Raw genomic sequence first — 230,686 nt, 5'->3', positions numbered from 1 at the left:
GTCATCAACTTTAAAGGTGCGCGTGTGTTCGACACCAAACCCTTCCACCTGCCCGACAGTTTTAAGCAAGGTGAAGTCGCCACGGCGGTCGCAACCAAAGCGGAAGTCGTCGCCCACCACCAGATGCTTCACCCCCAAGCCCTTAATTAGCACTTGATCGATAAACTCGCGCCCGGTCAGGCTTCGTAAGGCATCGTTGAAAGGCAGGCACAGCACCTGTTCGGCACCATGATCACGCAGCAAGCGAACTTTTTCACGCAGGCGGGTAAGCCGCGGCGGCGCTTGATCACCGGCAAAAAACTCCCGCGGCTGAGGCTCAAACACCACCACGGTCAACGGCACCTTCAAACGCGCCGAATGCTCACGGCACTGCTGCAGGATCGCCTGATGGCCGCGATGCACACCATCAAAATTACCGATGGTGGCAACGCAGCCCCGATGAGCCGCTGTCAGATTGTGCAGACCTCGAATGACGTGCATGGCACCTCTTTTTTAAAAGCCTTTTTTAAAAACGTTTGCCGTCTAAAAGCGTTTGATTATAACGAACGCGCTGATCAGGTGCAGGGTAAGATTACGTTAGCCCTGGCATCACTTTTTTTCACCCTAACGCTGCCTGTTGGCGCATCAGCTATTCATCTTAAAGTGACGCAGCCGCAGGCCAAGCGCGGTCAGCCAGGCAAAATAAAGCCCGCCACCCAGCACGACTAACCCTGCTACCCAGCGAATGCGCAGCCACAGTTCAAAATCAAGCCACTCCTGCCAGTCGGGGGCAGCCAGATAAAGCGCAATACTCATCAACGCGCTACCGCCCACCAGTTGTACTGCGTAGCGTCCCCACCCCGGCTGAAAGATCAACACCTTCTGGCGATAGAGCAGATATCCCAGCAGCCCAGCATTTAAAAATGCCGACAGTGCAGTCGCCAATGCCAAGCCTGCGTGAGCAAGCGGCCAAATTAACAGCAGGTTAAACACCATGTTAGCCACCATGGCGATAATGCCTACTTTGACCGGTGTTTTGGTATCCTGGCGGGCAAAGAAGCCCGGTGCTAACACCTTGATCAGCATAAACGCCACCAATCCAAAGGCGTAAGCGCGTAGGCTCATGGCGGCCATTTGAATATCGGTATCGGTCATTGCCCCGTAGTGGAACAAGGTAATCAAAAACGGTTCTGCCAGCACGGCCAGTGCCAGCGCGGCAGGCACCCCCAATAGCAGCACAACGCGAATGGCCCAGTCTAGCATCGCTGAAAAGTGTTCGGTGGACTGCTCCGCATGACGCTTGGAAAGCGCAGGCAGAATAATCGTGCCAATCGCCACACCGAAGACCCCAAGCGGAAGTTCGACCAACCTATCCGAATAGTACAGCCAAGACACGCTGCCCGCCGTTAACAACGAGGCCAGCACCGTATCCAGCAGTAAGTTAATTTGCGATACCGACACGCCAAACAGCGCGGGAGCCATCAGTTTCAGAATGCGCTTCACGCCTTCGTGGGCAAAATTTGGCCACGGGGTCGGCAGCAACCCAAGGCGCAGCAAAAACGGCACCTGAAACGCTAACTGGGCAGCACCCGCAATCAACACCCCCCAGGCCAGCGCCATGGCGGGCTCTTCCATTAACGGCATTAGCAGCAGCGCCGCGCCAATCAGCGAAATATTCAGCAGCACGGGGGTGAACGCGGGCACCGCAAAGCGGTTCCAGGTGTTCAGCACGCTACCCGAAAAAGCGGTTAACGAAATCAGCAGCAAATAGGGAAACGTCAGGCGCAGCATGTCGGCTGTCATAGCCAGCTTTTCGGGGTCGCGCCCAAAGCCGGGGGCAAATACCCACACCAACCACGGGGCGCCCAGCATCGCCAACGCTGTTATTAGCGCCAAAATAGCCGTCAGGCTGCCCGCTACCGCATTCAGTAGCTCGCGAATTTCCTGTTTACTGCGCTGGGTTGAGTACTCTGAAAGCACTGGCACAAAGGCTTGGTTAAACGCCCCTTCGGCAAACAAACGACGCAGAAAGTTAGGAATTTTAAACGCAACGAAGAACGCATCCGAGCCGTTGCCTGCCCCCAAGAAGGTGGCAACCACCACATCGCGCACCAACCCCATCACACGCGACAACATGGTCATGGCACTGACCACTAACCCAGAGCGCATCAACCCGCGGCGCGGGGGCGACATATTTGCTTGCGGTGGCGTGTTGGCGGTCATCACTCAATCCATAGTGACTAAAACAAGAGACCCAAAGTCGCCGCTGGCAACGCGACGTATAGACACAAAAAAACCGGCCGCAGCCGGTTTTTTTATGGCGCCTGCCGGCTTACGCCGCCAGAGCCTTAATGCGCTTGTTCAAGCGGCTTTTCAGACGTGCAGCTTTCTTCTTAGAAAGAACGTCTTTATCAGCGATGCGGTCGACAACCGGCTGCATTGCCCGGAACTCTTCCATCGCTTTGCCATGATCGCCGGTGCTGATTGCTTTGATCACACGCTTGATGTAGGTGCGGACCATGCTGCGCTGGCTGGCTTTCAGGACGCGACGAGTCTCGGCCTGGCGGGCGCGCTTGCGTGCTTGCTTGCTGTTCGCCACAGGTATCTCCTTGGAGAATAAAGGTTGCCAATAAACGGCAACGGATTAACTATGTGTTTGTCGGTTTGCGTAGGCAAGGACACGACATTTCCGTCAGAATCTTTCCACAATAACCAATTGATTTGGAAGCAATTAAAATACTGCCAAATGGTGTAACGAGCAGTTCAAAATCTGCCCGTCCACGGGTCTTGTCTGAGAGGATGGCATAGTCTATCACGCGTTAAGCGGGCTTGCCAGCGCTTGTCAATGCTTTTCCTGCACGGATTGCCACTCACCCGTTATGGCAATGCCTGCCCCGTTGGCGCCAGAATTTTGCGCAGAAAACGGCGCGTCCGCTCATCTTGAGGGTTGGTGAACAGCGCTTCAGGCGGCCCTTGTTCGACAATTTGTCCTTCATCCATAAACACCACCCGGTCGGCGACGTCTCTAGCGAACTGCATTTCGTGGGTCACCACAATCATGGTTTGCTGCTCGGCGGCGAGCTGTTTCATTAAGCTCAGCACCTCTTCCACCCATTGCGGGTCCAGCGACGAGGTTGGCTCGTCAAATAGAATCACATCGGCATTCGCGGCCATCGCACGCCCAATGCCTACCCGCTGCTGTTGGCCACCGGAAAGCGATGCTGGGTAAGCATCTGCCTTATCGGCCAAGCCAATGCGCTCTAAAATCTCCCTTGCCCGAGCGTGCGCCTGAGCCTTAGGCAGCTTATCCACGACAATCATGCCTTCGCTGATATTTTCTAACGCCGTTTTGTTGGCAAACAGCCCATAGTTCTGAAATACGAAAGCGGTGCGTCGGCGTAACGCCAGAATATCGGCACGACTAGCACGCCGGGCATCGACTCTTAAATCGCCCACCGTGATGTGTCCCGCTTCTGGGCGTTCTAGAAAGTTAATACAGCGCAGCAGGGTTGACTTACCGGTACCCGAGGGACCAATAATGACGATAATTTCACCCTGTTCCAGGTGCAAATCAACGTCGGTAAATACTGGCTGCTGGCCAAAACGCTTACTGACAGATTCGAGGGTGATCATCGCTGGTACGCCTTATTCAGATACGTTTCCAGACGGCGCTGACCCCAGGAAAGCGCTTCCACCACCACCCAGTAAATAATCGCCACCAGCAGAAATGCTTCCAGATAGAGAAAGCTGCCCGAGGCTTCTTTTTGGGTAGCACCCATCATTTCGGTCACCCCCAGGGTAAACGCCAGGGAAGTCGCTTTAATCATATCGATGAAGTAGTTCATCAGCGTTGGCGTTGCCACGCGGGTGGCTTGAGGCAGAATAATCCGCCGCATCAATTGAGACTGAGTCATACCGATGGACAGCGCCGCTTCGGTCTGGCTACGGTCAATACCCACAATTGCCGCGCGAATGGATTCCGCCATGTAGGCCGAAAAGTGCAGCGTCAAACCAAGCACCGCGGCAGTCACCCCGTTGATGGAAATCAGCGCATTAATCAGTTGGGGCAAACCGTAATAGAACAAAAATAGCTGCACCAATAGCGGCGTTCCGCGAAAAAACGAGATAAACAGCAGCGCTGCGCCGTTCAACACCGGCACCCGCGACACCCGAATGACCGCCAAGAGGCAGGCAATAATCAGCGCAAACACCATGGCGATACTCGCCATTTGCAGCGTTAGCGGTAAATAACTCAGTAGGACCGGCAACAGGTCCCACATATACTCCACATTCAGCATGGTTATTCCAACGTTAGCTTAGTCGCAATAAGCAAAACGGCCGTGGCATTGCCACGGCCGCAAACTAAAGATAGCCGTCACGAGGTAAAGCCGCGATTATGGCTGAGTGATATCAGTATCGAACCATTTTTGCGATATTTCACCTAATGTACCGTTTTCACGCAACTCTTCCAGGGCGGCATCTACGCGGTCACGCTGAGCACGGCCCTCTTTATCATCACGAAACGGCAGCGCGTTTTCTATGATGGTGAACGGCTGGCCAGCCAATGCAAGCGGCAAGCCGCGCTCGCTGATCACTTGGCTAGCGCTAACGCGATCCATCACAAATGCATCGATACGGCCAAGCGCCACATCCTGCTCGACGTTGGATTCGTAAGTACGGATATCGATCTCATCGGCATTAGGCTGTTCACGCAGCAGTTGCTCGTAGTTAGAGCCCAGGTTCACCGCAACGCTTTTACCGGATAAATCTTCAACACCTTGAATAGTGTCGTTACCTGCCCGCACAACGACCTGGGCACCATCGTAAACATACGGAGCGGTGAAGGCGTACTTCGCTTTGCGCTCATCGGTAATGGTAATTTGGTTGGCAATGGTATCAATGCGCCCAGACTCCAACATGCCCGCCAAACCAGAGAAGCTTGCTGTCACGAATTCAATCTCATCGCCAGTCACATCACCAACGGCATTCATAACATCCACTTCAAAGCCTTTAAGTTCATCACGCTCAACGTATGTAAAGGGGAAATACCCCCCAGACATGCCGACGCGCAGCGTATCCGCGTAAGCAGCGGCAGACAGCACACCACCCACAACGCTAAGCGAAAGAACGGCAACGGCTTTTTTCCAACGGCTCACATTCGCCATATTCTTTTTCCTCTTTGGGGCACCTAAGCACCCTGCTTTAGACGTGGGCACCGGTTGCGACGTTCGTCGAATATCCACCAGTGCAATGAGGCCAAGATACCAGCAAAAAAGAAATAATAAACAGCTTTCTTAGTATTTTTTGGAATTTAGGATCAACCGGTGGTGCTATGGTGATGATAAAGGAAGTACTCAGCGTAATCGCCCAACTAACACCAAATCAAAAGAGAGCCGCGCGCCCTCTAAAGCAGCGACCCAAAGCGCCTTAACTCACTCACTGACTCGGGAAGTCTTTGATTAAACAGCAAGTCTAGATATTCACTGATACTAAAAGGTGGTTTTTTTAGGCTTTTACGATGATTTTGAACGGCTTGGACAACATGCCCTGGGCTCAAGGCCAACATATCCGAAATGAATTCATCAGGATGTATTGCCCTAATATCGTATTGTGCTAAAGCATGATCAGGAAAATCCTTTAAGTTAAACGTAATGATAGCTTCTGCACCGCTATGAATAGCACAGGCCAGCACATGACGGTCATCTGGATCGGGAAGCAATAACCCATCAATCAATGGCTCAAACCCTGATACCACCGCATCTCGTGTGTGCTTATCCATCAAGTCACGAACACGCTCCAACTGCGCCCAAGTTAAGTCGCTACGTTGCTCCAATAGATTACGCATCCATTCGTCATGGATTAGTTGCGACCAGCGTGCTCGATAAAGATCCGTCATAGCCAAGTGAATCAAAAAACTTCTTAGCGGGGCTGGATAAAGCACACATGCATCGTATACGACAGTATAGTAAGAACTCATCAATACCCCAGACCCAGCGACTGATCGAGCTCCGACAACTCCTCAAGTACTTGCAAACGTTTTTGATCTACGCTGGTTTTATAAGCCATCACATCGGTGTATTTGAGTTTTCGCCGATTTCCAGCACGATGATAAGGAATTCTTCCTTCATCCAGCACTTTAATTAATGTCGGTCGTGACATGTTGAGCACATCCGCCGCCTCCTGAGTGGTCATTTCAGCATGAACAGGAATTAGCTTTACCGTATTACCATCACCGAGCTCGGTCAAAATATCGATCAGCAGGCGCAAAGCACTCACAGGGACTTCAACTTGATGAATATGCCCATCTTTATCAGTAATAGCGACATGTTGTGTGGAAGCTCGCGTTTCAACATGTGCCGCAAGTTCACGACTGGAGAGCTTAGCCAGAGCAGCCTCTTCTTGGCTAGGTAGCAAATTAGACAACGATCCCATTTTCATCTCCTCAGGTGTCATATATGCCATTATGCACCCAGAAAACAATTTATTCGAATTTTTCGAAATCGTGACTGGCTGTTATCTGTCATCTAAGAACTTAAATCTAAGAACTTAAACCCAAGTAATAACTTAGGTAATCTCCCCATTGCAAAGTGAACGGGAAACGAGAAGGCGAGCAGCAATGGTGCCTCAGATGGCTAAACCTTGGCCTTACCAGAAATAACGGCTTTAAACCCTGCCTTGGTGATTGGCAGCTGATTGGCATCAACCACCTTACCGCCTAAACGGGCCAATGATTTCGCAAGAGAAACCAACCGCGCAAGCTGGAGCTTGCTGGGCGAAAGAGAGCGACCACTCTCATTCACCTTAATAGTGACGCCCTTAAGTAAGTACTGGCTATTATCATCAGTAAACGAAGGAAGCTGCCCAGGAGGAAAGGCGTTTTCAACAACGATAGGGTTACGTGAAGACTCCCCCATCACCGTAAAAGATTTCGTACTAGGCTCATACACCGCTCCCGCAGATGCCAGCGCTACGCTTAAGCGCTCGTTTAGCCCAGGTGAAGGGGTTTCAAACAGCACCTGCACGCCCCAAGACGTACCACCCTCATTCGCCAGCGTGGGAATATCTTCCGCTTCCGCTTTAGCGCCCATCGAAAGCTTTCTGGGCCGATCAGCAGGCTGGGAAACGCCTCTAAACTCGCCGCTAAGAATTAAATACATAGCAACAAAGCCACAAGTCAGGCTAACCCACATCGTACAAATCGCCACCACTAGCGTGAGCGTATACGTATCCATACTAGTTTCTCATCCCTGCGGCACCCGCAGCGCCTCCAAGCCTCAGTCTATAAAACATCCTGTTGTTGCTAGCACGGCCCAAAATGAGCCTGCTAAGTGATTATGGTAGAAAAGCGTGTTATCACAAGCCACCCTTGGTCTATAGCGCCTTTCAAGCTATCCCAACATCACTCCCGAATGCGCTACGCCGCTATACCCGAGCCCCCGCACCATCTCTCCCAAGAGCCCCCACCGTTATACCCGAGTAATCCACCACACCGTCATTCCCGAGTAAACCACCGCACCGTCATTCCCGAGTGGGGTTATCGGGAATCCATTTTGACCTTTGCCCGATAATACTCAGTTGCCTGTCTCCCCATGGATTCCCTCTAAGGGCATGCGGGAATGACGAACCTGGGGCGTCACCTCTGTGAGTGACGGGTGCAAGCTACCCCAACATCGCCTTAGTATGCTCACGCTGCTGTTTCACCGCACCATCTAAAATACCCAGCAGCTTTTCATAATCCTCCGGCATCTCTTTATCCATGCCGGTGTCTTCAAAGCGTTGTAAAGTGGCTTGAGTGTCCGCTATGACGGTTTGCAGCTCATCGATAACATGTTGTTGTTCTTCACTAGTCATACGTCACCTCAGTAAAAAAACCGGCCCCCAAAGGGAGCCGGTTGAGTGTACTACTTTAACAATAAAGCGTTAGCCAAATCGTGAAGCCTCAGATTAACCCAGCAGAGAAAGAACGTTCTGTGGAACCTGGTTAGCCTGGGCCAATACAGAAGTACCCGCCTGCTGCAGGATTTGTGCGCGAGTCATGTTGGCGACTTCCACGGCATAATCGGCATCCATAATTCGAGACTGAGCGGCAGTAAGATTGGTGGCGGTTAGCTGATTGCCTTCAATTACCGAGGCAAGGCGATTTTCAGTTGCGCCCAAGTAACTGCGTTTTGAGTCCACCATGCCAATCGCTTTATCTAAGGCCGCGAGAGGGTTGCGGGGTACGCGCAACCTAAAGTCATCGCCATTTTCACGAATCTGTAGACGCGTATGGGGAACTCCATCATCGTTAAAGCCATCAGCATCGGTTAACGCCACGATGCTGAAGTTGTTACCGCTGCTAACATTGCTTGGATAGTAAACCAGCACTTCAGCATTGCCATTTGATGTTCTTAAAACAACTTCATTAGTACCTTCTAGATCAACCAGCGTAGCGGTTTTATAACCGCCAATTACAGCACTTTCGCCGGGTAAGCTAAAATAGTAGTTGCCGTCTTCGCCTTGGCGCAGCACGTCCTCAAACTGCTGACCTTTCGCATCAGTGTACTGAACACTGACGTTCCGAGGGTCAATCGTAATTTCAGAGTAACCACTCACTCTGTCGCGCTCATGGCTTGCCATACCGAGAACATCTGGGTTCGTCTGTGTTGCTGTCGCAATAGCTGCAACCGCATCACCATTAGCGTCAACCGTTACGTCAAGATCAGCTTCAAAATATGCCTGACTGCCATCAGCCTGTTGGCCACGTACCATCCACTGCCCATCAGCCTCACGCTGCACGATGGCCAGAGAACCTAATCCAGTAAAATCGCCATTAAACGTTATATTGCTTGCATCCAACGTCGATAAATCTGTCGCTGGCGTTTCTGGGTCTGTAAGCGTAGGCAACCCAGACAAATTGATGCCGGCAAAGCCCTGAAAATCTGCTTGCAATACTAATTGTTCAGGTGTGCCTCCGGTTGCTGTCACGCTATTTAACTGAAAAAATCGCTCCTCACCGTCAATCTCTGCGCGAATATAGAGGTCGCCACTGCTATCCTCAGTTAGCTCGGCGGAAGATAGCGCGTCACCAGACGACGACAAATAGCTAACACTTCCTGCCCCTGCCAAACTGTAGTTCTCACCACCAAAGGTAAAGGCATCACTAATATCGGTATACGTACCCGTTTCAATGGTCGCCGAAGGCTGCAAGGTCGCTTCAACCGGATATGTCCGTACTAACCCCGCCGAGCCATCAGGCAAGGTTCCCATTTCCATGGTTTCTGCATAGCTTAGTGAAAACCCAGCCTGACGATAGCTTAAACTGCCATCTGCTAGCCGCTCTTCAAGATAATAAGTATCGTCTTGCTGAATCAACCGTTGATTAGCTGGAAGATCGGGCAAAGCCACCGCCTCAGTAGCCAACGCAGCCGAAAAGATAGGCCGAGGTGTGTTAATCGATACCTGACTGGAGTCTGTTTCGGTGTTGTGAGTCGCGGTTACCGACACCCTGGAAAAACCACCGCTACCGTCGCTGGTGTAATAACCAAAGCTATTGGAATAGTAGAGCGGCTGCTCTATACCGGGGTCAAAGCTTAAGGTGGTTGCTGGATCGTAGAGAGGAATATCTCTCGCTACGCCACGCAGGGTATTTCGTTCGGCTACTTCCCCATCAATACCGGCAATATTAAGCCCTTCTAACCCTAACGCCTCCACACTAAACCCAGGTGGGCTTAAATCAACGGCTAACTTTTGCCCATCATTAGCACCCACTTGAAGATCTACCTTGCCAGCTTGCCCTGTCATCAGCGGAACACCGTTGTAGTGCGCCGTTTCCGCCAGTCGATCGATTTCCTGCAGGTTAAAGTTAATCTCGGACTGAATAACATCGCTATCACGAGTAGATACAGTGCCATTCAGCCCCTGCACGGTCAGCTCGCGGATGCGCTGGAGCTTTTCATTAATGCTATCCAATACACCCTGGGCAGTTTGCGAAAGCGAGACACCATCGTTGGCATTGCGCGCAGCTTGGTTTAAACCCGTACTTTGCGCCTGCATGCGGTTACCAATGGCCTGACCCGCGGCGTCATCTTTAGCACTGTTCACACGTAATCCAGACGCAAGCCGCTCCATGCTCGTAGCAAGCACTGCTTTTGACTTACCTAGGTGGTTCTGGCTGCTCAGTGAGGTCAGGTTGGTATTGATAACTGCCATGTCGCCGCTCGTCTTCCATGATAGATATAATTAGTTAACGGCCTAAACAGTCTGAACTTTAGTGCTTCCTAGCGCGATGCGTGTTTAGGCATAGTAATAATAAAACCGCCCCCCAATGGGAGCCGGTTTAGTGCACTACTTAGTGATACAGCAAATGCTCTATCGAAACTAAGCCTCAGATTAACCCAGCAGAGAAAGAACGTTCTGCGCAATCTGGTTGGCCTGTGCCAATACAGAAGTACCCGCCTGCTGCAGGATCTTCGCGCCTCGGTGGGCTTGCACCTGCTAGACTTCGATCTGTTTACGAAAACAGCCGCCGAGCGTAAGCAAGCGATCTGGCGATTCGAGATGCACGATGGCACTAAGTTGCATATTTCGCTGTGGAATGTTTTGCAGATGAGCCTGATCAAATTGAGCCATCTACCGGAAGGCCCATTGCACGCCTGGAGCGCCTTCTTCAAGCACTGGCAGGAGGATGGGTGTTTTTGCCTACATCCAACATCACTCCCGAATGCACCGCACCGCTATGCCCGAGTAAACCACCACACCATCATCCCTAAGCAAACCTCCGCACCATCATTCCCGAGAGGGGTTATCGGGAATCCATTCTGACCTTTGCCCGATAATACTCAACTGCCTGCCTCCCCATGGATTCCCGCTAAAGACATGGGGGAATGACGGACCTGGGGCGTAACCTCTGTGAGTGGCGAGTGTCAGCTACCCCAACATCTCTCGTGCATGCTCTCGCTGCTGTTTCACAGCGCCATCTACTATATCCAGCAACTTTTCATAGCCCTCAGGCATCTCTTTATCCATACCCGTCTCTTCAAAGCGGTTCAGGGTGGCTTGCGAGTATCGTTGATGAGTTGTTGCAGCTCATTAATCACGTGTTGGGGCTTTTAGGTCCTCACACCAGAAGCCGTTCAAATATCAGCTCCTGGCGTTAATCCTGCTACATGAAAAAGATGGCAAGTTTATTGTGGTTGATTAGCATATTGCTCCCAGATAGATACCACCTTTTCCCGATTGATATTCTTGGATATCTTGAAAAGACCAGCAGTTTCGACCTTCTCAACTGTCTCCAAAAACTGCAGCACTACGTGATAATGAGGACGGTTCCAAAAATCATGTATAAAGATACGAGCATCAGATGCCTCATCAGAATAATCTAGAATATGCAGGATAGCTGACATGGTGCAGGCCACACGAAACCGACCATCAACCAATATGAAATCAAATGGCTGTGAATACTTAGCGATGGCTTGACTGTAGGCAGGAAACTTATCAGCCGCGTCCATTGATACGGGGAAGCCCCATGCTTTGGTGGCACCAATATCTACCGCTTCAACTTGACACTGCTCTCCCAGCTTGTCTTTCAGTGCATTCACCCAGTTGGCGTCACTTTCAACGCCTTGTACCGTTAAGCCTTCTTTCACTGCCCAAACCGTCGAACCGCCTGATCCAAACTCAAAATATTGCTTGGCTTTTTTCAGGCCTCGCTTGAACAGTTTGCGCTCAGCCGTTGACATATGTGGGGCATCAGGTAGCGGAAATTTAGCTGCTTCATCTGGGAGTTCTGCTTTGTCCTTGCTAAAGGTAGTCGACTCTATCTGTGGTTCTTGTTTTAAAGCTATCAATCCCTCTTCAACTAGATACTCCTCCGCCTTTTCTAAATCAACCTCGGCCAGCACTAAATATGCCATGTCTTTAATGCCGTACACCGTATGCAGTAGAAAGGCTAGCTTCGTGCGTTGGTTATCGCTTAGCTCAGCCATTCGTTCGTAACTAGGTAAGAATACAGCATCAGCACTATGCAGCTCCGTCGCTTGGCGCTGCTTTTCAGCTACGCTTTCTGGCAGGTGGCTGCGGTGTTGCTCATTGTTAAAGCGGTAGAAACGGAAGCCGTGGCGACTCATCCAATGCTGTACTTCCGCGAGGTTAGGTTGGCGTTGGTGCGTCGGCTGAAAGGCAATACGCACTTGGATAATAAGCGTATCTTTAAGGGCTTTTTCGCCATTTTCAAGAATTGCCGTGGAATCGCTTAAATGATCAAGAATCAACCAATCCAAGCTTTCAAGCCCTTCGATACGATCTAACGCAATAGTATTGATCGGCAGCTTGGCAAGCACGTTAGTACCAGACGGGCTAGCCCCGTGTTGCTGTCCGATAGGCAGCGGTTCCAAGGTGCTGCTCATTGCTGGATCTAAGCACGAATAAAGCGTTGCTTGATTGCCGTCGCCTAAAACAGCATGGGTAAAAACTTGCACATCATTGCTGCCCTCAAACCGCTCAGGATTTGTTACTTGGCTTGCTGGATCGAAGGTCACTATGCCAAATGAATTTAGTTGCCTAAGGGTATCAATGCCCTTCTCAACAACTAATCTTGACCCATTATCCAGCGCTATAATCTTGCTAGATAAGGACCATTTAAACCCGGCCGCCTCAGGCTCCATACTTTCTGCATAGACAATATCAACGGGTGTTTCTTCATCCGCAAACTGCGCCTGCCCAGTTTTATCGAACGTTAAAGCGGCAGGCTGCTTTCCTTCACAGTGGCGTTGCCAAATGGCACGCATTGCATTAGTAAAATGTTTTGCAAAACGAGGCGCATTGCATACGGGGGACTCTAATAAAACTTGACGAAGATGCTGCCTGATAGTGGCAAGGCTATCTAAGTCAGATGCAAGCTCCAAAACTCTTTCTCGATACTCTTGCCAAGAGTTCACTACAAGTTCTGGCATACCCGCATTGATCAAATGGGTAGCACTGTGGCGTCCTGCAAAAGTCGGCCCTGGGAAGGAAACTACCGGTACTCCCATTAATAAAGATTCACAGGTCGTTAATCCACCTGAATATGGCCATGGATCTAAAGAAATATCTACGTCATTATAACATTGAAGAAGCTCAATATGCGGGGAAGGCCCTTCGATACGCAGTCGATCGGCCGAGACTCCTTCTGCCTCCATTAAATTAATAATACGCTCACGCATTTCATGATTACCGAGTTGCATACTTTTCAGATACAATTTTGAGCTTGGTAATTCATGCATCAACTTAGACCATTGAACCAGCAATTTATCATTTAATTTAGTAGCATTATTAAAACACCCAAAAGTTATATATTTATTTTTACTAGCAGGCAATGACAACACTGAAGGCATGTAACGAGGAGGTGTGTAACAAATATAGTCATCGGGCAATCGAACTATATTTTCTGTATAGTTTTCGTCGACACCCAGAGGAGTTTCTACACTATCACTTATCAAATAGTCTATTGAAGACACACCAGTAGTATTAATTAAGCCACCAACCCACTTAACTATTATAGGAGCGGGGGCATTTGCAATAACCAATATTCGATTGCCAGCATTGTGCCCAGAAAGATCGAAAAGTATATCAATTTTATCTTCTAAAATCCTATTTTCAAGTTGCTCATCACTCATGTATTCAACTGACAAAAAAACATCTGCAACTTCTTTAAATCTAATAGTTATATGATCTTCGTGATTATTTGTAGAGTAAAAAAAGAATTCAAACTGTTTATTTCTACATCCTTCGAGCACAGATATAATCATTTGACCGACAGGATGGCTGCGAAAACCATCAGAAATCATTCCAATTTTTAACTTACGTTCAGTAATTTTATCCGTTTCAGGCCTTCTGCTACCTGTCGAAGGAGTATATCTAGTATCCCATTGCTTAATAATTTCTAAAATATCTTTCTCGGACATTCCGGGGTGATAATGGGCTGTGGTTAGCAGATTTGAAAATGCAAAACGACTACTATTAGGCAGCTCTAATGCTTTACGATAAGCCGCCATGCTTTCGTCAATGCGCCCTAAATCGTTCAAGGCATTACCATAATTATTCCATAGTGATGCGTAGCCTGGCGAAATTTGAAGCCCTTTTTCATAGCTTCTTAACGCTTCACTATGCTGATGTAAGGCGACTAATACCATTCCTTGAAGCGAAAAATACTCAGCCTTACTAGAGACCAAACGGCACGCTGTCTGTATATGAGTCAATGCTTGCTGATTTTGACGACGTTGGTGTAATAAATATGCCATGCCGTGATGTGCTTCAGCATAATTTGGTTCTATTTCCAAAGCTATTGCTAATAGAGTCTCGGCTTCTTGAACGCCTCCCAGTCGATATTTGGCTTCTGATAAACGCCCATAAACCTCATGATTAGCCCTATTCTCATCAATTAACTTTTGGTACTCAGCCACTGCTTCCAAGTACTTCCCACTTTTAAGCAGAATGTCTCCTTTACTTAAACGGGTAGCATGAGAATTACTAGGCGTTTCAAAAGTATTGTTAGCTTGCTTAACCAAGGAAGATCGACGAGATTTATGACGACTCATATATAAACTCACTGCTGGTAAGAGGACTCAAGCCATCATATCAACTTACAAACTGGCTTCATAAAAAAAACAGACCCTGTTTACAGGGCCTGTTTCGATATATCTACCAAAACCTTCTAGCGGCTAGGAGTTTAACCCAGCAGAGAAAGAACGTTCTGCGGAATCTGGTTGGCCTGTGCCAATACAGACGTACCGGCCTGCTGCAGAATCTGTGCACGAGTCATGTTAGCTACTTCAGTTGCATAGTCAGCATCTTCGATTCGCGAACGGGCAGAAGAAAGGTTGGTTTCGTTGGTCTGCAAGTTTGTGATCGCAGATTCGAAACGATTTTGAATCGCACCCAAACCGGAGCGTAGTTCATCAACTTGCTTCAGAGCACCATCAAGCTGTTCCATTGGGTTAGCAGTGGCACCACTTAAAAGGTCTTTAGCTGACAAATCGCCTCCTGCAACAGTGAAGGCTGCAGTGTTAGCTGTAGTCGTAATGTTAGCATCTGCTGGATCCAATGCAACGCGGAAAGTTTTAGCTGTACCCGCCTCCATCTCAAGCCCTTGCAAGTTCAAGGAGTTGATCTCAGCAGCATTGTTAGTGTCTACAACCACATCAACGTACCAGTTACCAGCTTCATCAACTTTAGCCGTGCCGCCTGTAGTAATTGCAGCAGCACCTACACCCAACTCAGTCGCCAAAGCAGCATCAAACGCAGTTACTGTAGTGGTATTGATGCTTGTAGCAGTACCGTATGACTTCTCGAATGCTGCTTCAGCAGCTCCACCTGCAGTAGTATCTAGATTAGTTAAGGCACCTTGCGGACCGTTAACGTTGAAACTATCAAGATTAAGAGTGCCAGCAGTAATCTTTTCAAGAGTGACGTCGATAGATTCACCGTCATTTGCACCTACTTGAATAGACAGGCTGCGGTTTTCAGCCAGCACCTTAACACCGTTGAAGTCAGTCTGCTCAGAGATACGGTTGATTTCGGTCAGACGCTGATCTATTTCATCTTGGATGGAAGCACGATCATCAGCAGAGTTAGTATCGTTTTGCGCCTGAACAGCCAACTCACGAACACGCTGCAAGTTATCATTGACCTGGTTCAGGGCGCCTTCAGCAGTCTGTGCAACAGAAATACCGTCGTTGGCATTACGCTGAGCCTGAGACAGACCAGTGATTTGGCTGCTCATACGGTTGGCGATGGCTTGGCCAGCTGCGTCGTCTTTAGCGCTGTTGATACGCAGACCAGAGCTCAGACGCTCCATAGAAGTGGTCAAGGCGTTTTGTGATTTGGACAGGTTGGACTGGCCAATCATGGAAGTAATGTTGGTATTGATCACTGACATGGTGTGATTCTCCTTGCATGAACACTGGCCGGAAGGCCTGCTAATCGGCCACTTTGTGCGCCGTTATTAGAATTAACGGCACGGCGAGAGGAATCTTTAGGGTGGTTAGTAAAAAAAGATGTAATGTTTGGTAACTGCAGGGTGAGAGGCTTACTTTTACTAGAGCAACAAAAGGGCGGCTTGCGCCGCCCATTGCAGGTGCCTCGCTTCGCTCGTTACACCGCACTACTAATAGCGAAGCATTATGGATTATTTCTTGCGGCCTAACTGACTATCCAGGGCGTCGAACTGCTGGGTGAGGTAGCTGCTCATGCTGTTCATCTGGGCAATCATCGCATCCAGTTGGCCGAACTGGGTGCGGTAACGGGAGATGGTGCCTTCAATGGTTTTTTCCATACGCTCGAAACGGTCGTCCAAGCTTTTAACACGGTTTTCCGCGCCACTAATCGCCAGTTTGACCACTCCGTTGTTGCCCAGCATCTGTTCGATAGTGGTGTTTAGCCTACCCGCCATGCCGTCGCCCTCGTTTTCACCGGCAAAAAAGTCATTGAGGGCTTGAGGATTATTAGCAACTAGATCGTTTAGCACATCGTCATCAACCTTGAGCTTGCCATCTCGTTGCAGAGTGATGCCTAGCTGGTTAAGCGTCGATAACTCACCGCCTTCTACCCCGCCGGTTAATACACTGCGCAGCCGAGATTCGATGGTGCGCACGGTATTGTCTCCCACTAGCTCTCCAGCGGTTTCGCTATCACCGGTAAAGCTAGTGAGTTTGCCAATGGTGCCTTTTAAGTCGTTAAACGCTTTTACAAAGCCATTAATCGCTTCGCGCTGCTTTAGTGTATCGCGCTCAATATTAATGGTGCTGGAAGCCGTTTCGCCGTCCACGATATCGAGTTCAGCAAGATTTAGCGTTACGCCTTGAATAGCGCCTTCAATACTATTTTCCGCACTACTAATCGCAATGCCATTAACCGTAAGCGCGGCATTCTCCCCTGGGCGCTTTGTTGTCGCATCTTCAGCAAAGGGGCCTGGCACCACGGCGCCACCGGCATCAACAAAACTAAAGCTTTCAATAGAAGCGTCTGCGCCAGTAGTTTTAGAGCTAAGTGCCAGCCGGTAGCCCGTGCCATCATTGATAATCGTGGCGTTAACACTAGCTTCTTTATCAGCGTTAATGGCATCACGAACATCAGCAAGGCTACTGCCTTCTACGATGTTGATATCGACGCTCTCCCCATCGCCAAAGGTCAGCTGCAGCGCGGTCGCCCCTTGTAGATCCAAGGCGGCGTCCCGCTCTCCCACGCGGCTTGAAGCCAGCGTGCCAGAGGTGGCCAGTTGGCTGACCTCTACCCGGTAGCTGCCCGGCAGCGCATCAGCGGCAGCAGTCGCTTTAATAGCTTCTCCACCACCAGTGCCACGCACATTGGCGGAAAGGCTTTGGTAGAGCTTGGGGTCATTGATTTTGGCGACCGCATCTTGAAACGAGTTCAGCGACGTTTGAAGTTGACCGAAAGCAGAAATTTTCGCCTGCTGCTGTTTCTTTTGAAGCGTAATTGGCGCGAGTTTGCCCCGCTCAGCCGCTTGAAGCTGATCAAGCAAACCAGTGAGATCAAGGCCAGAACCAACGCCAAGAGAGGTTATCGTCGCCATGCGGGGGTATTCCTCAGTGCAAAAGGCTAAACCACAAGACCCAAGCGCGCATGCGCACGCCCGTTTATTTAATAGCACTGCTATCGGCAGAAAAGCGCTCAACTTTAGCGCCTTTTCGCGCTTTCGCCGCTTTTCATACTTTTTTACTAGAAATGAGAATTTTCTAATGAAAACGCCTGCAGGAAGCAGGCGTTAGCGTAGGCGTTCAGCAACCAAATTACTTTAGCGACTATTTACGCCCAAGCTGAGCGTCAAGGGCATCAAACTGCTGAGTTAGATAGTCGCTAGTTTGGTTCATCTGGGCAATCATGCTATCCAACTGGCCGAACTGGGTACGGTAGCGGGAAATGGTCTGCTCAATGGTTTGTTCTGTACGGGTGTAGCGCTCCACTAGGGACTCCACACGATTTTCCGCCCCGGTAATGGCTCCTTTCACAGCCCCGTTCGTGCCTAACAACTGGTCTAGGCCTTGGTTTAACTGGCCTGCCATACCTGAATCGTCGGCGTCACCGGCGAAGAACGCCGACAGCGCATCCTGGTTATTGACAATGGCGTTATCCAACTCGCTTTCATCAATAGAAAGCGTGCCGTCCCGCTGTAGTGAAATACCAATATCACTAAGCATCGAGAACTCGCCTTCGATACCACCACTTAATATGCTGCGCATGCGAGATTCCACAGTGCGCACCGTATTATCGCCGTTAAGCTCGCCAGCCACGCCGGTTTCCGCATTGAAACTGGTCAGCTCGCCGATGGTACCCTTGAGGTCGTTATAGGCATCGACAAAGCCCGTAATCGCTTCACGAACAGCGCGTGTATTCTGCTCGACTGCCACGGTGCTATCGCCCTCTTCTTGAAGATTAAGCGTCACGCCTTGAATCGCCCCTTCAACCTGATTGGTAGGGCTGGTAATGGCAATGCCATTCACCGTCAACGCGGCATCGGTGCCTGCTTGCAGGGTGTTATCGGTGTCGGCGGCGAAGGGCGCTGTGCCTGCATCGGAAAAGCTAAAGCCGGTAATAGAGGCATCCGCACCGGTTTCGCTGGAACTAAGCGCCAGCCGGTAGTTGGTGCCGTCGTTCACAATGGTGGCATTAACGCCTGAATCTTCACTGGCGTTAATCGCATCGCGAATATCTTCCAGGCTGCTATTCGCACCGATGATGACCTCTTTACTGGCCCCATCACCGAATGTGAAGGTTAACGTTTGCTCAGTGGTCGTTAGCGGCGCGTCCAGTTCGGCAACGCCTTCAGAGGCCAGCGTGCCACGGGTAGCGAGTGTATCAACGGTGACGTTATAACTACCGGGCTGCGCTTCGCCGTCTGCCGTGGCAGTAATGGCATCGCCTCCCACATTCGTGGAAAGGCTTTCGTAAAGCGCACTGTCGTTTAACTCAGCTGATGCAGTTTGAAATTTGGAAAGCGCACTTTGCAGCTGACCATAAGCAGAAATCTTGGTCTGCTGGGTTTCCAGTTGACGCTCTATAGGCTTCAACTTCCCTCGCTCAGCATCTTGCAGTTGATCCAGCAAGCCGTTGAGGTCGAGTCCTGAGCCAATTCCGAGTGATGAAATGGAAGCCATAAGTTACTGCCCTTTTTTTAAAAAACGCCCAACACGCTGGCGCTGCTCATACGTAAGAATGTGATTTATTATTGAATACTATCGACCATTAAAGCCCAGACTTGAGCCTATTTGGCTTTTTTTACGTACGAAAAGGTAATGAATTGTAAAAGATGGCGCCTGTAAAAAGCTCAAAAAGGCATAATGCCATCCATCGGGATTAACACTTTTCTGTGTATTCTCTAGTGACTTACATGGTGAATTATCTAGATGACAGGAATATGTCAGGAAAAGGTCGGCGGTTGCTTTGACACTAACGAACTATAGACCTTGGTCTAACACTTACATTGCTTTATAATGCACTGCAACAAGCCCATTTTGGGGCTGTTTGCAGGAGAACGACTTATGCCTTCCGAGGTGTCACAACCCGCATCCACCGTAGCGTCTGCCGCTTATCATGTGCAGCGCAGCCTACGCCACTGCCTTTCTACCGTTGCCGAGCTGCTTTACGATAACGGCCATGTGCTCGAAACCATTACCTTGCCGCAGCGTGGCCTTGCCCGACGCGAGCTGGCTCATTTGAAGGGGCATTGCCCTAGTTGGAAAACATGCCAACGGGTGCTTGAAGAGAGCGGTGCCGCTGAATTTAATGATTACGACCGCTTAGTACTGACGTCTATGGGGCGGGAGCTAATGTTTGATATGTTTGGTCAGGGTGCTGCCGACTGCGCGTAATCGCGTTTGCTTTGCTCTGCACGTTCTAAATACGACGTTCTAAATACGACGTTCTAAATACGACGCTCTAAATACGACGTTTTAAATACAAAGCGCCCGCAGCCCCTTGAAAAAAGAGCTGCGGGCGCTTTTCTATTGGCGTGATGTGCTTAGCGCAGTCCAAGCAGCGATAGAATAAACAGCACAACAACGATTAGACCAATAATATAGATAATGTTACGCATAACGGCACTCCTTGCTTTTGCGTTTAAAGGCTTGCTCCAAAGAAAGCAACACCTTGAAATAACACCTCTAGACTAGCAGTGATTGGTTATGTTTGCGTAATTTACCCTTGGTGGGCATTAAATCGCTCTCTTAAACCGTGCCAGCAGCTACTACTAGTGTGGCCATTGAGAATATGAACAGTGAAACGACGCTTCTCTACTCATCCTTATGCCCTAGACTCATAAAATAAAGCGCTGCGGCCAGCGCCAGCACCGAAAGCGCGAGATAGATGGCTTCCAGTGGCGTTGTGAAACGGATATCCACCACGGCGCGGAAAAACTCAATAATCACCGCCAGAATCACCACGCGGGCAATTTTGTCCTTGAGTTGATCCAGTGAGCCTACGTTAAACGGGTGCTTGGGATAACGCACTTCCGCCTGATCGATACGGGAAACAAACAGCCGATAGATACCTAGCCCGAAGATCAGCAGCACAATCGCTATTAAATACACATCAACGGCGATGATGATGTCTGGCACCAGGGTGTCGTGGATATCTTGAGAGCTATCAATCAGGTAGTAGCGCAGTACGTCACCCACCACGGTTAAAATATCCAGCGTGCCGACAATAAACAGCATTAGTGAGCCCAACAGGCTTGGCACTACCGCCAGCATTACCAGAAAGCGCGAATTCCAAAGCGCCGTTTCAATCCGCCGCTCCCAGGGGGATTGTTCACGGGGCGTTTTGGGCGCAGGCGGCAGTGCTGAATGCGGCGATGGTGATTTCGATGATGACTCAGACGGTGCTGGATCAGACATGGTGAGTGCTTGCTCCTTTTAAAAAGCCGCCAGCTTAGGCGGCGCTAGGATGATCGTACGCGAACTTATAGCACGTTGATCAGCACAACCGTAAACGTAACTCCGGTGAGTAGAAAACCCAGCGAGAGCATAATGCCGTCTCTGGCGACTAAACCTAAACCGAACAGTGTCAGCGCTAGGCCCGCACCGTTGGCGCTAAACGGAATAAACTCCATCGGCGGCATGGCTAGCGCGATAAGCAGGCACATCACGGCGGTGACGCGTATCCCGATATAGCCAGTCATCCACGCTAGGCGCACACCTAGTAAGCTATCAATCCACGTGGCGGGCTTTTTCATGTAGTGAATAGCTTTATCGAATTTAGTTCGGGAAATCGAGCGTTTTACCAGCCATTTAGGTAACCAGAAAGTTTCCCTGCCGATTAATAACTGAACGGACGTGAGCAACACCAACGCCGCCATAAGCGTTGGCATACCGGGAATATCACCGATGATGGGCGCAAGTGTGATTAGCCCAGCAAGCAACAATAGTGACCCAAATGAACGCCTGCCCACCGCGTGAACCACGTCGTCTACGCTTACCTTGGCTTTTTCACGCTCCATTCGCTCCATGGTGTTAATCAGTTCGGTTAAGTTCGATGCATCCTGCCTATCATTCATTGACGTGTCAGCGCTCCCTTCCTATGGTTTAGCGTCTATCCTGGGGGCATTATTCAGCGTGGGGCGTACTTTCTAGCTTGCTGCGAATAAAGTCGCTATGGCTGACGTGCAGGAGATCTGCCAGCCGCCGGATACGGTGCTCTTCGAGTGGGTCGATACTGCCGTCTGCCCAAGCAAGCTGCCACATTAACGCTACCAACTCGCAGCGCTGCTCATAACCGTAGTGCTCTTTTATCAGGCTAACAAACTGGTAATGATCGACGGCGTCATCCACTTCTGCTTCCGCCAACGTCATTAACTCGTTAACGTCGCTATCACTTAAGTGGTAGCGATTGATGAGCATCTGCTTGAGTGCGGCACGTTCAGCATCGCTTTTATCGTAGTCGGCACGCATGACTTCACAGAGCAGCGCCGCCGTTGCGAGTTCTAGCGTCAGGGTTTGATTATCACGCTGCTCAGGTTCTGCCAGCGCGCGTTGGAAGAAATTGCTAATGGCATCCAGCACGGTTTCTCTCCTGTTAATAAACCTGCCACTTCGACTGGCGATATGACACTTAGTGCCCTTTACACCTAAGCGCCCACCCTCACCTCAATCCTCACTATTTACCCTCCACTACTCACTATTTACTAATCACTCCTTACGCTTCGCCAACTGCTCTTTTAGCTGCTTGGGCACTTGCTTGATAATCAGGCGATCCTGGTTTTCATCGTACTCAATGCTGGACCCGAGCAGGTGGGAGTCAAAACTGATCGATACGCCCCCAGCACGTCCGGTAAAGCGGCGAAATTGACTGATGGTGCGCTTATCCGGTGGGATCTCTGGAGAAAGGCCGTAGTCAGCATTACGGATATGGTCGTAAAACGCTTTGGGCTGCTTTTCGTCCACCAGCCCCGAAAGCTCTTCTAACGTCATTGGCTCGCCACGGCGCAGCTGCTCGTTGGCGTAGTCGACCAGGGTGTCGGTTTTTTCTCGGCTGGCTTCGTCGTCGTAGTCCTCTTTTTCGACGTAATCACTGAAAGCTTTCAGCAGCGTGCGGGTTTCGGCGGGAGCATCAATGCCCTCTTCCATTCCCAACAGCGCTATCAAACCATCGGCTAGCTTTTTGCCGCCGCGGTCTTTTAAAAACGACACATATTGTGCGCTTTCAGAATCGCTCTGCCACTGGGTAAGGTTTACCCGTGCTGCCAAGGTGAGCTGGCTGGTATTAAGCTGCGCGGCAGGCACTGCTTGGTGCTCTGCGTTAATGCCAATACCTTCCCGCTGATGAACTAAGCCTAAAAACAGTGTCTCGGTATCGCCCTGGCGTAGATGTGCGAACACTAAGTAGCCGCTAACGGAGAGCTGCTCTTGCAGGGTTTGCGCCAAGCGTTCGGCAATCGCAATAGAAAGCTGGGTGAAATCCTGCTCTTCTGCCATATATGCCCGCAGCCAGGCTACCAACGGACCAGCCTGCTCGCCCTGCTCAGCAAATCGCCCCCACCCTTTGGCTTTGGTGTTGTAGGTATCATTTAGCGAATTCACCAAGCTTGCCATTACTGGGTCGTCGTGGGCCGCGGGTGTTGACGCAGGTGCCGCCGTGACGGTCAAACGTTCACCATCTAATGATGGATCAAGGCGGTGCACAATACTTTGCAGTAGCGGCATAAGCGGGAGTTACCTTTTATTTAAGAGCGGTTTAGCTAAGAACGATTGATTAAAAAAACAAGTTATCAAAAGAGCGGTGTTGGCAAAGAACCGCTCAACAGGCAATCCGCAGATTTAGGGCTTTAAGCGATAACCGGTGCGGAAAATCCAGGCAATGGTGGCAAGGCTAGCGGCCAGGAAGAGCAGGATCATCGCCACGCTGGCCGCTAAACTGACATCGCTAATGCCGTAGAAGCTCCAACGGAACCCACTGACCAAGTAGACTACAGGATTGGCCAACGTAACGGTTTGCCAAAACGGCGGCAACATATCAATAGAATAGAAGCTGCCGCCCAAAAACGTCAGCGGGGTAATCACCAGCAAAGGCACCAACTGCAGCTTGTCGAAACCATCTGCCCAAATGCCGATAATAAAGCCCAGCAGGCTGAAGGTGACGGCGGTCAGCACTAGGAAGGTGAGCATCCAAATCGGATGAGCAATTTCCAGTGGCACAAATAAGCTGGACGTTGCCAGGATAATCAGCCCCAGAATGATCGATTTCGAGGCAGCAGCGCCCACATAGCCCACCACCACTTCTAAATAAGAGATGGGCGCTGAGAGAATTTCATAAATGCTGCCAGAAAACTTCGGGAAGAAAATTCCAAACGAGGCATTAGAGACACTCTGGGTAAGTAGCATCAGCATAATCAGCCCAGGCACAATAAAAGCACCGTAGCTGACCCCGTTAATCTCGCTGATGCGTGAACCAATCGCCGCGCCAAACACCACAAAGTAAAGCGAGGTTGAAATCACTGGCGACACAATGCTTTGCAGCAACGTGCGGCGAGTACGCGCCATTTCCGCCATATAAATGGCACGAACGGGGTAGAGATTCATGGGCGCTCCTTTACCAAGTCGACGAAAATATCTTCCAACGAGCTCTGCCGGGTGTGCAGGTCTTTAAAGCCAATGCCCGCCCGTTCCAACTGGGTGAGCAGCGCAGAAATACCGCGGCCTTCCTCTTCCTGACGGCCATCGTAGGTGTACACCAATTCATAGCCATCTGCAGCCAGGCTCAGCTCGTCTTGATCAAGGGACGCAGGCAGAGCAGAGAGCGGCGTGTGCAGCTGCAGCGTTAGCTGCTTGCTGCCAAGCTTTTTCATCAGCGCTGCTTTCTCTTCCACCAATACAATCTCACCGCGATTAATAACGCCAATGCGGTCGGCCATTTCTTCGGCTTCTTCAATGTAATGGGTGGTGAGAATGATCGTGACACCATTATCCCGCAGCCCGCGCACCACTTCCCACATATCACGGCGTAGCTCGACGTCTACCCCAGCGGTGGGTTCATCTAGAAATAGAATGCGTGGTTCATGAGAGAGCGCTTTGGCGATCAATACACGGCGCTTCATACCGCCGGAAAGGGTCATCAAACGGTTGTTGCGTTTGTCCCATAAGGCCAGCGACTTAAGCACTTTCTCGATATGCGCTGGATTGGGCGACTTGCCAAACAAGCCACGGCTAAAACTGACCGTGTTCCATACCGTTTCAAAGGCTTCGTTGGTCAGCTCTTGAGGCACAAGACCAATACGTTCGCGGGCCTGACGATAGTGGCTAACGCTATCATAGCCATCGACGACGACGTGGCCTTGGGTTGGGTTCACCAGCCCGCACACCACGCTGATTAACGTTGTTTTGCCCGCCCCGTTGGGGCCAAGCAGGGCAAAAATCTCGCCGCGCTGAATAGTTAAATCCACACGGCTAAGGGCTTGAAAGCCACCTTCGTAGGTTTTGTTCAAGCCTTCAATAGTAATAATGGGATCGTTCAAGGCGTGCTCCTCACACCGCGACAGCATTGCCGCGGTGCTTGACGGATGTTCGGCGCCATTAACTGCGGCTAGTGATTTCCAACAGGTGGTAACCAAACTGGGTTTTGACCGGGCCGTGTACTTTGTTCAGGTCACCGCTGAAAACGACCTTGTCGAATTCCGGTACCATTTGGCCGGGGCCAAAGCTACCTAGGTCACCGCCTTGGCGGCCAGAAGGGCAGCTAGAGTGCTGCTTGGCCACTTCTGCGAAATCACGACCGTTTTCGATCTCTTGCTTCAGTGTGTTGCACTGCTCTTCACTGCTTACCAAAATATGACGGGCGCTGGCACGTGCCATAACAAACTCCTAAGTAATAAAAAAAAGAACCTACATAACCTGTTGCTGTTTCATTTTGCCATAACCGTCATCGCGGGTGCGCTTCGCTTACCACGCGCTACAAAACCTATGGCACCTACCGTAGCGCGGTGTAACGAATCTCGCGAGGTACGAGCGAATGAGGCACCCGCGTCGTTAGCCACCAAGCGCTACAACTTTCCAACGGCAGGCCGTGAAACATCAACAGAGCATTGGCTCAGTTTATCATGCTGGTACGGCGTTAGGCGCTAGCGTTAGCTTGATTAAAGGTCAGCTAACGCACCACTAAAACGTAGCGCGTCACCAACACTTGCCAAGGCGCGTTCGTGGGCGCTTACCGAAAGCGGGCCTCGGCTACAGGCGACAATTACCCAAGGTCCCTGGGCTGACGAAATGCGCGAGGCAATACCCGCATCGCAGCTGCGACGGTACTGGGTACCGGTCTTATGGGCAAAATGAATGTCACTGCCCAATCCTTGTTTCAAGCGGCGCTCGCCAGAGGAGGTGCGGCTCATTACCGCCAGCAGCGTTTGGCGCTGCTCGGTATTCAAATCCGTCATACCCCCATGGTGAAGCGAGGCTAGCACATCCCCGAAGGTGCGCAATGTGCCTACGTTCTCACCCGTGGCTTCGTAGGCATCAAAGGCGCGGTCGTAGTTAGGTTGCTCGAAGGCATCTTGGTGCACGCTAAGGGCACGGGCTAACGCTACTGGGCGCTGGCTAACGGGATGCTTGCGCAGCGCCATAAAATCCAAACCACCTAAGTCTTGGGCATCTGGATGAAGCTGGCCATAAACGCCTTGGCGTACTCTAACGAGCTTGCTAATCGGCCCTATATGACCGGACCTTCCACCGCTCGCGACCACCATGGCCTTTGCCCGTGCATTCACTGCCTCAAGCCCTACACGATCAATCAGCATATCTGAGGCGGTGTTATCGCTAACGGTGATCATCTGTTCCAACAAATAACCAATAGAAATAGGCGTGCCTGGATCATGCCAGTTTACCGGGCCTGCGCCATCCACATAGTCACTGCGCGCCAGGGTAATCCGCTCATCAAGCGATAGCCTGCCAGCTTGGCGTTCGGCCAACACCTGAGCAGCCACCGGTACTTTTATCAGCGATGCCAAATACCATGGCTCATCGGCTTTCCATGAATAGGCTTCACCACTGGCCAAATTCTGCACATACACGCCTAGCTGCCCACCAAACACCTCTTCGATGGCGGCCATGCGGGCATTTAAGTCACCCTGCCAGCGGCTCTGTTTATCGACTTCATAATACCAATCTGCATGAACAGGCAGTGCTATTAACAGCGCTACGACCATGAGCCCGCGCTGTATCCAGTGTCGCAAATCGTCAACTCCCGTTAGTTTGCTCGCGCTTAGCGATGAGCCGCCATCCAGCGGGTCAACCAAATCCACAGCGCGGCACCGAGTATTAATAAGCCACCAATGCCAAGCGCCTGCGGATAGCTGTAGGCCCCCTCGCCTTCCAATAAAAAACGCAGTACTAGAAAAATCATCACGATATGGAAGATAAAGGCTTTGAGCGCATCACTACCGACGAGAGTGATCGGCAACAGTGCTTTCGCAGCGGTGGCGCCACCCGCTAAGGCAAGCCCAAGCAGCACCAACGCGCCACCCACGCTAAACAGCATAAAGTTTATCCCTGGCGGGTGTTTTCCCACATTACGAGCCACCGCCATCATCGCACCATGAACATCGCCCCCGGCGATGGCTATGCCATAAAAAGCGCCGACCATCAGCGCCCCCGACCCTGCCAGCCAAAGAATTAAACGGCGGCGTAAGGTGGCATCGAAATAGCAGCGTAACAGCGCTTCGCCGATCAATAAGCCAGACAATATTAGTGGGGCGCGGCTAAGCTGTCCCCAGGCATAGTGCTCTTCATGATCCACCAGAAACGCTTTTAAGAGCTCGTAGCCCCCAAAGGAAAAGCCTTGTAACCACGCTGAAAGCGCCGTTAATCCTGCGATGGTCGCCAAACGTCCCCACAGTGGCGTTCGGGCCCACAGCGGCAATATTAATGGCACCCATAATAAGGCAATGGCGTAAAAACCGAGAATCTCTACCCAGATAGCAAATCGCCCATAGAGCAGCGTATTAACAATATCGCTTGGCGAGCTAAAGGGTAGCATTTCGATAATAATCAGCGATTTATACCAAAACCAAACCTCAACGGCCCTTACCCATAGCTTTAATCGCCGCCGAGGCCAATCGTCACTTTGCGTGTAAGCAAGGAAGGCCACCGCCAGCGCTATGCCGAACACTAGAATAAATAGTGAGGACGAGAACTTAGTCAAAAAGTGGATAGGCACCATGCCCCAGTCGGGCACATGACGCATGCCTACTAAACCACTAACGGCATGACTGATAATCATCAGCCCAATGGCAATACCACGCGCGAGATCAATCGCTTCGATTCGTCCTTGCGCTTTAGGAAGCTGTGGAACCTCCTTCCAGTTCAACACGTCGGCAACGTCCTTGTGGCTGATGTTAGTAATAGAACTCTAACCATAGCCTATTCATTCCCTACGCCCTATCCTCACGCCCTATGTGGCATCTTTTAACGCAAAAATGCCCCGCAACTGGCGAGGCATTTCATGGTTCATCCGTGAACCGGAATAGAAGTTAACCCTTTAGCAGTCATGGGTTACCAGCCGGAATCATCTTCCTCTTCAGTTTCCCATGTGTCTTGCTCTTCTTCTTCCTCTTCATAAGTGAATTCTTGCTCTTCCTCTTCGTACTCAGTAGTTACACCTTCATTAGTAGCGCCTTGCTCTTGATCAGAGTCGAAAGAGTTGTAGGCGCCTTGCTCATCCTGGGTCGTTTCTTCCTGAGGAGCGGGCTCGTAATCATCGTTGCCTTCCATGCCAGCAAAGGCCAGCGGGCTAGCGATTAAACCAAACGATACGCCTAAAATGCCAAGTTTCTTGAGAGCTTCCTTTTTCATAGTCATGCCTCCTGGTATGGCTTCGCTTTCACTTTGGTTTTCGGTAATCAAAAAATTCGATCATTTGAAAACCTTGGTTAGTGGCAAGAACGTCATGTCTTCCTAACACTTCGTTCTTGCCCAATACATTGCAGCCGCCATACCAAGCCATGCCAATAAAATAAAAAACACTTTAAATACAGAGACTTGTACAAAAATAATGCATACCAATCTAATGGCGCACCGATCTTTAATTAGCGATTTATTGTTTACCGCTGACACATGAGCCCTGTTGCATCATGACAAACGAGGTTTGGGGGATTAATACCCCATCACCCTAGGCAGCCACGTGGCAAGGCCAGGTATCGCGATCAACAATAAAATCGTGGCCAGAATAGGAAGCAAAAACGGCAACACCGCTTTGACAACCTGCCCATAGCGTAGTCGCGTAATGCCCACCATTAGAAACAGCACCGTGCCAAAGGGTGGCGTAATAACTCCCACTGAAAGCGTAATGACCATCACAATGCCGAAATGGACAGGGTCTAACCCCGCGCTTAGCGCAGCAGGCACCACAATGGGAGTGAAGATCAGGATGCTCTCGATGACCGACATGAAACAGCCGATAAGCAGGAAAAACAGCGCAAAGCAGAGCAGCAACGCAATCGTCGGCATATCGATGCTGGCCACCTGTCCCGCCAACGCTTGTGGAATGCCCATGCGCACCAAAATCCAGCCGTAAAAACTGGATACCGCAATAATCAGCAGAATCACGGCGCTGAACATAAGGGTACGTTGGAAAGCATTAAACAAGTCGCGCAGGCTTAAGTCACGGTAGATCAGGCCGCCTAAAATAACCGCATAGAGCGAGGCAATGGCGCCCGCTTCCGTTGGCGTAAAGAAGCCCCCCCAAATACCACCGACAATAATGGCGGGCATCATCAAGGGCAGAATAGCGCGCTTGCCGGTTCGGACGACCTCGCAGGCATCAAACGGCGTAGGCTTAGGCATCACTACTTTGCCTGTTGCCCCGAGCATTACCGTCATTCCCATCAACAGTAATGCCATCAAAATGCCGGGCAGCAGCCCCGCCATAAACAGCCCGCCGATACTTACGTTGGCCAACCAGCCATACACTACCAGCGCAATACTGGGCGGCAGAATCGGCCCAATCACGCTAGAGGCGGCGGTAATTCCAGTGGCGTAACCCAAATCATAGCCACGCTCTTTCATGGCTTTAATTTCAATGCTGCCAAGCCCCGCCGCGTCAGCCACGGCAGTACCCGACATGGTGGCAAAAATAGAGCTGGCCACTACGTTAGCGTGACCAAGACCACCTTTGGTAAAGCCTACTAATGCCGTGGCGAAGTCAAAAATACGCGTGGTTGTTGAGCCAATATTCATAATATTGGCTGCCAAAATAAACAGCGGAATGGCCAGCAAGGTAAAGTTGTTGAGCGTTTGCACCATCCGCAGTGGCAGTAGCTCAACGGGCAGCCCTCCGGTGCCGGTGAATACCAACGCTATAAATGAAGTAACACCGATAGCGACCACGACAGGCAACCCGATAGCCATTAGCACCAACAGGCCGCCAACGAAAATTAGTAACTCAGTCATGGTGCCGTCACCTCTTCTTCGCGGGGTGCTTCAAGCCAGAAAACCGGGCCGCGCAGCGTTTTCCAAAGGGCGATGACCGCCATGCTTGCGAAGCTAAAGAAGATACCGTAGTAGAGGTAGCTGAAACTGATACTTAACGAAACAGTTTTATTGTTGGCGCTCATATCCGACATAATCCACGCGCCCCATGCCGCTAGTACAAAAAATCCGCAAGAGATCAACGAAGTAAGGCGATACTGTATATTTTTACCTAAGCTAGAGAGCTTGTGGCTGAACAGGTCAACCACTAAATGCTCACTGCGTACCCACGCAGAGATAGACCCAAAGCCAATGGCATAAATGGCCAGCAGTGACGCAACTTCTTCTGTCCAGGGCATCCCCAACCCAAGTAGGTCCCGGGCTACCACTGCAGACACAATGAGCAGTAATATCGCGGCCATTAACGTCACCCCCACCCCATCGCAAAGACGGGTGGTGTAACGCAACACATAAAAAGCGATTCTATCCGGCCCGTTTCTGGGCGGCATAGCTGAATCCACGGTAACGCTCCTGAGGCTTAATAAGGCTTAAATAGGTATCTTTTAAAACTACAACGACGGCCCGATAGGCCGCCGTTGTTCATTTAGCACAAGCAATTACTGACTTTCATTACCTAACGCATCTTCACGCACACCATCAGCCATATCGGCCATGACACGATCAATCGCAGGCAACGCCGCTTCGCGGAAAGGTGCCACATCCGGCTCAATGATGGTCATCCCTTCATCCTGCAGCGCTTCTAGATAGAACTCGTCAAGTTCACGCTCTTGCTCTGAACCGTATTGACGAGCTACGTCGATCGCCTCTTCGATCAATGCCTGATCATCGGCTTCTAAGCCATCCCACCAGCGTGAACTGGCCACCCAGCTCCACGGAAACTGCACGTGGCTGGTCATAATGATGTGATCCTGCACTTCCCACAGGCGGCGGGTATAGGGCGAGGAGAGCGAGTTTTCATGGCCATCGACTTGACCTGTTTGCATGGCCAAGTAAATTTCCGGCGCGGGAACGTTCACTACCTGGGCGCCGATCTCTTCCCACACCTCAAGCCACACGGGGAGCGATGGCAGACGCAAACGGAAGCCGTCTAAGTCTTCAGGGCTATTGATTGCCTTGTTGGCGGTCATATGGCGTGGGCCACGGTGCTGCAAACCAAAATACTTAAGCCCGCCTTGGTTCTCAGCCTGATCAATCAATGCCTGGCCAGAAGGGCTTTCCATATAGGCGTCGACTTCGTCCCAGGTTGAAAAAACAAACGGCACGGTAATAGCGTCATACTCTGGCGCATACTGCTGGCGCCAATTGCCGCCAGTGATAGAAATCTGGGTTTGACCTAAGTTGAGCAGTTCCAGCACCGCGTTTTCACCGCCGAGTGAACCTGCTAGAAAAGGACGCACCTCAAAACGGCCTGGAGCCTGCTCTTCTAGATATTCGGCAAAGCGCTCGACTGCTGCGCTTTCAGAGCCGCCTTCGCTCATGGTGTTGTTAACTTGAATTTCGATCGGGTTTGCCAAGGCAAAGGGGGCCGCCGTTAGCATACCCAGGGTGGCCAGCGTGGTAAGCAATGTTGTCCGCATAGGATGACTCTCTACGGTTGTCGTTATTGGATGTGGTTATGGTTATTAAGCGTGATACTTATCACAGCATTTTTGCTGTTTGATTGATCTTGAAACAAGCAGCCAAGCGGCTCAAATCGACGTTCATGAAGGCTGACTTCGTCAAATACGATGGCTAGAAACGCCGCTATAGCGCGCTAAACTACGCACCCTATTATCAGCATACGACCAAAGATGAATACCCACTGCACCCTTAGGCTATCTCAATGGCGCTTGTCTGCTGTTTTTAGCCGCGGCTTCAACCGCCATTTTCGCCAGGAGCTTTCATCATGCACGAAGTCGCCCCCGTCGTGTTTATTACCGGCGCCACTTCTGGAATCGGCCTTGCTTGTGCCCACCGTTTTGCCCAAGCGGACTGGTCACTGGTGTTAACAGGACGGCGTCAAACTCGCTTAGAGGCGCTCTATAACTCACTGAAAAACAGCGTACCTGTGCACATCGCTCAATTGGATGTCAGCAACCCACAAGACGTTGCTAACGTGGTTGCGGCGTTGCCAGAACGCTTTCAGCACGTGCATACACTGATCAATAGTGCAGGACTAGCGCTGGGTAAGGGGCCAGCACAAAACGCTGAGCTGGATGATTGGCACCGCATGATTGATACCAACGTAAAAGGATTAGTGACTGTCACGCGCCACTTGCTGCCCAAACTTATCACCGCAGGCCCCGGCTCAACGGTAATTAACCTGGGTTCTATCGCCGCTCATACGCCTTACCCTGGTGGGCATGTGTATGGCGCCACCAAAGCCTTTGTAGAACAGTTTAGCTATAACCTGCGCTGCGACGTTGGCCCCCAGGGCGTTAGAGTGACCGACCTCGCCCCGGGGATGACAGCGAGTGAATTTACGCTGGTTCGCATGAAAGGTGACCACCAGGTAGCCGATAGCTACTACGCAGGAGCGGAACCACTTCAGCCTGAGGACATCGCCGACCAAGCGTTCCATGTAGCCTCACTTCCGCCGCATATCAATATCACGCGCTTAGAAGTGATGCCGCTTTGTCAGCAGTGGTCGGCCCCCACGATACTGCGGGATTAAGCGCCGATTTGATGAGCTTTATAACGCTGAATGCTTTTCTGCGGTCAGCAGGTCCACCATGTGCCTTGCCGTAACAGGAAGCGTCGCGTAGCGGCGCACGCCAATAACAAGTTCACGCTGGGCCCAGGCGTCGCTCAACGGAATGCTTTTAAGCTGCAGATCACCTAGCTCGCGGTAGATCGTTTGTTCTGGTAGCACGCCGACCCCCATGCCATGGTGAATCATGCGGCAAATAGCATCAAAGCTACGTACCTGAATGCGCATTCGCAGCGCTCTTCCCGATAGATTAGCCTGCTCAAGCAATAGCGCTTGCAGTGACGCATCTTGCTGCAAACCGATGAAGTCGAAAGCGAGCGCTTCATTGAAGGCAATACTGCTTCGCTCCGCTAACGGGTGTTTATCAGGCGTTACTAGCACTAAGCGATCACGCCGATACGGAATTATCTGTAAGTCTGGCGCAGCCACATGCCTAGCAAAAATGCCAATATCGGTTAAGCCATCCCGTACAGCGGCAATAATTTCATTACTGACCCGCTCTTGCAGGTCGATTTTGATTTCAGGGTAGTGGCGAGAGAACGCGCTGAGATCTTGGGGAAGAAATGCGATGATCGCCGAGGTGTTGGAATGAATACGCACATGCCCACGCACGCCTTCACCATATTCGCTAAGCTCTGCCTGTAAGCGTTCAACATTGTCGAGTATGCGCCGCGCATGATGTAAAAACGCATGCCCTGCTGGGGTTAGCTCCACGCCACGGGGCTTACGGTAAAGTAGCGTTGCTCCGACCAAGCTTTCAAGATCGCTCATTCGCTTGCTAACGGCGGCAAGGGCTAGGTGTTCGCGTTCGGCAGCCGCGGTCAAGCGGCCTTCGTCTGCAACAGAGATAAACAGCTTGAGCGTAAAAAAATCAAAGCGGCGCAACTCGGCAAACTCCTGAAAAGTAACCTGACTATGCTAGCGCATACCTTCGCCAGTCACGAAACCTTTGTTACCCATTGCCTAATTGTCGCGCCTAAGCGGCTCACGCATGCTGGTAGGCAACAATATTAACGATACGACCAGGAGAGCCTTAATGCATGCTCCCGAAGCGCGCCAGCTTCCTTTAGAAGGCCTGAAAGTCCTTGAACTTGGGCAGCTCATTGCAGGCCCTTTTGCGACCAAGCTGCTGGGTGAATTTGGTGCCGATGTGATTAAAATTGAGCCGCCCGGCACCGGTGACCCCCTTCGCAAATGGCGAATGCTTGAGGAAGGCACCTCTCTTTGGTGGCACGTACAGAGCCGTAACAAACGCTCGGTGGCGCTGGACTTGCGCAGTGAAGAGGGTCAAGCGCTGGTGCGCGAACTCGCTACCGAGGCTGATGTGGTGGTGGAAAACTTCCGCCCTGGCACATTAGATAACTGGGGGCTGGGCTGGCAAGCGCTCTCAAAACTCAACCCACGATTAATCATGGTGCATATTTCCGGCTACGGACAAACGGGGCCTTACCGCGACAAGCCCGGCTTTGGTGTGGTGGGTGAAGCCATGGGCGGGCTGCGTTATCTCACCGGTCAGCCGGGCGAGCCTTCCGTCAGGGTAGGCGTGAGCATTGGTGATTCGCTGTCCGCGCTTTACGCTGTCATTGGCACCTTGCTGGCACTGCAAGAACGCAACCGCAGCGGCCTGGGACAAGAGATCGACGTGGCGCTGTATGAGTCGGTATTTGCCATGATGGAGAGCCTACTGCCGGAATTCGATGCCAGCGGCCAAGTGCGCGAACCTAGCGGCAGCGCCCTCCCCGGCATTACGCCTTCTAACGCCTACCGCTGCCTGGGAGGCGATTACGTATTGATTGCCGGTAACGGCGACAGCATTTTTAAACGCTTGATGGGCGTGATTGGCCGTGATGATCTGGCCAACGACCCCGCGCTAGCCCACAACGATGGCCGCAGCCAGCAGGCTGAAATGATCGACGCAGCGATTCAAGCGTGGTCTGAAGAGCGCCCAAGAGAGGCGATTCTTAAAGCGCTGGATGAGGCGCGTGTGCCAGCGGGCTATCCGTACACCGCCGAAGATATTGCCTTTGACCCCCATTACTTGGCGCGGGAAATGATTCAAACCTTCACCCGCCCCAACGGCAAACCATTAAAAGTACCCGGTGTACTGCCCAAACTTAGCGCTACCCCAGGGCGACTCGGCGATGGCGGTCCGGCGCTTGGCCAGCATACCGATGACGTGTTGGATGAGCTGGGCATTGACCAGGAAACCCGTGCCAAGCTGCGTCAAGCGGGCATTATCTAAGGAGAGCGCTATGCATAATTCCACGAGCCAACCCGTGCTCTGTCCCACAGCACCTTGTCCTACAAAAATAGAAATTAATGAAGTCGCCCCGCGTGACGGCCTGCAGATTGAAGCGCGCTTTGTCCCCACAGACGATAAGATCCGCTGGATCGACGCACTCTCCACCACCGGCCTGCGGCGCATCGAGGCCACCTCGTTTACGTCCCCCAAAGCGATTCCTAATCTGCGCGATGCTGCGGATGTTGTCACTGGCATTCAGCGCCGGGCAGGCGTCGATATCAGCGTATTAGTGCCTAACCTTAAGAGCATGGAGCGCGCGCTTGCCTGCCAGGTGGATGAGATTAATTTAGTGATGTCGGCAAGCGATAGCCATGGCCTGGCGAACCTGCGCATGACACCAGAGCAGTCGCTTGAGCAATTTGCCGCGATTGTGGAGGCCTGCCAAGGCAGCGACGTATTTATCAACGCCTCGCTTTCGACCGCCTTTGGCTGCCCGTTTGAAGGCGAGGTGCCTGAAACACGGGTGCTTACGCTGGTGGAACAACTGATCGCGCGGGGCATTCAGGGCGTCACGCTATGCGACACCACGGGCATGGCCAACCCTGCCCAGGTGAGGCGCCTGTGTGACGCCGTGCTTGAGCAATGGCCGGAAACGCCGTTCACGCTGCACTTTCACAACACGCGTGGCATGGGCTTAGCCAACGCGCTGGCGGCGTGGCAGGCGGGCATTAACCGCTTTGATGCGTCGTTAGGCGGGCTGGGGGGCTGCCCTTTTGCCCCAGGCGCTAGCGGTAATGTATGCACCGAAGACTTAGTGCATATGTTTGCAGCGATGGGGGTCGATACGGGCGTCGATCTAGATGCGCTGCTTGACGTTGCCGCCACCCTGCCGACACTTATCGGCCACGACGTGCCCGGACAAGTAGTAAAAGCCGGGAAGTCATCCCGGCGTTATGCTATGCCCGAGCGTTAGTCTTACGCCGGCCCAATCACATGCTTCACTTCCAGGTAGGCACTTAGCCCCCAGGGGCCAAGTTCACGCCCAATGCCGCTACGCTTGAAGCCGCCCCAGGCGGTGTCAGGCAACACCAGCTGCGCGCTGTTGTACCAAATGCTACCGGCTTTTAGCTGGCGACCAATGCGCTTTGCCCGCTCAGGATCACCGCTAATCACCGTCGCAGCTAATCCATAAACGCTATCGTTGGCGAGTTTAATCGCCTCTGCTTCGCTGGTAATGCTGCGTGCGCAGAGCAATGGGCCAAAAATCTCCTCTTGCCACAAGCGGCTTTCCAGCGGCACATCACGATAAAGCGTCGGCGCTAAAAAGTAGCCCTGCGTGGGTAACGTGCGATGGGTAATATCGCGCACTGCCGTTAGGCCTTCTTGCGCTGCTAAGTCTAAATAGCGTTGTACCGCATCGCGTTGCTTAGCGCTGGTCAACGGTCCTAAGTCAGTGCCTTCAGCCAGTGGGTCGCCCAGGGTTAGCGCATCCATCCGCTCAGCTAATGCGGTGTAGAGTGCTTCTGCTACGTTTTCATGTACCAGTAAGCGCGAAGTCGCTGAACAGATTTGCCCGGCATTAAAGTAGATACCCGCCATTACCCAGTCGGCGGCTTGGGCTGGGTCGGCGTCTTCCATTACCAGGATCGGCGATTTTCCACCTAGCTCTAGGGAGACACTGGCAGTGCGAACGGCAGCAGCTTGCATAACGGCTTCGCCGACTCTGTTACTGCCCGTAAAAGAGATTTTATCTACACCTGGGTGATTGGTTAGCGGTGCGCCAATGCCCTCGCCATCGCCGTTAAGCAGATTCAGTACACCGGCTGGCAGACCAATTTCCAGGGCAATTTCTGCCAGTGCCAACTCGGGGAGCGGCGTCACCTCTGACGGTTTGAGCACTGCGGTGCAGCCTGCCGCCAACGCGGGCGCCAGCTTCCAGGCGCTTGTCACCAGCGGGAAGTTCCAGGGGGCAATCAACCCCACGACGCCCACAGGGTCATGATACGTACGCGCCTCAACGCCCTCCATTTCCACACTAACCAACTCGCCTTGGCGGGCATCCAGTGCTTTGGCCTGCTTAGCGTAATAGCGATAACAGGCAATCGCGTCGTCCAGGTCAATGCCTGCTTCAGCTAGCGGTTTACCGTTATTAGTGGCTGACAGGGTGATTAGCGCTTCTCGACGAGCCTCCAACGCATCGGCAAAGCTATCTAGGTACTTTGCACGCGCAGCTCCACCCAGCGCTTGCCAAGCAGGTTGTGCTTGCTGAGCAGCTTTAACGGCAGCGTCGACATCTGCCGCGTCCCCCGCCGTGACCTGAGCAATGCGCTCTTCGCGATAAGGGTTCATCACATCGAGCATGCGCGTGCCTGTTGAGGCAACCCATTGGTTGTTGATGAACTGCTGATTGATAACTTGCTGGTTGAGTAACGGCATCTACGTATCCTGGTCGGAAATTCTGCACGCACGCTGCCAAGCAGCCGCGTCTATTTCAATGAGTAACGGGCCACTTGAAACGCGCTTAGCGAGTGAGTTTGCAAGCTCCTCAGGGCTTTCAACCCGCACGCTTGGGCAACCAAACCCTTCGGCCAAGGTAAGAAAGTTGGGGGCTTTAATATCCACGCCCAAACGAGCCACACCGTTGGCATCCATATAGCGGCGAATTTCTTCGTAGCCTGCGTTGTGCCACAGCACAATCACCACCGGCAGGCGTTCCTCTACTGCGGTAGCAAGCTCAGCAAGGGTGAACATCACCCCACCATCACCAACAAGCGCCACCACGGGTAGATCAGCACGAGCTAACTGCGCACCTAACGCCGCCGGCAGCCCATAGCCCAAAGTGCCGTAGCCAGTAGAAGCATTGAAGTAGCGTCTTGGCGCTGGCTGGCTGACTAGGTGGTTGCCCGCATACACCGGTGCGGTAGAATCGCCCACCAAAATCGCCTCGGGCAGATGGTCAGCCAGGGTTTTATAAAGCGGTACGAAGTCGCTAAAAGCCGGATCATTAACCAGATTCAGTGCTCCCAACGTAGTGGCAGTTCGTTCAACACCGCGTTCCACACCGTGGCGCTGCAAAGGTTCGGGGAAATGAGCGAGTAGAAGCGCTAGGCAACGTCCGGCATCGCCTACTAAACCAAGCGTTGTATGCTGGTTACGCACCAGTTGTTCAGGGTCGAGGTCAATACGAATCAGCTTACCGTTGAGGTGAAAGCCACCATCAAACACGACATCGTAGTCGGTCTCGCCAAGCTCGGTACCCACCGCCAAAATCACATCGGCGCTGGCCGCCAGTTCGCGCACTGCTGGCAGCGCTGCGTTAGCACCCAAATCTAACGGGTGGTCGCGTCCCAGCAGTCCTTTGGCGTTGATAGTCGTCACCGTAGGGGCATCAAGCCTCTCTACCAGTGCCCGCGCTGCCTCTGGCGCTGCCACACAGCCACCACCTAACAGCAGCAAGGGTTGCTTCGCGGCCTTTAACAAACGGGCAGCTTCGGCAAGCCCTTCTGGATCAGGCGCTGCTCGGTAAAGCGTTGGCGCTTGCCAACTGTCCGGTACCTTCACCGGCGCATTGAACAGATCAATCGGAATTTCAATATGCACCGGGCCTGGGCGCGCACCGCTGAACACGGCAAAGGCGCGGGCCAGCACATCAGGCAGCGTATTAGCATCTAATAGTGTGTGGCTAAAGCGTGCCACGCCGCTAATCATCTGCTGCTGGCTGGGCAGCTCATGCAGCCGACCTTGGCCTAGCCCCAGCGTATCCCGACGGTTAACGCTGGAGATCACCAGCATGGGAATGGAGTCTGCTAATGCTTGGCCCATCGCAGTGGCAATATTGGTCATTCCCGGACCAGTGATAATAAGACATACCCCAGGCTGACCGCTGGCGCGGGCATAGCCGTCGGCCATAAACCCTGCGCCCTGCTCATGGCGCGGGGTTATATGCTGCACGTCGCTGCCTTCCAGCCCACGATAAAGCTCTACCGTATGCACGCCCGGAATACCGAACAGAGTTCGAACGCCATAGGTTTCGCGCAGTAGGCGGATCAACAGTTCGGCACAGGTCATGGTTGAGTGATTGCGCATTGCGTCAGCGTTCATGACAGGCCCTCTCAGAAGAAAAATGTATGGGCCATAAAGGCGATGATCGGTAGTGTAATCGCGGTACGCAGCAAGAAAACCACTGCCAGTTCCCAGAACTTGATGGGGATTTTCGATTTGAGTAGCAGCGCACCAATTTCCGACATATACACCAGCTGTGTCATTGACAAGCAAGCGATCACAAAACGGGTCAGCTCGCTTTCAACATTCGTCGCTAGCACCGCTGGTAAGAACATATCGGCAAACCCGACCAACGTCGCTGGAGCAGCCGCTTGCGCTTCAGGGATACGCAGCAACTCAAGCACCGGCACCATGGGGTAAGAGAGCCAGGTAAACAGCGGAGTAAACTCGGCTAAAATCAGCGCGACGGTGCCGATGGCAAATACCAAAGGCAGCAGTGTCAAAAAGATATCAATCACGTTGAGTAGTGCTAAACGCACCAACTCTTTTGGCCCTGGCGCATCCGCTGCCCGGCGAGTTGCCTGGAGCAAGCTGTAACGAAACAGCCCTACATTTTCGGTGCGCTTCTCGCTTAACTGGCAGCCAACGGGCTCGTAGTAGTCGTTAGATTTTAGCGATAGAGGGGGAATTCGCGCCACGATGATGGCAGCAATCAGCCCTGACACGACTACCGTAAAGTAGAACTGTACGAAGAGATGATTGATATCAACAAAGTTCGTAACCAGTAGACTAAACGCGATGGAAGCCACTGAAAAGTTAGTCGCAATGACCGATGCCTCGCGAGCATTGTAATAACCCTGTTCATACTGTTGGGCGGTGATCAATACACCCACGGTGCCTGACCCCATCCAAGAAGCCGTTGCATCGATAGCGCTGCGTCCAGGAAGATTAAAAATCACCCGAAACGGCTTACGCACCATGGTGCCGATAAATTCCATAAAACCAAATTCGACCAAAAACGGTAGCAGAATCGCCGCAAAGAAGAAGAACGTCAGTAGCACCGGCGCCAAATCATTGAGCATTACGCCGCCAGTAAACGGTGCCGTCACAAATTCTGGGCCGACTTGGAAAAAGGTCATGACGACAAAGATGGCACCTAAGATGCGCATCACTACCCAAATAGTGTCTACGTCAAACATCTCTTGAAAGTGCCCACGTTGCGCCCAGTTAGGCTTTGCCACTTTAACGTAAAGCGTTATCACTACGGACAGACATAGGACTAGCATGGCAATGGCAGGTAGTGCAGAACCAAGCAGCGACTGCAACCCATCGGCCATTAGGCCCATGCCAATATTAATCGTTCCTCCCACTTGAAAAGGCACCAAAAACAAGAGGACGCCAATTAAGGAGGGAATCAAAAACTTCAGCAAATGGGCACGATGAATTGGAGCCGACGGCTCGGCATCATCCAATTTTACTTGAGAGAAAGACATACGGTTCACCTATTAGAAGTGATTATTGGAGGTGGGCTGGTGGCGTCCTGGCAGGCAATAAGCAGCCTGCCATTTCTCTGACCATTAGCGCTTTGTCAGGTAAGCGCTTTTATTTATTAGCTATTTCAGGACAGCTTAATCACTGTGTTTCACGCCCGGCAGCACGCAGAGCATTTCGTACAGCAGTGTGGCGCCCATCAATGCGGTATTACCGCTGGGATCATAAGGAGGCGACACTTCCACTAGATCACAGCCGACGATGTTCAAGCCTGCCGCACCGCGCACAATTTCTAGCCCTTGCGCTGAGGTCAGTCCGCCCATCTCTACCGTTCCCGTTCCTGGCGCAACAGAAGGATCCAAGCCATCGATATCGAAGCTGATATAGACAGGCACATCGCCCATCTGCTCGCGCACTTCTTCCATCAAGGGAGCAAGCGAGCGATGCCAGCACTCTTCAGCGGGAACAACGCGGAAACCCTGGCTTCGGCACCAATCAAAATCTTCGGCGGCATAACCGGTACCACGAAGGCCGATTTGCACCACTTTGCCGTTGGCTAACAGGCCTTCTTCCTGGGCACGGCGAAACGGCGTGCCATGGGCAATCGGCTCACCGAACATGTGCTCGTTTACATCGGCATGGGCATCAATATGGATCAGCCCCACTGGCCCATGTTTTTTGGCAATGGCACGTAAAATGGGCAGTGTCAGGGTGTGTTCGCCACCCAACGTTAGCGGAATGCAGTTGTGTGTAAGCACGTCATCATAAAAGGCCGTGATGATGTCCACACTTTTGGGCAGGTGAAACGTGTTGATGGGCACGTCACCTATATCGGCCACTTGTAAACTTTCAAACGGGGCGGCGCGGGTAGCCATGTTATAGGGTCGAAGCATGCGAGATTCATCACGAATCTGACGTGGGCCAAGACGCGTACCAGGGCGGTTAGACGTACCAATATCCATTGGAATACCGATAAAAGCAGCATCTAAGCCAGCGGCGCTTTCCTGGGTGGGTAAACGCATCATGGTGGCTGGCCCACCAAAGCGCGGCATGCTATTGCCCCCAAGCGGCTGGTTAAAATCAGACATACAGATCTCCTTGGCGTTGTTCATGTTGTAGCGCTGAATAACAACTACATTGCACAGAACATGCCAAGTCTCTAAACGCCCTAACAGTAGGGCTTTCAGCCATTATCGATGCAGTAATGAATCAAAATCACGTACACTTAAGTCATATATGCATCATCGATGCAAAAATGAATCACAGGTTGCTCAAGAGACAATCGCTATGAGTGAAATCGATAAGTGCGTGCTAAAAACCATTGTGGAAACCGCCAACGATCACTTCTTTATCGTCAGCGGAGAGGGTCGAGTGCTTGATATTAGCCCCGGTGCTGAGGCTGTTTATGGTGCGCCCCGGGAAGAGCTGCTAGGCAATAGCGTTTATCAGCTTCAGCAAGCAGGCATCTTGAAGCCATCCATCACCTTAGAAGTGATGCGCACCCACCAGCCAGCCCAACTTATGCAGGTAACAGGCACCGGACGCCGTGTGATTGCTGAAGCCTACCCTGTCTTTGTGAATGGAAAGTTGGAGCGTGTTATCAGCCGCTCCAGAGACTTAACCGATTTACAGCTCCTACAAGACGAATATGCACTACTCCAGAAGCGCTTTAGTGAGCACTTAAAACGTAGCCAAGCAGCCCCCGATGCCGAGGAGCAAGCGCTGGACGACGCGCTGGATAACTTGCAGGCGCGAAGCCACGTTATGCGTGAAGTCGCCTTGCTTCTCAAACGGGTCGCCCCCTCAGACGCTAATGTATTGATGCTGGGAGAGTCGGGCGTGGGAAAAACCGCGTTTGCCAAACAGTTGCACCGTTGGAGCCAACGCCATAACCATCCCTTTATTGAGGTTAACTGTGCGGCCATTCCCGAAAACTTATTTGAGTCTGAGATGTTTGGCTATCAGCCCGGCGCGTTCAGCGGCGCGGCTCGCCAAGGAAAAGCAGGCTTATTAGAGCAAGCAGAAGGTGGCACGCTGTTTCTCGATGAAATCGGTGAGCTTCCCTTATTAATGCAAACCAAACTGCTAAAAGTTATCCAGGACGGAAGCCTTACCCGGTTAGGCGATACACGACCGCGCAAAGTGGACTTTCGCTTAGTTGTCGCCACGAATCAGAATTTAGCAAAACAAGTAGAAGCGGGCCTATTTCGTCTGGACCTTTACTACCGTCTCAACGTCATACCGGTCACGCTTCCCCCTTTACGCGACCGCCGAGAAGATATTCCTGATCTCGTGGAAGCCTGTTTGAAACGCCTTAACCAACGCTATGGGCGACAAAAAATCCTGGGCAACCCAGTATGGTCAACGTTAATGGGAAGCGACTGGCCAGGTAACGTCCGCGAGCTTGAAAACTGGCTAGAAAGAGCCTGGCTATCCAGCCCAACGGATCAAATTGAAGCACCTAGTCCTCACCCCTTTACGGAGCAGCCCCCTGCTAATCTAGCGCAAACTTCAACCTCTTCGTTAGTCGCCGCCTTAGCACCAGAGGAAACCCTAAAGCAGTACCTCGCCAGACTAGAACGCGAAACACTGGAAGCGTTGAGCAAAACGCTCCCTAGCACGTACGCCATCGCTGAGCGGCTGGGGATTAGCCAATCCAGCGTGGTGCGCAGGCTTCAGCGTTATGGCATCAAAGTCACCAAGTGAATTTTCCGCTTGACACAACCGCCGTCATCAACCATCCATGTAAGTGTCATACAACGGCAACACCTTCAACACAAGCTGAACCAATAACAACCAACAGCCGGTGATGTGTGTGCTATGTCAAACCAATCGCGTATTCGCTTGGAACGCGTCACTAAACGTTGGGACGCGACTACTGCCGTCGATGACATCTCCTTCGACGTCACACCTGGGCAATTTGTCATTCTGCTCGGCCCTTCAGGCTGTGGTAAATCCACCACGCTGCGCATGATCGCGGGCCTGGAAGAGGCCAGCGATGGGCGTATTCATATCGGCGAGCGCGACGTTACCCGCCTGCCGCCCGGCGACCGTGGTCTGAGCATGGTGTTTCAGTCCTACGCGCTGTTTCCGCATTTGAGCGTTGCCGACAATATCGTTTTTGGCCTGCGCAGCCGCAAGGTACCCAAAGATGAGCAGCGCCAGCGACTGGCCAAGGTCGCCGAACTGGTTGATTTAACCGATTACCTAGACCGCAAACCTGCGCAACTTTCCGGCGGCCAACGCCAACGGGTTGCTTTGGCGCGCTCAATTATTTCCGAACACCCGATCTGCCTGATGGATGAACCGCTATCCAACCTGGACGCTCGGCTACGCAGCGACATGCGTAGGGAAATCAAAGCACTACAAAGTCGCCTGAATATGACGGTGATTTACGTCACCCACGACCAAGTGGAAGCGATGAGCATGGGAGATCGTGTGCTTCTGATGCAGCACGGCAAAATCGTCCAGGACGGCACCCCCGACGAGCTTTATAACCGCCCCGCTAGCGCTTTTGCCGCCAGTTTTATTGGCAGCCCCGCCATGAACCTGCTGCCACTAGTAGCCGGTAAAGATGGTGCCGTTATCGAAGGCGAACCAAGTACTCCCGTAGCCCCCTTGGACGCCGCTGGCGGACATCTAGGCATCCGCCCGGAAGATATCGAACTGCGTATCGCCCCCGGTTCCGGCGTACCCGCTAACGTATTAAGTGAAGAGTACCTGGGAGCAGATACCATTGCTTATGTGGCAGTGGGGTCGCACACCCTACGCGTGCGGCTTAGCGGCAAGCAGGCACTGACAGGTCAGCCATGTAGCCTCTACTGGACGTCAGAGAATACACACCTTTTCGATGCTGAAGGCCTGCGGCGGGATGACCTGACGACGTTCCCCTTACCCAGCTCATCTCGAAGCGTTCCTCGCCCACCGGCGGTGGGCTCTTTCCAACACTGACAGCAGTACTGACACTTGCGGAGTCTCTTATGCGTTTGCGTACCCCTTTTGCAATGACCGCTCTGGCAGCGGGCTTGTTTAGCGCCGCCCAGGTAAACGCGGATAGCGTCGATCTGACCATGTACTACCCGGTCGCAGTGGGCGGTGCACTCACCGACGTCGTTGATAATCTGGTGGAAGAGTTTGAAAGCGAATACCCCGATATCAATGTGGAAGCGATCTACGCCGGTAACTACGACGACACCCGCGTGCGCGCCATGTCAGCGATGGAAGCGGGTGAAACGCCGCAGCTGTCGGTCATGTTCTCCATCGATCTGTACGAGCTGATTGAGCAGAACGCCATCGTCGCCTTTGATGACCTGGTCGAAACCGATGAAGAGCGCGAATGGCTCGATGGCTTCTACCCAGGGCTGATGGAAAATGGCCAGTTGGATGGCAAAACCTACGGCATCCCCTTCCAACGCTCCACCATCGTACTGTTCTGGAACAAAGACGCCTTTGAAGCCGCTGGCCTAGACCCCGAAACGCCCCCTGAGAATTGGCAAGAGATGGCCGAAATGGCCGCCACCGTGCGCGAAGCCTCCAACGGCGAGCAGTGGGGCGTGATGGTGCCATCGACTGGCTACCCCTACTGGATGTTCCAGGCCTTTGCCTTTCAGAACGGCCACCGGCTAATGAGCGAAGATGGCACCGAGGTCTACTTCGACGACCCCGCAGCGGTTGAAGCGCTGGAGTACTGGGTATCATTGGCCACCGAGCACAATGCCATGCCTAACGGCACCATTGAGTGGGGCACCCTGCGCCAGAACTTCCTGGAAGAGTCCACGGCGATGATGTGGCACACCACGGGCAACCTGACCGCGGTACGCAGCGAAGCCAATTTTGATTTTGGCGTCGCTATGCTGCCGATGAAAACCCAGCGTGGCAGCCCCACCGGCGGCGGTAACTTCTACATTTTTGAAGATACGACAGAAGAAGAGCAGCGCGCAGCGATGACCTTTATCCGCTGGATGACCGCTCCCGAGCGAGCTGCCGCCTGGTCGATTGAAACCGGCTATATGGGCGTTAGCCCCGCCGCCTACGAAACCGACGCGCTGCAAGGCTATGTGGAAGAGTTCCCACCTGCCGCGGTCGCCCGCGACCAGCTTGAACACGGCACGGCAGAGCTTTCCACCTACCAGGGTGGCCGCATTCGCCGCGCCTTGGATAACGCCGTGCAAGCAGCGCTGACCGGCCAAATGACAGCGCAAGAAGCGCTTAGCCAGGCGCAGCAAGAGGCCGATAGCGTGTTACGCCGCTACGCCCGCTAATCGTTAGCCATTTTACTGTTCGCCGGGGCATGCCCCGGCTTTTCCAACTTGCGGTACTTCACTATGTCATTCACCAACCACCGCAAAATGCAGCTCTATGGCGCGCTTCTGCTACTGCCCGCTGCAGTACTGCTGACGACTTTTGCTTATTTACCGACCGTGACGACGGTCATTAACAGTCTGTTTTTACCCGGCTTTCGCGGTGCCCCCACTGAATTCGTAGGCCTTGAAAATTATCAAGTGTTGTTCGATGACCCGACGTTTTGGAAAGTAGCGCGTAACAACTTAATCTACGCCGTCGGTACGATTCCTACGTCTATTGCGCTGGCTTTGGGTATGGCGCTATTCGTCAATGGCAAGCTTCGCGGTCGGGGCTTTGTGCGCATGGCCTACTTTACGCCGACGATTCTACCCATGATCGCTGCCGCCAATATCTGGATGTTTTTCTATGCGCCGCAAATTGGCCTATTCAATAAACTGCTCGGTATGCTGGGCTTTTCTGGGGTGAACTGGCTGGGCGATCCAAACCTTGCATTAAGTTCGGTGATCGTGATGTCGGTGTGGAAGGAGGCCGGCTTTTTTATGATCTTCTACTTGGCGGCGCTACAGAGTATGCCACCCGAGTTAAAAGAGGCGGCTGATTTAGAAGGCACTAGCCGCTGGAGCTTCTTTTGGCGCGTCACCTTTCCACTACTCATGCCCACCACGCTGTTTGTGCTCATCAATGCGCTGATTAACTCGGTACGGGTCGTGGATCACCTATTTATCTTGACCAAGGGTGGGCCCAACAACGCCACCAACCTGCTGCTCTACTACGTCTACGAGAATGCGTTCTCGTTCTTTGACCGCACCACGGCAGCCACCATTACGGTGGTGATTCTGCTAGTGCTCGCGGTAGTGGCCACGCTTAAGTTCACGATTTTAGATCGCAGGACGCACTATCAATGAATACGACCACTGCCTATGCGCACCGCTCCCGCTTCTTCTCAATCCCAACGCTGGAAACCGTGGCCGCGTGGCTACTGGCGATTATTTGGATTTTTCCGCTGCTGTACGCCTTTTGGGCCGCCTTCCACCCTAGCGAGTTTATGGTCAACTTTGCGCTTTTCGCCCCGCTGACGCTGGAGAACTTCACTAACGCCTGGTCTCAAGCACCCTTTGCCCGCTACTACCTGAACACCTTTGCGCTGGTAACGGGAGTAGTGATTGGCCAGTTTGTGGTCTGTACCCTGGCGGCGTTTGCCTTTGCGCGCTTTCCGATTCCAGGCAAGAACGTTCTGTTTATGCTGGTGCTGATTCAGCTCTTTGTGTTCCCAGAAGTGCTGATTGTCGAGAACTACCGCATCGCTAGTGAGCTGGGGCTGATCAACACCATCACCGGGATTGGCTTACCTTATGTGGCTAGCGCCCTGGGTATTTTTCTGCTCCGCCAAACCTTTAAAACCATCCCCCGAGAACTGGAAGACGCCGCGCGTATCGAAGGCTGCAACTGGCTGGAAATTTTGTGGAAGGTGTACGTACCGCTAGCCAAGCCTACCTATCTTGCTTATGGGCTGGTCTCGATTAGCCACCACTGGAATAACTTTATCTGGCCATTAGTGGTGACCAACTCGGTAGAGAGCCGCCCGCTAACGGTAGGGTTAGGGGTATTTTCCGCGCCCGAAACTGGGGTTAACTGGGCGACCGTTAGCGCTGCGACGCTGTTAAGCATCGCCCCGCTGCTAATTGCCTTTTTGCTCTTCCAACGCCAGTTCGTGCAGTCGTTTTTAAGAGCGGGGATTCGCTAGGATCACTATCTTTCTGCACGCCCCTGGCAGTGTTCGCCACGCACTATCGCGGCGGCATCGAAGGTGCCAGTGTCTAGCACCCAGGCGGTGACCAGCTTGGCGGGTGTAACATCAAAGGCAGGGTTCCATACGGGAGCATCGCTGGGTGCCCACACTACGTCGCCAAAGGCACCCGAAACACCGCGTATTTCGGCGCCGTCACGCTGTTCAATAGGAATCTCGGCGCCAGTGGCGCAGGCGGGATCTATCGTGGTGTAAGGGGCCACTACATAGAACGGCACCTGATGATAGTGAGCAATCACCGCCAGCATGTAAGTACCCACTTTGTTGGCGAAGTCACCGTTGGCACAAATGCGGTCGGCACCGACCATGACTTTATCGACTTTCCCCGCGGCCATTAAGCTCGCGGCCATGCTGTCAGCAATCAATTGATAGGGAATGCCTAAGTCGGCCATTTCCCAGGCGGTTAAGCGGCCACCTTGCAGCAGCGGGCGGGTTTCATCCACATACACATGCAGCGTCACACCGCGCTGTTTGGCAACGGCCAGCGCGCCAATGGCGGTGCCAACGCCTGCGGTGGCCAGCGCGCCGGTATTGCAGTGGGTCAATATGCGGTTGCCTGATTGCAAAAGGTCGGCTCCCCGCTCGGCCATACGCTGGCAAAGCGCGCGGTCTTCTGCAAACAGTTCAGCGGCACGCTCAGCCAAGGTGGCAACCCCTTGCTCAAAGCAGGCTTCCATGGCATCCAGGCAGTACATCAGGTTCACTGCGGTGGGACGCGTGGCGCGTAAGCGATCACTTACCAACTGCCAATCACTTTGCGGATGACGCGCGGCGTATTGAGCCAGCACGAAAGCGGCGCTCAAACCAATCAGCGGTGCCCCGCGAATCGCTAGGTTTTTCACCGCATGCTGCCACTCTTCTGGTGAACCACAGCGCACCCACTGTTCCGCCTGGGGCAGTTGGGTTTGATCCAAATACTCAAGGTGGTCGGCATAGACCCGTAAACTGCGTGACTGTAGGTGTGGCATTGCTGGACTCCTTGAGCACTTGAGCTTGACTAGCAGAACAACGGCGCGGCTTATCAGGCGCGAAGCTTATCATATAGAATGGCTGCTACTAGATGAGGCGACGCAGATCCTATGATGACGCTACAAACTGAACTGCTGGCCGCCATTTCATGGGCGGCGCAGCAAGGCTGGACGCCAGCCACTGGCGGTAACTTTTCCGCCCGTACCGAGGCGGGCTATCTTGTCACCGCTTCTGGCCGGGATAAAACCCGCATTCAGGCCGATGACCTCTTGCTCTGCAACCTGGATGGCAAGGTGTTATCCGGTGATGGGAAACCTAGCGCGGAAAGTGATCTTCACGCTGCGCTTTATCGGCTAGACCCGACCATCAACTGCGTGCTGCATACCCATACCCTAGCCAGCACTGTGCTGTCACGGCGCTTTCCAAACGGCATTGAGCTAAGTGGCTTCGAGATGCAAAAAGCCTTAGCGGGCAACGTGACTCATGATGCCTCGGTTCTTTTACCTGTGGTACCAAATTCCCAAGATATGGACGAGCTAGCGGAGCATGTACGCCTCGGCTGGCCGATGCCCTGGGGCTTTTTGGTGGCGGGGCACGGTATTTATGCCGTGGGCGATAGCATCGCTAGTTGCCGTCGGCACTTGGAAGCCATTGAATTTTTACTGTCCTGTGTACTTGAAGAGAGCCGGTGGTCTAAATGAGTAACCCTGCTGTTCGCGCCGTTGTCACCGATATCGAAGGTACCACCACGGATATTAACTTCGTCCATAAGGTGCTGTTTCCCTACGCCCAGGCCAAGCTGCCCGATTTCTTGCGGGCAAATGCTGACTCTCCAGAGGTTGCCGAGCAAATTAGCACCGTGCGCCGCGAAATGGGCGACGCTGATGCCACGCTGGAAGCAGTCATTGCGCAGTTGCTACATTGGATCGAGACTGACCAAAAAGTTACTCCGCTGAAAGCACTGCAAGGTATGGTGTGGGCCGATGGCTATCAGCGTGGCGATTTTAAAGGCCACCTGTATAGCGACGTCGCCCCGGCGCTGCGCCAGTGGCAGCAGGCAGGCAAAGCGCTGTACGTGTATTCGTCAGGTTCCGTGCAGGCGCAGAAGCTGCTGTTTGGCTACAGCGATGAAGGCGACTTAACCCCCCTGTTTAGCGGCTACTTCGACACTCATATTGGCCATAAGCGCGAAGCCACGGCCTACCAGCGAATTATCGCTGAGCTTGACCTGCCACCGGAAGCGGTGCTGTTCTTGTCGGACGTGGTCGAAGAGCTGGACGCCGCCAAGCAGGCGGGCATGCAAACCCTGCAGTTAGTTCGCGAAGGCACCCAGGCGGGCAACACCCACGCGTGCGTTTCCCGCTTTGATGAAATTGCGCTTTAGGAGAGCCTAGAATGTCGCAACTGAAAGTATTTGCTGATCAGAACCCTAACGATGCCCTGCTGGACATCACTGACGGCGAGCAGATAACTGCTGAGCTGAACAAGGTGGGTGTGCTGTTTGAACGCTGGGCAACGCCGGGCGAGATTGCCGACGATGCCACCCAGGAAGATATTTTAGCGCTTTATCAAGACGACATCGACCGGGTTAAAGCCATCGGCGGCTATCAAACCGTCGATGTGCTGCACATGGTGCCCACGCACCCAGACAAAGACGCTATGCGCCAGAAGTTCTTAAACGAACACCGCCATCACGAAGACGAAGTGCGCTTCTTCGTTAAAGGCCAGGGGCTTTTCTGCCTGCATATTGAAGACAAGGTGTATCAGGTACTGTGTACCCGCAATGACCTGATCAGCGTACCCGCGAACACGCCCCATTGGTTTGATATGGGCCCAGCGCCAGAATTCACTGCGCTGCGCTTCTTCGATAACGTTGAAGGCTGGGTGCCTCACTGGACAGAGAGCGATATCGCCGAGAAATTTGATCGCTTGGATCAGCTGTAAGCTGTGAATGGTGAATCGTAAGTTGTGAAGCGTTGGAGATAGTGCAGCCCGCGGGTGCCTCATACGCTCGTCCCTCGCGAGATTCGTTACACCGCGCTACGGGGCTTAACAATAGTTGAGTTGGGCTTATTATGTAGCGTGGCGTAAGCGTCAGCGCACCCGCGAAGCAACGCGCCAGCGTTACCGAGGTTGGCACCGAGGCGGGATCAGCCACAGTGCCATTATCGAGAAGTCCATTATATCGAGAGGGGTAAGAGTTTATAACACCTCTTGCTGGTTATACGCCCTGGCTAAATCCGCCAGTGCGGTAAGCTCACGATAGGCCTCCGGCTCCATAATCAGCGCTTGGCCCATCAGCACATTGCGTGCTTCAAGCTTAGCGCGGAGCGCGGTGTCTTCGATCTCTTCAAAGTCAGCGTTATGGGCCAACGATAAAACGCGACGGTGCATCTCAATGCCGCAATAAGCCAGTGCATCCAGGCGGATCTCTTCAAGCAGTGCATCGCAGGCGTCATCGGCGCTGTTTCCCTGCGCTTCAAACAGCGCCCTGGGGAACAGAATGCCGGTGCGTTCGGTTTGCCATAGGTGGCGAAACTCAGCGTCAAAGTGGGTAAAGCACGCTTCGATCACGTCAAGAATCCACGCTTGGTAGGCATCAAGTTCATCGGCTTGGCGGTGGGCAGGCTGACTGAAGTAGGCCATCAGGAAGTTGGCAACGACCATGCCTAGATCAAAGGCCATTGGGCCATACTGAGAAAATTCGGGATCAATCACACGCACATCTGACGCGGTGGCCATAATTGACCCGGAGTGCAAATCACCATGCAGCATGGTTTCGGTATTCGCGGTGAACTTCATCAACAACCGCTGCACCTTAGCTTTTAAGCGCGTATTACGGCGCAGCTCATCCACTACCGGCGAAAGCTCCGGCGTATGACGGTTCATTTCGGCGCCATAATAGGGGTCGGTAAACACCAGGGATTCGGTAATAGCAGGAATCGCCACGTTGCCTGAAAACAGCCCCACGTCGGCTTTCTTCTCAGGGCTGTTTAACGATAGCTCCGAGCCACGAAACGCCATTCGCGCACAGAATTCACCAATGGTTTCGCCAAGCTGTGTAACCCGCTCACCGTTGATCAGCTTGCGACGCAGAATCGTGTGCGGGTAAAGGTACTCCATGACGATCAGCGCTTGAGGCTTGTCAAAATAGAACACTTCAGGGGCGATGCCTGGCGCACGCTGGGCTTGGCGTACCAGGGCGTAATACTCAAAGTGGGCGCGATAAAGTGGCAACGGCCAGCTCTCACCGACCATACGCACATAGGGTAGCGCTTGCTTTACCACCACGCTTCCCGCACTCCCCGATACAATGAAAACTAGGTTGAGATTGCCATCCCCTACTTCGCGAATCTGCCACTGCCCGGGGTTGTCGCCCACTCGGCTTGCGACTTCTTCTACATCACCTAGCCGCTGCGCCAGGGTGCCGACATCCAATGCCTGATAGGGCTGCTCGTACGCCACCATTTGATTCCTCGCGAAAAATGATGCTTGTTTGTCATACCCCAGCAGGGTTGTCAAATGCCCTCATTTAAAAGACATCAACCTCAGTAATGAGCTTTAAACCACGAGCCAATAACAATGAACATGTCTTGAAAGGGATTTAACACAAAAACCTCACCCCCTTGGCGGCCAAAGGGCTGCGCAGTCTATCGGGTAGTGGACTATCGGTAATCACCGCATGGTAATCAGCAAGCTGACCAGCGGCACAGCGCAGCGGTAGGTCGAATTTAGTTTTATCCAGTACCAGAATGCGATATGCGGCATGGGATAGCAGCGCTTCGCGGGCCATAACTTCGTCATCATTGTAGTCATATAAATGGCCATCACTGTCCATGCCGCCCACGGAGACAATGCCGACATCTACTCGGTAGCGTTGAAAGAAGCGCCAGGCATCGCCGCCAATCACATCTTGATCACGGCGCCGTACCCGCCCACCTGCTACCACCAGTTCGCACTCCATAGTGCACAATTTGATCAGTGCGTGCAGGTTATTGGTCATAACCTGCAGACCTTGCTTATCGCGTAAGGCGTCAGCCAGTTGCTCTACCGTGGTACCGGTACCTAAAAATAGCGATTGGTGATGCTGAACCAGCGAAGCGGCCTGGCGGGCAATCTGACGCTTACCCGCTTGATTAACAATTTGGCGCTGATCGTAGCCAATATTCTCCTGATCGGGAAATGGCAAGACTTCCCCGTGGCGACGCAATACCAACCCTTGCTCAGCCAAGACACGAACATCCCCGCGCAATGTTTGTATCGACACATCAAACTGGTTAGCTAGCGATTCCAGGGGCTGGCGACCTTGCTGGCGCACCTGTGCCAATACGGCACGGCGGCGCTCGTTTAAGCCCATTATTTTCTTCACGTTGGCGACCACCTTAGTAACGAAAGCCTTTTTTTGACAGGCGAAAGCCTACCGCCATCAAACGAAAGCGTAGTGTCACGATGTTGTAAGGCGATGACAGTAGTGTGATCAGTGTTCACCTACTGGAGGTTTTACGATGTTGAAGCGCTCACTGTGCACTGCCGTTACGCTTGCAAGCTTTGCTCTATCGTCATCACTGCTGGCTGATGAAAAATTGGTGCTCTATACCAGCCAACCGAATAGCGATGCCCAACAAACCGTGGATGCCTTTCAGGCCGCCTATCCTGATATTGAGGTGGAGTGGGTACGCGATGGCACCACTCGCCTGATGACTCGCCTACGCTCAGAGCTTTCCGCGGGTGTCAGCAACCCAGACGTACTATTAATTGCTGACAGCATGACCATGACCTCACTCAAGCAAGAGGGCCATTTGCAGGCTTACCTCAGCCCAGAGCGGGAGGCTTATGATGAGGCGCTATACGATCCGGAAGGCTACTTCTACGGCACTAAACTGATCACCACAGGGATTGTGTATAACACCGCTGCCGAGCATCAGCCGCAGCGTTGGCAAGATCTGACGGGGCCTGACTATGAAGGCCTGGTCACAATGCCCAGCCCGCTCTATTCCGGCGCAGCGCTGATTCATATGGCTGCGCTGAGCGACCACCCCGACCTTGGAATGAGCTACTACGAGGCGCTGCAAGCTAATCGTGCAGAAGCTCAGGGCGGGAATGGCGGCGTGTTCAATGCCGTTGCGTCGGGCACGAAGCCCTACGGCATCGTGGTGGATTTTCTGCCGATTCGCGAGGCCGCCAAGGGCTCGCCGGTTGAGTTTGTCTTCCCCGCAGAGGGCGTTAGTGCGGTCACCGAGCCTGTCGCAATTATGCAGGGTGCCAACAACCCGGACGCCGCGCAGAAATTTGTCGATTTCGTGCTTTCTCAACAAGGCCAGGAACTCGTCAGCCAGCAAGGCTACCTGCCTGCCCACCCTGCTGTTGCACCGCCTGAAGGCTTTCCCGCTCGTGATGCTATCCAGCTAATGCCAATCAATATTGAGCAAGCACTGGAGCAGGAAGAGACGTTGAAACAGCGCTTTAGCGACCTGTTTGGCGGCTAACCATGACACCGTCGCTTAACGTTGGCAGCCAGCATCGCTGGCTGCTCAGCCTAATCACACTCACGGTGGTGCTATTAAGCCTAGCGCCTAGCCTGCGGCTACTGGCTGAGGCACTTAGTGACCTTGGCCAGGGCAGCGAATCACCGCTATGGAAGGTGCTTAACGCAGCGAGTACCTGGCGAGCGCTGTGGCACAGTGTGTATACCTCGGGCCTTGGCATGTTGATTGCGCTGGTGCTCGGTAGCCTATTCGCCTTCGTGATTACGCTGACCGACATCCGTGGCAAAGCGTGGCTTGTGTTCTGCTTTATGCTGCCGATGATGATTCCCCCCCAGGTGACGGCGCTGAGCTGGCTCCAGCTGTTCGGCCCCGCCAGCCCGTTGCTGAAAAGCATTGGTATGGCGCCGCCGCTGGGCAGCCCCCAGCCGCTCTACTCAGCGGAAGGCATTGCGCTGTTGCTGGGAATTCAAAGCGCACCGCTGGTCTTTTTAGCGCTGCGCACCTCACTGATCTCACTCCCCCGCGAGCTTATCGAAGCAGCCCGTATCAGCGGCGCGCGCCAGACCCAAGTCTGGGGGCAGATTATTTTGCCAGTCACTCGACACGGTTTAATCGCCGGGGCGGCGATGGCGTTTATTTCTAGCCTGGGCAACTTCGGCATTCCTGCCATGCTGGGGATTCCAGCGGGCTACTACGTTTTACCAACGCTGATCTACCAGCGTATGGCTAGCTTTGGTACTGGCGTGTTGGCGGAAATGGCAGCGCTATCGTTATTGATTGGTGTGCTGGCACTGGCAGGCGTTGCCTTACAGCAGTACTGGATGAATCGCAGCCGCTTTGGCTTAGGCGGCCATAGCGGTCGCTCTCATGACTTTACCCTGGGCCGCTTTCGGCCAGCGGTGACGACCGCACTCGTCGGCGTTTTATTGGTGATTCTCGTCGCGCCACTCGCAGCGCTGGTGGTCAGCTCATTGGTGCCCGCCATGGGCGTTCCCCTTAGCTTCGATAGCGTGACATTAAACGCCTATCACGAAGTGATTGGCCGCCAAGGCGCCACCTGGCGCGCTGTACGCAACAGCCTATGGTTAGCAGGCGGTGCCGCGCTGGTGCTTATGCTGTGCAGCCTGCCGCTAGCGTATCGCCTGCAGCGGCTGCCACCTCGTCTCCAGCAGCTGACGCTCAGCGCTATTGAACTGCCCTATGCACTACCTGGTGTGGTGCTGGCGATCGCCTGCATTTTGCTGTTCGTACGCCCTCTGCCGCTGATCAACGTAGCGCTCTACGGCACGCTAGGACTGATCTTTGTGGCCTATCTGGCGCGTTTCTTAGTGGTATGCCTCAAACCCGTTAGCGCCAGCCTGGCCCAGCTTGATCCCTCCTTGGAAGAAGCCGCACAACTGGCGGGGGCAGGCCCGTGGCGGCGACTAACCACGATCGTACTGCCACTGATTGCGCCATCGCTATTTGCCGGGGGGCTGTTGGTCTTCCTGTTGGCGGTGAACGAGCTGACGGTATCGGCACTGCTTTGGAGCGCTGGCAACGAAACGTTGGGCGTATTGATTTTTAACCTTGATGAGGGCGGTGAAAGCGTGCTGGCATCGGCGGTATCGGTACTGGTGGTCCTAATGGTCGCCACGCTGATGCTGTCGCTCAGCCTGCTTGCCCCCCGTTTACCCAAAGGAGTCGTGCCATGGCAGGGCTAGCAATTCAACAGGTCACCAAACAGTTTGGCGACCATCGCGCGGTCAATGACCTCTCGCTAGAGATTGCGCCAGGGGAGTTTGTGGCACTGCTGGGCCCCAGCGGCTGCGGTAAAACCACCATGCTACGTATGCTGGCGGGGTTCGAAAACGTCACTGGCGGCGAAATACGCCTGAACGATACGCTGCTCGCCAGCCGCCATCACCATTTACCACCAGAGCAGCGCAACATGGCGATGGTGTTTCAGTCATACGCGCTCTGGCCGCATATGAACGTGGCCGACAACGTCGGTTACCCACTCAAACTGCGCCGCATTCAGGGCAGTGAATATCAACGCCGAGTTGCTCATGCACTGGCTCAGGTAGCCTTGGAACCCTATGCACAGCGTTCGCCACAGGAGCTAAGCGGTGGTCAGCGCCAGCGGGTCGCGCTAGCCCGCTGTCTAGTGACCGACCCTGCGGTTGTACTGCTGGATGAGCCGCTGGCCAATCTAGACCGTAATCTGCGTGCCTCCATGGAACACAGCTTTGTGGATTTCCACCGCCGTACCCGCGCGACGATGGTGTACGTCACTCACGATCAAAGCGAAGCCATGGCGATGGCCGACCGCATTGCCGTAATGCGCGACGGTGAGCTAGTACAGTGGGCAACGCCCGAAGCGCTTTATCGCCAACCGCGCAGCGAATGGGTGGCCAGCTTTATCGGTCAAGGTAGCCAGTTGGCCATTGCCAACGGCGCGCCAGGGCAGCGGCTAACGGAAAGTGCCCTGATGCAGGGGCTGGCTGCGGCACACAACTCCCGCGCCCAAGCTGCACGTCAACCCGTCCTGGTTCGCCCCGAGCATATTCGCGTAGACGCCCAAGCTCCCAATGAACATGACCTTACCGGGCGCGTCGAGCGGCTAACCTTTCGTGGTGAACGCTATGAGTTACACCTGCGCCTGCCCAGCGGTGAAGCATTGCTGGCTTACCATCACTGCGCGCTTGAAGAGGATCAGCAAGTCGCTTTGCGGCTACTAGAAGGCTGGTGCCTGGAGCCTGACCAATGAGCGCCCATGTTCATCTATTAAGTGGGTTGGGTGATAAAGGTCCTGCGGCTATCTTGGTCGAAACCAACGGCAAACGACTGCTGCTGGATGCAGGGGGTGCGCTGCACCCTGGGGAACCTATCACCTGGGCAGGTGACTTGGACGTAGACGCTATTCTGATTAGCCACGACCATATTGACCATATCGGTGGTGTTGCTGAACTGCCCGATACCATCCCGCTCTACTGCACGCCCTTAGTCGCTAACGCATTGCCGAAACACCGCGCTTGGCAGCCTTTGCCAGCACGTGGAAGCCTTATGGTCGAAGGTATCAAGGTGACCACCGGACAGGCTGGGCACTCGCTGGGCGGCGTTTGGCTGCACTTGGACGTGGATGGCGGTATTTTCTACAGTGGCGATGCCTGTTTTGAATCCCGTTTGTTTCCTTTCGATACACCGCCACCTGCACGCACGGCGCTGCTGGACGCTTCCTATGGCAACTACGACCAACCCCAGGAAAGCTGCGTGCAGGCTATTCGTCTGCAGCTTGACCAGCCGTTAGTATTACCGGTGCCTGAAACAGGGCGCGCCCTGGAAATGGCCCTGTGGCTGTCGGAAGAGGCAGACCATCGTCAGCGGCCTTTCGCCATTGACCCGATTATTCGCGATAACCTCGCCGCACTGCTAGCACTGCCAAGCGACTTACGCCGCCCAGGTCTCGACAGTGCGATTAGCGCACTGCTAGAACGGCGGAATGCTTCGCAGCCAGCGCTGCAGTTGGTCAGTGATCGCAATGATACGCCCGACCAATGGCCCAATTACCAGCTTCTGCACACTGGTTACTTAACACCTGAACGCCAAACTCAGCTTGCCGCAGGCGAGATAAGCTGGCAACGCTGGAATGTTCATCTGCGTGCATCTCATCTGGTAGCGCTTGCCGACCAGCTAAGGGCCACTCAGGTAGTGCCGCTATTTACCCCGCTCACTGGACACTGCTTAAGCAAATGGCGCCAACGCCTGGGACAGCGGCTACGCATCCATCGCACCTTAGAGATTCAACCGCATACGGCCACGCGCCCTACCGCCCATTTAACCGTTTAGGAAATTAATAATGTCCGCAGTGATTGTTGATGTTGACGGCACGCTTGCCGAATTCCACCCCACCGATGTACACGAGTGGGTTCTTGGCCCCGCCAAGCAGTGGGATCCTTTTTTTGCCCATATGGCTGAAGCGCCGGTGATCGACGCGGTAGCCAAGCTGGTTAAGATCCTGAAGGCCCAAGGCCAACAGATCGTTATCTGCAGCGGCCGACCTGACAGCCACCGTGAGCACACCCAGCGCTGGTTAGAGCGCCACACCATTCCCTTTGATGCTATGTACCTGCGCCCGCAAGGCGATGACCATGTAGATGATGAAGAGGTGAAAGCCTCGCTACTCAATCAAATGCGTAGCGACGGCTTTGCGCCTTGGCTGGTGCTGGATGACCGTGACGCGGTAGTCGCCCAGTGGCGCGCACTCGGACTTACTTGCCTGCAGTGCGCACCGGGAGATTTTTAAGGAAACGGCAATACACTGACGCCCCGCTTAGCGGGGCGTCAGTGGCAATATCTGCGTTGTGTTAGCGGTGGTCAGCCTGCAAATGAGGCGTACATAATCACCACTAATACCACAAGCACAATACCGGTTGGCACAGCGCCCTTCCAAGGCGTGAGATCGACATCGCCCGAATCTTCTTGCACCCAGGCGGTGGCGCGGGGACGCAACTTACCAATGATCAGCATCACGGCAACCAACAGCACGAACACAGCGGCGACAAAGTGGAACTCATGCATTACCATCGGCAGCTTGTTAAACGGCGGAACAAAGTAGCCAGCGGCGATCAGCAAACAGCCCCCTACCAACGCTACTTTAGCCGCCATGGGAGGCACGCGTTTCGTCAGAAGCCCCACCAGAACAACCGCCAAAATAGGGATAAAGTAAATCGCATTCATCTTCTGTAGGTAGCCAAACAGGCTATCCTGGCCTGCCAACAGCGGCGCAATAATCATGGTCGTTACGGCCATAATCCAGCCAAATACCTTGCCTGATTTCACGACCTCTTCTTCAGTGGCATCTTTTTTCAGCACACCTTTATAGATACCCAGGCTGAAAATCGTGGTGGTGCTGTTTAGCGCCGAGTTAAACGAGGAGAGAATCGCCCCGACCATTACCGCAGCAAAGAAGCCTGTTAGGTACGGCGGCAACACGTTAAACACCAAGTGGCCATACGCTTCGTCCGCGCGAACGCCTTGGTCGGCGTAAAGGTGGTAAGCAATGATCCCCGGCAGCACCAGATAGAGCGGGCCTAACAGTTTAAAGAAGCCGGTCAGCAACACGCCTTTTTGGCCTTCTGCGAGGTTTTTTGCCGCAAAGGTGCGCTGAATAATTTGCTGGTTCGTCGTCCAGTAAAACAGGTGTAGCAACAGGACGCCGGTAAAAATAGTCGAGAACGGTACCTGCTGGTCAGGACCGCCTACCGAGTTAAATTTACTCGGATCGCTCTCTTTCAGAATGCTCCAGCCTTCCATGATGCCACTGCCATTGCTCACTGCCTGAAGGCCGAAGTAAACAATCACGAAACCGCCAATTAGCAGCCCCACCCCATTCAATGTATCCGATACTGCCACCGTACGCAGACCGCCAAATAGCGCATACACCGCACCAATTAAACCGACCACCCATACCGTGCCCCATAGCAGCGCCGTACTCGACTGAATACCGGTAAGCCCTTGAAGATCAAGCATGCCCTGTAAACCAATAGCCCCTGAATAGAGAATGATAGGCAACAGCACAACGGCGTAAGCAATCAAGAAAATTACATTGGCAATCAGCTGAGTACCGTTATCAAAACGTATTGCCAACAGCTGGGGGAGCGTTGCAATTCCACTTTTAAGAAAGCGCGGTAGGAAAAACAGCGCCAGTGCTACCAAAGCGATCACCGCAATCACTTCCCAGGCCATAACACTCAGACCATCGGTAAACGCGGAACCGTTTAGCCCAACCATCTGCTCAGTTGAGAGATTGGTCATCAGCATTGAGGCGGCTATTAGTGGAAAGGTTAGTGTCCTTCCGGCTAAGAAATAGCCACTCGTACTTCGGTGATCATCTCTGCGCGTGATGCGCCACGTAACAAAGGCCACCAGGCCGGTAAAAAAGAGAAACGATGCCAGCGTTAGGGCATGCATGGGAAGGTCCTTGGGAGTAGTCGCTTATCGGCAGGCGACGCAGTGAATGTAGGTAAAATTACCAATATGCGCGGGCATTCTAAGGAGATGAAACGATTCAACTATTATTCTTTAGTAGCAACAAAGAATAAACAAGACGGTTTTTTTACTACCTCGACACTCTTTTTACAAGTCGCTACGGTGGTTAGTCACTACGGAAGGAGAGGCTAAGTCACAAGATCTAAGCCACACGAGCTAAGTCACAAGTGCTAAGTCACAAGTGCTAAGTCACACGGATCAAGCTGCACAGTCCATGTCACAATACTGTTGCCTTAGCGACCACTCATCACGCTTGATTTCATCGCATAGTCCAGCATCTTTGCCACCGTATTTGTCTGTCGCGTGACGTAGCGTTAATGAGAAAACTGGACAGCCTTCATAAAAGCCGCTGAAATCGTCATATGATAGGCTTCTTGTAACGTTATTTAACGCTAAGCAATCAGTGTTAGTACTTTCCTACTTACTAGCGTCACCAGTTAACTCGGAGCAGAAGCTATAATGACAGCGCGTTGGAAATCCTTGCCATTACGGTTACGATTGTTTATCTCGTTTGGAACGGTATTGGCACTGGCTATGTTGCTAGCGCTCTACCTGCAGGCCCGTTCACATAGCCAGGCGCGCTTGGAAAACCTGCTAAACGAAGAGCTGCCTACTCAGGTAGAGGGTCTTGCCACCCGGTTGACGCTTAGGCTTAGCCCAGCGCTAGCGTTGTCAGAAAGCCTAGCCGACAGCTATTTCATTGAGCAGTGGGTGCGCAACGGAATGCCAGACACCGACCAGCCGGACGTCATGCGCTATTTGTCACGTTTGATGGAACAGCTCGACACCGAACTGTTGTTTATCGCGGCTCAATATCAAGGGCGCGGCTACTACTTCCAGTACCGCGATGGAGAGTTTCTAGAGCGGACGCTACAAGCGCCCGGCGGCGATGATGATTGGTACTATCAGTTTACCGATAGCGATACTGCTTATAATCTAAACCTAGACAGTGATACTTTTTCACCAGAAGAAGCGTTTGTCTTTTTAAATTTCCGTAGTCGTGAACAGGCACTCAATGGCCGCCCTCTTATTGTTGCTGGTGCGGGGCTGGATCTTTCTCGATTGGCGCAGCTAATTGAAGACTTTCGACTTGGCGAAACCGGCCGCGCCGCGTTACTCAATGCGGAAGGTGAGCTACTTATTCGCAGTGACGAGACGTCACTGGCAGCGCTTCAAAGCCAGGAATCAGCCAGCCTACTGCAAGATGAAAAAGAACTTCGTGTACACGAAATCCAACGTGATAATCACACCTTTTTAGTTTCCACTCGCTGGCTACCCGAGCTGCAGCGCTACTTGATGATTGAAGTTTCTAAAGAGGAGTATTTAAGCTCCATCAGAGAACGCTTTTTGGCATCGACGGGCTTCGGGCTTGTGATCCTTTTAGGCGGGTTAATTATTTTATACCCACTTACCGGCAGCTTGATTCGCCCCTTAACTCGCCTTCAACGCCAGCTTAAAGAGATTACCAACAGCCTAGATTTATCCCGCCGTGTCAACACAGATGATCAGGCTGAAATTGGCGATTTAGCGAATCAGACTAACGAGCTGCTAGCGCGCTTATCTCGCACCATTATGGCAGTTTCCAACAACGCACTGGCACTCACTCAAGTGGCCGATCGCTTAGCGCAAACGGCGGGATTGTCGGGCATTCAAGGCGGGGACATTAGTCATGAAGCGAACCAGACGATGGCCGCCGCTGTAGAAGAAATGGCCTCGTCAGTGGCTGAGATAACCTCGACCATGGAGGAGCTTTCAACCTCATCCACACAAATCGCTGATCATTCGCAATCCGTGGTAGAGGTAGCTAATCAAACGCTTGAACGCAGCCGTAAGGGCAGCACAGCGATGCAACTGCTGCAGTCAAAAATGCAGGATATTCGCAGCGACAGCGAACAGAGCTTGACAGAAATTATGGCACTGGGCGCTAAGTCTAAACAAATCAGCAAGGTCATGGAGCTGATCAATACCCTTGCTGCGCAAACTAAACTGATTGCTTTTAATGCCGCACTAGAGGCATCAAGTGCGGGCGAGTCAGGTCGCCGTTTCTCTGTTGTTGCAAACGAAATACGTCGCTTGGCGGATAGTGTTACTGACTCAACCCAAGAGATAGAAGGCCACACCGAAGAAATTCAAAATGCGATAAATCGTTTAGTTGTCGCCTCTGAAAAGGGAGCGTCTTCGATAGAGAAAGGTGTTGAAGTCAGTGTTAATACCGCTCAAGACCTGGATGCACTACTCAAAGCGGCGAGCCAAACCAGTAGCGCAGCGCAGCAGATATCACTGTCAACCCAACAGCAGAAAACTGCTAGTAACCAGGTGGTTATTGCTTTGCGCGATATTGATACAGCCAGCTCACGTAATGCACAGTCAGTACGCAGCATTACCGAGATCAGCCAAGATATGATCAACATGTCGGCAGAGTTAAATGCGCTGGTGCAGGAGTTTACATTGGCTCAACAGGATGCAAACCACCAACGCCCTTCGTGAGGACGCTGCGATGAGTGTAATTCGGGTAGTGATGGCGGACGACAGTCAACTGGCACGTGATGTGCTGCGCGACATCCTCACCCGCGATGGCGACATTGAAATTGTTGGTGAAGCCAGCAACGGGCGTGAAGCAGTGGAACTTGCCCGCCGCTTATCGCCGCAGTTGATCACAATGGATCTGAATATGCCGGTCATGGACGGCCTCAGCGCCATTGAAGAAATTATGCATACCAAAGGGGTTCCTATCCTGGTGGTAAGCGATCGTTCTGATGCCGAAACAGCTTACCGAGCGCTCGACGTTGGCGCGTTAGAAGTGATGCCGAAGCCGACTCTTGATGATGAAGACGCACAACGACTACTCGCGCGTGTTCGGCTTCTTTCGGGAGTAGCCGTTATTACCCGCCTACGGCGCCGATCAACCTCCGCCACGCCCGTTGCGCCGGTAAACACGCCGCCTGTTGATCGCCATAATAGGCCGAAAGCATTCCAGCGTATTATCGCCATTGCTTGCTCAACCGGTGGGCCGCAGGCTCTCGCCCATTTACTTAGCAAGCTGCCGACCAACTTTCCTGCACCGGTGGTGATTGCCCAGCATATCAGCCATGGCTTTATTGAAGGCATGGCGCACTGGCTGACATCGCTCTGTTCAATGCCGGTTTGCGTTGCTCAGCATGGTGAACCGCTAAAGCCAGGCTGTATTTATCTATCGCCATCGGAACGCAACTTGCGTGTCACGCCATCCCACCGCCTTCAACTACAGCAGAGCCCAGATAATTCACTTTATCACCCCAGTTGCGATGCACTGTTAACGAGCGTAGCTGATGTTTATGGCCCAGAGGCTATTGGGGTGATCTTAACGGGCATGGGTCGTGATGGCGTTAGCGGCATGCGCGCTATTCATTTATCGGGAGGCTGTACATTTGCCCAAAACGAAGCCAGCTCGGTTATTTATGGCATGAACCAAGAAGCGGTTAGTGCCGGCGTTATCCAGCATGTTGTTTCTCTTGATGAGCTCCCTGCTAGGCTCATTCGCGAGACCCGTGAGCAACGGTTGTCTACCTGGACGAAATCGCTATGAGTTCGCTGACGCCATTCAAGGATCTGGTGCATCGCCGCTGCGGTTTGCACTTAGAGGGCCTCGCTGAAGCCCGTCTCGTTAAAGCAGTGGAGGCACTTCAAACAGACACTGATATTAACGACACCTCGAAGCTCATTGCACAACTAGAGCAAAACGAAGCGATGTTTGATCGCTTTATCAGTCAGTTAACGGTGAACGAAACCTACTTCTACCGGGAGCCCGAAGCACTCCACTGGTTAGCCGACACCTACCTCCCGCGGCGGCTGGCTGAAAAAGGTAAACCATTGGCTATTTTCAGCGCTGGATGTTCTTCAGGCGAAGAGCCTTACAGTGTTGCTATTGCGCTGCTTGAGCGCTACGGAGAGCGTGCCAAGCAACTCTTTCATATTACGGGAGGAGACGTTGATCAGCAGGTTCTTAGTAAAGCTCAAAAAGGCATTTATAGCGGCATGTCGTTTCGGGCACTGAACCCTGCGCTTAAGCACCGCTATTTTCACCCAGAGGGCAGACGCTTCAAAATAGATGATGCGCTTCGTCAGTGGGTCACCTTTTGCTCATTTAACGTATTACAGGCAAACGCTGACAAGCTTGGCCCCTTCGACGTGATCTTATTTCGCAACGTATCGATCTATTTTGACGAAGCGACCCGACGCGATATACAACGCCACCTAAAGCAACTGCTGGAACCACACGGGATTTTGATGTGCGGTGTCACAGAAACATTAGGCAACGACCTGGGCATTTTGGAACTGCATCAGGCTCAAGGAGTGTTCTTTTTCCAAGACAGCACCTTGCCCAGTGCCTTACCTGCAAATGATGAGCCACCCTATCGCGACGATCCGTTGCCAGCCCTAGCGGTGTTGTCAGAGACGCCTCCACAACCACCTGAGAATGAACCTGAGAATGAATCTGAGCACAAGCAGCCGATGACATCGTTTAACGCGGCTTTGCAGCAAGCTCATCATTTACTGAACCAGAATGCATTTTCAGAAGCAGCCGCGCTACTTTCTGACCTTCTAGTGCAACAGCCTTGGAGTGTGGATGCGTTACTGCTGGCAGGTTTAGTGGCTCGCTGGCAGCAGAACTTTGCTGACGCTTACGACTGCTTTAAGCGAGCCATTTACGTTGCTCCTGAGTGCTGGCCAGCTCACTTTTTTCAAGCTGAGCTTTTCCGACTAGGCGAGCTTAGCGATGCTCCCGGACAACGAAAGCGTGGCTATGCAGCGGTTATTCGCCTACTGGACGCGTCAAAACAGGCGGATGGTGGATTAAGTGTCATTGCGCCGCCTATTCCTCCAGGGGATGCCTACTTTTTGGCAACTCGCTATCTTGGTGCACAAGCAACGACACAGGGAGTGGGTTAATGGCACTGGATATTAAACGCTTTATTCAGCGCTTTATTGAAGAAGCGTCAGACCACTTGCCCCGGTTAAGAGAAGGTATTGAAGCGCTAGAACAAGGCGATACCCATCAAGAACGTATCAATGAGCTGTTTCGTGCGGCACATACGCTGAAAGGCTCTTCGCGTATGCTGAAACTGACGCCCATTACGGCGATCGCTCACAGTACAGAGGAGCTGCTAAGCGCACTACGCGATGGGACACAAACCGCTTCACCTGATGTCACGAGCCTCCTTAATCAAGCCACGGACGCGCTGTCTGACCTAGTTAGCCAACTTGCCCAAGGCGTTTCTCCAGCAGAGCTAGCGGAAGCCGACAATCAGCTTTGCCAAGCCCTGGAAAACACCGCGGCGGGAAAGCCGCCCCCCGCTCTCCCTCCTAAAACAACCGTATCCGAGGACGATAAAGCAGAGAACGCAGCCCTCAACGCTGCACCACCGGCAATGAAAAGCCCTGCTCTTCCGGCTCAAGAGCTACGCTTAACAGACACGGTACGCGTGCGTCTTGACCGCCTAGATGACGTTATTCGCCTGATGGGGGAAGTGTTATCAGGGCACCACCATCTGCACTCACTCGTAGAACAGGCACGCAGCCTTGGCGCCTCGTTACCCAAACATCAGCAGGCCCCCTTTAACGCTTTTAGCCGCGAGCTGAAGGACAGCGTGCTTTCCCACGACGGTCTAATGAGCGATCTCCATGACCGAGCTCTGCAAATGCGCATGCTGCCGCTGAGCGTGGTGTTTGACCCCTTATCGCAAATGGCCAGAGACCTTGCCCATTCGCTAGGCAAACAAGTCAATTGCCGTGTTCACGGCAGTGAGATTGAGCTGGACCGACAGATGATAGATCGCCTCTCGGACCCGCTCATTCATCTACTGCGGAATGCGTTAGATCATGGCCTGGAAACACCCAGTGAGCGACAGGCAACAGGCAAGCCTATACGGGGGCAGTTATCGCTAGAGGCCTGGCAAGACGGCAGCTGGGTAGTGATTGAAATGCGTGACGACGGCGCGGGTATTTCCCTAGATGCGGTCCGGCACAAGGCACTCTCCAAGCAACTACTCAGTGAAGAGCTGCTGCTTACCCTAACCGAGCAGGAAACCTTAGAACTTATTTTCCTACCCGGCTTCTCAACCAAACCCCTGATTACCGACTTTTCAGGTCGTGGCGTGGGGATGGATGTCGTCAAACGTACGGTCATTGACGAGCTCAACGGTGATTTACGTCTAACCAGCCATCCAGGCAAAGGTACCTGTTTTACCCTACGCCTGCCTTTATCGCTAGCCATGATGCGCGTTCTCCTGATCAACGTGGGCGCTGTCACGCTAGGTGTAACAGCACCTTATGTGTCAGAGCTTGTAGAGCATGCATCAACGGACTTTATTGATGCTGCTGGGCAAAAAACACTGATCTTGCGCAACGAGTTCGTGCCGGTCGTTTCACTAGCGGAATTATTAGACTTACCCTATACGCCCACTGATGCTGACAACTTACTGTTACTTGTCGTACATCAACGTCATCAAAAACTTGCGCTAATTATTGATGACTTGGTGGATGAACGCGATATGGTAATTAAGCCGTTGCCCGCGCATTTACGCCATTTACCACTGGTTTCTGGCATGGTCACGCTAGGGCGCAATACGCTGGTTAGCCTATTACACGTGCCGACGCTGCTGGAACACTCGCGCCGCTATGCCCCGAAAGCGCTAGCTAAAACGGATCAACCGCCCCAGACACATCGTATACTCGTCGTCGATGACTCTCTGAACACCCGAGAAATTGAAAAAGATGTATTAGAAGCTTGGGGATATCAGGTCACCCTGGCAGAAAATGGCCGTGATGGTCTGAATAAAGCCTTAGCTGACTCGTTTGATGCAGTGCTCACCGATGTTGAAATGCCTGTCATGGATGGCTTTGCGCTCACTGCGAGTCTGCGAGAAAATGAGATTTATCGTTATAAGCCGATTATCATTATCACATCACGAGAAAAAGAAGCAGATCGTCGGCGCGGCATTGAAGTAGGCGCCGATGCGTATATTGTCAAAGGTAGCTTTGATCAGAACAATTTGGTGGATACGCTAAAAGCGCTACTCGGCTGAGCATGCGCCAGGACGGAGGTTAATCATGCAAATATTGGTCGTAGATGACGACCCGTTGGCCTGTGAAATGACAGCAACGCTGCTAGAGTTCCAGGGCTATACAACGGTCATGGCCAATGATGCCATGGAGGCCACACAGCTGTTAGATAGCTTGGACAGTATCGCGCTTATTGTTAGCGACATGCATATGCCGCTCATCAATGGGGTAGAGTTCTTGGAAATGCTGCGTGAACAAGACGTTACTTTGCCTTTTATTTTGCTCACTGGCGACTCACCTAGTTCAACCCTTATGCAGACGCCTGGTTTAAACGCCTGCCTGCAAAAAGATGCGGAGCTAGAATCCACGTTAGGCAATGCCGTGACTCAAGCGCTCAACGGTTGAACGTTTGCCATTTGCATTACAGCGCACCGTTCGCTCACATGAACAGGTAGTCTGATGTCACCATCTGCCCCGACATTGCAACAAAAGCTGAACCAGCTGCGCCAACGCTTTATTGAACAGCTACCAGCACGTTTACAGAAAACCACAACAAAGTGGCAACAAAGCCGGCTTTCAACGGAGGCAGAGTCGCGCCTAGCCCCGGAGCTTCACCGCTTTTTCCATAGCTTAAAAGGTACCGGTCGCTCATTGGGCTTTGAACGAATTGCCATGTTGGCAGATCAAGGCGAAGAGCTACTCAAGGCGGCGCCTGCTTCTGCTGACCATGCCTTTGATGACCAGGCTGTTAATGACATAAACAGCCTGATTCCTCAGCTTTTTCAGCAGCTCAGTGAAGAGATTGAGTACCTACAGTCCCAACATGGCCAGCAAACAGTGCTGGCATCACTCAACAGCGTTGAATTTTCATCAGTTGCACCTCAAACACGCAGCAAACGTCAGCGGCTTATTTATTTATGTGACGATGAGCCCGACCAAGTCGGCCAGTTGCTACATCATCTTCGCTGTTTTGGGCATGAAGTGGTTCATTTTGAAGACACCGAGTCGTTTTTTAATGCGGTTCTTACCCGCCGCCCCGACGCGATCATCATGGATGTACAGTTTCCGCAAGGTAACACTGCGGGTACTGAAACGCTGACCAGCCTGAATAAATTAATCGGAGAGCGGTTGCCCTCCATCGTACTGTCGTCCTACGGTGACTTTTATTCACGACTGAGCGCTGTTCGAGCTGGCTGTAATGGGTACTTTACCAAGCCCATTAAGCCACTGGATTTAATGTTAGCTATTGACGAGCTCACTAGCCCCTTGGATGAAGAACCGCTGCGCGTGTTGGTAGTCGATGATGAACCCGACGCTGCCACCTACCACTCATTGATGCTTGAAGAAGCCGGTATGATTGTTCAGCAGGTGCACCACCCTGCTGACGCGCTAAGCGCCTTGGACCGCTTTAGCCCTGACTTACTGTTAATTGATATGTATATGCCGGTATGTTCTGGTGAAGAGCTAGCGACGATTATTCGCCAGCAATCCGCGCATATTGGCCTGCCCATTATTTATCTATCTAGCGAAACAGACAGCCAAAAGCAGCTATTGGCCATGACGGCAGGCGTAGAAGCCTTTATTACCAAGCCAGTTACCCCTGACGAGCTAGTGTCTGCGGTACGGCTTCGTGCCGAACGCCTGCATCTACTGCGCTCGCTGATGACCCAGGACAGCATGACAGGGCTTTATAACCATAGCACCACGACGGATCTTATCGGTAAAACACTCGCTCAGGCATATCGTGAAGGTAGCCAACATGCGATGGCCATGCTCGACATTGACCATTTTAAAACGGTCAATGATACCTACGGCCACCTGGCAGGTGACCAGGTCATTATCACGCTAGCACGGCTGCTAAAAACCCGCTTGCGCATATCCGATATCATCGGGCGTTATGGCGGTGAAGAGTTTGTCGTATTGCTAAAAGGGGTCACCGCAAAGCGCGCAGCCGAACTTATTGACGAACTGCGCCACGATTTCGAACAGGTAGATTTTCATGCTGGCGGAGAGCGCTTTCGCTGTACCTTCAGTGCAGGCATTAGCAGTTTCCCCAGCCAGCCTTCCACCGAAGCGTTACGCTTAAGCGCGGACCAAGCACTTTACCTAGCGAAACGACAGGGGCGTAATCAAGTAGTCATTAGTAACGAGAGCGACGCAAAAGGAAAAGCACAACCGCAGCAACCCAGTGTGAAAAAACAATGACCAACACCCATCAGCAGCGTGACAACCAGTCTCTCTCTCTCGAGGAGGCACTAGCACGTCAGAGTAACGATGACACGATTATTGACGTGGACGAACCTTGCCAGCAGTTGGTGTTATTTCGCCTGGCAGAGCAACGGTTCGCCTTGCCAGGCAGTGCGGTCAATGAGATTTTGAATGGTGATCAACCGGTTTATTTCGTGCCTGGCTTGCCTGCTTCTACGGAAGGTGTGATTCACTTGCGCGGCAACATTGAATCGGTGGTGACCCTACAGGCACTTCTCGGCCTCCCCCCGGCGGAACAAACGGGCATGCTATTAGTCGTGACCGCCGCGGGCATTCGCAGCGCTGTTCGTATCGATTATTTAGAGGATGTTTGCGAAATCCCAACCAGCGCACTAAAACCCGCACCGGACACCCTCTCCAGCCAATTGATGCCTTATGTGAGTGCCCTCTGGCAACCTGATATAACGCCAGCAGAGAGTGGCGAAAAAGAAACTAACGGCGATTCTGTAGAAGGCAGCGCGGCCATTGCCCTGCTGGACCCAGATGCTTTATTCAACGCCTATCAACAAGGCCTAGGATAAGCCCATGGCTATTGGCGCGCCGAATCACTCCTTAGACGCAGCGTCCCACGTTGCTTTAGTGTTATTTAGTGCTGGCCATACGCTCGCCGCCATCGAAGCACGCCACGTCGCGGGGTTAGCGAAATCGGCCCACCTACCGCGTTGCGCGAATGCCGAGTACCTGTTGCTTAACGCGCCATTGTTGAGCGTAGCCCCTACCCACTGGCTAACCCTTCAGGATGCCAACGGCGCTTGGCAGCTAGGCGTTACTGGCGACGTCGTCTTAGCTCACACACCGATAACGGAGCTGTTTCCATTACCTTCTTTAATTGCCGCACGCCACGTCAGCCCCGCCCTACGAGGCTTAACGATGGCCAACCAAACGGTACGTTTGTTATTTGATGGCGCAGCGCTTGACCCAGCGCTAACGCTGCAACCATAAACAGCGAACCAACGTGCCTTTTTCTACCTGCTGGTGTGGGTCAATCACCGCTAACGCATCTGCACTAATACAGGATGACAGCACGCCTGAGTTTTGGTCTTCAAACGCATCGGCGATAATGCCCGCTTCGCTAAAACGCAGCGCAACACGCATATAGTGCTGGCGTGGGCCGGTCTGAGTAGTGAAGTTAGCGGAGGCCGTCAGCGTAGGTAAGGCGTTCAACGCCGAACACCCCAGTAACGCACCCATCAACGGTCGTAAAAACAACCACGCGCCCACAAACCCAGAAACAGGGTTACCCGGCAGTCCTACAAAGCGCGCCTCACTGCCGTCTTGGCGTGGCAAACGGCCCAGCGCCAGCGGCTTTCCTGGGCGAATCGCCAGCTTCCACATATCTAACTGGCCTAGCGATTCCAGCGCGGCTTTGACGTGGTCTTCTTCGCCCACGCTAACGCCACCGGTGCTAACAACGACATCGGCGACGGATGCGGCTTGAGTTAATAGCTTGACCGTTTGGGCATAATCGTCAGGCACACTAACCAGTTGCTCGACCTCAGCACCAAAGTTCTCCAACAAGCGCTTAAGCATCGGCCGATTGGAGTTATACAGTTGACCTGGCTTTAACGGCGTGCCTGGATCAACGATCTCATCGCCGGTCGACAGTAGCGCTATGCGAGGGCGACGGCGCACGCTAACGTGGGTAACCCCTTGACCGGCCAGATGCCCTAACGCGGCAGCTTCCAAGCATTCACCAGCAGGCAGCAGTAACTCACCTCGACGCACATCACGACCCTGGCGGCGCACGTTATCACCTACCGGTAGCGCATCCGGCATCAGTGCCTGGTTCCCCTCCTGAGTCACCCGCTCTTGCATCACCACACAGTCGGCCCCTGGGGGGATCTCACCGCCGGTAAAAATCCGTGCGCAACTGCCTTCCATCAGCGGCGCTGCCGGGCTGCCTGCCGCAATACGCTGGCTGATAGGCAGCCACTTGCCCGCATCACTAGCACGCAGGGCATAGCCATCCATTGCGCTATTATCAAACGGCGGTACGTCTAACTGAGCGGTAACAGCTTCGGCCAGCACGCGCCCAGCAGCGTCCTCAAGCGGTATACACTCTGCACCGAGTTGCGTGATATCTGCTAACAGCGCTTCAAGCGCGGCACTTATCGGCTGTAGCTCAGCCATGCTGCCCCCGGCCTGGGATGACCAGGTTGGCGAAATTACAAGGCTTATGACGGCTATCGAGCTGCTCGGCCAGAATGCCGTCCCAACCAGTACGGCAGGCGCCGGTTGAACCCGGTAGACAGAAAACGACCGTAGCGTTGGCTAAGCCACCGAGGCAACGGCTCTGAATGGTCGAACTACCAATCTCATCGCCGCTCAGTTGGCGAAAACGCTCGCCAAAGCCTTCGATACGCTTATCCAGCAGTACCGATACAGCCTCCGGCGTCGAGTCTCGGCCAGTAAAACCTGTACCGCCCGTGGTAATCACTACCTGTACATTTGCGTCGGCAATCCACTGGGCGACTACCGCACGAATTTGGTAGACGTCATCCGGCACGATGCGTTTCTCTGCCAGGGTGTGCCCAGCCTCGGTTAAACGCTGCACCAGCGCTTGGCCGGAGCGGTCAGTCTCATCCGTACGTGTATCAGATATGGTCAACACCGCTATTTTCAAGGATTCCATGCTATCCATGGACTTACTCCTTGGCTGTTTTCTGAGCTTGGCGAGCATCTAGAGCCGCCAACTGCTCGGGCGTTGCGGCACCCTGGTAGTGAGCTTTCCATTCACTGTAGGGCATTCCATAGACATATTCCCGGGCAGCCTCATAGTCCAGCGTTTTACCCTGTTCGTCTGCCGCCGTTACGAGCCATTTAGACAGGCAGTTACGACAAAAATCCGCCAGAATCATCAGATCGATGTTCTGCACATCCTTATTGTCGTCTAAATGTTGTAACAAACGACGAAACGCGGCGGCTTCTAGTTCCGTACGCGTCGTTTGGTCTAATTCATTAAACGATGACATTGGCGATCCTCTTATCAAGTGGCTTGAGAGCAGCATAACAAAAGACACCGCCCGAAGGCGGTGTCGAGTGGCAATTAAGCGAACCGGCTAGCTAGGTTTGGTAGCGGAAACATCGCCACTACTGCTGCCCGTTTTTTGTGCCGCGATTTCCTCTTCGCTCATAGCTGTATCTTTGACCTCCTCGTACCACAAGTTGTGGTGCTCTTTGGCCCAGGTTTCATCGACATAGCCAGTGGTCATACCTTCCAGTGAGCCTTCCGTACCAACAGTACCAATATAGATATGGCCCAGCGCGACAGCCGTTAGACCAAGCGCACCCACCGCATGGATGATGTTGGCCCACTGCATGGTATCGCGGCCTTGGCCATAGTTGGGGAAGTCGAGCACAAAACCACTCGCGATCACCACCAAGCCAGCAGTGGCTAATAGCCAGTACCACGCTTTTTCGCCACCGTTGGCAAAACCCGCGTCAGGATGGTGCTTGCCTGTTAATCCACCTGCCTTTTTAAACCATACCCAGTCATGCTTCTTAGGAATATTGTCTTTCAGCAAGCTAATTAACAGTACAACGAGTAGCACACCGAATATCGGGCCAAGATAGTTATGCAGCACTTTGGAAGCTGAAATCATCCATGCCCAGACGGCGTCGCCAAACAGCGTGCGGAACACAAACTTACCAAACAGCAAATTCAACCCTGTTAACGCCAAGGTGATAAACAGGGTGGCAACGGTCCAGTGCAGCGAACGCATTAGCAACGACCAGCGAAAAAGCTTACGTCCTGTGCGCGGCTCATCAAGATGTTTGCGCCCAACCATAAAGTAGAACAGCGCAATCACCACGATCATCCCGCCAATCGCAATCAAACCAAACGGCGACACCCAACGGTTTCGGATCTGCCGCCAAGTTTCGCCACTTGAATTGATCAGATTGTAGTTACTGTCAAAACGCGAGTCGCGATAGTTAGGCCCTGTTTCACCACTGCGCACCTGGCGCCACTGATCTGCACTAATACCTGGAGCAGCGGTCACCATCTCGTGGTCTGTGTCAGCCTGGGCAACCGCTAGTTGGGACATGCCAAGGCTGGCAGCCAGCAGCAGTAACAGAATGCCGATACGCCAACAGCGCTGGAAAAACGCCCTTACCCAGAACGCTAGCGCAGGCGCCTCTGGTGTCATTGTGGTCGTGGTCATCGTTGTCATGACACGCCTCCTTACCCTTTACGGGCAGCATCGTAGGCAAGGTTGTCAGTACTGGCCTGGGGGTTATTCGACCAAGCACCATCTTTATGGCCACGATGGACGACACGCTGACGGAAGATATCGGCAACATCTTGCGCATCACCCGCTAGAAGGGCTTTGGTAGAGCACATTTCCGCACATAGCGGCAGCTTACCTTCCGCGATGCGATTGGAGCCGTACTTCTCGTACTCCTCCTCTTTGCTCTCGGCGGGGCCGCCTGCACAGAATGTGCACTTGTCCATTTTTCCGCGCTCGCCAAATGCATTTTGTTGTGGAAACTGCGGTGCGCCAAAGGGGCACGCATAAAGGCAGTAGCCACAACCAATGCACAGGTCTTTATCGTGCAGCACGATGCCATCATCGGTTTTATAGAAGCAGTCAGTCGGACATACCGCCATGCATGGCGCATCGTCGCAATGCATACAAGCCACTGAAATCGACATCTCATCCGCTTCGCCGTCGTTAAGTGTGACCACCCGGCGACGCTGGATACCCCACTCTACATCGTTGGCATTTTTACAGGCGGTGACACAGCCGTTGCACTCGATGCAGCGCTCGGCGTCACACATAAATTTCATTTGAGCCATGGTGTTCTCCTCTCACCAGCGCGAGCATTTACCCGCGCTGGGCTCTGTCAGGTCGGTCGAGACGTTTATTGGCTTAAGCCCGCTCAATTCGGCAGATGGTGCACTTTGTTTCCTGCATCAGTGTCACCGGGTCATAGCCATAGGTGGTGGCTGTGTTAGCCGCCTCACCAATGACGTACGGGGCAGACCCGTCCGGATAACGATCCCGCAAGCTCTCGCCCTGGAACATGCCGCCAAAGTGGAACGGCATAAAGGCAACCTTGCGATCAACCCGAGGCGTGACCAAGGCTTTCACCTTCACTCGGCCACCTTCAGCACCTTCAACCCATACGTCGTCGCCATCACGTACGCCAATGTCATTAGCATCCGCGGGGTTCATCTCGACAAACATCTCTTGCTGTAGCTCGGCCAGCCACGACATCGAGCGTGTTTCTTCACCGCCTCCCTCGTATTCGACCAATCGACCCGATGTGAGAATAATCGGATAATCGGCGCTGTTATCGCGATCCTGGATGGTTTTGTACATCGTAGGCAGGCGCATAATTGAGTCAAAGTCGTCCCAGGTGGGATAGCGTTCGACCAGGTCGCGACGGGTGGTGTATAGCGGCTCGCGGTGTTTCGGCACTGCATCTGGGAAGGTCCATACCACGGCGCGCGCTTTCGCGTTGCCATAAGGTGCGCAACCACGACCAATCGCCACCCGCTGGATACCGCCTGAGAGGTCGGTTTTCCAGTTTTTACCTTCCGCGGCCGTTTTCTCAACGTCAGTAAGGTCATCCCACCAACCGAGGTCTTTAAGCAGTTGGTCGGTAAACTCGGGGTAGCCGTCATCAATCTCGCCACCTACTGGCGCAGAGCCCTCAGCCAGCAAATTAACGCCGTCGCGCTCAATACCAAAACGGGCACGGAAACCCATACCGCCTTCCATTACCGGCACGCTGGTGTCATAGAGGTTGGGTGAGCCAGGGTGATTAAACTCTGGTGTGCCCCAGCACGGCCACGGTAGCCCGTAGTAATCACCATCGGCAGGGCCACCTTGGGCACGCAAGTTCTGAAAGCTGAAAGTATGCCAGTTTTTCTGGTGCTCTTTGAGGCGCTCGGGGCTTTGGCCGGTGTAGCCAACAGTCCACATACCACGGTTGATTTCACGCAACACGTCATCAATCAGAGGCTCGTTGCCGTTCATCTCAAAGTTCTTCACGAACTCATTACCAAAGCCAAGCTTGTTGGCAAATAGGTACATAATTTCGTGATCAGGCTTTGATTCAAATAGCGGCTCAATGACTTTGTCGCGCCACTGAATAGAGCGGTTGGTTGCCGTCACGCTGCCAGTAGTTTCAAACTGGGTCGCTGCAGGCAGCAGATAAACACCATCAGAGCGGTCATGCATCACCGAGGCAACCGTGGGATAAGGGTCAACAATGACCATCATCTCGAGCTTCTGCATGGCTTTTTGCATTTCCACTCCGCGGGTTTGCGAGTTGACCGCGTGCCCCCAGTAGAACATCGCTTTTAGCGCGGTGCGCTGGGAGATATTTTCATCCTCTTCCAGCACACCGTCTACCCAGCGGGATACGGTAATACCGCTGGAGTACATCGGCTTTCCATCAGCGTACTCGGTATCGTCAAAGCGGCCTTTTAGCCACTCATAATCGACATTCCACACCTGGGACCAGTGCTGCCATGCGCCTTCAGCCAAACCGTAATAGCCCGGTAACGAGTCACAGCCAAGGCCGAGGTCGGTAGCCCCCTGTACGTTATCGTGGCCCCGCAAAATGTTGGCACCACCACCGGACTTACCAATATTGCCCAGCGCCAGCTCTAGAATGCAGTACGCGCGGGTGTTGTTATTACCAGTGGTGTGCTGGGTACCGCCCATACACCAGACCACGCAGCCCGGACGATTGTCAGCAAGCCGTTTAGCCACATCGAACATGTCCGCTTCCGGTACGCCAGTAATGTCTTCTACGACACTCGGGGTGAACTGAGCCACCTCTGCACGCACCTCATCCATACCGTAAACACGCTGGCTGATATACTCACTGTCTTCCCAGCCGTTCTCAAAGATGTGCCACAACAAGCCCCAAATATAAGCAACGTCCGAGCCAGGGCGCAGGCGTACGTATTTATTGGCTTTTGCTGCGGTGCGCGTAAAGCGCGGATCCGCGACGATGATGTCGCAGTTATTACGCTCTTTAGCAATGAGAATATGCTGCATCGCGACCGGGTGAGCTTCACTCGGGTTGGAGCCGATAAACAGAATCGCCTTGCTGTTCTGCATATCATTGAGCGAGTTGGTCATCGCCCCGTAACCCCAGGTGTTAGCAACACCTGCCACGGTGGTGGAGTGACAAATTCGCGCTTGGTGATCTGTGTTGTTGGTGCCCCACATGGAGGCCAGCTTGCGCATCAAATACGCCTGCTCGTTATTAAACTTGGCCGACCCGAGCCAGTAAACACTGTCTGGTCCGTGGGCTTCACGCAGTTCAAGCAGCTTGTCGCCTATTTCATTAACCGCGTCGTCCCAACTCAGTCGCTGCCATTCACCAGCCACTAGCTTCATGGGGTATTTTAGGCGACGGGTGGAGTGACCGTGCTGGCGTAGCGAGGCCCCTTTGGCACAATGCGCACCGCGGTTAATCGGGTGATCAAAAGCGGGCTCTTGTTTTGTCCAAATGCCTTCTTGAACTTCTGCATAGACACCACAGCCCACCGAACAGTGGGAACAAATGGTTCGCTTGGTTTCAACGGGTGAGTCTAATACGGGAGTTTTATTCGCCGACTCGGCGCGCTGCATCATCGGCGCGCCCATAAAGCCCGCAGCTGCGACGCCACCGGTGGCGACGCCACTACGCTTTAAAAATTGACGACGGGAGATTCCAAGCCCTGAAGCGTTGGGAGTATTAGTTTTGCGAGTTAGACGCATGGCAGTTCTCCTGGCATTTCGCCGTCAATCACGCAGCGACGCATAATACGCGCGAATATGGTCAGTTTCGTGGTAGTTCGTTGTTTGTTTTTTAGGCTCAATCGACGTGGTGCTATCGGCTTGAGCTAGCGTGACGTGACCTACAGCAGCGGCCGCACCGGCAGCGGCGGTACCAAGCCCAACGGTTTTCATAAACCGGCGGCGCTCAGGGTTGTGTGACGAGTGCATGGGTTTCTCCTCTATCATGCCCTTATTCTTCTGCATGGCCTGCTGGCCCTATTATTCGCTTACCGCTGCGCACTGCCACTCACGGTGTGACGTCGCGCGCCGCGTCAGTTGCGGTTGTCGTTGGCTCCACAATCCGCACCGCTTGATAGGCCGCTCTTTCGCTCAACGTTGCCTGCTCGCTTTCCATGAACGCGCCGCCTAACTGGCCAAGCGATGCGTAAAAAACAGTGTCTACTTTAGAGAGGTCGTCAAAGCAGTGCGTTGACCAGGGAGCAATGTGTTGCTGGAAAAAGTAGCTCTGCTCGCTGCTTTGGGACGTAATTAGCATCGCCATCACCTCACATATAGCAGCCAAATGATCTTCTGGCTCGCGGGTATGCTCGCTACGCTCAAACCCCAGCGCCCGAAGATCCTGGCGTAATGCAACTAATGCTGCCTCCATTAATTCCCCGTTGCGGTACCAAGACGCGTAAGGCACTACCTCGCCCTGAATGACGCCAACAAGAAGGCGAAAGTGGGCACGCTGAAGGCTATCTACACTGCTTTGGCCAGCAGCACTTGAGAGCGCTGCCCAACACTCCGCCAGTCGGCTGCCGTCTTGTTCAATGTCTAGGCTGGCTAGCCACGTTAATAACTCACTGTCAGGAGCTTGCCGTAGCAGGCTGGCTAAAAGCTGATAAATATCGGCCCGCAGTGCGTCGGTCTCGCTAAGTGTGGGCATTGCATCACTCATTGCTTTACACCTTTAGTTGCGCATCCGGGTCACGGATCATAGTTTTCCAGACATCTTTGACCCGACAGTCCTCGCACATTTCTAGCCGCGCTAGCGCATCGCCCGCGAAATAGGGGTGATTAGCTAGCTTCGCTTTGATCGTTGCTATCGTACTGGCAGTGGCAAACGGCTTGCCGCAGCCAATGCACTCAAAAGCCGCCTCTTCGTGGCAAATGTGCCGTGTGTCGCGTTCCGGTGCAGCCAAAAAACCAGGAAGCAGCGTAATCGCGTCTTCAGGGCACGCCTGTTCACAGAGCCCGCACTGCACACAGTCGGACTCCAAGAAACTTAGCGCTGGTGTATCGCCTCCTGCTTTCAATGCCGGCGTCGGACAATTACTAACGCAGGCATGGCAGAGCGTGCAGGCTTCACGATCTACTTGAATGCCGCCATAAGCTGCCCCTTCAGGCATGCTATGCCGGTCATTGCTAGGCGCTCCAAGTGCCGCCAGTGTTGCTAGCACTTGATTAAAACGGGCACGCTTATGAGGCTCGGTAAAGGTCAGCGCAGCGGCGGTTAAGGGCGTAAGCGTGGGAAGTGCATCGCGCTCATCAGTCGGCTCCGGCTGCAGCAGCTTAATCCGCGTAGTGTCATGCCCCAGCGCTTCTAGCAGGCCGTGGGCTTGGGCGACTTGATGGGTGATAAACGTGGTTAAACGAGGCGGCATCTCATCGTGCAACTGAATACGTACTTCAGCTGCCCCGTTCACCAGCGCGGTAAGCCACTGATCGTGGCCAGCAGCACCCAGCTCTTCAAGCGGGACATCAAGCAAGTGGCCTGGCGTCACAACACCTGCTTTGCGTTCAGCATCAAGAGAGTCATGGGTGACAAAACGCATCACAGGCGCTTGACCACCCGCCTCGCGGTAGGCAGCCAACCACGTCGCTAAGGTGTCTTGCTGACGACGAGTTTCCGGCAGGCGAAATTCAATCGCACCGGTTGGGCAAGCACTGGTACAACTGCCCACCCCTTGGCAAAGGAACGGGTCAATTTCAATACGCGATTCAATGCGCCCCTGAAAGCTGGAGATAGCATCTGCAGGGCAAACATCCAAACAGCGCGTACAGCCAACGTTGCCACTCGCGGAATGCGCGCAGAGATCACTATTAACCTGGAAATAGCGTGGTTTATCGAACTCACCGACGAGGTCAATAACGCTTTCCAACACCTCACCGCGCTGAGATTCTTGTACCAACCAGTCCAGGCACACATAGCCTGGCGGGGGGATTTCCCATGACTGAGTACTGTTCGACGAGCCTGCTGCCGATAAGTCGAGCACCACATCAAACACGTCACGCTCAATTAGTGCTTGAGCCAGATTGAGCGTGTCGCTATCCTCGGGCGCTATTTCAACGCGAAAGGCACCAAGATAACCAGTGATTCGCAGCTGAGATTGCTGGGTATCGCTTAACGTTTGGCAGGTAAGGGGTTCACTGGCAGCCGCTAAATCAACTGCAGAATCAGTTGTCAGCAGCGTCAACGATGCCAAGCCACGGCCCTGTAACACTCGGGCAGCTTGGCTAACCTCATGTGAATTACCCATCAACAGCGCATGGCCGCGGCTGTGATAAGTCACGTTAGCAGGCGTTAAGTTAACCGGCCACGAGATACGCTGGCGTACCGCTTCGCGGGCGGTGACGTTAATCTGGTCATCTACCGATGCCAGTTGGATTCGTTGGTTCATGCATTCTCACGGTCAGAAAGTCGTTTTTTTTATAATTAAAAGTCATGTTTTTTTACTTTAATGGCATATCTTAGCGCTTTCTCTACCTTGAGCGTATGGTGCCTAGGCGTTTTTTGCCACTTTAAAGCGCATTGGCGTCTCAACGCCTCATCACCATAATCATCATAACCAGCTGTTTATAAAAAATTTATTCTTTACTAATACATTCGTCTACCTTGCTATTGGACGAATCAGACTGGTCGTCTAGTGACGTTTTTTGTACAAAACCACTATCACTTGTACAGGCATCAATTTCTTCAGGTGGGGTAGTAGTGTCGTCATCTGCGATGTTCTCATCGTCTGCTTCTGCGGGCCTATCTACTGCCTCTTCCGCTTTGTTTGCCCAACGGCGAAGCTTGCCTGCCAGTTCAGTAGCCATAGGCTTAAGCTGCTGACGATAATCAGCATCGTAGTCATCCAACCCATCGCGCACGTTGTAGTTACCGGTGGCCCATAGTCTTTTTAGGGCACGGCGGCGCAGTGCAGCGCTAACACCTGGTGCCATGAACGCGCTGAAATCACTGCCTGCCGGTAAGTGATCAGGGTCGGGTAAAGTGTGATCTAAGCTGCCAGGAAGGGGGGGCGCGTCATCAACGCTAGCCTCTGCATCCAACGATTCAGTATCGCTGGAAGTAGCACTTAGCGCATCAGCCTCTAGCCCTAGCTCTGAATTCGGCTCTGCGCTGCCGTTGGGAGGGTTATCTAATGCTGCGTCTGCTTCGTCGCTTTCAACGCCACGCTTTTTACGTGACCAGCGTTCAAGTCTGCTCACTGGGGCTGCTCCTTGGTCGGGGTTTCTTTAGCCCGACCGGCCCCCTTATGTTTCTTTTTGCGCTTTTCTGGTGGTGCTTCACCATGACGCGCTAAATAGCTTTCCAGCCATACCTGAATCGCCATCGGCATCGATGCTTCGAGTACCTGTTGTTCACCATCAAGCCAACCTGCTGCGACATCTTGGCTTGCGGTAATAGCATCAGGCTTGGGCGCTTGCCCGGTAAAACCAGCGCGAACAAAAAGACGCGGGGTTGCTGACGTGAGGTTAAAGCGGTAGGCCGCACGCTCTGTCATCGACAGCTGAAGGCTAAGCACATAGTCACCTTGCTCACCAGGCGTGAGCTCAGCGATACGCCATTGCGTTAAGGTAAAGCCCCTCACCTGCTTGGGCTCTGCCACCAAGGTAATGCTCAAAGAGCGCAGATTCTCACTCATACGGATAGACCACCTTAGACCTTGAATGGGTAGACAAGTAAGCCTTTTGAGCGCCATCATCGTCAACTCAGAGTGTTTTACTCAACTATTATAATTCACATGTATGCGTTACATGATTCTTCACTAGGTTCCAACGAGGATTGCGGATGCCCGCCCTTCAGTTAAGCCGAGCCCGCTTACCGGCCACGACGACAATCGATGTGCTGGATGCTTACGGCGACTCTCGCCAACAAGCCATCGCCGCAGAGCGCGCGCTGACGGTTTATCTCAATAAGCGTGAAATTGTCACGCTAATGACGCTGGGCGATGACCCTGAAGCCTTGGTGGTGGGCTACCTACGCAACCAGGGATTGCTGCGTCGCGCGGAAGATTTATTGGCGGTACAGGTGGATTGGGAGGTGGAGTCCGCAGCTGTCGTCACCGATTATTTACCTGACGATTTAGACAACCGGCTAAGTACCCGTACCGTCACCACGGGTTGCGGTCAGGGGACCGTGTTCGGCAAATTACTGGAACAAACATCGCTCTCTGCGTTACCTGAGACACCGCTGGCGCAATCAACGCTTTATCAATTACTAACCAATTTGAATACCTACAACGAGACCTATCGCAGCGCGGGAGCAGTACACGGTTGCGCGCTGTGCCACCAAAGCCGCGTGCTCGACTTCGTTGAAGATGTCGGACGTCACAATGCGGTGGATACCCTGGCAGGCCACCAGTGGCTCAACCAGGCCGAAAGCAGTAGTGCTGATATTTTCTATACTACTGGCCGCCTAACTTCCGAAATGGTGTTGAAAGTGGCGCAAATGGGGATCAGCGTGCTGGTTTCACGTTCAGGGGTGACCCAAAAAGGTGTGGAGCTGGCGGAACGCTTCGGCGTGATGCTGATTGCTCGGGCTAAAGGCAAAAACTTCCAGGCGATTAATACCGCTAACCGCCTAACGTTAGATGCCATCCCAGCCAAACCACCCAGTGCGCGCACGTCTAAGGAGGCCGGTATATGATCACCCCGCAAACCCTCACTGGCATGATTCTCGCGGGCGGCGAAGGCCGCCGTATGGGTGGCCGTGACAAAGGCCTTGAACCCTTCGCTGGGCTACCGCTCGTGGCCCATGTAGCTAAGCGCTTTGATGGCCATGTCTCTGAACTACTGATCAACGCCAATCGCAACACTGATGCCTATGCACTGTTTGCAACCCGGGTTATTGAGGACGCGGAAGGTGGCTTTAAAGGCCCCTTGATGGGCATTTATAGTGGCCTACGCGCTGCTAAAACATCCTGGCTACTGGTTGCCCCTTGCGACTCACCTGCCCTACCTAATGACCTCGTGGCGCGTATGGTGGCGGGCATCACCTCAGCGAGTGGTGAACACGATATCGCCGTTGCGTATGACGGCGAGCGCCTGCACCCAGTCGTCGCGCTGCTGCGCACCTCGCTTGCCGATGACTTAGCGAATGCGCTGGCTGAGGGCGAACGTAAAATCGACCGCTGGTACGCTCGCCACTCATGGTGCAAGGTCGATATGTCGGATTGCCCGGAAACGTTTGCCAACCTCAATACTGAAGAAGAAAAAGCTCGGCTGGAGCTAACACTAAGCACTATCTTTAAAGATCCAGCCTCAAAGGAAACATCATGAGCCTGTCGTGCTTCGAACTCGGTGAGCAAATGCTCAGCGTTGACGCAGCGCGAGAGGCACTGCTGTCCTTGGCTGAACAGCCCGTTGCGGTAGAGTCGGTAGCGCTTAGCCAAGCTCATGGTAGGCGCTTAGCCACCGATATCACCGCGCCAATTAACGTGCCACAGAATACCAATGCAGCCATGGATGGTATCGCCCTGGCGTGGCCAGATGAGCAGCCTCAGCAAACCAAATGGCCGATTGCAGGCGATGCCTTTGCCGGACAGACGTTTGAAGGCAGCGTACCTCTCGGCCAGTGCGTACGCATTACCACAGGCGCTCCCTTACCGTCAGGCACCGACACCATTATCATGCGCGAGCAGCTTAGCGAGCATGACGGCAGTGTCACCATTGATTCCCCTGAGCGGGTTAGCCATGGTCAGCATGTGCGCCAAGCGGGGGAAGATATTGCCCTAGGCGAGGTAGCACTGGTAGCTGGCACGCGGCTAGATGCCGCCTGTTTGGGGTTAATCGCCTCACTGGGCTATGGTGAGGTTTGTGTTTTCAGGCGTCCAAAGGTGGCGATTTTCTCTACTGGAAATGAGGTCACTCCCCCTGGCGAAGCGCTGCCCAGCGCAGGCATTTACGACACCAATCGTTTTACCTTGATGGGCTTGCTCAACGAACAGGGTGCCGAAGTTGTGGATTTAGGCATTTTGCCTGATGACCCCACCACCATTCAAAACGCCCTGGCTAGCGCAGCCAAGCAGTGTGATTTAGTCATTACCAGTGGGGGCGTTTCTGTCGGCCACGCCGATTACACCAGGGAAGCATTGGAAACATTAGGCCAATTAGCTTTTTGGCGCGTGGCGCTGCGACCCGGACGCCCCATGGCCTGCGGCTGGCTGGGTGAATCGCGCAAACCATTTGTCGGCTTACCCGGCAACCCCGTCGCGGTCATGGTAACCTTTAGTCAATTCGTGGTGCCATTATTGGAGCGTTTACAAAATCAACCCTTCGTTCCACCGAGGCGTTTAACAGCCATTACCCAAACTCCGCTAAAAAGTCGCCTAAAGCGCACCGATTTTATACGTGGCATTTATTCAAGCGATGCTCACGGTGTGCTGCAGGTACGTAGTACCGGAGCGCAAGGGTCTGGGATTTTAACCTCGATGGTAGCTGCTAACTGCCTGATTGAACTGGGTGATGATCAAGCAGGCGCCCAGCCAGGCGACGCAGTCTGCATCCAACCACTGACGAGGTGGCAATGACCAAACAACCAATTGCCGAAAAACTCATTGATGATTTCGGACGCCGTGTCAGTTATGTACGCATTTCCGTGACAGATCGCTGCGACTTTCGCTGCGTTTACTGCATGAGCGAAGAGATGACCTTCCTGCCAAGAGCTCAGGTGCTTACGCTGGAAGAACTCGCCATGGTGGCTCAAGCGTTTACCGAATTAGGCGTTGAGAAAATCCGCTTAACCGGTGGCGAGCCGCTAGTGCGTAAAGGCATTGAGCAGCTCGTGGACGACATTGGCGCGCTTCCAGGGCTCAACGACTTCACCATGACCACGAACGGGGCCAGTCTGCGTAAACACGCCAAACGGCTCTATCAAGGGGGGCTGCGCAGGCTCAATATCAGCCTCGACTCTCTTGACCCCGAGCGCTTCAAACAGCTGACTCGGACAGGTGATTTAGCGAAAGTGATTGACGGCATTCACGCCGCTAAAGAAGCTGGCTTTTCACGCATCAAGCTTAACGCTGTGATTCTCAAGGGGCGCAATGATGATGAAGTGCTGGACCTCGTCACGTTCGCTCGCCAAGAAGGGCTGGATATCAGCTTTATCGAAGAGATGCCGCTGGGCGATGTGTCTGACCACTCGCGGGCCGAGACCTTTTACTCTAGTGACGACGTTCAAGCGTTGATCGAGACACGCTACCCACTCATGCCGTCAACGGAAACCACACCTGGGCCTTCGCGCTATTTTAAAATGGCCGATAGCAGCAGTCGGATTGGCTTTATTTCGCCCCATAGTCACAACTTTTGCGATAGTTGCAACCGCGTTCGGGTAACCGTTGAAGGCCGTCTACTGCTCTGCCTCGGCAATGAACACTCGGTCGATTTGCGTGCTGTACTGCGCCGGCATCCTGGCAATATGCAGGCGTTGAAAACAGCCATTATTAATGCCTTGCCGCTCAAGCCCGAGCGCCATCACTTTACTACCGATGGCGATGTCCAGGTGGTGCGCTTTATGAATATGACAGGGGGTTAAAGGTTGTCAGCCACTCGCGTGCCAGTGCATATCATTACTGGCTTTCTCGGCAGCGGTAAAACCACGCTTATCCACAGCCTAATCGAGCAAAAGCCTGTGGATGAGAAGTGGGCCATTTTAGTCAATGAGTTTGGCCAAATTGGCATTGATCAAGCAATGTTTGAACAACGCGACGATGTCGTCGTCAAGGGGCTCCCCGGTGGCTGCCTATGCTGCCAGCTGGCCTTTGTGCTGCAGGCTGCGCTGGTCAACTTGCTCGCCCGCAACAAACCAGACCGCGTCATTATTGAGCCTTCGGGGCTTGGTCACCCAGCTGGCTTACTCGATCTGCTGCGCGGCGAAGCCTTTCAAGACGTTGTGGCCGTTCACGATATTATTGCCACCCTAGATCCGCGCCGGTTAGATGAATCTCGGGTCCGTGAACACGAGACCTTTCAAGATCAGTTGGCCATGGCCGATGCCATCGCCATTACGATGGGTGAGCAAGCTAGTAGCGAACAACATGAGCAGGCGCAGCGGTTTGTGACGGAACTCTGGCCACCACGCAAGTGGGTTCATCGCAGTGAGCATGGCACTATGCCGCTATCGCTGCTGTTGAACAGCGGCCAGACCAGTGCCCAAAAAGATACCACTGTTCCTGATACGCATCGTCAAATGATAACAACCCCCACGCTGGAAGGCGCTTTTTTTGATGCAGCCCCTCCGCTGGGCCAACCTCAGCACAAGACGGCTAGCTCCCTTGGATACACCAGCACGGGCCTCCGTTGGCACCCCAGCGAACGCTTTGACCTTGATCGTTTGGCCGCCCACTTAGGTGAGTTTCCCTCATCTGCGCGAGTAAAAGGCGTCTTTCATACCGAGCAGGGCTGGAAGCAGCTCAATCGAGCCGATGGAACACTTAGTCTCGGCAATAGCGCCTGGCGGCAGGATTCACGGCTTGAAGTGATTACCCCTGATAATGACGCTGATACCCACACCAATTTACTGACAGAACTGCAATCATCAGGAGCACTGCTGGGCTAAGAACGCTTTCTCGATAGCGTCTATCGGCATAGGGCGTCCAAATAAATAGCCTTGAAAAGCTTGGCAGCCATGAGCCAGCAACCACGCTTTCTGGCTCTCTGATTCGACGCCTTCGGCAATGACATCAAGATTTAAGCTTTTTGCCAGGGCAATCGTACTCTCCACAATGGCCGCATTAGCGCTGCTTTCTAACACTTGATGGACAAACGACTGATCGATCTTGAGCTGATCAAGTGGCAACTGCGCAAGATAGGCCAGCGATGAATAGCCAGTGCCAAAATCATCCAGAGAAAAACGCACACCTTGGGCTTTCAGGCTTAGCATTTTGTCACGGGCATCGTCGCGCGTTTCCACAAACAGCGACTCGGTAACCTCAAGCTTTAGCCTCTCAAGCGGTGCTTTTGTCCGCTTAAAAACCTGCTGCAAGCGAGATAAAAAATCGCTATCGCGAAACTGCAGTGGGCTGATATTCACGGAAATAGTCAGTTCACGCAGGTGTGGCGTTGCTGCCCAACAGGCTAGCTGACGGCATGCATCTTCAATGACCCACTCACCAACCTCATTAATCAGCCCGGTACTCTCTAATAGCGGAATAAACTCGCCAGGTGAAACCATGCCACGCTCTGGGTGCTGCCAGCGCAGCAGTGCCTCAACTCCAGTAAAGTGACCAAAGCGATTAACTTGAGGCTGGTAATAGAGACGCCATTGATGACTCTCCAATGCCTGCCGCAAGTCGGCTTCAAGCTTAACCCGTGCCAGTAGCGTAGCCTGCATCGAAGGATCAAAAAAGCGTATGGCATGACGCCCACTCGCTTTCGCCTGTAATAAGGCCATATCGACCTGCTGAAGGTAGTCTTCGGCGCTTCGCTGGCTATCGGACACAACCGTAATCCCAACGCATGCGGTCACCATGACTTGCTCTTCAGAAAAGCTAATCGGCTCATCAAGTGCCACCAGAAGTTTCTGGGCAATATGCTCTGCTAAGCGGCGTGTCCGGCGTGGGCTTTCATCCACGCCCTCAATAAGCACTGCAAATTCATCACTACCCAGACGAGCCAACGTATCGGTATCGCGCAACATTTGGCCAAACCGCTGAGCAACCCGCTGAAGTAACTGGTCGCCAGCGAGATACCCCAGGGTATCGTTAATATAGTTGAAACGGTCAATATCAATCACCAACAACGCCCCACATCGCTGATGGCGGTTTAGCTCTTTTAGTGCTGTCTCCATTCTGTCCATAAACAGGCGTCGATTTGCGAAGCCCGTTAATGGATCGTAAAACGCGAGCTGATGGATCTCTTGCTCAGCGGCTTTACGCTCACTGATATCACTCATCGTGGCAACGTAATTGGTGAGCACTCCGTCTGCATCGTAAACAGCACTGATCGTCAGCCACTCAGGGAACAGCTCACCATTTTTGCGCTGATTCCAGATTTCACCTTCCCAACTTCCTGTGGTCATCACCCGCTTCCACAAGCGCTGATAAAACGCTGCATTATGGTGGCCCGAGCTAAACATACGTGGGTTCTTACCGATCACCTCTGCATCGCTATAGCCGGTTATACGCTTAAACGTCTCATTAACTTTTAAAATATTTCCCCGAGCATCCGCCACTATGATGCCCAGATGTGCTTGAAAAGCAGCCGCGGCAATCTGCAGCTCCACTTCTGCGCGCTTCGCTTCGGTAATATCACGGTTCACCGATAACACTCCCTCAAACTGTCCAGCACTACTTATTAGCGGACTCACGGTGGCATGAAAATGGTGTGGCTGTGCATCAATGGTCAGCGGATACTCAAATCTTTCTACTTTATGCAACTGCTGTACTCGCTCAAAAACGGCGGCAAATGCACGAGCTAAGGGAACAGGTAAAACATGTGAAAAGTGTTTCCCCAGCGCATCTTGGCTTTGAACAAGTAGCTGCTCAGGGGAAACCGCATGGATATAGCTAAAGCGCCCTTCCACATCAAATACAAAAATCAAATCCTGGATCGAGTGGACTAGGGCATCCATACGCGCCCCGCGCGCTTGCGCTTCGGCTCTTGCTAGCTCTCGTTCTTTTATTCGCTCATGTAGTTGATAAGCTAACGCGAGGCGGTTTAGGTAGTGGCGAACGCCCCAGGCTCCCAATAGCGTAATCAAACCAGCGACCAACAATAACACCAGCAAACGCTGGCGCCATCTTGTCATCAGCGTATGAAGGTCAACGCCCACTGCAACAAATACCGGATAGTCACTAATGCGTTGCATGTGAAATAAGCGTTTACTTCCGTCAAGGGGCGAGATCGCGGTTAATGTCCGATCAAGATTACCGCTATTTAGCCAGCGCTGTGTATCAGGTGCATCAAGTTGGCTACCAATGAGCATTCCTTCATGGGGAGCCGGGTGCCGAGCAACCACTTTTAGATTTTCATCTATCAGTGCCATACTCTCACCGTCGTACAGTCGCATTTGCTGCAGCGCACTATTGAGGATATGCGGCATGATGCGAGACATAATCACACCAGCGAAATCACCCTGGTCATTCACTAGACGCCTGCCATGGTAGAGAAAGAAACGCTGCTTGCTTGCCGACCAAATAAGCGGCGTCATCATTTCGTCTTGGCCACCTTGTTGAAAGGTGCGGAAAAAAGCGCTGTCGCCAACCCCCTCCCCAACATGTCGATTATCGTTACTGCTTAGACGTAGGCGCCCCTGAGGGTCTAAGACACTAACACTATCGATCAGTGGCACGTACTCGGTAAGATTGTCTAGCGCTCGCTGGACGGCAGTTGCACTTTCCGCCCCTAAACTATCCAACTCCGAATCGTTTGCTTGCTGAACATCCAACAGCTCGGCCAGACTAAACAAACCTTGGCTGCTCTGCCCAAACATGCCTTTCACCCATTCTGACACCACATTCGCACGGGCAATCACGCGGGATTCAGCCGCATTAACTTCTTGGTGATATTGGCCTTTGAGCAACCAGCCAAACAGCGCAATCATCATACATAACGACAAAATATAGAGCGTAATAACGCGCTGTTTTTGGCGCCGAAAGCCAGGCATTGTCTGGCTTTTGTTAGTTACCCGATCACTGCGAGGTAGCAGCATTATATGTAGGCCTTATTCAGATATCCCGAAGCACACCTGATACAGTATAAAAAGAACGGTGAAAGATAGACCACAGCGGCTCCTCGTAAGCGGTGCTAAATAGTGGCGCGGCTTGTTTTTGATGTATATCTATTTTCAGCAAAAAAGCTCATAAAAGTCGTTATTTTACTTAATAAGAGGCTGCCATGGCATCGTTAGGCCAAATGAGTGACTACGAAGTACGCTTGGTACGTATTTTTAAAACGGTAGTGGAATGCGGTGGTTTCACCGCTGCGGAAACCGCTTTAGGCATCAGTCGCTCAGCCATTAGCCAGCACATGAATGATTTAGAAGGCAGGCTAGGCTTTTCACTATGCCAACGTGGCCGAGGCGGCTTTAGTTTAACCGAAGAAGGCAAAGAAATTTACCAAGCAGGTTTGACGCTACTGACCGCGCTCGAAGCCTTTAAAAGCGATGTCAATGCATTGCATCATACCATTAAGGGCGAACTAAATATCGGCATCACCGATAACTTGGTTACCTTGCCCGCCATGCATGTTACTGATGCGCTCGCCGAGCTAACAGCGCCAAACCATGAAGTCACCGTTAATATCCATATGGAACCTTCGGATGCCGTTATTCGAAGCGTAATGGATGGCCATTTGCATGTCGGCGTAGTGCCCGCCGTTAATTTACCCACCAGCTTAGAAACACACTTGTTGTATGAGGAGCCTTCGTTTCTTTACTGCGCAGTTGGCCACCCCTTGTTTGATGAAACTGATGAAGCATTCACAGCTGAACAGATCGCCGCTTATCCAGCGATAACACCTCGCTACCCACTCCCTAGCGATGCGCGTAAAGCACATGATGCGTTAAATTTACAAGCGTCTGCCTCTGATCGGGAGGGCGCTGCGTTTTTGATTCTCACTGGACGCTTTATCGGTTTTCTTCCAGAACATGTTGCCGCCCAATGGGTTAATGCCAATAAGATGCGCGCCCTTCAGCCGGGTACCCAGTGTTATCAGATTCCGTTTGTTCTAATCACTCGCCATGATCGCCGACCCAACCGGGTGGTCGATGCATTTTTAGGATTTGTGAAAGGCGCAAAATAGCTCACCTGGTTATGCCAAGCACAAAATAATCAAAGCTCGGCGCTTAGCCGAGCTTTGATTATTAACGACGTTTATATATAACGAGTTTATAGCACCGCCCTCCTCTGTGAGGGCGGTCACGCTTTGCGCAACAGCTTGTTCCGCTATAAGAAGGCGACATAGCGCCTCTTCTCTTGAGACTATGAGAAACCATCGCATATAGAACACTTTCTCATAAAAGGAACTCCGATGAAGCCTACCTCTTTTGCCACTAAATTCGTTCCTACATTCGCCACAGCCGTACTGTTTTCAGCCATCAGCGTAAACGCTCATGCCGAACAGCGCCTCGCCACCTTCGACTTAGGCAGTCTAGATACGTTAGATGCGCTGGGCTTAAGCGAGCAGGTGGTTGGCGTCCCCAAGCAGAGCCTGCCCACCTACCTAGAGCAATACGCTAGCGACCGCTATAGCGATATTGGTGGCCTGCGCTCACCGGATATGGAGGCCATCAGCGCTAGCGAGCCTAGCCTGATTCTTTACACTGGCCGCCAGGGCGATTGGGAAGAAGCGCTTGGCGATATTGCACCGCTACTTAACACCAGTTTGCAAGGCGATAACTACCTCGCCGCTTTTGACGACAACGTGCGTGAGCTAGCCAGCCAATTTGGGGCGGAAAGTGAAGCCGATGAGGCACTTGCAACGCTCCACACAGAGATCGAAGCGCTACGCGAAGCACTCAGCAATGCCCCCAGGACACTGGTCGTCACTCACAACGGCGGCAACCTGATGCTTAACCAACATCCCGTCGTTCACGATGTGCTAGGCGTGGAAGCGCTCAACATGCCGGAGAGTGTGACCTCAGAAACCCGTGGTGAACGCACCTTTACACCGCTTTCTGCTGATGCCATTGCCGACATCAAACCAGACGTTGTGCTGGTCATTGATCGCAGCGCCGCCATTGGCGATGAACCTGCGGATGCCGACCAACTGCGCCAAGCACTAGCCGAGGCAGGTACTACCCCCCAGCTAGTGATGCTAACCCCGGCACTTTGGTACCTCTCCGGTGGCGGCCTACAAAGCTTAGCGCTACAAGTTGAAGAGGTCGCTGCTGCGCTGAATTAAGTGCTCGCTGAATCCTCATGAATCTTGATCTGGTAAAGCGCGCAATAGATCACCGGTAGCACGATAAGGGTGAGCAGCGTGGCAACACCGAGACCACCAATCAGCGCGACCGCCATGCTGGCGAAGAATGCATCACTAATCAGCGGTATCAGCCCCAGCATGGTGGTCAGCGCAGCCATTGAAACGGGTCGCACGCGACTAATAGCGGCGCGCACCACGGCGTGATAGCGATCTTTGTGCAACGGCAGTTGCACATTGATCTCTTCTACCAGAACAATGGCATTCTTGATCACCATCCCGATTAAACTCAGCGTGCCCAGCAGCGCCATAAACGAGAAAGGCAACCCGGTTAGCAGTAACGCGGCCACTACGCCGACAATGGTCAACGGCACCAAAAACCAGATCGCCAGCGGCTGACGGAAGTTATTAAACAACACCACCGTGATAATAAACATCATCACCAACCCAAGAGGCAACGATGCAAATAGGCCGCTCTGGGCTTCACCGGCAGTCTCAAATTCACCGCCCCACTCAAGCCGATAACCGGGTGGCAATTCAAGCGCCTCTACTTGAGGCCGAACCTGAGCCAATACGCTAGCCGCCGTCACACCACTGAGTGGGTCGGGTTCGCCATACACCGCCAGCATACGCTCTCGGTCACGGCGCATGATTAGTGGATCTGCTACCTGGGTCGTCACATCGCGCATCACTTGATCCGCAGTGATGTAGCGCCCCTGTTCGGCGCTCCATACGTTTAGCGACCCTATGTTGTCGATATCGTTGCGCTGCTCGGGTATCGCTCTAGCGACAATCGGAATCAAGTCGCTGCCGTCACGGTAGATGCCCACCTGACTACCACTCGTACTCAGCGCCAGTGTGGCTGCCAGATTCTCGCGCGTAACGCCCAGCCGTCGCGCTGTGTCTTCGGCAAAAATTGGCACCACGGCCTGAACACGGTTACGCCAGTTGGTGCGGACACTGACCATATTAGACGTATCACTAAACAGTGCTGCGACTTGATCACCTAGCTGGCGTAATACAGCGGGGTCGCTGCCGTAAAGCCTGGCTTCGATCTTGGCTTTCGGGGCAGGGCCAACTTCCAGCGGGGCAATTTTATAGTCGATATCGCTGTGATCGCGCTCAAGTACGGCTTCGATATCCGCCATGCGCGCTTGCTGTATCGCTTTGTCATCGGTTTCGACAATTAGCTGAGAATAGCTGGCATAGCGGTCTTCCGGCGCATAGGTCAGAGTAAAGCGCTGGGCACCGCCGCCTACCACGGTGGTGAGATGGCGGACACCCTCCATCTCCATAACCACCTCTTCCAGCTCTGCAACCCGCCGCTCGGTTTCCAGAATATCGGTGCCTTCCGGCGTGCGGTAATCAACAAAGAAGATGGGCGTATTCGAGGCAGGGAAAAAGGCATTTTTGACGGAACCAAAACCGACAACCGCACCTGCCAGTATGACCATCACCAGACCAAGTGTTAGCCAACGTAGCCGGATACCCGCCACAATCACGCGGCTAAACAAGCGGTACACCCCCCCTTTGTAAGGATCTTCATCTGTGCTGCTAGGCGCCACATTGCGAAATAGCAGTTTGAAATAGAAAGGCGTGAGCGTCAGCGCTGTCAGCCAACTTAGTAGCAGTGAATACAGCAACACATAGAACAGCGAGCCGATGAATTCACCGGTGGTATCTGGCGACAACCCAATCGGTGCAAAGGCGGCAACTGCGATTAGTGTAGCTGCCAGCAGAGGCCATGCGTTTTGCCGAACCACCTGATGCGCCGACTCACGAATACTTTGGCCACGCTTTAGGCCCACCAGCATGCCTTCAGTGACCACAATGGCGTTATCAACCAGCATCCCCAGGGCGATAATCAGCGCCCCCAGCGAGATTTTTTCCAATTGCAGACCGTGAATGCGCATCAGCATAAAGGTGCCAATAATGGTAATCAGCAGAATAAAGCCCATTAGTAGCCCGCTGCGCCAGCCCATAAACAGCATGAGCACTACGATCACAATGGCCACCGCCTGAATCAGGCTGATTAAAAAACCGGATACCGCCTCATCCACCACGCTCGGCTGGTCATAGACCACGTTGAGTTCCATACCCAATGGGGTGCGTGCTTCCAGTTCTTCAAGCCGCTGCTCAAGGCGGGCACCTACTTCGACCACGTTGACGCCGCTTTCAAACGAGATGCCCAGGGAAATAGCCGGTCGCCCCATGTCGCGGTAAAGCTGCTGCGGTTGCTCGGTCAAGCCACGGGAAACCTCTGCGATATCGCTCAGCCTTACCAGCTCGCCCTTACCTTCACTAACGATTAACGCGCGTAAATCATCAATATCGGCGGAACTACCCGAAGGCGTTACTCGGAAACGCTGCCCCCCCTGCTTCAAGTGACCCGAGTCCACTACGGCATTTTGAGTATTAAGCAATTGCTGGAGTGAACTTAGCGGAATGTTCAGCGCACGTAGCCGCTCTCGGTCAACTTCTATAAAAATGCGCTCCTCTCTTACCCCAGCCAGAGACACCTTTTCAACGCCGTCGACCAAGGCGAGTTCACGCTTAAGAAACTCGGCTTGGCTTTTTAAATCGGGCATGGCATAGCCATCACCGGTCAGGTTAATCATCAAGCCGAACACATCGCCAAAGTCATCGTTAACTCGTGACTGGCTAGCACCTGGCGGCAAGGCGGCCTGTGCATCGCCAACTTTACGGCGTAACGAATCCCACAGCTGCTGAAGCTCATCGTTTTGCACCGTGCTTTGCAGCTCGATGGTGATTTGCGAAAACCCGTTAGAACTCACCGAGCTGATGCGTTTAATCGCGGGCATTTCTTGAATGGCTTCTTCTAGCGTCGAGGTGACTTCCTGCTCCACTTCTTCTGGCGTAGCGCCAGGATACTGGGTGGTGACTAGCGCATTACGAATGGTAAATTCAGGAAACTCAAGCTGCCCCATGCCAGTGAAAGCGAGCGCCCCGCCGAAGAGCAGCACCACGGTCATTAAATAACTAGCGGCCCGGTGGCGTAAGAAGTAATCAACCATCTTATAGCCCCTGTTCCTTTTCCCATGGTGTTACACGCATATCAGCGCTGACACGATGGGCTCCCGCTGCCACTACACGATCATTCGCGGCTAGTTCGCCACTCACCTCTAACCCCTTAGAAGTTAAACGCCCCACCTCGACCGGTACCGCCTCTAAACGATCCGGCGCCTGAAAACGCCACACCACCGCCTGCTCCGAGTTCTCACCTTGATAGCTAATGGCGTTAGGCGGCAAATGCCAAACAAGACTTTCAGACGCTGGTAACAGTTGGCCTAAATCAAGCCGCACGGTGGCGCTCATGCCATCAAGCAGCGTGATATCGTCGGGCTGCGGTAGCCGAAGCGTTACCTCATAAGCCAAGCTTTGGGCGCTGGCCTGGGTGGTATAAGACGCCAGCTGCGCAAGGTAAGGTTTTTCGCTATTGCCAAACCGCACTTCAAAGGCCATCGCCATTTCAAACGGGGTCACCTCATCGTTGCGCGGTATCTGCTGAACGATTTGCTGCGGTAAATGAAAGATCACATCAAGCTGCCCTGGCTGCTGAATCACCGCCACGGTTTCCTGCACCTGGACAATCTGCCGATTATCTACCGGCACCTGGGCAATCACACCATCGTAAGGTGCGCGCAGTTGGGTATTTTCCAGTTGCTCTTCGGCCTGTTCAAAGGTCGCCCGAGCGGCACGCAACTCCGCCTCTGATTCATCAAACCGTGCTTGGCTAATCGCTCCACGCTCTAGGGTATAGCGCATGCGTTCGTGAGTGGCCCGTGCCAGTTCTAACCGTGAACGGGCGCTATCCAATTCACTGCGCATATTACGATCATCAATACGCGCGATGAGGGTGCCTTCCGTTACCCGCTGACCGGGAGTCACGTTAATCTCTAAAAGCTCACCCGCCATGCGAAACGATAGATTGCTGCGTGTAGTGGCTTCAACGCGCGCAGGAAATTGTCGCTGCAGCGCGGCACCAGACGCTTCTAATGTCACCAGTTTCACCGGCCGAAGAGGAGGCTCATTCTGGCTTTCGGCATAAGCGTCACCTGTTGCCAGCAGCAGGGCCAGCAGCGCTGGAAGCAATCGAATCACAGTGTTACGCACAGCGGACTCCTCGGTGGTGTTATCAATACACAGACATAAAAATTTCACTGACATCCATGAATGTCAGTGAGCGTGTATACTAATCACCTACTGGCGACTTTGCCATTCAGTAATGCCAATATAAGTGCACTTTTTTGTTAGGAGCCGCTATGTCACGCCGCAAAGCTGAGGCTGAACGCACCCGCGAGGCCATCCTTGATGCTGCAGAAACTCAGTTTCTCGCTCAAGGCGTGTCGCGCACCACATTGGCTCATATTGCCGCAGCGGCTGGCGTTACCCGAGGTGCGATTTACTGGCATTTTGAGGATAAAGCGGCGGTATTCGATGCCCTGCTAGAGCGTGTTCGCGTGCCGCTCGATGAAATTGTCGATGATGCTGTGCTGCGACTGGGCCACACCCCCACCAAATGCCTGCAAGAGATTGCCCTGAGTGCGCTTGGCGCTATCTGCCATAACCTTCCGTTACAGCGCGCCGCCACCATCGTGCTGCATCGCTGCGAAAAGCTGGAAGATGATCATCCACGTATCAGCATGATCACTCGGCTGTCCGAGCATGCCGAAATGCAGGTTGAGCAGCTATTTGAGAATGCCCGGCAAGCCGGCCATCTGCGCGCTGACCTCACGCCCGCCAGCGCCCGGCGCCAGTACCATAGCTTTTTAATCGGCATTTGCTTTGATTGGCTACAAGACCCGCAGCAATTCTCATTAGCAGACGAGTACGAGAGTATGATCGAAACGTTAATGCGGGGGTTGCTAGTGGAGAGCGCACTCTAAACGCTTTGAGAAGATAAGCTTGGCATGCAGGTTGCTTCCATCACTAGAAGATTTCCATTCACTTGATGAGAGAGAGCTTACCTATGCACATGCAGATCATTAACGCCCGGCTACGCCAGCGCCCCGAGCTTTACCGGCTTGAGATTGAGAACGGTACGTTCACAGCGATTACCGCTCAAGACGCGCCACAAACGGCGGGGGATGGGCAAATTGATGCGGGCAGCAAGCTGCTTTGCCGAGGATTCGATCTTCGACCCCTGGTACTCACTGGGTAACGTTAAGCTGTTGCGGACGCTCGATTTTGGCTTGCATATCTGCCAAATGATGGGCTATCAGGATTTCAGCCAGGCGCTGTCGCTTATCACTGACAACAGCGCACGCACACTCAATATTGAAGCGCGTTACGGTATCGAGGTCGGCAAACCCGCTAGCTTCAACCTGCTGGAGGGTGAAGATGACTACAGCGTGCTGCGTACTCAGGGCGAAGTGCTACTTTCCGTTCGCCACGGTGAGATCATTATGCAGCGCGACCCCGCAAGGATTACGACACCCCCGTGGCTTGGTATTTAGAAAAAGCGTAATATAGCCGAGCTGATAATCAGCAAAGTTCTCAGGGCGGGGTGAAAGTCCCCACCGGCGGTGATGATGGCTGAATAAAATTCAGTCATCTAAGCCCGCGAGCGCTCAAGACTGTTGTTTTTTATTTCTTGAGGTCAGCAGATTCGGTGAGAAGCCGAAGCCGACGGTGATAGTCCGGATGAAAGAGAACGGTACCGTAGACACGCAACTTAAAAAGTGGCTTCAGTCACCTTTTGCGGTTGCCTGACGACTGGTTCCGCGTGCCCTGATTCTGGTACAACTTATCCAAGAGAATGACCATGAATCAGACATTTCCGCTAACGCTTTCAACACACACCACGGCTCAGCGCATCGCGTTTATTCAAGGCCACTGGCATCAAGATATTGTCGAGAAGGCCTATGAAGCCTTTATCACTGAAGTAGAACGCTGCGGTCTTAACGCCGAACAAGTGGACATCTTCACCGTATCAGGTGCTTACGAAATCCCCCTCCAGGCAAAGGTACTCGCCGAAAGTGGCCGCTATGGCGCCATTGTCGGGGCAGGCTTTGTGGTAGACGGTGGCATTTATCGCCACGACTTTGTTGCCCATGCGGTCATTGATGGCTTAATGCGCGTGCAGTTAGATACGCAAGTACCGATTATCTCGGTCGTCTTAACACCACACCACTTCCATGAGCACAGCACTCACCACGACTTCTACACCCAGCACTTTGTTACCAAAGGGCAAGAAGCCGCCCAGGCGTGTCTGAATACGATGGAGAACCTGCATCGAGCGCGCAAGCTAAGCAACGCATAAACCTGTATTGCGCTTAAAAAGCTGTGTTGTAAGTCACTGTCGTTTGAGCCCGGCTGAACGCCGGGCTTGGCACGCCTAGTCAATATATGAGTGCTAATAAGTGCTTATCATAAGTTTGCGAGGATTCAGGCCCCATTAAATCAGTGGTTGCCTATGATCACTTTTCAGCCGCTCAAGGCTCATCGTCTATTGTAGGAGGCCGCTTCTAGCGGGCGATGGCGGCGTAGCCGCCCCTACTATAACCAGGCAAATCAGTTAAATCATCGCGAGCTAAAGCTCCCTCCCACAACACCCAGGCAGCTAAGTGCTTATGCATACGTTTACGAGCATTTAGACCCTATCGAATCAGTGGTTGCCTATGATCAGTGCCCGCTTAATTTTGTGCAGGCACTTACTTCAGAAGATGACTGCTCATTAGTCATCATTGCAGTTATTTGATATCCAGCAGATAACCGTAAAACGCCGTGTTGCGCTGCCAGTCCAAGGACTCATAAAGGTGCTGGGCGCGCTCGTTCTCTACCTGAGTCATAAGGATTAAGCGCGCGACTCCATGCTCGCGAGCCAGTTGGGTGGCGGCTTCCATCAACGCCCTACCCGTTCCCTTATCGCGGCACTCTGGCAACACAAAAAGATCATTTAGCGTCCAACGCGCATTCAAGCCCACCGTGGAAACTCCAGGATAAAGCTGCACGAAACCAGTGAGGTTAGCGTCGCTATTTTCACTCACTAAAATGCGCGAATCCGCCTGCCCAAAGCGCTGACGCAAGAAATCCCGCGCCGCACCGATATCACTCGGCTGATTATAGAACTGCCGATAGCCGTCGAGTAATCCACTAAGTGCCTCTAAGTCAGACAGTACCGCTGAACGAATATTAACCATGGCAACTACTCCATTAAGATGGTGAACAAACTCAGCTTGCCGCTATAGTGGTCTATAACAAAGAGCCACTTATCGCTAAATTGAGGGAACCAGTGAAACGACGTAACGCTGCTAGCGATTGGATTACGGAGGCGCTAGCGATAAGGCTAGCAGCGAATGAAGCAGCCACGCTGGTTCAACAGCTCTACCGTTCGCTTAAGGATTGGATTCAACATGGCGAACTGACGGCAGGCGATGCACTTCCCTCTTCTCGCTATTTATCCACCGCTTTAGGTATTAGCCGCAATACGGTGCTGGCCGCCATGGACCGGCTGTTGGCGGAAGGATTGCTGATCGCTCGCCAGGGAGCGGGGCTCTATGTGGCACAACTACCCACACGATTAAACAGAACCGAACTTCCCTCCCCTGTGCCTGTTCGCTATTCAAACCGGGGCAACACACTACTAACGCTAAGCGGCGCGTTAAGCCACGGCCATCGAGCATTTGCCCCTGGCGTTCCGGCACTCGATCTGTTTCCCCGCGAGCTATGGCAACGCCTTTTGCGTCGTCACTATTATCACGCAGAAATGTCATGGATGGATTATCAAACCAACGGTGGGCTGCCTGAACTTAAAGCAGCCCTTTGTGACTATCTACGCCTCTCCCGCGCGGTGCGCTGTCAACCAGAGCAGATCGTGATTACCCAAGGAGCTCAGCAGGCATTTGAGCTGACTACCCAACTGCTCACCGATAGCGGCGATTCGGTTTGGATGGAAGAGCCTGGTTACCGCGGAGCGCAAGCATGTTTCCTAGCCTCAGGCTTAACGACAACGCTCATACCCGTAGATAAAGAAGGACTAAACCCTTCACTAGCGCCTGCGAGCGCCCCCGCACCCCGGCTAATCTATGTAACACCTTCTCACCAATACCCCAGTGGCGTTACCATGCCAATACCACGCCGACTAGCATTGTTAGAGTATGCTTCTCATGCTGGCAGCTGGATCATCGAAGATGATTACGACAGTGAATTTCGGTACGACACGCCGCCTACTCCCTCTCTACAAGGCCTCGCCGAACAGGCGCCGGTGATTTATGTAGGCACCTTCAGTAAAGTGCTTTACCCCGGCTTGCGTTTAGGCTATTTGGTATTGCCTGATAGGCTTGCCGAAGACTTTAAGCGCGCCCATACGCGGCTGCACCGCGAGGGTAACTACCCCATACAATCAGCGCTTGCTGAACTTATTGCCAACGGCCACTTTACTCGCCACATCGCTCGCATGCGGGCTGCTTATTGCCAACGCCAAGCCTGCCTGCGCACTGCGTTAGCGCCTGCGGTGGCCGCAGGGCTTCAGCTTTCTGACGGCCATGCAGGCATGCACCTTCTGGCTGAGCTCGATAATTTTGAAACAGAAGAGATACTGGTAAGACGTGCTAGTGAAGCGGGTATTACGCTTTCTCCTCTTTCCCGCTATTACCTTGGTGAGAACAAGCGCCCTGGTTTAGTGCTCGGCTATGCAGGCTCAACGGAAAGCGAACTTATCAACGCAGGTGCTTGGCTTAGCAACGCATGGTTAAACTTACGCCAGGGTTAATATCTATTCGCTAAGGGCGTTCAGCGGCCGCGCTGTCGTTGGTTGGCAGCGAGAGGAAGCTTTCTGTCGTCAAACATTAAAACTACCGCTGCCTTAAGACTCAAGGCAGCGGGACAGTCACTTGGCGAATGAGTGTTCATTAGTCGCCAGCATCCGATCGATTAAGGCATTAATACACGATCAACCACGTGGATGACGCCGTTCGCTTGGGCAACATCAATCACCGTTATATTGGCACTATTGCCCTGCGCATCCATCACCATCAGGTTATTACCGTTACGAATAACGGAAAGATGCCCGCCTTGTACGGTTTTAAAAGCCACTGTGCCGTCGTTCTCCATAACCTCTTCCCACAACGCGTCCCGCGTCAGGTTGCCTGGCACCACGTGATAAGTCAGAACGGTCTGCAATTGCTCAAGGTTCTCAGGCTGTAGCAACGTATCAACGGTGCCGTCGGGCAAGTCCGCAAAGGCCTTATCCGTGGGTGCAAAGACGGTAAAAGGGCCATCACCTTGCAACACATCCACTAGTTCAGCTGCCTGCACTGCAGCCACCAGCGTTTCGTGGTCACCTGAGTTAACGGCATTTTCGATAATATTACGCTCGGGAAGCATGCTGGCTCCGCCCACCATGGTAGGGCCATGATCAGCAACGGCAGCACTAGCATAAAGAGCAGCGGCACAAAGGCTAGCAGTAAGAAGTTTGAGTTTCATTGGGGCATCTCCTACTTGTGATTAAAATGGCTCAACAATGCAAGCTCATTAACACTTACGTGGTTAATGCCCAGGTGGATGCAAACTTTTCAGAATTTTTTATCGGCCACTAATATGAAGTCTATTGCCTTCAACGCCACGCTACCCAAGACTGATAGTTCGGTTTAATGCGCAGAGATGCCTGAATGCAAGATGCCACGCAACGCCAACAGTACCTTATTGATCAGCTCAGTGGCTGCGCCCAAGGCGACCGCCAAGCATTTGCGCGCCTTTATCGTGCCACTAGTGCGCATCTATATGCCCAACTGCTGCGTATAGTAAGAGAGGAAAGCGCTGCCCAGGATTGCCTGCAGCATGTCTTTATCAACATATGGCGCGTTGCCAATCAGTACGATGCCACTCGTGCTAAACCTATGACCTGGCTTTCAACACTTGCCCGCAATACTGGCATCGACTGGCTACGCCGCCAGAAGCCGCAGGATGCAACCACCGACGAACCTATATTAGCAACGCTGTTAGGTACCGAAGACCCTGAAGGTGACAGCATAAGCGGCCAGAAAAAAGACAGACTTAATGATTGTCTGGACACACTAAGCCTTCATCAGCGTCAGTTAATGGAGATGGCTTATTTTCAGGGGTTAACGCATAGCGAGCTTGCTCACTCTTTGTCCCAACCGCTGGGCAGCGTTAAAAGCTGGATTCGTCGTGGGCTTGAGAGGTTAAAAACATGTCTAACCAATGGGATTTAACCAACCCCGATGAACGCCACCTAGCGGCTGGTGAGTATGTACTCGGCGTATTGGATAAAGAACAGAAAACACACTTTGAAGCACTGTTGGCCGTCAGTCATGATCTACAAAATGATGTGGATAGCTGGCGAGAGCACTTGCAGTTGTTCAACGAGCAACTTGATCCTAGAACACCTCCCAAAGAAGTTTGGCAGCGTATTATCCAAGCAACCGGGGCATTTCCCCCTCCCTGGTGGCAACGCTTAGGCGTATGGCAAACAATCGCTGCCGGATTTGGGGCAGTCGCAATAGTTTTTGGCACTCTTTGGCAGCAGGCTGAACTGTCTACATTGCCTCAGGGCGAGGCGGTCTTTGTGGTTCAGGATGAATCGCGCACGCCGGGCTGGATCATTAGCGCGACCACTGGGGGCGAACTGATCGTGCAAGCCGTTCAACCTACTCAAGTCAGCAGCAATCAGACTGGGGAGTTATGGTTAATCGCCGAAGGCACCCCAATATCGTTAGGTTTACTACCTGAGCAAGGTAACCTACGGCTACACCCTAGCGCGGAGCTACGTGCGCAACTATTCAATGCCGACCTCGCCGTCAGTATAGAACCACGAGGTGGTGCACCTGACGGTCAACCCACAGGGCCCATCATTGATCACGGGCGTTTGGTACCTATGCGCGGCAACACTCTCAACTTATGACGTTTAGGATATTACTAAGGAGCGCCCAATGCCTGACTTTATTGCCCCTGATAATCTTCCACGCTGCCAGTGGTGTGGCGGTGCCGCCGAATTTCTGCCCTACCATGACAACGAGTGGGGGTTTCCGGTGGTTGACGACCAGCGGTTATTCGAAAAGCTCTGCCTGGAAAGTTTTCAGTCAGGCTTAAGTTGGCGCACCATTCTCAACAAACGCGAGAACTTTCGCGCTGCCTTCCATCATTTCGACTTCCATCACGTTGCCCGCTTTGGCGAAGAGGATGTGCAGCGCTTGCTGCAAGACGCCGGCATTATTCGCCATCGTGGCAAAATCGAGGCGGTGATTAATAATGCTCAGCGGGCGCTGGAAATGGTCAACCAGGAAGGCTCACTGGCCGCATATTTCTGGCGTTTCGAGCCAACCCTCGATTCACTTGCCGCACCACAAACTCAGACCACCTCGCCTGAATCCATCGCACTTGCTAAAGATTTGAAAAAGCGCGGCTGGAAATTCGTTGGTCCAACCACTGCATTTGCGTTTATGCAGGCCATGGGGCTACTCAATGATCACTCGCCAACGTGCATCACTCGCGAGCACGTCGAACAGGCAAGGCAGCAATTTCAACGACCAAAATAGCAACAGAGGCACAAGACACTATACTTTTTGCACAAACGTGCCATGCCCAGATGGCCGGCCTACGTATTCGCTGGGTGCCGTCTTGTAGTAGGGTATGATTTTTACACACTCATCTATACACCGAACAGCAAGGGGACATCACGTTCCCAATGGGGTCAACGTGGTCCAAACGCTCTCTTCTCACACAGAATCCCGCGCTTCGATATGGAAAGCTTGGAGCGTGCATATATTCACGGCCAGCGGCGTACTGCTCGGCACAATGGCGCTGCTCTCGCTGATCGACAACAATCCAGTCGCCTGCTTACTATGGCTTGGCGCGGCGATGATGGTCGATGGTTTCGATGGCACTCTGGCGCGTAAGTATGAAGTAAAAACCATCCTGCCCCACTTCGATGGCTCGACGCTTGATATGGTCATCGATTATCTAACCTGGGCATTTATTCCCGCTCTGTTCATTTACTTCTTTATAGAGTTACCGCCCAATTTCGAATTGCTGTCAGTGTTTATCATTCTGCTGTCATCGATGTTCTGTTTCTGCAACACTAATATGAAAAGCCAGGATAATTACTTTGTTGGCTTTCCTGCTGCCTGGAACATTGCTGCGGCCTATTTTTATATTCTCGATTTACCGCCCTTCATCACCTTTGCATCTATCGTTTTTCTCGCCATTCTTACCGTGACCAAGATGAAGTTCCTGCATCCGTTTCGTGTTCGTCAGTTCATGCCACTCAATATCGCCGTCACGCTATTATGGTGCGCCTGTGCAACGTCACTGGTGCTCTCCAGCCCCGCGCATGCCGCCTGGGCTCTATGGGGATGGGGCATTGCATCCGTTTACTTCATTGGTATGTGCGTATGGCGTACCGTTCAAGAAGCGTTTTAACTTAGCGATACCTCATACCGCTGTGCCTCCTCCACCATTTCGGTGGCGAGTTCTCCCACGGTGCGCACGGCATCTTCAATGGCCGGTGTTAGCGTAAATGCGTAGTTAAGTCGCAAACACTGGCGAAACTTGCCCGAGGCTGAAAATAGCGAGCCAGGAGCCACATGGATGGCGCGCTTGGCTAAGCGTTCATTAAGACGTACGCAGTCCACGGCGGCAGGTAACTCCACCCATAGCAAAAAACTGCCTTGCGGATAACTGATGCCCGCGCCTTCTGGAAAATAGCGCTGCACCCAGTTGATCATGATGTCCCGTTGGCGCTGATATTGGCGGGTAACATAGCGAAGGTGACGCTCGTAGTGGCCTTTGGCGACAAACTCCGCCACCGCCAACTGCGGCAATGTGGCCGAGGCACCGGTAGAGACATACTTCATATGCAGCGCCTTATCTCGATAACACCCCGGCGCCAGCCAACCCACTCGTAACCCTGGCCCCACCGTTTTCGAAAAGCCACTGCATAACAGCACCCGCCCATCGTCATCGAAAGACTTCACCGTCAACGGCCTTGGGTGGGTATAGGAGAGATCACCGTAGATATCGTCTTCAATGATGGCCACGTCGAAGCGTTGGGCGAGTTGAAACAGCGCCTGTTTGCGCGCCTCGCTCATGGTGTAGCCCAGCGGATTGTTATACGTCGGAGTGACCTGGATGGCACGGATCGGCCACTGCTCCAGCGCCATTTCCAACGCTTCCAAACTAATGCCCGTTTGCGGATCAGTAGGAATCTCCAACGCTTTTAGACCATTGGCTTTTAGGATCTGCATGGTGCCGTAAAAGCTAGGCGAGTCCACGGCCACCACGTCGCCAGGCTGAGTAAGGGTGCGCAGCGCTATCGACAATGCTTCCTGGCAGCCGGTGGTGATCATGATGTCATCCGGGTGCAGCAAACAGCCGGAGGCAATGGCCAGCCGCGCTACCTGCTGACGCAGCTCGGGGCTACCACTCAGTTTGTCGTAGTTAAAGCCATTCAGATCGTTCTTACGGTGCAGCCCCGCCAGTATTTTCGACAGCGGCTTAAGCGTTTCATAAGCCAGGTTCGGCACACCGCGCCCAAGCAGTAGCCGACTATCGTCACGCTCGGTAGCGACCAGCTCTAATACTTGATCCCATTGGGAGACATCCAGCGGGCACTGCGCAGGACGAGAGACAGAAGGCAGCACCGCAGGCACTCTGCTTGGAAGTACAAAGTAGCCCGATTTCGGCCGTGATTCGATCAGCGACACATCCATCAGTTGCCGATAGGCTTCCTGAGCCGTCGAGATACTGACATCAAGCTCCTGACATACCGCTCGAATAGAAGGCAGGCGATCGCCCACGCGGTAAATACCGTGCTCAATTCGCTCCCGCAAAATACAAGCGACCTCTTCGTAGCGCGTCATGACTCCAGCCCTCTATCTTTGAAATGCTTTTAAAATCGCTCTTCAAAACGTTCTTGAAGACGTTTTAAAAACAATACAGATACCCTGCCCAGCAACCATACAGAGGTATAACATATACCATCTGTATCTTGAAAATAGAAAAGCCTATATCTGTATTGACCTAGCATGGCTGCGTAATCTGGTGGAGCACATCGTCATCAAGGAGAACCGCTATGCCACGCTTCAGTCTCGCCCAAATTCGCTGTCAGTTACGTCACTATCATCAACGCCGTCGTAGCCGCCGTCAGCTACTAACCCTTGATGACCGACTGCTGGAAGATATTGGAATCACTCGCACCCAGGCGCAAAAAGAGGGTTGTAAACCGTTTTGGCAGCACTCGTCATGCAAAAGAGGTTCCTATGAAAACTGCTGAGTATTACCTGTTGGATGTGTTTACCGATAAGCCTTTTTCGGGCAATCAGTTGGCAGTTTTTTTAGATGCCGATGAGCTTGAAACCAGCACTATGCAGGCAATTGCCAATGAACTTAACTTGGCTGAAACGGTATTTTTAGGCGCGGCGACGACGGCTAATCACTACCCTATGCGGATTTTTACACCGACGGCTGAGCTGCAGTTTGCTGGCCACCCCACGGTAGGTACCGCGCATCTACTAGCGGAGTTAAACCTCGTCAACCGCGAGCAGGGCATTGTGCTACAGCCACCTGTCGGCGAATTAGCGGTTAATTATGAAAAAAATACAGCAACATTCAAAACCGCCCAGCCCGTCATGGTCACGGGCAGCACGATTGATCGCCTTACTGCCGTTGAGCTACTGGGGCTAGACATCCACCAAGTCATTGGCGATCCCATCATTGCCTCTTTCGGGCTGCCCTTTCATCTTATTGAGCTAGCCGACCTAGCGGCTCTAGAGCACATACAAATCGCCGGTGCAGTATGGGCAGATGCCGTTACACGCAGCGGCACTGAGCAGATATACCTTTATGTGATGGAACAACGCGACAGCGAAGAGACGATTGTACGGAGCCGTATGTTCTCCATGCACGCCAGTATTTGCGAAGACCCCGCCACTGGCAGCGCTGCAGCAGCTTTAACTGGCTATTTAGCGTCACTCAAGCCAGATCCCCTACACTGCAAGATTCACCAGGGTGTTGAAATGGGGCGACCCAGCGTTATCCACACCGCCGCCAATGGTGAGATTAAGTCTGGCTATGTCAATGTGGGCGGTAAGGCAGTCATTGTGGGTAGGGGTGAATTTAATTACCTGGGGCGATGATGAAGTAATTTATTTTTCACCGCAGCTTTGGGCCAACGGGCAATCACCGCGGTGACAATAACGGCAAACAACAGCCGTGCCCATAAAATGCCCGTTATATCGGCTCCAAGCATTAAAATCAGCAGCGTATCTTCTATAACGCTATGGCAGAGGCCGAGAAAACACAGCGCTAGCGTGCTGTCGCGCTTGCTAAGCACTCCGTTTTGCACGTCACGAATCAGCAGCCCTGCGCCATAGCTTAGTCCCAGCGTGAAACCAATGACCGTCACATTCGCTGCCGAACGACCAATGCCTAATAGCTTGAGCAACGGTAGCAAGCCAAGATGAATCCAACGCTCTAGACCCAGCCTTTTTAAAAGTTTTAAGAGCACAATCAGCGCTAAAATAATCACAAAAATAAGCGCTAACGTTTCCAACTGTGCCAATGCCCAACCGCTGAGCGTTGGTGCTGATGAAAAACTTGGCTGCCAGACCAATTCAACGGGAGCTTGCAACAAACCAAAATACGAATAGAAGCAGTGTAACAACCAAGCAAGCAGTAAAGCCCCACCCACACGCAGAACCAGCGTGCCCCACCAAGGTACGCCAGCGCGCTTGGCTACCGCTCCCTCAACGGGAAGCGAATGCCCTACCAGCATCAACGCACCCAGTACCGTTACCTGCTCAACACTCAAAGGCGTTTCACCGACGACTTGGAAAAACACCGCAATGGCGGTGTACAAATTGGTGAAGAGCGCCGCCGCCCACACAACACCCATTTGTTCAGGCAAACCGAGTGTGCTCATTAAAGGAGCTAATGCCGCCCCCAGCCACTCGATCATACCGAGTAGTTCTAACCCTTTGACGATGAGCAAAGCAGGTATCAGGATTTTGAGTAATGTCACATACACGCGCAGCGCGTCTTGCAGTACACGACCTACCACCGCCAATAAATAGTGAATTGTGATCCGCATCAAGCCCTCCATTGCCATTGTTTTAACAAACGTTATGATAATGGAGATGACGCAGAATCTTCTTTCCAATACGGTGCCTACAATCACTATTCGTTCTTTATTAACATAGAAAGAGAATCTTATTTCATGGACGCTATTGATCGAAGAATTCTTGACCAGCTTCAACGCGATTCCAGCCTGACCAATCAAGCATTAGCGGATGAAATAGGGCTTTCCCCCTCGGCCTGTTTAAAGCGGGTTAATCGATTACGCGATGCGGGAGTCATTGAGCGTGAAGTGGCGCTACTCAACCCTGATGCCTTAGGCCAGCGCCTACACATGGTGGTGGAAGTCACCATGGAGCGGGATAACAAGTTACTCTACCAGCAGTTCTTAACATCAGCGGTCAACGCCCCTGAAGTGAAGCAGTGCTATCAAGTAACGGGTGAGTGTGATTTTGTGTTGATCGTGGCAGTCGCTGATTTAGATGAGTACGACCGCTTTTGCGACAGCGTGCTCTATGCCCACGACAACCTGCGCAAGTTCCGCACGTTACTATCGCGAAAGCGGCATAAGTTTGATACATCTGTGCAACTCAGTCATTGAGCACTGCTCTACGCCGTCAACCCAATCCCTCGCAAAATCACCGAGGTTACCGACTGCACGGCTTTTTCAAACTGCAGGTCGTCTAAGGGTTTATCGTCGTTAAGCAGGTAGATTTGGTAGTCGAAGTCGGCGTAGTGCTGGGTGGAGGCCCAAATCATATAAAGGAGATAGGACGGTTCAACGGGGTTAATTTGACCGGACTCGACCCACTCGCGAATTTTTGACTCTTTCAATTTAGCCCATTCGTATAAGCTATCGCGCAGGCGCTCTTTCAGAATGGGTGCGCCCTGCATTACTTCCGCTGCCCATATTTTCGAGCCGTGAGCGCGGTAGCGAGAATGATTCATTTTGGCGCGGATATAGCTAGAAAGCACCACTCGCGGGTCGTCGTAAAGCTCAAAGCACAGCGCGTCCTGTTTCCAGATTTCCAGCAGCGCTAGCAGCACTTCCTGGTAAAGCGCCTTTTTAGTGGAAAAATAGTAGTGCACGTTGGATTTGGGCAGATCAGCCAGCTGGGCAATTTCCCCCATCGACGCTCCGGCATAGCCTTTTTCAGCAAACAATTGCTCCGCCGCCTGAAGAATCTTTTTTACGTTGGTTTGCCGAATTTCGTCCTGTGTTCTCGCCACGCTGCTCGTCCCTTTACGACTAAGATACGCACACCAAAAAAGTGCACCACCGCTGAGCAGTGGTGCAGAGAAGATGGCGTAGTTAGCTTACGGCGTCAACGTTGGTTAGTGGGAAACGAAAACTCGGCACGTGTGGCTTCGCTCACCGAAGGCCAGCGCTGGGAAACCGCTTTTCGGCGGGTATAGAAGCGTACAGAGTCAGGGCCGTAGGCGTGAAGGTCGCCAAACAACGAGCGTTTCCAGCCGCCAAAGCTATGGTAGGCCACCGGTACGGGAAGCGGTACGTTAACACCCACCATGCCCACTTCGATGCCATCGGTAAAGCGTCGAGCAGCCTCGCCATCGCGAGTAAACAGGCAGGTGCCATTGCCGTATTCATGGTCGTTAATCAATTGCATAGCATCATCTAAGCTGCCGACCCGCACCACGCACAGCACTGGCCCGAAAATCTCTTCCTGGTAAATGCGCATCTCGGTAGTAACGTTATCGAACAGGCAACCACCAACGAAATAGCCATCTTCATGACCCGCGATTTTCAGCTCACGGCCATCGGCCACTAGTGACGCACCTGCCTTTATGCCGTCTTCGATATAGCCCAACACCTTGTCACGGTGCTCTGCCGTCACCAGCGGGCCCATATCCAAGCCTTTATCGGTACCAGGGCCAACCTTGAGCTCAGCAATTTTAGGCAGCAGTGTTTCAACTAACCGATCTGCGGTCTCGTCACCCACGCACACCGCCACCGAAATCGCCATGCAACGCTCACCACAGCTTCCGTAAGCCGCTCCCATCAGGGTGTTGGCGGCGTTTTCCAAATCGGCGTCTGGAAGTACCACGGCATGATTCTTCGCCCCACCCAGAGCCTGAACGCGTTTGCCAGCGGCCGAACCACGAGAATAGATAGCTTCCGCTACCGGCGTTGAGCCAACAAATGAGATGGCTTTAACGGCCTTAGCATCTAGCAGCGTTTCCACCGCTTCGCGACTACCGTGCACCACATTCATCACGCCTTTTGGCAACCCAGCTTCTTGCAACAGCTCGGCTACCGCCATCGCCGCCGAAGGGTCTTTTTCCGAAGGCTTGAGAATAAAGGTGTTGCCGCAAGCAATCGCCATCGGATACATCCACAGCGGCACCATGGCAGGGAAGTTAAACGGAGTAATGCCGGCCACTACGCCCAATGGCTGGAAATTGGACCACGCATCAATGCCCGGCCCAACGTTATGGGAATACTCACCTTTTAATAGCTCAGGCACACCGCAGGCATACTCGACATTTTCGATGCCGCGCTTCAGTTCGCCCATCGCATCTTCAGGGGTTTTACCGTGCTCTTCACTGACCAATTGCACCAAGCGGTCAGCGTGCTCCTCTAGCAGTTGCTTGAAGCGGTACATCACTTGGGCGCGCTTAGCAGGTGGCGTATCTCGCCAAGCGGGAAACGCAGCTTGGGCGGCGGCAATAGCCCGCTCTACGTCGGCAGCGCTGGCGTCCGCTACTTGGCGAATCACTTTACCCGTTGAAGGGTTGGTCACGTCCAGCGTGCGCTGGCTGTCGATTAATTCACCGTTAATTAGATGGGAAACAACGCTCATATTTAAACTCTCTTTTTAACGCTCTGAAGTTTAGATCAGTCGGTTATGCTAACGAATCCAGGGTGGTGGCAACGGCATCAAACAGCCGCTCTAGCTCAGCCTCTGTGGAGCCAAACGGAGGGCCAAACTGCAGCGTGTCGCCGCCGTAGCGCACGTAGAACCCAGCTTCCCATAAGGCTAAATGAGCGTCCCTAGGGCGAATGGTGGGGTCGCCATCTCGGGGCGCCAATTGAAGTGCGCCCGCTAAGCCATAGTTACGAATATCAACAATGTGATTGCGGCCTTTTAGAGCGTGCAGCTTTTGCTCAAAAGCGGGCGCGATAGCACTTACCTGAGCAGGGAAGTTGTCACGCTCCATCATTTCAAGCGCCGCTAAGCCAGCGGCACAAGCGACAGGGTGGGCGCTGTAGGTATAACCGTGGGAAAACTCAATGGCGTGTTGGGCGCCACCAGCGTGCATAAAAGTGTCGAAAATTTCGCTGGAAGCAATCACCGCGCCCATAGGAATAGCGCCGTTGGTGATCTGCTTGGCAACGTTCATGATATCCGGCGTAACGCCAAACGCTTCTGCGCCGGTGGTTGCGCCACTGCGGCCAAAAGCAGTGATCACTTCATCGAATATCAGCAGAATATCGTGGGCGGTACAGATCTCGCGCAGCCGATCCAGATAGCCTTTGGGCGGCACAATCACCCCAGCAGAGCCAGACATCGGCTCAACGATCACCGCCGCAATGGTGGATGCATCATGCAGGGCGATTTGATCAAGCAGCGCATCAGCAAGCTCGGCGCCGGTTTCGGCTTGGCCACGGGTGAAGGCGTGACCTGCCTGCAGCGTGTGCGGCAGATGCGTAACGTCCATCAATTGGCCGTAGTGCTTACGGTTGCCACCGATGCCACCCAGGCTGGTGCCACCAATATTCACCCCGTGATAGCCCTTGGCACGGCCAATCATGCGTGTCTTCTCGGGCTTACCTTTTAGCCGCCAGTAAGCCTTGGCCATTTTGACAGAGGTATCAGCGGCTTCTGAACCAGAGTTAGTGAAAAACACATGATCCAAGCCAGCAGGTGTAAGGCTGGCCACTCTTTCCGCCAGTTTGAACGCCAGCGGGTGACCAATTTGAAAACCTGGCGCAAAGTCGAGAGAGCCGAGCTGCGCCGCCACCGCTTTTTGGATCTCTTCACGGTTATGACCTGCGCCGCAGGTCCATAAGCCAGAGAGTGAATCAAACAGCTTACGGCCCTGGTCATCGATGTAATAGCGCCCTTCCGCGCCAGTAATCATGCGCGGGTTGGCGCGGAAATCACGGTTAGCGCTAAACGGCATCCAATAGTGCTGATTAAGCGCACTGGGAGAAGCGTTTTGTTCGTCAATAAACGCCTGAGGGGTAGTGTTGTTTTGTAGGTCAAACATGGTGTCCAGCTCCATCGCTATGAGACATAGCCTCAGCATGCGCCACTGAACATGTTTATAAAACTACGCTTTTCTTGTGTTCACGTTAGTAAATTTATACGTAATAAGCAGGCTTTCGCTATCCATTCTGGCTTGACGATATTTTGAAAAACGCCTATTTGTTATATCTATACGAATAAATACAACAAATGAGTGGTTCACGCCCCACTAACGCTTGGCAACCGCGCTGCGCTTAATAACGCTGCTGTTGGATAGCTCTTGCTGGATTGCTTTGCGCTGAAAACCAAGCTCACACACAAACCATAAACAAAGGGCAAACGTGTTATGAAATATCTACCTCCTCTTAAACTAGCGCTTTATAGCGGCATGCTGCTTGGGTTCTTCATGCTAGAAAGTCCCATCATCATGCTAGCCAATCGTATAGAACCCATGTTGATGGGCATCCCCTTTTTATTGGCCTGGAATCTCTTTTGGTGGTTTGCATTAACGGCGCTGTTTTTAGTGGCGTACTTGACAAACTGGGGCAGCCCATCATCAACGGCTAACCACACCATTAAGCAACCATAAAAGGGAGATAACGCATGACCGGTAGCTTATTAATTATTGCCGCATTTATGATCATCCCTTTATTAGTAGGGGTTCTATCGGCACGTCAATCGCAAGAAACGAGTGAAGACTTCTTCGTTCAAGGCCGCGCGATGGGTAGCATAGCGGTATTTTTCACCGTAGCGGCCACGTGGTGGAGTGCGTTTGCCTTCTTGGGTTCTAACGCTACGTTCTATACCAATGGCCCGGTCTTTCTGACTGCGCTAGCCTGGAACTTGCTGTTTGGCTTTATGTATTACTGGATCGGCAAGCGGGTTTGGTTTTTAGGAAAGCGGTTCAATTATTTAACGCCATCAGATTTAATTGGCGACTTTTATAATAGCGAAGCACTGCGCATTACTGTTGCAGCTATTACGCTGGTTTTTACCGTACCTTATTTACAGATCCAGTTAACGGGTGGCGCCTATTTAATTGAAGTTGCCTCTGGCGGCTTGATTCCTTTCTGGCTCGCCGCGCTGCTGTTTTACTTCATTATTATTATCTATGTATGGATTGGCGGCATTCGTGCCATCGCCTGGACCGACGTCATTTATGGGGCTCTTCTGTTCTTCGGCATGATGTACGCAGGCTACTATATTTCCACCCAAGTGGGTGGGCCATCCGCTCTGTTCAGCCAACTCCAGCAAGCCTCTCCTGAACACCTCACTATGCCAGGGCCGAACGGCACGATGGGCTATCCCATGTGGTTCTCACTGTTTGCAATAACCGCTATTGGCGCCTTTATGGGCCCACAAATCTGGTTGCGCATGTACTCAGTCAAACACGGCAAGCTGTTTAACTTAATGCCCTTCTTATTGGGCTTAGCAGCCTTTGCCTATGTAGGTTCTGTTCTATCAGGTTACTCGGGGGTACTGCTTGAGCCGAATGTGGAAAATCCCGACCAAATCCTACCCATCATGCTCATGGAGTATGCGCCATATCTACTTGCTTCACTGATTATGGCAGCGGGCGCATCAGCCGCCATGTCAACGGCAAACTCACAGATTCACGCGGTATCCACGGTAGTGACAATGGATATTTACAAACGCTATGTAAACCGTGACGCAAGCCAAGCCCGTATTGTTTATATCGGTCGCTTATCACTGGTGGGCTTCTCACTTGTGGCTTATATCATGGCGCTTACCGTACCCGGTGTTCTGGTCACTATCGGCATTGCTGCTCTGGCAGGCACTGCACAATTGGTGATTCCTACACTCGGTGCCATCACTTGGAAAAAAGCTCACCCTACTGCTGCTCTAGTAGGTTTGTGGGCTGGCGTTGGCTGCGTGCTTCTGATGACCTTTGGCCCGCTAAGTGCTCCCCTTGGCTTCCATGCGGGTATTTGGGGGCTACTGCTCAACATCGCGCTGTTTGTTGGCCTAAGCCATGCATTGCATCGCCGTGACACAGCGGTTGTGGAACGCTTTACCCAGGCGCGCTACGACTATGATGCGGAGTACCATCCCGAGCGTTTACCTAGCTATACACAAGAACCTAAACCATCTTATGCACAAGAAACTAAACCCTCTATAGCTGATCGCTAACAATCAACAAAGGAGTGTATTGATGGCCAAAGCCCCTTTTTCAACTACTAGTTCAACGGCTAGTTCAACTACTAGTTCAACCGTTAAGCGTCGCCCTAAACTCGCCGAGCTTATCAGTGATGATATCAAACGCTGGATTGCATCGGAGGGGCTCGGTGAAGGTGATCGCCTGCCAAATGAGCGAGCTCTGATGGAGCTCTATGGCAGCGCCAAAGCCACTATACGCGAAGCGCTTAAGATTCTTGAGGTTGAGGGGCTAATCACTTTAAAAACCGGGCCTCAAGGAGGGGCCGTTATTAATCAGCCGGGCATGGAGCCCGCCAGCCGCATGCTACGTAACTTTCTGCATTTCCAACAGTTAGATGGCAAGCAAGTGTATCAATTGCGCAAGCTGTTAGAGGTCGAGCTGGCGGCATCCGTCGTCGGCCGACTATCGGAAGAGGACTTTCAACAGCTTGAAGCGAATATAGCAGCCTGCACTTGCTGTGGCGGCGAGGAAGACCATAAGCGCCAGCGCTTTTTAGAGTTGGAGTTTCACCAACTGCTGGCGCGCACCTGCCCGAACCCACTGCTGGCGTTTATATGCCAGTTTTTAAACGACATGCTGCGCGACCTAGTCGTGATCAAAAAAGCTTACGTGCCTGAACGTAAGCAGTTCGATCACGCTAACCAGGACTATCACCGACAGTTGCTAGATGCCTACCGAGCTGAAGATACCTCGCGTGTCCGTCAAGTGATGGCTGAGCATATGCTAGATGCAGAGCACCACATGAGTGCGTTGGAAGCCGAAATGGCCGCACAAATGCTAGTCAGCAACGACCTGCTGGGCACTCTAGCTAATCGCTCCAAACTATATGATTTATAAATGGAAAAATGCGTGCCTTAGCACCCTTTTCATTCTGGGAGGATACTAAATTGACTACCTACATAACGCCAACAAGCACGCTCACTAACCTTCGCACCGACAGCGACCGTCTTTGGCAATCGCTGATGGACATGGCGAAGCTGGGCGCGACGGCTAAGGGTGGCGTTAATCGACAGGCGCTGACGGATCTTGATCGACAGGGACGCGATCTATTTATCCAATGGTGTCGTGCAGAAGGCTGCACCATCCGCATTGATAATATCGGTAATATTTTTGCCCGCCGGGAAGGCAGCGACCCAACAGCCAAAACCGTCATGGCGGGCAGCCACTTGGATAGCCAGCCCACTGGTGGGAAGTATGACGGCTGTTTTGGCGTACTTTCAGGCCTAGAAGTAATCCGAACGCTTAATGAACACAACATCACTACTCAGTCGCCCATTGAAGTCGTTGCGTGGACTAACGAAGAGGGTTGTCGCTTCCCACCCTGCATGATGGGTTCTGGGGTATTTACTGGCGTGCTTGAATTTGACGCCATGATGGCGCGCACCGACGCCGATGGCATCACGGTGAGTGATGCACTGGATGCCATTCGCTATCGTGGTAGCGATGAGGTCTCACCCAGTGAGATAAAAGCTTACTTTGAACCACACATCGAACAGGGGCCGATTTTAGAAGATACCGACACCACCATCGGCGTGGTTATCGGTGGGCTTGGTCAAAAGTGGTTTGATTTAACCCTAACCGGGCTTGAAGCCCACGCGGGTCCCACGCCAATGAATCTAAGGCGCGACGCCATGATGGGCGCGGCAGAAGTCACCCAAGCACTTAACCGAATTGCCTTTGATCATCAGCCCCACGGGCGCGGTACGGTTGGTTGTATGTCACTACATCCTGGCTCGCGTAACGTTATTCCAGGCCAAGTTAAAATGACCCTGGATATGCGCCACTGGGAGCCAGAAGCCCTCATCTCAATGAGTCAATCCTTAGCGACGGCGGTCGAAGAAATTTGCCAACGGCATGGGCTGGAATATGAATTAACGCCCACCGCAAATTTTGCCCCTGAGCACTTCAATAAAGCCTGTGTTGATGCAGTGCGCGAAGGGGCCGAGCAACTCAACCTATCGCACATGGATATCATCAGTGGTGCTGGTCACGATGCCATGTTCGTCGGCCGTGTAGCCCCCGCAGCAATGATCTTTGTGCCCTGCAAGGACGGCATTAGCCACAACGAAATTGAAAGTGCCACTCCAGAGCATGTTCACGCTGGCTGTAACGTCCTTCTACAGGCCATGTTGAATGCGGCCAGTGTTGAAGATAGCGTTAGTAACGCTGGAGAGTAACAATGACGGAGACATTTGAGACACTCACAGCTGTGGAAGCATTAGCCCGCTTCCGCAAGGGGACGCTTTCCCCAGAGGCGCTGGTAAACGACTGCTTGGAGCGAATTGCCCGCGACAACCCAAAGGTCAATGCGTTTACCTGCGTGAACGAGATAGAGGCTCGGCGCTTGGCAGAAGAGTCGGCCCAGCGCTGGCAGGCAGATAAACCCAGCGGCCCGCTAGACGGCATTCCTGTCTCCATTAAGGATTTAACCTTAACGAAAGGCCTACCGACACGCCTGGGTTCAACCACTACTCCATCAGACGGCCCTTGGGAGGTGGATGCGCCAATCAGCCGTCACCTTCGCAATGCTGGGGCCATCGTCATTGGCAAAACGACTTCGCCCGAGTTTGGCTGGAAAGGCGTCACTGATAACCCCCTGCACGGCATTACCCGCAACCCGTGGAATAGCGCACTGACGCCCGGGGGATCATCCGGCGGCGCAGGGGCAGCGGCGGCGCTTAATCTAGGTCTCTTACACCAAGGCAGCGACGCGGGTGGCTCGATCCGTATCCCATGCAGCTTTACCGGCACCTTTGGCATAAAGCCAACCTTTGGTTGGGTTCCCCAATGGCCCGCAAGCGCCATGAGTACACTTTCCCATTTAGGGCCAATGACCCGCACAGCGGCCGACAGTGCGCTAATGCTTAGCGTGATGGCGCAGCCAGATGCCAGGGATGGTTACTCCGGCAATCCCCTTGGGCCAGACTGGCTAACGCCGCCTCCTGCTAACCTAAAGGGCTGGCGCATCGCCTATAGTGCAGATCTTGGCTACGTAGAAGTAGCCTCAGACATTGCTCGAAAGGTAGAGGAAGCCATTGCTTATTTCGAAGAGCTGGGCGCCACAGTAACGCCGGTTGATCCTGGCTTTAGTGATCCAATCAAGACGTTTAACACCCTCTGGTTTGCAGGTGCTACCCAAGCGCTAGAAAAACTGGACGAACAGCAGCAGGCATCACTCGACCCAGGGTTTCTCGATATTGCCCGACGCGGACAGGATGTATCGCTTTCCGACTATCTCGCCGCCCGGCGTCAGCGCAGTGAATTAACCGCCCAAATGGCAGTCTTTCATGAACGCTATGACTTGTTGGTTACACCCACGATGCCCATCTCCCCCTTTGCAGCGGGCCACAACGTACCACCAGGGGGAACCTACCGAGACTGGATGGACTGGACGCCGTTCAGCTACCCCTTCAATCTCACCCAGCAGCCCGCTGCATCGCTTCCTTGCGGTTTGGATAATCAAGGGCTGCCAGTAGGCCTTCATTTAGTGGCGGGCAAATATCAAGACCTCAAGGTGCTGCATGCCGCCCAATTGCTTGAGCGCTACTTGCCACCGCTGACACCACCCGCGATTGCCTAAACAGATATGAAATATGGCTTATAGTACGACGTCATACCCTTCAAACTTAGGTGGGCCAAGATAGATACCTTCCGGCGCTTTGGCGTTAGCATGAGCCTTGCGGAACGCTTCTGACTTGGTCCAGGCGCGGAAGGCTTCTTCTGATCCCCACACACTGTGGGAGATAAACACGGTGTGGTCTTCCTGGCTTTCGCCCTGCAGCATTTGGAATTGTTTAAAACCCGGCACTTCATCCAAATGAGAATCGCGGTTGCGCCATACCTCTAAAAAATCCTCTTCGCGGCCCGGGGCAATCCGAAAACGGTTCATGGCGATATACATGCACTCTCTCCTATTGAATTTGTCTAACACGCTAGCGTAGCGGCCTGCCGCTTACGACGTCTATCCCTTGATGGTAACGTCATGGTTTTATGACGAATAAACGGTATGAAAAATAAGTTCTATGGCAAATAAGCTCTATGGAAAATAGGCGTTACGCCGAGCAAACCCCAACCATCAGGATACGGCATGGCTAAGGCACCCATCCAGGTCGTTTGGTTCAAACGCGATATGCGCATTCATGATCATGCGCCGCTTTCCAGTGCATCGGCGGCTGGCCCTGTGCTGCCTGTTTTTGCGATTGAACCTGGCCAGTGGCAAACACCTGATAGCGCCCTGCGCCACTGGCAGTTTGCCGCTGACGCTCTAATCGACCTTTCCAACGCACTGGAGACCATTGGCCTACCGCTATGTATTTGGCAAGGTGATATTGTCGATTTGCTGAACGCCCTAAAAGCTCACTACGGCCACATTGCCCTTCACTCTCATCAGGAAACGGGCAACGCCTGGAGCTTTGAGCGGGATAAACAGGTGCATGCTTGGTGCCAAACCAACGGTGTAGCTTGGCGGGAAGCCCGCCAGCACGGTGTAGTACGAGGACTTAGCAGCCGCTCTGGGCACCAAACCCGTTGGGAGAGCCACTGGGAAACGCTGATGTCTGCCTCGACCTGCCACGCGCCGCAAAGCGCCCAAGCAGCCCCAGGCTGGGAAGCCTTTCACCACCTTAACGTTGAGCAGCTACCTACCTTAACGCTGGGATTTGATACCACACCTTGCCCCCAGCGCCAGCGGGGCGGGCGCAACGAAGGCCGCGCACTGTGGCGTAGTTTTGTGCAAGCACGCGGGCGGCGTTATCGCGGCTCGCTGTCTAAGCCGCTGTTAGCGTGGGAGTTTGGCTCACGGATTTCACCGCATTTGGCCTGGGGCACGCTTTCCATGCGCGAAGTTGTCCAGTCGTTACGCCGTCAGCGGCAGAAGCATGCCGACGATACCGCCTGGGCCCGCTCACTACGCGCCTTCACCTCGCGACTTTACTGGCACTGCCACTTTATTCAGAAGTTGGAAAGTGAGCCAAGTATCGAGCATCAAACGCTGCACCCGGCGCTGCGCGGCCTGCGGGAGCGCGATCCCGACCATCCTAACCTCATCGCTTGGAAGCGTGGCCAAACCGGGGTGCCGCTGGTCGATGCCTGTATGCGCAGTCTTATCGCTACCGGCTGGCTTAACTTTCGCATGCGCGCCATGCTGATCTCCCACGCCACCTTCGGCCTGGGGCTGCACTGGCATGAACCCGCGCTGCACTTGGCACGTCTGTTTACCGACTTCGAACCGGGCATTCACTACCCCCAGGTGCAGATGCAAGCAGGCGCCACAGGCACTAACGCGCTGCGGGTATATAACCCGATCAAGCAAGCGGAAGATAACGACCCCACAGGCGAGTTCGTCGCCCGCTGGGTGCCAGAATTAGCGCCCCTGCCCTTGGAATGGCGCGCTAAGCCCTGGGCACTACCCGAAAGCCTACGCCAGAGGTTCGGCTTTCATCCTGGCGTCGACTACCCCATCCCCAACGATTTCGAAGCCGAAGCGCGCCACTGGAAGAAGCTGCTCTATGAACTGCGTCGCACGCCAGAGGCCAGGGAATCCAGCCGAGCCATTGTGGATAAGCTCGCCAGTCAGCGACGACCTCCCGCTAAGCGCGCTAAAAAAGCAAAACCCGCCAATCGCCAACAGCTTTCACTGTTTGGCGATGGCGGTTTGGAAGGATAGGTAGCGGTTACGCTTAGCTATAGCGTGGCCGCATGTGGGGAACAGCACGGTATGACACATGCGTCATTAGAAGGAGCCTGTCGTTCGTCATGCTACTGATATTATTGGTGGACTGCTTCAGTAATGCCGCCAATCGTTACCTATCCTGCGTCTCGTTTGAGGAACGGCCGACACGTGCTTACTCACCAAAGCGAAGGAACTCTATCAAACGAACTACTTCTCTTGGTGGTCTGTTTAATGGTGCCACTGTTTTTATTGAGACTTTTATCAAACATCTATTACCGATCACATTGTCTGTAGCCTTCGTGAACTGCTCTACTGCTTCTTTACTAGCGGAGCCGTAATAAAGCTTTCCAGCCTTATCAGCTAACTCAAACTTACGGTGTTCTGGCAAAAACCCAACTAAAGTGCCTTCAATTTCGTTTGTGCTTTCTTCAATACTGATAGCTTCTGTTCTTCTTTTTGCTCGATGTATGGATGGGCCATCAAGTGTAAAATCCAATTCTTTTTCGACGACTCTGAGGGTTGCTTTGCTTGAATCTAGATTGTTGAACAAGTCTCTAAGCGCTATTAATGTTCTTGGCTCCAATTCTTCTAGGATTGACTCAAAAACAGCATCATCTTGAGCGGCAGAGTCTCTAAGAAGAACAGCAGCTCTATCGATGACGTGTGATAGTTGTGACGACTCTAATTGTACCTGATCATTCATCTCATCAAGTACAAATCCAAATGAGCCTCTTGCTAAACCTGTGACCATTAATTCAGAGTTAGCCTTGAAGGGTACGAGTCCTCTTTCGCCTAAATCTCCGACTTCATTATTAGCAAATATCTTGGCGATAAGATTTTGAAACTGTTCCAATACAGCACCGGCAAATTCAGCTGCAATTCCCTTTGATCCAAGCACAGGTTGCCCACCGAAGAATAGGGCAACACTGGCACTATTATCAGACAACACTTCTTCTTTAAGTGAATTTAGCTTTCTAGATAATTCTGCAACTCGATGCTCGAGTTGCATTTCTCCTACGATATCGCCAGATTGGCGGGCGCTGACAAGCAACTCATTAAGAGTGGTAATTTCAGAAGACAGGCTGTCAATATTGAGCTTCTTAGGCATTGTCTGACTCCCTATCTAGCATTTCCAACGCCTCATCGTCGCTGCACTCAATGGCAATCTCTACCATCCCTTTCCAAAGATAAGATTCTCGTTGATGTGAAAGCAAACCAAACCAGTATCGAGTATTGCTCACTACATGTATGGGGTGCGTGTTCAAATCAACAAAATACGCATCACAATAGTATTTCTGCTTTGCTTCACCAGGAAGAAACAGATCCGGGTTCCCATAGACTACACTCTTCCAGTCCTCCAGATCATTTGTAGGCCTTAAGGCAAAAGTAACTATATCTACATCTGCAGGAGGGCGACCACGATTTTGCTCTACATTTTCCACAAAGCTGCCATCAAGCCACTGAAAACCTCTACAAATACCTATTTTCCTAAGCTTCCTACGATAATCTAGCAGTCCTCTAAGTATAGCTCTCCTCTCCGGAGTATGAGCATACCGAATTACAAACTCAGTTATCGTTGTCTTATAGGGTGCCATCCCAGCAGGGTCGGTCGGCCCTTGCTCAGGTATAAACGGAGGTAATACTCCTGATTGATTTAATTCTGGTATCACTCTTCATTCTTCCTATGATCTTTCCGCTAACTTGAATACATAACGCTAGCCAGTAGCGCGTGTGTCTTCGCAAGTCGCGTGCACGGCATTGTTAGCGGGCGACGTCTGGAGCAAAGACACGAGTGTCCGTCCTGAGTTCTGGCTTGAGTTTGCAGATGATGATGAAGTATTGCACTTCACTGTCTACGGCGTATTTCGGATCGTATGAACCGACCTGGACAGCAACTAGGTCACCCTCGACGATTGGCGACGATTTCAAGTCCACATCAGACGCCAGTTGATCCGCAATCGACCCGCAATGATCCGTCTGAATTACACCGTGCTCCGTCGCCAGCCGCACCCGCCACTTTGGCTGCTGTTTCAGGAGCCCTCCGAATTGCGGAGACACCTTCGCCAGAACTTGGCCGAAAATCGTAGCGTCCTTCAAAAGTGGGCGCAGCATGTACTTCGAAGCATACTCGAAAGCAGCATCGTTGGACTTAAAGAAGAGCGCCTTAGGGTGCTTCGGTTTCGGCTTCAACCATCCAAACATGCTTCTCTCCCGCTAAAAGATATTAGAAAGCGAGTCCTATGATTAGATAAACGCGCCAGCATGCTAGTCAAAAAAAGCAACCTACAAATCACTGATGCTTTGGACTATAAATTTTAATTACCTCTCATATCATAATTCGTGCTTCTGTTGCATTTTCCTGCACCTCCGCCTTGGGCGGCTAATTTACCAAATACAGCTTAGCACAGAGCGCTTAGGGCGACTGACTCTCTCAGCATCAAGCTTTCAACATCCACAAAAAAACCCGCCCTCGCCAACAGCTTTCACTGTTTGGCGATGGCGGGTTTGATGATGCCTAGAAGGACAGCTTAACTAAGCGCTTCCAGAGACTCCTCGATAATGCTCAAGCCCTCTTCCAGCACTGCAGACGACACCGTTAGCGGCACCAAAATGCGGATGCTGTTGCCGTAGAAACCACACGAAAGAAGAATCAGGCCTTTCTCACGGGCTTTGGCACACAGCGCTCCAGTCATCTGAGTATCCGGCTTGCCTTCGCTGTTGAGTAGTTCAAAGGCAGCCATAGCGCCGAGCTGGCGGCCGTGGGCAACGGCGGGGAAACGCGCTTCCCACACTGCAAAACGCTCGGCCAGCATTTTGCCCATCTGTTCACTGCGCGCCAGGATATTTTCTTCTTCGATCACCTCGATGACCGCCAGCGCCGCTGCGCAGGAGAGCGGGTTACCGCTGTAGGTGCCACCCAGGGAGTTGGGGCCAGAGGCATCCATCACTTTGGCACTACCCACAACCGCCGATAGCGGCATGCCGTTCGCCAAGCTCTTGGCGGTAGTGAGGATGTCCGCTTCAATGCCGCTATGTTCCAGCGCAAACAGCTTGCCGGTACGGGCAAAGCCGGACTGAACTTCATCGGCGATCAGCAGAATACCGTGCTCGTCGCACAGCGCACGTAGCGCTTTCAGGTAATCCGGTGAGGCGATGTAGAAACCGCCCTCGCCCTGTACCGGCTCAATCACGATAGCCGCGGTGCGATGCGGGGCAATATCGGTTTTGAACAGCGTGCGAATGGCGTCTAACGATGCTTCTTCACTGATGCCGTGCAGCGGGTTGGGGAACGGTGCGCGGAAAACATCACCCGGCATAGGGCCGAAGTCGTTCTTATAGGGCAGTACCTTGCCGGTCATGGCCAGCGTCATCATGGTACGGCCGTGGAAAGCACCGTCGAACGTGATAATGCCTGTACGACCAGTCGCCGCGCGGGCGATCTTCACGGCGTTTTCCAGCGCTTCCGCACCGGTATTAACCAGCATTGCTTTACGCTCGGGGCCACGCACCGGCGTCAGTTCACAAAGTTTTTGGCACAGCTGCACGTAAGGGGCGTAGGAGATCACCGCGGCGCTGGTGTGCATGACTTTCTTGAGCTGCGCTTCAACGGCGGCAACGATTTTCGGGTGGCGGTGGCCCAGGTTCAGCACGCCAATACCGCCCGCGAAGTCGATCCAGCGGTTGCCGTCGGCATCCCATAACTCGGCGTTTTCAGCGCGCTCGGCAAACTGGGTGGTAGGCGTGGCGGCACCGTTGGCCACATAGCGATTTTTCAGTTCGTTCAATTCTTGGTTATTCATCATCGTTTTCCTTATAGACCGCCAACGCAGACGTACTTCAGCTCAGTAAACTCATCCAACCCGTGATGGGAACCTTCACGCCCCAACCCGGACTCTTTCACGCCGCCAAACGGCGCCAGCTCGGTAGAAATCAACCCTTCATTGACACCAACCATGCCGTATTCCAACTGCTCCATGGTGTGCCAGATACGGCGATAACCCGTGGCGTAGAAGTAGGCCGCCAAGCCAAACGGGGTATCGTTAGCCATGGCGATCGCTTCTTCATCACGCTGGAAACGGAATACCGGCGCGACGGGCCCGAAGGTTTCTTCATCGGCCACCGCCATCTGGGTGGTTACGTCAGCAAGCACCGTGGGGGTAAAGAAACGCTCGCCTGCGGCATGGGGCTTGCCGCCGCAGAGCAGTCGCGCGCCATGATTCACCGCGTCGTCTACGTGACGCTGCACTTTTTCCACCGCCGCTTGGTTAATCAGCGGGCCGATGGTGCTGCCTTCCGTTAAACCATCGCCGACCTTCAGCGCGCTAACTCGCTCGGTCAGCTTGCTGACAAACGCGTCGTAAACACCGTCCTGCACCAGGAAGCGGTTGGTACACACGCAAGTTTGCCCGGCGTTACGGAATTTTGAGGCAATCGCCCCCTCTACAGCGGCGTCCACATCAGCGTCATCAAAGACGATAAATGGCGCGTTGCCGCCCAGTTCCATAGCGGTTTTCTTCACCGTGCTCGCGCACTGAGCAAGCAGGTGTTTACCCACCGGGGTCGAGCCAGTAAACGAGACTTTACGCACCCGAGAGTCGGTAGTGAGCACTTCACCCACCGCTGCCGGTTTTGAGGCGGTAATCACGTTAATGGTTCCGGCTGGCAGGCCTGCTTCAAGAGCCAAGTAGGCCGTTGCCAACGCGGTTAACGGCGTGGCTTCGGCGGGCTTAATCACCACGGTGCAGCCCGCGGCCAAGGCCGGGGCGCACTTGCGGGTAATCATCGCCAGGGGGAAGTTCCACGGGGTAATTGCGGCCACCACACCGACCGGCTCGCGCAGCACCATTAAGCGCTTGTCCGCGCCGTGACTGGGTAGGGTTTCCCCAGCCATACGCTTGGCTTCTTCAGCGAAAAACTCAATAAATGAGGCGCCGTAAGTCACTTCGCCCTTGGCTTCTGCTAGCGGCTTGCCCTGCTCCAAGGTCATCAAGCGGGCTAAGTCATTGGCGTGTTCATTGATCAGCTCAAACCAGCGGCGCAGCAATGCCGAGCGCTGTTTCACTGGTGTTGCGCGCCACGCGGGCCCGGCGGCATACGCTGCGGCCAATGCGTCGCGGGCGTCATCAGCGCCTAAGTCGGCAACCCGGGCAATCGTCTCGCCGGTTGCGGGGTTATCGACGGCAAAGGTCTGTTGCCCCTTGCGCCACTCGCCACCCACCAGGGTGGGTACTGCATCGTGTAACCACTGTTCAATAAAGCTCATGATCTTCTCCTGATCTGCAACATGGTATGCACGCTAGCAGTAATGCGCGGGTGAACGAATGCACCACTTTCGCGTTCAACCAGACCACTTTTCTGTTTTACTATCTAAACGGGGAGCATCATGACAATAAGAGGATGTGAATGGACCGCCAGGACGTGTTACAGCAGCTTGTAAAACACTATGCCCAGCAACCTGAGCGTTTAAGCAAACAAGTACGACTGGAGCAGGCATTGAGGCAGGCGGTTACTAAGGCGTGGCCAAACCAAACTCGATTGCCGTCGCACCGTCAGTTGGCATTAACGTTGGGCGTTGCGCGACACACACTGTCCCGTGCCATAGCCTCGCTCATTGAAGAAGGCCTACTAACGACGTTTCATGGCAAGGGCACTTGGAGTTGTAAGAAGGAAACTTCTGTCGCGACCACATCAACCAGCGTTCAACTTTCAAAACGCGCTCAACAAGTGTTGCGTTGGCCTGGCGCCAGCACCGTTCAAAGCGGTGCCTTTGTGCCTGGCATACCGGATATCGCCCAGTTTCCAATGCGCAAGTGGCGTCAGCTGTATGCCAGCGTCACCGTGCCGCAAAATGCCTTATTGCTCTCTTACTCTACCGGTGGCTATGGGCCGCTTAAGCGTGCAATCCGGGAGTTTCTGGCGCGCTGGCGCAATACTCATTGTGATATTGAGCAGATCATCATCACCGATGGTACCCATAACGGCATTGAGCTATGCGCCATGGCATTGGCCGATGTAGGCGATACCGTGGCGATGGAATCGCCCTGTTATTGGGGGGCGCGCAACGTATTCACTGCCACGGGGCTTTCGATTGAGATGCTGCCTTGGTTTTCCGATAGTGGGCATGTGTTACCGCAGACGATCGGTAATATTGCGCTCGCGTATTTGACCGGCTCTCATCACTATCCGCTAAGCGTGCCCACACGCGCTGCTCATAAGCAGCAGTTTTGCGATGCGTTATCGCCCACCTACATCGTTGAAGACGATTACGAATTCACCCGAGACGATCACACTAACCTGCTGTTTGATCCCAACTCGGAACGCCATTTACTGGTAGGCTCGTTCTCTAAGATGATGTTTCCCGGCCTGCGGCTTGGCTATTTGGTGGTGCCACGCCATTTGGCAGGTCCAATGAACCGCCTACGCAGCGAGTTATTTCGCGAAGGCCGTATGCTTGATCAAGCGGTATTAGCGCAGTTTATTTTTGATGGCGACTTAGACGTCTGGTGTCGCCGCATCCAGCGCGACTATCTAGGCCGTCAGCAGGTGCTGCACGACCAGCTTAGCTCACTACCCAAAGTACGCAATGTGTCTCCCCCGACTAGCGCGATTAGCTTGTGCGTTGAGTTTGAACCAGGGGTTAATGATGTAGCACTTGCCCAAGCACTGCTCAAAGAACACTTGATTGTTCGCCCGCTAAGCCCCGTGTGCGCTGACAAGGACCCACGGACAGGATTGGTAATGGGCGTGGGCATGCTATCGGGAGAGACATTAGTGCGTGAAGCCCAACGGCTGCGCCGCTGTTTAGAGTTACTACTTCGCTAGGCGAGGTAGGCTTAGAACGTGTTGAGCATCACACTGTATGCCTAGTTAAAAAAACTTATTCACAAGGATTTTGCCATGCGCCACCCTGTTGATAATTCGGTGCTCCTCTCAACGCTTCGCCTATTGATAGCGCTGTGCGCCGTACTGGCTGTTTCAGGCTGCGCAATCTTTGCTCCTAGCCCGCCTGAAGATCAGAGCAATATCTGTGAAATCTTTCGTGAGCAGCCGAGCTGGTATGACTATGCCCGGGAATCAGAAGAGAAATGGGGCACACCGATTGCCACGCAGATGTCATTTATTCAGCAGGAATCTTCATTTCGCAGCCATGTGCGCCCGGACCGCAAGTATTACCTAGGCTTTATTCCCGGCCCACGCCCCTCCTCCGCCAAAGGCTATGCCCAAGCCCAAGACCCCGTTTGGGAGGAGTATGAGGATCAAGCGGGCAGCCTGTTTGCCCGCCGAACCCATATGAAGCACGCAACGGATTTCATTGGCTGGTATAACCGCCGCTCACAGCAGCAGGCAGGTATCTCGCTGAGTAACCCTGAACACCTTTACTACGCTTACCATGAAGGTGCAGGTGGCTATCAGCGAGGCTCCTATCGCAGTAAACCCCACGTGCTGCGAGCAGGCAGCCAAGTGGCAGCCCGCGCTAACCGTTATCAAGCGCAGCTCAACGCTTGCGAAGCAGAGTTTCAGTGCCGCAAGTTTTATCAGGTCTGGCCGTTTTGTCGTAGTTAAGGACCCCACCCATGTCTCTAATGAGTGGCTTGGCCTTAATTAGTGTCGTGTTTTTGACATCGATGCTGTCTGGCGTATTTGGCATGGCGGGCGGCTTGGTACTGCTGTGGTTTCTGCTGATCATGTTTCCTGCAGGGACTGCCATGGCCGTACACGGGGTCATTCAGCTCACGTCTAACGGATCACGGGCATGGTTGTCGCGACACTTTATCGTCTGGCGGATTGTTATGCTGATGACATTGGGCGTGTTGATCGCCGCTGGTTTGCTGCTGCTGTTCAGCTATAGCCCCAATACCGCGACGGTTTCCCTATTAATTGGCTTAATGCCAATACTCGTATGGATTCCCAAACGTTGGTTTCACTTAGATGCTAATCGCGCCAGCCACGCGCTAGGTTGTGGTATTGCCGCTGGGAGCCTTACCATTGCGGCGGGGGTTTCTGGGCCACTGATTGATATCTTCTTTGTGCGCTCCCAAATGGATCGACGACAAGTGGTAGCCACCAAGGCGATGATTCAGGTGGTGGCTCACAGCATCAAGATTCTCTTTTATCTGGGCGCCTCCATGGCGCTTAGCACCAGCGAATGGGGTATTGTGCTGCTAGCAGCGCCGTTTGCGATTTTTGGCACCCACACCGGCAACCGTATTTTGCAGCACCTCACTGATGCAAACTTCCGCACCTGGACGCGCTGGATCGTGACCGGTATTGGGGTTTTCTATTTCCTGCAAGGACTCTTTCTACTCACCCGCTAACGTTAGGCAGTGCCCAAACTATTTGCACGACATCATTACTGCGACAATTGCCGCACAATACAAACCAGTAATATCAGAACGCCTTACCGGGCGTAGCGCAGCTAATTATCTTACAGGGGGTATCACCAATATTTCGGAAACGATGCGGAACGCTTGTCTTGAAATAATAAGACTCCCCCGGCCCTAAGCGCCTGGCGGTGCTGCCAACAATGATTTCAATCTCGCCTTCTACGACAAAGCCAGCCTCTTCACCGTAGTGAGTAATCATGGCTTGCCCAGTGTCCGCACCCGGCAGATATCGCTCCACCATAAACGCCAGCGCACGGTTCGGCCGATTTGCCCCGACAAGCTTGAAGGAAATATCACCGGATGCGATATCAACCAAGTCATCCGCCGAATAGAAAATCTGCTCCTGACTATCAAGATCCATCGTAAAAAAATCACCGACGCTCATAGAGAATGCGTTTAGGATTTTCTTCAGGGAACTGACTGATGGGCTAACTTTTCCTTGCTCTATTAGCGAAAGACTTGAGTGGGTGACCCCACACAACTTTGCCAGTTCACGCTGCGAAATCCCTCGCTGCTTGCGCAAGGAGCGCAAGCTCGCACCCACGTCATCCGACATGCTTTTTTCACTCCCTATCAATAAGTAAATTAAATTACGTTGGCGGTCTATTGATGGGCACATAATAGCGCAAAAAAAACCCCACGGCTGTGGGGCAAACTCTCAATTAACGTGGCGTTTTGAAAAATAATCGTTTTAATCAGCTTCAGCCATTCTGTTCCGTTCAGGCGCTACGAACTCCCGCTAATCCCGAGTCGGCACTTACCGTTTTCGGCCCATCTTCATAGGCGATACGGAAGCCGGTAAAGCCATAAATAATCGCGAACATCGGACTCAGCAGCGCCAGAAAGGCGTAGGGCGCATAGCTAAAGGCACTGACCCCAAGCGTGGCAAACATAAAGGCACCGCAGGTATTCCAGGGCACCAGTGGTGATGTCATGGTGCCTGCATCTTCCACTGTGCGAGACAGGTTTTTCAGTTTGAGCGAGCGACGCTTGTACTCGCTGGCATACATACGGGCAGGCAGAATAATACTGAGATACTGATCGCAACCTACGACGTTAGCGGCCATCGATGTTGCTACCGTGGTAGCAATCAGGCTGCCAGTGGTCTTGGCCAGTTTGAGCAGACTTTCCACGATGGTGCGAAAGAACCCTGCTGACTCAAGAATCCCGCCAAAGCTCATCGCGATAATGATCAGCGAAACCGTCCACATCATGGCGCTAACGCCGCCGTTGGTCAGCAGGTCGTCCACCGTAACGTTTCCAGTGTCTACCGCGTAGCCTTCCACAAAAATAGTAAAGCTATCGCCTAACGGGACGCCCTGAACCACAATCGCACAGACAATCCCCATCAGCGAGCCAACAGAAAGCGCGGGAATGGCGGGTACTTTCTTGATCATCATCACGATGACGGCCGCTGGCACCAGTAGCAGCCAGGGGCTAATGATAAACAGCTCATTGAGGCTCTGCTGTAACTCGGCTACCTGTGCCGCGCCATCACCGGAAGGCGTCATGTTCAGGCCGATAATGGTGTAAAGCACCAGAGCAACCGCTAGCGCAGGAACCGTGGTGTAGAGCATATAGCGAATGTGTTCAAACAGATCAACACCGACCACACCTGGCGCCATATTGGTGGTTTCGGAAAGCGGAGAAATTTTGTCGCCAAAATACACGCCGGAGATCACGGCTCCCGCGACCATTGCGGGGTTAAGGCCTAGCCCTTCACCAACGCCCATCAAGGCGATACCAATAGTGCCAGCCGCCGTCCAGGCATTGCCACCAGCCAACGATACCAAACAGCAGATTAAGCACGCCGCGACCAAAAAGTAATCCGGTGCCAGAATACTCAGGCCGTAATAGATCATCGTGGGCACAATCCCACCGGCAATCCAGTAGCCAATAATGGTGCCGATAATGATCAGAATGACAATTGCCTGAGTCGTCAGGCCAATAGAGCGCATGATGCCCGCTTCAAGCTGTTTCCAGCGGCTACCTGTCGCAATGGCCACCGCCGTCGCCACAATCGCACTTAAAAACAGCGGCAAGTGCGGATCCGTTTCGAAGTAGCCAATAAATACGCCCAAAGATGCTGCCATAAACACAATGGGGATCATGGTCGCTTTTAAACTTGGCCGTGGTATTTCCTGATCTTCCTTAACAGTGGTGTCGGTCGACATAATGTCCTCACTCAGCATTTGCTTGTTGTTGGTGTTGATAGTGATGTAACCGCGTTAGAAGCCGTTGTGCTGGTCATCGCTGATACCATTGCAGAGACCATCGCAGAGATTGTTATTACCTTTCTGATACGGCGCTCAGGCACAGGGAAGCCATGGCCAGAGCCACCGTTTATACGGCGGCGTCTGGCGCTGTGGATGACTCAAATCAATACGTGGTGATGCCTTTAATCGCTGTTCGCGGGTCACGAACAAAAATGTTTTAAGGGCTAAGCGACATCCATACCGTCTTCACTTCACAGTATTTCTCCTGCGCGTGAAGCGATTTATCGCGTCCATTGCCCGACTGCTTAACACCGCCGAAGGGAACGGTCTGATCGATACCGGCCCAGTTATTCACATATACCTGGCCGGATTGCAGCCGCCGAGAGACCCGCATGATGCGGTCAATATCTTGACTCCAAACGCCGGCAGCAAGGCCGTAGTCGCTGTCATTGGCCAGCGCAATGGCTTGCTCTTCGCTGTCGAACCCAAACACACTCAGTACAGGGCCAAATATTTCTTCGCGGCCAATGCACATTTCGGGAGTCACATCATCGAAGACCGTAGGCGGCAGGAAGTACCCATTGGAATCGCTAGGTTCGCCGCCCAGCTTCAGGGTGGCACCTTCGCTTTCGCCTTGGCGAATATACTCCAGTACTCGTTGGTACTGCGCTTCATCAACCATGGCACCCATGAAGCTACCCGGATCGAGCGGGTCTCCCGGCTGCATGTGCTCAGCAGCTTTCACTACCCGAGCTACAAAATCTTTGCGAATGCTGTTTTCCACCAGCAGGCGCGAACCGGCAATACAGACTTCGCCTTGGTTGTGGAAAATAGCTTCCGCAGCGCTTTGGGAGACGGCATCCAGGTGCTGGCAGTCGGCAAAAACGATATTGGGGCTTTTGCCACCGCACTCCAGAAACACGCGTTTCAAGTTGGATTGTCCGGCGTACTGCATCAGCTGTTTACCCACACCGGTGGAGCCGGTAAACGCCAGACCATCAACCTGCATAGAAAGTGCCAGAGCCTTGCCCACCGTATGGCCGTACCCTGGCAGCACCTGAAAGACACCATCGGGAATACCCGCTTCCTTGGCAAGGTGGGCCAAGCGCAGCGCTGACAAAGGTGATTTTTCCGACGGCTTGAGAATGACGCTGTTGCCCGCCGCCAGTGCCGGAGCAATCTTCCACGACGTCATCATTAGTGGGAAATTCCACGGCACAATGGCAGCGATAACGCCCATTGGCTCGCGCAGTACCAACCCTAGCGCACGATCGCCAGTAGGAGCCACTTCACCGTAAAGCTTGTCGATACACTCCGCCTGATAGCGCAGACAGGCGACGGTGCCTGCCAAATCCCCTAGCGAACTGGAAATCGGCTTGCCCATGTCCAACGTATCTAACAGCGCCAGTTCATCGCGGTGTGTCTCTACCAACTCGGCTAAACGCAGTAGCACCCGTTTGCGCTTACTTGGATGGCAACGTGACCAGACACCACTTTCAAAGGTTGCACGGGCTGCCTGCGTCGCAAGCTCAGCATCTTGCGCATCGCAGCTGGCTACCTCAGCAAGAACATGTCCGGTGGCAGGGTTGATACTGCTCAGCGTGCTACCATCAGCGGCAGCGACAAACTCACCATTAATGAAAGCGCGCGTTTCAAAGCTCAGTGATGCGGCTTTTGATTGCCAGTCGGCGAGGGTTTTCGGTGTATCTGCCGCCATTATGCACTCTCCATAGGGTGTGTTATCGCCAGCTTTTCAGCGGTTTTATCCAACGCCAAACGCGCCTTACTGACCAATTCATCGATTTCATCGCGGGTGATAATTAGCGGCGGAGACATCACCATCGTATCGCCCACTGAGCGCATCACTAGGCCATGCTCAAAGCACAAATCACGACACAAGTTGCCCACGGAAAGAGACTTGTCGAAGCGTTCACCAGTGCTCTTGTCGGCGACCAGCTCTAGTGCCCCAATCAAGCCCAACGAACGGGCTTCACCCACCAGCGGATGCTCAGCCAGTTCCTGCCAACGCTTAGCCAGATAGGGCCCCAGTTCATCGCGGACTTTCTCGACTACCCGTTCACTTTCCAGCAATTCGAGGTTTTTAAGCGCAACAGCTGCACAGACCGGGTGACCAGAGTAAGTAAAACCGTGGAAGAACTCACCGCCGTCTTCGATCAGCGTATCGGCCACTCGATCTCCCACCAGCACCGCGCCAATGGGCAGATAGCCCGACGACAATCCCTTGGCAATCGGCATCAGGTCAGGTTTTAAGCCATAGTGAGTACTGCCAAACCACTCGCCTAAACGCCCGAACCCGCAAATCACTTCATCGGCAATCAACAGAATGTCGTACTTGGCCAACACCTCTTTCACCGCAGGCCAATAGCTGTCCGGCGGAATGATCGCACCGCCTGCACCCTGCACCGGCTCAGCAATAAAAGCCGCCACCTTGTCTTCACCCAACGCCAGAATTTGCTCTTCCAACGCTTGGGCACACTGCTTGCCAAAGGCTTCCTGGCTCATGTCGCGCCCTTCACCAAACCAGTAAGGCTGGCAAATATGGCTAATCCCCGGCACACACGGGCCGCCTTGATCATGCATCGGCGCCATGCCGCCAAGGCTCATGCCCGCGACAGTAGAGCCGTGATAACCATTTTCACGCGAGATGATCCATTGCTTCTCCGGTTTGCCTTTGATCGCCCAATAGCGCCGCACCATGCGCAGCACGGTATCGTTGGCTTCAGACCCGGAACCCGTGAAGAACACATGATTGATATGCTCGGGTGCCAGCTCACTCAGTTTAGCGGCCAGCTTTACTGCCGGAGGGTGGGTGGTTTTAAAGAAGTTGTTGTAATACGGCAGTTGCTGCATCTGCTCGCTGGCGGCGTCAACTAACTCCTGTCGCCCGTAACCGAGATTGACGCACCAAAGTCCCGCCATACCATCAAGAATACGATTGCCCTGGCTGTCGTAAATGTATACCCCATCGGCGTGGGTGATGATGCGGCTACCCTCTTCGCCAAGTGATTTAAAGTCAGTGAATGGATGAAGGTGGTGTTGGCGATCCAACGCCTGATAGTCCTGGGTCTGCATAGGTCGGCTCCTGTTCAAGTCGTTGCAACAAGCATTCAGCTATTAACTGGCTGGGCGGCGCGTTGGGTACGATGCTGACGGCAGGCCGCCGCAAACCCCTGAAATAGTGCGTCATAGAAAGGATGTTCTTTAGGACGCCACTCCGGGTGCCACTGCACAGCCAGGGCGAACGCAGCCGCATCACGCACAGAAATTGCTTCAACTAATCCATCAGGTGCCCAGGCTTCTGCATCCAAACCTGGTGCAAGCTGATCAATCCCCTGCTGGTGCAGTGAATTCACCTCAGCATGCTCGCTGCTATAGAGCGCCGCCAGGGCGCCATCCGGGCGGATCTTTACCGTATGAGAGGGCGCATAATGGCCCGCCATGTCGTCAGCGGGCGGCTCACGATGATCAAGCATGCCTGGTAGCGTTTGAACTGCCTGATGAAGGGTGCCTCCAAAGGCGACATTCATTTCCTGAAAGCCGCGACAAATGCCAAATAAGGGCAACGCCTGACGTAACGCCTCGTGTACCCAGCACAGTGCCGCCTCATCGCGCCGTGCGTCAGCACGGGTATTCTCTGGGGCGCGTTCTGCACCATAGCGGTCAGGAGCGACGTTGGTATAACTGCCAGTTAGCAGCAAGCCATCCAGGCTGCCCAACAGAGCAATGGCCTGTTCAGCATGCTGCTCGGGCGTCAACGTATCGGCGGCTAACACAGGAAGAATCACCGGCGTGATGCCGTAGTGGTAAAGCGCCTGCAGGAATTTATCGGTCACTATCTGCGCGGGATGGCCTTCCACTTCTCGGCAGCAGGCGATAACACCCACCAGTGGGCGTGGGGAATGCGTTGCTTGCATAGTCAAACCACTTTGTCAGTTGTTATGTTTTATTCAACAGTCACTTCAACATAGCGTGGCTTGTTTTATTTTCCAATAGCAAAATAGCATTTTTATGAAAAAACATATTAAACCATTGATAAACAATGAATTAAAAAACACATCTGCTACCGACAAAAAATAATGACACTATTTTTGTTATTAAATATTTGACACAGGCGACTGCCGAAGCAAGGATACTGTTAGCAGAAACACAACTAAAACGGCATAAAAATAAGGTACAACGTATGTCCTCTGCCAATAACACAGACGCTCAAAACGTAGCCTCGGACTTTCTTGACAGTCACCCAGAGATCACCAGCATTGACCTGTTAATCAGTGATCTTAACGGTGTCATTCGTGGTAAACGCATCCCTAGCGATAACCTTGGCAAAGTGTTTGAAAAAGGCATCTATTTGCCTGCTTCGGTATTTGCGTTGGACATCAATGGCAACACCGTTGAAGAGACGGGACTGGGGCTTTCCAGCGGCGACGGCGACCGCGTATGTCGCGCCATTCCCGGCACGCTCAATCCGGTCACCTGGATGAATAACAACCAGTATGGCCAGCTATTGATGACCATGGAGGAGATGGACGGCGCGCCATTTTTTGCCGATCCTCGCCAGATTCTGCGGCGCATTCTTGAGCAGTTCTCCGAGCGTGGTTTAACCCCTGTCGTCGCCCTTGAGCTAGAGTTTTATCTGGTTGATCGTTTACGCGACGAAGAAAATTTGATTCAGCCACCGCAGTCTCCCTGCAGCGGCGAGCGGGCCACTCAAAGTCAGCTGTATTCGGTGCTTGAGCTAGACGAGTATGCTGAGTTTATCAATGACTTGCAGAGTGCCGCCCAGGCGCAAGGCTTGCCGCTGGATACGGTATTGAAAGAGTGTGCACCCGGCCAGTTTGAAGCCAACCTGATTCACACAGATGATGCGTTAAGCGCCTGCGACCACTCGGTACTACTCAAGCGATTGATCAAGGGCGTGGCATTAAAGCACGGCTTTGAAGCTACCTTTATGGCTAAGCCTTACGGCTTAGAAGCGGGTAGCGGCACCCATGTTCACGTCAGCTTGGTAGATAGCAACGGACACAATATCTTTGCCGAAAACGGCGACGATCCGCTGGAGAGCACCGCACTGCAACACGCCGTAGGAGGACTGCTGGAGCTGATGCCAGACTCCATGGCACTGCTGGCTCCCAACCTCAACTCGTTCCGCCGTTTTCAGGAAGGACTCTATGTGCCCATGGCACCTACCTGGGGATACGATAACCGCTCTGTGGCCATACGCGTCCCTGCTGGGCCAAAAGAAGCGCGGCGCATAGAACACCGTGTGGCGGGTGCCGATGTTAATCCCTACCTGTTACTAGCCACCGTACTGGCCTCTATCCAACATGGCCTAACTCAGCAGATTACACCTGCGGAGCCAATCGTCGGCAACGCCTATGATCAAATCGCACCTCAGCTAACTAACAGCTGGACCCAAGCGCTGCATCTGTTGAGCAACAACCACGTACTTGGCGAACAGCTTGGCGAAGACTTTATTGAAGTGTTCATTGCCAACCGCCAAGCAGAGCGCGCCGAAACCATGCGCGAAGTTAGCGCCATGGAGTATGACTGGTACCTGCGCCACGTATAAGCTGATAAACCACCAATAGAACCCACCAATAGAATAGAGAGAGGCGCTGCTCGGCGTCTCTCTTATTGCTTCTGCCTGTCTTATGCTGCTATCCCCGTCCTTCTATTAGCTTTTTATGCCGTGTTATCCGTGAGCATCCGTGGCAAATAAAAACGGGCTGACGAACGTATTCGCCAGCCCGCTTCCAAGCAATCATCAAACTAATCAGCGCTAAACAGCCAGCCGGTCACGCATGGCGTAGAACCACGCTCCCATCGCGGAAAGCGGAACACGTAACAACCGTCCGCCGGGCATTGGCAGGTGGGAAATCTGTGCAAAAGCTTCAAAACGCGTCTCTTCACCGCTAATCGTTTCTGCCACTAACTTGCCAGCCAGATGAGAGCACGTTACCCCGTGGCCAGAGTACCCCTGGGCGTAGTAAACGTTGCTATTAATGCGGCCAAACTGCGGCAGGCGGTTGAGTGTCAGCAAAAAGTTACCGCTCCAGGCGTAATCGACGCGGACATCGCCAAGCTCAGGGAAGGTAGACAGCATTTTCGGTCGAATAGCTGCCTCAATACTGGCGGACTCCTGCCCGCCATAGTTCACTCCGCCGCCATATAGCAAACGGTTATCGGCGGTCAGGCGGTAGTAATCCAAGAGATAATTACAATCCTCTACCGCTTTATCGTTAGGTAGTAATCGTGCTGCTAACTCTGCAGACAGCGGCTCAGTGGTAATGATCTGGGTGCCGCACGGCATCGCCTTGCTTTCCAGCTTGGGTAGCAACCCTTGCAAATAGGCATTGCCAGCCATAACGACCCGTTGAGCGGTCACGCGCCCCTTGGGGGTATGCAGCGTCACCGGTTCACCGTGCTCTACGCGAGTCACAGGGGAGTGCTCAAAAATCTTGCCACCCAACGACTCCAACGCCGCCGCCTGCCCCAGCACCAAATTGAGAGGGTGAAGATGCCCACCAGAGTGATCTACCAATGCCCCCACATAACGATCGCTGCCTATTTCTCGTCTAACCTCTTCACCTTCCAACAGCTCAAGTTTCTGATGGCCGTAGCGCTCCCATAAGGCTTTTTGCTCCTTTAAGCCTTGCCACTGCTTCTTGTTACAAGCGGCAAACAAGTTGCCTTCTTTTAGGTCGCAGTCGATCTGATACTTTTCAATGCGCTGACGGATAATCTGGTTACCCTCAAATGCCATTGCACCCAGCGCCCGAGCGGTTTCAGCGCCGTTTTGTTTCTCAATAACATCCATATCACGGCTATAGCTATTAACGATCTGGCCACCGTTGCGCCCGGACGCCCCAAAGCCAATCGCCACGCTTTCCAGCACCACTACCCGATGACCACGCTCCGCCAAATGTAGTGCTGCAGAGATGCCCGTAAAGCCAGCCCCCACGACACAGACATCACATTCAACATCCCCCTCCAGCATGGGCCTTTGAGATGTGGAGTTTGACGATGCCGCGTAGTAAGACGCGACATGGCCAGAAGACGCTTGAGGTTGCATTTGCCACCTTCCTTTTGTTGATTATTTTAACCAACTCGATCATATAGACCGACGTACAAATGCGCAAGCAACAGCATTCAATGGGCTTACAGAGGCGAACAGCACCTTTTTCCATAAGATAAATGTTATTAAAAAAGCAACACTCGGGCATAAAACACACGTTCATCACGCTGAAAACAGTCACCACACGTTTTTATGCACCGCTCCCATTGAGGGCGAGATTTCATGCTTCCTGTTTGCGCCTTATTACCGGGTACGATTGAGGCACAACTCGCTGCTATTGCTAGCGTTGATAACCACAGCGGCGTAACGCTAGAGCAGCTGCCTATACTCACCATAGCCCCCACCGGAGACCGCTATGGATTATCAACACTACCGCACCGCCCTTGCCGAGACGCTTGCCCAAAGTGAGCTGCCCTTTGCGCCTGCCGAATACCAAACGCGCCTAGACAAAGTGCGCCATGCAATGACACAACGCGGGCTAGATGCATTACTGCTCACCGACCCTGCCGACATTAACTACTTAACCGGCTATCACACCTTCGAGGTATCGGTACACGCCTGCTTAGTGTGCACACCTACACAGCTGGTACTGCAGGTGGCATCCATTGAAACAGGGGCGGCAGTGGTCACCGCCCGTGTCGACGAAATCATTGGTTACCGATGGGAAAACCTGGATGAGATCATCACGCCGCTCGCGGACTTACTCACTTCTTGCAAGCAAATTGGCATTGATGGCTGGAGCAGCGGTTTACGAGCGGGCGTGATGGACGCGCTGGCCCGCTCAGTAGGTAAAGAGCTCTTCTGTGAAGCAGGCGACCTGCTCGATACGATTCGCATTGTTAAAAGTAGCGCCGAAATTGAAATGCTCAGCGAAAGTGCACGAATCACTGCGGCAGGTTTAGAGGCTGCGATGGCCGCTATTCGCCCTGGCATGACTGATAACGATATTGCCGCTATCGGTGCTAAAGCACTGCTAGAGAACGGCAGCGAGTTCATGAGCTTGCAGCCTATCGTGACCAGCGGGCATCGCATCGGCGTGATTCACGTTAATCATAAGCGCCGCGTCATACAGCCCAATGAACAGATATTTTTAGAATTCGGTGCCGCTTACCAGCGCTATACTGCGCCGATGATGCGCACTGCCGTGACTGGAAAACCTAACACCGAGTTAACCGCCACCCGCGACTTGTGCCGCTCGCTGTTCGAGACCCTGTGCAGTCATATGAAACCTGGCCACACCTTTGATGATGCCGCTAAGGCAGCGGATGCATTGCTGGCACCTACCCGTGATCAACTGTTCTTCTCGGGGGTGTTTGGCTACGCCGTGGGTGCGCAGTTCCCTCCTAGTTGGGTTGAAGGCACCGGCTATATTGCCCAAGGCCTACATCGTCCCTTCGAAGAGAACATGGTCTTCCACTTACCGCTCTGCCTTCGCGTTCCTGGCCAGTGGGGCGTAGGGATCAGTGATACCGTGGTGGTCACTCAACACGGCGCCGAGCCACTCACTAACAACGACTGGCAGCTTTATCAGGCAATGGATAAGTAGCGAATAGAGAACCACACTTATAGCCCAAGATTGACAGTACGATTAACCAGCGCTATCGTCACTAAAGATGCAAATGAGAAACACTATCTTTTCTCATTTATCTGAGGTAGCCATTATTTGAGGTCGGGTAAGCACGATGACTAGTGAGCAGCGCCAGCTTCGCCAAACGTTGATATTTTTGCGCACGTCTTTCGAAGCAGTGCAACACTCGATTGCCGGTCGGCTAGACGACCCGCTGCCCTGCTGGCTAGACACCAGCATGCTCACCCTGCTGTCACGGGAACTAACCCGCTGCAGCCAGCAAGCGAAGCCGCTCTTCGCCCCTCCCGTCACCGAGCAAATATTCATTGCCTCACAGCAGTGTGACTTACTCCTCAAGCAGTGCCCCGGCGTTCTGAGCAGCGCCGTTTGCCACCGCCAGTTAAGCACCATCATGCTGGCGCTGACCAACGCTATTGAACAAATCAATACGCCAGCCAAGCGCCGCTGGCCTTGGCAGAGAGCCTAAGCAACCCTTTACCTATACCCCGGTTTATTGCGTTGCCGGGGGTTTGTTTTGCCTTCAAAAATCTTATCCCATGACTGCGCCGTAGCGGCTGGTAATTACTGAGTTAGCATTTACTAGTAAACTGGTCTATTCTGTTCGCCACGATTAAATTGACCGCTTCCAAAAGGAGTCTGTTCATGGCGTATGAAGCGCTTTTCACCCCTCTTCAATTAGGTAGTTTGTCGATCCCAAACCGAGTCATCATGGCTCCCTTGACACGCTCGCGCACCCCAGACAGCGTGCCGGGCACCTTGCAGGAAGCCTATTACGGCCAACGGGCAGGCGCAGGGCTGATTATTAGTGAAGCAACCAACATCTCCCCCACAGCCAAGGGTTATGTGTATACACCTGGCATTTGGACGGATGAACAAGAAGCTGGCTGGAAAGGCGTGGTGGATGCAGTGCATGCCAAAGGTGGTCGTATCGCGCTGCAGCTGTGGCACGTTGGGCGTGTGTCACATGAAATGGTGCAACCAGATGGACAACAGCCTGTTGCCCCTAGCGCGCTAAAAGGCGAAGGCGCTCAGTGCTTTGTTGAATTTGAAGACGGCACTGCTGGTCAGCACCCCACTAGCACGCCTCGGGCACTGGAAACCGATGAGATCCCCGGCATTGTTGATGACTACCGCCAAGCGGCTGTTCGTGCCAAACGCGCAGGCTTCGACATGGTGGAAGTCCACGCGGCTAACGCTTACCTACTTAACCAGTTCCTGGCGACCGGTACCAATCAGCGCACCGACCAGTACGGCGGCTCGTTGGAAAACCGCGCGCGCTTCCCGCTAGAGGTGGTCGATGCGGTAGTTGAAGTGTTCGGTGCACAGCGCGTGGGCATTCGCTTGACGCCCTTTATCGAACTGTTCGGTCTGACTGATGATGAGCCAGAAGCCATGGCCTTCTATCTGGCAGAGCAGCTGTCCAAACGCGGCTTAGCCTATTTGCATTTAAACGAGCCTAACTGGATCGGTGGCGATATCACTTTCCCTGATGGCTTTCGTGAGCAAATGCGCGAGCGCTTTAATGGCAGCCTGATTTATTGCGGCAACTACGACGCAGAACGCGCGGAGTCACGCATTAATCAAAACACCGCCGATGCCGTAGCCTTTGGCCGCCCTTATATCGCTAACCCCGACCTGCCGGAACGCTTCCGAGTGAATGCCCCCCTTACCGAGCCGAACCATGAAACGTTCTACGGCGGTGATGAAAAGGGCTACACCGATTATCCGTTTATGGATAACGGCTACGATCGTATTGGCTAGATTTCTTGTTAAGCCGGAACCCTTATGAACGAAAAGCATCACTTAGGTGGTGCTTTTTTTATGTCTGAACGCGTCAAAACGCTGCTAGGCTATTGATTCTATCGTTTTCACATACTGGTGAGTCATGTTCGGTTCGCTGTTCGCCCTGCTGGTGTCACTCCTGCTTGTTGGCCTTACTGCCACCACGGGAGCACGTTTCCGCCCTGATGACTGGTATCGCAAACTGCGCCAACCCAGCTGGACACCACCTGATATCGCCTTCCCGATCGCCTGGGGCATCCTTTATTTATTGATGGCCATTGCGGCGTGGCGCATTTATATGGCCGATGACTCTCCGTTTCGCGCCGCCGGTCTGGTCGTATATGGCCTGCAATTACTGGCCAATGCGGCGTGGTCATGGCTGTTCTTTGGGCGCAAGCAGATCACCACAGCGCTGGCAGATATCGTGCTCCTGTTGGGATTAATTACACTAGCCATAGTGCTATTTGCTAATGTGAGCCTGTTAGCTGCTTGGTTGATGGTGCCTTACTGGCTTTGGGTGGCGCTTGCGTTAACACTGAATGCCGCTATTTTACGACTAAATAATAGGGCCTAAGCGCCGACAGATAGGACTCAATGAGATGGATATCACTTCACTTCCGTTCTTACTCGCTGTTGCTTCATTAGTGCTGGGGGTCGTGGCTGCGGCTATTTTCGTTTACGTGGTTCTTCCCAAACAACGCCGCGCCAAAGCAAAGGCCGCCACGCCGCCAGCACCCAAAGCAGAACCACAGCCTCCCTCCCCTGAACCAGAAGAACCAGTACCCACCAAGCGCACAGCGAAAGTAAAGCAGCACTCTCTATTTGTCATTTTTTCTCATCCCGATTCGACGACAGACGAACGCCTGGCCGAGTGGCTACGGGGAAAAGAAGCCAGCTATGATGCAGTCAAAAAGGTTTTCTTTATCAAAGGCAAACAACCCTCGAACCCAATCACGATCGCCAACGCCTTTCCACCTGGAGAAATGCCCGACCTACTTCAAGGCGAAACCCACGAACCCATTCGTGGGATTAGCTTGCTGGTTAAGCCGCCACTACATAAACGTCGCAATCAGCAGATGTACGTTTATGTAGAGCTCGCTAAAGAGTTAAACGATGCCTTTAGCGGCAACTTACTCGATGCCGAGCAGCAACCCGCCTCCGAGTCGACTTACGCACACATTATTGGTTGACCTGGCTAGCGATCAAACAACGCCTTGGCTACGCAGGTAGTCGTCGTAGCTGCCGCTAAAGTCGACAAGGCCCTCGGGCTGCATATCAATAATGCGCGTGGCCAGCGAGGAAACAAACTCGCGGTCGTGGCTGACAAATATCAGCGTGCCTGGGTAGTTCTCCAGCGCTAAGTTCAGCGCCTCAATCGATTCCATATCCAGGTGGTTGGTCGGCTCATCCATTAGCAGCACGTTCGGGTTGGTGAGCGTTAGCTTGCCAAACAGCATGCGCCCCTGCTCGCCACCGGAAATGACCTTCACCGATTTACCAATATCGTCGCTGGAAAACAGCATCCGGCCCAACGCGCCGCGCACCACCTGCTCACCGCCTTTGGTCCACTGGCTCATCCACTCGAAGAGCGTGGCATCAACAGGAAAGTCGTCGGTGTGATCTTGGCCGAACATGCCAACTTCCGCTGCATCGGTCCACTTCACTTCACCGGCATCGGGGTGCAAATCACCCGCCAGGGTTTTCAGCAGGGTGGTTTTACCAATGCCGTTGGGGCCGATAATAGCAATGCGCTCACCTGCTTCTACGGTCATCGAGAAACGCTCGAAGAGCGGCTTCTCATCATCGTAGCCTTTGGTAATTGCATCTACATTTACGGCATTGCGGTGAATCTTTTTATTCTGCTCAAAGCGGATAAACGGACTAACCCGACTCGAAGGCTTGATATCTTCCAGCTTGATTTTGTCGATCTGGCGCGCCCGTGAAGTGGCCTGTTTGGCTTTGGAGGCGTTGGCCGAGAAGCGGCTAACAAACTGCTGAAGCTCGGCAATTTGGGCTTTTTTCTTGGCGTTATCCGAGTGCTGGCGCTCACGGGCAGCAGTGGCGGCTGTCATGTAGTCGTCGTAGTTACCGGGGAACAGGGTAATTTCCCCGTAATCCAGATCCGCCATGTGCGTGCACACGCTGTTCAGGAAGTGGCGGTCGTGGGAGATGATAATCATGGTACTGCTGCGCGCTTTGAGAATATCTTCCAGCCAGCGGATAGTATTGATATCCAGGTGGTTAGTCGGCTCATCGAGCAGCAGCACATCCGGGTCGGAAAACAGTGCCTGGGCCAGCAGCACACGCAGTTTCCAGCCGGGAGCAACTTCACTCATCGGGCCGGTGTGCTGTTCAATGGGAATACCTAGCCCCAACAGTAACTCCCCGGCGCGAGACTCAGCGGTATAGCCGTCAAGCTCAGCAAAGCGTACTTCCAAGTCGGCCACCGCCATGCCATCCGCTTCACTCATTTCTGGCAAAGAATAAATCCGTTCGCGCTCGGCGGCCACTTTCCACAGTTCAGCGTTCCCCATGATGACGGTGTCAATGACTCGCTCGTTCTCATAGGCGAACTGATCCTGGCGTAGCTTACCCAGCCGCGTGCTGCTATCCAGCATGACCTGGCCGGACGAAGGCTCAAGCTCGCCACCTAAAATCTTCATAAAGGTGGATTTACCGCAACCATTGGCGCCAATCAAACCGTAGCGATTGCCGTTATTAAATTTGACGGAGACATTTTCAAACAGGGGCTTGGCCCCAAACTGCATGGTGATATTGGCGGTTGCGATCAAGATGTGAGCCCTGGTTAACAGTGTAATTGCGCATTCAAAAGCTCGCGATTCTACGCGCCTTTGGGCAGCGTTACACCTCCTCCCTAGTGCGCATTGTCTAGCGTAGCCGGAAGTTCGAGTAGAAAGCGTTCACCATCAAGTGCTTGGCGCAGCCGTGCGTGCAGTATCGCGACGATGTCAGGGTGTTCGCCAACCAGCGCGGTGGTCGTCACACTCAAACCTGGATGGCGCTGTTCCGCGGCGGCACAAATCTCGGCGATATCGCCACCTTCCCCCGCATGACGCCCAGGCGAGAGAAACAGCATCGCTAAGATGACCGGGCCTGTTTGGAACTCCGGCGTATCCAGCAAATGTTCTAAAAGCGGCTCGTTAAAGCGATACTCGTCACCTTCACGGCGCTCCATCGAGGCAGCCGCCACACAGGCCACGTCATCACCAAGCAGTACACTAAGCTGTCCCGCCAAGCGGTTGCGCACGGCGGTCACTTCAGGAATCGGGCTACCGTGATCGACCAGCGCTACATGCGGCGTCGTCCCCGCTTGATGCTTATCGCGCACGTTGTCGGCCAGCAGTTTGGCCAAGCGCAGGTCATTATTGCCCCGCTCATCCACCAGCGGCTGGGCCACACGAACGCTCACCTGGGGAAAACGCGCCTGCAGTGCGGCCATGCGCTCTGGCAAGTAGCCCGTCAGTGCTTTGCTTGGGCCAAAGAAGAACGGCAGCACAATGATCTCTGTCGCCCCATTCTCGGCACTGCGCTCAGCAGCCGGGCCCAGAGTCATCGCGGGGATGCCGTCGACCTCTTCGGGAGGAATTTTATTAGAGTGCAGCAAGGAAGCCGCCTGCACGGCTTCTCCTAACTGCTGGCTAAGCGCAAACGCTACGCGGCGCAGATTATGGGTTGCCTGAGGCCGTAATGAGCCGTTATCGACGAGAAAAATAGCGCGCATGTCGGTCTCCGAAGATGGTCAAGTAAGTAATCACTAAAGGCATGATAAGATGAGCGCTTTAACCGATGTACCGTACTCATGATGCTTGATAGCGATGTTTGATACTACCGCCCTGAACCAGCAAAGAAACTTCTTCGATGGCCATACCGATATCTGGCTTTTTGGTTATGGCTCGCTGATCTGGAAGGCCGACTTCGCCTACTTGGAACGCCAGCCCGCCTACATTACCGGCTGGGCGCGGCGTTTTTGGCAAGGCTCCCACGATCATCGTGGCACGCCGGACGCACCGGGGCGCGTCGCTACGCTGATTCGTGCCCAAGGGGAAGTATGTCACGGCATGGCGTATCGCATTACACCCGACGTGCTGGCACCGCTAGATGTACGTGAAAAGAACGGCTACCTGCGTGAAAAAGTGCCGCTCACTTTTCTAGCGCAGCGTGGCAATGTGCAGGCGGCAAAGGCAACAACGGAAGGACTAATTTACTTAGCTACTGAAGATAACCCAGCCTTTCTGGGTGAGGCATCGTTGGATGATATTGCACACCAAATTGCCCATTCCCATGGCCCGAGCGGCTCGAATAAAGCTTACTTACTGAACTTAGCCCAGGCGTTACGCGAATTAGGCACAGACGATGCGCACGTTTTCGCCATTGAGGAGCAGCTACACCGCTACCAATAACGTGGATAACGGCGGTGGCGCGCTAAATTATTCACCAAAATGGCCACTACCAGCATTACCACGCACCCGGCACCAATGGGGATCAGCGGATACCACCAACCTAACTTGTGGACACTCGCCCCACCGGCTACCGCGATCAGCGCAGCGGCAGCCCCCGGTGGATGTACGGTGTGTGTCAGTTGCATCACCAGTATGGAAAGCGACACCGCTAGTGCCATCGAGATAGGCGTCGCGCCCAGCAGTTGGTAGCACCCCACCCCCACCAGCGCCGACAAAACACTGCCAAACAGTACATGGCTTGGCTGGGCGAACGGGCTTTCAGGCGCTGCATAAATCAATACCGACGTTGCCCCAAAGGAGCCCACGATTAATAACTGCTGCGAGAGCCAAGCAGAGCTTAGCCAGCATATAACGGCCATGCCAGTAAAAGCGCCCAGCCACGACCAGCAGGCATCTTTCCAGCCGACGCGGGGCCGCGGCGTTGGTTCTCCTCGCATCTTGCCAAGATAGGCTTTCATTGCACTCTCTCTGCACAAAAAGAGTGCAGATGATGGCAAAATGCACCAGATAAGCAAATGACAATCCGTCATACGCTGATGAAGCACTTTCAAGAACGCGTTAAAAAAACGTCCTTAAACCCACTTTCAAACACATTCTCAAACACACTTCCAGGATGACAAAGCAGCTAATGTCTAACGCCAGCAGTACCCCGTTAAACGTCACCCCTTCTAGTTTATTGCTTGCCGTGGTGGCAGCTGTCGGTATGGCAACCATCGGCGTTATTTCGCGTATTACCGGGCTAAATGCCGAAAGCATTACGTTTTATCGTTTAGGCCTTGGGGCGACGTTTCTGCTGGCGTATTTAGTGCTGACAAAACGCCACGCCGCACTCAACGCACTGCCTGGACGGCAGGTAGTCATCAGCGGCGTACTTCTGGCGTCATTTATCCTCTTTTACGTTCAGGCCATGAACTACACCCAGATGGCCAACGCTATTTTGATGATCTACCTAGCACCAATTATCGCCGCCGTGGCAGCTCACTCCCTCTATGGTGAACGCCTTACCACTGAACAAATTGGATCGATTGGTTTGGCGCTGTTTGGGTTCGCGATGATGCAAGAGTTTCGTTTGAACCTTGATGATCACCAAGACATTATTGGGATGGGCTATGCCTTAGCCGCCATGTTTGCCTATAGCGGCTTTATGCTCATTAACCGTCGTTTGCCAAGTCATTTAGACAGTAGGGTCTGCGCGTTTTGGCAGCTGCTAGTAGGTGCGCTGGTCATATTACCGTTTGCTCTTTGGCAGCCCGAAGGGCTAACCGCCGCGGCTTGGCAATGGCCTTGGCTGTTAGTAGCTGGCTTCTTACCCGGTTTTTTAGCGTTACTGTGTGCCGTGATGGCGATTAACCGACTGCCCACCGCCCTGTATGGAACCCTGGCTTACTGCGAGCCGGTGGCAGTGGTGATCTTTGGCTGGAGCTTATTCGGTGAAACGCTTTTGCCACTGCAGCTTGCCGGATGCGCACTGGTATTAGCCAGCGGCATCATGCAAGCAGGGATGGGGGGACGCAGGCCTACATCATTAGCCACGACAGGATAAACAGCGCCAGCACAATACGCACGATGGCTCCTAGCAGGGAGCCTCGCAGCAGCGCTCGAAAGCCGCGCCATAACAGCCACAAGCCAATTACCAACACCAGAATGCTAAAGAACGACGCATTGATACCCAGGGAGCGGGTAAGGCCATCAATGAAGTCATCAAACGCGCCGAAAAAGTTAGTGAAGAAGCCCAATAAAAACTCCACCACCACGCGAATAGCATCGCCAATCGCTTCGCCTACACCATCAAAAAATCCGTTTGCCTGCATGCGTCTCGTCCATCGCTAAAAAGTTTTCGATATTGTCAGTTAAAACCACGCTATTGCAAAGCATGCCGATAAAGCAGCGCTTCCTTCCCTTTTACGCCCCCTTAAGACGTTTACCCTATTTCACTTTTTCGACTGACGCGTTACAACGTTGTGAACGCAATAGCGGGAGAGACTGGTGCTAGCCACCAGCGCCGAAGGAGCAACGACCCCGGAAACTCTCAGGCCACCGGACCGCTATTGTTACGGTATTTACTAGAACAGTAATTACTAACACTTTCCGAAGAGCGGTTGATGACTGCGTCACTCAGCCCACCGAAGGAGCAAGCGCTTCAATAGATGCGTGAATCTCTCAGGTTCCATGACGGAAGGGGTACGCCTAGCCAATGTTGCTAGGGGTATCGCTTGACGCTCATACAATCTGGAGAGACACATGCAACGCATTGCTATTATTGGCGGTGGGATCACCGGTATTACAAGTGCTTATGCCCTGGCAAAGCGCGGCTTTGATGTGACTGTTTTTGAAAAACACCGCTATGCGGCGATGGAAACATCTTTTGCCAACGGCGGGCAGCTGTCGGCCTCGAATGCTGAAGTGTGGAACCACTGGCCGACGGTGCTTAAAGGCCTGCGCTGGATGCTAAAAAACGACGCGCCGCTCCTGGTCAACCCTCGCCCTAGTTGGCACAAACTCAGCTGGTTTGCAGAGTTCATCGCCGCCATCCCCCGGTATGCCGACAACACCACAGAAACCACTCGGTTAGCGATTGCTGCCCGGGAACACTTATTCCAGTGGGCGAAAGACGAGCAGATTGATTTCGACCTCAAACAGCAGGGCATTTTGCATATCTACCGCGACAAAGCTGGCTTTGACCACGCAGCACGTGTGTCGCAGTTGCTAGCGAAAGGCGGCCTTGAACGCAGATCGGTCACGCCGGATGAAATGCGCGCCATCGAGCCAACCCTGGCAGGTAGTTACTATGGCGGTTTCTATACCGAAAGCGACGCCACTGGCGATATCCATAAATACACCAACGGCCTAGCCCAAGCAGCCGCCAAACGTGGGGTGCAGCTTAACTATGGCCACCACATTGACGATATTGGCGCTGACGAGAATGGGGTTTGGGTAAGCGCCACGGTAGATAACAACAGCATGAGCCAACGCTTTGACAGCGTAGTAGTTTGTGCGGGGACCGGTAGCCGCGCCATTGCCGCCAAATTAGGCGATCGCGTTAATATCTATCCCGTAAAAGGCTACTCCATCACCGTACAGCTAGATGACGAGGCCTCTCAGCAAGCCGCGCCAACCGTCAGCCTGCTAGATGATGAAACCAAATTGGTGACCAGCCGTTTGGGGCACGACCGCTTCCGCGTGGCTGGCACCGCTGAATTTAACGGCGCGAATCGCGATATACGCAACGACCGCATTCAACCGCTGATTCGCTGGGTAGAAGAGTGCTTTCCTGGCGTGAGCACCCAACGCGTAGTGCCCTGGGCTGGCCTGCGCCCAATGCTACCTAATATGCTGCCCAAAGTTGGGCCTGGCCGTTTACCCACTGTTTTCTATAACACCGGCCACGGCCACCTAGGCTGGACACTGTCAGTCATTACCGCCGAAATGCTGGCGGACGCGGTGGAAGAGAAAAATATCCTCCGCGAGACAGCCCCCCAACCGCTTAGCTAGTTCCAACCATGACAAGTCCGGGCAGGCTTCCGGTAAGATATAGAACACCCCAACATAGGCGTGTTTTATGCTTAACCAGCGTGCATTAACCTACCTCAATGAAGTGATTCGGCGCGGCTCGCTCAGGCGTGCCGCCGCCCACCTGAATGTCGATGCCTCTGCCGTTAGCCGCCAACTAAAAGCATTAGAAGAAGAACTGGATACCCAGCTATGCGAGCGGCACGGAAGAGGGATGCGTGCCACCGCAGCGGGCCAGCTACTGGTGCACCATTTTCATGCCCAGCGGGCTTCAGAAGAAGCGGTGCTCTCCCAACTAATGGCACTTCAAAGTCTAGCGAAAGGGGAAGTTCGCATTGCCGTGGGAGAAGGGTTTATTGCTGACCTGATCGCCGCACCGTTAGGCACTTTTATGTCAGCGTTTGACGGTATCAAAGTTGAAATCCGCATGGCGGGTGTCAATGAAGCGATGTCGTTACTCCACGATCGCGAGGTGGATATAGCGCTACTCTATGCACCGCCGGTAGACCCGCAACTTTTCTGCCACGTGGAAACGCGCCAGCCGCTCGATGTCATTGTCCCCCCCAATCATCCACTAAGTGATCTTAACCGCCCGGTAACGCTGCATGACTTAAAGGAATGGCCTCTGGCGTTAATGGACAATCCTTTTGGTATGCGGCAAATGGTTAATATGGTGGCTCACCAGGAGCGTATTCATCTTGAAGCACGCCTGCATACAAACTCTGTTTCGGTGTTAAAGAACTTCGTCCGCTCAGGCATCGGCGTTACGTTTATGCCCGAACTCACCGTAGCGGATGAGATTGAGCGCGGTGAGATCTTCACACTCCCCATGCAGTACCCGGTGATGAACGGTACGCGGGCACAAATTGTTAGCCTGAAAGGACAGGAACTTCCAGTCGCCTCAATCACTTGCATCAATCACTTACACAAAGGCATGCGCTTTTTCTCCGCCGATGCACCACGACTGTTGCAATAAAAGCCACAGTTTAGGTATTGCATAGTCAACACCTCAATACATAGTCTTCTAGTAGGCACTCCTTATAAATCTAATAACGCGCCCATAGCGCCCCGTAGCTCACGACAATAAACCAGGAGACTGACTATGTACCCAGCAAAACTGCCCTACTACTTTTCGCCTAAACAGCTTATTTCCGCGTGCCTAGTAGGCTCTGCTTTGATGGCAGGGAACGCGCTTGCAGCGACTACGATTAATCTAAGTTACAACGGTGCCCCAGACCCCGAAAAGAATGCTGTCCACGTCTTTGCAGAGAATCTTAAAGCGTTGGTAGACGAAAAAACTGACGGTGAGATCCAGCTTAAGCTCTATCCGAATAGCATGCTCGGCGAAGAAGAGGAGCGCATGGAACAAACCATGAATACGCCCATGCTCAATGTGGCGTCATTTGCGGGTGTCTCTCCTCTTGTTGATGAAATCTTCGTTAGCGCTATTCCGTTTCTGTTCGACGATTTTTCTGCAGCCCACACTTTCTTCGATGAGGGGGAGTATTGGCAGGAAGTCAGCAACGCTCTGCAGGAGCGTGCCGGTATCGATATGCTAGCCGTTGTGGAAGAGGGCGGCTTTTTGGCGTTCACCAATAACGAAAGGCCGATCAGTCACCCTGACGACTTCGAAGGACTCCGCTTCCGCGCTATGGATCCTAGCCAGGTCGCTCTCTATGAAGCCTTCGGCGCCTCCGGCACTCCCATCCCCTGGACAGAGACCTATATGGCACTGCGCACCGGGGTGGCAAACGGCCAAATGAACCCGCCGATGTATATCATCTTGGGCAGCCTTTACGAAGTGCAGGACTACCTGACCCTTGCCAATATCCAGTACTCCGACCAGTTCCTGGTAGGCAACAGTGACATGATCGCGGGTTGGGATGATGAGCTTCGCAGCGCCTTTATGGAAGCCGTCTCCGAAGCTAATCACAATGCCCGTGAGCACAATGAGGAGCAAGTAGAGGCGCGTATCGCCTATTTGGAAGAGCAAGGCATGGAAGTAATTCGCCCCTCTGAAGAAGAGCTAGCCGCTTTCCGTGAAATTGGCCAGCCTGCCTACCTTGAGTGGCTCGGTGAGCGTGATATCGAGCAGCGCTGGATCGATATGGCGTTGGAAGATGCAGGCATGAGTGAACTGCTCGACTAACGGCTGTTAACAACAGGGGCTGGCATCATGCTGGCCCCCTATTTCCAGTACTTAATACTCCAGTACTTAAGACCCAAGTACTTAAGACCCAAGTACTTAAGACCCAAGTACTTAATGTTCAAGTGCTTAACGTTTCCGTGCTTCATGGAAGGCTGCCATGTTTAATACGCTTCGATCCCATCTTTTAGCGATCAGCCGCCCTGTTACCTTAACCCTAGCGGGCGCACTGTTATCGCTCAATGTTGCGGCCATTCTGTTTGGGGTGTTTGCACGCTACATCGCTGGTGGCGCGCCTATCTGGACAGATGAGCTTTCACGTTTCTTGATCATCGCCACCGTGATGCTCGCGGCGGGCGCTGTCTGGTCTGAAGGAGGACATATGCGCGTTGGCCTGTTAGAGAAGCGGCTGCCCGCCCCCTTTGCTCGCTTGCTCAACGTGTACCAATGGCTACTCACCTTGCTAATTGCAGCGGGGGGTGCATGGGTTAGCTATCGCTATGCGCTATCGGTCAGCATGTTTACCACCTCTGGGCTCGGCATTAGCCGCACGGTGCCACTGCTCTCGCTACCTATTGGCTTTTTGCTACTAGCTTGGCATGTGCTTCTCTATGGCCATGCGCCACTCAAGACCATCGAGGACGACCTATGATTGTCACTATGCTGGTTGTTTTCCTGGGCCATGTCTTGCTTGGGCTTCCTCTGTTTATCGCCCTGCTTACCACCGCAATAGTCGGCTTTTTGTTTGTCGACCCCTCAATGATTCCACGCATGCTGCCCCAACAATTCTTTGGTGGTATCAATGTATTCTCCTTGATGGCGATTCCGTTATTTATCTTCGCTGGCAACCTGATGAACGTCAGCGGCTTAACTGAACGCTTGATGGGGCTCGCCCGCTTGATGGTAGGGCATTTGCGGGGCGGCATGGGTCACGTCAATGTGGTATCGAGCGTATTCTTCGCGGGTGTTAATGGCTCAGCGGTGGCGGACACCTCGGCACTTGGGTCGCTGTTAGTGCCTGCTATGGAGAAAGAGGGCTACTCACGAGCCTTTGCCGCAGGGTTGACCGCAGGTAGCTCGTTGATCGGCCCGATTATTCCACCCAGTATCTTTATGATCCTCTACGCCTCATTGACCAACACCTCAGTCGGCGATCTATTTCTGGCGGGCGTTGTGCCAGGGCTACTGCTGGGGGTTGCCTTTATGGGCATGAACGCTTGGTATGCCTGGCGCCATCGGTTACCCAAAAGTGGCCAGTTGCCCTCGCTCAGCCAACTTGGCGTAGCCTTCGTAGCCGCTCTGCCTGCACTTATTGCTCCTTTTATTATTGTTGCTGGCATCGTGCTTGGCTTCGTTACGCCGACCGAGTCAGGCGCATTAACAGCGCTATATGTCGCGTTGTGCGGGGTCGTGTTGGGAGGATTGCGTTTTAAAGAGTGCTGGAAAGCTATCGTCGATACGGCACGCTTAACCTCGGCGATTTTTCTGATTATGGCCGCCTCAGCGACGATTAGCTGGCTACTATCCTATGCGCAAGTGCCCGCGCAATTTGTCTCGCTGTTATCTCCTTACATAGACAACGCAGTAGTGATTCTACTGTTACTGAGTGCCATTACCTTTATAACGGGCATGTTTATGGAAGAAGTGTCAGCGTTGATGCTACTGACGCCGATCTTTGCGCCAGTGGCTATGATGGCGGGTATCGACCCTATTCACCTGGGCGTCATCATCACGCTTAACATTACCATCGCGTTAATCACTCCGCCGCTGGGTGCCTGCGTGTTTGTCGCCGCCGCGGTCAGTCGGCTTGAGATAGTGTCGCTGTTCAGAACCATTTGGCCCTTTGTACTGACGGCGATTGCGGTGCTTATTCTACTCATCCTGTTTCCGCCACTAACGCTTTGGCTTCCTACACAGTTTGGATAGTGCTCTTCTTGAATAATCCTTTACTTGGATAACATGATGCCTTTGAACACACTATTGAAGGCCTTGCCGCCTCTACCCAGCCACCTAGCTCCAAACTGGGAACAGCTGCGCCGAACATCTATTGAAGATAACGGTGAGCGCTTGGTGCCAATGAGCCTCGCCCCCGCACCGGTTAGCGTATTCCCCGCCTATGCTCGGCTGGGCATTCCCGGCGCGGTACCGGAGTGTTTCGTTCGGGAAAGCGTTTATCGGGCGCTACTCGCCGCAGCACGCAGCCTCCCCGAGGGGATCGGCTTAATCGTACTCGACGGCTGGCGTCCATGGCGGGTGCAGCAGTACTTATTTGATACCCTGCACGAAGCTATCCAACATCATCAGCCCGACCTCAGTGAAGCGGAGCTACTAGAGCGCACACGGGAGTTTGTCTCAGTCCCCAGCCGCGACCCATTAGAACCCAGTCCACATCTCACCGGCGGCGCCGTCGATGTCACGCTATGTGATGCCGATGGCCTGCCGCTGGATATGGGGACGCTGTTTGATGAAGCGATACCTGCCTCTCATAGCGACTATTTCGAGCGCCTGGAAACGCTAACGCCGCAGCAAGTTAACGCCCGCGATCATCGCCGCCTGCTGTATCACACCATGCAACAGCAAGGCTTCACTAACCTGCCTAGCGAGTGGTGGCACTTCGATTACGGCGATCAATTATGGGCCTACTACGGGTCACATCAGCAGGCGCATTACGGCCCGACAGAGTTGGACACCATTGAGAATCGCTGGCGCCGACAGCTGTAGTTGACTAGGCACGATGCCACTCCAGGTAAAGGGCATCGTCGCCTAGAACTCACACCACCTTAGCAAGGATGCTCAGATTGCGTTTCCCGCTACCGCATGCTTGCTACCGATAGACGAGTTTGCTCTTGCTACCCAAAGCCGATAAAGCGCTGGAGTAAAGAAAAACGACACCAGCGTTGCCAAAAGCAGTCCAAATCCGACGGTTTGCGCGAAAGGTGGCCACAATCCACCTGCCGCCATCATCAATGGAATTAATCCGGCAAAAGTGGTGATCGTCGTTGAGATAATATGACGACTGGTGGGGCCGCTAATGACCGCTAACATGGCATCGATATCGCCTTGGCGTGCCGCTTCATCGTCGTCAAACGCAGCAATGATGATAATAGTGGCATTAATCGCCACACCCACAAGCCCCATAATGCCGACAATAATGACAAAACCGAATGCATGACCACTGAGCAGCAGCGCTACAATGCCCATGCTCATCGCCTGGGCACCGGCAATAAACACAATGGCAGCGCGGCGAAAGGAATTAAACGCCAGCACGACCGTTGCCACCATGGCAATCACCAACAGTATCACCGAGGCCAGCAGGTTACCCACGGCTTCGTTGCGTTCGGCGGCCTCACCACCGGTTTCAATGCGATAGCCAGAAGGGAGGTGAATTTCTCCTGCATTGAGCGCGTTCTGCAACGCGTCCTCTAGCTGTGCCATGGAAACTGCCGGCAGCGCATCGGCCACCAAGTAGCCTTGTACTAGCTGCACCCGTTCAGCATTACGGCGAGTAATCACGCTCCAGGCTGGCGTTAGCGATACCTCCGCCACTGCCGCTAGCGGCAACCCCTCTGCGACGCTATCGCTGACTAAGCGCAGCGCGGCAAGTTGTTCAGCGTCGGTGCGCCACTCACCCACATACCGTACCCGAACAGGGAGCTGCTGAGTATCTTCCAGCAGCATGCCTGCAGACTGGCCCGACAGTGCAGCACCAACCTGTTCCGCTAGGCGTTGTGGCGTTAAACCTGCATCGTGAAGCGCCGTTTGGTCGATATCCAGCGTTAGCCTGGGCAGGTCGCGCTGCATACCTGCGCGCACATGGGTCACCTGCGGCAACTGATGCATTAGATTCGCGAGTTCAAGCCCCAGCGATGACAGTATGTCCAAGTCATCGCCATAGACCCGTAGCTCAATCGGTGCTTTAAACGGAGGCCCCTGCTCATACTTACGCACCACGCTTTGGGCCTGCGGAAAGTGCTGATCAAGCACCTGCTGCAGCATTGGCACCCGCTGATTAGTCACCGCTAACGACTCGGCATCGACAATCAAGTGTAAAAACGCCGGGTTGTTATCCTCATTGGTCAATACGTTGTAGTACATCATGGGGGCACTTTCGCCGATAAATGCCGACACCCGCTTGATGCCCGGCAGCTCTCGGATAAGGGTTACGGCTTCATCGGCCAACGCAGCGGTATTGGCGATGCTGCTAGCCGGTGGCAAGCGTACTTCAATGTGGAATTGGTCACGGTCTGCCGGTGGAAAAAACGCGACGTCTAACGTTGGCATTAGCGCGATGCCACTCACAGGCACGCATAAGGTAATGATCATGGCAGCCACCGGATGACGCAGCGAGCTACGTACGGCACGCCGAAAACCACGCTTGACCACGTTATCTTGTGAGCCTGACGGTTTCCTCGCCACGCTGGCCAGCAGCATCGGAGAGAGCGCTGGCACTAACAGCAGCGATACCAAGTAAGAACTCACCAGCGCTACAATAACGGCCATGGCTAGCGGTCCTACGAACTCTCCGGCGGGCCCTGGCATTAGCACAATTGGCATAAACGCTAGAATGGTCGTCAGGGTGCTGGCGAGTAACGGCACGGCTAAATGGCGCAAGGCATCTCGGGTCGCGGCAATCACTGAGTCCCCTTGCAAGAAGCGCTCACGAAGGGCGTTGGTCATGACAATGGCGTTATCCACCATTAACCCCAGTGCCACAATAATGCCGGTAATGCTCATTTGGTGGATATCAATACCCAGCGGCTTGAAAAACGCCAACGTGAGCAGCGCCGTGGCGGGAATCGCTAGTCCCACGGTGATCGCCGAGCGCCAGCCCATGCTTAAAAACAGAATAGCCACTACCAGCACTAACCCTATCAGCAAGCTGCTAGCGACATCGCTTAAGCGCTGATTGGTGTAACTTGCTTGTTCAAACATCACTTCAACATCAAGGCCCACGGGCAGCTCGTCAGCAAACGCCATGAGTTGTTGCTGAGCCCGTTCAACCCAAACATCAATACGCTGGCCGGGAGCCATACGGGCACCCACAAACACGGCTCGTTCGCCGTTAAGCAGCGCCATGGCGGCGGGCGGGTCCTGCACGCCGCGGCGCAGCTCGGCAATCTCACCTAGCCTAACCGTTTGACCTTGCCGGATAGCCACGTCGACATCGCGCAACCTGTCCAACGTATCAAATTCACCGCTCAGCCCGACCGTTAGCCGATGGCCTCGAGTGACCACTTCGCCTGCCGTGCGGCGGCCATCACTTGCTTCAATGGCGGCGGCCAATTGGCCTACGGAAAGCCCCAACGCATTTAGCTCTAAGGGGTCGACCATGACCTCGACCTGCTCCCCTGCGACACCAAACAGATGGGTGTACTCCGTGCCTGCAACACGCCTAAACTGGTCTTCTAGGCGTTCGGCGTAGCGCTCCATCAACTGTGGGTTGGGCGAAGAATCTAGTGTCCAGCGCAGGGCAGCCACCATGCTAAAGGCGTAACCGCGGTCATCCAGCAGCTCTGGTGTTTGCACACCGGCTGGCAAGGTTGGCGCGATATCGCCTAATTTATCTCGTACTCGGCTCCACACAGGGGTGACATCAATAACCGCGTCTTCTAATTCAAGACTGATAACAGCGATGCCCTGGCGCGACGTAGATTCAAGCACTTGGATTTCTGAAATAGTGCGCAACTCGTTTTCAATAGGCCGCGCTACCAGCGCTTCAACCTGCTCAGGCGTAGCACCAGGAAACGGCGCAAGCACGGTAGCCATACGCGCAATCAGATGAGGGTCTTCTGCCCGAGGAAGCGTTTGAATAGCCGATAGCCCAGCCACAACCAGCAACCCCAAGGTTAGTGCCACTAAACGGCGATTAAATAACCACTCAATGCGCTGCATAAGCCATATCCTCGCTGAGGGTGACCTGCTGCCCAGGGGTGATGCGGTGAATGCCGCTAGTAATTATCCTTATTCCTGGCTCAAGGGTTCCGCGCACAAAGGCTTGATCGCCTTCAGTGTGCAGTAATTCCACGCTCGCCCGTGCCACACGAAAATGCCCCTCTTCCAGCGGCTCTGCCACCAGTACGTTCCACAATCCTCGCTCGGCAGCACGTAAGGCATCTAGCGGCACCCAATAGCCACTGGCAGGCTCTACCACTGCGTAGCTAAGTTCAACGAGGTCACCAGGCACCGCGCTGTTTGAGGCGTCAAGCGAGACAACCAGCGTCTGCGTGCGACTGTCGCTGTCAATATGGGGTAGCCGAGCACGCACCTTACCGCCAATAGCGTGGTGATTAACGTTGAGTGTGACCGTCTCGCCTGGTGTAAACGTCGACGCTAACCGAGCAGGCAATCCTAGATGCGCTTCAAGTTGCTCAACATCGATAAGCTCAAACGCGGCGGTTCCGCTCGTCACTAAACTACCAACGCTGACATGACGTTCAATAACGCGTCCAGCGAAGGGCGCTTTTAACGTGCTGTCCTCAAGATCAGCAGTAAGGCTGTCTCGTTCAGCCGCCAGTGCCGCAAGGCGAGCTTGAAGCGTGAGCCGATCCGTGCGTGCTTGGTCCAACGTCGTACGGCTGGCAAAATTACTTTGATTAAGCTGCGCTTCACGCTCTTCTTGGCGCTGAGCAAAAGCCAGACCGGCGCGGGCTTCCTCACTGCGTGCGGCCACTTCTGCCAAACGGCTTTCAAGACGACGGGTATCCAGTGTCGCTAGCACATCGCCCTGCTCAACCGCACTCCCCCTATCAGCCAACACCTCGCTAACACGGCCAGCGGGTTCAAAGGCAAGCGACACTGACTGACGTGCAACCACTCGCCCCGTTAAGCGCACGTCCCGCTCCAGCTGTTCGGAGTGGGCAAGAGACTGCGTAACCACTTGCAACAAAGCGTTATCAGTTTCTTGCTGGTTGGCCAACTGGGCACGACTGTGCTGGCTAGTAAGCGCAACCACCGTAACTACCGTGACACTCATCATAATTAAGGCCGCCAACGTGCCACGACTCCGGTGGCGCCAGGAAGTATTGAAGGACGTGTCCATAATGGCCTCGAAATGGTTTATTCTTGAACGATACGGTTCACTATAATATGTGTACGGCAGCGTTCAATATTTATTTATTCGATAGGCACGGATTTTACGGAATGACGGACTCGCAACCTTTACCGCCTGACAAAAAACGCAGCGCCGGTCGCCCCAAAGATATGGCTAAGCACAACGCGATGCTAGACGCGGCGGCCTGCCTATTTTTTCGCTTTGGGCTCGAAGGGGTGACCATGGAAGCCGTTGCCCGTGAAGCAGGTGTTTCCAAAGTGACTGTGTACGGCCATTTTGCAACCAAAGAAGCGCTATTTGGCAACGTCATTCAGCGTGAAACCGCCCTCATTCGTCATGGTCTAGAACAGCTTCCCGACACTCATGAAGCCGTTCGTCAGTCACTGATTGAAGTCGGCACAAGCCTCGTGCGCTTTTTGTTGGAGCCCCACGTGTTAGCCGTTGAGCGCGTCATGAGTGCACAGGGAAATCAGTACCCCGAACTGCTTCTGGCCTTTTTCGAAGCAGGCCCCTGGGCCACTAAAAAGTGGCTGCAGGAAAAGCTTGAGGGGCTAGCCCGCGCCGGGCATTTAACACTTAACGCACCCACACTAGCCGCCGACCAACTCTGTAGCATGTGGCAAGGCATGTTGGTTATGGAGGTGCGTATGGGGGTTCGCCAGCTCCCCAGCGATGAAGAAATTCATCGTCAGATCAGCAGCGCCGTGGATGTATTTTTGGCAGCGTATGGAAACCATTGAGCGCCCCCGTATGCAAAAAAGCCCCGTCATAAACGGGGCTTTCGCAATGCTTACTTATTAATTTAAACGCCCACTGGCCCACCATCGCGCTTCTGAATAACAACGGTAGATGCCCGAGGGCGTACTTGGCCACTGGTCTCAGCGGTGGCATCTTGGGTCAGTGCGCTACCATCCGCGGGCCAGTTGCCGGGGTGCTGAATATTAATAAACAGCGCCGTTTTGTCCGGCGTCGCAAAAATGCCGGTCACTTCACAACCGTTCGGCCCTACGGCGAAGCGTTTCAGTTGCTGCTGGTTGCTGTTGTTAATCACCGGACCGGTACCCTGAATCTCGTCCAGGCTGTTAGGCACCACGGCTAATAGCTGGTCGTTGGTGTACTCGGTAATGCCTTCGTAACCATTATCGGTCTGTATCCAGAGAATGCCCTGACCATCATCACGCTGGTCAAACCACAGACCATCGGGGCTGGCAAACTGGTTCATTTCAGTCAGGCCGGAATGATTACCTTCGTCATTAGTGGCGGCACCAAACACAAACACTTCCCAACGAAATGCATTCGGCAAGCGGCTTTCACGCCAGCGGATTATGTGACCGGCTTCGTTATTAGCGCGTGGATTAACAGCGTTTGCCGGAGCTGTCTCATAGCCTACCCCTAGCTGAGCAATGTCATCGCCTTGATTGGTGAAAGTGGCCGCTGCAGCTTCTTCGCTACGCTTCGAATTATTGGTCAGCGTTAGATACACCTCGCCAGAGGAAGGATCCACGGTTGCCCACTCCGGGCGGTCCATCGGTGTCGCTCCCATTAGATCTGCTGCATCACAGGTGTTAATAATCACCCCAGCTAAATCATTCTCTGCCAACCCCAAAGCCGTTGCCAACGAGCGGCCATCGCGTGTTTGCGCGCTAGGTGTTAGCGGCAACCACTCACCGCTGCCATCAGCGTTGAAGCGAGCCACATAGAGGGTGCCGTTATCCAGATACTTACTACCAATGGCGAGGCGGTCATACGCTTCGCCTGGGCGATTGGCATCGGCGGGGTCCCAGGCAGCGTCAGAAACGTATTTATAGACGTACTCGTTGCGGGAGTCGTGGCCAGAGTAGTACACCACGGGTTGCCCTGCTTCCAGCTTACCTAGCCAACACCCTTCATGACGGAAACGACCAAGTGCAGTGCGTTTTACCGCGTGAGCATCACTATAGGGGTCGACTTCAACTTGGTAGCCAAAAGTGCGCGCTTCATTGCGGTAATCATCTTCGGCGCGCTCACCCCGTGGCGTAATGTCGAAACGGGCAAATTCATCGCTTTCTTCAGAGGCATCACCCGCCGAGGTATCCCAACCATAGCGGCTTTTATCGGTAGGAATACCAATCCGCGCATCGTCCTGGAAGAGTTGGCCGTGATTAACAAACACATTGGGCCAGTTCTCTTCGCAAGCGATATAAGTGCCCCAGGGCGTTAACCCATTACCACAATTGTTATTGGTACCACGGGTTTGCGTACCCGCCGGTGAGAAGCGCGTTTTCACATAGTCACTGCCCGCCACTGGACCAGCCATTTCCATCACCGTCGCGCTGGTAAGGCGGCGGTTATAGCGGGAACCAGGCACATGCGACCAGTGTCCGTTAGTGTCTTTCTCAACTTCCACAATGGTGACACCGTGAGCGTTGATTTCGGTACGCGACTCTTCGGCGGGTCGCTTGCCTTCTGACGTATTGGTCGGGCCACCTTGAGGTGCCCACAGCGCTGCTTGATCGATATATTCGTTGTTGAGCACCAGCACAAAGCGCCGTGAGGCGTTATCGGCATCCAGTGCAAAACCAGCCATTCCATCGTGGTTCATACCCACGCTAGAGGCTTGACGATCGGCAGTCATTGGCTGGTCGGACTGCCAGCTGTCACCAGTGCTCAACGGCGTGCCCCACGGCACCAGCACTTGGGCAACATAGCCTTCAGGCACTACGACAGCATCCGTTAGCGATCCTTGAACCGCCTCAAACGCCAGCGTCAACGGCGTTTTTTGCGCCCCGTTTGAAGCCAATGCTTGGGCGGCACCGCCAAAGCCAAGCATTGAAGCAGCGGCCAAACCTAAGCCGCCACGCATTACCGCTCGTCGCGAAACATGCTGCGCTAACACATCCGCAAACGGCTGGTTGCTGCTCTGATTTAACAGGCGATGATCTTCAATTTCCTTGCTCATAACAACAGTCCTCTCGTCACGGTTAACACGCGCTAGTTTTATGTTAAGAGGACACTAATCAATTTAAATGACAGGGTAATGACGAGCACTCTACTGTTAGGTGAACGTTTATCAGCAAGCGATTCCCCACCTTTAAAAACTGTGGATTAAGCATCTGTACGGAGATTAGGAAAGGTTGGGAGTGATGGTTGTGAGAGGTAGTCAAATCTGCTAAATTAATGTTAATAGTTATCATTACCACAGGAAACAACCTCTCATGCAGCCCAGAAAAAAAGACGTTCCGCCAGAAGGCTCGCCTAGCGCATCTCGCGAAGTGACAAGTCAGGCGCTGCTTGATCAAGACGGTCTGTTGGTTATTCACCATGAACAGCGACGCTATGTGCTGCGACGCACGAAAAGCGGCAAGCTGATCTTAACGGCGTAAGCCTTTTAAAATAATCACTTACCTACTACTAACCCTTTTAGCCAGCCAGGTAGCCCATCGCACCCAGCCAGCAACATTATCCATCACTTTCTGCTGGAACTGTCTGGCCCATGAAACCAACGCACACGTTAGGCTTCTGCCTTACCTTACTCCCTCTTCTGCCTGCCAACGCCAATGACTCGGGCTTAGACCCCCTCACAGTCACAGGCACCCGAGCACCGACGGATCTGTCCCGCGCACCGCTGATTATCGATATCATCGACCGCCAAGACGCAACGCTTGCCACCGCGAGCCGCGTTGAAGACGTGCTGAGCCGCCAGCCTGGCCTGCATGTTGCTGGCCAAGGGCGCCGTAACGGCCAAACGCTGAGTATGCGTGGCTTCGGCAGAAATGGTGTACTGGTGCGCCTGGACGGTGTTCGCCAGGATATTTCCACTGGCCATGTGGGCAACTTCTTCCTCGACCCAGCGCTGATTCAAGAGGTGCAGATTGCCCGTGGCTCGCTTTCCAGTCTGTACGGTAGCAATGCCATGGGCGGCGTTGTTAGCTTTACCAGTGTCGAGGCCAGCGACCTATTAGCCCCAGGTGAAGATAGCGGCGCACGCCTTTCCCTGGGCGGGGCAACAGCTAACGACGAGCTACGCGGCAGCCTGACGGCGTTTGGCCGCCGCGACACGGCTAATGGGCAAGTGGATGGGCTATTTTCTGTGGGCCGTAGCGAGTCCGGCGATATTCGTCGCGCGGGCGGTGATGAAGCAGTAGAAGATGCCAGCCTCAATAGCCTGCTTTTGAAAGGCGGCTGGGAACCAAGCGACGACCAACGGGTGTTTATTAGCTGGCAGCACTATGATGAGCGCGCCACCCAACCCGCTAATCCGCAGCAGCTATCCACCAGCGCTAGCAACCCATTACGCGATCGTGATGTTGAGAGTAATAACGTACAACTTGGCCACCGCTGGCAACCGAGTGGTGCCACTGAAATCACCTCACAGCTTACCTTTAGCCAACAGGATATCGACGAGCCCCAGGCTAGCCGTACCCTTGAGCGGATCGGCCTGCAGAGCGATGGCTATCACAGCATCGACCATGGCTGGCTTTCACAAACGCTGGTGTTTGGCGCAGAGCTGGAGCAGGCTCGCCAACGGCCTGACGGTGAAGCGAATGGTTTCCCCCACGCAGATATTGATACCCAAGCGGCATATTTAGACACGACCCTCACTGCCGGTAGCTACTTGGCTGAAGGCGGCGCGGGGGAGTTTGACGTTGGCATAGGCGCTCGCTACGACCGCTATGACGCCAGCGGTCAAAACGATGCCGACAGCGTGCACGACCAAGTGTCGCCGCGCTTCCGCCTTGCCTGGCGGCCCGACGACACCTTGATGCTGTTCTCCGGCTACGCCGAAGCCTTCCGCGCACCCAGTCTTTCCGAGCTTTACGCTAACGAGCGCCACTTTGCCGGTTTCTGCGCAGGACCATTTTTCTGTACGCCCGACAACTACTGGATTCCCAACCCTAACCTGTCGCCTGAAACCAGCCGCACCTGGGAAAGCGGTGTGGTATGGCACCAGGGCGACTGGCAGGCGCGCGCCAGCTACTTCGACACTCGTGCAGACGACTTCATTGACACTCAGGTCGATATCATGGCGGGCACAACTCAAGCCGTAAACGTGCAGCGTGCTCAGCTATGGGGCTATGACACCCGACTTACTTGGCAACCTAGCGCATTCCCGCTGCTAACCAGCTTTATAGGTCTTTCAGAGGTATCCGGCAAAGATCGCGACAGCGGTGAGGCTCTGGGTAGCCAAACACCCCTGGAAATGACGCTGGGCAGTGATGTTGCACTTTATAACAGCGCTGTACGGATCGGCTGGCAGGGCCGCTTTGCTCAGGCGTTCGACAAACAGGGCGACGATGAACGCCTGCCAGGCTATGGGCTGCACGATATCCACCTTGCTTGGCAAATCACCCCCGCTATTGATACCGCGCTGCGCCTCGCCAACCTCGGCGACAAAGTGTGGTATCGGCCCGATGGCAGTCTGGGCGACGGACGTAGCCTGTTCGCCACCCTCAACTGGCAGTGGTAACTCCTTGCAATGTTAAGCCTAGAGGTGACGTATGATTGAGTCCCAGCAGATCGCAATTCTTGAAGCCTTTGACGCAGCACGAGCAGCACAGCCTCGCCTGCCAGCGATTGATATTGCCGAGCGCTTATCAATCAGTGAAGGCGAACTTCAGGCCGCGCGCTTAGGCCGTGACGTATGGACGCTGCCCCTCGCGCCGAAAGACCTTGCGGCTCGCCTCCCCCTGTTAGGCCGAGTCAAAGCGCTCACCCGCTCTCGTTTAGCCGTGCTCGAGCAAACCGGTGATTACCCTGACCTGGATGGCGGGCCGCAAACCGGCTTGCTGCTTGACCCAGGTGGCTTAGATTTACGGTTGCTGTATTCCCATTGGCACTGGGCCTGCCTAATCCGCGACCCTATTCATGCTCCTATCCATGGCTCTAACCGCGCCCCTCTGCCAACGGAGAGTGAACAAGGTCAGTGGCGCTGGAGCCTGCAAATTTTCAATCAGCATGGCTGTGCCATTCACAAAAGCTTTGCGCTGGAAAATCCGCTGCCCCGCCCATGGGGCGCATTAGCTGCCCTAGGCACCATAGATACCCCCGCGTTTACCCAAAGCGCGCCCCGCTTAAAGCGTGCTCTTCCTGAAGCGCCGACACTCGCCAGCGAGTGGGCGGCGATGCGTGATGTGCACCAATTTTTCGCCCTGCTTCAGCGCCACCATCTAGAGCGTCTGGAAGCCAACCAGCTAATGGAAGGCCGTTATACTCGCGCGCTGCCCGTCGATGCCCTGGAAAATCTGTTAACCAAAGCAAGTCAGCGCGCACTGCCACTGATGCTGTTCGTGGCCAGTCCTGGCTGCGTGCAAATTCGCACTGGCACACTACCTGAACCTCAGCGCACCCGCGGCTGGCTGAACCTGTTTGGCGAGCAGTTCACGCTGCACCTTAATGACACCGCCATTGAGCAAGTGTGGCAGGTCAGCAAGCCTAACCGCGACGGTGGCGTCACCAGTGTAGAAGCCTTTGATGCAGAGGGTTCTTTGGTGCTGCAAATTTACGCTGAGCGCCAGGAAGGTCGCGTGGAGCGTCCCGAGTGGCGGCAGTTACTGAATGAACTCGGTAACCAAGAGGCCGTGGCATGAATGTCACACGCTTCGCATGCCAGTCGTTTGCCGCGCTACTGATTGGCTGGTTAACCACTGGAGGGGCGCTAGCCAACGAACGCTGGGTCATTCTGGGCGGCGATATCGCTGAAACCATCGCCGCGCTTGGCGCGGATATCGATATCGTTGCCCGCGATGATACGGTGCTCCACCCGCCCGAAATGGCCGAACTGCCCTCGGTAGGCTACCTGCGCCAGCTGTCGGCAGAAAGCGTACTCTCAGTGACGCCGGATCGTGTGTTAGCAGCGGGACATTCCGGCCCGAAAGAAGTGTTGGAACAGCTAGAGGCCGTGGGCGTAACGGTTGATGTGATTGATGCCCCTGCTGACCTTTCCTCGATTGCCGAGAAAGTCCGCACAGTGGCTCAGCACACGCAACGCCAACAAAGGGGTGACGAGTTAGCAACCTCACTCACCGCGACGCTTGAGCGCTTGGCGGCTCTTCCCCCGCTGCCTGATACGCGTGCAATGTTTATTCTTCACCATAGTGGCCTAACACCGCGGGTTGCCGGCAGCGACACCGCCGCCCATATAGCCTTGGATGCCGTTGGCCTCGACAATGCTTTTGGCGATATGGCGGGCTATCAAAGCGTTGCCGCAGAGGCGCTGGCAAAAGAAGCACCTGCGCTGGTGATTATGTCCCAACGGGGGTTGGACGCTCTGGGCGGTGAAAACGCGCTCTGGCAGTTACCGGGGATGCGCTTAACGCCCGCAGGACGCGAACAACGGCTTATTGTGATTGATGATCAGGCACTGCTCGGTTTTGGCCCCCGCACGCCTGACCAGCTATTTACCTTGCGTCAGGACATTGAGGCGCTGCTTGGCACAGAGCAGGTCAGCCGATGATCACCAGCGCTTCCCATGATCGTTATCGCCCCTTGTTACCGCTTAGTCGAACAGCACGAGTGTTAAGTGGCCTTACCCTGGCGTTATTGATCGCCCTTGGCTGGGGTGCTGCTTCAGGCGCGTTAGGTGTGTCGCCCTGGGCGCTCATTAATGGCAGCGCAGATGAGCTCAGTGTCCAAGTATGGTGGCAGCTACGCCTACCGCGCCTACTTCTGGGGGTTGCCGTGGGGGCGATGCTGGCGGGCAGTGGTGCCGCCATGCAGGGGCTATTTAGAAACCCATTGGCCGACCCAACGCTATTAGGCCTTGCCAGTGGCGCAGGGCTATTTGTAGCACTTTGGATTGTGCTATTTCAGGGCAGCGCTGCCGGTAGCCTTTACGGCCAGTTTGCAGCGGGCTTTCTCGGTGCGCTTAGTGTTTGCTTAGTGGTGTTTGGCATTGCCAAGCGCCAAGGGGGTGGCAGTGCCGCCGTCATGTCACTGCTACTAGCAGGCTTAGCAATCAACACGTTAGCAGGCGCTGGAGGCGGCGTACTGGCGTTTATTGCCAGCGACGATCAACTTCGTCAGCTCAGCTTATGGGGAATGGGCACGCTTACCAACGCTCTGTGGCGCACCACCGCCGTAGCCCTTGCCCTGATTGCTGTTGCCCTATGGCTGTTAATACGCAGCGCTCGTGAGCTTGACCTACTTCAGCTAGGCGAATCTACCGCCCATGCGGCAGGCCTGGATGCAACGTGCTTAAAACGCCGTGTGGTCGTTGCTACCTCGCTGGGTGTAGGGCTGTGCGTCGCGCTGACCGGCGTGATTGGCTTTCTTGGTTTGCTCGTCCCCCACTGCCTGCGACTTTGGCTCGGGCCTGGCCATCGCCTGCTGCTACCCGCCTCTATGTTAGGCGGTGCACTACTGCTAGTGGTGGCCGACACCCTGGCGCGCACCCTCGGCGCTCCCGCCGAAATCCCCGTCGGGCTGTTAACCAGCCTACTGGGCGGCCCCTATTTTCTTTACCTGCTAATGCGTCGGAACCGGGCATGCTAACCCTACATAAGGCGAGTTTTACCACCACGCCCTCAATCGCGCCTCTGGACGGCACCCTTCGCCCTGGTGAGCTACTCGCCATTGTTGGCCCCAACGGCGCGGGCAAAAGCACACTACTCAGCATGCTGTCGGGGTTTCGCCCCTGTGAACAGGGCGAGCTACATCTGGACGGCAAACGCCTGAGTGAGTGGCCAATCAACGAGCTTGCCAATCGCCGGGCGCTGGTCGCCCAGCAAGAATTGCCCGGCTTTGATTGGCAAACCTTTGAGCTAGTGAGCTTAGGCAGCAACCCCAGCAATGCACTGATTGCGGAACTGCTGCATGACCTAGATCTGACGCATTTAGCTAAACGCAGCGTACTTTCACTCTCTGGCGGCGAACGCCAACGGGTAATGATTGCACGAGGTGCCTGTCAACTACTCTCACGGCGCTCACCTACCGCCAAAGATGGCGGCCTTTTACTGCTGGATGAACCCACTAGCGCACTCGATATCGGCCAGCAGCAGCGCTTAATGCGTCAACTACGCGCCTGGGCAGAACGGCACCATATGGCGATTGTCTGCGTGCTGCACGACCTCAATCTCGCCAGCACCTACGCCGACCGGGTATGGCTGTTACATCAAGGTCAGCGTATTGCTCACGGCTCGCCCGCCCTAGTGCTTGACCCCGCCACCATCGCGGAGGTTTATGACGTAGAGCTGCTGCCTATCAATAGCCGTAACGCTGCAGCCCCTCTTCTCGCCCTAACGCCTTAAGATAATGGTCAGCAGCCAACGAGCTCTATCCCGCAGAGTGGCAAAGCCTTCATATAAGTCCATACTTATCCGTACGTAACGGGCAATATATGCATTACCGTGTGCCAATTGGGGAGCAAGAATGAGACTGATCAGCCTCATGTGGGTAATGCTGGCAGGGATGAGTTTTAGCATCGGCGTATTAGGCATTTTTCTGCCCCTATTGCCGACCACCGTGTTTATGCTAATAGCTATTTACTGTGCCTCAAGGGGGTCTCCACGTTTTGAAGCCTGGATTCGCTCGCGCCACTATGTCGGGCCACTGCTGGTTACCTGGGAACAGGAACGCGCCATACCCAAGCGCGCTAAGATTTTTGCCGTTTGCACGATAGCGTTGAGTGCAATAATCACCGTTTGGTCACTCGGGCCTGGCTGGTTAAGCGGGGCAGTGGTGGCTCTACTGATGCTGATTGCACTTTGGCTGGCTACCCGGCCAGAGCCTTCTTCTCATAGTTAAATGTGACTGGATAGTTCATCGTTTAGTGAGGTGATGTCATCAACGCCTCGCCACTTCCAGCTGTAGGGCTGCTTGGGCACGATATGGGCTGGTATATCGTGCGCTTGCATCACAATACCGCCATGGCTTTCAACCCTACCTGTCTATAACATTCATAAAGCGAGCCGCCAGGAGTTTGCACTTCTTTAACACTAAGCTTCCAATAAGGACGGGCTCTATGCGCGATGAGGAAAAATACACAAATTCAGAGGAGCAACTGCTCTATCTTCAAAAACGGTTAGATGAGGAAGATACCGCCGCCCTAAGCGAGCTGTTTACTGAACTCGATATCTTATCGATTGCGCGCACGCTTGAGTCTTTCCCAACCAAAACTCGCGACCGATTGTGGGAGCACATTCCGGAAGCACTGCTCGGTGAAGTGCTCGCCGAAGTCGATGAAGATATTCGTGCCGACTATATTGAAGACCTTTCTGCCAGCGATGTAGAACAAATCGTTAAAGGCCTAGATGCTCAGGAAGTGGCTGAAGTTCTCGACGTCGCCGACGAAGAGATCAAAACGACTGTCTATGCCAGCTTAGATCAAGAGATCCGCGCCCAAGTTGAGAACCTTCATTCTTATGAAGATGACGTGGTCGGTCGTTACATGGACCCAGAGACGGTCAATGTAAAACAGGGCGTATCGCTGGAAGCCGTACAGCGCTATATCCGCATTCATCACCTGCTCGACGATGAGTCACAACAGATTATGATTACCGACAAGGATAAGCGCCTGTTAGGCACGCTGACGCTCATTGATCTAGTCAAACAACCACAGGAGAGCGTCGTTGATGAGTATATGGTTGCCCCCTTCACACTTAATGATCAGATGAAGGTAAGCGAGGCTGCCGCACTGCTCCGCTCTAAAGAGCTGCCTTTTGTCCCTGTTTGCGATAGCGACGGGTTGTTAGTAGGCCAGTTGAACGCTGCTGATGTATTAGAAATCACCCAAGATGATGCAGACATGACGTTAAAGCACATGTCGGGCGTCAGCGACGAAGAAGAAGTCTTCACCCCGATACTCCGCAGCGCAAAGAGCCGCGGCATTTGGTTGGGTATTAACCTGCTCACGGCCTTTTTAGCGGCCTTCGTAATTGGGCAGTTTGAAGAGGTACTGGACCAAATTGTAGCGCTAGCCATCCTGATGCCGGTGGTCGCGAGTATGGGCGGGATTGCGGGCAGCCAAACCCTCACGGTGGTGATACGCGGTTTAGCGCTCGGTCAGCTCGCCGGTAATAACAAACAGTGGCTCTATAACAAAGAGATGTGGGTGGGGATGAGTAACGGCCTGGTGTGGGCACTCGTCGTTGGTGGTATTTCCTATCTGTGGTTCGGCGATCCGCTGATTACGCTGGTGATTACGTTGGCCATCTTTGTGAATATGAGCCTTGCTAATTTATCAGGCGTGCTGATTCCCTTAGTGCTGAAAAGATTGCAAATAGATCCCGCATTATCAGGTGCCGTCATTTTAACCACCGTTACTGATGTGGTCGGCTTTATGACGTTCCTGGGGCTAGCCACGCTGATTATTTTGTGATCAGAAGGCACCCACTGACGCTGAACCTGCCGTTTCAGTGCCAGTGGGCCTGCTTTAATAGCTAATCACGTGAAAATAGCTCAATGATTTAGCTGTGTAACTTTATACAGCTACCCACATACCTTGTTTATCTGAGGACTCAATCGCATCTATCAAACGATTCACCCGCGCGGCTTCGCGGAAGTCAGGATAGAGGGGGCGGTGGTTGATGATGCCCTCCACTAGGTCGCGCACCTCGATAATTTTCTGATCGTTATAGCCCAGACCGTGCCCTGGTGCGGGGCTGAACGCGGCATAGTCGGGATGTTCCGGGCCTGCTAACAGCGTAGTGAACCCACGCCTGCCGTGGGCATCGCCGTGGCGATACAGCTGCAGCTCGCTCATGCGCTCTTGATCAAACACAATGGCACCTTTGGTGCCCGTTAGCGTGTAGGCCAAGCCCATTTTGCGACCAGCCGCCACCCGAGACGTTTCGATATTGCCGATTAACCCTTTATCAAACCGCAGCATGGCCTGGGCCTGATCGTCGTTTTCCACCGCAGCCATAGCACTCCCGTCGGCATTGGGCCGAGAGGGGATGACAGTCTGTAGCTGGCCGCAAACCTCGCTAATCCGCTGCCCGGTTAAAAATTCGGCCATATTGAGGATATGCGACCCCACATCACCTAACGCACCGGCCCCAGCGGTCGCCCGCTTGGTATGCCAGTCATGGGGCTTGTGCGGGTCGAGCAGGTAATCCTCATTGTGCCGCCCACGAAAGTGAATCAGCTCACCAATTTCACCGCTGGCAACAATCTGACGAGCCAACTGGGTGGCAGAATTGCGAATGTAGTTGAAGCCTACCAGGGTTTTGACGCCCGCCTTTTCAGCCGCGGCGACCATCTCGTCGGCGTCTGCCGTACTCAGCGCCAGCGGCTTTTCAGCGTAAACATGCTTGCCAGCGGCGATAGCGGCCAGCGCCATTTCTTTATGCAGGAAGTTAGGCGCGCAGATATCCACCACGTCCACGTCACTATCTTCTACCAAGGCGCGCCAGTCATCGGTGGCACGGGCAAATCCCCAAGCACTTGCTCGGATCTCCGCAGTGGCGAGGTCGACATCCGCCAGCAGTTCGCAAACGGGCTTAGCGGGCAGCTCAAAAACGCTGGATGCTGCATTAAAGGCAATGGCGTGGGCTTTGCCCATAAAACCGGTGCCGATTAGACCAATCTTGAGGGTTTTCATTGTGGTTATCCCTGTTCTAAAACAATAACGCCGGGCTGGGCCCGGCGTTGAATGATGTCGTGCCCCATAGACTGCTTACATGGTCGGCATGGTGAAGTGGTTGGTCTCTTCACGAATGCCGCTGGGCCAGCGCTGTGTGATGGTTTTCATGCGAGTGTAGAAACGCACGCCGTCGGGGCCGTGCATATGCAGCGGGCCAAACAGTGAACGTTTCCAACCGCCAAAGCTGTGGAACGCCATGGGTACCGGAATCGGTACGTTAACCCCCACCATACCGACCTGGATCTGCTCGCAGTATTGGCGCGCGGCATCGCCATCGCGGGTAAAGATTGCCGTGCCGTTGCCGTATTCATGAGCGTTGATCATGCTGACCGCTTCGTCGAAGCTGGCCACGCGAGCAATCGCCAGCACCGGGCCAAAGATCTCCTCGGAGTGAATACGCATTTTTGGCGTCACATGATCGAACAGAGTGCCGCCAATAAAGTAGCCATCGCCTGCGATATCAACCGTTGTCTGGCGACCGTCGACCACGAGCTCTGCGCCTTCATCCACACCAACCTGAATATAGCCCGCCACCTTGTCGCGATGCTCGCGGGTGATCAGCGGCCCCATATCGTTATCAGGGCCATCAACCAAGCCAGGCCCGACCGTCAATTTATCCAGTTCAGCCACCAGCTTTTCACGCAGGCGGTTAGCGGTTTCTTCGCCCACAGGCACGGCCACCGAAATCGCCATACAGCGCTCGCCTGCTGAGCCATAGGCCGCGCCCATCAGGGCACCCACGGCTTGATCGAGATCCGCATCGGGCATAATCACCATATGGTTTTTAGCCCCGCCCAGCGCCTGAACACGCTTGCCATGTGCTGATGCCGTGGCGTAGATGTACTCGGCGATGGGTGTGGAACCCACAAAACTTACCGCCTGAACACGCTCATCGGTGAGCCGCACATCTACCGCTTCTTTATCACCATTGATGACGTTAAAGACACCATCCGGCAGGCCCGCCTCTTTAAGTAGCTCAGCTAAGCGCAGCGGCGTAGAGGGATCTTTTTCCGAAGGTTTCATGACAAAGGTGTTGCCGCAGGCCAAGGCAATGGGGAACATCCACATGGGCACCATGGCGGGGAAGTTAAACGGCGAGATACCGGCGCACACGCCCAGCGGCTGCATCATCGAATAGCTATCAACGCCGGTGCCGACGTTCATAGAGTGCTCGCCTTTCTGCAGGTGGGGAATGCCGCAGGCAAACTCGACTACTTCCAGGCCGCGAGTCACTTCGCCTTTGGCGTCTGAAAACACCTTGCCGTGTTCGCTGGAGATGAGCCGCGCCAGCTCATCGGTGTGCTCTTCGACCAGCGCCTTGAATTTAAACAAGATGCGCGAGCGCTTTAGCGGCGAGACTTTTGACCAAACGGCAAAGGCTTCGTCGGCGATGCGCACTGCTTCACGAGTTTCATCGGCGGTGGCTAGCGCTACCAGGGCGCTTTGTTCGCCGGTGGCCGGATTATAAACCGGCGCAGTGCGCTGGCTCTGACCGGTGGAGAACTCACCATTAAGATAATGGGATAACGTCTTCATACAAGCTCCTGATTAAAAGGCGGCGACTGGCACTGTTTAGCTGGCAATGTCGAAACCTGCCTGCTCGGCAAGTTGGCGCAAGTTGCGATACCCCAGGCGAGCATAGGTCAACGGATGGGCGACTTCAGGGTCTTGCTCGGCTTCAACCACTAACCAACCCTGGTAGCCCTGTTCGCACAGGTGGGTTAAGGCGGGCAGAAAATCTACATTGCCATCCCCCGGCACCGTAAACAGGCCGTCTAACACACCGTTTAAAAAGCTTTTATCGCGGTTGCGCACTGCGTCCAGCACAGGGAAGCGCAGGTCTTTGCAGTGCACATGGTGAATGCGCTGGCTGTAGCGTTTGGCGATGGCGAGCGGATCGCCGCCTGCACCGCGCAGATGACCGAAATCAAGCAGTAGACCCACACCTTCGCCAGTGTTGTCCATTAAGCGCTCAACGTCGGCCTGGCTTTCGATTACTGTGCCCAGGTGGTGGTGATACACCATTTGAATGCCCTGGGATTTCAGGTAGTCACCCACCACCTCAAGGCCATGCAGCAGGCGCTGCCACTCTTGCTCGGAAAGGTGCGGACGCTGGGAGAGCGGACGCTCCTGATCGCCGTGTACACAGTGGGTAACTTCACATAGCACCATCACCTTAGCGCCGCACTGCTTGAGCAGGTTCATGTGATCCTGAATAGCGTCAATCTCTTCTTCAGGCGTGCGTTCCAACAGCTGCGCAGAGTACCAGCCCGACACAAGCGCCAAGTCGTGGGCGCTAAGCACCTGATTCAAGGCGTCGGGCGTGCGGGGAAACTTGTTACCTAATTCAAAACCACTAAAGCCTGCCTCGCGCCCCTCTTTCAAACAGGTTTCCAGCGGTGTTGCGCCACCCAGGCTGGGCAAATCATCATTAGTCCAGGTGAGCGGATTGATGCCTAAAGTAACCGTCGGCATAGCGTATTCCTTATCATTTTTGTCTGAGTATTTTTGGCGTTAGGGCGCTTTACCCTATCGCCGACTCTCTGATGTTCTGTATTTGATTAGCGGGCCTGGCGCTGCTTGGCTTCGCGGTAACCTTGATAGGCTTTATTGACGGCTTCACGCTCGGAAACCTCGGGCACGGCCACTTCCCACCAGGCACCGCCTTCTTGGGTGCTGGGCAGTGGGTCAGTATCCAGGGCAATCACATAGGTCGAGTTGGCGCTGCGAGCGCGCACCAACGCCTGCTCCAGCTCCGCAATGCCGCTCACTGACTCAGACTCACAGCCCAACGCTTTAGCGTGGGCGGCAAAATCGGTTTTCGGTGCACCAGCCTCGACGGTGCGGCAATCTTGCAGCAGGTTGTTGAACCCCGCGCCGCCAGTGGCGTGCTGCAAGCGGTTGATACAGCCATAACCGCGGTTATCCAACACCACCACAGTCAGCTTGTGGCCCAGCATCACCGAGGTCGCCAGCTCCGAGTTGTGCATCAGGTAGCTGCCATCACCGACCAGCACCACTACCTCGTTGTCAGGTTTAGCCATCTTGACGCCCAGCCCGCCGGCAATTTCATAGCCCATGCAGGAGAAACCGTACTCAACGTGGTAGCTGCCAGGGCCCGAACATTGCCAGAGTTTGTGCAGCTCGCCGGGCAAACCACCGGCAGCGCAGACCACGGTAGTATCGCTGCCAGCTTGGCGATTAACTGCACCGATCACCTGAGCATCGGTGGGCAGCGCTAGCCCTTGATCTGCGGTTACACGGCGCACTATTTCGGCCCATTCGCGTTTGCGAGTGCCGGTTTGTTCGCGCCATTCATCGCTACCGCGCCACTCGCCCAGCGCTGCGTCGAGTTGCCCCAGCCCGATCAAAGCATCGCAGCTAAGCGGTAACGCTTGATGCTTCAAGCTATCGAAACGGCCAACGTTAAGGGCGATAAGTGTTTTATCGCTGCTTTCAAACAGCGCCCGAGAGCCAGTGGTAAAGTCCTGCAAACGCGTGCCCACCGCCAGAATGACATCCGCCTGCTCCGCCAATTGGTTAGCAGCTGCACTACCGGTCACCCCAATGGCACCTACGGCACAGGTGTGGCTATCGGCCAGTGCGCCTTTTCCGGCCTGAGTTTCAGCCACCGGAATACCGCGTGTTTTGGCAAACTCGGCCAGGGCATCGCAGGCAGCGGCGTAATGCACGCCGCCACCGGCAATGATCAGCGGGCATTTAGCCTGCTGCAACGCGGTAATGGCTTGGCTTAGCTGGTATGCATCCGGTGGCGAGCGACGAATGCGATGCACGTTGGGGGCAAAAAAAGCCTCTGGGTAGTCATAGGCAAAGGTCTGTACATCCTGAGGCAGCGCCAGGGTTACAGGGCCGCAGTGTTCAGGATCCAGAAGCGTAGCCATCGCTTGTGGCAAGCTGGTCAGCAGTTGCTCTGGGCGATTAATCCGGTCGAAGTAGCGCGACACCGGGCGGAAACAGTCGTTGACGCTAATCGTAGGGTCACCGAAATGCTCCACTTGTTGGAGCACCGGATCCGGTTCGCGGGTGGCAAAGGTGTCCCCCGGCAGCAGCAGGATCGGCAAACGGTTGGCATGAGCGAGCGCCGCGGCGGTCACCATATTGGTCGCCCCCGGGCCGATGGAGCTGGTCGCGGCCATTAAGCGCTGGCGGCCATTGGCTTTGGCAAAGGCAATCGCCGCGTGGGCCATGGACTGTTCGTTATGGGCACGAAAGGTCGGCAATTCGTCTTGCACGTGGTAAAGCGCTTCGCCTAACCCCGCCACGTTGCCATGACCAAAAATCGCAAACACGCCTTCAAACAGCGCCACTTCTTGGCCATTTATCTCAATACGCTGAGCGGAGAGATACTTGACCAGCGCCTGGGCCATGGTGAGTCGAATGGTGCTCATCTTACGCCTCCTCCGTGTGGGCCAGCGTTTGCGGCTGCGCCTGCCTTAGTTGCCGCCACGCCTTTATCAGCTCGGCATAGTTTTGGGCGACTCGCGCTACCAAGCTAGCGTCGTCGATACGCCCGGCCAGCCAATCACGACTCGCACTAGCAAATAGCGTGCGGCCAACGGTGAAACCCTTACAGCAGGCATGATTGGCTGCTGCTTCAAAGCCGCGTTTCATGTCGTCCATAGGGGCGTCGAGCCCGAGCAGTACAACCCCGCGGCAGTATGCATCCTCGCGCTCAATCGTCTCGCCCACTGCCTGCCAGGCAACATCCGTCATTGAGGGTAGCTTCCACCAGTCTGGGCGAATGCCTAGGTTGTAGAGTCGCTGAAGGCTGCGCGGTAGCGTCGTGTTATCGCTTTGCATATCAGCGGGAGGGATTATCTCAATCAGCAACTCCAGCCCATAAGTACAGGCCGCCTGATAGAGCTGGCGCAGACGCTCCTCCTGCTCTAGGCGCAGTGAGAGTTCATCGTCAGGATGGTAGAACACCAAGCATTTAATGATCTGCTCTCTAGGCCAGTTTCGTAGGCAGGCACCTAAATCATCGCCATGCTGGAAACGCAGCGGGCGTGAGCCTGGCAGCTCTACCGGTCGACCAATCCACCAGCCTTTTCCACTGGCATGATTGAGTGCGTCCTGACCCAGCACGTCATCAACCAGGATAGCGGGAGTGGAGATGCCGCCCAGCTTGGCGCCCTCTTCAGCGGCGGTGACCAAGAGTTTTTTGAGTGCTGGCAACCGCACGCTGTCGGCATGCTCTTCGCGGGCCATATCGGTGAGCTGGCGACGGTGGTCAAATGCCAACCCCAACACTTCGGGCCACTGACTAGGCACCCGGGTAGTGACGCGGTGCAGATGATTAAGGCGTTGATCAATATCCGGACGGGGTACCTCACCCCGGCGCGCCAAGTAATCAAATAACTCGTCTTCGGTGGGCATGGCGGGGGCACAGCCGTGGCGGGAGACCACCAACGCGCCACAGGCATTGGCGTAACCGGCGCTGGTTTGCCAGGGTTCATTGCGCAGCCAGCCGCGTAGCAAGCCACTCATAAAGGCATCGCCAGCGCCCAGTACATTGAGCACCTCGACCTGAACGCCCTTGACCAGAATGCCGTCTTCAATGCGGTCAGGAATAGCGCCTTCAAACACGACACAGCCCATGGGCCCCAGCTTGCATACCAGAGTGGCTTCGCTAACCTCACGTACCGCGCGCAAAGCGGCTAAGGTGTCCGTGCTGCCACCGGCAATATGAAACTCCTCTTCGGTGCCCACAATCAGGTCAAAATCCGCCAGCCAGCGCTGCAGATCGGTGGTCACGGTTGCATCCGAAATAAAGCGGGTTTCACCATCACCAGGGTTAGTCAGCCCCCACAGCACTGGGCGGTAGTCGATATCCAGCACCCGCTTCACGCCATGATGGGCGGCGGCGTCCAGCGCTTTGCGGCACGCCCGGCGAGTGGTATCGGTAGAAAGATGGGTGCCGGTAATCGCCAGCGCCTTGGCCCGGGCGATAAATTCAGGGTCGATGGCGTCGGCGTCGATGGCCATATCGGCACAGTCGCGGCGGTAAAATAGCAGCGGGAAGCTTTCGCGATCTTTTAACGCCAGCAGTACCAAGCCGGTGTGGCGCTCGGGGTCGGTTTGTAGCGCGGAGGTATCCACCCCCACTCGTGCTAATTCCTCGCGAACAAAATTGCCCATTTGTTCATCGCCGACCCGCGAGAGCATGGCAGACTTCAATCCTAAACGAGCGGTGCCGTAAGCCATATTGCCCGAGCTGCCACCTAGGTACTTGGCAAAGCTCGCCACGTCTTCTAAACGGCTGCCAATCTGCTCGGCGTACAGGTCGACCGCCACACGTCCCAGGCAAATCAGGTCAAGCGGCCGGTGTTGACTATTGTTATTCAGCATAAATGTCTCCCCACGTCACAAATTCGTGGTATCGGGCAAAAGAGGGCACTGGGCATAAAAGCGTCTTGGGTGGCTATCGATGAGGCTTACCTAAAATGAGAAGGCGTCCCGAAACCGCTTGAGTGCTAGTTCGTCGTCGCCAGAGGCCCAACCTTCTAACCCCACCGTGCCGCGATAGCCTATGTCGTTCAGCGCTTGAGCAATGGCCGGGTAGTTAATCTCGCCAGTCCCCGGTTCGCAGCGCCCAGGCACATCGGCTACCTGCACTTCACCAATGTACGGCCCGCAGCGGCGAATCAATTCAATCAGATTACCTTCGCCAATTTGAGCGTGATAAACGTCCAACATAATGCGCAAGTTGGGCCGATCAACACTCTCCACCAGCGCTAGAACATCTTCCAAGCGAGCAAACGGTACGCCGGGGTGATCAACGTCGGTATTGAGGTTTTCAAGCACGAAGGTGACGTCACTCTTCTCGCCAAGATCTGCAAGCCGATTGAGCGTGTCGCGGGCTTTGAGCCACATAGCGCCCGTCATCTGCTGGCAAGGCTGAACGGGCAACCCATTACTATCTAGCCCGGTGCCATGCAGGTTAAGGCGCGGAATGCCAAGGCGCTTTGCTACCTCAACCGACTCAGCGGCGGTGCGTAGCATTTCATCTGCCCCGGTGGCATCTGCCAGGGTGCCGGTGACATAGCCGGTCATGGATGAAAACGTCGCCCCGCTATTGGCCAGTGCGTCAATGTCGTGCTTCGTCCAGTCCCAGATTTCGACTTGAAAATCCAGTTCAGAAATACGTTTAACACGCTCCAACACGGGCAAGTGGCGGAACACCATTTCAGCGCAGACGGCCAGCGTGAACGGCGATGATGGAGTAGGTTTATTCATCATGGCTCCCTAATAGCCGTTCGCCGTTCGCGGTGAAGAGAGTTCAGTGCTGCTTGCATCGGCAGGTTGAGTGTCTTGGTCGGCTAAGCTGGCCTTCTTGGCTTTATCTTCCCGCTGGAATTCCGCAAGCTCTGCATCCAGGCTTTCAAGCTCAGCGCCACCCGCCATCATGTTGAGCACTTCTTCGCGACTGACTTCTTCTTTGCGGAAGGAGCCCAAACTACCGCCGCGTGATAATAGGGTGAATGCATCCGCCACTGGGTAAGCATGGTGGACATTGTGGGTAATAAAGATAACCGCAAGGCCATCGGCGCGGGCTTTAGCGATGTAGCGCAGTACAACAGACGCCTGCTTGACCCCAAGCGCGGACGTGGGCTCATCCAGAATCAGCACTTTGGCACCAAAGTAGACGGCACGAGCAATCGCCACACACTGGCGCTCCCCACCGGAAAGCGTACCCACCGGCTGACTTGGATCGCGTACATCAATACCGATTTTGGACATTTCCTCTTTGGCAACCCGGTCGGCATATTTCCAATCAATTCGCTTTAAAGGCCCCCAGCCCACCGTCGGTTCGCGCCCCATAAAAAAGTTACGGGTAATCGACATCAACGGCACCATCGCCAGATCCTGGAAAACGGTCGCGATACCAGCGTCTAATGCATAAGCTGGGGACTTGAAACGAGCTGGTTTGCCATCCAAAAGCATTTCGCCGTGGGTGGGCTGGTGAACACCAGAAAGGGTTTTAATCAACGTTGACTTGCCAGCACCGTTATCCCCTAGCAGGCACATAACCTCACCGGAGTAGACCTGCATTGAGATATCACTTAAGGCGATAACGCTGCCGAAGTGTTTGCTGACACTGCGCATTTCAATCATTGGCGTACGTGTGGTCATGTTATTTGGCCTCCATCGCCTTTTTGCGCATGTAATTGTTGAATAGCACCGCCACCAGCAACATCACGCCGAGGAAAACCTGGAACCAGTCGGTGTTAACGCCGGTATAGAAGATGCCCATTTGCACCATGCCAAAGATCAGTGCACCCAGCGCTGCACCAATGGCAGACCCATAGCCACCGGTCAGCAAAGCACCGCCAATGACAACGGCAATGATGGCTTCCAGCTCTTTTAGTAGGCCGCGAATGGTGTCCGCCGAGCCGGTATCCATCACCTGTATGCAGGCAAAGATGGTGGCGGAGAAAGCCGTGAACATGAACAGTGAAATCTTAACGCGATGGACGGGAACGCCTGAGTTGCGCGCCGCATTGGCATCGCCACCGCTAGCGAAGATCCAGTTGCCGTAAGGCGTGCACAGCAGCACCCAAGTCGCTACAGCGGTTAAGCCCAGCCACCAGACAATCGAGACGGGAATACCGGTAACCGTGGGGTTGCCCGCAAAGTTGGTCGCCATCCAGCCATTTGCTGCCATCCAGCTAAATAGGCCCGTAGCGACTTCTCCAGAGAAAAGCGCCGCAAACCAATCTCCGGGGATATGATCCTGCACTCCTCCCACCTGAGTACGTCCCGTCAACAACCGACTGGTTCCGATAGCCAGGCCACGCAGAATGAACAGGAAGCCCAGGGTAACGATAAATGACGGCAAGCCTGTTTTATTGACCAGATTACCGTTAATCCAGCCCACCAGACCCGCACAGGCGAACGCCAATAAAATTGCGGCCCATAGCGGCCAGCCATACTCCACCGCAGGGATAGCAATCAGAATGCCGGCCAAGCCAATCATCGAGCCAATCGAAAGATCAAACTCTCCGCCGATCATCAGCAACGCAGCCGCCGTGGCGATAATGCCGAGCTGAGCGGCGACTTCAAGAAAATTAATAATACCCGCTGGGGTAAACATCCCGGTGCCGCTGGAAGCAGCGATAAAGAAGGCAAGCACCAACACGGCACCGGCCAACGCCCCCAACTCTGGGCGATTAAGCGCTTTCTTCCAGAAAGAGACTCTCTGGATACGTTCGTCTTGATCAGCCGCTGCTGGCGCAACCGATGGTTTCGTTTCAGTGGAATTCATAGCAATCGACTCCCAGGGCTCGACACCGCCGAGCCTTTTCCGATTAGGTAGTTATCAGCGGATGCCCTGACTACTCAGCTCAATGACCTGAGCCGCGTTTTCTTGAGTAACAAATCCAGGGCCGGTGGCAACATCCCCTGCGGGCAGCAGACCATTTTTGACGAACTGATCTAGGAACATGACAGGTAAGTAGCCCTGCATGTACTGCTGTTGGTCGATCGCGAAGTCCAGCTCACCCGCATCCAAGGCTTCCAAAATGCCGGGTGAAAGATCAAAAGTACCGAGGGTGAACATATCGGTTGCCCCCTGCTCACGCATGGCCCGAATCATCGGGTCAGCGGCCAATGCACCCAAGGTCAGCACACCACGCACATCACTGTTCTCGTTAAGGTAAGCGACAATGGCATTGCGAATATTGGTGGGGTCGTAAGTGGTCGCTAGCTGCTCAGCATTGCCATCGAAGCCATCGACAAAACCATCACAGCGCTGGTCAAGTCCTTGGTTGCCTTGTTCATGGTTAACGCAGACGCCTTTCTCGACGCCCATTTCCTGCATGCGCTCAGCAGCCTGCTTACCTGCCTCATACTCACTTTGCCCAATGTGCAGCCGGGCACCATAATCCCTTGCCACGTCACCACCGGAGTTAATGGTGATGACGGGTATGCCGTTATCGACAGCATTTTGGACAGCGCCACCCAGGGCATTTTCGTCGGTAAAAGAGAGGATTAAACCATCCGGACCAGATGCCACTGCTGCTTCTACAAGTTGCTGCATCTTGGCCATATCAAAGGTGGAGGGCGCGCGATACTCCAAGCTAGCCCCGACGGTTTCAGCAGCGGCTTCTGCGCCGTTTTTCACTACCGACCAGAAAGGGTCAGAGGGAACGCCATGGGTCACCATGACGAAACGGCTCTCTTCTTGTTCCGGTTCCTGTGCTTGGGCGACACCTGCAATTAATGCAGTGGTGGCGGCAGAGGCTAGAAGCCATTGAGATAGACGTGCCATAAACAATTCCTCATAACGTTATCGTTGTTGGTAGGGAAGTGGCATTAAATGCCTTGGCGTTATGAAATATAGATTCCAAACATCAGTTATTGCAAATTATTTATTCTATACTTTGGTATAAATGGAATATTTATTCCAATCAACTAGACTGCATAACAACGAGTCACTTTGCTCAGTACTGCATATCCACTAGTACATAAGCAAAAGGGTGCTAGATGGGCCAACGCGAAGGAATTTGTATGCCACAACCACCACAGAGCTATCGTGAGCTGGAAACGCTGATCACCGCCGAGTACGCCACACTGAGCAAACGCTTACAGCAAACCGCGCGCTTTATGCTTGATCACCCTCAGGAAGTTGCTTTAGCGACCGTGGCCAAAATTGCCGAACAGGCGGATGTCACGCCATCCACCTTAATTCGCTTGGCCAATAGCTTGGGCTTTAAGGGCTTTTCCGAAATGCAGCAGCTGTTTCGCAGCCGTCTGGTCGATGAGTTGCCTAACTACACCGAACGAATTCGTGCGGTACGCAGCGCCACCGGAGAAACACCCGATAGCACCCAACTATTATGGGAGTTCGCTGACGCCAACCGCGCCGTGCTTGAGCAGCTACCCAGCCGTATTGATCCAGAGAGCCTAGAGAAGGCGCTGGATATTTTTGAAAAGGCCCAGGCGATTCATGTGATGGGCGCACGGCGCAGCTTCATGGTCGCCAGCTACATGACCTATGCCCTAGCGCATGTGGATAAACCTGCGTTGCTGGTCAGTGGTTTGGGGGGGATGTACGGCGAGCAACTGCGCGCGATGAGCCAACACGACGCCCTACTGACCATCAGCTTCTCCCCCTATGCCGAAGAGAGCCAAAAAGCCTGCGAAGACGCCCATCAGCGCGGTCTACCCATTGTGGTGATTACCGATTCAAGCCTTAGCCCACTGGCGCGTTTCGCGGATGTTGCCTTCGTGGTTAACGAAGCAGAAGTAAAAAGCTTTCGCGGCTTGACTGCATCGCTCTGCTTAACCCAAGCCTTGGCAATTGCCCTGGGCGTGCGACAAGACAAATCCCGGGACAAAGCCCTGGAAAAAGCCTCAACTAAAAAACGTAAGACATAAACACCAAGCCAACAGCAACAACAAAATAGGAGTGCTTATGAAACTCGCGCTTATCGGCGCTGGACGCATCGGCAAGGTGCATGCCCAGGCCATTTATTCACACCCAAACGTTACGCTGGTTGCCGTGGCTGATTTTCATCAGCCTGCCGCAGAAGCCCTGGCCGAGCAGTACGCTAGCCGAGCGGCCTCTGTGGATGAAATCTTCGCAGATGATGAAATTGATGCCGTACTGATCGCCTCAAGCACGCCTACTCATGCGGAGTATCTGGAGCGTGCCGCCCGTGCAGGCAAGGCGGTTCTGTGCGAAAAACCTATCGCCCTGGATTTAGCGCGCACGCGCGATGCTCTGCAAGTACTCAGCGAACACCCAGTGACCTGCGCATTAGGCTTTAACCGCCGCCACGACCCACAGTTTGCTGCATTGAAAAAAGCAATTACCGAAGGGCGTATTGGCGCACTTGAAACGCTGACGATTATTAGCCGCGACCCCTCTCCCCCGCCTGCCGAGTATGTGGCTGAGTCCGGCGGTCTGTTCCGCGACATGATGATTCATGATCTTGATATGGCTCGCTGGTTGCTTGATGAGCCTATTGAAAGTGTCTTTGCCGTCGGTAGTAGCATCATTGACCCAGCGATTGGTGAGGCAGGTGATGTGGATACCGCCATGGTCACCCTTACGACCGCCAGTGGAAAGCTGTGCCAAATCAGCAACTCACGGCGCGCCTGCTACGGCTACGATCAGCGTATCGAAGCCTTTGGCAGCCAAGGCATGCTGCAGGCCCAGAACGAGAGCGACACCCGACTGCGTTTTACGGGTGAAGCCGGCCAAGTGGAAGACAAACCCAAGTGGTTCTTCCTGGAGCGCTACGCCCAAGCCTACCAACTTGAAATTGGCGACTTTGTTGCCGCCTGGCAAGAGAAGCGTGCGCCACTCGCCGGTGCCCAAGATGGCCTAGAGGCGTTGCGCTTAGCCGATGCAGCGGAGCTTTCATTGCGTGAAGGTCGCAAAATCCTGCTCGACGCCTCGGTCTAAACAGACGCAGACGGGTCTGTGTAGACCTTTCATATCGACAACGGCTAGCTGCCAACCGAGCAGCTAGCCATCAGAAGGAGCGATATATGGCTTCACTACTGGTACGCCCCACCGCCCCAGATGCCCAAGGCACCGTGATTGACGTTACCCCTGAATCGGCTGGCTGGACGCACGTTGGCTTTCGGGTGCATAAACTCGCCAAGGGCCAGCGCCTGGAGGCCAGCAGCGATGACCAGGAAGTCTGCCTGGTGCTGCTCACCGGGCGGGCCACAGTGACCTGCGGCGAGCACCGCTTTGAAGACATCGGCAAGCGCATGGATATCTTTGAGCAGATCCCTCCCTACGCGGTTTATCTGCCTGACCATGTTAGCTACGCGGTGGAAGCGACCACGGACTTAGAGCTTGCGGTGTGCGCTGCCCCTGGGCATGGCAATCACGCCCCAAGACTGATTGCTCCCGACAACATCAAGCAAAGCACCCGTGGCCAGGGCACTAATACCCGCCATGTTCACGATATTCTACCGGAGACCGAGCCCGCCGATAGCCTACTGGTGGTTGAAGTATTCACACCCGCGGGTAACTGGTCGAGCTACCCGCCACATAAACACGATGTGGATAACTTACCCCACGAATCATACCTGGAAGAGACCTACTACCACCGCATTAATCCTGAACAAGGGTTCGCCTTTCAGCGCGTTTACACCGATGACCGCAGCCTTGACGAAACCATGGCGGTAGAGAACGGTTGCTGCGTGTTGGTACCCAAGGGCTACCATCCTGTGGGCGCTTCCCATGGCTACTCGCTCTACTATTTAAATGTCATGGCGGGGCCCAAGCGGGCGTGGAAATTTCACAACGACCCCGACCATGAGTGGTTAATGAAAGCCTAACGGGCGGCACAATTTGCCTGCTAACATTTATCCAATGCTATGCTGTATAGCCCCGCTAATGCGGGGCTTTTCGCGTTAGGCTTTTCAACGACTGGTTGCCAAGGACTTGCCATGCTTCCCGATTACTCCACCATCGCTTGGGTGTTGATTGTATTTTCTGTTTACCTGACTGGCGTTTCAAAAGGTGGTTTCGCGGGCGGTTTCGGCACGCTCTCGGTGCCACTCATGGCACTGGCGATTAGCCCTACCCAAGCAGCAGGCTTGTTACTACCCCTCTTGCTAGTCATGGATGTATTTGCGCTAAAAGCATGGTGGGGCAAGCAGGCAAACGCCGAGGTATGGCGGTTTTTGCCGGGGTTAGTCATTGGCGTGGTAGTTGGCACACTGCTGTTTGGAAGTTTAAGTGATGAAGGCGTGCGATTGGTGCTGGGCGTAATCTCCGTTGTGTTTGCGGTGTATATGTTGCTGAAGCCTGTCGCGAAGAAGCCGATTTCCACCCGCTGGGCGCTGCCTGCCGCCAGCGTTTGTGGGTTTACCAGCTTTATTGCCCATGCAGGCGCACCTCCGCTGAACATTTATTTGATGCCACGCAAACTCTCTAAAGAGACCTTTATAGCCACCTGCACGGTCATTTATGCGGTGGTGAATGTCATCAAGCTCGGCCCGTATATGTGGCTTGGCGAAGTCAACGTAACAAGCGCCTGGGCGTCGCTACTGTTGGTGCCGGTAGCCTGGATCGGCGTGCGCAACGGGCTGTGGCTGCAAAGCCGCGTCAACGAAGCGCTATTTTACCGTCTAGTGATCCTGGCCATGTTCCTGGTGGGAATCAACCTGGTCTGGCAAGCGGTCGGCTAGCGCGTGCTTACAGTGCCACCAGCAGAAGCCCACTCAACATGATCAATGTACCAGCGGCTTTTGCCATCGATGCAGGCTCTTTTAGCCACAGCACGCCCATTAATATCCCCACCGGAATGGAGAGCTGGCGCAGCGCCACGACGTAACTCACTTCGTCGGTTAGTGCCAGGGCCATGAGTACCAGGCCATAAGTGCAGGTCATCATCAGCCCTGTGACGACCAGCATCACTAGGCCTTGCTGGCGGATGGCGGGCAACCGGCGACGTTCCGTGGGTAGCAGCATCAGCAGCGGAATCGCCCAGGTTAAGGTCATCACTGCTTGTAACGCCATAAACACCGCGCCGGCGGTCAAGCTGCTATGACCGGCTAGCTGCATCAACACCAATGCCTGTTTATCTATCAGCGAATAGCCAACCGTGCCTGCGGCTGCCAACAGTGCAAACCCCATGGCTGGTGTTAAGTAGGTCGATAGCCTACGCGCCTCTGGATGGCTTAGCGGCAGGCACAGCGCCCCCGCCACCACCAAGGCCATGCCAATGCCATCCGCCACATCCAGCGCGCGGTTGCCGAGCAGCGCAATGGACACGAGCGGCACAAGCACCACCGGCAGCGCCCGAGCGATGGGATAGAGAACGCTAACTTCCCCACGCGCATAGGCCCAGGCTAAGCCACCCATATAGAGCATTTGGCACAGCCCTGAAAGCGCTAGCCATCCCCAAAATGCGTTGGGTAGCGCCGCCAACGATGGCCCAAGCCACACTAGCGGCAGCAACAATGCACCGCCTGCCCCGTAAGCCAAGGCAAAAAAAGCCAGCGATGGTGCATTGCGCTTACCCAACACGTTCCACCCAGCATGCATACACACCGAAAACAGCACTAACGCCAGTGCGGCTGGACTCAAGGCCGCTCTCCTCGCTGTAAACGGGCATTAATGGCATCTACAACGCTTGGCAGCTCGGCGATAGTGGCAATGCTGTAGTGCGGTTTTGATGGAGCAAATTGAGCGGCCACGCGCTCATGGGCTGCACGGCGTTCGCTATCGCTTAGCGCTTGATACTGGCCATAACTCAGCCCCAAGGCGTTGCCTGAACAAGTGAGTGCGACCGTCCACATTCCTGCATGGCGCCCTTCAAGGATGCCGGGGGCGGTATCGTCCACCTTGATACAGGCAGCAACATCACTGATGCCTAACGCAATGACATTGGCCAGCGCCTGGGCGGGGTGTGGGCGACCGTTGGGCACCTCATCGGTGGCCACCACATGATCCACCTTCAGGCCATTATCGGCGGCTAGCGCCACCACCTTTTCCATCACCACGGCCGGATAGCCAGAGCACGAACCTATTTTCAGCCCCTGCCCTCGCAACCAAGTTAGCGTATCAAGCGCCCCAGGAATCACCGCCGAGTGATCGGCAATTTTGGCGATCTGCAGCGGCATAAAGCGTTCATAAAGCGCCGTCACATCGGTATCAGTCGGCAGGTGGCCGACTGCCTGGAGAAAGCGCTCGGCTATCTCAGGCTGATTGCACAGCGTGTGGATATGATCCCATTTGCCCATGCCCATCGGGCCGCGTGCTTCTTCTAGGCTGATCGCCACACCCAGTTCGGCAAAGGCTTCGACAAATATCTGGGTCGGGGCGAAGGAGCCAAAATCGACCAGCGTACCCGCCCAGTCACAAATCACCGCCTGCAGACATTGAGGAGATTGATAGTGCATCAGGCACTCCTTGATTCAGTGAAGAGAGAAACACCCATATTCGTTAGGGCGTCTTGAATAACGCTGAGTAACTGTTCAATCACCGCCGCATCCAATTGGCCAATGCAGCCGATGCGAAAACTTTCGACGTCAGTTAACTTGCCCGGGTAGATCAAAAAGCCACGCGCCTTCAACGCTGCATAGAACGTCTTAAATTCAAACGCAGGGTCGGTAGGGCTCAAAAAAGTGGTGATAATCGGCGATAGCCACTCATCTTCTAAAAGCGTGCTGAAGCCTAACGCTCGCATGCCTTTTACCAGCACATTACGGTTATGGGTATAACGTGTGCAGCGCCCCATCACGCCGCCCTCTTCCCGGTGCTGGGCAAGCGCCGCTTGAAAGGCCACCACCGTATGCGTGGGCGGAGTAAAGCGCCACTGGCCAGTGCGTTCCATGTAATCCCACTGGGCGTGTAAATCCAGACTCAGCGAGTGGGCTCGCCCCTGACCAGCAGCAAGTAGCGTCTGGCGAATGATCACAAAACCAAAGCCCGGCACGCCTTCGATGCACTTATTGGCTGATGAAATCAGCACATCAATAGGCGTTGTTGTCAGACTGATCGGTACGCCTCCAAACGAGCTCATGGCGTCAACGATCAGCGTTTTCCCGTGAGCGCGCACCACCTCAGCGATGGCTTCCAGCGGGTTCAAAATGCCGGAGCTGGTTTCGCAGTGAACTAGAAATACAGCGCTAATGTCAGCATCTTGCTGTAGCAGTGCCGCCACTTCTTCGGGTTGCGGCGGTAGGTAGTCACCTTTGTCCAGCGTCACATAACGGCGGCCCATCATATCGAGCAGTTGAGCAGCCCGCTTGCCGTAAGCGCCGTTCATTAACACCAACACCTTGCCGTTGGGGTCGGTTGCGCAGGCCAGCGCACTTTCAACGGCGAAAGTGCCGCTGCCTTGCATCGGCACGCAGGCATAGGCGTCGCTTGTCGCCTCGGCCATGGCAAGCAGTTGCGCACGCACATCAGCAGTCACACGGTTAAAGTCATCATCCCAGGAGCCCCAGTCACGCAACATGGCTGCTTTGGTCGCCTGGGAGGTGGTTAGTGGCCCTGGGGTTAAGAGGTAAGGCGCTTGTGAATGACTCATCATTTTGGTCTATACCAGATTATAAGCACATATTAGCCGCTGGCGTAGTGGGCTGTTTAGCCCGCCTGACGCCAACGCTGAGCGTTGTTTAAGAGAACGTGGGTAAGCGCAGTGTGGAGCAGTTTAACCACCAGCGAGGTAAGGAAAATCAGCACAGCCATGGCCGCGGCGCTAGCAAAATAGCCCGCCTCGTCCAGATGCAGCACCGCCACTGAAGCAAGCCGCGTATCGCTGTTATAGAGGAACACTACCGCAGACACTGTCGTCATCGCATTGACGAACAGGTAGACAGAAATATCCAGCACGGCAGGTAGCGATACCGGCAATGTCACGCGGCTAAACGTGGTCCAGAACGGTACTTTTAACGAGGCCCCCACGGCTTCAAACTCCGGATCGAGCTGTTTCAGCGCGGTGACAGAGGTAAGGTGACACACCGTATAGAAGTGCACTAGCGTGTTGAGCACCAGAATCGCCATGGTGCCGTAAAGCCAGTTAAGGGGATTCCCTGCCTGGTTGAAAAAGAAGATATAAGCCAGGCCCAGAACCATGCCCGGCACCGCCATGGGGAGCATGGCCATAAAATGCAGGCCTTGGCGCAGCGGTCGATAGCCTTCGCTCTTTTCAATCAGCCACGCATTAAAGAAAATCACCAGTGTACCCACTAACGCGACGCTAAAGGCCAGTTTGAGGGAGTTAAACCACGCCCCCCAGCCACCGCCGGCTAAGCCTTGAAAGGTGTAATGCTGCAGCGTAAACGACAGGTTATAGGGCCAAAACTGTATGAGCGACGCATACACCGCGGTACCAATGACCAGCAGAATAATGCCCGCGACCGAATAACACAGCAGCGCAAACGTCCAGTCTCGCAGCGGGCTAGGCGTTGGCTGCCACGGTACTGCCCGAGCCGAAAGCTGAGCCACTTGGCGTTTCTGTATCCAGCGGTCGACGATGAACGATAGCACTGCGGGCATCAGTAGAATAACGCTAACCACCGCGCCCATTTGGAAGTTCTGCTGCCCCACCACTTGGCGATACACATCGGTGGCGAGCACGCTGAATTGGCCGCCAATAATTTTCGGCACACCAAAGTCGGTAATGGCCAGCGTAAAGACCACGAACAGGCATGAAATCAGCCCGTAACGCACCCCGGGCAGCGTAATCGTCAAAAATGTACGCCACTTCGGCGTGCCCAGTGCTTCTGCTGCTTCATAGAGGCGTGCATCGCTATTTGTCAGCGCAGTGGTTAGCAGCATTAGCGCATGGGGAAAAATCCAGAAACTCATGCCCATCACAATGCCAATCGACCCATAAATCGAATGACCTGCCAGCACATCGCGCAAAACACCTTGGTTACCAAACAGATAAACCAAGCTTATGGCGGGTAGCAACGAAGGGGCTAGAATGGGCAAAATCGCCAACATTCGAAACAGCCGCTTGCCTGGCATGCAGGTACGGGTAATACCGTAGGCGCATAAAAAGGCGAGCCCTGCGACGACCACCGTCGTAGTGAACGCAACGCGCAATGAATTGGCGATCGAATTGACCAGTGCTGGCGTTTGAAAATACTGCACAAAGTTAGCTAGCCCAATAAAGTCGCCGCTACGGTCTTGCAGGCTTTTCACCAACATTGCAAATAGCGGAAACAGCAGGCCGAATACTAACAGCGCCACAGCCGCTAGCAGCACGATCAGGCGTATCAATGCTTCCAGCGAAGGCGTTGCTGCAGGCGCTGAAAATATACTCGCCCTCATGACTGGTTGCTCCCTGCCGGATATAAGCGGGCAGCATCAGCAGGCAGATGGATACCCAAGGTTTGCCCTAGCCTTAATCCTAGTGTGGCGCTATCGCGGCTGGGAACATCAGCCAGCAACCATTGTTCGGTATTGTTAAGACTCAGCGATACCCGCTGAAACGCACCTAAAAACTCAATGCCCATGACATCACCGCTCAGCCCAGTGGTGCTGGCACTAAGCGCGACTGACTCGGGGCGAATGGCCAGTTGAGCTGCTTGGCCTTGCGGGTAGACGTGCGGCAAGCAAGGGCAGGAAATAGTGCCTAGCAACGCGTGGTTATTCGCCTGTGCGGTCACCTCTAGAAAGTTCATGGTGCCAATAAATGAAGCTACAAAAGCGCTGGCGGGCTGGTGGTAGATCTCGGCAGGCGTACCCACTTGTTCGATCACCCCGTGGTTCATCACTACGATACGGTCAGCCATGGTGAGTGCTTCTTCTTGATCGTGGGTCACCATAATGGTGGTCACACCAAGACGCGCCTGTAGAGCTTTGATCTGATGTCGCAGATGACCGCGCACCCTCGCATCCAGCGCAGAGAGCGGTTCATCCAGCAGCAACAGGCCAGGCTCAGTAGCCAGCGCTCGTGCCAACGCAACCCGCTGCTGCTGCCCACCAGAAAGTGCGGCAGGATATTTATGCTCGCTACCGCTAAGGTCAACCAGCGCAAGTAACTCCGCCACGCGGGCATCAATCATCGCTCGATCACTGCGACGGTTGCGTAACCCGTAGGCAACGTTATCGAACACTGTCAGATTGGGAAACAGCGCATAAGATTGGAACACGATGCCAAAATCCCGCGCCTGCGGGGGCAGCATGGAAATATCCTTGCCGCGCTGAATTAAGCTACCTGCTGTTTGCTGAGCTAGGCCTGCAATAGTGCGCAACAGGGTTGTTTTGCCACAGCCAGAAGGCCCTAAAAAGCATACAAACTCGCCTTCCTGAATCTGTAGCGCAATGTTGTCCAGCGCGGTAAAGCTACCGAAACGCTTGGTGACACCATCTATGCTTAGGTGCGCAGAGGGTGAGAGGGGTTTCGCCGCCGAGTGAGCCGTCAGCGGCGATGTCAGTGTGGTCTGCATAACATCTCCAAGCCCCGGCCTTGGCCGGGGCAGCTGTTCGTACTTACTGTTCGGTTTTACCGTCGTAGCGGCGCTGCCACTCTGCCAGCACGCGCTCGCGATTAACTGCGGCCCACTGGAAGTCGGCATCAATCATGCGATCGGTAATGTCCGCAGGATAGTTTTCAATCGGCTGTGCCATACCGGGATAGGCCACCACGGCGTAGCCTTCGTTATAGAGTTCGTTAGCCTCGCGGGAAACGGCCCAATCCATCAGCGTTTGTGCAGCTTCCTGTTTGGCGGTACCCGCAACGATGGCGGCAGCTTCCATATCCCAACCAAGCCCCTCTTCCGGGAAGATCACTTCAATCGGTGCGCCTTGAGATTTTAACCGTGCACCACGGAAGGCAAACGACACGCCAACCACTGCTTCACCGGTGGCCGCTAGGCTGCAAGGAGCAGAGCCTGAGTGGGTGTAACGGGAAATGTTGTTATGCAGACGGTCCATATAGTCCCAGCCCTGCTCTTCGCCCCACAGCTGCATCCAGCTGGCTACATCCAGATAGCCGGTACCGGAGGAGTTGGGGTTAGGCATAATCACATGCCCCTCAAACTCAGGCTGGGTCAGGTCTTCCCAGGAGGTCGGCATGGGCACGCTCTGGCGCTCGCCTTCAATAGTGTTGTAGCAAATGGCCGCGACCCAGGCATCCATGCCTACCCACGCAGGGTCTTCACCATTACGGTAAGCAGCATCAATAAATTTAGGATCAAGGTTTTCAACGCCTGCGGGCGCATAGCGTTCCAGCATGTCCTCTTCTTCAAGTACCAGCAGACTAGTAGCGGCTAAGCCCCAGATGACGTCTGCCTGGGGATTATCTTTTTCCGCCAGCAAGCGCGCAGTAATCACGCCCGTAGAATCTCGCACCCAGTTAATGGTGATATTGGGATGGGCGGCATTGAAGCGTTCGGCGTATTTTTGCAGGTCATCTGACTCAACGGCGGTGTACACCGTTAGCTCAGTGGCGCTAGCCACCGAAGTGAAGGCAACGGCAGTCGTTGCAAGCAGAGCAGTTGCAATCTGAGTAGGTTGGAACAAACGGCGAAGTTTCGACATGGTAGGCTCCCAGCGTTTTGGTATAGACCAGGAGTTTGCCGTTGTTAAATGACAGTGCGATGACGCTTGTTTGACCGATTTTTTAAGTTGTTATGTACGCTCAAGCATAAGTTCTTGTGAGGGTTCTTGTGAGGAGTCTCGTGAGCGCCCTTGTCTTCGTAACCTTGTTACTGCTGGCCAGACAGCTCAACACTGATGCATAACGAATCGTGTAACCAGTGCTCTTCGTCATACTCAATAGGGCGCTGTTGATCATCAAAAATGGCACGGCAAATGTTTAGCCCTGCCGCGCCTGGGGCGACGAGTAACTCTTCTGCATCTAATGGCGACAGCGCTTCGGACACCATGCGTATCGAGCGATTGGCCAAGTGATGCCCCCACCGCCCTCTTAACAGCCCCCAGAGTGACTGTCCGCTGTAGATGTCTAGCAGCTCTGGCGCACGCTCGGGCACCACCCAAAGCGACTCCACCAGAACAGCGCGATCATCTACGTAACGGCGACGGCGAATATGGTGAAACGGCTGATCATCGGGCAGCCCCAAGGCACGGGCAGCCACCAGATGTGAGCGGGTTTCCAGCTTTAGAACCGCCGTGCGTGGTTGCCGCCCCTGAGCCCCCACATAGTCGTTAAAGCCTGCGTCCCGGGTGGGGTCATACACCAGCCGAGCCGGTGAAATAAACCAGCCACGCCGATTGCTGCGGTGAATGAGCCCTTCCCCCTCCAGTTGCGCTAAGGCTTGGCGCAACGTAACGCGGGTCGTAGAGAAGCGCTCTGCCAACACTCGCTCAGCGGGCAATTTGCCTTCCCACTGCGTGGCATGCTGGGTAATTAAATAACGAAGCTGTTCCGTTAACTGTAAATAGTAGGCATCAGGCATGCGCCGATTTTCCTGATAGATCGTTGGCCGATGAAGCGTCTGTCGACGCTGCCATCCGCCAGTCTAAGCGCTGCCACCCTTCTACACTAGCCACCTCCGCCAGCACGGGGTCAGGGTTAACCGCCACCGGGCAGTCGACATACTGCAGCAGCGGGATATCGTTGCGGGAATCCGAGTAGAACGTTGTGTGGCTGGGAGCAATTTTTTGCTCGGTTAACCACTGCTGAAAACGCACTACTTTCCCCCCACGGTAAGAGAGCACGCCTTTGCTATGGCCGGTGTAGCTTGCCCCGCTTGCCGCATGTTCGACACTTAGCTCTACCGCCAGCACATGATCAATCCCTAACATCGTCGCAATCGGCGCGACCAGGTGATGCGATGACGCAGAAATGAGGACGAGGATATCGCCTGACTGGCGGTGCGCGTCCAGGCAGCGCCAGGCTTGATCAAAAATACGGGGCTGCAAATGAGTAGCGACAAAGCGCTCAACTTCTTTTTGTACATCTATTACTCGGCGGCCCCGCAATGGCGCCAAGGTCATTGCCAAGTACTCCTCTAGCTTTAGCTTACCGGCATGATAAGCCTGCTGCATCTGTTCGGCACGGGCTATAAAGGTCTCGGCATCACTGATCCACCCCTGCTCAATCATCCATAAATTCCAGCGGTCGCTGCAGTCTCCATCCAGGAGGGTGTCATCAAGATCAAACAGAGCGAGGCGCATGTGGCACTCCTTTTTTCGCGAGTTCGGCGGCGCGTAGGGTATGCCAACGATGATGACAGGACGATGACGCCATTGATGAGAATGGAAATTGCTCGCCCTACCTGTCAATAAAATGGCTTAAGGGGTTAACCACATTGAGGCAAACTCATCGGCGGGTAGCGGACGACCAAACCAGTACCCCTGAGCTTCGCTACAGCCCATTTGTGCGAGCAAATCGGCCTGGGCAGGGCTTTCAACTCCTTCTGCAAGGGTTTTCATATCAAGCGTGTCAGCCATGGCAATAATGGTTTGCACAATCGCCCGATCATGGTGGTTATCGAGCATGTCACGCACAAACGAAATGTCTATCTTCAACGCATCCGCAGCGAAGCGCCGTAAATACGAGAGCGATGAGTAACCCGTACCGAAGTCATCAATAAACAGCGCGTAGCCAGCCTGACGCATAGCCTGAGTAATTGTGACCGCCTGATCGGGATCACGCATAAAATCACTTTCAGTCAGTTCAAGCGCAATGCTGCCCGGAGGTACACAGGCGGTTAGCTTAGCCACATGTGCGGTTAGCTGAGGATCGGCAAATTGTTGCGCTGAAATATTGATTGAGAGCCTACCTGGCAGTGGCATATTGCTAGCCTGCCAAACACTTAACTGACGTGCCGCTTCTTCTAGCACCCAGTCTCCCAGCATGCGGATCAAGCCACGCTCTTCCGCCAGAGGAATGAACTCGCTGGGGCTTACCCAGCCCCACTCAGGGTCAAACCAGCGACACAACGCTTCAGCCCCCGTCAATGTTTTGCTAGCAAGACTAAACTGGGGTTGGAAGTAAAGTTGTAGACGCCCTTCAATAATGGCTTGATGCAGGCGCTCGGTCATCCATTGCCGGCGTTCCAGCGTCTGACGCATCGCCTGTGTATAGGGGCATACGCTATTATCACGGCGTTTTGCGTGATGGAGTGCAATACTGGCTGCGTTAAACAGCTCACCGGCCTCCGATACATCGCTTGGATAGCTGGCTACCCCAATACTGACGTCGAGATTAAAAACACGATGCCCCAGCTGGATGGGGCGCCTGATTACCTCGCATAGCTGAAACACTACTTCTTGAAGACGAACATCCTCAATGTTGGGTAGCAGTATCGTAAATTCATCACCGGAAAGTCGTGCGACAGCGCTTTTAGATAGGCTAGCTTGCCTCAAGCGCTCGGCTACGGTTGCGAGTAACTGATCTCCTACCTCGTGGCCATGTAAATCATTTACCTCTTTAAAGCGTCGGATATCCAGCAGCAGCAGTGAAAGAGAGTCATCCTGACTAGCTGCCTCTTTTCCCATACTGGCCAATAGCTCCATAAAGCGCGCACGATTAGGTAATCCTGTTGTGTTATCTGTGTAGGCAAGACGATGTATGTGACGATGATCACGGCGACGTTCAAGCTCACCGGCAGCACCAGTAGAGAGAATTCTCAGCACGGAAGTTGCAAACGCATTGGTCGTCAGTGGTGTTTGATAAAACACCATCATCACGCCGATGGCATCGCCCTTAGCATTATCCAAGCGGCGGCCTATCCACGCCTGGGTACTTAACGAGGTTCCCGGCAGCGTAAACGCATGGCCACTTTGAACAACGCTCTCGCCTTCAAACACGACTCGTTCAGCAGGCGTTCCCTGCAGCATAAACGTTTGGTTATCTATTAACTGGCCATTCGTGACTAAACTAACGGTCTGGGCTGCTGTTGCGGGTAGCACCGCGTTTATCTTATTAGATGCTCCCAAAAGCTGTGGAACAGGTTGATCCAATAACGCGATAAACCCAGCATCTGCTTCTAATAACGTGGCTAACGTGATGATCAACTGGTGGAAGTAATCGTCTCCTACGCGTGAGGTAACTGTAGAGGCTACTTGTACCACCGCATCCTGCACGCGTTGTGATTCGTGCTGGTCGGTCACATCTGAGATAAAGCCCTCGAGATAGGCAACATGGCCATCATCATCGATAACAGCTTGCCCTTGCTCCCACATCCAACGGTAACTGCCATCCCGATGGCGCAATCGGTACACCACGCGATATGGCTGACGCTGCTGGATTGCCTGTTGTGCTGCTAGATGAACGCGATCTTGATCGGCTTCGTGTATGAGGGAGGCAAAACTGATGAGTCGATTATCTTGTAATTCGTCCGGATGGTAGCCCGTGAGCGCCTCAGCCCCTTGGCTGACCAACTGCATCGTCCAGTGTTGGTCATTTAGGCAACGGTAGGCCATACCAGGAAGGTGATTAAGCAATGTGTTTAAACGCCGCTCACTCTCTCGGGCCAATTCTTCACTTTGACGAAGCGCTTGCCCGGCTTGGCAGCGACCAAGCTCTGCCCCCGCTTGAGCAGCCACAATGCGCAAAATTTCGTTTTCAAGTCCATCAAGCTGCATCGGTTTATTGCTTAACACCGCTAAGATACCAATGGCCGAGCCATCGGATGAAAACAGAGGCAGTCCCATGTAACTCTCTGCACCCAGTTGGCTGAGCAGCTCGTCTTTAGGAAAGCGCGCCTGAACATCGCAGGCATACAAGCAAGGTTCTCTACCTAAAACCGTTTCACAAGGCGTTCCAATGAGAGGATAAGCGACATTTTCCTGATGATGATTATTTGACCAAACGGCCAACGTTGTGGCCATATGAGGCTCGGTGACCGCAGCGATCAACGCATGATCAATCCCAAGCAGTTGGGCAAGTTGCTCGACAAGCGTCGTATAAAAGTCAGGTCTTCCACTACGTCCTAAACCTTCCGCCAACTGACGGAAAATCTCCGACGCTTCGTTTATGGTGTGCATTGGAGCACTCACTTTTGTCATCGTAGAGCAGCTGCCCACAGAGCACTGTTGTAATAAGCTGTTGCAATAAAATGCAGCGGGCTACAGCATAAACAGTTATTTTACTGATGTACCACGCCTATCTATAACCCTGCTAAACAGACGCAGGCGCTATGATTGATAACTTAGCACATAACTTAGTGGCTGCTCGCTACGCTGGACAGCACGTTTAGGGGTAATATGACGAGCCGTTCAACAGAAGATGAAACACTTTATACCTCGCTTACTAATGGGCTTCCCAGTTTTCTTGGTAATGCGTTATTACGCTCGGCCAACCTACCTTCGCTTCCTGCTATTGCCATGCAAGTGCTTGAAGTAACGCGCTCCCCCCGTGCTCCTCTGAGTGACTATGCTCGTGTTATTGAACGCGACCCTGGGTTAACGGCCCGCCTTATTGCGGCCGCGAATAGCGTGCACTACCTTCGTTCAGCTCATCCTGCACAAACCAGTTTGGAAGCAACCCAGCGACTGGGATTAGACGCAACGCTCGCCACCGTATTGAGCTTCACTCTGTTTCCCTGGCCACCCACAGAGAACGCAGCTCTACAAACTTGGCGACGCGCCATTGTTGCCGCCGTGGTAGCAAGTAAGCTGGCTCACCAACTCTGCCCCGAACAGGTTGGCAGCGCATTCACGCTTGCCCTACTGCAGGATATAGGCATTTTCGCGATCCTCACCACCTACCCAGACGAGGCCGAAGCACTATACGCTGAAAGCAAAGTGTCTCACGCACAGTTAGTCAACGCTGAACGCCGCCACTTTGGCAGTGACCACACACTGATTGGCGCTTGGTTAGCCGCCAAGTGGGGGCTACCCTCCTCAATCGTGCATGCTATTGACCAAAGTCATGACGGCTTTTTAACCGATGACATGGCAACACTCTGTCTACGTTTATCCGGTTCAATCGCCGATGCATGGCTCAGCCCTGAACCAAGCACCACCTTAGCAATGTTGCTTAGGCAGTTAGCGGTCACAGAAACACTGCCTACGAATGTCATTGAAGCGCTTTTCCATCACTTGTCAGAACAAATTGATTTATTAACAGATATTCTGGATCTCACCGTACCCGCTCCGGTGAATAGTCAAACACTGCTGGCGGACGCACAGCAGTTGCTCTATCAACACTCTTTGACGCTCACCGCACGATTAGATGCTCAGCAACAGCAGCTGGATACACTACAGTTGCATAATTCTGCATTAGAAGAACGCAGCCGTATTGACCCACTAACTCAATTGGCCAACCGTGCGTGGTTAGAGCAGCAACTCCAAGAACGTTTTGCGCTTTGCAATGAGCAAGGCCGCACAATGTCAGTGGTGTTTATCGATTTAGATCATTTCAAAGTGCTTAACGATCAATATGGCCACCAGACAGGCGACTTAATTCTGGAACGTTTTGGTAAGATACTAGCGTCATTAACTCGCTCAGGCGATTTGGCTGGGCGCTATGGCGGTGAAGAATTTTTAATTATCTTGCCCGATGAGACCGCTCAAACCGCGAGACAGTTAGCCGAACGCATTGCTCTGTATTTAAATGAGCAACCTATGTTGGAAATTGACCAAGAAGCACTGTATATCACTGCATCTATGGGCATTGCGTGTTTAAGCAATGGCAACTTCAGCAATGAACGGGAGCTGATAGATGCCGCCGACCAGAGCATGTATTTCATCAAACGCTCTGGCCGCCGGGGCATCTCCGTTCATGGCCAAGATTGACCGTTAGTCGTCTACTATCTATTCAGTGCCTGGGGTAGATACAAGGCGATTTCAGGGAAGAGATGCATAAAAGCAATCGCCAGCAGCATCAGCAGAAAGAATGGCAGTGTTGCTTTCGTGATGGTGACAATATCTTTACCAGTGAGTCCTTGAATGACAAATAGGTTAAACCCCACAGGCGGCGTAATTTGTGACATCTCGACCACAATCACCAGATAGATACCAAACCAGATCAGATCAAATCCAGCGGCGCTAACCACTGGCATAATGATGGCCGTGACTAGCAGAATCAGTGAAATACCATCCAAAAAACAGCCCATGATCAACAGCAGCACCGTTAAGGCCACTAGCAGCATCGTAGGAGATAGACCCATTTCACCAATCGTGCGAGCTAACTGCATAGGCACTTGAGTAAAGCCCATCGCAGAGGTCAAAAATGACGCGCCAGCAATAATAAAGGCGATCATGCACGCGGTACGTACTGCGGCAAATAACGAGCTGGTAAAAATGTCTCGATTAAAGTGGCCATTAAAATGCGCAATGACCATCGACAGCACGACGCCTACCGCGGCAGCTTCTGTTGGTGATGCTAGGCCGCCATAGATCGATACGATAATACCGCCAATAAGCAGCAGGATTGGCACCAGCGACCAGGTATTGCGCAGCTTCTCAACAAAGCTCATGCCCGACTCATCAGCGCCGGTTAAGCCGTTTCGGTTACCTTTCAATAGGGCCCACAGCACCAGATAGGTCATAAACATGGCCAAGATCATCAGCCCTGGCCCAATGCCTGCCATAAATAGCCGGGTAATGGACTGTTCAGTCACCACGCCATAAACAATCAGTACGATGGAAGGCGGAATCAGCAAGCCTAGCGTTGAAGCGCTGGCCAATGTACCAATCGCCATGTTGCTGTCATAGCCGCGGCGTTCGAGTTCTGGCAGGGTCATTTTCCCCACCGTTGCACAGGTCGCCGCTGAAGAGCCACATACGGCGGCAAACATGCCGCTGCCAATGATATTGGTGTGAAGTAAACGTCCTGGCAGGCGATTTAACCAGGGCGACAAGCCACGAAACATATTGTCGGCAAGACCTGAGCGAAACAGAATCTCACCCATCCAGATAAACATCGGCAATGCCGTTAAATCCCAGCCATAGCTTGCTCCCCAAAAATCCGAGGCAAGAATAGGGCCGGGGTCGAAGGGACTAAAAAACTGAAGAGCAACCCAAGCAGTGCCAATCAGAGCAAAGGCAATCCAGACGCCACTGCCTAACAGCACCACGAGGGTAAAGATGGTAGCCAAACTAAGTAATAGCACGAGGGTGTCTCCTGGGTAGCGTCTTAATGCGCTTCGTTGTCGTCGATGGCGGTTGCTTCACGGAAGCTCGCAGGGTCGTGGATAGCGATACGCAGCGCTATCCACAAGGCTTCCAGAAGTGCCAATGCCAAGAGCCCTACCCCAACAACTAATACCGATTGCGGTATCCACAAGGGAATCGATAAAAAGCCTGACGATACATCGTTATATTGAAGGCTTTCTCTTGCCAGTCCAATCAAGCCATAGGTCAGCAAAAGGCTGATCACTACCGCAATGAGCAATCCAAACACCTCAAACCAGACGCGTATGGCAGAAGGTAGACGCGAGATAAGCAGCGTCACCCGAATATGCGCATGGTGGACAAAGGTGTAGGCAAGCCCAAGAAACGTTGCCCCGACTAACAGATAAGACGCCATCTCAGAAACGCCGGTGATGCTCACGCCGAGTCGGCTAAGGCCAACCAAAACAAGCAGCGCATCTACTAACCGAAACGTGACCTGCAGTGCGATAAGTGCACAAATAGCCACCATACACGCGGCAGCACCCCAAGCACCGAGGCGGTAGAGTTTGTCGAATTTAAACATCATGTTCGCAGTCTCATTGAGCGCGTGGGTGGTAAGGGCGGCATAAACAGCCGCCCTTAAAGCCAGCATTACTTAAAACCAGCATTAGTTGTTAAGACTCAGTTACCGCGTTGTTCGCGATAGTTCTCTAAGGCTTGTTTTGCATCGTCGTCAGCACGGGATTCCCAGTCAGCAAATAGTTCATCGCCCGCCGCTTGCAGAGCAGCAGAGACCGCCTCATTAGGCTGAGAAACTGAAATGCCATTTTCCCTCAGTGCTTCCAGGCTAGTTTCATTGTTCTCACGGCTCATTTGCCAGCCACGCTCTTCAGCCCGAGCAGCCGCTTCCATCAGCGCGTCTTGGGTAGCTTCATCTAAACGATCAAAGCTTCGCTGACTCATAAACACAATGTTCTTAGGGAGCCACAAGTTGGCATCGGTGTAGTCGGTCACATAGTCCCAGGCTGCCATGGAGTTACCGGTAGAACTGGAAGTAATCATGGCATCCACACGACCGGTGCTAAAGGCAGTAGGAATATCAGACTCTTCGGTTTCTGTCGGACTGCCACCTAAATTATCAACGAAACGCTGAGTATTAATATTTGGCGCACGCACCCGCAAGCCGTCGAACTGATCGGGATCCGTTAACGGCGCAGAGGTGTAAATGCCCTGGGCTGGCCAAGCGACAGCATACAAAGGCACCATTCCTTCATAGGCAAATAGCTCAGTAATCATCGGCTTAGTGGCTTCCCACAAGGCATAAGCATCTTCATAGCTACCGGCTACCCCCGGCAGCGTATCAACTTCGAAAATAGGGTCATCATTGGAAAGAACAGAAAGGAACACTTCGCCAGCATCAATCGTACCCCGGCGCACCGACGGCTTAATTTCACCATGAGAAACCAGAGAACCACCGCTGTGCACCGTAATGGTTAAGTCACCGTTTGTGGCCTCAGCCACATCCTCTGCAAACTGTTTATTGTTTTGGGTATGGAAGCTTGCATCACCATAAGGCGTTGCCATGGTCCATTCAGCCGCATGGGCGGTCGCCGCAGCGGCGAGGCTGCAAGCGGTCACTAGCAGTAATGGCGTTGTTATACGTTTATGCATGGGGACGTCCTCTTATTCATATTAATGGAAGTTCAGGTTGATCGAGGTGTTGCTTCGGGAATGGTAGGGGTTGCGCTAGGGCAAACCCAGCGGCCGGTAAAACTTGTGTTTGCCATGTCAGCGCACCGCTCTATGGCATAATTGGCTGCACATTCTTGGGCGATCCGCCCCACACTTCGGCAAAAGCGAGGATGATTCGCACTGCGCCATATCACATCATAGTTCATAGGCGGCAACGGCACGGGTAGCGCTAAACGGTATAGATCACCCCGCCGCCACTCATCTAATACGGTGGCGACCGGAAGCGCACCGATTCCCAGCCCCTCCATCGTCATTCGTGCAATGGTCATCAATGTGCTAACGCTATGGATACGAGGCTGCTGAACGCCCACATCAGAAAGGTAACGAACCAGTTCTTCGTAGGGGCGAGCCTGCCTGCCAAAGGAAATAAACGGCAACGACTGGCACCAAGCGTTGGGGTGTTCGCTTAGCAGCGCGGCATGACGAGGTGAAACAAACATGCCCATCTCATAAGGACTTAACGTCTCGCACTCAATTTGCTCCGGAGCCAAGTAACCATTCATTGCCAGCAAAATATCAATCTCATTGCGCATCAGCCGATCATTAAGAGCCGGAGAGTAATCAACTGTTAACTCGATAATGAGTTCTGGAAAACGCTCAGTAAGCTGCTGAATGAACGCGGGAAACCAGCTATGTGCAATGGTTTCAATGGTGCCGAGCCTAAGGGGCGCAGAAAATGTCTCAGCACTATCAAATAGCTTTAGCGCCTCATCACGCTGATGCAGTATGCGCTCAGCATGCAGAAAGAACTCGCGGCCACGCATGGTCGGCTGAACCGGACGCGCCGAGCGCTCAAGCAATAGCTCACCTACGGTGCTTTCCAAACGTGAAATACGCTCAGAAACAGAAGGCTGCGTGATATGTAAGCGTACCGCCGCCTTGCGAAAAGAGCCAAGCTTTACCGCCCATACAAAAGCGTCTAGCTCTTTGAAATCAAGCATACATTTGCCTAACCAATGGTTGCAGTAACATCGGCGGGTATTCCTACACAGCGCAGGTAACGCCGCGTGCAGTGCCGCCCCCTAGCGCAATGTGTCACTGGGTGAAATGGTCGCATTGCTATGTAACGCAATCTTAGGGCCAGCATGGTGGGATTACCCACTATTTTTCGCTGAACAGTGTCTAGCTGAACAGTGACGAGCTGACTCATGGCCGACGTTTGCATGTTTCACTCCTCAAAACGACTCACTGACCGCCGATTATTATTAGTGCTGCGGGTATTCGTTAGGGCTGGCGTGAGCGTTTTTTTTATAATCTTTTATCGAGTCGCTTTATTTATTTGATAATCGTATTCCCCCCTAGCGTCAACTATTTTTCCAATAAATAACAGCACGATAGGAATCACCGATACTAAGTATCGCTAAAAACGATTGGAACTTAACAGGATAGGTTCATATATTGGTTTTAAGACATCACACTGATAATCAAGCTAACTATTTACAACAGGTAGTCATAACAAACACTGTCAACCGCATCTTTAACAACAAATCCTTCAGTATTAGCACTCCGTTATTAAAAATAAGCGTTCTTGGCCAACGCTGCTAACTAACAACTCGCTGTTAACCAACAAGTGACTCTAATAAATTCAAAACAGGCTAGGAGACGATATGGCAACCCCACTGCTCAACTGTGACATGGGCGAAAGCTTCGGTAATTGGTCGATTGGCTTAGATGCCGATGTAATGCCTTACGTCGATTGTGCCAATATCGCCTGTGGCTATCATGCCTCAGACCCTCATGTAATGCGTCGCACGGTCGCCTTGGCCAGTCAGCATGGCGTACGTATTGGCGCCCACCCCGGTTACCCTGACTTAATGGGGTTTGGTCGTCGCTCTATGGCCTGCTCGCCCGCAGAAGTAGAGGATATGATGCTGTACCAGGTCGGTGCGCTGGCCGGAATTTGCCAAGCCGAAGGCGTGACGCTGAGCTACATAAAGCCCCATGGAGCGATGTATAACGACATGGCGGCGAATCTTGAGTTATTGGAAGGAGCCATGCGTGCGGTACGTGCTTATGATGCCGACCTTCCGCTGATGGTCATGGCAACTGCCGATCCGGAACCTCATCGTCAGTTGGCGAAAAAAATGGGCATTACCCTGTGGTTTGAAACGTTCGCTGACCGCGCTTATGAAGCGACCGGCCATCTCGCCTCTCGCCATCTGGCGGGTGCTGTCCACCACGACCAAGCCACTATCGTTGCGCAAGCCGTTGCGCTCGCCAAAGGCGAGGCGCTGACCGCCCGCGACGGTAGCGCGCTGCACCTACCCTGCGACACCCTGTGCGTGCACGGCGACAATCCTGAGTCGGTGGCTGCCGTGCGCGCGATTCGTGATGCCTTTACGGCGCTGGAGTCTGCGTGAAACTGCGTTTAGAAACGGCGGCCATGGACGCCGTAACGGTACGGCTGTTTGACACTATCGATGAATCCAATATGGCGTGGATCATCGCTGCCGATCAAACCCTGCGCGATGCGCTGGGCGAGGCACTCATTGACCTGATTCCTTCCTACACCACGCTGCTGGTGCACTATGACAGCCAGCAACTAACCTTTGGCCAAGTCGCTACGCTGATTCGCAGTGCCTTGCGCCACTTAACGCCTGCCGAATCGCAGGACGGCCAGTTGCATGAGATCCCCGTATGGTATGACGAAAGCGTTGGCCCTGAGCTTCCGCTGGTGGCAAAACGCGCAGGGCTCAGCGTTGGCTCTCTGATCGAGCGTCACTGCGACCATGATTACTGCGTTTTCGCGCTGGGCTTTGCCCCCGGCTACGGTTTTATGGGGTTGGTAGACGAAGGCATCGCCACGCCTCGCTTGAAAACACCCCGCCGCAAAGTCGCGGCAGGCAGTGTGGGCATTGCCGATCGACAAACGGCTATCTACCCGCTCCTTTCTCCAGGGGGATGGAATATTTTAGGTCGTACCGCCGTACCGCTATTTGAATACGCTAAGCGGGGCGAGCCCCTGTTGCGCCCTGGCGATAAGGTGCGCTTTAAAGCGATTGGCAAAGCAGAGTTTGAAGCAGCAGGAGGCGATACAACGCCGATGGAGGAGCGGCCATGAGCCAGGCAATGCTAACGGTTAAGCAGGCCGGACCACTGGCTCTGATTCAAGATTTAGGGCGGTTCGGCGTGGGTCATTTGGGAGTTACCCAGAGCGGTGCCGCCGACTGGATTTCATTTCGCTGGGCAAACTGGCTCATCGGTAACGCACCTGATAGCGCGGCACTGGAGATTGTTATGGGTGGCAACCTCAGCTTGGTTGCCAATGCCGAGGTACGTCTGGCGCTCACCGGGGCCGATCTTGGTGCCACCATCGATGGACAGCCATTAGCCACCAACACAAGCTTTCTGCTGCGTTCCGGTCAAACACTCATTTTCAGCCAGCCTCGGCGTGGCCTACGGGCCTATCTGGCGTTTCCTGGCGGATTAAACGCACCAACGATTCTGGGCAGCCGTTCCTGCACTGCCCGCGAGCAAATTGGCGGGCTCCGTGACGACGGCAAACCGCTACAAACCGGCGACCAGCTCACCTGGCAAGGTAACTCACCCGGCGAGCGCAGCTTGCCTGAAGGAACAGCCCCCGCCATGCCAGAAAAAAGCTGCCAACTCAGCATGGTGCTTGGCTCGCAAGCTTCAAATTTCGCCGGACGCAGCCTGTACAATGCTTTTAACCAGCCTTGGACAGTAGATAATCGCGCTGATCGCATGGGTGTTCGTCTCACTGGCCAGCCTCTGCATTGCACGCTCGGTGGCATTATTTCTGAAGGAATTCCCCTTGGCGCCGTGCAAATCCCACCCGACGGCCAGCCGATTGTGTTAATGAATGACCGCCAAACCATTGGCGGCTATCCACGCCTAGGTGCACTTACCCCGATGGCCTGTGCGCTGCTTGCTCAATGCGTACCGGGAACCGAGGTGCATTTGAGCCCTGTCAGTGCCAGCCAAGCGCAAATTGCCTATCGGAAGCAATTAAGCCATTGGCATTAAAAAACCCGCATCTCTCGATGCGGGTTAGAACAGGGAAGTTACTTAGAGCAAGCGTTGCTTTGACGTTTATGCAACGTCGAAGCGGTCCGCGTTCATCACTTTTGCCCAGGCAGCGACGAAGTCTTTGACAAACTTCTCGCCGTTATCATCCTGGGCATACACCTCTGCGTATGAGCGTAGCAGTGAGTTAGAACCAAACACTAGATCAACGCGAGAGGCTGTCCACTTAACCGCGCCCGTTTGACGGTCGCAAATCTCGTAAACATTATTGCCCACCGGCTTCCAGCTGTTGCCCATATCGGTCAGGTTGACAAAGAAGTCGTTGGTCAACTGACCTTCACGGTTAGTGAACACACCGTGCTTGGTACCACCATAGTTGGTGCCCAGCACACGCATTCCACCTAACAGCACGGTCATCTCCGGTGCGGTGAGCCCCATCAACTGGGCACGATCCAGCAGCATTTCTTCGGGTTTGACGATGTAGTCTTTCTTCTGCCAGTTACGGAAGCCATCGGCAAGTGGCTCTAAAGGCTCAAAAGAATCTACGTCAGTCATCTCATCAGTGGCATCACCACGGCCTTTGAGGAACGGCACACGCACATCAAAGCCCGCTGCTTTGGCCGCTTTTTCAATACCCACGCTACCCGCTAAGACAATCACATCGGCAATGCTGGCCCCCGTATCAACAGAGATCTGCTCGTATACGTTAAGCACATCGGCAAGACGCGCTGGCTCATTGCCTTGCCAATCTTTCTGGGGAGCCAAACGAATGCGCGCACCGTTAGCACCACCGCGCATGTCGGAACCACGGTAAGTGCGCGCGCTATCCCACGCGGTGCTGACCATGTCGCTAATGCTTAAGCCGCTCTCAGCAATTTTCTGCTTAACCACTTCTTCGCAGTAATCGGTGCTACCTGCAGGCACAGGATCTTGCCAGATAAGGTCTTCAGCCGGCACTTCTGGGCCGATATAGCGTGCTTTCGGGCCTAGATCACGGTGCGTTAGCTTAAACCACGCTTTAGCGAAGGTTTGCTTGAAATACTCCGGATCGGCCATGAATTTTTCGCAAATGGCACGGTACGTCGGGTCCATCTTCATCGCCATATCCGCATCGGTCATGATCGGATTGTGACGCACAGAGGGGTCGGTTGCATCAACCGGCTTATCCTCTTCTTTAATGTCGATAGGCTCCCACTGATGAGCACCAGCAGGACTTTTCTTCAGCTCCCACTCGTAGCCAAACAGCAGGTCAAAGTAGCCCATATCGAACTTAGTTGGGTTGGTGGTCCAAGCGCCTTCAATACCCGACGTCACGGCATTGCTTGCTTTGCCATCCATGGTCGGGTTGCCCCAGCCAAAGCCCTGGTTCTCAACGTCAGACGCTTCAGGCTCAGCGCTCAATGCAGCGGCATCACCATTACCATGACACTTACCCACGGTATGGCCACCCGCTGTAAGTGCGGCTGTTTCTTCATCGTTCATCGCCATACGGGCGAACGTTAGTCGCACGTGCTCTGCCGTCTTCAACGGATCTGGCTGGCCATTTACCCCTTCCGGGTTAACGTAAATAAGCCCCATTTGTACCGCTGCAAGCGGGTTTTCCATGGTATCTGGCTTATTGACATCAGCGTAGCGCTCATCAGAAGGCGCTAACCACTCTTTTTCAGCCCCCCAATAAATGTCTTTCTCTGGGTGCCAGATGTCTTCGCGACCAAACGAGAAACCGTAAGCGGGCAGCCCCATAGATTCGTAGGCAACCGTACCCGCAAGAATTATTAGGTCGGCCCAGCTGATTTTATTGCCATACTTCTTCTTCACTGGCCACAGCAAACGGCGCGCCTTATCAAGGCTTACGTTATCCGGCCAGGAGTTGAGCGGTGCAAAACGCTGGTTACCGGTACCACCGCCACCACGGCCATCGGCAATGCGGTAAGTTCCGGCAGAGTGCCATGCCATGCGGATCATCAGGCCACCGTAGTGGCCCCAGTCGGCTGGCCACCATGCTTGGCTGTCAGTCATCAAGGCATGAACATCTTGCTTGAGGGCGTCAAAATCGAGTTTTTTGACCTCTTCCCGATAGTCAAAGTCAGGATCCATCGGGTTAGTTTTACGATCATGCTGGTGCAGAATGTCTAGGTTCAACGCCTCTGGCCACCAATCTTTGTTGGAGGTGCCAGTAGACGTATTACCACCATGCATTACAGGACATTTGCCACTCATGTTTCTCTCCCCTTCTTGCTCTTTGCCTTGGACTCGCCAAGGAAACAGATGATCGACATCTCATATTGCTGTCTACAGTGTAGGTAATCAGCAAGCATTGCGTTGATATGTACTGTTTTAAAGCACCTCATCGATAGCCACAATTTGTAATAAACCAATAGATCGATAGTTATTTATTATTAAACTAGCTATTTCTTAGTCAATACAAACTTAGTCAATAAAAACTTAGCCAATAAAAAAGGCAGGACGTCAGACGCCCTGCCCGTACCACTATCATGATAGTAGCGTTTTCTTACCTTTACTCCACCATTGGCAACAGTGCGTTCAAGCTATCCCGCGCATCGCCGTAGAACATGCGCGTGTTCTCTTTGAAGAATAGCGGGTTTTCAATGCCAGAGTAGCCCGTGCCCTGACCACGCTTGCTGACAAACACCTGCTTGGCTTCCCAAACCTTCAATACCGGCATACCGGCGATAGGACTATTGGGATCTTCCTCGGCCGCTGGGTTTACGATGTCGTTGGAGCCGATCACGATCACCACATCCGTACTTGAGAAATCGTCGTTAATCTCGTCCATTTCCAGCACGATATCGTAAGGCACTTTGGCTTCAGCCAGCAGCACGTTCATGTGCCCAGGTAGACGCCCTGCCACCGGATGAATACCAAAACGTACGGTCTTACCCGATGCCCGCAGCTTGCGTACTAGATCGCTCACCGCACTTTGTGCTTGAGCCACCGCCATGCCATATCCCGGCACGATAATCACGCTGTCAGCATCGTTTAAGGCACTCGCTACGCCACTCGCATCAATCGCGACCTGCTCGCCCTCAATTTCAGCCGCTGGCCCTTGAGCACCACCGAAGCCGCCCAAAATCACGTTAACGAAGTTGCGGTTCATCGCCTTACACATAATGTAAGACAGGATCGCCCCTGAGGACCCCACCAGTGCGCCGGTAACAATCAATAGATCATTAGACAGCGTGAAACCAATCGCCGCCGCTGCCCAGCCGGAGTAGCTGTTCAACATCGATACCACCACCGGCATATCCGCACCGCCAATGCCCATAATCAGGTGATAGCCAATAAAGAATGACAACGCTGCCAGCACGATCAGTGTCCAGAAACCTGCGCCGTTGAGGTAAAGAATCGCGAGCAGCAATGAAAGCGCCGCAGCACCGGCATTGAGCATATGCCCACCCGGCAGTTGGCGAGGCTTGCCATCCACCTTACCCGCCAGCTTACCAAACGCAATCACCGAGCCGGTAAAGGTCACCGCACCGATGAAAATCGCGAACACCACCTCAATCTGCAAAAAGGTCAGCTCAGCAGGAGCCTTCGTGGCCACCAATGCGGCAAACGCAGAAAACTCTTGCATCGCGCCATCGGCCGCTTGTGCTGCCAACACCCGGCGGCGCTCTAAATCTGCGCTCCAGGCAACAAAGACCGCTGCCAAACCCACAAAACTATGTAGTGCCGCTACCAACTGAGGCATTTCGGTCATTTCGACCTTGCCTGCGACATAAGCACCAATCCCAGCACCGATTAACATCGCCGGAACCAGCCACCAGTAGCCGCCAATACCTGGCCCGAGGGAGGTAAAGAACACCGCTACGGCCATGCCCACAATGCCGTACCACACGGCACGCTTGGCTTTTTCCTGATTACTCAAGCCGCCTAGCGATAAAATAAATAGCACACTTGCCGCAATTGCCGCGGCAGATACGAATCCTTGTCCTAACATCTCGTTTCTCCGCCGCTTAGGATTTTTGGAACATGGCAAGCATCCGGCGTGTCACCAGGAAGCCACCCACGATATTAATCGACGCAATCAGTACCGAAATGGCCGCCAGCACGATAACGACGCCACTGCCTGAACCGATTTGCAAAATTGCCCCTAAAATAATGATGCCGGAGATGGCATTAGTGACCGCCATTAAAGGCGTGTGCAGCGAATGACTCACCTTCCAAATCACCTGGAAGCCAATGAAACACGCCAACACAAACACAATGAAGTGCTGCATAAATGAGGCAGGGGCTATTTGACCCAGCAACAGCATCAACGCGCCACCAACGGCGAGTAAGCCAGCTTGTCGCTTGGTTTGCGCTTTGAAGGCGGCCAGTTCAGTAGCCTTCTTCTCTTCAGGCGTCGGTTCTTTCTCTTTTTTCTTTGGCTTCGCCGCGGCAATGGCCTTTACTTTGGGCGGCGGCGGCGGGAAGGTGATTTCGCCCTGGTGCGTGACCGTAGCGCCGCGAATGACATCGTCTTCCATGTTGTGATGGATGACGCCGTCTTTCTCAGGCGTGAGGTCGGCTAGCATATGGCGAATATTGGTGGCGTAAAGCAGCGACGCTTGGGTGGCCATGCGTGAGGGGAAGTCGGTATAGCCGACCACCACTACGCCGTTATCAGATACCACTCGTTCGTCCGGCTTGGTTAAATCGCAGTTACCGCCTTTTTCAGCGGCTAAGTCGACAATCACCGAGCCAGGCTTCATGGCTGCCACCATATCTTCCAGCCACAGCTTTGGTGCAGGCCTGCCAGGAATCAGCGCCGTGGTGATGACAATGTCGACATCCGGCGCTTGTTCGCGGAAACACTCCAGCTGCTTCTCACGAAACTCTGGGCTAGAGGGAGAGGCATAGCCACCGCTTTCTGAACCGTCCTGACTATCTTCAAAATCGAGAAACAGGAATTCAGCGCCCATGGATTCAATCTGCTCGGACACCTCTGGGCGCACATCAAACGCACGCACCACAGCGCCAAGGCTAGCCGCAGTACCAATCGCCGACAAGCCCGCCACACCTGCGCCGATCACCAATACTTTGGCAGGGGGAACTTTACCGGCGGCGGTTACCTGGCCAGTAAAGAAGCGGCCAAAGTTATTGCCCGCCTCAATCACCGCACGGTAGCCCGCGATATTGGCCATTGAGGAGAGCGCATCCATTTTCTGCGCTCTGGAAATACGTGGCACCATGTCCATCGCAATAACAGACGCGCCCTGAGCTTTACAGGTTTCCAACAGTGCTTCGTTTTGTGCTGGCCAGAAGAACGCAATCAGCGTCAGGCCTTCGCGCAAATAGTGAGCCTCAGTTTCCGAAGGTTCACGGACTTTAATCACCACGTCCGCATCACGCCACAGCGCTTCCGCGCTTTCCACAACGCTGACACCCGCATCGCGATACGTGTCGTCATTAAAGCCCGCGGCAGCCCCTGCGCCGGCTTCCACCAAGCACTCATGGCCTAGCTTCTGAAGCTGTTTTGCGCTCTCAGGAGTAAGCGCTACACGCGCTTCTCCTTGAGCTGTCTCTTTCGGTGCGCCTATTTTCACACGCTTTCTCCCTTGGTTAGCCCATTTCCAGCGTCATTACCAAAACAATCACGTTTTCACCCTTGGTTATTGGACGCTGGGCATTATTACTGACATGCGTCTTCGCGCCAGATAGCAGTTTAGGATCTAACGCGGCGACTGCCAGTTACTATTCAACCTTCGATTCAATTGGGTTGTTTAACTACAACACTACCCTTTTTAACAACGATTCCCCACCAAAAGTTAGAGAAAACTACTTCCAAAGTACCGCATTCAATTCGCCCTACCAGTGATTAACTGTAGTAGTGGGCATGGCAATAATGATTAACCGCCAAAAACGACCACAGCAGTACTTGTAACGACATTTGTAATGACATTCTCAACAACAAGCTTAACAACGCAGGAGAGTCACTTATGTGGACTAAACCAACGTATCAAGACATGCGCCTTGGCTTTGAAGTAACGCTGTATATCTCTACTCGCTAATCTCTAGCTACTGAGCCACGGCCCCTGCCTGCCTTATTGGGTTGATATCAGGCAGGGGCTTTCAGCCAGGATTCATAGCACACCCACAGCACTAACGTAGGAGGCCAGTCTATGCATATTTTAGTTCTTGGGGCTGCCGCAGGTGGCGGTTTTCCCCAATGGAATTGCAACTGCCCTAACTGCTACCACGCTCGCCTGGGCAGTGCAGATCATCAATCTCGCAGCCAGTCATCGATTGCGTTAAGTGTGGATGGCAAGCAGTGGTTGCTATGCAATGCGTCCCCTGACATTCGCGCTCAGCTCAATGCCAACCCGGAATTATGGCCAAGTGAGCTGCGTGGCAGCGGTATTCGTGGCGTGCTACTGGTAGATGCTCAAATCGACCATGTCACCGGGCTACTCTCCCTAAGAGAAGGCTGTCCATTAGAGGTGTGGTGCACGCCTAATGTGCATCGCGATTTATCGACTGGTTTTCCGCTATTCCCGATGCTGGAACACTGGGGCGGACTACACTGGCAGCCGATTGACTTGGAAGATCATCAGGAAGTTGTCGAGTTTTCGATTCCCTTTCTGCCAGATATCGCGCTCACCGCCTTTGCGCTACACAGCAATGCCCCACCTTACTCACCGCGGCGCGGCGCGCCTTCCTGCGGCGATAATTTAGGCCTGTACGTTGTTGACCGCAACAACGGCAAGTCGCTGTGCTACGCCCCTGGGCTTGGCAACCCGACACCGCTGGCAATGCGTTTCTTAAACGCCGCAGATGTGGTGATGGTGGATGGCACCCTGTGGGAAGACGACGAAATGCAGGCACTTGGCGTTGGCACCTCCACAGGCCAACAGATGGGTCACCTCGCGCTCAATGGCAGCGGTGGTATGTGTGCGCTATTGAACGAACTCCCCAGCAGCACGCGGCGCATTTTGATTCATATCAACAACACCAACCCGATTTTGGACGGCGCTAGCGATGCAGCGAAAACATTGCAGGCCGCAGGCATCGAAACAGCTTACGACGGAATGAAACTGACGTTTTAGGTTGACTTCCACAGACCTTGAACACTCTCTTATCTTAGAATTATTGAGTATTAATCTATTAACATCCAGACCTAAATCTTAGATTAAAAAAGCACTAGGTTAGTAGAATTTAAAAGATAGTAGATCGATAAAAGGTGCAAAAAAAGGCCCTGATAAAATCAAACCAAAATAAGCATATAACTTTATAAAATAATTCAAACAGAGCGAGCTATAACCAAAAAACCTGTTTCATTAAACAAATCCTATGCATAAAAAATGGTTAAAAATAAAAACCATGTAAATCAGCAACAAATACATTAGATATTAAAAAAATAACCAGGAAATCGACTATGGCGATGACAGCGATAATGCCCAGTGCTTCTGCCACCCCGCTCAGTCGGGAGGCGTTCCGTGAAGTGCTAATGGGTAAAGGGCAGTACTACCATCTTAATCACCCCTTTCAACAGGCGATGGCCAACGGCGAGCTTACCCAGGAACAACTTCAAGGTTGGGTAGCTAATCGCTTTTACTACCAGTTGATGATTCCCCAAAAAGACGCCGCGCTGCTGGCTAACTGCCCAGATGCCGCTACCCGCAGGCGATGGGTGCAACGCCTGCTTGACCACGACGGCCACGACGGAGATGAAGGCGGGATTGAAGCCTGGTTAGCCCTAGGTGAAGCCGTAGGGCTACACCGTCATACACTGCTTTCTCAGGAGCGTGTGCTACCTGGCGTGCGCTTTGCGGTAGATGCTTACCGCCACTTTGTCGCTCGAGCCTCCTGGCAGGAAGCTGCGATCTCATCGCTTACCGAGCTATTTGCGCCGCTTGCCCACCAAAACCGCCTGGACACCTGGCCTCAGCACTACCCGTGGATTAACGAGCAAGGCTATCGCTATTTTCGGAAGCGGCTCAGCGAAGCCCGTCGAGACGTCGAGCACGGCCTGGAAATCGCTTTAGGCGTGTGTACCACGGTGGCGCTGCAGCAGCGCGCGCTGGATATTCTGCAATTTAAGCTCGATGTGCTCTGGAGCATGTTGGATGCCATGACCATGGCCTATCAGCTAGACCGCCCGCCTTACCACACCGTCACCCGCGAAGCGGTGTATCACCGTGGGCTTGAGCACTCACTTTACTAGGCAATGATCGACTAGCGTTGGGGAATTCACCATGTCACAGCAACTCGTCATATCACATCAAGATATTTACCAGCTGCGACGCGGTTGGCGCTTACAGTGGGAAGCCATTCAAGGCTGCCACGTCATTCTTTATCCCGAAGGCATGGTCAAGCTCAGCGCGACTGCCGGTGCGATTCTTGAGCAGGTTGATGGCCACCACTCCATCGCCGATATTATCGCCACCCTACAGCAGCGCTACCCAGGCGCGGAGTCCTTAGCAGACGATGTCGTGCAGTTTATCGAGGAAGCCCGCGGTAACGGCTGGCTAGCCGTGAAGGAGGTTCATTGTGGTTAATAAAACGACCTCACCGCCCTTATGGCTGCTGGCGGAACTCACCTACCGCTGCCCACTGCAGTGCGCTTACTGCTCTAACCCGTTGGAATTTACCCGTTACCAAAACGAGCTGGATACCGACGCGTGGTTTAGCGTGCTGCGCCAAGCCAGGGCGATGGGGGCGGCACAGCTTGGTTTTTCTGGCGGCGAACCGCTGATTCGTCAAGACCTGGAAGCGCTGGTAAGCGAAGCACGCCAGCTAGGCTTTTATACTAACCTGCTGACCTCCGGCGTGGGCCTCACTGCCCAACGGGTAAACGCCTTGGCTGAAGCGGGCCTGGATCATATCCAGATTAGCCTGCAAGCCGCCGACCCCGAACTTGCTCAGGCGCTGGCAGGCTCTGCCAAGGCCCATGCCAACAAGTTGGCAATGGCCAAAGCGGTCAAAGCTGCTGGCTACCCCATGGTATTAAACGTAGTGCTACATCGGCACAATATCGATCAAATTGGCGACCTGATTGCCCTCTGCGATGAGCTAGGCGCGGATGCGGTTGAACTGGCCAACTGCCAGTATTACGGCTGGGCGTTTTTGAACCGACAGGCGTTAATGCCTACCCGTGAACAGCTGGTACGTGCCGAAGCAGAAACCAATCGCTGGCGTGAAACACTCGCAGCACGTGGCCGCGATATGTCATTACTATTTGTGGTGCCAGACTACTTTGAGCAAGCGCCTAAAGCGTGCATGGGTGGTTGGGGCAGTATCTTTATGACCGTTGCCCCAGATGGCGCCGTGTTGCCCTGCCACAGCGCCAGGGAGCTACCAATGGCGTTTCCGAACGTCAAAGAGACGTCGCTGCAAGACATTTGGTACCAAAGCGATGCGTTCAACCGTTTTCGCGGCACCCAGTGGATGCCTGCGCTCTGCCAACAGTGCGACGATCGCGATAAAGACCATGGCGGCTGCCGTTGCCAAGCCTATTTATTAACCGGCGATATGAACGCTACCGACCCTGTATGCCAGCACTCTCCCCAGCATGGGTTGTTAGAGAGCCTAATCGCAGAAAACAGCCACAACACACCCGATCAAGCGACGCTGATTCCCCGCAATGCCCGCCAGTCAAAGCAGTTGCAGGGTCAGGCTGAAATTCAAAGCGGCTTGAGACAGAGTGGCTTGGCAGCGCCTTCGCCCCGCCAACCACTTGAGCTGATTTACCGGCAATAAGCCTGTTTATCCGTAATAAATCTATTGATTAGTAATCAACCTGGCTATCAGCAACAAACCGATTAAGGCTCGCAGGTAGCTCGCTCAGCATGAGCGGGCAGCTGCGGGCAAACGGCTGCTAACGAATGTCCGCTCGCTTGCCAGCCATCCACCCCATTGGGGTACCAATAGAGCTCTTCATAACCCATTGCCTCGGCGCGCCGGGCAGCGTTCCAGGAAAGCCAGCAGTCAGCCCGGCAGAAGAATACTAGCGGCGCGGCTTCAGCGCGCTCACGCTGCGCATTCAGTGCTGTGGTGAAATAATCAACCCACTCCTCTTCCAAACTAGCCGCGCCTACGTTGGGCAGCCACATGCTGCCTGGGATCGTTAAGTGCGCACTATCCTGCAGAAAAAGGCCGTTATGCCAGGGCAGCGCGTAGACATCCACCAGAATCACTGGCGGTGACTCCAGCAGCGCTTGAAAAGCATGGTCATCTAACGTGGTCACCCCTGGAAGCGGTGCGGTAACAGGCGCTTTAAAAGGCGGCAAGCGGTAGCCTTCTTGGTTAAATACCGCTGAGGGCGCTTCAGCGTGTACCGCTCCACTGAATACACCCGCTGCCCACACCACACAGAGCATATAGCGGCGCACAGAGTGCGCCGAAGGTTGTGTCGACATGGTGACATTACTCCCAATCAAACGGGCAGCCGGTACAACCCTCCATTTGGGCCATTTGGAAGTTGCCGTAGTGGATGCGTGCACCGGTCATATCAGCATCATTGAGCCGCGTGATGTTCATTTTTGCTTCTTGCAGATTAGCATCGCGCAGGTCCGCACCGATCAGGTTGACCTTATTCATCCAGGCCATTTCCAGATTGCTGCCCATCAACGTCGCTCCTTGCATGCTGGCCCCGGAAAGCCGGGCAAACTCAAGGTTAGCGCCGGTCAAATCGGCATAATCAAATGTCGCGCCCTGGGCATAAATACTCCAGCTATCCAATCCAACCAAACTGGCATGGGAAAGATCGGCGCCGCGTAAATGCGTGTTGGGCATGCGTGCACGATTGAGGTTGGCATGTCTCAGCGATGCGCCTTCAAAATCAACGCTGCGTAGGTTGCTGTGGCGGAAATCCGAGCCTTCTAGGTTACTGCCCGCAAAGTTAGCGCCCTGTAGATCCAAATTGGAAAAGTCGCCGCCGGATAAATCCATATTGGCGCACTGAGTACCTGGCACCAACTCACAGCCGTTATGCACTGGCGGTTGATACTCTTCAACATAATCGTCGGCGACAACGCTGCCTATCGCGCTAAGGCAGAGAAAAACCGCCGTTGTTTGGCGGCTCCATAAAGACAGAGCATTGCGAGTTATCATTGTTATTCTCTCCATTACCGTTAATGTTATTCAAAAAAGGGCGGCAGAAGCCGCCCAAGAGGGGTCGATAACTTAACGGTTAGCCAAGTCTTGAACGAAAGATGGCAGCTTAAAGACCCAGAACGAACCGCCCTGAGCAATCGGCCGCGTCAGTTCAGCCATATCACCGCCCCAAAGAGGAACCGCGCCGCCATAACCGGCAGTAACACCAATGTACTGTTCACCATCCATTTCCCAAGTTACCGGTGGTGAAATGATGCCGGTGCCTACCTGGAACTTCCAAAGCTCTTCACCGGTTTCTGCATGGAATGCTTTTAAGTAGCCATCGCCAGTACCGGTAAACACCAGATCACCGTGGGTAGCTAGCACGCCTGCCCACAGCGGCATAGGCTCTTTATGCTCCCAAGCGTACTCACCGGTGACCGGATCAACAGCGCGTAGAATACCGACGTGGTCGTCGTACATACGCTTAATGCGGAAGCCCATACCCAGGTAAGCTGCGCCTTCCACGTACTCAACTTCCTCGGTCCAGTAATCTTCTTTCCAGTGGTTACCCGGTACGTAGAACAGGCCTGTGTCTTCGCTGTAAGCCATTGGGTTCCAGTTTTTACCACCAAGGAAAGGTGGTGAAACTTCAACAGGCTCAGAACGGGTTTGTCCCTCTTCCAAGCGCGGTGGGCGCTGGCCTTCAGCCTCAACCGGGCGACCGGTTTCCAGGTCAATATGGGTAGCCCAGGTAATGTTATCGACAAACGGGAAGGCGTTGATGAGCTCGCCGTTGGTGCGGTCAGTGACATAGAAGAAGCCATTACGGTCAGCGTGGGCTCCTGCATTCACCGTTCGGCCATTCTCATCTTCGTACTCAAACAAGACGATTTCGTTATTGCCTGAGAAGTCCCAGGTGTCGTTGGGCGTGTGCTGATAGAACCACTTCACTTCGCCAGTCGAAGGGTCGATCCCTAGCTGGCCAGAGGTGTAAAGGCTGTCGTAGTCAGACGGGTCGCCGTCTTCCGAGGTGCGTGCCCAGCCATTCCAGGGAGCAGGATTACCGGCACCAATGATGATGGTATTGGTATCAGGGTCGAAACTGGCGCTCTGCCACGGCGCACCGCCACCTTGGCTCCAGGCTTGTACTTTGCCGGTTTCGCTGTCTGGGTCATCGGGCCAGGAGGGCGCGCTAGCATCACCCGTTGGGGTACTCTCTTCACCGTTCAGACGCCCCATATGGCCTTCAACAAAGGGCCGCATCCAAATCTCTTCACCGGTATCAGGGTCACGGGCATACAGCTTACCCACAATGCCGAACTCATCTCCCGAAGAGCCATGAATCAGCAACACGCGACCTGTTTCGCTATCTTCTACAATCGTTGGCGCACCGGTCATGGTGTAGCCCGCGCGGTGGTCACCAAAGCGCTCGCGCCACACCACCTCACCGGTGTCTTTGTTCAGCGCCACGATGCCAGCATCCAGCGTGCCGAAGAATACCTTATCGCCGTAAATGGCCGCACCGCGGTTCACTACGTCACAGCAGGGGCGAATATCGCTGGGCAGGCGATGGTTGTATGACCACAGCCGCTGGCCAGTGCGCGCATCAATAGCAAAAATACGTGAATAGGAGCCAGTGACATAAATAACGCCTTCATGAATCAGCGCCTGAGACTCCTGGCCACGCTGCATTTCATCGCCAAACGAGTGAGACCACGCTGGGGTCAGCATCTCGACGTTATCTGCGTTAATTTGATTAAGCGGGCTATAGCGCTGTGCTTTCACGCCCATGCCGTACATCAACACCGTTTCAGTGTTGTTATGGTCATTGAGAATATCGTCCCAGGTCACCTCGCTGGCGTGGACTGTCAGCGCAATGCCCCCGACGCCTAAGGCAGAAGCGTAAGCAACGGCGGCGGTGAGTGTACGCAGGCGAAAGGGCCACGAAATTTTGCGGGCTGACGTGTTGTTATTGATAGCGTATGTCATGGGTTTTCCATCCGAGTAATGATCACAATGCAATGGCTGCAAAGCGGCCAAGCTGCTGCTTGCGTGGTGCCAGCAAGACTAAGTCCAGCTTAGAAGCTCGGATAACAAACCAATCTACCCCTCCAGTCGCGTTCTCATCCTGATTTAGCACTACTTCCAAAGGAGGAGCCTAGCGATGCCTAAGGTGCTATAGGTTCGGAAGGCCTGCCTGCCTAAGCTCACTCAAGTGACGATACATTGATCCTCTGAGGAGCATTTCCCATGACTATTACAAAAACCGTACTGACAAAAACAACCTCCGCAAAACTGCCCTTACGCCTCAGCAGCCAAGTGGGTGCTATCGCCCTTGCCGCGTTGCTGGCTTCGCCGCTGGCCTGGTCTCACGGCAGCGTGACCCCTCAAGCCGTTGATATTAAAGACCTCGAGCGCTTAGGCGACGAATGGCGGGAAGAGAACCCCTACCGGGATCATCCCCAGCAAGAGCTCGCCATCGATATTGGTGCCCGCGCTTACAACAGCAACTGTGCCGCTTGCCACGGGCTAGAAGCGAAATCCGGCGGCATCGCTCCCGACCTGCGCGAGTTGGAAAACGGCGCATGGGGCGATGAGTGGTTCAAAGAGCTGGTCACCAATGGCGCCGAGCGCAACGGCCGTGTGCTAATGCCGCGCATGTCCGATTACGTTAGCCAAGAAGGGCTGTGGGCCATTCGCACATGGTTGGAAACGGTCAGTATGGAAACGACTGGACAATAATCCCAACGCTGGGAGGCACCATGGCAACCCTAAACCCTATCATCACGTTACAACGTATCGCCGCGGCGTTCGCCGCACCCCTTACCCCCGCACTCGCGGTGCTTTTCTGGCTACTGCTCGCGCTGCCGACCACCGCGTTGGCCACAGCGAGCACAGCTGAACAGGATCCGCTTAACTCCTTTATGTGGCCTGTGTACCGCGAGCGCTTTCTGGGCGATGCCCCCGTGGTGTTTGATGAGCGCGTCACCGTTAGCGCGCCGGGGTTCGCCGAAGACTCAGGACAAGTACCCATTTCGCTAGATGCCAGCGCCTTAGAAGCCAGCGGCGAGCCAATCACTGACATTATTGCCTGGGTGGATCTCAACCCGATTCCCCGCCTGTTCCACTACTCCCCGATGAGCCATGGCATAGCCAAGCTATCGTTAAATATTCGCTTGGAACAAGCCTCCGCAGTGCGTGTAGCAGTGAAACAGGGGGATACCTGGCATGTGGGTGGCACCTACATTGAAGCGGAAGGCGGTGGCTGCACCACCCCCGGTATTGCCAGCGCTGACACCGACTGGGAAACCACCTTCGGCGAGCTCCAGGGTCGGCTGTTTGCCAATGAGGACGAACAGCGCCTGCGGGTGCGCCTTTCTCACCCCATGGACAGCGGCTTAATCCCCAGCCAGCCCGCCTTTTATGTGCAGTCGTTTGAACTGTTGGATCAGCAGGGCCAGCAAGTGGCCGCCCTGGATATCGATGCATCGGTGAGCGCCAACCCCACCTTAGGGCTGCATATGCGCCCCTCTCCAGGCGGTTATGTGATTGGCGCGCGGGATAACAACGGCAACCGCTTTTCTATTGGTCTGCAGCCATGAAAGCCGGTTTTCTGGCCACCTTCAGTACACTGCTGATCACGCCGCTGGCAGCCAGCGAACCGGTGATGTTCTGCGAACGTCCGCTAACCGCCCAACCGATCGCGGAAAACACCTGGATGGTGGAAGGTGTAAAAGAGGAGCTCTCCACCAGCAACTGCGGCCATATAGGCAACCAAGCGTTTATTGCTACGCCCAGTGGTGTCATCCTTATCGACAGCGGCAGCAGCCCACACTTTGGCGAAGCACTCAAAACACTCATTGCTCAGCACACCGCTCAACCCGTTCGCTGGGTGTTGAATACCCATCACCACCCTGACCACTTTTTTGGTAATGCCGCCTTCGACGAGGCACAGCACCTCACCCTAGCCAGCACTCGTGCGTTGATGGCTCGCGACCGGGACGCACTGATCGATAACGTAGCGCGGCTGACCGGGCACAGTTTGGAGCACTCGTCTATTGCCCTACCCAAGGTGATCGAGGCAGGCGAGATAACCCTTGGCAACTACCCGCTCACGCTTTTCGCCATGAGCGGCCATAGCGGTGGTGACCTGGTGATTATGGACCATGCCACCGACGTGCTGTTTTTAGGCGACATAGGCTTCTACCAACGTGCTGCTGCCACTGCTCACAGCCCAAGCCTGCAACAGTGGCTGGAAGAACTGAATGATCTGCGCGCGCTCAACGCCAGTATCGCAGTACCGGGTCATGGCCCCAGTGCGCCGCCCGAAACGATCATTGGCCAAACCACGCATTACCTGGAATGGCTGGACCAACGTCTCAGTGATGTGGCTAGCGAAGGGCTAGGTGCCAATCATGCCTTGGCCGTTGAGATTCCCAGCATGTTTAGCACCATGGCACTCAGCGAATATGAGTTCACCCGCAGCGTAATGCAGCTTTACCCACACTACGAAGCACGGTTGCTGTGGGGCGCCCCACACTAAGGAGCACGCCTATGCTGCTTACCCTGGCAGATGCCGCCGAGCCCACTGACACCTTGGCCGAGTTACACAGCGACGCCCAAGCTGTTTACTGGCTGGCTCGTTGCCCGCAAACGGGCGGCATGCAACTTTGGCAGTGGCGCGCCGACAGCAACGAGCCGCCGCGCTGTGTAATAGAAGAGGCGGTGGGTAGCCGCGTGAATCAGTACGGCGGCGGCAGCTACACGCCCCTGCTAGGGGGCGTCGTATGGGTGCGCCAGTACGATCAAGCCATCATGCAGCTCGACCACCACGGTGCAAGCTACTGCTGGCAACAGCGCCCACAAACAGCCTACGGTGGGCTGTGCGCCGACCCTAAGCGCCAGCGGGTGATTGCGGTAGAAGAGGATTATCAAGGTCAACGGCTGGTCGCCATTACTGACACCAGCAGAACTTACAAGAACAGGCAAGTGCTGGTTGAAGGCGCTGACTTCTACGGCGCAGCGGTATTAAGCGATGACGGCAACTACCTCGCCTGGGTCAGTTGGTCGTTGCCACACATGCCTTGGCAACACAGCCAGCTACATCTCGCGCGGGTGACCAGCACAGGTCAGCTTGAAATATTTGAGCACTGGGATTTCGGTGCAGCGATTAGCCAGCCACAGTTTGGCCCTCGCAACGCGCTAATTTGCATGAGCGATCACGCTGGCTGGTGGCAACCCTGGCAGGTAAACCTGGCTACCCCTGTGTGCCTGAGCAGTGCCCCGGTTGACCACATCACCACACCGTGGCAGTTGGGTGAGCGCCAACACGTATGGCGAGACAATCGGCAGGTATACTGCCAACTGCACCAGGGGGCAGCTCAGCTTTATCGCCGTTGCGGCGAGCAGGTGGAAGCACTGCTACCAGACCCCGGCCGCGTGGCAAGCATCACGCTAGCAAGGCACGGTGACTACGCCATTGTGCAAAGCGCTACCAGCGGCGCCCAGCTTATACGCTTCAACAAAAATGGTTCGCGTAACCGTCTAGTAGGTAAGGTCGAGGGTAACGTAACGCAAAACCTAGTGACTGAAAATTCCGCCACCGCACAATGGCTGGAAACCCCTGTTGGCAACGAAGGCGAAACGGTTCACGGCTTTTTCTACTCAGCCTTAGCCAACCGCGCTGCGCCGCTGATTGTGCGCGTTCATGGCGGGCCCACCGCCGCCGCCTACCCTATTTATGACCCGCTAGTAGCCTACTGGCAGCAACAGGGCTTTCACGTTTTAGATATCAACCCTCGTGGCAGCGGCAATTTTGGCCGCCGCTATCGAGAATGTTTAGCCGGCCAGTGGGGGATCAGCGATACTGAGGATGTCATCGCCTTGGTCAATGCCGCCTGCACACGCTTTGCGATCGATACAGCGCGCTGCTTTATTCGTGGCCAAAGCGCTGGCGGGTTTACCGCCCTTAATGCCTTGGCGGCCACTCCGCTATTTGCTGCGGCCACTAGCCTATACGGGGTAACCAATGCATTAACATTAGCGGCAAAAACACACCGCTTTGAATCCGGTTACCTGGGCTGGCTAATCGGAGACGAACCCCAGCTCGACCAGCGCAGCCCTACCTACCACGTCACCCGTTGCCAGCGCCCATTACGGGCACTGTTTATCCAGGGTGGCAAAGACGCCGTAGTCGTGCCAGAACAAACTCATGCCATGGCGCGGCATATCGAACTCCACGGTGGCGAGGCACAAACACTGCTGTTTGATAACGAATACCATGGCATTCGCCACCCCAAAGCTCGCCAAACCATGCTGGCCCGCGAGCTAGCCTTTTATCAATCTAGCCACCTAACGACAGCACCAAGGTCGTAGCGCAACAATCCCTTAAGGTGCTTAAGATAATGGTTAACAACGATAAACGAGACCGCCCATGACTTCGCCGCTCACACAACTTCGCAAGTTTGTCGCTCCTGAAATTATTTTTGGCGACGGAGCACGCCACGCGGCAGGCAACTACGTCACGACGTTCGGGGCAGAAAAAGTGCTCCTGGTCTCCGACCCTGGCGTGCTGCTGGCGGGTTGGGTCGCCGATATTGAAGCCAAGCTGCTGGAAGCCAATATTGCCGTTGAGCGCTTTACCGCCGTATCACCCAACCCACGGGTCGATGAAATTATGGCCGGTGCCGAGCTCTACCGTGAAACCGGCTGCAAGGCAATTGTGGCAGTGGGCGGCGGCAGCCCCATGGACTGTGCCAAAGGGATCGGCATCGTCACCGCCCACGGCGGACATATTCTTGATTTCGAAGGTGTGGATACGATTCGCGTGCCCATTCCGCCGCTAATTTTCATTCCCTCAACAGCGGGCACATCGGCGGACATTTCCCAGTTTGCGATTATTTCCGACCAGCAGCGACGCATGAAATTTTCGATTATCAGCAAGGCGGTGGTTCCTGACGTATCGCTGATCGACCCAGAAGTCACTATGACCATGTCGCCCTATCTCACCGCGTGTACCGGGGTCGATGCGCTGGTACATGCCATCGAAGCGTTTGTTTCAACGGGGAGCGGCCCGCTTACTGATGCCCATGCCTTAGAAGCCATGCGCTTAATCAGTAGCCATCTTGAGGCACTGGTGGCGAACCCAGCCGACGGCGAGCTGCGTGCCCAGGTAATGCTGGGCAGTATGCAAGCGGGACTGGCGTTTTCAAACGCCATTTTGGGCGCGGTACACGCAATGTCGCATAGTTTAGGCGGCTTCCTGGATTTACCCCACGGCTTATGCAACGCCATGCTGCTAGAGCACGTGGTGGCTTATAACTACGAAGCCGCCCCTGACCGCTTTAAGCGGGTTGCCGACGCCGTGGGTATCGACTGTCGGGGGTTGTCACAGCAGCAGATCAAAAAAGCGCTGTTTCAGTACTTAGTCGACTTAAAACATGCCGTTGGCCTAGGCGGAACCCTTGGCGTGATGGGCGTCTCGCGTAGCGATGTGCCATTTCTCACTAACCATGCATTAGGTGATCCCTGCATTCTGACTAACCCACGCCGTTCCAGCTCAAGAGACGTGGCGGTGGTTTACGAAGAGGCGCTATGAAAAAAGCCAACGATCCCTCGGGCTTTTCAGTCAGCGACCTGCTCGGGCTTGGCCAGCAGTCGGCGCGTAAAAGCTACTATCGCGAGCTTTCCGTCCGTTTAGAAGAGCTTGAGGTGGAGCGCAACCGCTATAAATGGCTGTTCGAAAACGCGCTACACGGTATTTTTCAGGCATCGCTATCCGGCAAACTGCGCGCCGCTAACCCGGCGCTTGCCGCTATGCTCGATGATAGTAGCGTGGCGCGCACACTCGAGCGCTGCGCGCGTTTTGACGCGCTGTTTGTTAACACATCTACAGGGCAACAGCTCCGCGACCTGCTGCTCACACAAGGTCACGTAACCGGCCAAACCACCTGGCTGCAAGGCGCATCCGGACATCAGGTACCCGTGGCAATTACCCTAATACGTAAGCCCGCTGAGCTTGCCGGGGACGAAGACCTGATCGAAGGCTTTGTGGCAGATATTACCGAGCGTGAGCGCGCACGCCAGCATTTAGAAACCCTCAACACCCACTTGGAAGCACGGGTAGCTGACCGTACCCAAGCGCTTGAACGGCTCAACGAGGAGCTTAGAAGCGCTCGCGATGCCGCAGAGCTTGCTAACCAAAGTAAAGACCGCTACCTAGCCGCCGCTAGCCATGACCTGCTACAACCCATGAACGCTGCACGCTTATTGGTGGCCTCGCTACAGGAGCGACTGACCGACAGCGAGAACCTGGCTTTGATTGAGAGTGTGCAAAACTCATTGGAAGGCGCTGAAGCGATTCTTTCCGATCTGTTGGATATTTCACGGCTGGATCACGGCCAGGTACAGCCACAACTACGCCACTTTAAACTCGACGATATCCTCAGCAATCTGGTTGATGAATTTTCCCCGGTGGCGCAACGTAAAGGACTAACGCTGCGCTACGTGCCTTCTCATCAAGCGGTGACCAGCGACCCTTATCTACTCAGCCGCATTGTGCGCAACTTTCTTGCTAACGCCTGCCGCTATACCCAGCGTGGCGGTATCTGCCTGGGTGTCCGCCGTCATGGCGACGACAGCCTAGCCGTGCAGGTTGTCGATAGCGGTATTGGTATTCCCGAAAGTGACTACCAACTTATTTTTCGCGAGTTTCACCAACTTAACGCTACCCGTGCGCGGGACCGCCAGGGCGTTGGCCTGGGGCTTGCCATTGTGGAACGGATTAGCCAGCGCCTTGAGCATCCGCTCACTGTGCGCTCTGCACCCGGCCAAGGCTCCTGTTTTGCTGTTACGGTGCCGCGTGCCAGCGGTATTTCCTTTAGCCAAGCCCCCGCTCCCAGCGCGCCGCCCTCCGCTGACGATGAGTTTGAAGGTCTTCGCGTGCTGATCCTGGATAATGAGCCAACAATTTTGCAAGGCATGGCGCTGCTGTTAACTGAATGGCAGATCAGTTGCGATACTGCCCTGGATATCGATACCGCTAAAGCCTGCCAGGAAGCACCGGATATGCTACTGGTCGACCTGCACTTAGATGACAATATGACTGGCCTGGAGGCTATTCGCCAACTTCGCCAGCACTGGCACGACCCGCATCTGCCAGCCGCTATTCTCAGCGCCGACCGCTCTGACCACTGGCAGCGCCGCCTGCGTCATGCCAGCGTGCCGCAGTTAAACAAACCCGTTCGCCCCGGCAAACTGCGCGCGTTGCTGCGTAGCCTGCTCAATGGCTAGCCTAAGTTTCCAACAAACCTGTATCTCCCTGCATAACGGGGCGCAGGGAGTGCTGGCCCAGGCGCCCCACTTAACCCGCGCTCACGTTAGTATCGCCATTGCGGCGGGCTATTTGGATGAGCCGCGCACCCTGCCAGGGCTGGCTCATCTGCTCGAGCACGTGCTCACTACCGCGCCGTTGGAAGCGTTTTCTAACATCAGCCTGCTTACTTGGTTTTCCCAACACCAAGGCAGCCTGAACGCCCATACCGATGACTACGTCACCGATGTACATTTCTCGATACCAGCAGAGACCCTAGAAGCAGCGGCGCTCACTGTTGCCAGCCAGCTCGCCAGGCCTGCGTTTTCGCCATCCGTCATTTGTGCCGAAGTCGCCGCCATCGACGCCGAGTGGCAGGCCCGCCAGCACAGTTCGGCAATGCAACGGCTGTCGGCCATCGCCACGCTCAGCGATTCACAGCATATTGGTGCAGACTGCCGTCACGGCAATGCGCAAACCCTAGGCAGCGACACGGCACTATTACTTGAAGCGCTCACCGCATTTCACCGCGACCACTACCACGACGGCCGCGTTAGCATCGCCATTATTAGCCCTTGGGCCACGGAAACGATGACCCGCCTGGTAAAACGCATGGCAACGCTGTTTAGCCCACCCACACCCTGCGCTCCTTCGCTTGCCATTGCGCCCCGTTGGAGCCGCCAGCTCAGCGCGAAGGTAGCCAGTACGGGCAATACCGTTGAGCTACTGTGGCCACTGCCCTCGGCCATTGCTCGTCATCAACTTACCGCCCTTAGCGACACTGCTGATCGGTTAAATCAAGGCCTACTAATGGAGCAGTTACCTGGCTTGATTACCGACTACCGTGCAACGCTGGCCCCTAACGGGGCGACAGACGCCTTTAGCTTGACGCTAAGCGGCACTGCGACACAGGAGCAGGTGAAAGCCCTTGCGGCGGCCCTAAGTGAGCGCTTAGCAGCCTTCTTCGCAACCCTGTCCGGAACAGCACCTAACGATCATGGTAACCGCTGGCAGCCACCCGCTGAGACGGTGCAGTTAGCCCCGGCTTGGTTTGCACACGCCCGCCGCCAAGCGCTAGCTCGTCGCTTTGCTACGCCGCCCTCTGAACATCAGCCAGTCGCAAGCCCGTTTGCGGCTAGCAATGCCCGTTGGCTATTAGATAACGCGTCTCTATCGCCCTCACCACCCACTTTTGATAGACAACCAGCGGCTTACCCCGCCGTGCAGCACTGGTGCGGTCAGTACGGTGTTAGCGATGATTTCGCGGCACTTGCCACCACCGCCTGGGCGGCCTGCTTTGTGCCCGGCGCAGTGATTGTCCCCAGCCCGCTCACCGCTCAGCGGCTGGCGCTTCAGGATATTGTCTTCAAGCAAGAGAACTCGCTCCACGGCAGTTGGGTGATGGCGGTGGGTAGTCAAGCCAACCACGCCATGGTGGCGCTGTTGGAAGACGCCGTATTGGCTGTCTCTAAGGCTCAAGAAGGGCTGCTGGCTCAGCAGTTGATACAGCGCCTAACACCATTGCCTGCCACGCCTGCGGTATGGGTCTCTCATCAAGCGGAGTTAGACACTATTTCGCAGGCACTAGCCGCCCTGACCTTTCGCTCACTGACAACTACTGCTGGAAACACACCCAGAACCGCTCCGTCAGCCGCCGATACACAACCAGCGAACGTTGCAATCATGCGCACGCTGATCTTACCGGGCTCGCCCGCTCAACGCTGGCTATTGGCGGCCGCTGAAAAGTATCACAGCGCAACGTTTTTTCAGCAGGCACGATATGAACATCGCCTGGGGTATGTGGCGGCGGTTCGCAGGGGAGACGGTGCGCCCTGCTCACTTGGCTATGTCGTGCAAACTAGCAATGCGGGACAAGTCAGCAATGTGGGGGAAATCAGCAAAGACGCGGGCTCGGCAGGGGGAAGGCCGATAGAGGAAAAATGGATAGAAGAAAAGCTAATATCGATCACCAATGCCATCTGGCAGACGCCTGATAAAATCCTGCAGGCGCAACTGCCAGCGCTAATACCGCCTGAAACACCTCTCGCGGCGCTGGTTCTCCAGTGGCAAAGCCTCTTGGCAGGTACCCATCAACCACTGCATCGCCTTGGGCAACAACCTATCGATTCACCAGCACTTACCCAGTTACTCTCCCAGATAAGCACCCTGGGCCACTGGCAAACCCACTGGCTGGATAGCGCTGGCCACTATTTTGTCAGCGATTGAGGAACTGGGAAAAATCGATATCGTTGGCGGATAAAATCGCCTGTACTCGGCTGGTCACCCCCAGCTTGCGCAAGATCGCTGACACGTGGGCTTTCACCGTGGTTTCCGCAATATTAAGGTGATAGGCAATCATCTTGTTAGATTCACCGCGCGTCATATGCTCCAACACTTGTAGCTGCTTGCGGGTCAGCAGGCGCAGTTGTTCCGCGGTAAACCCTTGGTCCTGATGGCGACGCTTGCGGATACTGTCCGGTGCGCGCATGGCATCGGCAGGTAGAAAGATATTGCCTTCCAACACCTGGGCAATGGCGTGGCGCATTTGATCACGGGGCAGTGACTTGGTGATAAACCCAGCCGCACCACAAGAGACTGCTTGCAGAATAATCTGCTTATCCTCTTCCGCAGACACGATCACCACCGGAATCGTAGGCTGCTCATTACGCAGCTGCAAAAGTCCTGTTAACCCGTTCATGCCGGGCATATTTAAATCTAGCAATATCAAATCAAGATCAGGATCTTGCTGGGCATGGGCGAGGGCCGCATCAAAGTCTTCTACCTCGATAACCTCAGCATCTGCGTAAGCTTCACGGATCACTCGCGCCATGGCATCGCGCACCAGGGGATGATCGTCGGCAATCAGGAGTTTATATGTCGCTGTCATTATTATGGTTGCCTGTGGTTTAGCTAAATCCCGCTTACTGTGTCTTTTATAACACTCTACTAAGTCATCTCTACTAAGTCACCACTACGGGGTCACCACTACGGAGTCATCCGCCTTTAGTGAAGCAACTTCCCACCACCAAGCGGAGCCCGGCTACTGCTCAGCGGCTTTCTGCTTAAAGGTGTTAGCGAACTCGATCAGCGATTGCGTCAACCAAATGAGGGCAGGATCGTTGGCATACAGCCCATGCTGAATCAGCGTCATATTAAGTACAGGTAACTCTTTAGGCGGCGCGACGATCCGCACCGGCAGCATGGTGATAAATCGCTCGGCCATTTGGCGTGGCAACGTCATGATCGCATCAGTGAGCGCAACGACCCGCGCTGCCGCAATATAATTTAAGTTCTTTGAAATCACTCGGCGGTTTAAGCCGTGCTGCACTAAACAATTATCGATGTTACTGGGTCTTAAACCGCTGATATCAGACAGTGCCACATGGGACTCACAGGCAAACTGCTGAATATTCAGTGCATCACCTACGCGCTCATTGTCAGTCGCAGCCAAGCAAACCAACTCCTCATCCATCCAAAGATGCTGTATGACACCACTGGGCAGCACACTTTGGCTATCCAGCCCGACCACCATATCCACTTGGCGCTGTTCCAGCCCTTCACTCAGTACGTTGGGGGTGATCAGCTCAATGGAAAAGCTGATATCCGGCGCGTAAGCCAGCAATTGGCTAAGAAACGCCGGATACATCACCTCTTCAAAATAATCCGTGGTGGCTAGGGTGAAATGCCGCTCGCTGGTGGAGGGTAAGAAGTTGATCGGCGGGGCGAGGCCTTCCTGCAACATGGCCAGTGCCTGCTGCACGACTGGCAACAGCGCCAGCGCACGAGGCGTTGGCTGTAGACCATTGTTGGTACGTATTAATAATGGGTCATCCAACGCGTCCCGCAGCCGTTTTAAGGCATGACTAAGGGCGGGCTGGCTTAAATGTAGCTTTTCCGCTGCTCGTGTCACGTGACGCTCACGCATTAGCGCTTCAAATACCAGCAGAAGATTCAAATCAAAATGACGAAGCGAACGCATAGCGCCTCACTATTTATCCAACGAATGGTTTCATTCTAAACATTCATTTCATTCATCTCTAAAAATTCCTTATCGTCGCGCTACTTCAAGCCCTATCCCCCTGTTTTATTTCTACTGCACGCCATAGGAGTACACGCTCGGTGACCCCATCTCAGATCATGCCAAGCCTGTTTGGTGATGTTATCTCTACCTTTATGGGCGTGCCGAAGGCCACGGATCCTAAAACGACCGATGCTGAGGTCGTGGTGAGCGGTGTGCCCTTTGATCTAGCGTGTTCAGGACGATCAGGCACCCGCATGGGGCCAAACGCCATTCGTCAAAGCACTGCTAACCTGATCTGGGAAGGCAAACGCTGGCCTTGGGACTTCGCCCTGGAAGAGCGGCTGCGGGTATGTGACGCGGGCAATCTGGACTACGCCTACGGTGAGCCGGAAAGCCTAGTCGATAACCTTGAGACCCACGCATTGCGGTGGCTAAAAGCCGATAAAAAAATGCTGACACTGGGCGGCGACCACTATATCAGCCTGCCCCTGCTACGCGCTCATGCTCGGGTGCATGGCCCACTGGCATTGATCCATTTTGATGCCCACACCGACACCTACGAGCAAGGCACGCGTTTTGACCATGGCACTATTTTCCACCATGCCTTAAAAGAGGGCTTGGTAGTGCCGGAGCACTCGCTGCAAATTGGTATTCGCACCAGCTATGATCGCCATAACCACCCTTATGAAGTGCTGGATGCAGACTGGGTAAATGATCACGGCCCTGCCGCCGTACTGGAACGCATCCGTGCACGTGTTGGCCATCATCCAGCTTATATCAGCCTGGATATTGATGGCTTAGATCCAGCCTACGCGCCAGGCACCGGGACACCAGTATGTGGCGGCATGTCTACCGACCTGATGCTAAAAGTGATCCGCGGCATGGTGGGCATGGAGCTGATAGGTATGGATGTTGTTGAGGTCAACCCCGCTTACGACCATGGCGATATCACGTCACTCGCCGCAGCCACGTTGGGGCTAGAGTTTCTATATACGCTGGCTGCAGGTTAAGCATGTAAGTCTCGCTTCGCGTTACCGCCTCTTCGCTCTCAGCGTTGAGGCGGAACAAGATTGAGAAGTCGCTGAGAAGTTATTGAGAAGTAGACGGCTACTGCTAATCAGTACTCTTCACGCACCAACGTCGCATCAAAAGACACGTCAATATCCATGGTATTGCTGTGATCATAGTCGTCTGACATAGACGCCAAATAGGCAAGCGACGTTACAACGCGGCCTTTTACTCGGCCAGTGTCACCATCGATATCCAGCAGCTCTATATCAATGGGCACATCTTGCTCTGTGCCGTAATGAGGCAACATTCCGTTTTCAGGAAAGTAGCTCACTGAGGCATCACCTGTGTCGCCGTTCATCACTATAAAGCTAATGCTAAGCGTGCCCTGGGTTTCGAATTTCGCTTCTCGATGCCCCTGAATAGTGACATCCATCATGCCCGGCATTAACTCACTAAAGTTAGCCGTAGAACCTTCCGAGTGAGTAACGACATGCCACTCCTTAGACTCTCCATCTAGCGTGCCGCTGATCTCATCGGCAACGGCGTGCCCGCCCACCCACATAAGCCCACCCAGTAACAGTGCACCGCTCACGTATCGTTGTGGATTTATCATTTATTTTTCTCCTGTTTCATCACCTATCTAATCCGTCGTCACTGATTTTCTCGTTGCTTATTACGCTGCTGAAACGGGGTGAGTTCGCTTTAGTGCACAGCTAACGTATAGCTTTTTTATTAATAAAATTCAGCAGCTTACTTATCTCGTCTCGGCCAGAGCTGTTGATTACGTGGAGTAACATGCACGAGGCGACGTTAACGAGCACTTTGCTCACGTACAGCAGCAAGATCCCAGTCACGCATTAAGTCGACGGCGACATCTTGGGATTCCAGGTTTTCACCCTTCACCTGCATCATAATTCGACCATCGAGTAATAGCGTCACTTCTGCACGGGAGCGTTCAGGCTCCCACTTCACCACTGCCGCTTCACGCCCCAAACGAACACGCTCCATATTAGGCTGCGCGGCGATCATTGCCGGA

The 230,686-nt window shown here is 53.8% G+C and carries 206 protein-coding genes, 1 pseudogene and 3 riboswitches (2 of these 210 only partly in view); of the genes and pseudogenes, 97 read left to right on the top strand and 110 right to left on the bottom strand.

From position 1 onward, the window contains the following. The 16 genes from ribF to fliD (JFC11_RS09995) all read right to left on the bottom strand — a co-directional run. Positions 1-480: the beginning of a bifunctional riboflavin kinase/FAD synthetase gene (gene ribF, locus JFC11_RS10070; protein WP_198349490.1), read on the bottom strand. 558 nt of this gene lie to the left of the window's left edge; 480 of the gene's 1,038 nt are visible here — the first part of the coding sequence; its start codon is at positions 478-480; the stop codon falls past the left edge of the window. 144 nt (positions 481-624) lie between these two features. Beyond that, positions 625-2,202 (bottom strand): murein biosynthesis integral membrane protein MurJ, encoded by a 1,578-nt coding sequence (murJ, locus tag JFC11_RS10065; RefSeq protein ID WP_198349489.1) that lies wholly within the window; start codon positions 2,200-2,202, stop codon positions 625-627. Between the two features lie 109 nt (positions 2,203-2,311). Further along, positions 2,312-2,578, bottom strand: a complete 267-nt coding sequence (rpsT, locus tag JFC11_RS10060) for a 30S ribosomal protein S20 (protein ID WP_009722795.1) — start codon at positions 2,576-2,578, stop codon at positions 2,312-2,314. Positions 2,579-2,856: 278 nt separating this feature from the next. After that, the gene (locus JFC11_RS10055; protein ID WP_038478397.1) at positions 2,857-3,612 is read right to left on the bottom strand and encodes an amino acid ABC transporter ATP-binding protein; all 756 of its coding nucleotides are present in this window, start codon (positions 3,610-3,612) and stop codon (positions 2,857-2,859) included. Beyond that, positions 3,609-4,277 (bottom strand): amino acid ABC transporter permease, encoded by a 669-nt coding sequence (locus tag JFC11_RS10050; RefSeq protein WP_232482853.1) that lies wholly within the window; start codon positions 4,275-4,277, stop codon positions 3,609-3,611. Before JFC11_RS10050 ends, JFC11_RS10055 begins: the two co-directional genes overlap by 4 nt. A 96-nt stretch (positions 4,278-4,373) precedes the next feature. Beyond that, positions 4,374-5,144 carry an amino acid ABC transporter substrate-binding protein gene (locus JFC11_RS10045; RefSeq protein WP_120386311.1) on the bottom strand — a complete coding sequence of 257 codons (771 nt, stop codon included), beginning with the start codon at positions 5,142-5,144 and terminating at the stop codon, positions 4,374-4,376. 239 nt (positions 5,145-5,383) lie between these two features. After that, positions 5,384-5,956 (bottom strand): PIN domain-containing protein, encoded by a 573-nt coding sequence (locus tag JFC11_RS10040; protein WP_095603745.1) that lies wholly within the window; start codon positions 5,954-5,956, stop codon positions 5,384-5,386. After that, positions 5,956-6,441 (bottom strand): helix-turn-helix domain-containing protein, encoded by a 486-nt coding sequence (locus JFC11_RS10035; RefSeq protein ID WP_232482852.1) that lies wholly within the window; start codon positions 6,439-6,441, stop codon positions 5,956-5,958. The genes JFC11_RS10040 and JFC11_RS10035 overlap by 1 nt, the downstream gene beginning before the upstream one ends. Before the next feature lie 170 nt (positions 6,442-6,611). Further along, a complete protein-coding gene (locus JFC11_RS10030; RefSeq protein WP_198349488.1) occupies positions 6,612-7,211 on the bottom strand; it encodes a hypothetical protein in 600 nt (199 codons plus the stop codon). 427 nt (positions 7,212-7,638) lie between these two features. Beyond that, on the bottom strand, positions 7,639-7,830 hold the full coding sequence (locus JFC11_RS10025; protein ID WP_198349487.1) for a hypothetical protein: 192 nt from the start codon (positions 7,828-7,830) through the stop codon (positions 7,639-7,641). Between the two features lie 93 nt (positions 7,831-7,923). Continuing rightward, positions 7,924-10,170 carry a flagellin N-terminal helical domain-containing protein gene (locus JFC11_RS10020; RefSeq protein WP_198349486.1) on the bottom strand — a complete coding sequence of 749 codons (2,247 nt, stop codon included), beginning with the start codon at positions 10,168-10,170 and terminating at the stop codon, positions 7,924-7,926. A gap of 180 nt (positions 10,171-10,350) precedes the next feature. Further along, a complete protein-coding gene (locus JFC11_RS19150; RefSeq protein ID WP_319618665.1) occupies positions 10,351-10,452 on the bottom strand; it encodes a flagellin in 102 nt (33 codons plus the stop codon). A gap of 692 nt (positions 10,453-11,144) precedes the next feature. After that, positions 11,145-14,534: an O-linked N-acetylglucosamine transferase, SPINDLY family protein gene (locus JFC11_RS10010; protein WP_198349485.1), complete on the bottom strand. Its 3,390-nt coding sequence runs from the start codon at positions 14,532-14,534 to the stop codon at positions 11,145-11,147. A 131-nt stretch (positions 14,535-14,665) separates the two neighbouring features. Beyond that, positions 14,666-15,874 (bottom strand): FliC/FljB family flagellin, encoded by a 1,209-nt coding sequence (locus tag JFC11_RS10005; RefSeq protein ID WP_198349484.1) that lies wholly within the window; start codon positions 15,872-15,874, stop codon positions 14,666-14,668. Between the two features lie 249 nt (positions 15,875-16,123). Beyond that, positions 16,124-17,527, bottom strand: a complete 1,404-nt coding sequence (fliD, locus tag JFC11_RS10000; RefSeq protein ID WP_198349483.1) for a flagellar filament capping protein FliD — start codon at positions 17,525-17,527, stop codon at positions 16,124-16,126. A 229-nt stretch (positions 17,528-17,756) separates the two neighbouring features. Continuing rightward, complete coding sequence (gene fliD / locus JFC11_RS09995) at positions 17,757-19,109, bottom strand: flagellar filament capping protein FliD (RefSeq protein WP_198349482.1); 1,353 nt, start codon at positions 19,107-19,109, stop codon at positions 17,757-17,759. Between the two features lie 384 nt (positions 19,110-19,493). On the opposite strand from fliD (JFC11_RS09995), the gene JFC11_RS09990 reads away from it, so the two are divergent. Continuing rightward, positions 19,494-19,823: a hypothetical protein gene (locus tag JFC11_RS09990; protein WP_198349481.1), complete on the top strand. Its 330-nt coding sequence runs from the start codon at positions 19,494-19,496 to the stop codon at positions 19,821-19,823. Between the two features lie 420 nt (positions 19,824-20,243). Here JFC11_RS09990 and JFC11_RS09985 read toward each other — a convergent pair whose 3' ends face one another. The 13 genes from JFC11_RS09985 to JFC11_RS09925 all read right to left on the bottom strand — a co-directional run bounded on the left by JFC11_RS09985 (position 20,244) and on the right by JFC11_RS09925 (position 31,498). After that, on the bottom strand, positions 20,244-20,846 hold the full coding sequence (locus JFC11_RS09985; protein WP_232482851.1) for a YqhA family protein: 603 nt from the start codon (positions 20,844-20,846) through the stop codon (positions 20,244-20,246). 65 nt (positions 20,847-20,911) lie between these two features. After that, positions 20,912-21,505 (bottom strand): exopolysaccharide biosynthesis protein, encoded by a 594-nt coding sequence (locus tag JFC11_RS09980; RefSeq protein WP_198349480.1) that lies wholly within the window; start codon positions 21,503-21,505, stop codon positions 20,912-20,914. A gap of 49 nt (positions 21,506-21,554) precedes the next feature. After that, positions 21,555-22,010, bottom strand: a complete 456-nt coding sequence (locus JFC11_RS09975; RefSeq protein WP_038478443.1) for a tellurite resistance TerB family protein — start codon at positions 22,008-22,010, stop codon at positions 21,555-21,557. A 126-nt stretch (positions 22,011-22,136) separates the two neighbouring features. Then, positions 22,137-23,150, bottom strand: coding sequence for a nucleoid-associated protein YejK (gene yejK, locus JFC11_RS09970; protein ID WP_038478446.1), 1,014 nt, complete (start codon positions 23,148-23,150; stop codon positions 22,137-22,139). Positions 23,151-23,264: 114 nt separating this feature from the next. Continuing rightward, entirely contained in the window at positions 23,265-24,026 is a 762-nt protein-coding gene (locus tag JFC11_RS09965; RefSeq protein WP_009722819.1) for an ABC transporter permease, read from the bottom strand. After that, on the bottom strand, positions 24,023-24,958 hold the full coding sequence (locus tag JFC11_RS09960) for an ABC transporter ATP-binding protein (protein ID WP_198349479.1): 936 nt from the start codon (positions 24,956-24,958) through the stop codon (positions 24,023-24,025). The genes JFC11_RS09965 and JFC11_RS09960 overlap by 4 nt, the downstream gene beginning before the upstream one ends. 58 nt (positions 24,959-25,016) lie before the next feature. Next, entirely contained in the window at positions 25,017-25,295 is a 279-nt protein-coding gene (locus JFC11_RS09955; RefSeq protein ID WP_009722821.1) for a peptidylprolyl isomerase, read from the bottom strand. A 281-nt stretch (positions 25,296-25,576) separates the two neighbouring features. Beyond that, positions 25,577-26,641, bottom strand: coding sequence for a serine hydrolase (locus JFC11_RS09950; protein ID WP_198349505.1), 1,065 nt, complete (start codon positions 26,639-26,641; stop codon positions 25,577-25,579). Positions 26,642-26,697: 56 nt separating this feature from the next. Continuing rightward, positions 26,698-27,804, bottom strand: coding sequence for a heparan-alpha-glucosaminide N-acetyltransferase domain-containing protein (locus tag JFC11_RS09945; protein ID WP_198349478.1), 1,107 nt, complete (start codon positions 27,802-27,804; stop codon positions 26,698-26,700). 182 nt (positions 27,805-27,986) lie between these two features. Then, the gene (locus tag JFC11_RS09940) at positions 27,987-28,286 is read right to left on the bottom strand and encodes a hypothetical protein (protein WP_095603728.1); all 300 of its coding nucleotides are present in this window, start codon (positions 28,284-28,286) and stop codon (positions 27,987-27,989) included. A gap of 300 nt (positions 28,287-28,586) precedes the next feature. Continuing rightward, positions 28,587-29,882: a TRAP transporter large permease gene (locus JFC11_RS09935; protein WP_038478464.1), complete on the bottom strand. Its 1,296-nt coding sequence runs from the start codon at positions 29,880-29,882 to the stop codon at positions 28,587-28,589. Continuing rightward, entirely contained in the window at positions 29,879-30,409 is a 531-nt protein-coding gene (locus JFC11_RS09930) for a TRAP transporter small permease (RefSeq protein WP_232482863.1), read from the bottom strand. Before JFC11_RS09930 ends, JFC11_RS09935 begins: the two co-directional genes overlap by 4 nt. A 108-nt stretch (positions 30,410-30,517) precedes the next feature. After that, a complete protein-coding gene (locus JFC11_RS09925; protein ID WP_198349477.1) occupies positions 30,518-31,498 on the bottom strand; it encodes a TRAP transporter substrate-binding protein in 981 nt (326 codons plus the stop codon). 308 nt (positions 31,499-31,806) lie between these two features. Between JFC11_RS09925 and JFC11_RS09920 the strand changes: the two genes are divergently transcribed. Further along, positions 31,807-32,574, top strand: a complete 768-nt coding sequence (locus JFC11_RS09920; protein ID WP_198349476.1) for an SDR family NAD(P)-dependent oxidoreductase — start codon at positions 31,807-31,809, stop codon at positions 32,572-32,574. 18 nt (positions 32,575-32,592) lie between these two features. On the opposite strand, the gene JFC11_RS09915 is transcribed toward JFC11_RS09920, so the two are convergent. Beyond that, a complete protein-coding gene (locus JFC11_RS09915; RefSeq protein WP_198349475.1) occupies positions 32,593-33,495 on the bottom strand; it encodes a LysR family transcriptional regulator in 903 nt (300 codons plus the stop codon). Between the two features lie 151 nt (positions 33,496-33,646). Between JFC11_RS09915 and JFC11_RS09910 the strand changes: the two genes are divergently transcribed. Beyond that, a complete protein-coding gene (locus JFC11_RS09910) occupies positions 33,647-34,852 on the top strand; it encodes a CaiB/BaiF CoA transferase family protein (RefSeq protein WP_095603724.1) in 1,206 nt (401 codons plus the stop codon). 10 nt (positions 34,853-34,862) lie between these two features. After that, entirely contained in the window at positions 34,863-35,825 is a 963-nt protein-coding gene (locus JFC11_RS09905) for a hydroxymethylglutaryl-CoA lyase (protein WP_198349474.1), read from the top strand. Positions 35,826-35,827: 2 nt separating this feature from the next. On the opposite strand, the gene JFC11_RS09900 is transcribed toward JFC11_RS09905, so the two are convergent. The 4 genes from JFC11_RS09900 to speB (JFC11_RS09885) all read right to left on the bottom strand — a co-directional run bounded on the left by JFC11_RS09900 (position 35,828) and on the right by speB (JFC11_RS09885) (position 41,433). Further along, positions 35,828-37,288 carry an aldehyde dehydrogenase family protein gene (locus JFC11_RS09900; RefSeq protein WP_198349473.1) on the bottom strand — a complete coding sequence of 487 codons (1,461 nt, stop codon included), beginning with the start codon at positions 37,286-37,288 and terminating at the stop codon, positions 35,828-35,830. Continuing rightward, entirely contained in the window at positions 37,289-38,953 is a 1,665-nt protein-coding gene (locus JFC11_RS09895) for a 5-guanidino-2-oxopentanoate decarboxylase (protein ID WP_198349472.1), read from the bottom strand. Between the two features lie 11 nt (positions 38,954-38,964). Next, on the bottom strand, positions 38,965-40,347 hold the full coding sequence (locus JFC11_RS09890) for a YjiH family protein (protein ID WP_198349471.1): 1,383 nt from the start codon (positions 40,345-40,347) through the stop codon (positions 38,965-38,967). 135 nt (positions 40,348-40,482) lie between these two features. Further along, the gene (gene speB, locus JFC11_RS09885) at positions 40,483-41,433 is read right to left on the bottom strand and encodes an agmatinase (protein ID WP_120386294.1); all 951 of its coding nucleotides are present in this window, start codon (positions 41,431-41,433) and stop codon (positions 40,483-40,485) included. A 199-nt stretch (positions 41,434-41,632) separates the two neighbouring features. Here speB (JFC11_RS09885) and JFC11_RS09880 point away from each other — a divergent pair, with 199 nt between their 5' ends. The 5 genes from JFC11_RS09880 (at position 41,633) to JFC11_RS09860 (ending at position 47,393) form a co-directional block, all read left to right on the top strand. Then, complete coding sequence (locus JFC11_RS09880; RefSeq protein WP_038478494.1) at positions 41,633-43,051, top strand: sigma-54 interaction domain-containing protein; 1,419 nt, start codon at positions 41,633-41,635, stop codon at positions 43,049-43,051. 114 nt (positions 43,052-43,165) lie between these two features. Continuing rightward, positions 43,166-44,296, top strand: coding sequence for an ABC transporter ATP-binding protein (locus JFC11_RS09875; protein WP_198349470.1), 1,131 nt, complete (start codon positions 43,166-43,168; stop codon positions 44,294-44,296). A gap of 29 nt (positions 44,297-44,325) precedes the next feature. Further along, positions 44,326-45,606, top strand: a complete 1,281-nt coding sequence (locus JFC11_RS09870) for an ABC transporter substrate-binding protein (protein WP_038478500.1) — start codon at positions 44,326-44,328, stop codon at positions 45,604-45,606. 63 nt (positions 45,607-45,669) lie between these two features. Beyond that, entirely contained in the window at positions 45,670-46,554 is an 885-nt protein-coding gene (locus JFC11_RS09865) for a carbohydrate ABC transporter permease (RefSeq protein ID WP_038478503.1), read from the top strand. Next, positions 46,551-47,393: a carbohydrate ABC transporter permease gene (locus JFC11_RS09860; protein WP_198349469.1), complete on the top strand. Its 843-nt coding sequence runs from the start codon at positions 46,551-46,553 to the stop codon at positions 47,391-47,393. Before JFC11_RS09865 ends, JFC11_RS09860 begins: the two co-directional genes overlap by 4 nt. 5 nt (positions 47,394-47,398) lie before the next feature. Here the strand turns inward: JFC11_RS09860 and mtnA are convergent, their stop codons facing one another. Beyond that, positions 47,399-48,424: an S-methyl-5-thioribose-1-phosphate isomerase gene (gene mtnA, locus JFC11_RS09855; protein WP_198349468.1), complete on the bottom strand. Its 1,026-nt coding sequence runs from the start codon at positions 48,422-48,424 to the stop codon at positions 47,399-47,401. A gap of 111 nt (positions 48,425-48,535) precedes the next feature. Between mtnA and mtnB the strand changes: the two genes are divergently transcribed. From mtnB to JFC11_RS09840, 3 genes are read left to right on the top strand one after another with little or no spacing between them, the layout of a single operon-like run. Then, positions 48,536-49,126, top strand: coding sequence for a methylthioribulose 1-phosphate dehydratase (gene mtnB / locus JFC11_RS09850; RefSeq protein ID WP_038478512.1), 591 nt, complete (start codon positions 48,536-48,538; stop codon positions 49,124-49,126). Then, on the top strand, positions 49,123-49,809 hold the full coding sequence (mtnC, locus tag JFC11_RS09845; RefSeq protein WP_038478515.1) for an acireductone synthase: 687 nt from the start codon (positions 49,123-49,125) through the stop codon (positions 49,807-49,809). Before mtnB ends, mtnC begins: the two co-directional genes overlap by 4 nt. 11 nt (positions 49,810-49,820) lie before the next feature. Then, a complete protein-coding gene (locus JFC11_RS09840; protein ID WP_120386289.1) occupies positions 49,821-50,369 on the top strand; it encodes a 1,2-dihydroxy-3-keto-5-methylthiopentene dioxygenase in 549 nt (182 codons plus the stop codon). Between the two features lie 258 nt (positions 50,370-50,627). Here the strand turns inward: JFC11_RS09840 and mtnK are convergent, their stop codons facing one another. Then, entirely contained in the window at positions 50,628-51,893 is a 1,266-nt protein-coding gene (gene mtnK, locus JFC11_RS09835) for an S-methyl-5-thioribose kinase (protein ID WP_232482850.1), read from the bottom strand. Between the two features lie 136 nt (positions 51,894-52,029). After that, positions 52,030-52,782, bottom strand: a complete 753-nt coding sequence (locus JFC11_RS09830) for a DeoR/GlpR family DNA-binding transcription regulator (protein WP_038478524.1) — start codon at positions 52,780-52,782, stop codon at positions 52,030-52,032. Between the two features lie 148 nt (positions 52,783-52,930). On the opposite strand from JFC11_RS09830, the gene JFC11_RS09825 reads away from it, so the two are divergent. Genes JFC11_RS09825 through JFC11_RS09805 form a run of 5 tightly spaced genes read left to right on the top strand, consistent with a single transcriptional unit; the run spans position 52,931 to position 58,196 of the window. Continuing rightward, positions 52,931-53,911, top strand: coding sequence for an ABC transporter substrate-binding protein (locus JFC11_RS09825; RefSeq protein WP_198349467.1), 981 nt, complete (start codon positions 52,931-52,933; stop codon positions 53,909-53,911). Between the two features lie 2 nt (positions 53,912-53,913). Further along, positions 53,914-55,614, top strand: coding sequence for an ABC transporter permease (locus JFC11_RS09820; RefSeq protein WP_198349466.1), 1,701 nt, complete (start codon positions 53,914-53,916; stop codon positions 55,612-55,614). Continuing rightward, positions 55,602-56,660: an ABC transporter ATP-binding protein gene (locus tag JFC11_RS09815; RefSeq protein WP_198349465.1), complete on the top strand. Its 1,059-nt coding sequence runs from the start codon at positions 55,602-55,604 to the stop codon at positions 56,658-56,660. The genes JFC11_RS09820 and JFC11_RS09815 overlap by 13 nt, the downstream gene beginning before the upstream one ends. Continuing rightward, the gene (locus JFC11_RS09810) at positions 56,657-57,739 is read left to right on the top strand and encodes an MBL fold metallo-hydrolase (protein ID WP_198349464.1); all 1,083 of its coding nucleotides are present in this window, start codon (positions 56,657-56,659) and stop codon (positions 57,737-57,739) included. Before JFC11_RS09815 ends, JFC11_RS09810 begins: the two co-directional genes overlap by 4 nt. A gap of 10 nt (positions 57,740-57,749) precedes the next feature. Continuing rightward, positions 57,750-58,196, top strand: a complete 447-nt coding sequence (locus JFC11_RS09805) for a phosphatase domain-containing protein (RefSeq protein ID WP_038478536.1) — start codon at positions 57,750-57,752, stop codon at positions 58,194-58,196. A gap of 71 nt (positions 58,197-58,267) precedes the next feature. Here the strand turns inward: JFC11_RS09805 and JFC11_RS09800 are convergent, their stop codons facing one another. Continuing rightward, the gene (locus JFC11_RS09800) at positions 58,268-59,863 is read right to left on the bottom strand and encodes a solute:sodium symporter family transporter (RefSeq protein WP_038478539.1); all 1,596 of its coding nucleotides are present in this window, start codon (positions 59,861-59,863) and stop codon (positions 58,268-58,270) included. 537 nt (positions 59,864-60,400) lie between these two features. Between JFC11_RS09800 and JFC11_RS09795 the strand changes: the two genes are divergently transcribed. From JFC11_RS09795 to JFC11_RS09760, 8 genes are read left to right on the top strand one after another with little or no spacing between them, the layout of a single operon-like run. Next, positions 60,401-62,428: a methyl-accepting chemotaxis protein gene (locus tag JFC11_RS09795; RefSeq protein WP_038478542.1), complete on the top strand. Its 2,028-nt coding sequence runs from the start codon at positions 60,401-60,403 to the stop codon at positions 62,426-62,428. A 10-nt stretch (positions 62,429-62,438) separates the two neighbouring features. After that, the gene (gene cheB / locus JFC11_RS09790) at positions 62,439-63,506 is read left to right on the top strand and encodes a chemotaxis-specific protein-glutamate methyltransferase CheB (RefSeq protein ID WP_038486297.1); all 1,068 of its coding nucleotides are present in this window, start codon (positions 62,439-62,441) and stop codon (positions 63,504-63,506) included. Continuing rightward, positions 63,503-64,870 carry a CheR family methyltransferase gene (locus tag JFC11_RS09785; RefSeq protein ID WP_198349463.1) on the top strand — a complete coding sequence of 456 codons (1,368 nt, stop codon included), beginning with the start codon at positions 63,503-63,505 and terminating at the stop codon, positions 64,868-64,870. Before cheB ends, JFC11_RS09785 begins: the two co-directional genes overlap by 4 nt. After that, on the top strand, positions 64,870-67,005 hold the full coding sequence (locus JFC11_RS09780) for a hybrid sensor histidine kinase/response regulator (RefSeq protein ID WP_198349462.1): 2,136 nt from the start codon (positions 64,870-64,872) through the stop codon (positions 67,003-67,005). Before JFC11_RS09785 ends, JFC11_RS09780 begins: the two co-directional genes overlap by 1 nt. Positions 67,006-67,030: 25 nt before the next feature. Continuing rightward, positions 67,031-67,387, top strand: a complete 357-nt coding sequence (locus JFC11_RS09775) for a response regulator (RefSeq protein WP_198349461.1) — start codon at positions 67,031-67,033, stop codon at positions 67,385-67,387. 54 nt (positions 67,388-67,441) lie between these two features. Continuing rightward, positions 67,442-69,187 (top strand): diguanylate cyclase, encoded by a 1,746-nt coding sequence (locus tag JFC11_RS09770; protein WP_198349460.1) that lies wholly within the window; start codon positions 67,442-67,444, stop codon positions 69,185-69,187. Continuing rightward, positions 69,184-69,771: a chemotaxis protein CheW gene (locus tag JFC11_RS09765; protein ID WP_198349455.1), complete on the top strand. Its 588-nt coding sequence runs from the start codon at positions 69,184-69,186 to the stop codon at positions 69,769-69,771. The genes JFC11_RS09770 and JFC11_RS09765 overlap by 4 nt, the downstream gene beginning before the upstream one ends. Before the next feature lie 4 nt (positions 69,772-69,775). Then, positions 69,776-70,192 carry a hypothetical protein gene (locus JFC11_RS09760; protein ID WP_051626365.1) on the top strand — a complete coding sequence of 139 codons (417 nt, stop codon included), beginning with the start codon at positions 69,776-69,778 and terminating at the stop codon, positions 70,190-70,192. On the opposite strand, the gene JFC11_RS09755 is transcribed toward JFC11_RS09760, so the two are convergent. The 11 genes from JFC11_RS09755 to JFC11_RS09705 all read right to left on the bottom strand — a co-directional run bounded on the left by JFC11_RS09755 (position 70,175) and on the right by JFC11_RS09705 (position 80,906). Next, complete coding sequence (locus JFC11_RS09755) at positions 70,175-71,380, bottom strand: molybdopterin molybdotransferase MoeA (protein WP_198349454.1); 1,206 nt, start codon at positions 71,378-71,380, stop codon at positions 70,175-70,177. The two genes, JFC11_RS09760 and JFC11_RS09755, sit on opposite strands and share 18 nt — an antisense overlap. Then, positions 71,373-71,891 carry a molybdenum cofactor biosynthesis protein B gene (gene moaB / locus JFC11_RS09750; RefSeq protein ID WP_038478562.1) on the bottom strand — a complete coding sequence of 173 codons (519 nt, stop codon included), beginning with the start codon at positions 71,889-71,891 and terminating at the stop codon, positions 71,373-71,375. The genes JFC11_RS09755 and moaB overlap by 8 nt, the downstream gene beginning before the upstream one ends. A gap of 4 nt (positions 71,892-71,895) precedes the next feature. After that, the gene (locus JFC11_RS09745; RefSeq protein WP_038478565.1) at positions 71,896-72,222 is read right to left on the bottom strand and encodes a DUF1244 domain-containing protein; all 327 of its coding nucleotides are present in this window, start codon (positions 72,220-72,222) and stop codon (positions 71,896-71,898) included. An 87-nt stretch (positions 72,223-72,309) separates the two neighbouring features. Then, on the bottom strand, positions 72,310-73,422 hold the full coding sequence (locus JFC11_RS09740; protein ID WP_038478569.1) for a formate dehydrogenase subunit gamma: 1,113 nt from the start codon (positions 73,420-73,422) through the stop codon (positions 72,310-72,312). A gap of 11 nt (positions 73,423-73,433) precedes the next feature. Then, complete coding sequence (gene fdh3B / locus JFC11_RS09735; RefSeq protein WP_009722867.1) at positions 73,434-74,048, bottom strand: formate dehydrogenase FDH3 subunit beta; 615 nt, start codon at positions 74,046-74,048, stop codon at positions 73,434-73,436. Between the two features lie 73 nt (positions 74,049-74,121). Beyond that, positions 74,122-76,974, bottom strand: coding sequence for a molybdopterin-dependent oxidoreductase (locus JFC11_RS09730; RefSeq protein WP_038478575.1), 2,853 nt, complete (start codon positions 76,972-76,974; stop codon positions 74,122-74,124). A gap of 24 nt (positions 76,975-76,998) precedes the next feature. Further along, positions 76,999-77,202: a twin-arginine translocation signal domain-containing protein gene (locus tag JFC11_RS09725; protein ID WP_089040658.1), complete on the bottom strand. Its 204-nt coding sequence runs from the start codon at positions 77,200-77,202 to the stop codon at positions 76,999-77,001. A gap of 79 nt (positions 77,203-77,281) precedes the next feature. After that, positions 77,282-77,935, bottom strand: a complete 654-nt coding sequence (locus JFC11_RS09720) for a TorD/DmsD family molecular chaperone (protein ID WP_198349453.1) — start codon at positions 77,933-77,935, stop codon at positions 77,282-77,284. A gap of 4 nt (positions 77,936-77,939) precedes the next feature. Then, positions 77,940-79,658: a 4Fe-4S binding protein gene (locus tag JFC11_RS09715; protein ID WP_198349452.1), complete on the bottom strand. Its 1,719-nt coding sequence runs from the start codon at positions 79,656-79,658 to the stop codon at positions 77,940-77,942. Positions 79,659-79,845: 187 nt separating this feature from the next. Beyond that, entirely contained in the window at positions 79,846-80,469 is a 624-nt protein-coding gene (locus JFC11_RS09710) for a DUF3306 domain-containing protein (protein ID WP_198349451.1), read from the bottom strand. Beyond that, complete coding sequence (locus tag JFC11_RS09705; protein WP_051626367.1) at positions 80,466-80,906, bottom strand: DUF3305 domain-containing protein; 441 nt, start codon at positions 80,904-80,906, stop codon at positions 80,466-80,468. Before JFC11_RS09705 ends, JFC11_RS09710 begins: the two co-directional genes overlap by 4 nt. A 146-nt stretch (positions 80,907-81,052) precedes the next feature. Between JFC11_RS09705 and JFC11_RS09700 the strand changes: the two genes are divergently transcribed. Genes JFC11_RS09700 through JFC11_RS09680 form a run of 5 tightly spaced genes read left to right on the top strand, consistent with a single transcriptional unit; the run spans position 81,053 to position 85,819 of the window. Beyond that, positions 81,053-81,910 carry a formate dehydrogenase accessory sulfurtransferase FdhD gene (locus JFC11_RS09700; protein WP_198349449.1) on the top strand — a complete coding sequence of 286 codons (858 nt, stop codon included), beginning with the start codon at positions 81,053-81,055 and terminating at the stop codon, positions 81,908-81,910. Beyond that, positions 81,907-82,542, top strand: coding sequence for a molybdenum cofactor guanylyltransferase MobA (gene mobA / locus JFC11_RS09695; protein WP_198349447.1), 636 nt, complete (start codon positions 81,907-81,909; stop codon positions 82,540-82,542). Before JFC11_RS09700 ends, mobA begins: the two co-directional genes overlap by 4 nt. Beyond that, positions 82,539-83,792, top strand: a complete 1,254-nt coding sequence (gene moeA, locus JFC11_RS09690; protein ID WP_198349446.1) for a molybdopterin molybdotransferase MoeA — start codon at positions 82,539-82,541, stop codon at positions 83,790-83,792. The genes mobA and moeA overlap by 4 nt, the downstream gene beginning before the upstream one ends. Beyond that, positions 83,789-84,796: a GTP 3',8-cyclase MoaA gene (moaA, locus tag JFC11_RS09685; RefSeq protein WP_232482849.1), complete on the top strand. Its 1,008-nt coding sequence runs from the start codon at positions 83,789-83,791 to the stop codon at positions 84,794-84,796. Before moeA ends, moaA begins: the two co-directional genes overlap by 4 nt. Positions 84,797-84,799: 3 nt before the next feature. Further along, on the top strand, positions 84,800-85,819 hold the full coding sequence (locus tag JFC11_RS09680) for a CobW family GTP-binding protein (RefSeq protein ID WP_198349444.1): 1,020 nt from the start codon (positions 84,800-84,802) through the stop codon (positions 85,817-85,819). Here the strand turns inward: JFC11_RS09680 and JFC11_RS09675 are convergent. Next, positions 85,799-88,912 carry a bifunctional diguanylate cyclase/phosphodiesterase gene (locus tag JFC11_RS09675; RefSeq protein ID WP_198349443.1) on the bottom strand — a complete coding sequence of 1,038 codons (3,114 nt, stop codon included), beginning with the start codon at positions 88,910-88,912 and terminating at the stop codon, positions 85,799-85,801. The two genes, JFC11_RS09680 and JFC11_RS09675, sit on opposite strands and share 21 nt — an antisense overlap. A 185-nt stretch (positions 88,913-89,097) precedes the next feature. Here JFC11_RS09675 and JFC11_RS09670 point away from each other — a divergent pair, with 185 nt between their 5' ends. Both JFC11_RS09670 and JFC11_RS09665 read left to right on the top strand, forming a co-directional pair. After that, complete coding sequence (locus JFC11_RS09670) at positions 89,098-90,003, top strand: LysR family transcriptional regulator (protein ID WP_198349442.1); 906 nt, start codon at positions 89,098-89,100, stop codon at positions 90,001-90,003. Positions 90,004-90,231: 228 nt separating this feature from the next. Further along, a complete protein-coding gene (locus JFC11_RS09665) occupies positions 90,232-91,104 on the top strand; it encodes an ABC transporter substrate-binding protein (RefSeq protein ID WP_038478607.1) in 873 nt (290 codons plus the stop codon). Here the strand turns inward: JFC11_RS09665 and JFC11_RS09660 are convergent. Together JFC11_RS09660 and JFC11_RS09655 are read right to left on the bottom strand one after the other, a co-directional pair. Beyond that, positions 91,101-94,157, bottom strand: a complete 3,057-nt coding sequence (locus tag JFC11_RS09660) for an efflux RND transporter permease subunit (protein WP_198349441.1) — start codon at positions 94,155-94,157, stop codon at positions 91,101-91,103. The genes JFC11_RS09665 and JFC11_RS09660 overlap by 4 nt on opposite strands. Before the next feature lies 1 nt (position 94,158). Further along, positions 94,159-95,256, bottom strand: a complete 1,098-nt coding sequence (locus JFC11_RS09655) for an efflux RND transporter periplasmic adaptor subunit (protein WP_120387325.1) — start codon at positions 95,254-95,256, stop codon at positions 94,159-94,161. 149 nt (positions 95,257-95,405) lie between these two features. Here JFC11_RS09655 and JFC11_RS09650 point away from each other — a divergent pair, with 149 nt between their 5' ends. The 4 genes and pseudogenes from JFC11_RS09650 (at position 95,406) to JFC11_RS09635 (ending at position 97,405) form a co-directional block, all read left to right on the top strand. After that, complete coding sequence (locus JFC11_RS09650; protein WP_038478614.1) at positions 95,406-96,029, top strand: TetR family transcriptional regulator; 624 nt, start codon at positions 95,406-95,408, stop codon at positions 96,027-96,029. An 83-nt stretch (positions 96,030-96,112) separates the two neighbouring features. Next, entirely contained in the window at positions 96,113-96,304 is a 192-nt protein-coding gene (locus JFC11_RS09645) for a hypothetical protein (protein ID WP_198349507.1), read from the top strand. Further along, positions 96,210-96,599 (top strand): annotated as a pseudogene (locus JFC11_RS09640) (amidohydrolase family protein); the annotation flags it as partial. The gene JFC11_RS09645 and the pseudogene JFC11_RS09640, both read left to right, overlap by 95 nt. A 32-nt stretch (positions 96,600-96,631) precedes the next feature. Continuing rightward, a riboswitch (FMN riboswitch) is annotated at positions 96,632-96,802 on the top strand. A gap of 105 nt (positions 96,803-96,907) precedes the next feature. Beyond that, on the top strand, positions 96,908-97,405 hold the full coding sequence (locus JFC11_RS09635) for a 6,7-dimethyl-8-ribityllumazine synthase (protein ID WP_038478616.1): 498 nt from the start codon (positions 96,908-96,910) through the stop codon (positions 97,403-97,405). Positions 97,406-97,835: 430 nt separating this feature from the next. On the opposite strand, the gene JFC11_RS09630 is transcribed toward JFC11_RS09635, so the two are convergent. Further along, positions 97,836-98,285, bottom strand: coding sequence for a GNAT family N-acetyltransferase (locus JFC11_RS09630; RefSeq protein WP_038478619.1), 450 nt, complete (start codon positions 98,283-98,285; stop codon positions 97,836-97,838). Positions 98,286-98,377: 92 nt separating this feature from the next. On the opposite strand from JFC11_RS09630, the gene pdxR reads away from it, so the two are divergent. Further along, entirely contained in the window at positions 98,378-99,856 is a 1,479-nt protein-coding gene (gene pdxR / locus JFC11_RS09625) for a MocR-like pyridoxine biosynthesis transcription factor PdxR (protein ID WP_038478622.1), read from the top strand. 161 nt (positions 99,857-100,017) lie between these two features. Here pdxR and JFC11_RS09620 read toward each other — a convergent pair whose 3' ends face one another. Then, entirely contained in the window at positions 100,018-100,569 is a 552-nt protein-coding gene (locus JFC11_RS09620) for a fasciclin domain-containing protein (RefSeq protein WP_038478625.1), read from the bottom strand. Positions 100,570-100,754: 185 nt separating this feature from the next. Between JFC11_RS09620 and JFC11_RS09615 the strand changes: the two genes are divergently transcribed. The 4 genes from JFC11_RS09615 (at position 100,755) to pcsA (ending at position 103,524) form a co-directional block, all read left to right on the top strand. After that, the gene (locus JFC11_RS09615; RefSeq protein WP_038478628.1) at positions 100,755-101,318 is read left to right on the top strand and encodes a sigma-70 family RNA polymerase sigma factor; all 564 of its coding nucleotides are present in this window, start codon (positions 100,755-100,757) and stop codon (positions 101,316-101,318) included. Further along, on the top strand, positions 101,297-102,007 hold the full coding sequence (locus JFC11_RS09610) for an anti-sigma factor (protein WP_198349440.1): 711 nt from the start codon (positions 101,297-101,299) through the stop codon (positions 102,005-102,007). Before JFC11_RS09615 ends, JFC11_RS09610 begins: the two co-directional genes overlap by 22 nt. Positions 102,008-102,035: 28 nt before the next feature. Further along, positions 102,036-102,641 (top strand): DNA-3-methyladenine glycosylase I, encoded by a 606-nt coding sequence (locus JFC11_RS09605; RefSeq protein ID WP_038478631.1) that lies wholly within the window; start codon positions 102,036-102,038, stop codon positions 102,639-102,641. 202 nt (positions 102,642-102,843) lie between these two features. Beyond that, positions 102,844-103,524 (top strand): phosphatidylcholine synthase, encoded by a 681-nt coding sequence (pcsA, locus tag JFC11_RS09600; protein ID WP_342743730.1) that lies wholly within the window; start codon positions 102,844-102,846, stop codon positions 103,522-103,524. Here pcsA and JFC11_RS09595 read toward each other — a convergent pair. Then, complete coding sequence (locus JFC11_RS09595; RefSeq protein ID WP_198349439.1) at positions 103,521-104,963, bottom strand: aminotransferase-like domain-containing protein; 1,443 nt, start codon at positions 104,961-104,963, stop codon at positions 103,521-103,523. The two genes, pcsA and JFC11_RS09595, sit on opposite strands and share 4 nt — an antisense overlap. Positions 104,964-105,175: 212 nt before the next feature. On the opposite strand from JFC11_RS09595, the gene JFC11_RS09590 reads away from it, so the two are divergent. Further along, positions 105,176-105,376: a DUF1127 domain-containing protein gene (locus JFC11_RS09590; protein ID WP_198349438.1), complete on the top strand. Its 201-nt coding sequence runs from the start codon at positions 105,176-105,178 to the stop codon at positions 105,374-105,376. Beyond that, positions 105,363-106,238, top strand: a complete 876-nt coding sequence (locus JFC11_RS09585) for a PhzF family phenazine biosynthesis protein (protein WP_198349436.1) — start codon at positions 105,363-105,365, stop codon at positions 106,236-106,238. Before JFC11_RS09590 ends, JFC11_RS09585 begins: the two co-directional genes overlap by 14 nt. Here the strand turns inward: JFC11_RS09585 and JFC11_RS09580 are convergent. Then, positions 106,223-107,191 carry a hypothetical protein gene (locus JFC11_RS09580; protein ID WP_198349434.1) on the bottom strand — a complete coding sequence of 323 codons (969 nt, stop codon included), beginning with the start codon at positions 107,189-107,191 and terminating at the stop codon, positions 106,223-106,225. The two genes, JFC11_RS09585 and JFC11_RS09580, sit on opposite strands and share 16 nt — an antisense overlap. Before the next feature lie 126 nt (positions 107,192-107,317). On the opposite strand from JFC11_RS09580, the gene JFC11_RS09575 reads away from it, so the two are divergent. Beyond that, positions 107,318-107,776: an Lrp/AsnC family transcriptional regulator gene (locus tag JFC11_RS09575; RefSeq protein WP_120386269.1), complete on the top strand. Its 459-nt coding sequence runs from the start codon at positions 107,318-107,320 to the stop codon at positions 107,774-107,776. 8 nt (positions 107,777-107,784) lie between these two features. Here JFC11_RS09575 and JFC11_RS09570 read toward each other — a convergent pair whose 3' ends face one another. The 3 genes from JFC11_RS09570 to aptA all read right to left on the bottom strand — a co-directional run bounded on the left by JFC11_RS09570 (position 107,785) and on the right by aptA (position 111,408). Continuing rightward, positions 107,785-108,405 carry a TetR/AcrR family transcriptional regulator gene (locus JFC11_RS09570; RefSeq protein ID WP_120386268.1) on the bottom strand — a complete coding sequence of 207 codons (621 nt, stop codon included), beginning with the start codon at positions 108,403-108,405 and terminating at the stop codon, positions 107,785-107,787. Positions 108,406-108,500: 95 nt separating this feature from the next. Further along, positions 108,501-109,997, bottom strand: a complete 1,497-nt coding sequence (locus JFC11_RS09565; protein WP_095603679.1) for a CoA-acylating methylmalonate-semialdehyde dehydrogenase — start codon at positions 109,995-109,997, stop codon at positions 108,501-108,503. Between the two features lie 43 nt (positions 109,998-110,040). Then, positions 110,041-111,408: an omega-aminotransferase AptA gene (aptA, locus tag JFC11_RS09560; RefSeq protein WP_198349432.1), complete on the bottom strand. Its 1,368-nt coding sequence runs from the start codon at positions 111,406-111,408 to the stop codon at positions 110,041-110,043. Between the two features lie 324 nt (positions 111,409-111,732). Here aptA and JFC11_RS09555 point away from each other — a divergent pair, with 324 nt between their 5' ends. Genes JFC11_RS09555 through JFC11_RS09535 form a run of 5 tightly spaced genes read left to right on the top strand, consistent with a single transcriptional unit; the run spans position 111,733 to position 117,145 of the window. Beyond that, entirely contained in the window at positions 111,733-111,975 is a 243-nt protein-coding gene (locus JFC11_RS09555; RefSeq protein WP_089040622.1) for a hypothetical protein, read from the top strand. 14 nt (positions 111,976-111,989) lie between these two features. Next, complete coding sequence (locus JFC11_RS09550; protein ID WP_198349430.1) at positions 111,990-113,537, top strand: sodium:solute symporter family protein; 1,548 nt, start codon at positions 111,990-111,992, stop codon at positions 113,535-113,537. Positions 113,538-113,559: 22 nt separating this feature from the next. Next, entirely contained in the window at positions 113,560-114,402 is an 843-nt protein-coding gene (locus JFC11_RS09545) for a FadR/GntR family transcriptional regulator (protein ID WP_095603676.1), read from the top strand. A 50-nt stretch (positions 114,403-114,452) separates the two neighbouring features. Next, on the top strand, positions 114,453-115,742 hold the full coding sequence (locus JFC11_RS09540; protein WP_198349428.1) for a Zn-dependent hydrolase: 1,290 nt from the start codon (positions 114,453-114,455) through the stop codon (positions 115,740-115,742). 2 nt (positions 115,743-115,744) lie between these two features. Beyond that, positions 115,745-117,145 (top strand): amidase, encoded by a 1,401-nt coding sequence (locus JFC11_RS09535; protein ID WP_198349427.1) that lies wholly within the window; start codon positions 115,745-115,747, stop codon positions 117,143-117,145. Between the two features lie 18 nt (positions 117,146-117,163). Here the strand turns inward: JFC11_RS09535 and hmuQ are convergent, their stop codons facing one another. Further along, on the bottom strand, positions 117,164-117,466 hold the full coding sequence (gene hmuQ / locus JFC11_RS09530) for a heme-degrading protein HmuQ (protein WP_198349426.1): 303 nt from the start codon (positions 117,464-117,466) through the stop codon (positions 117,164-117,166). A 186-nt stretch (positions 117,467-117,652) separates the two neighbouring features. On the opposite strand from hmuQ, the gene JFC11_RS09525 reads away from it, so the two are divergent. Then, a complete protein-coding gene (locus JFC11_RS09525; protein WP_198349425.1) occupies positions 117,653-119,230 on the top strand; it encodes a cryptochrome/deoxyribodipyrimidine photo-lyase family protein in 1,578 nt (525 codons plus the stop codon). 178 nt (positions 119,231-119,408) lie between these two features. Here the strand turns inward: JFC11_RS09525 and JFC11_RS09520 are convergent, their stop codons facing one another. The 5 genes from JFC11_RS09520 to JFC11_RS09500 form a co-directional block, all read right to left on the bottom strand. Further along, on the bottom strand, positions 119,409-120,344 hold the full coding sequence (locus JFC11_RS09520; RefSeq protein ID WP_198349424.1) for a hypothetical protein: 936 nt from the start codon (positions 120,342-120,344) through the stop codon (positions 119,409-119,411). Then, positions 120,337-120,906, bottom strand: a complete 570-nt coding sequence (locus JFC11_RS09515; protein ID WP_198349423.1) for a DUF6932 family protein — start codon at positions 120,904-120,906, stop codon at positions 120,337-120,339. Before JFC11_RS09515 ends, JFC11_RS09520 begins: the two co-directional genes overlap by 8 nt. Positions 120,907-120,997: 91 nt before the next feature. Further along, positions 120,998-121,438 (bottom strand): hypothetical protein, encoded by a 441-nt coding sequence (locus tag JFC11_RS09510; RefSeq protein WP_198349422.1) that lies wholly within the window; start codon positions 121,436-121,438, stop codon positions 120,998-121,000. Positions 121,439-121,764: 326 nt separating this feature from the next. Then, on the bottom strand, positions 121,765-123,036 hold the full coding sequence (gene gabT / locus JFC11_RS09505; RefSeq protein ID WP_198349421.1) for a 4-aminobutyrate--2-oxoglutarate transaminase: 1,272 nt from the start codon (positions 123,034-123,036) through the stop codon (positions 121,765-121,767). 11 nt (positions 123,037-123,047) lie between these two features. Next, the gene (locus tag JFC11_RS09500) at positions 123,048-124,499 is read right to left on the bottom strand and encodes an NAD-dependent succinate-semialdehyde dehydrogenase (RefSeq protein ID WP_198349419.1); all 1,452 of its coding nucleotides are present in this window, start codon (positions 124,497-124,499) and stop codon (positions 123,048-123,050) included. 140 nt (positions 124,500-124,639) lie between these two features. Here JFC11_RS09500 and JFC11_RS09495 point away from each other — a divergent pair, with 140 nt between their 5' ends. The 3 genes from JFC11_RS09495 (at position 124,640) to JFC11_RS09485 (ending at position 127,551) form a co-directional block, all read left to right on the top strand. After that, on the top strand, positions 124,640-126,058 hold the full coding sequence (locus JFC11_RS09495) for an aminotransferase-like domain-containing protein (RefSeq protein WP_198349417.1): 1,419 nt from the start codon (positions 124,640-124,642) through the stop codon (positions 126,056-126,058). A 75-nt stretch (positions 126,059-126,133) separates the two neighbouring features. After that, positions 126,134-126,799, top strand: a complete 666-nt coding sequence (locus tag JFC11_RS09490; RefSeq protein ID WP_198349415.1) for a transglycosylase SLT domain-containing protein — start codon at positions 126,134-126,136, stop codon at positions 126,797-126,799. An 11-nt stretch (positions 126,800-126,810) separates the two neighbouring features. Continuing rightward, entirely contained in the window at positions 126,811-127,551 is a 741-nt protein-coding gene (locus tag JFC11_RS09485; protein WP_198349413.1) for a sulfite exporter TauE/SafE family protein, read from the top strand. A 73-nt stretch (positions 127,552-127,624) separates the two neighbouring features. Here the strand turns inward: JFC11_RS09485 and JFC11_RS09480 are convergent, their stop codons facing one another. The 5 genes from JFC11_RS09480 to JFC11_RS09460 form a co-directional block, all read right to left on the bottom strand. Continuing rightward, positions 127,625-128,176, bottom strand: coding sequence for a cupin domain-containing protein (locus JFC11_RS09480; RefSeq protein WP_083007295.1), 552 nt, complete (start codon positions 128,174-128,176; stop codon positions 127,625-127,627). Positions 128,177-128,339: 163 nt separating this feature from the next. After that, positions 128,340-129,794: a Na+/H+ antiporter NhaC gene (gene nhaC / locus JFC11_RS09475; protein WP_095603667.1), complete on the bottom strand. Its 1,455-nt coding sequence runs from the start codon at positions 129,792-129,794 to the stop codon at positions 128,340-128,342. Between the two features lie 259 nt (positions 129,795-130,053). Beyond that, positions 130,054-131,553, bottom strand: a complete 1,500-nt coding sequence (locus tag JFC11_RS09470) for an aldehyde dehydrogenase (protein WP_198349411.1) — start codon at positions 131,551-131,553, stop codon at positions 130,054-130,056. Continuing rightward, positions 131,553-132,929, bottom strand: coding sequence for an aspartate aminotransferase family protein (locus tag JFC11_RS09465; protein ID WP_038478691.1), 1,377 nt, complete (start codon positions 132,927-132,929; stop codon positions 131,553-131,555). The genes JFC11_RS09470 and JFC11_RS09465 overlap by 1 nt, the downstream gene beginning before the upstream one ends. Positions 132,930-132,964: 35 nt before the next feature. Next, positions 132,965-133,771 carry a gamma-glutamyl-gamma-aminobutyrate hydrolase family protein gene (locus JFC11_RS09460; RefSeq protein ID WP_038478694.1) on the bottom strand — a complete coding sequence of 269 codons (807 nt, stop codon included), beginning with the start codon at positions 133,769-133,771 and terminating at the stop codon, positions 132,965-132,967. A 266-nt stretch (positions 133,772-134,037) separates the two neighbouring features. Here JFC11_RS09460 and JFC11_RS09455 point away from each other — a divergent pair, with 266 nt between their 5' ends. Then, the gene (locus JFC11_RS09455; RefSeq protein WP_198349409.1) at positions 134,038-135,426 is read left to right on the top strand and encodes a glutamine synthetase family protein; all 1,389 of its coding nucleotides are present in this window, start codon (positions 134,038-134,040) and stop codon (positions 135,424-135,426) included. Between the two features lie 210 nt (positions 135,427-135,636). Here JFC11_RS09455 and JFC11_RS09450 read toward each other — a convergent pair whose 3' ends face one another. Beyond that, entirely contained in the window at positions 135,637-136,929 is a 1,293-nt protein-coding gene (locus JFC11_RS09450) for an NAD(P)/FAD-dependent oxidoreductase (protein ID WP_089040597.1), read from the bottom strand. Between the two features lie 358 nt (positions 136,930-137,287). Here JFC11_RS09450 and JFC11_RS09445 point away from each other — a divergent pair, with 358 nt between their 5' ends. The 5 genes from JFC11_RS09445 (at position 137,288) to JFC11_RS09425 (ending at position 141,492) form a co-directional block, all read left to right on the top strand. Beyond that, positions 137,288-138,478, top strand: a complete 1,191-nt coding sequence (locus tag JFC11_RS09445; protein ID WP_198349408.1) for a M24 family metallopeptidase — start codon at positions 137,288-137,290, stop codon at positions 138,476-138,478. A 136-nt stretch (positions 138,479-138,614) separates the two neighbouring features. After that, the gene (locus JFC11_RS09440; RefSeq protein ID WP_198349406.1) at positions 138,615-138,986 is read left to right on the top strand and encodes a hypothetical protein; all 372 of its coding nucleotides are present in this window, start codon (positions 138,615-138,617) and stop codon (positions 138,984-138,986) included. 176 nt (positions 138,987-139,162) lie between these two features. After that, positions 139,163-140,281, top strand: coding sequence for an alkene reductase (locus JFC11_RS09435; protein ID WP_038478709.1), 1,119 nt, complete (start codon positions 139,163-139,165; stop codon positions 140,279-140,281). Positions 140,282-140,405: 124 nt separating this feature from the next. Continuing rightward, complete coding sequence (locus tag JFC11_RS09430) at positions 140,406-140,876, top strand: TspO/MBR family protein (RefSeq protein ID WP_198349405.1); 471 nt, start codon at positions 140,406-140,408, stop codon at positions 140,874-140,876. A gap of 25 nt (positions 140,877-140,901) precedes the next feature. Continuing rightward, complete coding sequence (locus JFC11_RS09425; RefSeq protein WP_198349403.1) at positions 140,902-141,492, top strand: cell division protein ZipA C-terminal FtsZ-binding domain-containing protein; 591 nt, start codon at positions 140,902-140,904, stop codon at positions 141,490-141,492. A 12-nt stretch (positions 141,493-141,504) separates the two neighbouring features. Here JFC11_RS09425 and JFC11_RS09420 read toward each other — a convergent pair whose 3' ends face one another. Continuing rightward, positions 141,505-143,094 carry an ABC-F family ATPase gene (locus tag JFC11_RS09420; protein WP_193059502.1) on the bottom strand — a complete coding sequence of 530 codons (1,590 nt, stop codon included), beginning with the start codon at positions 143,092-143,094 and terminating at the stop codon, positions 141,505-141,507. 83 nt (positions 143,095-143,177) lie between these two features. Next, on the bottom strand, positions 143,178-144,044 hold the full coding sequence (locus JFC11_RS09415) for a sirohydrochlorin chelatase (RefSeq protein WP_095603658.1): 867 nt from the start codon (positions 144,042-144,044) through the stop codon (positions 143,178-143,180). Between the two features lie 94 nt (positions 144,045-144,138). On the opposite strand from JFC11_RS09415, the gene JFC11_RS09410 reads away from it, so the two are divergent. Further along, positions 144,139-144,723: a gamma-glutamylcyclotransferase gene (locus JFC11_RS09410; RefSeq protein WP_038478724.1), complete on the top strand. Its 585-nt coding sequence runs from the start codon at positions 144,139-144,141 to the stop codon at positions 144,721-144,723. On the opposite strand, the gene JFC11_RS09405 is transcribed toward JFC11_RS09410, so the two are convergent. Beyond that, positions 144,714-145,241 carry an HPP family protein gene (locus tag JFC11_RS09405; RefSeq protein WP_009722933.1) on the bottom strand — a complete coding sequence of 176 codons (528 nt, stop codon included), beginning with the start codon at positions 145,239-145,241 and terminating at the stop codon, positions 144,714-144,716. The genes JFC11_RS09410 and JFC11_RS09405 overlap by 10 nt on opposite strands. A 170-nt stretch (positions 145,242-145,411) precedes the next feature. On the opposite strand from JFC11_RS09405, the gene JFC11_RS09400 reads away from it, so the two are divergent. Next, a complete protein-coding gene (locus JFC11_RS09400) occupies positions 145,412-146,326 on the top strand; it encodes a DMT family transporter (protein ID WP_198349401.1) in 915 nt (304 codons plus the stop codon). Here the strand turns inward: JFC11_RS09400 and JFC11_RS09395 are convergent. Next, the gene (locus tag JFC11_RS09395; protein WP_038478731.1) at positions 146,301-146,594 is read right to left on the bottom strand and encodes a hypothetical protein; all 294 of its coding nucleotides are present in this window, start codon (positions 146,592-146,594) and stop codon (positions 146,301-146,303) included. The genes JFC11_RS09400 and JFC11_RS09395 overlap by 26 nt on opposite strands. Before the next feature lie 153 nt (positions 146,595-146,747). Next, a riboswitch (glycine riboswitch) is annotated at positions 146,748-146,838 on the top strand. 23 nt (positions 146,839-146,861) lie between these two features. Then, positions 146,862-146,969: riboswitch (glycine riboswitch) on the top strand. A 55-nt stretch (positions 146,970-147,024) separates the two neighbouring features. Between JFC11_RS09395 and JFC11_RS09390 the strand changes: the two genes are divergently transcribed. The 6 genes from JFC11_RS09390 to JFC11_RS09365 all read left to right on the top strand — a co-directional run bounded on the left by JFC11_RS09390 (position 147,025) and on the right by JFC11_RS09365 (position 153,160). After that, complete coding sequence (locus JFC11_RS09390) at positions 147,025-148,275, top strand: D-amino acid dehydrogenase (protein ID WP_198349399.1); 1,251 nt, start codon at positions 147,025-147,027, stop codon at positions 148,273-148,275. Positions 148,276-148,342: 67 nt separating this feature from the next. Then, positions 148,343-149,269, top strand: coding sequence for a LysR family transcriptional regulator (locus JFC11_RS09385; protein WP_120386251.1), 927 nt, complete (start codon positions 148,343-148,345; stop codon positions 149,267-149,269). Positions 149,270-149,395: 126 nt separating this feature from the next. Continuing rightward, positions 149,396-150,442, top strand: a complete 1,047-nt coding sequence (dctP, locus tag JFC11_RS09380; RefSeq protein WP_198349397.1) for a TRAP transporter substrate-binding protein DctP — start codon at positions 149,396-149,398, stop codon at positions 150,440-150,442. A gap of 157 nt (positions 150,443-150,599) precedes the next feature. Next, positions 150,600-151,091 (top strand): TRAP transporter small permease, encoded by a 492-nt coding sequence (locus tag JFC11_RS09375; RefSeq protein WP_198349395.1) that lies wholly within the window; start codon positions 150,600-150,602, stop codon positions 151,089-151,091. Further along, positions 151,088-152,365 carry a TRAP transporter large permease gene (locus tag JFC11_RS09370; protein WP_038478744.1) on the top strand — a complete coding sequence of 426 codons (1,278 nt, stop codon included), beginning with the start codon at positions 151,088-151,090 and terminating at the stop codon, positions 152,363-152,365. The genes JFC11_RS09375 and JFC11_RS09370 overlap by 4 nt, the downstream gene beginning before the upstream one ends. A 33-nt stretch (positions 152,366-152,398) precedes the next feature. Next, entirely contained in the window at positions 152,399-153,160 is a 762-nt protein-coding gene (locus JFC11_RS09365; protein ID WP_198349393.1) for a M15 family metallopeptidase, read from the top strand. Positions 153,161-153,232: 72 nt separating this feature from the next. Here JFC11_RS09365 and JFC11_RS09360 read toward each other — a convergent pair whose 3' ends face one another. Beyond that, entirely contained in the window at positions 153,233-156,331 is a 3,099-nt protein-coding gene (locus tag JFC11_RS09360) for an efflux RND transporter permease subunit (protein ID WP_198349391.1), read from the bottom strand. Then, complete coding sequence (locus tag JFC11_RS09355) at positions 156,318-157,478, bottom strand: efflux RND transporter periplasmic adaptor subunit (RefSeq protein WP_038478747.1); 1,161 nt, start codon at positions 157,476-157,478, stop codon at positions 156,318-156,320. Before JFC11_RS09355 ends, JFC11_RS09360 begins: the two co-directional genes overlap by 14 nt. Before the next feature lie 101 nt (positions 157,479-157,579). Between JFC11_RS09355 and JFC11_RS09350 the strand changes: the two genes are divergently transcribed. Beyond that, the gene (locus JFC11_RS09350; RefSeq protein WP_038478750.1) at positions 157,580-158,230 is read left to right on the top strand and encodes a TetR/AcrR family transcriptional regulator; all 651 of its coding nucleotides are present in this window, start codon (positions 157,580-157,582) and stop codon (positions 158,228-158,230) included. A 62-nt stretch (positions 158,231-158,292) separates the two neighbouring features. Here JFC11_RS09350 and JFC11_RS09345 read toward each other — a convergent pair whose 3' ends face one another. Then, positions 158,293-160,428, bottom strand: a complete 2,136-nt coding sequence (locus JFC11_RS09345) for a PhoX family protein (protein ID WP_198349389.1) — start codon at positions 160,426-160,428, stop codon at positions 158,293-158,295. A 256-nt stretch (positions 160,429-160,684) separates the two neighbouring features. On the opposite strand from JFC11_RS09345, the gene hemP reads away from it, so the two are divergent. The 8 genes from hemP to mgtE all read left to right on the top strand — a co-directional run bounded on the left by hemP (position 160,685) and on the right by mgtE (position 168,783). Next, on the top strand, positions 160,685-160,852 hold the full coding sequence (hemP, locus tag JFC11_RS09340; RefSeq protein ID WP_198349387.1) for a hemin uptake protein HemP: 168 nt from the start codon (positions 160,685-160,687) through the stop codon (positions 160,850-160,852). A 110-nt stretch (positions 160,853-160,962) separates the two neighbouring features. After that, positions 160,963-162,936: a TonB-dependent receptor domain-containing protein gene (locus JFC11_RS09335; RefSeq protein ID WP_198349386.1), complete on the top strand. Its 1,974-nt coding sequence runs from the start codon at positions 160,963-160,965 to the stop codon at positions 162,934-162,936. 31 nt (positions 162,937-162,967) lie between these two features. Continuing rightward, on the top strand, positions 162,968-164,056 hold the full coding sequence (locus JFC11_RS09330) for a ChuX/HutX family heme-like substrate-binding protein (RefSeq protein WP_198349385.1): 1,089 nt from the start codon (positions 162,968-162,970) through the stop codon (positions 164,054-164,056). Then, positions 164,053-164,922 carry a heme/hemin ABC transporter substrate-binding protein gene (locus JFC11_RS09325; RefSeq protein WP_198349384.1) on the top strand — a complete coding sequence of 290 codons (870 nt, stop codon included), beginning with the start codon at positions 164,053-164,055 and terminating at the stop codon, positions 164,920-164,922. The genes JFC11_RS09330 and JFC11_RS09325 overlap by 4 nt, the downstream gene beginning before the upstream one ends. After that, the gene (locus JFC11_RS09320) at positions 164,919-165,959 is read left to right on the top strand and encodes a FecCD family ABC transporter permease (protein WP_198349383.1); all 1,041 of its coding nucleotides are present in this window, start codon (positions 164,919-164,921) and stop codon (positions 165,957-165,959) included. The genes JFC11_RS09325 and JFC11_RS09320 overlap by 4 nt, the downstream gene beginning before the upstream one ends. Further along, on the top strand, positions 165,953-166,714 hold the full coding sequence (locus JFC11_RS09315; RefSeq protein ID WP_198349382.1) for an ATP-binding cassette domain-containing protein: 762 nt from the start codon (positions 165,953-165,955) through the stop codon (positions 166,712-166,714). Before JFC11_RS09320 ends, JFC11_RS09315 begins: the two co-directional genes overlap by 7 nt. A 121-nt stretch (positions 166,715-166,835) precedes the next feature. Continuing rightward, the gene (locus tag JFC11_RS09310; RefSeq protein WP_232471422.1) at positions 166,836-167,210 is read left to right on the top strand and encodes a YbaN family protein; all 375 of its coding nucleotides are present in this window, start codon (positions 166,836-166,838) and stop codon (positions 167,208-167,210) included. 217 nt (positions 167,211-167,427) lie between these two features. After that, entirely contained in the window at positions 167,428-168,783 is a 1,356-nt protein-coding gene (gene mgtE, locus JFC11_RS09305; RefSeq protein WP_120386241.1) for a magnesium transporter, read from the top strand. 102 nt (positions 168,784-168,885) lie between these two features. On the opposite strand, the gene JFC11_RS09300 is transcribed toward mgtE, so the two are convergent. The 9 genes from JFC11_RS09300 to JFC11_RS09260 all read right to left on the bottom strand — a co-directional run bounded on the left by JFC11_RS09300 (position 168,886) and on the right by JFC11_RS09260 (position 180,340). Continuing rightward, positions 168,886-170,007 (bottom strand): Gfo/Idh/MocA family protein, encoded by a 1,122-nt coding sequence (locus JFC11_RS09300; RefSeq protein WP_038478774.1) that lies wholly within the window; start codon positions 170,005-170,007, stop codon positions 168,886-168,888. A gap of 75 nt (positions 170,008-170,082) precedes the next feature. Then, on the bottom strand, positions 170,083-171,585 hold the full coding sequence (locus JFC11_RS09295) for a CoA-acylating methylmalonate-semialdehyde dehydrogenase (RefSeq protein WP_198349376.1): 1,503 nt from the start codon (positions 171,583-171,585) through the stop codon (positions 170,083-170,085). A 36-nt stretch (positions 171,586-171,621) separates the two neighbouring features. Next, positions 171,622-172,524: a myo-inosose-2 dehydratase gene (gene iolE, locus JFC11_RS09290; protein WP_198349374.1), complete on the bottom strand. Its 903-nt coding sequence runs from the start codon at positions 172,522-172,524 to the stop codon at positions 171,622-171,624. 86 nt (positions 172,525-172,610) lie between these two features. Further along, on the bottom strand, positions 172,611-174,458 hold the full coding sequence (gene iolD, locus JFC11_RS09285) for a 3D-(3,5/4)-trihydroxycyclohexane-1,2-dione acylhydrolase (decyclizing) (protein WP_198349372.1): 1,848 nt from the start codon (positions 174,456-174,458) through the stop codon (positions 172,611-172,613). A gap of 1 nt (position 174,459) precedes the next feature. Next, entirely contained in the window at positions 174,460-176,418 is a 1,959-nt protein-coding gene (locus tag JFC11_RS09280; protein ID WP_038478787.1) for a bifunctional 5-dehydro-2-deoxygluconokinase/5-dehydro-2-deoxyphosphogluconate aldolase, read from the bottom strand. Between the two features lie 90 nt (positions 176,419-176,508). Continuing rightward, positions 176,509-177,306 (bottom strand): TIM barrel protein, encoded by a 798-nt coding sequence (locus tag JFC11_RS09275; protein WP_038478790.1) that lies wholly within the window; start codon positions 177,304-177,306, stop codon positions 176,509-176,511. 9 nt (positions 177,307-177,315) lie between these two features. After that, positions 177,316-178,203, bottom strand: a complete 888-nt coding sequence (locus tag JFC11_RS09270) for an ATP-binding cassette domain-containing protein (protein WP_038478793.1) — start codon at positions 178,201-178,203, stop codon at positions 177,316-177,318. 1 nt (position 178,204) lies between these two features. Beyond that, the gene (locus JFC11_RS09265) at positions 178,205-179,335 is read right to left on the bottom strand and encodes an ABC transporter permease (protein ID WP_038478796.1); all 1,131 of its coding nucleotides are present in this window, start codon (positions 179,333-179,335) and stop codon (positions 178,205-178,207) included. 54 nt (positions 179,336-179,389) lie between these two features. Then, positions 179,390-180,340 carry a sugar ABC transporter substrate-binding protein gene (locus tag JFC11_RS09260; RefSeq protein ID WP_038478799.1) on the bottom strand — a complete coding sequence of 317 codons (951 nt, stop codon included), beginning with the start codon at positions 180,338-180,340 and terminating at the stop codon, positions 179,390-179,392. A 239-nt stretch (positions 180,341-180,579) separates the two neighbouring features. Here JFC11_RS09260 and JFC11_RS09255 point away from each other — a divergent pair, with 239 nt between their 5' ends. The 4 genes from JFC11_RS09255 to JFC11_RS09240 all read left to right on the top strand — a co-directional run bounded on the left by JFC11_RS09255 (position 180,580) and on the right by JFC11_RS09240 (position 184,227). After that, positions 180,580-181,449 carry a MurR/RpiR family transcriptional regulator gene (locus JFC11_RS09255; RefSeq protein WP_038478801.1) on the top strand — a complete coding sequence of 290 codons (870 nt, stop codon included), beginning with the start codon at positions 180,580-180,582 and terminating at the stop codon, positions 181,447-181,449. A 37-nt stretch (positions 181,450-181,486) separates the two neighbouring features. Next, positions 181,487-182,482, top strand: a complete 996-nt coding sequence (gene iolG / locus JFC11_RS09250; RefSeq protein WP_038478804.1) for an inositol 2-dehydrogenase — start codon at positions 181,487-181,489, stop codon at positions 182,480-182,482. A gap of 86 nt (positions 182,483-182,568) precedes the next feature. After that, entirely contained in the window at positions 182,569-183,372 is an 804-nt protein-coding gene (gene iolB / locus JFC11_RS09245; RefSeq protein WP_038478807.1) for a 5-deoxy-glucuronate isomerase, read from the top strand. A 111-nt stretch (positions 183,373-183,483) separates the two neighbouring features. After that, on the top strand, positions 183,484-184,227 hold the full coding sequence (locus tag JFC11_RS09240; protein ID WP_120386236.1) for a sulfite exporter TauE/SafE family protein: 744 nt from the start codon (positions 183,484-183,486) through the stop codon (positions 184,225-184,227). 7 nt (positions 184,228-184,234) lie between these two features. On the opposite strand, the gene JFC11_RS09235 is transcribed toward JFC11_RS09240, so the two are convergent. The 9 genes from JFC11_RS09235 to JFC11_RS09195 all read right to left on the bottom strand — a co-directional run bounded on the left by JFC11_RS09235 (position 184,235) and on the right by JFC11_RS09195 (position 195,457). After that, positions 184,235-185,128: an EamA family transporter gene (locus JFC11_RS09235; protein ID WP_198349368.1), complete on the bottom strand. Its 894-nt coding sequence runs from the start codon at positions 185,126-185,128 to the stop codon at positions 184,235-184,237. Next, complete coding sequence (gene phnX / locus JFC11_RS09230) at positions 185,125-185,943, bottom strand: phosphonoacetaldehyde hydrolase (protein ID WP_038478816.1); 819 nt, start codon at positions 185,941-185,943, stop codon at positions 185,125-185,127. The genes JFC11_RS09235 and phnX overlap by 4 nt, the downstream gene beginning before the upstream one ends. Continuing rightward, positions 185,943-187,079 (bottom strand): 2-aminoethylphosphonate--pyruvate transaminase, encoded by a 1,137-nt coding sequence (locus JFC11_RS09225; RefSeq protein WP_038478820.1) that lies wholly within the window; start codon positions 187,077-187,079, stop codon positions 185,943-185,945. Before JFC11_RS09225 ends, phnX begins: the two co-directional genes overlap by 1 nt. Before the next feature lie 53 nt (positions 187,080-187,132). Continuing rightward, on the bottom strand, positions 187,133-188,827 hold the full coding sequence (locus JFC11_RS09220) for a putative 2-aminoethylphosphonate ABC transporter permease subunit (protein ID WP_038478822.1): 1,695 nt from the start codon (positions 188,825-188,827) through the stop codon (positions 187,133-187,135). Then, positions 188,824-189,948 carry a putative 2-aminoethylphosphonate ABC transporter ATP-binding protein gene (locus tag JFC11_RS09215; protein ID WP_198349359.1) on the bottom strand — a complete coding sequence of 375 codons (1,125 nt, stop codon included), beginning with the start codon at positions 189,946-189,948 and terminating at the stop codon, positions 188,824-188,826. Before JFC11_RS09215 ends, JFC11_RS09220 begins: the two co-directional genes overlap by 4 nt. A 43-nt stretch (positions 189,949-189,991) precedes the next feature. Next, positions 189,992-191,041, bottom strand: a complete 1,050-nt coding sequence (locus tag JFC11_RS09210) for a putative 2-aminoethylphosphonate ABC transporter substrate-binding protein (protein WP_198349357.1) — start codon at positions 191,039-191,041, stop codon at positions 189,992-189,994. A gap of 167 nt (positions 191,042-191,208) precedes the next feature. Beyond that, on the bottom strand, positions 191,209-191,919 hold the full coding sequence (locus JFC11_RS09205) for a UTRA domain-containing protein (RefSeq protein ID WP_038478831.1): 711 nt from the start codon (positions 191,917-191,919) through the stop codon (positions 191,209-191,211). After that, positions 191,912-192,640, bottom strand: coding sequence for an HAD family hydrolase (locus JFC11_RS09200; RefSeq protein ID WP_198349355.1), 729 nt, complete (start codon positions 192,638-192,640; stop codon positions 191,912-191,914). Before JFC11_RS09200 ends, JFC11_RS09205 begins: the two co-directional genes overlap by 8 nt. A 117-nt stretch (positions 192,641-192,757) precedes the next feature. Continuing rightward, positions 192,758-195,457: a bifunctional diguanylate cyclase/phosphodiesterase gene (locus JFC11_RS09195; protein WP_198349353.1), complete on the bottom strand. Its 2,700-nt coding sequence runs from the start codon at positions 195,455-195,457 to the stop codon at positions 192,758-192,760. Between the two features lie 219 nt (positions 195,458-195,676). Between JFC11_RS09195 and JFC11_RS09190 the strand changes: the two genes are divergently transcribed. Then, entirely contained in the window at positions 195,677-197,209 is a 1,533-nt protein-coding gene (locus JFC11_RS09190) for a GGDEF domain-containing protein (protein ID WP_038478840.1), read from the top strand. Positions 197,210-197,223: 14 nt separating this feature from the next. Here the strand turns inward: JFC11_RS09190 and JFC11_RS09185 are convergent, their stop codons facing one another. From JFC11_RS09185 to JFC11_RS09170, 4 genes are all read right to left on the bottom strand, one after another. Further along, complete coding sequence (locus tag JFC11_RS09185) at positions 197,224-198,528, bottom strand: TRAP transporter large permease (protein ID WP_038478843.1); 1,305 nt, start codon at positions 198,526-198,528, stop codon at positions 197,224-197,226. A 23-nt stretch (positions 198,529-198,551) separates the two neighbouring features. After that, on the bottom strand, positions 198,552-199,115 hold the full coding sequence (locus JFC11_RS09180) for a TRAP transporter small permease (RefSeq protein WP_038478846.1): 564 nt from the start codon (positions 199,113-199,115) through the stop codon (positions 198,552-198,554). A gap of 95 nt (positions 199,116-199,210) precedes the next feature. Next, complete coding sequence (locus JFC11_RS09175) at positions 199,211-200,200, bottom strand: TRAP transporter substrate-binding protein (protein WP_038478849.1); 990 nt, start codon at positions 200,198-200,200, stop codon at positions 199,211-199,213. Positions 200,201-200,232: 32 nt separating this feature from the next. Further along, positions 200,233-201,222 carry a LysR family transcriptional regulator gene (locus JFC11_RS09170; RefSeq protein WP_198349351.1) on the bottom strand — a complete coding sequence of 330 codons (990 nt, stop codon included), beginning with the start codon at positions 201,220-201,222 and terminating at the stop codon, positions 200,233-200,235. Positions 201,223-201,888: 666 nt separating this feature from the next. On the opposite strand from JFC11_RS09170, the gene JFC11_RS09165 reads away from it, so the two are divergent. Genes JFC11_RS09165 through JFC11_RS09155 form a run of 3 tightly spaced genes read left to right on the top strand, consistent with a single transcriptional unit; the run spans position 201,889 to position 204,268 of the window. Then, positions 201,889-202,641: a 5-oxoprolinase subunit PxpA gene (locus JFC11_RS09165; RefSeq protein WP_198349348.1), complete on the top strand. Its 753-nt coding sequence runs from the start codon at positions 201,889-201,891 to the stop codon at positions 202,639-202,641. Beyond that, on the top strand, positions 202,638-203,342 hold the full coding sequence (gene pxpB / locus JFC11_RS09160; RefSeq protein WP_038478858.1) for a 5-oxoprolinase subunit PxpB: 705 nt from the start codon (positions 202,638-202,640) through the stop codon (positions 203,340-203,342). The genes JFC11_RS09165 and pxpB overlap by 4 nt, the downstream gene beginning before the upstream one ends. Next, entirely contained in the window at positions 203,339-204,268 is a 930-nt protein-coding gene (locus JFC11_RS09155; RefSeq protein ID WP_198349346.1) for a 5-oxoprolinase subunit C family protein, read from the top strand. The genes pxpB and JFC11_RS09155 overlap by 4 nt, the downstream gene beginning before the upstream one ends. Before the next feature lie 66 nt (positions 204,269-204,334). Here the strand turns inward: JFC11_RS09155 and katG are convergent, their stop codons facing one another. The 3 genes from katG to JFC11_RS09140 form a co-directional block, all read right to left on the bottom strand. After that, positions 204,335-206,488: a catalase/peroxidase HPI gene (katG, locus tag JFC11_RS09150; RefSeq protein WP_198349344.1), complete on the bottom strand. Its 2,154-nt coding sequence runs from the start codon at positions 206,486-206,488 to the stop codon at positions 204,335-204,337. Between the two features lie 298 nt (positions 206,489-206,786). Then, positions 206,787-208,229, bottom strand: a complete 1,443-nt coding sequence (locus JFC11_RS09145; protein ID WP_038478867.1) for an NAD(P)(+) transhydrogenase (Re/Si-specific) subunit beta — start codon at positions 208,227-208,229, stop codon at positions 206,787-206,789. Positions 208,230-208,245: 16 nt separating this feature from the next. After that, a complete protein-coding gene (locus tag JFC11_RS09140; RefSeq protein WP_198349342.1) occupies positions 208,246-209,817 on the bottom strand; it encodes a Re/Si-specific NAD(P)(+) transhydrogenase subunit alpha in 1,572 nt (523 codons plus the stop codon). A 393-nt stretch (positions 209,818-210,210) separates the two neighbouring features. Here JFC11_RS09140 and pqqA point away from each other — a divergent pair, with 393 nt between their 5' ends. From pqqA to pqqE, 5 genes are all read left to right on the top strand, one after another. After that, positions 210,211-210,282, top strand: coding sequence for a pyrroloquinoline quinone precursor peptide PqqA (pqqA, locus tag JFC11_RS19090; RefSeq protein WP_009722990.1), 72 nt, complete (start codon positions 210,211-210,213; stop codon positions 210,280-210,282). Between the two features lie 111 nt (positions 210,283-210,393). Continuing rightward, positions 210,394-211,317 (top strand): pyrroloquinoline quinone biosynthesis protein PqqB, encoded by a 924-nt coding sequence (pqqB, locus tag JFC11_RS09130; protein WP_198349340.1) that lies wholly within the window; start codon positions 210,394-210,396, stop codon positions 211,315-211,317. A gap of 329 nt (positions 211,318-211,646) precedes the next feature. Continuing rightward, positions 211,647-212,435: a pyrroloquinoline-quinone synthase PqqC gene (gene pqqC / locus JFC11_RS09125; RefSeq protein WP_198349339.1), complete on the top strand. Its 789-nt coding sequence runs from the start codon at positions 211,647-211,649 to the stop codon at positions 212,433-212,435. 31 nt (positions 212,436-212,466) lie between these two features. Beyond that, positions 212,467-212,769, top strand: coding sequence for a pyrroloquinoline quinone biosynthesis peptide chaperone PqqD (gene pqqD, locus JFC11_RS09120; protein WP_038478876.1), 303 nt, complete (start codon positions 212,467-212,469; stop codon positions 212,767-212,769). Continuing rightward, entirely contained in the window at positions 212,762-213,970 is a 1,209-nt protein-coding gene (gene pqqE / locus JFC11_RS09115) for a pyrroloquinoline quinone biosynthesis protein PqqE (protein ID WP_051626376.1), read from the top strand. The genes pqqD and pqqE overlap by 8 nt, the downstream gene beginning before the upstream one ends. A 62-nt stretch (positions 213,971-214,032) precedes the next feature. On the opposite strand, the gene JFC11_RS09110 is transcribed toward pqqE, so the two are convergent. The 3 genes from JFC11_RS09110 to JFC11_RS09100 form a co-directional block, all read right to left on the bottom strand. Beyond that, positions 214,033-214,629 carry a rhodanese-like domain-containing protein gene (locus tag JFC11_RS09110; RefSeq protein WP_051626377.1) on the bottom strand — a complete coding sequence of 199 codons (597 nt, stop codon included), beginning with the start codon at positions 214,627-214,629 and terminating at the stop codon, positions 214,033-214,035. Between the two features lie 7 nt (positions 214,630-214,636). Beyond that, positions 214,637-215,323 (bottom strand): pentapeptide repeat-containing protein, encoded by a 687-nt coding sequence (locus JFC11_RS09105; protein ID WP_198349338.1) that lies wholly within the window; start codon positions 215,321-215,323, stop codon positions 214,637-214,639. Between the two features lie 72 nt (positions 215,324-215,395). Next, complete coding sequence (locus JFC11_RS09100; protein ID WP_232482847.1) at positions 215,396-217,297, bottom strand: methanol/ethanol family PQQ-dependent dehydrogenase; 1,902 nt, start codon at positions 217,295-217,297, stop codon at positions 215,396-215,398. Between the two features lie 261 nt (positions 217,298-217,558). On the opposite strand from JFC11_RS09100, the gene pedF reads away from it, so the two are divergent. The 7 genes from pedF to JFC11_RS09065 are packed head-to-tail and all read left to right on the top strand — an operon-like array spanning position 217,559 to position 226,844. Then, positions 217,559-218,050, top strand: a complete 492-nt coding sequence (pedF, locus tag JFC11_RS09095; protein WP_051626379.1) for a cytochrome c-550 PedF — start codon at positions 217,559-217,561, stop codon at positions 218,048-218,050. Positions 218,051-218,070: 20 nt separating this feature from the next. Beyond that, positions 218,071-218,910 carry a quinoprotein dehydrogenase-associated SoxYZ-like carrier gene (locus JFC11_RS09090; RefSeq protein WP_198349337.1) on the top strand — a complete coding sequence of 280 codons (840 nt, stop codon included), beginning with the start codon at positions 218,071-218,073 and terminating at the stop codon, positions 218,908-218,910. Further along, positions 218,907-219,851: a quinoprotein relay system zinc metallohydrolase 1 gene (locus tag JFC11_RS09085; protein ID WP_198349336.1), complete on the top strand. Its 945-nt coding sequence runs from the start codon at positions 218,907-218,909 to the stop codon at positions 219,849-219,851. The genes JFC11_RS09090 and JFC11_RS09085 overlap by 4 nt, the downstream gene beginning before the upstream one ends. 11 nt (positions 219,852-219,862) lie before the next feature. Beyond that, positions 219,863-221,683 (top strand): alpha/beta hydrolase family protein, encoded by a 1,821-nt coding sequence (locus JFC11_RS09080; protein ID WP_198349335.1) that lies wholly within the window; start codon positions 219,863-219,865, stop codon positions 221,681-221,683. A 58-nt stretch (positions 221,684-221,741) separates the two neighbouring features. Further along, complete coding sequence (ercA, locus tag JFC11_RS09075) at positions 221,742-222,905, top strand: alcohol dehydrogenase-like regulatory protein ErcA (RefSeq protein WP_038478891.1); 1,164 nt, start codon at positions 221,742-221,744, stop codon at positions 222,903-222,905. Then, positions 222,902-224,599 carry a PAS domain-containing hybrid sensor histidine kinase/response regulator gene (locus JFC11_RS09070; RefSeq protein ID WP_198349334.1) on the top strand — a complete coding sequence of 566 codons (1,698 nt, stop codon included), beginning with the start codon at positions 222,902-222,904 and terminating at the stop codon, positions 224,597-224,599. Before ercA ends, JFC11_RS09070 begins: the two co-directional genes overlap by 4 nt. Positions 224,600-224,648: 49 nt before the next feature. Continuing rightward, a complete protein-coding gene (locus JFC11_RS09065) occupies positions 224,649-226,844 on the top strand; it encodes an insulinase family protein (RefSeq protein WP_319618672.1) in 2,196 nt (731 codons plus the stop codon). On the opposite strand, the gene JFC11_RS09060 is transcribed toward JFC11_RS09065, so the two are convergent. Both JFC11_RS09060 and JFC11_RS09055 read right to left on the bottom strand, forming a co-directional pair. After that, complete coding sequence (locus tag JFC11_RS09060; protein WP_009723006.1) at positions 226,834-227,505, bottom strand: response regulator; 672 nt, start codon at positions 227,503-227,505, stop codon at positions 226,834-226,836. The genes JFC11_RS09065 and JFC11_RS09060 overlap by 11 nt on opposite strands. Positions 227,506-227,658: 153 nt before the next feature. Continuing rightward, on the bottom strand, positions 227,659-228,597 hold the full coding sequence (locus JFC11_RS09055; protein WP_198349330.1) for a LysR family transcriptional regulator: 939 nt from the start codon (positions 228,595-228,597) through the stop codon (positions 227,659-227,661). Positions 228,598-228,755: 158 nt separating this feature from the next. On the opposite strand from JFC11_RS09055, the gene speB (JFC11_RS09050) reads away from it, so the two are divergent. After that, on the top strand, positions 228,756-229,649 hold the full coding sequence (gene speB / locus JFC11_RS09050; RefSeq protein WP_198349502.1) for an agmatinase: 894 nt from the start codon (positions 228,756-228,758) through the stop codon (positions 229,647-229,649). Between the two features lie 107 nt (positions 229,650-229,756). Here the strand turns inward: speB (JFC11_RS09050) and JFC11_RS09045 are convergent, their stop codons facing one another. Together JFC11_RS09045 and JFC11_RS09040 are read right to left on the bottom strand one after the other, a co-directional pair. Continuing rightward, positions 229,757-230,263: a hypothetical protein gene (locus JFC11_RS09045; RefSeq protein WP_198349328.1), complete on the bottom strand. Its 507-nt coding sequence runs from the start codon at positions 230,261-230,263 to the stop codon at positions 229,757-229,759. A gap of 197 nt (positions 230,264-230,460) precedes the next feature. Next, on the bottom strand, positions 230,461-230,686 hold the 3' end of the coding sequence (locus JFC11_RS09040) for a hypothetical protein (RefSeq protein WP_038478911.1). 422 nt of this gene lie beyond the right edge of the window; only the last 226 of its 648 coding nucleotides appear in the window; the start codon falls outside the window, past its right edge; the stop codon is at positions 230,461-230,463.

This window comes from Vreelandella alkaliphila, assembly GCF_016107625.1.
In the GTDB taxonomy this organism is placed as follows: Bacteria; Pseudomonadota; Gammaproteobacteria; order Pseudomonadales; family Halomonadaceae; genus Vreelandella; species Vreelandella alkaliphila.
The sequence above is the reverse complement of the archived record's forward strand: the minus strand, read 5'-3'. Positions and strand labels throughout refer to the sequence as shown.

Bases quoted from the DNA above. Each gene is read 5' to 3' on its own strand.
- JFC11_RS09545 (WP_095603676.1), top strand. From the start codon at position 113,560: ATGGCCAAAGCCCCTTTTTCAACTACTAGTTCAACGGCTAGTTCAACT.
- JFC11_RS09465 (WP_038478691.1), bottom strand. From the start codon at position 132,929: ATGCAGACCCAGGACTATCAGGCGTTGGATCGCCAACACCACCTTCAT.
- JFC11_RS10010 (WP_198349485.1), bottom strand. From the start codon at position 14,534: ATGAGTCGTCATAAATCTCGTCGATCTTCCTTGGTTAAGCAAGCTAAC.
- JFC11_RS09795 (WP_038478542.1), top strand. From the start codon at position 60,401: ATGACAGCGCGTTGGAAATCCTTGCCATTACGGTTACGATTGTTTATC.
- mtnB (WP_038478512.1), top strand. From the start codon at position 48,536: ATGATGACGCTACAAACTGAACTGCTGGCCGCCATTTCATGGGCGGCG.
- JFC11_RS09300 (WP_038478774.1), bottom strand. From the start codon at position 170,007: ATGAAAACCCTCAAGATTGGTCTAATCGGCACCGGTTTTATGGGCAAA.
- JFC11_RS09155 (WP_198349346.1), top strand. From the start codon at position 203,339: ATGAGCCAGGCAATGCTAACGGTTAAGCAGGCCGGACCACTGGCTCTG.
- JFC11_RS09715 (WP_198349452.1), bottom strand. From the start codon at position 79,658: ATGAACCAACGAATCCAACTGGCATCGGTAGATGACCAGATTAACGTC.
- JFC11_RS09490 (WP_198349415.1), top strand. From the start codon at position 126,134: ATGCGCCACCCTGTTGATAATTCGGTGCTCCTCTCAACGCTTCGCCTA.
- JFC11_RS09760 (WP_051626365.1), top strand. From the start codon at position 69,776: ATGGCTATTGGCGCGCCGAATCACTCCTTAGACGCAGCGTCCCACGTT.
- JFC11_RS09965 (WP_009722819.1), bottom strand. From the start codon at position 24,026: ATGAATCTCTACCCCGTTCGTGCCATTTATATGGCGGAAATGGCGCGT.
- JFC11_RS09145 (WP_038478867.1), bottom strand. From the start codon at position 208,229: ATGTTAGGACAAGGATTCGTATCTGCCGCGGCAATTGCGGCAAGTGTG.
- fliD (WP_198349482.1), bottom strand. From the start codon at position 19,109: ATGGCTTCCATTTCATCACTCGGAATTGGCTCAGGACTCGACCTCAAC.
- JFC11_RS09580 (WP_198349434.1), bottom strand. From the start codon at position 107,191: ATGCGGATCACAATTCACTATTTATTGGCGGTGGTAGGTCGTGTACTG.
- phnX (WP_038478816.1), bottom strand. From the start codon at position 185,943: ATGCACTATCAATCTCCTCAATGTCTGCAGGCGGTGATTTGTGACTGG.
- JFC11_RS09815 (WP_198349465.1), top strand. From the start codon at position 55,602: ATGGCAGGGCTAGCAATTCAACAGGTCACCAAACAGTTTGGCGACCAT.
- JFC11_RS09665 (WP_038478607.1), top strand. From the start codon at position 90,232: ATGAAGCCTACCTCTTTTGCCACTAAATTCGTTCCTACATTCGCCACA.
- pedF (WP_051626379.1), top strand. From the start codon at position 217,559: ATGACTATTACAAAAACCGTACTGACAAAAACAACCTCCGCAAAACTG.
- JFC11_RS09865 (WP_038478503.1), top strand. From the start codon at position 45,670: ATGTCATTCACCAACCACCGCAAAATGCAGCTCTATGGCGCGCTTCTG.
- JFC11_RS09400 (WP_198349401.1), top strand. From the start codon at position 145,412: ATGTCTAACGCCAGCAGTACCCCGTTAAACGTCACCCCTTCTAGTTTA.
- JFC11_RS09190 (WP_038478840.1), top strand. From the start codon at position 195,677: ATGACGAGCCGTTCAACAGAAGATGAAACACTTTATACCTCGCTTACT.
- JFC11_RS09730 (WP_038478575.1), bottom strand. From the start codon at position 76,974: ATGCGTCTAACTCGCAAAACTAATACTCCCAACGCTTCAGGGCTTGGA.
- JFC11_RS09375 (WP_198349395.1), top strand. From the start codon at position 150,600: ATGTTTAATACGCTTCGATCCCATCTTTTAGCGATCAGCCGCCCTGTT.
- JFC11_RS09900 (WP_198349473.1), bottom strand. From the start codon at position 37,288: ATGCCGTTACTCAACCAGCAAGTTATCAATCAGCAGTTCATCAACAAC.
- JFC11_RS10025 (WP_198349487.1), bottom strand. From the start codon at position 7,830: ATGACTAGTGAAGAACAACAACATGTTATCGATGAGCTGCAAACCGTC.
- JFC11_RS09100 (WP_232482847.1), bottom strand. From the start codon at position 217,297: ATGACATACGCTATCAATAACAACACGTCAGCCCGCAAAATTTCGTGG.
- fdh3B (WP_009722867.1), bottom strand. From the start codon at position 74,048: ATGGCTCAAATGAAATTTATGTGTGACGCCGAGCGCTGCATCGAGTGC.
- JFC11_RS09820 (WP_198349466.1), top strand. From the start codon at position 53,914: ATGACACCGTCGCTTAACGTTGGCAGCCAGCATCGCTGGCTGCTCAGC.
- JFC11_RS09360 (WP_198349391.1), bottom strand. From the start codon at position 156,331: ATGCAGCGCATTGAGTGGTTATTTAATCGCCGTTTAGTGGCACTAACC.
- JFC11_RS09385 (WP_120386251.1), top strand. From the start codon at position 148,343: ATGCTTAACCAGCGTGCATTAACCTACCTCAATGAAGTGATTCGGCGC.
- JFC11_RS09585 (WP_198349436.1), top strand. From the start codon at position 105,363: ATGAAAACTGCTGAGTATTACCTGTTGGATGTGTTTACCGATAAGCCT.
- JFC11_RS09950 (WP_198349505.1), bottom strand. From the start codon at position 26,641: ATGGTCGTAGCGCTGTTAATAGCACTGCCTGTTCATGCAGATTGGTAT.
- JFC11_RS09260 (WP_038478799.1), bottom strand. From the start codon at position 180,340: ATGGCACGTCTATCTCAATGGCTTCTAGCCTCTGCCGCCACCACTGCA.
- JFC11_RS09860 (WP_198349469.1), top strand. From the start codon at position 46,551: ATGAATACGACCACTGCCTATGCGCACCGCTCCCGCTTCTTCTCAATC.
- iolB (WP_038478807.1), top strand. From the start codon at position 182,569: ATGGCTTCACTACTGGTACGCCCCACCGCCCCAGATGCCCAAGGCACC.
- murJ (WP_198349489.1), bottom strand. From the start codon at position 2,202: ATGACCGCCAACACGCCACCGCAAGCAAATATGTCGCCCCCGCGCCGC.
- JFC11_RS09555 (WP_089040622.1), top strand. From the start codon at position 111,733: ATGAAATATCTACCTCCTCTTAAACTAGCGCTTTATAGCGGCATGCTG.
- moaB (WP_038478562.1), bottom strand. From the start codon at position 71,891: ATGGATAGCATGGAATCCTTGAAAATAGCGGTGTTGACCATATCTGAT.
- JFC11_RS09325 (WP_198349384.1), top strand. From the start codon at position 164,053: ATGAATGTCACACGCTTCGCATGCCAGTCGTTTGCCGCGCTACTGATT.
- moaA (WP_232482849.1), top strand. From the start codon at position 83,789: ATGACCAAACAACCAATTGCCGAAAAACTCATTGATGATTTCGGACGC.
- JFC11_RS09210 (WP_198349357.1), bottom strand. From the start codon at position 191,041: ATGTCGAAACTTCGCCGTTTGTTCCAACCTACTCAGATTGCAACTGCT.
- fliD (WP_198349483.1), bottom strand. From the start codon at position 17,527: ATGGCGACGATAACCTCTCTTGGCGTTGGTTCTGGCCTTGATCTCACT.
- pqqC (WP_198349339.1), top strand. From the start codon at position 211,647: ATGGCGATGACAGCGATAATGCCCAGTGCTTCTGCCACCCCGCTCAGT.
- JFC11_RS09980 (WP_198349480.1), bottom strand. From the start codon at position 21,505: ATGAATGATAGGCAGGATGCATCGAACTTAACCGAACTGATTAACACC.
- JFC11_RS09310 (WP_232471422.1), top strand. From the start codon at position 166,836: ATGAGACTGATCAGCCTCATGTGGGTAATGCTGGCAGGGATGAGTTTT.
- JFC11_RS09205 (WP_038478831.1), bottom strand. From the start codon at position 191,919: ATGCCTGATGCCTACTATTTACAGTTAACGGAACAGCTTCGTTATTTA.
- JFC11_RS09080 (WP_198349335.1), top strand. From the start codon at position 219,863: ATGCTGCTTACCCTGGCAGATGCCGCCGAGCCCACTGACACCTTGGCC.
- JFC11_RS09510 (WP_198349422.1), bottom strand. From the start codon at position 121,438: ATGTTTGGATGGTTGAAGCCGAAACCGAAGCACCCTAAGGCGCTCTTC.
- JFC11_RS09770 (WP_198349460.1), top strand. From the start codon at position 67,442: ATGTCACCATCTGCCCCGACATTGCAACAAAAGCTGAACCAGCTGCGC.
- JFC11_RS09330 (WP_198349385.1), top strand. From the start codon at position 162,968: ATGATTGAGTCCCAGCAGATCGCAATTCTTGAAGCCTTTGACGCAGCA.
- mobA (WP_198349447.1), top strand. From the start codon at position 81,907: ATGATCACCCCGCAAACCCTCACTGGCATGATTCTCGCGGGCGGCGAA.
- mtnA (WP_198349468.1), bottom strand. From the start codon at position 48,424: ATGCCACACCTACAGTCACGCAGTTTACGGGTCTATGCCGACCACCTT.
- hmuQ (WP_198349426.1), bottom strand. From the start codon at position 117,466: ATGTATATCGCCATGAACCGTTTTCGGATTGCCCCGGGCCGCGAAGAG.
- JFC11_RS09355 (WP_038478747.1), bottom strand. From the start codon at position 157,478: ATGGACACGTCCTTCAATACTTCCTGGCGCCACCGGAGTCGTGGCACG.
- hemP (WP_198349387.1), top strand. From the start codon at position 160,685: ATGCAGCCCAGAAAAAAAGACGTTCCGCCAGAAGGCTCGCCTAGCGCA.
- JFC11_RS10040 (WP_095603745.1), bottom strand. From the start codon at position 5,956: ATGAGTTCTTACTATACTGTCGTATACGATGCATGTGTGCTTTATCCA.
- JFC11_RS09620 (WP_038478625.1), bottom strand. From the start codon at position 100,569: ATGAAACTCAAACTTCTTACTGCTAGCCTTTGTGCCGCTGCTCTTTAT.
- JFC11_RS09105 (WP_198349338.1), bottom strand. From the start codon at position 215,323: ATGATAACTCGCAATGCTCTGTCTTTATGGAGCCGCCAAACAACGGCG.
- JFC11_RS09610 (WP_198349440.1), top strand. From the start codon at position 101,297: ATGTCTAACCAATGGGATTTAACCAACCCCGATGAACGCCACCTAGCG.
- JFC11_RS09605 (WP_038478631.1), top strand. From the start codon at position 102,036: ATGCCTGACTTTATTGCCCCTGATAATCTTCCACGCTGCCAGTGGTGT.
- JFC11_RS09480 (WP_083007295.1), bottom strand. From the start codon at position 128,176: ATGTCGGATGACGTGGGTGCGAGCTTGCGCTCCTTGCGCAAGCAGCGA.
- JFC11_RS10035 (WP_232482852.1), bottom strand. From the start codon at position 6,441: ATGGCATATATGACACCTGAGGAGATGAAAATGGGATCGTTGTCTAAT.
- JFC11_RS09870 (WP_038478500.1), top strand. From the start codon at position 44,326: ATGCGTTTGCGTACCCCTTTTGCAATGACCGCTCTGGCAGCGGGCTTG.
- JFC11_RS09440 (WP_198349406.1), top strand. From the start codon at position 138,615: ATGACTAGTGAGCAGCGCCAGCTTCGCCAAACGTTGATATTTTTGCGC.
- JFC11_RS09460 (WP_038478694.1), bottom strand. From the start codon at position 133,771: ATGCAAGCAACGCATTCCCCACGCCCACTGGTGGGTGTTATCGCCTGC.
- JFC11_RS09335 (WP_198349386.1), top strand. From the start codon at position 160,963: ATGAAACCAACGCACACGTTAGGCTTCTGCCTTACCTTACTCCCTCTT.
- JFC11_RS09825 (WP_198349467.1), top strand. From the start codon at position 52,931: ATGTTGAAGCGCTCACTGTGCACTGCCGTTACGCTTGCAAGCTTTGCT.
- JFC11_RS09175 (WP_038478849.1), bottom strand. From the start codon at position 200,200: ATGCATAAACGTATAACAACGCCATTACTGCTAGTGACCGCTTGCAGC.
- JFC11_RS10055 (WP_038478397.1), bottom strand. From the start codon at position 3,612: ATGATCACCCTCGAATCTGTCAGTAAGCGTTTTGGCCAGCAGCCAGTA.
- JFC11_RS09500 (WP_198349419.1), bottom strand. From the start codon at position 124,499: ATGAGCTTTATTGAACAGTGGTTACACGATGCAGTACCCACCCTGGTG.
- JFC11_RS10050 (WP_232482853.1), bottom strand. From the start codon at position 4,277: ATGCTGAATGTGGAGTATATGTGGGACCTGTTGCCGGTCCTACTGAGT.
- JFC11_RS09345 (WP_198349389.1), bottom strand. From the start codon at position 160,428: ATGAGCAAGGAAATTGAAGATCATCGCCTGTTAAATCAGAGCAGCAAC.
- JFC11_RS09495 (WP_198349417.1), top strand. From the start codon at position 124,640: ATGGACCGCCAGGACGTGTTACAGCAGCTTGTAAAACACTATGCCCAG.
- gabT (WP_198349421.1), bottom strand. From the start codon at position 123,036: ATGAATAACCAAGAATTGAACGAACTGAAAAATCGCTATGTGGCCAAC.
- JFC11_RS09720 (WP_198349453.1), bottom strand. From the start codon at position 77,935: ATGAGTGATGCAATGCCCACACTTAGCGAGACCGACGCACTGCGGGCC.
- JFC11_RS09925 (WP_198349477.1), bottom strand. From the start codon at position 31,498: ATGCGGACAACATTGCTTACCACGCTGGCCACCCTGGGTATGCTAACG.
- JFC11_RS09670 (WP_198349442.1), top strand. From the start codon at position 89,098: ATGGCATCGTTAGGCCAAATGAGTGACTACGAAGTACGCTTGGTACGT.
- JFC11_RS09725 (WP_089040658.1), bottom strand. From the start codon at position 77,202: ATGCACTCGTCACACAACCCTGAGCGCCGCCGGTTTATGAAAACCGTT.
- JFC11_RS09165 (WP_198349348.1), top strand. From the start codon at position 201,889: ATGGCAACCCCACTGCTCAACTGTGACATGGGCGAAAGCTTCGGTAAT.
- pqqD (WP_038478876.1), top strand. From the start codon at position 212,467: ATGTCACAGCAACTCGTCATATCACATCAAGATATTTACCAGCTGCGA.
- JFC11_RS09930 (WP_232482863.1), bottom strand. From the start codon at position 30,409: ATGCCGCCCAGAAACGGGCCGGATAGAATCGCTTTTTATGTGTTGCGT.
- JFC11_RS09810 (WP_198349464.1), top strand. From the start codon at position 56,657: ATGAGCGCCCATGTTCATCTATTAAGTGGGTTGGGTGATAAAGGTCCT.
- JFC11_RS09045 (WP_198349328.1), bottom strand. From the start codon at position 230,263: ATGATAAATCCACAACGATACGTGAGCGGTGCACTGTTACTGGGTGGG.
- JFC11_RS09430 (WP_198349405.1), top strand. From the start codon at position 140,406: ATGTTCGGTTCGCTGTTCGCCCTGCTGGTGTCACTCCTGCTTGTTGGC.
- JFC11_RS09755 (WP_198349454.1), bottom strand. From the start codon at position 71,380: ATGGCTGAGCTACAGCCGATAAGTGCCGCGCTTGAAGCGCTGTTAGCA.
- JFC11_RS09055 (WP_198349330.1), bottom strand. From the start codon at position 228,597: ATGCGTTCGCTTCGTCATTTTGATTTGAATCTTCTGCTGGTATTTGAA.
- moeA (WP_198349446.1), top strand. From the start codon at position 82,539: ATGAGCCTGTCGTGCTTCGAACTCGGTGAGCAAATGCTCAGCGTTGAC.
- iolE (WP_198349374.1), bottom strand. From the start codon at position 172,524: ATGCCGACGGTTACTTTAGGCATCAATCCGCTCACCTGGACTAATGAT.
- JFC11_RS09390 (WP_198349399.1), top strand. From the start codon at position 147,025: ATGCAACGCATTGCTATTATTGGCGGTGGGATCACCGGTATTACAAGT.
- pqqB (WP_198349340.1), top strand. From the start codon at position 210,394: ATGCATATTTTAGTTCTTGGGGCTGCCGCAGGTGGCGGTTTTCCCCAA.
- aptA (WP_198349432.1), bottom strand. From the start codon at position 111,408: ATGTTTGACCTACAAAACAACACTACCCCTCAGGCGTTTATTGACGAA.
- JFC11_RS09590 (WP_198349438.1), top strand. From the start codon at position 105,176: ATGCCACGCTTCAGTCTCGCCCAAATTCGCTGTCAGTTACGTCACTAT.
- JFC11_RS09615 (WP_038478628.1), top strand. From the start codon at position 100,755: ATGCAAGATGCCACGCAACGCCAACAGTACCTTATTGATCAGCTCAGT.
- JFC11_RS09070 (WP_198349334.1), top strand. From the start codon at position 222,902: ATGAAAAAAGCCAACGATCCCTCGGGCTTTTCAGTCAGCGACCTGCTC.
- JFC11_RS09990 (WP_198349481.1), top strand. From the start codon at position 19,494: ATGCCTTCCGAGGTGTCACAACCCGCATCCACCGTAGCGTCTGCCGCT.
- dctP (WP_198349397.1), top strand. From the start codon at position 149,396: ATGTACCCAGCAAAACTGCCCTACTACTTTTCGCCTAAACAGCTTATT.
- JFC11_RS09955 (WP_009722821.1), bottom strand. From the start codon at position 25,295: ATGGCACGTGCCAGCGCCCGTCATATTTTGGTAAGCAGTGAAGAGCAG.
- JFC11_RS09840 (WP_120386289.1), top strand. From the start codon at position 49,821: ATGTCGCAACTGAAAGTATTTGCTGATCAGAACCCTAACGATGCCCTG.
- JFC11_RS09270 (WP_038478793.1), bottom strand. From the start codon at position 178,203: ATGACCACACGTACGCCAATGATTGAAATGCGCAGTGTCAGCAAACAC.
- JFC11_RS09315 (WP_198349382.1), top strand. From the start codon at position 165,953: ATGCTAACCCTACATAAGGCGAGTTTTACCACCACGCCCTCAATCGCG.
- JFC11_RS09630 (WP_038478619.1), bottom strand. From the start codon at position 98,285: ATGGTTAATATTCGTTCAGCGGTACTGTCTGACTTAGAGGCACTTAGT.
- JFC11_RS09910 (WP_095603724.1), top strand. From the start codon at position 33,647: ATGCATGCTCCCGAAGCGCGCCAGCTTCCTTTAGAAGGCCTGAAAGTC.
- ercA (WP_038478891.1), top strand. From the start codon at position 221,742: ATGACTTCGCCGCTCACACAACTTCGCAAGTTTGTCGCTCCTGAAATT.
- JFC11_RS09635 (WP_038478616.1), top strand. From the start codon at position 96,908: ATGAATCAGACATTTCCGCTAACGCTTTCAACACACACCACGGCTCAG.
- JFC11_RS09935 (WP_038478464.1), bottom strand. From the start codon at position 29,882: ATGACTGAGTTACTAATTTTCGTTGGCGGCCTGTTGGTGCTAATGGCT.
- JFC11_RS09535 (WP_198349427.1), top strand. From the start codon at position 115,745: ATGACGGAGACATTTGAGACACTCACAGCTGTGGAAGCATTAGCCCGC.
- JFC11_RS09320 (WP_198349383.1), top strand. From the start codon at position 164,919: ATGATCACCAGCGCTTCCCATGATCGTTATCGCCCCTTGTTACCGCTT.
- JFC11_RS09110 (WP_051626377.1), bottom strand. From the start codon at position 214,629: ATGTCGACACAACCTTCGGCGCACTCTGTGCGCCGCTATATGCTCTGT.
- JFC11_RS09450 (WP_089040597.1), bottom strand. From the start codon at position 136,929: ATGCAACCTCAAGCGTCTTCTGGCCATGTCGCGTCTTACTACGCGGCA.
- JFC11_RS09805 (WP_038478536.1), top strand. From the start codon at position 57,750: ATGTCCGCAGTGATTGTTGATGTTGACGGCACGCTTGCCGAATTCCAC.
- JFC11_RS09660 (WP_198349441.1), bottom strand. From the start codon at position 94,157: ATGGTTGATTACTTCTTACGCCACCGGGCCGCTAGTTATTTAATGACC.
- JFC11_RS09740 (WP_038478569.1), bottom strand. From the start codon at position 73,422: ATGACAACGATGACCACGACCACAATGACACCAGAGGCGCCTGCGCTA.
- JFC11_RS09700 (WP_198349449.1), top strand. From the start codon at position 81,053: ATGCCCGCCCTTCAGTTAAGCCGAGCCCGCTTACCGGCCACGACGACA.
- mtnK (WP_232482850.1), bottom strand. From the start codon at position 51,893: ATGGTGGCGTACGAGCAGCCCTATCAGGCATTGGATGTCGGCACCCTG.
- JFC11_RS09675 (WP_198349443.1), bottom strand. From the start codon at position 88,912: ATGCTGCTACCTCGCAGTGATCGGGTAACTAACAAAAGCCAGACAATG.
- JFC11_RS09195 (WP_198349353.1), bottom strand. From the start codon at position 195,457: ATGCACACCATAAACGAAGCGTCGGAGATTTTCCGTCAGTTGGCGGAA.
- JFC11_RS09485 (WP_198349413.1), top strand. From the start codon at position 126,811: ATGTCTCTAATGAGTGGCTTGGCCTTAATTAGTGTCGTGTTTTTGACA.
- yejK (WP_038478446.1), bottom strand. From the start codon at position 23,150: ATGCCGCTACTGCAAAGTATTGTGCACCGCCTTGATCCATCATTAGAT.
- JFC11_RS09595 (WP_198349439.1), bottom strand. From the start codon at position 104,963: ATGACGCGCTACGAAGAGGTCGCTTGTATTTTGCGGGAGCGAATTGAG.
- JFC11_RS09800 (WP_038478539.1), bottom strand. From the start codon at position 59,863: ATGCATGCCCTAACGCTGGCATCGTTTCTCTTTTTTACCGGCCTGGTG.
- JFC11_RS09295 (WP_198349376.1), bottom strand. From the start codon at position 171,585: ATGAAGACGTTATCCCATTATCTTAATGGTGAGTTCTCCACCGGTCAG.
- JFC11_RS09220 (WP_038478822.1), bottom strand. From the start codon at position 188,827: ATGAGGGCGAGTATATTTTCAGCGCCTGCAGCAACGCCTTCGCTGGAA.
- JFC11_RS09520 (WP_198349424.1), bottom strand. From the start codon at position 120,344: ATGCCTAAGAAGCTCAATATTGACAGCCTGTCTTCTGAAATTACCACT.
- speB (WP_198349502.1), top strand. From the start codon at position 228,756: ATGCCAAGCCTGTTTGGTGATGTTATCTCTACCTTTATGGGCGTGCCG.
- JFC11_RS10045 (WP_120386311.1), bottom strand. From the start codon at position 5,144: ATGGCGAATGTGAGCCGTTGGAAAAAAGCCGTTGCCGTTCTTTCGCTT.
- JFC11_RS09645 (WP_198349507.1), top strand. From the start codon at position 96,113: ATGCACATGCAGATCATTAACGCCCGGCTACGCCAGCGCCCCGAGCTT.
- JFC11_RS09425 (WP_198349403.1), top strand. From the start codon at position 140,902: ATGGATATCACTTCACTTCCGTTCTTACTCGCTGTTGCTTCATTAGTG.
- JFC11_RS09445 (WP_198349408.1), top strand. From the start codon at position 137,288: ATGGATTATCAACACTACCGCACCGCCCTTGCCGAGACGCTTGCCCAA.
- JFC11_RS09780 (WP_198349462.1), top strand. From the start codon at position 64,870: ATGGCACTGGATATTAAACGCTTTATTCAGCGCTTTATTGAAGAAGCG.
- JFC11_RS09200 (WP_198349355.1), bottom strand. From the start codon at position 192,640: ATGCGCCTCGCTCTGTTTGATCTTGATGACACCCTCCTGGATGGAGAC.
- JFC11_RS09415 (WP_095603658.1), bottom strand. From the start codon at position 144,044: ATGCGCGCTATTTTTCTCGTCGATAACGGCTCATTACGGCCTCAGGCA.
- JFC11_RS09405 (WP_009722933.1), bottom strand. From the start codon at position 145,241: ATGAAAGCCTATCTTGGCAAGATGCGAGGAGAACCAACGCCGCGGCCC.
- JFC11_RS09575 (WP_120386269.1), top strand. From the start codon at position 107,318: ATGGACGCTATTGATCGAAGAATTCTTGACCAGCTTCAACGCGATTCC.
- JFC11_RS09985 (WP_232482851.1), bottom strand. From the start codon at position 20,846: ATGTCTGATCCAGCACCGTCTGAGTCATCATCGAAATCACCATCGCCG.
- JFC11_RS10030 (WP_198349488.1), bottom strand. From the start codon at position 7,211: ATGGATACGTATACGCTCACGCTAGTGGTGGCGATTTGTACGATGTGG.
- JFC11_RS09280 (WP_038478787.1), bottom strand. From the start codon at position 176,418: ATGCTGAATAACAATAGTCAACACCGGCCGCTTGACCTGATTTGCCTG.
- JFC11_RS09180 (WP_038478846.1), bottom strand. From the start codon at position 199,115: ATGATGTTTAAATTCGACAAACTCTACCGCCTCGGTGCTTGGGGTGCT.
- mtnC (WP_038478515.1), top strand. From the start codon at position 49,123: ATGAGTAACCCTGCTGTTCGCGCCGTTGTCACCGATATCGAAGGTACC.
- JFC11_RS09240 (WP_120386236.1), top strand. From the start codon at position 183,484: ATGCTTCCCGATTACTCCACCATCGCTTGGGTGTTGATTGTATTTTCT.
- JFC11_RS09830 (WP_038478524.1), bottom strand. From the start codon at position 52,782: ATGGGCTTAAACGAGCGCCGCCGTGCCGTATTGGCACAGGTGCGCCAG.
- JFC11_RS09060 (WP_009723006.1), bottom strand. From the start codon at position 227,505: ATGACAGCGACATATAAACTCCTGATTGCCGACGATCATCCCCTGGTG.
- JFC11_RS09775 (WP_198349461.1), top strand. From the start codon at position 67,031: ATGCAAATATTGGTCGTAGATGACGACCCGTTGGCCTGTGAAATGACA.
- JFC11_RS09940 (WP_095603728.1), bottom strand. From the start codon at position 28,286: ATGAAAAAGGAAGCTCTCAAGAAACTTGGCATTTTAGGCGTATCGTTT.
- JFC11_RS09265 (WP_038478796.1), bottom strand. From the start codon at position 179,335: ATGAATTCCACTGAAACGAAACCATCGGTTGCGCCAGCAGCGGCTGAT.
- JFC11_RS09215 (WP_198349359.1), bottom strand. From the start codon at position 189,948: ATGCAGACCACACTGACATCGCCGCTGACGGCTCACTCGGCGGCGAAA.
- JFC11_RS09525 (WP_198349425.1), top strand. From the start codon at position 117,653: ATGGCTAAGGCACCCATCCAGGTCGTTTGGTTCAAACGCGATATGCGC.
- JFC11_RS09370 (WP_038478744.1), top strand. From the start codon at position 151,088: ATGATTGTCACTATGCTGGTTGTTTTCCTGGGCCATGTCTTGCTTGGG.
- JFC11_RS09365 (WP_198349393.1), top strand. From the start codon at position 152,399: ATGATGCCTTTGAACACACTATTGAAGGCCTTGCCGCCTCTACCCAGC.
- JFC11_RS09085 (WP_198349336.1), top strand. From the start codon at position 218,907: ATGAAAGCCGGTTTTCTGGCCACCTTCAGTACACTGCTGATCACGCCG.
- JFC11_RS09905 (WP_198349474.1), top strand. From the start codon at position 34,863: ATGCATAATTCCACGAGCCAACCCGTGCTCTGTCCCACAGCACCTTGT.
- JFC11_RS09410 (WP_038478724.1), top strand. From the start codon at position 144,139: ATGTTTGATACTACCGCCCTGAACCAGCAAAGAAACTTCTTCGATGGC.
- JFC11_RS09395 (WP_038478731.1), bottom strand. From the start codon at position 146,594: ATGCAGGCAAACGGATTTTTTGATGGTGTAGGCGAAGCGATTGGCGAT.
- JFC11_RS09880 (WP_038478494.1), top strand. From the start codon at position 41,633: ATGAGTGAAATCGATAAGTGCGTGCTAAAAACCATTGTGGAAACCGCC.
- JFC11_RS10005 (WP_198349484.1), bottom strand. From the start codon at position 15,874: ATGTCAGTGATCAATACCAACATTACTTCCATGATTGGCCAGTCCAAC.
- JFC11_RS09550 (WP_198349430.1), top strand. From the start codon at position 111,990: ATGACCGGTAGCTTATTAATTATTGCCGCATTTATGATCATCCCTTTA.
- JFC11_RS09875 (WP_198349470.1), top strand. From the start codon at position 43,166: ATGTCAAACCAATCGCGTATTCGCTTGGAACGCGTCACTAAACGTTGG.
- JFC11_RS09170 (WP_198349351.1), bottom strand. From the start codon at position 201,222: ATGCTTGATTTCAAAGAGCTAGACGCTTTTGTATGGGCGGTAAAGCTT.
- speB (WP_120386294.1), bottom strand. From the start codon at position 41,433: ATGTCTGATTTTAACCAGCCGCTTGGGGGCAATAGCATGCCGCGCTTT.
- JFC11_RS09255 (WP_038478801.1), top strand. From the start codon at position 180,580: ATGCCACAACCACCACAGAGCTATCGTGAGCTGGAAACGCTGATCACC.
- JFC11_RS09895 (WP_198349472.1), bottom strand. From the start codon at position 38,953: ATGAACGCTGACGCAATGCGCAATCACTCAACCATGACCTGTGCCGAA.
- JFC11_RS09565 (WP_095603679.1), bottom strand. From the start codon at position 109,997: ATGAGCGTTGTTTCCCATCTAATTAACGGTGAATTAATCGACAGCCAG.
- mgtE (WP_120386241.1), top strand. From the start codon at position 167,428: ATGCGCGATGAGGAAAAATACACAAATTCAGAGGAGCAACTGCTCTAT.
- JFC11_RS09765 (WP_198349455.1), top strand. From the start codon at position 69,184: ATGACCAACACCCATCAGCAGCGTGACAACCAGTCTCTCTCTCTCGAG.
- JFC11_RS09470 (WP_198349411.1), bottom strand. From the start codon at position 131,553: ATGGCGGCAGATACACCGAAAACCCTCGCCGACTGGCAATCAAAAGCC.
- iolG (WP_038478804.1), top strand. From the start codon at position 181,487: ATGAAACTCGCGCTTATCGGCGCTGGACGCATCGGCAAGGTGCATGCC.
- JFC11_RS09745 (WP_038478565.1), bottom strand. From the start codon at position 72,222: ATGTCATCGTTTAATGAATTAGACCAAACGACGCGTACGGAACTAGAA.
- JFC11_RS09650 (WP_038478614.1), top strand. From the start codon at position 95,406: ATGTCACGCCGCAAAGCTGAGGCTGAACGCACCCGCGAGGCCATCCTT.
- nhaC (WP_095603667.1), bottom strand. From the start codon at position 129,794: ATGTCGACCGACACCACTGTTAAGGAAGATCAGGAAATACCACGGCCA.
- JFC11_RS09785 (WP_198349463.1), top strand. From the start codon at position 63,503: ATGAGTTCGCTGACGCCATTCAAGGATCTGGTGCATCGCCGCTGCGGT.
- katG (WP_198349344.1), bottom strand. From the start codon at position 206,488: ATGAGTGGCAAATGTCCTGTAATGCATGGTGGTAATACGTCTACTGGC.
- JFC11_RS09275 (WP_038478790.1), bottom strand. From the start codon at position 177,306: ATGAATAAACCTACTCCATCATCGCCGTTCACGCTGGCCGTCTGCGCT.
- JFC11_RS09435 (WP_038478709.1), top strand. From the start codon at position 139,163: ATGGCGTATGAAGCGCTTTTCACCCCTCTTCAATTAGGTAGTTTGTCG.
- cheB (WP_038486297.1), top strand. From the start codon at position 62,439: ATGAGTGTAATTCGGGTAGTGATGGCGGACGACAGTCAACTGGCACGT.
- iolD (WP_198349372.1), bottom strand. From the start codon at position 174,458: ATGAGCACCATTCGACTCACCATGGCCCAGGCGCTGGTCAAGTATCTC.
- JFC11_RS09350 (WP_038478750.1), top strand. From the start codon at position 157,580: ATGACGGACTCGCAACCTTTACCGCCTGACAAAAAACGCAGCGCCGGT.
- JFC11_RS09920 (WP_198349476.1), top strand. From the start codon at position 31,807: ATGCACGAAGTCGCCCCCGTCGTGTTTATTACCGGCGCCACTTCTGGA.
- JFC11_RS09225 (WP_038478820.1), bottom strand. From the start codon at position 187,079: ATGATGAGTCATTCACAAGCGCCTTACCTCTTAACCCCAGGGCCACTA.
- JFC11_RS09455 (WP_198349409.1), top strand. From the start codon at position 134,038: ATGTCCTCTGCCAATAACACAGACGCTCAAAACGTAGCCTCGGACTTT.
- JFC11_RS10020 (WP_198349486.1), bottom strand. From the start codon at position 10,170: ATGGCAGTTATCAATACCAACCTGACCTCACTGAGCAGCCAGAACCAC.
- JFC11_RS09705 (WP_051626367.1), bottom strand. From the start codon at position 80,906: ATGAGTGAGAATCTGCGCTCTTTGAGCATTACCTTGGTGGCAGAGCCC.
- JFC11_RS09090 (WP_198349337.1), top strand. From the start codon at position 218,071: ATGGCAACCCTAAACCCTATCATCACGTTACAACGTATCGCCGCGGCG.
- JFC11_RS09890 (WP_198349471.1), bottom strand. From the start codon at position 40,347: ATGTCTTTCTCTCAAGTAAAATTGGATGATGCCGAGCCGTCGGCTCCA.